Annotated in this window: 216 protein-coding genes (1 of these 216 only partly in view); 121 read left to right on the top strand and 95 right to left on the bottom strand. The window is 69.7% G+C overall.

The window, feature by feature from the left end; genetic code table 11:
- Nucleotides 1-73 precede the first annotated feature (73 nt).
- The gene (locus tag NQK81_RS07260) at nt 74-1594 is read right to left on the bottom strand and encodes a sialidase family protein (protein ID WP_257487599.1); all 1521 of its coding nucleotides are present in this window, start codon (nt 1592-1594) and stop codon (nt 74-76) included.
- 352 nt (nt 1595-1946) lie between these two features.
- On the opposite strand from NQK81_RS07260, the gene NQK81_RS07255 reads away from it, so the two are divergent.
- Nucleotides 1947-2507, top strand: a complete 561-nt coding sequence (locus NQK81_RS07255; RefSeq protein ID WP_257487598.1) for a hypothetical protein — start codon at nt 1947-1949, stop codon at nt 2505-2507.
- On the opposite strand, the gene NQK81_RS07250 is transcribed toward NQK81_RS07255, so the two are convergent.
- Complete coding sequence (locus tag NQK81_RS07250; RefSeq protein WP_126735856.1) at nt 2479-3177, bottom strand: Crp/Fnr family transcriptional regulator; 699 nt, start codon at nt 3175-3177, stop codon at nt 2479-2481. The two genes, NQK81_RS07255 and NQK81_RS07250, sit on opposite strands and share 29 nt — an antisense overlap.
- Nucleotides 3178-3214: 37 nt before the next feature.
- Nucleotides 3215-4639, bottom strand: a complete 1425-nt coding sequence (locus NQK81_RS07245) for an aminotransferase-like domain-containing protein (RefSeq protein ID WP_126735857.1) — start codon at nt 4637-4639, stop codon at nt 3215-3217.
- Between NQK81_RS07245 and NQK81_RS07240 the strand changes: the two genes are divergently transcribed.
- Nucleotides 4638-5534, top strand: coding sequence for a DMT family transporter (locus NQK81_RS07240; RefSeq protein WP_126735858.1), 897 nt, complete (start codon nt 4638-4640; stop codon nt 5532-5534). The two genes, NQK81_RS07245 and NQK81_RS07240, sit on opposite strands and share 2 nt — an antisense overlap.
- Before the next feature lie 56 nt (nt 5535-5590).
- Nucleotides 5591-6766 (top strand): MFS transporter, encoded by a 1176-nt coding sequence (locus NQK81_RS07235; RefSeq protein WP_257487597.1) that lies wholly within the window; start codon nt 5591-5593, stop codon nt 6764-6766.
- On the opposite strand, the gene NQK81_RS07230 is transcribed toward NQK81_RS07235, so the two are convergent.
- Complete coding sequence (locus NQK81_RS07230) at nt 6744-7733, bottom strand: YeiH family protein (RefSeq protein ID WP_257487596.1); 990 nt, start codon at nt 7731-7733, stop codon at nt 6744-6746. The two genes, NQK81_RS07235 and NQK81_RS07230, sit on opposite strands and share 23 nt — an antisense overlap.
- A 71-nt stretch (nt 7734-7804) precedes the next feature.
- Between NQK81_RS07230 and NQK81_RS07225 the strand changes: the two genes are divergently transcribed.
- The 6 genes from NQK81_RS07225 to NQK81_RS07200 all read left to right on the top strand — a co-directional run bounded on the left by NQK81_RS07225 (nt 7805) and on the right by NQK81_RS07200 (nt 17300).
- Complete coding sequence (locus NQK81_RS07225; protein WP_126735861.1) at nt 7805-8710, top strand: LysR family transcriptional regulator; 906 nt, start codon at nt 7805-7807, stop codon at nt 8708-8710.
- 529 nt (nt 8711-9239) lie between these two features.
- On the top strand, nt 9240-10895 hold the full coding sequence (locus NQK81_RS07220) for an SDR family oxidoreductase (protein WP_257487595.1): 1656 nt from the start codon (nt 9240-9242) through the stop codon (nt 10893-10895).
- Nucleotides 10896-10898: 3 nt separating this feature from the next.
- The gene (locus tag NQK81_RS07215; RefSeq protein ID WP_257487594.1) at nt 10899-13730 is read left to right on the top strand and encodes an acyltransferase domain-containing protein; all 2832 of its coding nucleotides are present in this window, start codon (nt 10899-10901) and stop codon (nt 13728-13730) included.
- Nucleotides 13731-13755: 25 nt separating this feature from the next.
- Complete coding sequence (locus NQK81_RS07210) at nt 13756-14898, top strand: glycosyltransferase (RefSeq protein WP_257487593.1); 1143 nt, start codon at nt 13756-13758, stop codon at nt 14896-14898.
- A gap of 81 nt (nt 14899-14979) precedes the next feature.
- Complete coding sequence (ctaD, locus tag NQK81_RS07205; RefSeq protein WP_371878890.1) at nt 14980-16737, top strand: aa3-type cytochrome oxidase subunit I; 1758 nt, start codon at nt 14980-14982, stop codon at nt 16735-16737.
- A 23-nt stretch (nt 16738-16760) separates the two neighbouring features.
- Complete coding sequence (locus NQK81_RS07200; RefSeq protein ID WP_257487591.1) at nt 16761-17300, top strand: bifunctional nuclease family protein; 540 nt, start codon at nt 16761-16763, stop codon at nt 17298-17300.
- 83 nt (nt 17301-17383) lie between these two features.
- On the opposite strand, the gene NQK81_RS07195 is transcribed toward NQK81_RS07200, so the two are convergent.
- The 5 genes from NQK81_RS07195 to NQK81_RS07175 form a co-directional block, all read right to left on the bottom strand.
- Complete coding sequence (locus tag NQK81_RS07195; protein WP_257487590.1) at nt 17384-22873, bottom strand: ATP-binding protein; 5490 nt, start codon at nt 22871-22873, stop codon at nt 17384-17386.
- Nucleotides 22874-24244: 1371 nt separating this feature from the next.
- Nucleotides 24245-25477 carry an HNH endonuclease signature motif containing protein gene (locus NQK81_RS07190; RefSeq protein WP_371878857.1) on the bottom strand — a complete coding sequence of 411 codons (1233 nt, stop codon included), beginning with the start codon at nt 25475-25477 and terminating at the stop codon, nt 24245-24247.
- Nucleotides 25478-25542: 65 nt separating this feature from the next.
- Nucleotides 25543-26985 carry a glycosyltransferase family 39 protein gene (locus NQK81_RS07185; protein WP_257487589.1) on the bottom strand — a complete coding sequence of 481 codons (1443 nt, stop codon included), beginning with the start codon at nt 26983-26985 and terminating at the stop codon, nt 25543-25545.
- A gap of 25 nt (nt 26986-27010) precedes the next feature.
- Complete coding sequence (locus NQK81_RS07180; RefSeq protein ID WP_371878856.1) at nt 27011-28309, bottom strand: GGDEF domain-containing protein; 1299 nt, start codon at nt 28307-28309, stop codon at nt 27011-27013.
- A 340-nt stretch (nt 28310-28649) separates the two neighbouring features.
- The gene (locus NQK81_RS07175; RefSeq protein ID WP_257487588.1) at nt 28650-29894 is read right to left on the bottom strand and encodes an MFS transporter; all 1245 of its coding nucleotides are present in this window, start codon (nt 29892-29894) and stop codon (nt 28650-28652) included.
- A gap of 118 nt (nt 29895-30012) precedes the next feature.
- Here NQK81_RS07175 and NQK81_RS07170 point away from each other — a divergent pair, with 118 nt between their 5' ends.
- Complete coding sequence (locus NQK81_RS07170) at nt 30013-30303, top strand: hypothetical protein (protein WP_192745098.1); 291 nt, start codon at nt 30013-30015, stop codon at nt 30301-30303.
- On the opposite strand, the gene NQK81_RS07165 is transcribed toward NQK81_RS07170, so the two are convergent.
- Nucleotides 30300-31238: a GlxA family transcriptional regulator gene (locus NQK81_RS07165; protein WP_257487587.1), complete on the bottom strand. Its 939-nt coding sequence runs from the start codon at nt 31236-31238 to the stop codon at nt 30300-30302. The two genes, NQK81_RS07170 and NQK81_RS07165, sit on opposite strands and share 4 nt — an antisense overlap.
- A 92-nt stretch (nt 31239-31330) precedes the next feature.
- Between NQK81_RS07165 and NQK81_RS07160 the strand changes: the two genes are divergently transcribed.
- From NQK81_RS07160 to rnhA, 4 genes are read left to right on the top strand one after another with little or no spacing between them, the layout of a single operon-like run.
- Complete coding sequence (locus NQK81_RS07160; RefSeq protein ID WP_257487586.1) at nt 31331-31750, top strand: DUF6010 family protein; 420 nt, start codon at nt 31331-31333, stop codon at nt 31748-31750.
- 52 nt (nt 31751-31802) lie between these two features.
- Nucleotides 31803-31982 (top strand): hypothetical protein, encoded by a 180-nt coding sequence (locus NQK81_RS07155; RefSeq protein ID WP_257487585.1) that lies wholly within the window; start codon nt 31803-31805, stop codon nt 31980-31982.
- Between the two features lie 45 nt (nt 31983-32027).
- Entirely contained in the window at nt 32028-33218 is a 1191-nt protein-coding gene (gene dinB / locus NQK81_RS07150; protein WP_257487584.1) for a DNA polymerase IV, read from the top strand.
- A gap of 21 nt (nt 33219-33239) precedes the next feature.
- Nucleotides 33240-33722 (top strand): ribonuclease HI, encoded by a 483-nt coding sequence (gene rnhA, locus NQK81_RS07145; protein WP_126737784.1) that lies wholly within the window; start codon nt 33240-33242, stop codon nt 33720-33722.
- Here the strand turns inward: rnhA and NQK81_RS07140 are convergent.
- The 4 genes from NQK81_RS07140 to NQK81_RS07125 form a co-directional block, all read right to left on the bottom strand.
- Nucleotides 33719-34396 (bottom strand): VldE C-terminal domain-containing protein, encoded by a 678-nt coding sequence (locus NQK81_RS07140; protein ID WP_257487583.1) that lies wholly within the window; start codon nt 34394-34396, stop codon nt 33719-33721. The two genes, rnhA and NQK81_RS07140, sit on opposite strands and share 4 nt — an antisense overlap.
- Before the next feature lie 196 nt (nt 34397-34592).
- Nucleotides 34593-35090, bottom strand: a complete 498-nt coding sequence (locus tag NQK81_RS07135) for a hypothetical protein (protein WP_126730701.1) — start codon at nt 35088-35090, stop codon at nt 34593-34595.
- The gene (locus NQK81_RS07130) at nt 35087-36499 is read right to left on the bottom strand and encodes an ATP-binding protein (protein ID WP_257487582.1); all 1413 of its coding nucleotides are present in this window, start codon (nt 36497-36499) and stop codon (nt 35087-35089) included. Before NQK81_RS07130 ends, NQK81_RS07135 begins: the two co-directional genes overlap by 4 nt.
- Complete coding sequence (locus tag NQK81_RS07125; RefSeq protein WP_126730705.1) at nt 36496-37185, bottom strand: response regulator; 690 nt, start codon at nt 37183-37185, stop codon at nt 36496-36498. The genes NQK81_RS07130 and NQK81_RS07125 overlap by 4 nt, the downstream gene beginning before the upstream one ends.
- Before the next feature lie 110 nt (nt 37186-37295).
- Here NQK81_RS07125 and NQK81_RS07120 point away from each other — a divergent pair, with 110 nt between their 5' ends.
- Entirely contained in the window at nt 37296-38243 is a 948-nt protein-coding gene (locus NQK81_RS07120; protein ID WP_257487581.1) for a phosphatase PAP2 family protein, read from the top strand.
- Nucleotides 38244-38357: 114 nt separating this feature from the next.
- Here the strand turns inward: NQK81_RS07120 and NQK81_RS07115 are convergent, their stop codons facing one another.
- A complete protein-coding gene (locus NQK81_RS07115) occupies nt 38358-39860 on the bottom strand; it encodes a GGDEF domain-containing protein (protein WP_257487580.1) in 1503 nt (500 codons plus the stop codon).
- A 146-nt stretch (nt 39861-40006) separates the two neighbouring features.
- Between NQK81_RS07115 and NQK81_RS07110 the strand changes: the two genes are divergently transcribed.
- Entirely contained in the window at nt 40007-41215 is a 1209-nt protein-coding gene (locus NQK81_RS07110; protein WP_257487579.1) for a cytochrome P450 family protein, read from the top strand.
- 181 nt (nt 41216-41396) lie between these two features.
- Here NQK81_RS07110 and NQK81_RS07105 read toward each other — a convergent pair whose 3' ends face one another.
- A complete protein-coding gene (locus NQK81_RS07105; protein WP_257487578.1) occupies nt 41397-43667 on the bottom strand; it encodes a tetratricopeptide repeat protein in 2271 nt (756 codons plus the stop codon).
- Between the two features lie 390 nt (nt 43668-44057).
- Between NQK81_RS07105 and NQK81_RS07100 the strand changes: the two genes are divergently transcribed.
- Nucleotides 44058-44993, top strand: a complete 936-nt coding sequence (locus NQK81_RS07100) for a DMT family transporter (protein WP_257487577.1) — start codon at nt 44058-44060, stop codon at nt 44991-44993.
- Here NQK81_RS07100 and NQK81_RS07095 read toward each other — a convergent pair.
- Nucleotides 44918-45424, bottom strand: a complete 507-nt coding sequence (locus NQK81_RS07095; protein ID WP_371878889.1) for a GNAT family N-acetyltransferase — start codon at nt 45422-45424, stop codon at nt 44918-44920. The two genes, NQK81_RS07100 and NQK81_RS07095, sit on opposite strands and share 76 nt — an antisense overlap.
- Nucleotides 45425-45559: 135 nt before the next feature.
- Here NQK81_RS07095 and NQK81_RS07090 point away from each other — a divergent pair, with 135 nt between their 5' ends.
- Nucleotides 45560-45760, top strand: coding sequence for a hypothetical protein (locus tag NQK81_RS07090; protein ID WP_126730720.1), 201 nt, complete (start codon nt 45560-45562; stop codon nt 45758-45760).
- Nucleotides 45761-45824: 64 nt separating this feature from the next.
- Here NQK81_RS07090 and NQK81_RS07085 read toward each other — a convergent pair whose 3' ends face one another.
- The gene (locus NQK81_RS07085; RefSeq protein WP_257487575.1) at nt 45825-46184 is read right to left on the bottom strand and encodes a VOC family protein; all 360 of its coding nucleotides are present in this window, start codon (nt 46182-46184) and stop codon (nt 45825-45827) included.
- A 90-nt stretch (nt 46185-46274) separates the two neighbouring features.
- Here NQK81_RS07085 and NQK81_RS07080 point away from each other — a divergent pair, with 90 nt between their 5' ends.
- The 5 genes from NQK81_RS07080 (at nt 46275) to fgd (ending at nt 50349) form a co-directional block, all read left to right on the top strand.
- A complete protein-coding gene (locus NQK81_RS07080) occupies nt 46275-47468 on the top strand; it encodes a zinc-dependent alcohol dehydrogenase (RefSeq protein WP_257487574.1) in 1194 nt (397 codons plus the stop codon).
- Between the two features lie 60 nt (nt 47469-47528).
- Nucleotides 47529-47945 (top strand): CBS domain-containing protein, encoded by a 417-nt coding sequence (locus NQK81_RS07075; RefSeq protein WP_126730726.1) that lies wholly within the window; start codon nt 47529-47531, stop codon nt 47943-47945.
- Between the two features lie 17 nt (nt 47946-47962).
- On the top strand, nt 47963-48490 hold the full coding sequence (locus tag NQK81_RS07070; RefSeq protein WP_257487573.1) for a hypothetical protein: 528 nt from the start codon (nt 47963-47965) through the stop codon (nt 48488-48490).
- Nucleotides 48491-48533: 43 nt separating this feature from the next.
- The gene (locus NQK81_RS07065; protein ID WP_257487572.1) at nt 48534-49010 is read left to right on the top strand and encodes a DIP1984 family protein; all 477 of its coding nucleotides are present in this window, start codon (nt 48534-48536) and stop codon (nt 49008-49010) included.
- Nucleotides 49011-49344: 334 nt separating this feature from the next.
- On the top strand, nt 49345-50349 hold the full coding sequence (fgd, locus tag NQK81_RS07060) for a glucose-6-phosphate dehydrogenase (coenzyme-F420) (RefSeq protein ID WP_257487571.1): 1005 nt from the start codon (nt 49345-49347) through the stop codon (nt 50347-50349).
- Between the two features lie 47 nt (nt 50350-50396).
- On the opposite strand, the gene NQK81_RS07055 is transcribed toward fgd, so the two are convergent.
- Nucleotides 50397-50810: an SsgA family sporulation/cell division regulator gene (locus tag NQK81_RS07055; protein ID WP_034319553.1), complete on the bottom strand. Its 414-nt coding sequence runs from the start codon at nt 50808-50810 to the stop codon at nt 50397-50399.
- Nucleotides 50811-51304: 494 nt separating this feature from the next.
- Between NQK81_RS07055 and NQK81_RS07050 the strand changes: the two genes are divergently transcribed.
- The 5 genes from NQK81_RS07050 to kstD all read left to right on the top strand — a co-directional run bounded on the left by NQK81_RS07050 (nt 51305) and on the right by kstD (nt 56293).
- Nucleotides 51305-52228, top strand: coding sequence for an NsdA family TPR-like regulatory protein (locus tag NQK81_RS07050; RefSeq protein ID WP_257489710.1), 924 nt, complete (start codon nt 51305-51307; stop codon nt 52226-52228).
- 60 nt (nt 52229-52288) lie between these two features.
- On the top strand, nt 52289-52804 hold the full coding sequence (locus tag NQK81_RS07045; protein WP_126730733.1) for a winged helix-turn-helix transcriptional regulator: 516 nt from the start codon (nt 52289-52291) through the stop codon (nt 52802-52804).
- A 48-nt stretch (nt 52805-52852) separates the two neighbouring features.
- Nucleotides 52853-53371 carry an SRPBCC family protein gene (locus NQK81_RS07040; protein WP_257487570.1) on the top strand — a complete coding sequence of 173 codons (519 nt, stop codon included), beginning with the start codon at nt 52853-52855 and terminating at the stop codon, nt 53369-53371.
- Nucleotides 53371-54408, top strand: coding sequence for an LLM class flavin-dependent oxidoreductase (locus NQK81_RS07035; protein WP_257487569.1), 1038 nt, complete (start codon nt 53371-53373; stop codon nt 54406-54408). The genes NQK81_RS07040 and NQK81_RS07035 overlap by 1 nt, the downstream gene beginning before the upstream one ends.
- Nucleotides 54409-54538: 130 nt before the next feature.
- Nucleotides 54539-56293, top strand: coding sequence for a 3-oxosteroid 1-dehydrogenase (gene kstD, locus NQK81_RS07030; protein WP_257487568.1), 1755 nt, complete (start codon nt 54539-54541; stop codon nt 56291-56293).
- A 4-nt stretch (nt 56294-56297) separates the two neighbouring features.
- Here kstD and NQK81_RS07025 read toward each other — a convergent pair whose 3' ends face one another.
- Together NQK81_RS07025 and NQK81_RS07020 are read right to left on the bottom strand one after the other, a co-directional pair.
- Complete coding sequence (locus NQK81_RS07025; RefSeq protein ID WP_257487567.1) at nt 56298-57593, bottom strand: pentapeptide repeat-containing protein; 1296 nt, start codon at nt 57591-57593, stop codon at nt 56298-56300.
- Between the two features lie 65 nt (nt 57594-57658).
- Nucleotides 57659-58147, bottom strand: a complete 489-nt coding sequence (locus NQK81_RS07020; protein WP_257487566.1) for an anthrone oxygenase family protein — start codon at nt 58145-58147, stop codon at nt 57659-57661.
- A 37-nt stretch (nt 58148-58184) separates the two neighbouring features.
- Here NQK81_RS07020 and NQK81_RS07015 point away from each other — a divergent pair, with 37 nt between their 5' ends.
- Both NQK81_RS07015 and NQK81_RS07010 read left to right on the top strand, forming a co-directional pair.
- Nucleotides 58185-58784: a TetR/AcrR family transcriptional regulator gene (locus NQK81_RS07015; protein ID WP_257487565.1), complete on the top strand. Its 600-nt coding sequence runs from the start codon at nt 58185-58187 to the stop codon at nt 58782-58784.
- Between the two features lie 90 nt (nt 58785-58874).
- The gene (locus NQK81_RS07010) at nt 58875-59414 is read left to right on the top strand and encodes a TetR/AcrR family transcriptional regulator (protein WP_257487564.1); all 540 of its coding nucleotides are present in this window, start codon (nt 58875-58877) and stop codon (nt 59412-59414) included.
- Nucleotides 59415-59695: 281 nt separating this feature from the next.
- Here the strand turns inward: NQK81_RS07010 and NQK81_RS07005 are convergent, their stop codons facing one another.
- On the bottom strand, nt 59696-61258 hold the full coding sequence (locus tag NQK81_RS07005) for an amidase (protein WP_257489709.1): 1563 nt from the start codon (nt 61256-61258) through the stop codon (nt 59696-59698).
- 337 nt (nt 61259-61595) lie between these two features.
- On the bottom strand, nt 61596-62288 hold the full coding sequence (locus tag NQK81_RS07000) for an IclR family transcriptional regulator (protein ID WP_257487563.1): 693 nt from the start codon (nt 62286-62288) through the stop codon (nt 61596-61598).
- Between the two features lie 229 nt (nt 62289-62517).
- Between NQK81_RS07000 and NQK81_RS06995 the strand changes: the two genes are divergently transcribed.
- Entirely contained in the window at nt 62518-63915 is a 1398-nt protein-coding gene (locus NQK81_RS06995) for a serine/threonine-protein kinase (protein ID WP_257487562.1), read from the top strand.
- On the opposite strand, the gene NQK81_RS06990 is transcribed toward NQK81_RS06995, so the two are convergent.
- Together NQK81_RS06990 and NQK81_RS06985 are read right to left on the bottom strand one after the other, a co-directional pair.
- Entirely contained in the window at nt 63890-64747 is an 858-nt protein-coding gene (locus NQK81_RS06990; protein ID WP_257487561.1) for an LLM class F420-dependent oxidoreductase, read from the bottom strand. The two genes, NQK81_RS06995 and NQK81_RS06990, sit on opposite strands and share 26 nt — an antisense overlap.
- Nucleotides 64748-64773: 26 nt before the next feature.
- Complete coding sequence (locus tag NQK81_RS06985) at nt 64774-65964, bottom strand: cytochrome P450 family protein (RefSeq protein ID WP_257487560.1); 1191 nt, start codon at nt 65962-65964, stop codon at nt 64774-64776.
- Nucleotides 65965-66070: 106 nt separating this feature from the next.
- On the opposite strand from NQK81_RS06985, the gene NQK81_RS06980 reads away from it, so the two are divergent.
- The gene (locus NQK81_RS06980; RefSeq protein ID WP_257487559.1) at nt 66071-67147 is read left to right on the top strand and encodes a TetR/AcrR family transcriptional regulator; all 1077 of its coding nucleotides are present in this window, start codon (nt 66071-66073) and stop codon (nt 67145-67147) included.
- On the opposite strand, the gene NQK81_RS06975 is transcribed toward NQK81_RS06980, so the two are convergent.
- A complete protein-coding gene (locus NQK81_RS06975; protein ID WP_192745067.1) occupies nt 67144-67668 on the bottom strand; it encodes a GNAT family N-acetyltransferase in 525 nt (174 codons plus the stop codon). The two genes, NQK81_RS06980 and NQK81_RS06975, sit on opposite strands and share 4 nt — an antisense overlap.
- A 79-nt stretch (nt 67669-67747) precedes the next feature.
- Here NQK81_RS06975 and NQK81_RS06970 point away from each other — a divergent pair, with 79 nt between their 5' ends.
- From NQK81_RS06970 to NQK81_RS06960, 3 genes are all read left to right on the top strand, one after another.
- Nucleotides 67748-68116: a winged helix-turn-helix transcriptional regulator gene (locus tag NQK81_RS06970; protein WP_125674622.1), complete on the top strand. Its 369-nt coding sequence runs from the start codon at nt 67748-67750 to the stop codon at nt 68114-68116.
- Nucleotides 68117-68476: 360 nt separating this feature from the next.
- On the top strand, nt 68477-69076 hold the full coding sequence (locus NQK81_RS06965; RefSeq protein WP_257487558.1) for a TetR/AcrR family transcriptional regulator: 600 nt from the start codon (nt 68477-68479) through the stop codon (nt 69074-69076).
- Between the two features lie 32 nt (nt 69077-69108).
- On the top strand, nt 69109-69870 hold the full coding sequence (locus NQK81_RS06960; RefSeq protein ID WP_257487557.1) for an SDR family NAD(P)-dependent oxidoreductase: 762 nt from the start codon (nt 69109-69111) through the stop codon (nt 69868-69870).
- 3 nt (nt 69871-69873) lie between these two features.
- Here the strand turns inward: NQK81_RS06960 and NQK81_RS06955 are convergent, their stop codons facing one another.
- The 6 genes from NQK81_RS06955 to NQK81_RS06930 are packed head-to-tail and all read right to left on the bottom strand — an operon-like array spanning nt 69874 to nt 74487.
- On the bottom strand, nt 69874-71664 hold the full coding sequence (locus NQK81_RS06955) for a thiamine pyrophosphate-requiring protein (RefSeq protein ID WP_257487556.1): 1791 nt from the start codon (nt 71662-71664) through the stop codon (nt 69874-69876).
- 29 nt (nt 71665-71693) lie between these two features.
- Nucleotides 71694-72197, bottom strand: a complete 504-nt coding sequence (locus NQK81_RS06950) for a hypothetical protein (protein ID WP_257487555.1) — start codon at nt 72195-72197, stop codon at nt 71694-71696.
- 13 nt (nt 72198-72210) lie between these two features.
- On the bottom strand, nt 72211-73506 hold the full coding sequence (locus NQK81_RS06945; protein ID WP_257487554.1) for an NAD(P)/FAD-dependent oxidoreductase: 1296 nt from the start codon (nt 73504-73506) through the stop codon (nt 72211-72213).
- Between the two features lie 2 nt (nt 73507-73508).
- Entirely contained in the window at nt 73509-73775 is a 267-nt protein-coding gene (locus tag NQK81_RS06940; protein ID WP_126730762.1) for a DUF4235 domain-containing protein, read from the bottom strand.
- Nucleotides 73772-74077, bottom strand: a complete 306-nt coding sequence (locus NQK81_RS06935; protein WP_126730764.1) for a DUF3618 domain-containing protein — start codon at nt 74075-74077, stop codon at nt 73772-73774. The genes NQK81_RS06940 and NQK81_RS06935 overlap by 4 nt, the downstream gene beginning before the upstream one ends.
- Nucleotides 74074-74487, bottom strand: coding sequence for a phage holin family protein (locus NQK81_RS06930; RefSeq protein ID WP_257487553.1), 414 nt, complete (start codon nt 74485-74487; stop codon nt 74074-74076). The genes NQK81_RS06935 and NQK81_RS06930 overlap by 4 nt, the downstream gene beginning before the upstream one ends.
- Nucleotides 74488-74623: 136 nt before the next feature.
- Here NQK81_RS06930 and NQK81_RS06925 point away from each other — a divergent pair, with 136 nt between their 5' ends.
- The 3 genes from NQK81_RS06925 to NQK81_RS06915 all read left to right on the top strand — a co-directional run bounded on the left by NQK81_RS06925 (nt 74624) and on the right by NQK81_RS06915 (nt 76003).
- Nucleotides 74624-75085, top strand: coding sequence for an SRPBCC family protein (locus tag NQK81_RS06925; protein ID WP_257487552.1), 462 nt, complete (start codon nt 74624-74626; stop codon nt 75083-75085).
- Between the two features lie 97 nt (nt 75086-75182).
- On the top strand, nt 75183-75644 hold the full coding sequence (locus NQK81_RS06920) for a hypothetical protein (protein ID WP_126730769.1): 462 nt from the start codon (nt 75183-75185) through the stop codon (nt 75642-75644).
- 29 nt (nt 75645-75673) lie between these two features.
- Nucleotides 75674-76003, top strand: coding sequence for a DUF3140 domain-containing protein (locus NQK81_RS06915; RefSeq protein WP_257487551.1), 330 nt, complete (start codon nt 75674-75676; stop codon nt 76001-76003).
- 197 nt (nt 76004-76200) lie between these two features.
- Here NQK81_RS06915 and NQK81_RS06910 read toward each other — a convergent pair whose 3' ends face one another.
- The 3 genes from NQK81_RS06910 to NQK81_RS06900 form a co-directional block, all read right to left on the bottom strand.
- Nucleotides 76201-76989, bottom strand: coding sequence for a SigB/SigF/SigG family RNA polymerase sigma factor (locus NQK81_RS06910; protein ID WP_257487550.1), 789 nt, complete (start codon nt 76987-76989; stop codon nt 76201-76203).
- On the bottom strand, nt 76986-77303 hold the full coding sequence (locus NQK81_RS06905) for an ATP-binding protein (RefSeq protein WP_225949858.1): 318 nt from the start codon (nt 77301-77303) through the stop codon (nt 76986-76988). Before NQK81_RS06905 ends, NQK81_RS06910 begins: the two co-directional genes overlap by 4 nt.
- A 199-nt stretch (nt 77304-77502) precedes the next feature.
- Nucleotides 77503-77835 carry a plasmid stabilization protein gene (locus NQK81_RS06900; RefSeq protein WP_126730776.1) on the bottom strand — a complete coding sequence of 111 codons (333 nt, stop codon included), beginning with the start codon at nt 77833-77835 and terminating at the stop codon, nt 77503-77505.
- Between the two features lie 110 nt (nt 77836-77945).
- On the opposite strand from NQK81_RS06900, the gene NQK81_RS06895 reads away from it, so the two are divergent.
- Nucleotides 77946-78908, top strand: a complete 963-nt coding sequence (locus NQK81_RS06895; RefSeq protein WP_257487549.1) for a TIGR03557 family F420-dependent LLM class oxidoreductase — start codon at nt 77946-77948, stop codon at nt 78906-78908.
- A gap of 86 nt (nt 78909-78994) precedes the next feature.
- Complete coding sequence (locus tag NQK81_RS06890) at nt 78995-79186, top strand: hypothetical protein (RefSeq protein ID WP_126730779.1); 192 nt, start codon at nt 78995-78997, stop codon at nt 79184-79186.
- Between the two features lies 1 nt (nt 79187).
- Here NQK81_RS06890 and NQK81_RS06885 read toward each other — a convergent pair whose 3' ends face one another.
- Nucleotides 79188-79808 (bottom strand): UdgX family uracil-DNA binding protein, encoded by a 621-nt coding sequence (locus NQK81_RS06885; protein ID WP_257487548.1) that lies wholly within the window; start codon nt 79806-79808, stop codon nt 79188-79190.
- 71 nt (nt 79809-79879) lie between these two features.
- Here NQK81_RS06885 and NQK81_RS06880 point away from each other — a divergent pair, with 71 nt between their 5' ends.
- Nucleotides 79880-81193: a cytochrome P450 gene (locus tag NQK81_RS06880; protein WP_257487547.1), complete on the top strand. Its 1314-nt coding sequence runs from the start codon at nt 79880-79882 to the stop codon at nt 81191-81193.
- Here the strand turns inward: NQK81_RS06880 and NQK81_RS06875 are convergent.
- The 3 genes from NQK81_RS06875 to NQK81_RS06865 form a co-directional block, all read right to left on the bottom strand.
- Nucleotides 81190-81396, bottom strand: a complete 207-nt coding sequence (locus tag NQK81_RS06875; RefSeq protein ID WP_034319648.1) for a helix-turn-helix domain-containing protein — start codon at nt 81394-81396, stop codon at nt 81190-81192. The two genes, NQK81_RS06880 and NQK81_RS06875, sit on opposite strands and share 4 nt — an antisense overlap.
- Nucleotides 81396-81875: a DUF2975 domain-containing protein gene (locus NQK81_RS06870; protein ID WP_192745050.1), complete on the bottom strand. Its 480-nt coding sequence runs from the start codon at nt 81873-81875 to the stop codon at nt 81396-81398. Before NQK81_RS06870 ends, NQK81_RS06875 begins: the two co-directional genes overlap by 1 nt.
- Nucleotides 81876-82255: 380 nt before the next feature.
- Nucleotides 82256-82846: a GNAT family N-acetyltransferase gene (locus NQK81_RS06865; protein WP_257487546.1), complete on the bottom strand. Its 591-nt coding sequence runs from the start codon at nt 82844-82846 to the stop codon at nt 82256-82258.
- A gap of 160 nt (nt 82847-83006) precedes the next feature.
- Here NQK81_RS06865 and NQK81_RS06860 point away from each other — a divergent pair, with 160 nt between their 5' ends.
- Both NQK81_RS06860 and NQK81_RS06855 read left to right on the top strand, forming a co-directional pair.
- Nucleotides 83007-83414, top strand: coding sequence for a VOC family protein (locus tag NQK81_RS06860; protein ID WP_192745048.1), 408 nt, complete (start codon nt 83007-83009; stop codon nt 83412-83414).
- Nucleotides 83415-83558: 144 nt separating this feature from the next.
- Entirely contained in the window at nt 83559-83903 is a 345-nt protein-coding gene (locus tag NQK81_RS06855) for a hypothetical protein (protein WP_257487545.1), read from the top strand.
- On the opposite strand, the gene NQK81_RS06850 is transcribed toward NQK81_RS06855, so the two are convergent.
- Nucleotides 83900-84448 (bottom strand): dihydrofolate reductase family protein, encoded by a 549-nt coding sequence (locus tag NQK81_RS06850; RefSeq protein ID WP_257487544.1) that lies wholly within the window; start codon nt 84446-84448, stop codon nt 83900-83902. The two genes, NQK81_RS06855 and NQK81_RS06850, sit on opposite strands and share 4 nt — an antisense overlap.
- 93 nt (nt 84449-84541) lie before the next feature.
- On the opposite strand from NQK81_RS06850, the gene NQK81_RS06845 reads away from it, so the two are divergent.
- The 13 genes from NQK81_RS06845 to NQK81_RS06785 all read left to right on the top strand — a co-directional run bounded on the left by NQK81_RS06845 (nt 84542) and on the right by NQK81_RS06785 (nt 98546).
- Nucleotides 84542-85027, top strand: a complete 486-nt coding sequence (locus NQK81_RS06845; RefSeq protein WP_192745046.1) for a winged helix-turn-helix transcriptional regulator — start codon at nt 84542-84544, stop codon at nt 85025-85027.
- A gap of 103 nt (nt 85028-85130) precedes the next feature.
- Nucleotides 85131-86387, top strand: coding sequence for an ATP-grasp domain-containing protein (locus tag NQK81_RS06840; RefSeq protein WP_257487543.1), 1257 nt, complete (start codon nt 85131-85133; stop codon nt 86385-86387).
- Nucleotides 86388-86447: 60 nt separating this feature from the next.
- Nucleotides 86448-87761: a lysine N(6)-hydroxylase/L-ornithine N(5)-oxygenase family protein gene (locus tag NQK81_RS06835; RefSeq protein WP_257487542.1), complete on the top strand. Its 1314-nt coding sequence runs from the start codon at nt 86448-86450 to the stop codon at nt 87759-87761.
- Nucleotides 87762-87784: 23 nt separating this feature from the next.
- Entirely contained in the window at nt 87785-88150 is a 366-nt protein-coding gene (locus NQK81_RS06830) for a cupin domain-containing protein (RefSeq protein ID WP_257487541.1), read from the top strand.
- Between the two features lie 2 nt (nt 88151-88152).
- Nucleotides 88153-89772, top strand: a complete 1620-nt coding sequence (locus NQK81_RS06825; RefSeq protein WP_257487540.1) for a class I tRNA ligase family protein — start codon at nt 88153-88155, stop codon at nt 89770-89772.
- 6 nt (nt 89773-89778) lie between these two features.
- Complete coding sequence (locus NQK81_RS06820) at nt 89779-91035, top strand: MFS transporter (protein ID WP_257487539.1); 1257 nt, start codon at nt 89779-89781, stop codon at nt 91033-91035.
- A gap of 143 nt (nt 91036-91178) precedes the next feature.
- Nucleotides 91179-92942, top strand: coding sequence for an ABC transporter substrate-binding protein (locus NQK81_RS06815; protein WP_257487538.1), 1764 nt, complete (start codon nt 91179-91181; stop codon nt 92940-92942).
- Nucleotides 92939-94219 carry an ATP-grasp domain-containing protein gene (locus NQK81_RS06810; RefSeq protein WP_257487537.1) on the top strand — a complete coding sequence of 427 codons (1281 nt, stop codon included), beginning with the start codon at nt 92939-92941 and terminating at the stop codon, nt 94217-94219. The genes NQK81_RS06815 and NQK81_RS06810 overlap by 4 nt, the downstream gene beginning before the upstream one ends.
- Complete coding sequence (locus NQK81_RS06805) at nt 94216-94680, top strand: cobalamin B12-binding domain-containing protein (RefSeq protein ID WP_257487536.1); 465 nt, start codon at nt 94216-94218, stop codon at nt 94678-94680. The genes NQK81_RS06810 and NQK81_RS06805 overlap by 4 nt, the downstream gene beginning before the upstream one ends.
- Nucleotides 94677-95987 (top strand): methylaspartate mutase, encoded by a 1311-nt coding sequence (locus NQK81_RS06800; RefSeq protein ID WP_257487535.1) that lies wholly within the window; start codon nt 94677-94679, stop codon nt 95985-95987. The genes NQK81_RS06805 and NQK81_RS06800 overlap by 4 nt, the downstream gene beginning before the upstream one ends.
- Complete coding sequence (locus NQK81_RS06795; protein WP_257487534.1) at nt 95984-96979, top strand: asparagine synthetase A; 996 nt, start codon at nt 95984-95986, stop codon at nt 96977-96979. Before NQK81_RS06800 ends, NQK81_RS06795 begins: the two co-directional genes overlap by 4 nt.
- Nucleotides 96976-98220 (top strand): glutamate synthase-related protein, encoded by a 1245-nt coding sequence (locus NQK81_RS06790; RefSeq protein ID WP_257487533.1) that lies wholly within the window; start codon nt 96976-96978, stop codon nt 98218-98220. Before NQK81_RS06795 ends, NQK81_RS06790 begins: the two co-directional genes overlap by 4 nt.
- Nucleotides 98217-98546 carry an avidin-fold protein gene (locus tag NQK81_RS06785; protein ID WP_126730808.1) on the top strand — a complete coding sequence of 110 codons (330 nt, stop codon included), beginning with the start codon at nt 98217-98219 and terminating at the stop codon, nt 98544-98546. Before NQK81_RS06790 ends, NQK81_RS06785 begins: the two co-directional genes overlap by 4 nt.
- A 419-nt stretch (nt 98547-98965) precedes the next feature.
- On the opposite strand, the gene NQK81_RS06780 is transcribed toward NQK81_RS06785, so the two are convergent.
- Together NQK81_RS06780 and NQK81_RS06775 are read right to left on the bottom strand one after the other, a co-directional pair.
- Nucleotides 98966-99316, bottom strand: coding sequence for an MmcQ/YjbR family DNA-binding protein (locus tag NQK81_RS06780; protein WP_257489708.1), 351 nt, complete (start codon nt 99314-99316; stop codon nt 98966-98968).
- Nucleotides 99300-99992, bottom strand: a complete 693-nt coding sequence (locus tag NQK81_RS06775; RefSeq protein WP_257487532.1) for a hypothetical protein — start codon at nt 99990-99992, stop codon at nt 99300-99302. Before NQK81_RS06775 ends, NQK81_RS06780 begins: the two co-directional genes overlap by 17 nt.
- Nucleotides 99993-100180: 188 nt before the next feature.
- Here NQK81_RS06775 and NQK81_RS06770 point away from each other — a divergent pair, with 188 nt between their 5' ends.
- The 8 genes from NQK81_RS06770 (at nt 100181) to NQK81_RS06735 (ending at nt 110331) form a co-directional block, all read left to right on the top strand.
- Nucleotides 100181-101632 (top strand): NB-ARC domain-containing protein, encoded by a 1452-nt coding sequence (locus NQK81_RS06770; protein ID WP_257487531.1) that lies wholly within the window; start codon nt 100181-100183, stop codon nt 101630-101632.
- A gap of 87 nt (nt 101633-101719) precedes the next feature.
- Nucleotides 101720-103288 carry a carbamoyltransferase C-terminal domain-containing protein gene (locus tag NQK81_RS06765; protein WP_126730814.1) on the top strand — a complete coding sequence of 523 codons (1569 nt, stop codon included), beginning with the start codon at nt 101720-101722 and terminating at the stop codon, nt 103286-103288.
- Between the two features lie 103 nt (nt 103289-103391).
- Complete coding sequence (locus NQK81_RS06760; protein ID WP_257487530.1) at nt 103392-104543, top strand: NAD(P)/FAD-dependent oxidoreductase; 1152 nt, start codon at nt 103392-103394, stop codon at nt 104541-104543.
- The gene (locus NQK81_RS06755; protein WP_257487529.1) at nt 104540-105793 is read left to right on the top strand and encodes an ATP-grasp domain-containing protein; all 1254 of its coding nucleotides are present in this window, start codon (nt 104540-104542) and stop codon (nt 105791-105793) included. The genes NQK81_RS06760 and NQK81_RS06755 overlap by 4 nt, the downstream gene beginning before the upstream one ends.
- Before the next feature lie 23 nt (nt 105794-105816).
- Nucleotides 105817-106629 carry a dimethylargininase gene (gene ddaH / locus NQK81_RS06750; protein WP_257487528.1) on the top strand — a complete coding sequence of 271 codons (813 nt, stop codon included), beginning with the start codon at nt 105817-105819 and terminating at the stop codon, nt 106627-106629.
- A gap of 12 nt (nt 106630-106641) precedes the next feature.
- The gene (locus NQK81_RS06745; RefSeq protein ID WP_257487527.1) at nt 106642-108051 is read left to right on the top strand and encodes a cation:proton antiporter domain-containing protein; all 1410 of its coding nucleotides are present in this window, start codon (nt 106642-106644) and stop codon (nt 108049-108051) included.
- Nucleotides 108048-109058 carry a TauD/TfdA family dioxygenase gene (locus NQK81_RS06740; protein ID WP_257487526.1) on the top strand — a complete coding sequence of 337 codons (1011 nt, stop codon included), beginning with the start codon at nt 108048-108050 and terminating at the stop codon, nt 109056-109058. The genes NQK81_RS06745 and NQK81_RS06740 overlap by 4 nt, the downstream gene beginning before the upstream one ends.
- 418 nt (nt 109059-109476) lie before the next feature.
- Nucleotides 109477-110331: an SDR family oxidoreductase gene (locus tag NQK81_RS06735; protein WP_126730825.1), complete on the top strand. Its 855-nt coding sequence runs from the start codon at nt 109477-109479 to the stop codon at nt 110329-110331.
- Here the strand turns inward: NQK81_RS06735 and NQK81_RS06730 are convergent.
- Genes NQK81_RS06730 through NQK81_RS06720 form a run of 3 tightly spaced genes read right to left on the bottom strand, consistent with a single transcriptional unit; the run spans nt 110294 to nt 114949 of the window.
- Nucleotides 110294-111319 (bottom strand): glycosyltransferase family 9 protein, encoded by a 1026-nt coding sequence (locus NQK81_RS06730; RefSeq protein ID WP_257487525.1) that lies wholly within the window; start codon nt 111317-111319, stop codon nt 110294-110296. The genes NQK81_RS06735 and NQK81_RS06730 overlap by 38 nt on opposite strands.
- Entirely contained in the window at nt 111316-112803 is a 1488-nt protein-coding gene (locus tag NQK81_RS06725) for an HAD-IIIA family hydrolase (protein ID WP_257487524.1), read from the bottom strand. Before NQK81_RS06725 ends, NQK81_RS06730 begins: the two co-directional genes overlap by 4 nt.
- A 40-nt stretch (nt 112804-112843) precedes the next feature.
- Nucleotides 112844-114949 carry a catalase gene (locus NQK81_RS06720; RefSeq protein WP_306856034.1) on the bottom strand — a complete coding sequence of 702 codons (2106 nt, stop codon included), beginning with the start codon at nt 114947-114949 and terminating at the stop codon, nt 112844-112846.
- A gap of 106 nt (nt 114950-115055) precedes the next feature.
- Here NQK81_RS06720 and NQK81_RS06715 point away from each other — a divergent pair, with 106 nt between their 5' ends.
- Genes NQK81_RS06715 through NQK81_RS06690 form a run of 6 tightly spaced genes read left to right on the top strand, consistent with a single transcriptional unit; the run spans nt 115056 to nt 120746 of the window.
- Nucleotides 115056-116420: an aldehyde dehydrogenase family protein gene (locus NQK81_RS06715; RefSeq protein ID WP_257487523.1), complete on the top strand. Its 1365-nt coding sequence runs from the start codon at nt 115056-115058 to the stop codon at nt 116418-116420.
- The gene (locus NQK81_RS06710) at nt 116420-117454 is read left to right on the top strand and encodes an FUSC family protein (protein ID WP_257487522.1); all 1035 of its coding nucleotides are present in this window, start codon (nt 116420-116422) and stop codon (nt 117452-117454) included. The genes NQK81_RS06715 and NQK81_RS06710 overlap by 1 nt, the downstream gene beginning before the upstream one ends.
- A gap of 28 nt (nt 117455-117482) precedes the next feature.
- Nucleotides 117483-118538, top strand: coding sequence for an NAD-dependent epimerase/dehydratase family protein (locus tag NQK81_RS06705; RefSeq protein WP_257487521.1), 1056 nt, complete (start codon nt 117483-117485; stop codon nt 118536-118538).
- On the top strand, nt 118535-119344 hold the full coding sequence (locus NQK81_RS06700) for a nucleotidyltransferase family protein (RefSeq protein ID WP_126730837.1): 810 nt from the start codon (nt 118535-118537) through the stop codon (nt 119342-119344). Before NQK81_RS06705 ends, NQK81_RS06700 begins: the two co-directional genes overlap by 4 nt.
- Nucleotides 119341-120078 carry a metallophosphoesterase family protein gene (locus tag NQK81_RS06695; protein ID WP_257487520.1) on the top strand — a complete coding sequence of 246 codons (738 nt, stop codon included), beginning with the start codon at nt 119341-119343 and terminating at the stop codon, nt 120076-120078. Before NQK81_RS06700 ends, NQK81_RS06695 begins: the two co-directional genes overlap by 4 nt.
- Nucleotides 120075-120746: a phosphate signaling complex PhoU family protein gene (locus tag NQK81_RS06690; RefSeq protein ID WP_257487519.1), complete on the top strand. Its 672-nt coding sequence runs from the start codon at nt 120075-120077 to the stop codon at nt 120744-120746. The genes NQK81_RS06695 and NQK81_RS06690 overlap by 4 nt, the downstream gene beginning before the upstream one ends.
- Before the next feature lie 448 nt (nt 120747-121194).
- Here the strand turns inward: NQK81_RS06690 and NQK81_RS06685 are convergent, their stop codons facing one another.
- The 11 genes from NQK81_RS06685 to NQK81_RS06635 form a co-directional block, all read right to left on the bottom strand.
- Nucleotides 121195-121758: a hemerythrin domain-containing protein gene (locus tag NQK81_RS06685; RefSeq protein WP_257487518.1), complete on the bottom strand. Its 564-nt coding sequence runs from the start codon at nt 121756-121758 to the stop codon at nt 121195-121197.
- A gap of 62 nt (nt 121759-121820) precedes the next feature.
- Nucleotides 121821-122495: a DUF6766 family protein gene (locus NQK81_RS06680; RefSeq protein ID WP_126730844.1), complete on the bottom strand. Its 675-nt coding sequence runs from the start codon at nt 122493-122495 to the stop codon at nt 121821-121823.
- Between the two features lie 98 nt (nt 122496-122593).
- Complete coding sequence (locus NQK81_RS06675) at nt 122594-123007, bottom strand: hypothetical protein (protein ID WP_257487517.1); 414 nt, start codon at nt 123005-123007, stop codon at nt 122594-122596.
- Nucleotides 123008-123015: 8 nt separating this feature from the next.
- Nucleotides 123016-123627 (bottom strand): flavodoxin family protein, encoded by a 612-nt coding sequence (locus NQK81_RS06670; RefSeq protein ID WP_126730846.1) that lies wholly within the window; start codon nt 123625-123627, stop codon nt 123016-123018.
- Nucleotides 123624-124922, bottom strand: coding sequence for a UDP-glucose dehydrogenase family protein (locus tag NQK81_RS06665; protein WP_371878888.1), 1299 nt, complete (start codon nt 124920-124922; stop codon nt 123624-123626). Before NQK81_RS06665 ends, NQK81_RS06670 begins: the two co-directional genes overlap by 4 nt.
- Nucleotides 124923-124926: 4 nt before the next feature.
- Entirely contained in the window at nt 124927-125865 is a 939-nt protein-coding gene (locus tag NQK81_RS06660) for a glycosyltransferase family 9 protein (RefSeq protein ID WP_321183082.1), read from the bottom strand.
- Nucleotides 125862-126548, bottom strand: a complete 687-nt coding sequence (locus NQK81_RS06655) for an SDR family oxidoreductase (RefSeq protein WP_257489706.1) — start codon at nt 126546-126548, stop codon at nt 125862-125864. Before NQK81_RS06655 ends, NQK81_RS06660 begins: the two co-directional genes overlap by 4 nt.
- Nucleotides 126548-127906, bottom strand: coding sequence for a PfkB family carbohydrate kinase (locus NQK81_RS06650; RefSeq protein WP_257487515.1), 1359 nt, complete (start codon nt 127904-127906; stop codon nt 126548-126550). Before NQK81_RS06650 ends, NQK81_RS06655 begins: the two co-directional genes overlap by 1 nt.
- Nucleotides 127903-128466, bottom strand: a complete 564-nt coding sequence (locus NQK81_RS06645) for a D-sedoheptulose-7-phosphate isomerase (protein ID WP_257487514.1) — start codon at nt 128464-128466, stop codon at nt 127903-127905. The genes NQK81_RS06650 and NQK81_RS06645 overlap by 4 nt, the downstream gene beginning before the upstream one ends.
- A 15-nt stretch (nt 128467-128481) precedes the next feature.
- Nucleotides 128482-130104, bottom strand: a complete 1623-nt coding sequence (locus tag NQK81_RS06640) for a carbamoyltransferase family protein (protein ID WP_257487513.1) — start codon at nt 130102-130104, stop codon at nt 128482-128484.
- A gap of 271 nt (nt 130105-130375) precedes the next feature.
- Nucleotides 130376-131335, bottom strand: a complete 960-nt coding sequence (locus tag NQK81_RS06635) for an NAD-dependent epimerase/dehydratase family protein (protein WP_257487512.1) — start codon at nt 131333-131335, stop codon at nt 130376-130378.
- A 70-nt stretch (nt 131336-131405) separates the two neighbouring features.
- On the opposite strand from NQK81_RS06635, the gene NQK81_RS06630 reads away from it, so the two are divergent.
- The 3 genes from NQK81_RS06630 to NQK81_RS06620 are packed head-to-tail and all read left to right on the top strand — an operon-like array spanning nt 131406 to nt 134057.
- Nucleotides 131406-132293 carry a polysaccharide pyruvyl transferase family protein gene (locus NQK81_RS06630; protein ID WP_257487511.1) on the top strand — a complete coding sequence of 296 codons (888 nt, stop codon included), beginning with the start codon at nt 131406-131408 and terminating at the stop codon, nt 132291-132293.
- Nucleotides 132290-133162 (top strand): glycosyltransferase family 2 protein, encoded by an 873-nt coding sequence (locus tag NQK81_RS06625; RefSeq protein ID WP_257487510.1) that lies wholly within the window; start codon nt 132290-132292, stop codon nt 133160-133162. Before NQK81_RS06630 ends, NQK81_RS06625 begins: the two co-directional genes overlap by 4 nt.
- Nucleotides 133152-134057, top strand: a complete 906-nt coding sequence (locus NQK81_RS06620) for a glycosyltransferase family 2 protein (RefSeq protein WP_257487509.1) — start codon at nt 133152-133154, stop codon at nt 134055-134057. The genes NQK81_RS06625 and NQK81_RS06620 overlap by 11 nt, the downstream gene beginning before the upstream one ends.
- 425 nt (nt 134058-134482) lie before the next feature.
- On the opposite strand, the gene NQK81_RS06615 is transcribed toward NQK81_RS06620, so the two are convergent.
- The 3 genes from NQK81_RS06615 to NQK81_RS06605 are packed head-to-tail and all read right to left on the bottom strand — an operon-like array spanning nt 134483 to nt 137155.
- Nucleotides 134483-135700: a glycosyltransferase gene (locus NQK81_RS06615; RefSeq protein WP_257487508.1), complete on the bottom strand. Its 1218-nt coding sequence runs from the start codon at nt 135698-135700 to the stop codon at nt 134483-134485.
- 29 nt (nt 135701-135729) lie between these two features.
- A complete protein-coding gene (locus tag NQK81_RS06610; protein ID WP_257487507.1) occupies nt 135730-136695 on the bottom strand; it encodes a glycosyltransferase in 966 nt (321 codons plus the stop codon).
- Between the two features lie 28 nt (nt 136696-136723).
- On the bottom strand, nt 136724-137155 hold the full coding sequence (locus tag NQK81_RS06605) for a DUF4383 domain-containing protein (protein ID WP_257487506.1): 432 nt from the start codon (nt 137153-137155) through the stop codon (nt 136724-136726).
- Nucleotides 137156-137477: 322 nt separating this feature from the next.
- On the opposite strand from NQK81_RS06605, the gene NQK81_RS06600 reads away from it, so the two are divergent.
- Both NQK81_RS06600 and NQK81_RS06595 read left to right on the top strand, forming a co-directional pair.
- Nucleotides 137478-138170 (top strand): methyltransferase, encoded by a 693-nt coding sequence (locus NQK81_RS06600; RefSeq protein ID WP_126730861.1) that lies wholly within the window; start codon nt 137478-137480, stop codon nt 138168-138170.
- The gene (locus tag NQK81_RS06595; protein ID WP_034322975.1) at nt 138154-138369 is read left to right on the top strand and encodes a CDGSH iron-sulfur domain-containing protein; all 216 of its coding nucleotides are present in this window, start codon (nt 138154-138156) and stop codon (nt 138367-138369) included. The genes NQK81_RS06600 and NQK81_RS06595 overlap by 17 nt, the downstream gene beginning before the upstream one ends.
- Here NQK81_RS06595 and NQK81_RS06590 read toward each other — a convergent pair.
- From NQK81_RS06590 to NQK81_RS06580, 3 genes are read right to left on the bottom strand one after another with little or no spacing between them, the layout of a single operon-like run.
- Nucleotides 138337-139347 (bottom strand): iron-containing redox enzyme family protein, encoded by a 1011-nt coding sequence (locus tag NQK81_RS06590; RefSeq protein ID WP_257487505.1) that lies wholly within the window; start codon nt 139345-139347, stop codon nt 138337-138339. The two genes, NQK81_RS06595 and NQK81_RS06590, sit on opposite strands and share 33 nt — an antisense overlap.
- An 18-nt stretch (nt 139348-139365) precedes the next feature.
- Complete coding sequence (locus NQK81_RS06585; protein WP_257487504.1) at nt 139366-140463, bottom strand: carboxylate-amine ligase; 1098 nt, start codon at nt 140461-140463, stop codon at nt 139366-139368.
- Entirely contained in the window at nt 140463-141977 is a 1515-nt protein-coding gene (locus NQK81_RS06580) for an FAD-dependent oxidoreductase (RefSeq protein WP_257487503.1), read from the bottom strand. The genes NQK81_RS06585 and NQK81_RS06580 overlap by 1 nt, the downstream gene beginning before the upstream one ends.
- 74 nt (nt 141978-142051) lie before the next feature.
- Between NQK81_RS06580 and NQK81_RS06575 the strand changes: the two genes are divergently transcribed.
- The 4 genes from NQK81_RS06575 to NQK81_RS06560 all read left to right on the top strand — a co-directional run bounded on the left by NQK81_RS06575 (nt 142052) and on the right by NQK81_RS06560 (nt 146886).
- Complete coding sequence (locus NQK81_RS06575; RefSeq protein ID WP_257487502.1) at nt 142052-143350, top strand: ATP-grasp domain-containing protein; 1299 nt, start codon at nt 142052-142054, stop codon at nt 143348-143350.
- Nucleotides 143351-143353: 3 nt separating this feature from the next.
- A complete protein-coding gene (locus tag NQK81_RS06570) occupies nt 143354-145378 on the top strand; it encodes a CocE/NonD family hydrolase (protein WP_257487501.1) in 2025 nt (674 codons plus the stop codon).
- Nucleotides 145365-146288 (top strand): alpha/beta hydrolase, encoded by a 924-nt coding sequence (locus tag NQK81_RS06565; RefSeq protein ID WP_257487500.1) that lies wholly within the window; start codon nt 145365-145367, stop codon nt 146286-146288. The genes NQK81_RS06570 and NQK81_RS06565 overlap by 14 nt, the downstream gene beginning before the upstream one ends.
- Before the next feature lie 151 nt (nt 146289-146439).
- The gene (locus NQK81_RS06560) at nt 146440-146886 is read left to right on the top strand and encodes a DUF6098 family protein (protein ID WP_257487499.1); all 447 of its coding nucleotides are present in this window, start codon (nt 146440-146442) and stop codon (nt 146884-146886) included.
- A gap of 100 nt (nt 146887-146986) precedes the next feature.
- Here the strand turns inward: NQK81_RS06560 and NQK81_RS06555 are convergent, their stop codons facing one another.
- Nucleotides 146987-148090, bottom strand: a complete 1104-nt coding sequence (locus tag NQK81_RS06555) for a carboxylate-amine ligase (RefSeq protein WP_257487498.1) — start codon at nt 148088-148090, stop codon at nt 146987-146989.
- A 70-nt stretch (nt 148091-148160) separates the two neighbouring features.
- Here NQK81_RS06555 and NQK81_RS06550 point away from each other — a divergent pair, with 70 nt between their 5' ends.
- Nucleotides 148161-148520 carry a hypothetical protein gene (locus NQK81_RS06550; protein WP_126730881.1) on the top strand — a complete coding sequence of 120 codons (360 nt, stop codon included), beginning with the start codon at nt 148161-148163 and terminating at the stop codon, nt 148518-148520.
- Nucleotides 148521-148530: 10 nt separating this feature from the next.
- Here the strand turns inward: NQK81_RS06550 and NQK81_RS06545 are convergent, their stop codons facing one another.
- The gene (locus NQK81_RS06545) at nt 148531-149469 is read right to left on the bottom strand and encodes a universal stress protein (protein ID WP_257487497.1); all 939 of its coding nucleotides are present in this window, start codon (nt 149467-149469) and stop codon (nt 148531-148533) included.
- Nucleotides 149470-149561: 92 nt separating this feature from the next.
- Here NQK81_RS06545 and NQK81_RS06540 point away from each other — a divergent pair, with 92 nt between their 5' ends.
- On the top strand, nt 149562-149960 hold the full coding sequence (locus tag NQK81_RS06540; protein ID WP_257487496.1) for an STAS domain-containing protein: 399 nt from the start codon (nt 149562-149564) through the stop codon (nt 149958-149960).
- Between the two features lie 4 nt (nt 149961-149964).
- Here the strand turns inward: NQK81_RS06540 and NQK81_RS06535 are convergent, their stop codons facing one another.
- Entirely contained in the window at nt 149965-151203 is a 1239-nt protein-coding gene (locus tag NQK81_RS06535; RefSeq protein ID WP_257487495.1) for a PucR family transcriptional regulator, read from the bottom strand.
- 22 nt (nt 151204-151225) lie between these two features.
- Nucleotides 151226-151573, bottom strand: a complete 348-nt coding sequence (locus NQK81_RS06530) for an STAS domain-containing protein (RefSeq protein ID WP_257487494.1) — start codon at nt 151571-151573, stop codon at nt 151226-151228.
- Nucleotides 151574-151821: 248 nt separating this feature from the next.
- Between NQK81_RS06530 and NQK81_RS06525 the strand changes: the two genes are divergently transcribed.
- Nucleotides 151822-152478 carry a DNA alkylation repair protein gene (locus NQK81_RS06525; RefSeq protein ID WP_257487493.1) on the top strand — a complete coding sequence of 219 codons (657 nt, stop codon included), beginning with the start codon at nt 151822-151824 and terminating at the stop codon, nt 152476-152478.
- A gap of 274 nt (nt 152479-152752) precedes the next feature.
- Here NQK81_RS06525 and NQK81_RS06520 read toward each other — a convergent pair whose 3' ends face one another.
- On the bottom strand, nt 152753-153136 hold the full coding sequence (locus NQK81_RS06520; protein ID WP_257487492.1) for a nuclear transport factor 2 family protein: 384 nt from the start codon (nt 153134-153136) through the stop codon (nt 152753-152755).
- A 124-nt stretch (nt 153137-153260) separates the two neighbouring features.
- On the opposite strand from NQK81_RS06520, the gene NQK81_RS06515 reads away from it, so the two are divergent.
- Together NQK81_RS06515 and NQK81_RS06510 are read left to right on the top strand one after the other, a co-directional pair.
- Nucleotides 153261-153818 carry a PadR family transcriptional regulator gene (locus tag NQK81_RS06515; RefSeq protein WP_257487491.1) on the top strand — a complete coding sequence of 186 codons (558 nt, stop codon included), beginning with the start codon at nt 153261-153263 and terminating at the stop codon, nt 153816-153818.
- Nucleotides 153819-153823: 5 nt separating this feature from the next.
- Nucleotides 153824-154246 carry a VOC family protein gene (locus NQK81_RS06510; protein ID WP_257487490.1) on the top strand — a complete coding sequence of 141 codons (423 nt, stop codon included), beginning with the start codon at nt 153824-153826 and terminating at the stop codon, nt 154244-154246.
- A 7-nt stretch (nt 154247-154253) separates the two neighbouring features.
- Here NQK81_RS06510 and NQK81_RS06505 read toward each other — a convergent pair whose 3' ends face one another.
- Nucleotides 154254-156095: a glycoside hydrolase family 5 protein gene (locus NQK81_RS06505; RefSeq protein ID WP_257487489.1), complete on the bottom strand. Its 1842-nt coding sequence runs from the start codon at nt 156093-156095 to the stop codon at nt 154254-154256.
- Between the two features lie 61 nt (nt 156096-156156).
- Here NQK81_RS06505 and NQK81_RS06500 point away from each other — a divergent pair, with 61 nt between their 5' ends.
- The 3 genes from NQK81_RS06500 to NQK81_RS06490 all read left to right on the top strand — a co-directional run bounded on the left by NQK81_RS06500 (nt 156157) and on the right by NQK81_RS06490 (nt 158194).
- A complete protein-coding gene (locus NQK81_RS06500) occupies nt 156157-156711 on the top strand; it encodes a cysteine hydrolase family protein (RefSeq protein WP_257487488.1) in 555 nt (184 codons plus the stop codon).
- 62 nt (nt 156712-156773) lie between these two features.
- Nucleotides 156774-157760, top strand: coding sequence for an aldo/keto reductase (locus tag NQK81_RS06495; RefSeq protein ID WP_257487487.1), 987 nt, complete (start codon nt 156774-156776; stop codon nt 157758-157760).
- Nucleotides 157760-158194, top strand: a complete 435-nt coding sequence (locus NQK81_RS06490) for a VOC family protein (RefSeq protein WP_257487486.1) — start codon at nt 157760-157762, stop codon at nt 158192-158194. Before NQK81_RS06495 ends, NQK81_RS06490 begins: the two co-directional genes overlap by 1 nt.
- Nucleotides 158195-158196: 2 nt before the next feature.
- Here NQK81_RS06490 and NQK81_RS06485 read toward each other — a convergent pair whose 3' ends face one another.
- The 3 genes from NQK81_RS06485 to NQK81_RS06475 all read right to left on the bottom strand — a co-directional run bounded on the left by NQK81_RS06485 (nt 158197) and on the right by NQK81_RS06475 (nt 161594).
- On the bottom strand, nt 158197-158775 hold the full coding sequence (locus NQK81_RS06485) for a hypothetical protein (RefSeq protein WP_257487485.1): 579 nt from the start codon (nt 158773-158775) through the stop codon (nt 158197-158199).
- Between the two features lie 163 nt (nt 158776-158938).
- Entirely contained in the window at nt 158939-161248 is a 2310-nt protein-coding gene (locus NQK81_RS06480) for a PQQ-dependent sugar dehydrogenase (protein WP_257487484.1), read from the bottom strand.
- A gap of 139 nt (nt 161249-161387) precedes the next feature.
- The gene (locus tag NQK81_RS06475; RefSeq protein ID WP_371878855.1) at nt 161388-161594 is read right to left on the bottom strand and encodes a hypothetical protein; all 207 of its coding nucleotides are present in this window, start codon (nt 161592-161594) and stop codon (nt 161388-161390) included.
- A gap of 23 nt (nt 161595-161617) precedes the next feature.
- Here NQK81_RS06475 and NQK81_RS06470 point away from each other — a divergent pair, with 23 nt between their 5' ends.
- Both NQK81_RS06470 and NQK81_RS06465 read left to right on the top strand, forming a co-directional pair.
- Nucleotides 161618-162736, top strand: coding sequence for a sensor histidine kinase (locus NQK81_RS06470; protein ID WP_257487483.1), 1119 nt, complete (start codon nt 161618-161620; stop codon nt 162734-162736).
- On the top strand, nt 162733-163395 hold the full coding sequence (locus tag NQK81_RS06465; RefSeq protein WP_257487482.1) for a response regulator: 663 nt from the start codon (nt 162733-162735) through the stop codon (nt 163393-163395). Before NQK81_RS06470 ends, NQK81_RS06465 begins: the two co-directional genes overlap by 4 nt.
- Before the next feature lie 6 nt (nt 163396-163401).
- On the opposite strand, the gene NQK81_RS06460 is transcribed toward NQK81_RS06465, so the two are convergent.
- Nucleotides 163402-164304, bottom strand: a complete 903-nt coding sequence (locus NQK81_RS06460) for an alpha/beta fold hydrolase (protein WP_257487481.1) — start codon at nt 164302-164304, stop codon at nt 163402-163404.
- Nucleotides 164305-164416: 112 nt separating this feature from the next.
- Nucleotides 164417-165046 carry a TetR/AcrR family transcriptional regulator gene (locus NQK81_RS06455; RefSeq protein ID WP_257487480.1) on the bottom strand — a complete coding sequence of 210 codons (630 nt, stop codon included), beginning with the start codon at nt 165044-165046 and terminating at the stop codon, nt 164417-164419.
- A 99-nt stretch (nt 165047-165145) separates the two neighbouring features.
- On the opposite strand from NQK81_RS06455, the gene NQK81_RS06450 reads away from it, so the two are divergent.
- Entirely contained in the window at nt 165146-166588 is a 1443-nt protein-coding gene (locus NQK81_RS06450; protein WP_257487479.1) for an MFS transporter, read from the top strand.
- A gap of 27 nt (nt 166589-166615) precedes the next feature.
- The gene (locus tag NQK81_RS06445) at nt 166616-167797 is read left to right on the top strand and encodes an FAD-dependent monooxygenase (protein ID WP_257487478.1); all 1182 of its coding nucleotides are present in this window, start codon (nt 166616-166618) and stop codon (nt 167795-167797) included.
- On the opposite strand, the gene NQK81_RS06440 is transcribed toward NQK81_RS06445, so the two are convergent.
- Nucleotides 167794-168216, bottom strand: coding sequence for a hypothetical protein (locus NQK81_RS06440; RefSeq protein WP_257487477.1), 423 nt, complete (start codon nt 168214-168216; stop codon nt 167794-167796). The two genes, NQK81_RS06445 and NQK81_RS06440, sit on opposite strands and share 4 nt — an antisense overlap.
- A gap of 405 nt (nt 168217-168621) precedes the next feature.
- A complete protein-coding gene (locus NQK81_RS06435) occupies nt 168622-169053 on the bottom strand; it encodes a PPOX class F420-dependent oxidoreductase (protein WP_257487476.1) in 432 nt (143 codons plus the stop codon).
- Between the two features lie 159 nt (nt 169054-169212).
- Between NQK81_RS06435 and NQK81_RS06430 the strand changes: the two genes are divergently transcribed.
- Nucleotides 169213-169989, top strand: a complete 777-nt coding sequence (locus tag NQK81_RS06430; protein ID WP_257487475.1) for an endonuclease I family protein — start codon at nt 169213-169215, stop codon at nt 169987-169989.
- Nucleotides 169990-170149: 160 nt separating this feature from the next.
- Here NQK81_RS06430 and NQK81_RS06425 read toward each other — a convergent pair whose 3' ends face one another.
- Together NQK81_RS06425 and NQK81_RS06420 are read right to left on the bottom strand one after the other, a co-directional pair.
- Complete coding sequence (locus NQK81_RS06425; RefSeq protein ID WP_257487474.1) at nt 170150-170644, bottom strand: GNAT family N-acetyltransferase; 495 nt, start codon at nt 170642-170644, stop codon at nt 170150-170152.
- Nucleotides 170645-170682: 38 nt separating this feature from the next.
- Nucleotides 170683-171495, bottom strand: coding sequence for a dienelactone hydrolase family protein (locus tag NQK81_RS06420; RefSeq protein ID WP_257487473.1), 813 nt, complete (start codon nt 171493-171495; stop codon nt 170683-170685).
- 72 nt (nt 171496-171567) lie between these two features.
- Here NQK81_RS06420 and NQK81_RS06415 point away from each other — a divergent pair, with 72 nt between their 5' ends.
- The 4 genes from NQK81_RS06415 to NQK81_RS06400 are packed head-to-tail and all read left to right on the top strand — an operon-like array spanning nt 171568 to nt 173566.
- Nucleotides 171568-172527, top strand: coding sequence for a GlxA family transcriptional regulator (locus NQK81_RS06415; protein ID WP_257487472.1), 960 nt, complete (start codon nt 171568-171570; stop codon nt 172525-172527).
- Between the two features lie 52 nt (nt 172528-172579).
- Nucleotides 172580-172906: a PadR family transcriptional regulator gene (locus NQK81_RS06410; protein ID WP_126730920.1), complete on the top strand. Its 327-nt coding sequence runs from the start codon at nt 172580-172582 to the stop codon at nt 172904-172906.
- The gene (locus NQK81_RS06405; protein ID WP_257487471.1) at nt 172903-173259 is read left to right on the top strand and encodes a DUF1048 domain-containing protein; all 357 of its coding nucleotides are present in this window, start codon (nt 172903-172905) and stop codon (nt 173257-173259) included. The genes NQK81_RS06410 and NQK81_RS06405 overlap by 4 nt, the downstream gene beginning before the upstream one ends.
- A gap of 1 nt (nt 173260) precedes the next feature.
- Entirely contained in the window at nt 173261-173566 is a 306-nt protein-coding gene (locus tag NQK81_RS06400) for a DUF1048 domain-containing protein (protein ID WP_126730924.1), read from the top strand.
- On the opposite strand, the gene NQK81_RS06395 is transcribed toward NQK81_RS06400, so the two are convergent.
- Nucleotides 173545-175362 (bottom strand): APC family permease, encoded by a 1818-nt coding sequence (locus NQK81_RS06395; protein WP_257487470.1) that lies wholly within the window; start codon nt 175360-175362, stop codon nt 173545-173547. The genes NQK81_RS06400 and NQK81_RS06395 overlap by 22 nt on opposite strands.
- Nucleotides 175363-175537: 175 nt before the next feature.
- Here NQK81_RS06395 and NQK81_RS06390 point away from each other — a divergent pair, with 175 nt between their 5' ends.
- Both NQK81_RS06390 and NQK81_RS06385 read left to right on the top strand, forming a co-directional pair.
- Entirely contained in the window at nt 175538-176311 is a 774-nt protein-coding gene (locus NQK81_RS06390; protein ID WP_371878854.1) for an ABC transporter ATP-binding protein, read from the top strand.
- Nucleotides 176308-177069: an ABC transporter permease gene (locus NQK81_RS06385; protein WP_257487468.1), complete on the top strand. Its 762-nt coding sequence runs from the start codon at nt 176308-176310 to the stop codon at nt 177067-177069. Before NQK81_RS06390 ends, NQK81_RS06385 begins: the two co-directional genes overlap by 4 nt.
- 9 nt (nt 177070-177078) lie before the next feature.
- On the opposite strand, the gene NQK81_RS06380 is transcribed toward NQK81_RS06385, so the two are convergent.
- Nucleotides 177079-177309, bottom strand: coding sequence for a hypothetical protein (locus tag NQK81_RS06380; protein WP_192744960.1), 231 nt, complete (start codon nt 177307-177309; stop codon nt 177079-177081).
- A 37-nt stretch (nt 177310-177346) separates the two neighbouring features.
- On the bottom strand, nt 177347-178216 hold the full coding sequence (locus NQK81_RS06375; RefSeq protein ID WP_257487467.1) for an alpha/beta fold hydrolase: 870 nt from the start codon (nt 178214-178216) through the stop codon (nt 177347-177349).
- A gap of 104 nt (nt 178217-178320) precedes the next feature.
- Here NQK81_RS06375 and NQK81_RS06370 point away from each other — a divergent pair, with 104 nt between their 5' ends.
- Nucleotides 178321-178851, top strand: a complete 531-nt coding sequence (locus NQK81_RS06370; RefSeq protein WP_257487466.1) for a CGNR zinc finger domain-containing protein — start codon at nt 178321-178323, stop codon at nt 178849-178851.
- A gap of 352 nt (nt 178852-179203) precedes the next feature.
- Here the strand turns inward: NQK81_RS06370 and NQK81_RS06365 are convergent, their stop codons facing one another.
- Nucleotides 179204-179974 carry a hypothetical protein gene (locus NQK81_RS06365; RefSeq protein WP_126730935.1) on the bottom strand — a complete coding sequence of 257 codons (771 nt, stop codon included), beginning with the start codon at nt 179972-179974 and terminating at the stop codon, nt 179204-179206.
- A 486-nt stretch (nt 179975-180460) separates the two neighbouring features.
- Between NQK81_RS06365 and NQK81_RS06360 the strand changes: the two genes are divergently transcribed.
- Nucleotides 180461-181246: a S1 family peptidase gene (locus NQK81_RS06360; RefSeq protein ID WP_257487465.1), complete on the top strand. Its 786-nt coding sequence runs from the start codon at nt 180461-180463 to the stop codon at nt 181244-181246.
- 68 nt (nt 181247-181314) lie between these two features.
- On the opposite strand, the gene NQK81_RS06355 is transcribed toward NQK81_RS06360, so the two are convergent.
- Complete coding sequence (locus tag NQK81_RS06355; RefSeq protein WP_257487464.1) at nt 181315-182460, bottom strand: ATP-grasp domain-containing protein; 1146 nt, start codon at nt 182458-182460, stop codon at nt 181315-181317.
- 388 nt (nt 182461-182848) lie between these two features.
- Between NQK81_RS06355 and NQK81_RS06350 the strand changes: the two genes are divergently transcribed.
- From NQK81_RS06350 to NQK81_RS06340, 3 genes are all read left to right on the top strand, one after another.
- Nucleotides 182849-183508: a Pvc16 family protein gene (locus NQK81_RS06350; RefSeq protein ID WP_257487463.1), complete on the top strand. Its 660-nt coding sequence runs from the start codon at nt 182849-182851 to the stop codon at nt 183506-183508.
- Nucleotides 183505-185478, top strand: coding sequence for an ATP-binding protein (locus tag NQK81_RS06345; protein ID WP_257487462.1), 1974 nt, complete (start codon nt 183505-183507; stop codon nt 185476-185478). The genes NQK81_RS06350 and NQK81_RS06345 overlap by 4 nt, the downstream gene beginning before the upstream one ends.
- A gap of 113 nt (nt 185479-185591) precedes the next feature.
- Nucleotides 185592-186320: an eCIS core domain-containing protein gene (locus NQK81_RS06340; RefSeq protein ID WP_257487461.1), complete on the top strand. Its 729-nt coding sequence runs from the start codon at nt 185592-185594 to the stop codon at nt 186318-186320.
- A gap of 424 nt (nt 186321-186744) precedes the next feature.
- Here NQK81_RS06340 and NQK81_RS06335 read toward each other — a convergent pair whose 3' ends face one another.
- Nucleotides 186745-190104 carry a phage tail protein gene (locus tag NQK81_RS06335; RefSeq protein WP_257487460.1) on the bottom strand — a complete coding sequence of 1120 codons (3360 nt, stop codon included), beginning with the start codon at nt 190102-190104 and terminating at the stop codon, nt 186745-186747.
- 197 nt (nt 190105-190301) lie between these two features.
- On the opposite strand from NQK81_RS06335, the gene NQK81_RS06330 reads away from it, so the two are divergent.
- The 15 genes from NQK81_RS06330 to NQK81_RS06260 all read left to right on the top strand — a co-directional run bounded on the left by NQK81_RS06330 (nt 190302) and on the right by NQK81_RS06260 (nt 208977).
- A complete protein-coding gene (locus NQK81_RS06330; protein ID WP_257487459.1) occupies nt 190302-191843 on the top strand; it encodes a phage tail sheath family protein in 1542 nt (513 codons plus the stop codon).
- 15 nt (nt 191844-191858) lie between these two features.
- Complete coding sequence (locus tag NQK81_RS06325; RefSeq protein WP_191250584.1) at nt 191859-192302, top strand: phage tail protein; 444 nt, start codon at nt 191859-191861, stop codon at nt 192300-192302.
- Nucleotides 192303-192306: 4 nt separating this feature from the next.
- The gene (locus tag NQK81_RS06320) at nt 192307-192747 is read left to right on the top strand and encodes a hypothetical protein (RefSeq protein WP_126730950.1); all 441 of its coding nucleotides are present in this window, start codon (nt 192307-192309) and stop codon (nt 192745-192747) included.
- Entirely contained in the window at nt 192744-192902 is a 159-nt protein-coding gene (locus NQK81_RS06315; RefSeq protein WP_016333592.1) for a DUF6760 family protein, read from the top strand. The genes NQK81_RS06320 and NQK81_RS06315 overlap by 4 nt, the downstream gene beginning before the upstream one ends.
- A 7-nt stretch (nt 192903-192909) precedes the next feature.
- Nucleotides 192910-195519: a hypothetical protein gene (locus tag NQK81_RS06310; RefSeq protein ID WP_371878887.1), complete on the top strand. Its 2610-nt coding sequence runs from the start codon at nt 192910-192912 to the stop codon at nt 195517-195519.
- 11 nt (nt 195520-195530) lie between these two features.
- Nucleotides 195531-195977 (top strand): phage tail protein, encoded by a 447-nt coding sequence (locus NQK81_RS06305; protein ID WP_126730957.1) that lies wholly within the window; start codon nt 195531-195533, stop codon nt 195975-195977.
- 2 nt (nt 195978-195979) lie between these two features.
- The gene (locus tag NQK81_RS06300) at nt 195980-196744 is read left to right on the top strand and encodes a CIS tube protein (protein ID WP_126730959.1); all 765 of its coding nucleotides are present in this window, start codon (nt 195980-195982) and stop codon (nt 196742-196744) included.
- Entirely contained in the window at nt 196737-198557 is a 1821-nt protein-coding gene (locus tag NQK81_RS06295; RefSeq protein ID WP_257487457.1) for a VgrG-related protein, read from the top strand. The genes NQK81_RS06300 and NQK81_RS06295 overlap by 8 nt, the downstream gene beginning before the upstream one ends.
- 231 nt (nt 198558-198788) lie before the next feature.
- Complete coding sequence (locus NQK81_RS06290; protein ID WP_126730963.1) at nt 198789-199070, top strand: PAAR domain-containing protein; 282 nt, start codon at nt 198789-198791, stop codon at nt 199068-199070.
- Nucleotide 199071: 1 nt separating this feature from the next.
- Nucleotides 199072-199482: a GPW/gp25 family protein gene (locus NQK81_RS06285; protein WP_257487456.1), complete on the top strand. Its 411-nt coding sequence runs from the start codon at nt 199072-199074 to the stop codon at nt 199480-199482.
- Complete coding sequence (locus NQK81_RS06280; RefSeq protein ID WP_257487455.1) at nt 199482-201443, top strand: putative baseplate assembly protein; 1962 nt, start codon at nt 199482-199484, stop codon at nt 201441-201443. Before NQK81_RS06285 ends, NQK81_RS06280 begins: the two co-directional genes overlap by 1 nt.
- On the top strand, nt 201440-201979 hold the full coding sequence (locus NQK81_RS06275; protein WP_257487454.1) for a phage tail protein: 540 nt from the start codon (nt 201440-201442) through the stop codon (nt 201977-201979). Before NQK81_RS06280 ends, NQK81_RS06275 begins: the two co-directional genes overlap by 4 nt.
- 2 nt (nt 201980-201981) lie before the next feature.
- Nucleotides 201982-202956 carry an NADase-type glycan-binding domain-containing protein gene (locus NQK81_RS06270; RefSeq protein WP_257487453.1) on the top strand — a complete coding sequence of 325 codons (975 nt, stop codon included), beginning with the start codon at nt 201982-201984 and terminating at the stop codon, nt 202954-202956.
- Between the two features lie 332 nt (nt 202957-203288).
- On the top strand, nt 203289-207293 hold the full coding sequence (locus NQK81_RS06265) for a VWA domain-containing protein (protein ID WP_257487452.1): 4005 nt from the start codon (nt 203289-203291) through the stop codon (nt 207291-207293).
- 364 nt (nt 207294-207657) lie between these two features.
- Nucleotides 207658-208977, top strand: a complete 1320-nt coding sequence (locus NQK81_RS06260) for a COG1470 family protein (protein ID WP_257487451.1) — start codon at nt 207658-207660, stop codon at nt 208975-208977.
- Nucleotides 208978-208983: 6 nt separating this feature from the next.
- Here the strand turns inward: NQK81_RS06260 and NQK81_RS06255 are convergent, their stop codons facing one another.
- The 3 genes from NQK81_RS06255 to NQK81_RS06245 all read right to left on the bottom strand — a co-directional run bounded on the left by NQK81_RS06255 (nt 208984) and on the right by NQK81_RS06245 (nt 211039).
- Nucleotides 208984-209607 (bottom strand): helix-turn-helix transcriptional regulator, encoded by a 624-nt coding sequence (locus NQK81_RS06255; RefSeq protein ID WP_126730972.1) that lies wholly within the window; start codon nt 209605-209607, stop codon nt 208984-208986.
- 100 nt (nt 209608-209707) lie between these two features.
- Nucleotides 209708-210358 (bottom strand): response regulator, encoded by a 651-nt coding sequence (locus NQK81_RS06250; RefSeq protein WP_126730974.1) that lies wholly within the window; start codon nt 210356-210358, stop codon nt 209708-209710.
- 3 nt (nt 210359-210361) lie between these two features.
- On the bottom strand, nt 210362-211039 hold the full coding sequence (locus tag NQK81_RS06245) for a sensor histidine kinase (protein WP_257487450.1): 678 nt from the start codon (nt 211037-211039) through the stop codon (nt 210362-210364).
- Between the two features lie 162 nt (nt 211040-211201).
- Here NQK81_RS06245 and NQK81_RS06240 point away from each other — a divergent pair, with 162 nt between their 5' ends.
- Together NQK81_RS06240 and NQK81_RS06235 are read left to right on the top strand one after the other, a co-directional pair.
- A complete protein-coding gene (locus NQK81_RS06240) occupies nt 211202-212323 on the top strand; it encodes an NAD(P)/FAD-dependent oxidoreductase (RefSeq protein ID WP_257487449.1) in 1122 nt (373 codons plus the stop codon).
- A gap of 80 nt (nt 212324-212403) precedes the next feature.
- On the top strand, nt 212404-212619 hold the full coding sequence (locus NQK81_RS06235; RefSeq protein ID WP_126730977.1) for a hypothetical protein: 216 nt from the start codon (nt 212404-212406) through the stop codon (nt 212617-212619).
- A 17-nt stretch (nt 212620-212636) separates the two neighbouring features.
- On the opposite strand, the gene NQK81_RS06230 is transcribed toward NQK81_RS06235, so the two are convergent.
- The 7 genes from NQK81_RS06230 to NQK81_RS06200 all read right to left on the bottom strand — a co-directional run bounded on the left by NQK81_RS06230 (nt 212637) and on the right by NQK81_RS06200 (nt 221468).
- Nucleotides 212637-213500 (bottom strand): hypothetical protein, encoded by an 864-nt coding sequence (locus NQK81_RS06230; protein ID WP_257487448.1) that lies wholly within the window; start codon nt 213498-213500, stop codon nt 212637-212639.
- Between the two features lie 213 nt (nt 213501-213713).
- Nucleotides 213714-215375 (bottom strand): ABC transporter ATP-binding protein, encoded by a 1662-nt coding sequence (locus tag NQK81_RS06225; protein ID WP_257487447.1) that lies wholly within the window; start codon nt 215373-215375, stop codon nt 213714-213716.
- Nucleotides 215372-217030 carry an ABC transporter ATP-binding protein/permease gene (locus NQK81_RS06220; RefSeq protein ID WP_257487446.1) on the bottom strand — a complete coding sequence of 553 codons (1659 nt, stop codon included), beginning with the start codon at nt 217028-217030 and terminating at the stop codon, nt 215372-215374. Before NQK81_RS06220 ends, NQK81_RS06225 begins: the two co-directional genes overlap by 4 nt.
- Nucleotides 217027-218025, bottom strand: coding sequence for an ABC transporter substrate-binding protein (locus tag NQK81_RS06215; RefSeq protein WP_257487445.1), 999 nt, complete (start codon nt 218023-218025; stop codon nt 217027-217029). The genes NQK81_RS06220 and NQK81_RS06215 overlap by 4 nt, the downstream gene beginning before the upstream one ends.
- A complete protein-coding gene (locus tag NQK81_RS06210) occupies nt 218018-218818 on the bottom strand; it encodes an ABC transporter ATP-binding protein (RefSeq protein ID WP_257487444.1) in 801 nt (266 codons plus the stop codon). The genes NQK81_RS06215 and NQK81_RS06210 overlap by 8 nt, the downstream gene beginning before the upstream one ends.
- Nucleotides 218815-219930: a FecCD family ABC transporter permease gene (locus NQK81_RS06205; protein WP_257487443.1), complete on the bottom strand. Its 1116-nt coding sequence runs from the start codon at nt 219928-219930 to the stop codon at nt 218815-218817. Before NQK81_RS06205 ends, NQK81_RS06210 begins: the two co-directional genes overlap by 4 nt.
- Nucleotides 219931-220532: 602 nt before the next feature.
- Nucleotides 220533-221468 (bottom strand): SDR family NAD(P)-dependent oxidoreductase, encoded by a 936-nt coding sequence (locus NQK81_RS06200; RefSeq protein WP_257487442.1) that lies wholly within the window; start codon nt 221466-221468, stop codon nt 220533-220535.
- A 41-nt stretch (nt 221469-221509) separates the two neighbouring features.
- On the opposite strand from NQK81_RS06200, the gene NQK81_RS06195 reads away from it, so the two are divergent.
- Nucleotides 221510-222085, top strand: a complete 576-nt coding sequence (locus NQK81_RS06195; protein ID WP_257487441.1) for a TetR/AcrR family transcriptional regulator — start codon at nt 221510-221512, stop codon at nt 222083-222085.
- Nucleotides 222086-222094: 9 nt separating this feature from the next.
- Here the strand turns inward: NQK81_RS06195 and NQK81_RS06190 are convergent, their stop codons facing one another.
- Both NQK81_RS06190 and NQK81_RS06185 read right to left on the bottom strand, forming a co-directional pair.
- Nucleotides 222095-223153, bottom strand: coding sequence for a M20 family metallopeptidase (locus tag NQK81_RS06190; protein WP_257487440.1), 1059 nt, complete (start codon nt 223151-223153; stop codon nt 222095-222097).
- Nucleotides 223150-223278, bottom strand: the 3' portion of a protein-coding gene (locus tag NQK81_RS06185; RefSeq protein WP_257487439.1) for a LacI family DNA-binding transcriptional regulator. 861 nt of this gene lie beyond the right edge of the window; 129 of the gene's 990 nt are visible here — the last part of the coding sequence; its start codon lies off the right edge, out of view; it ends in the stop codon at nt 223150-223152. Before NQK81_RS06185 ends, NQK81_RS06190 begins: the two co-directional genes overlap by 4 nt.

Raw genomic sequence — 223278 nt, 5'->3', positions numbered from 1 at the left:
AGGTCGCGAAAGCCACTTTCGGGACATCAGACGTCCCGAAAGTGGCTTTCGCGACACCGGCTCCAGCAGACGCTCAGCCGCAGTGTTCCGAGGGGCTGTTGTACGACGTCCCGCCCGCGGAACCGCCCCACTTCACGCATTTGCCGGCCGCGGCCGCTTTCACCGGGCCGGCGAACCACGAGAACGATCCGGAATCGGTGATCCGGGACGAGCCCGCCACCTCGAGGTAGGCCGACGTCGCGGTCGCGGTGCCCGCGGACGCGCTCTTCATCGTGCTGACACAGTTCTGCCCGTTGGAAGCGTTGTAGGACAGGTAAACCGTGCCCGCCGTCCCCAGCGGGGCCGAGTCGATCACGCCGTATCCGCCGCCGCACACCGGGGCGCCGAGGGCCGGCTCGGTGACGGTGGAGAAGCGGATGGTCTCGTTGGCGTTCCCCGCCGGGCCCGCTTCGTACAGCACGCCGACCGAACCCGAGGACAGCTGGACCATGTCGGAGTACGCGGCGTCACCGCTCCACACCAGCGTTCCCGCGGAGTTGCCCTGCCAGTTCGCGCCCTCGTCGAACGACGACCGCACGACGAGTTCCTTGCGGCGGTCGCAGACCGACGGCGCGGCGAACAGGATCCGGTTGTACTTGCCCGCCTTGTCGGTCGCGGTCATCCGCGCGGTCGAGGCCTGCACCACGGGGGTGATCAGATCCTCCTCGAACGAGAACTTGGTGGAGAAGCTCGCCCCGCCGTCGGAGCTGATGGCGTAGGCACGGTTCTTGGCGCCGCCGCTGAGACACTTGTCGTCGTTGTTGGCCTGGTTGCGCGCCGCGGCGTAGACCCGGCCGTCGAGCAGTTCGGTGACGCTGATCTCCTGCGGGTTCAGCTCGGCCGACGCGGCCGGGGTGTCGGTGGCGCCGCGCTTCCAGGTAACACCCTGGTCGTCGCTGTAGATGAGCGCGCCGCTGTTCTTGCCGTCCATGGTGTAACTCATCCCGGCGACGATGCGGCCCGCGTGCGCGCCGCGGGTCAGCACGATGCCGTGCGACGGCCCGGTCGCGAGCCAGCCGGGCGCGGCGCTGAACCCGAGTTGCGTGGTGAGCACCTTGGGCGCGGTCCAGGTCTTGCCGTGGTCGTCGCTGATCGAGACCCGCGGAATCCGGTTGCAGTCGGGGTTCTTGACGCATTCCATCACCGAAAGCAGCACGATCCGCCCGGTGGACGGGATCACGATCGGTGTCGGGTTTCCTTTGGTGTCACCGAAACCCTCGATGACGACCTTCGGGGCGCTCCAGGTCTTGCCGTTGTCGGCGGAGCGTTTGACGACGAGATCGATGTCGCCGCGGTCGTTGCAGAAGCTGGCTCCGCCGTTGCGGCCTTCGGCGAACGCGAGCAGTTCGCCGTTGTTCGCCTTGACGATGGCGGGGATTCTGAAACAGTCGTAACCTTCTGTTTTCTCTTTGTACACCAACGTGTTCCCGACCGCGGCGGCCGAGAACTGGTCGCCGGTGGCCGGCGCGGCGAGGGAGGTGGCCGGGGCTGCGCCGACCGCCGCGGTGGCGACGAGGGCCGCGAACAGGCCCTGTGCGACGCGGGAGATCTTCACGGGATGACTCCGTCCTGGATTTCGGTTCAGGTGACGGGGCATCAGAGTCCTTCCGGCTCGTACAGCCGTCGTACAAGCCGCGTACAACCCGGTTTCGCGCTTTGTGTCAGGTGACACAGAACGACGCGATGATCCCTGCCAGGCTCGTTCCCGCCGGACACGGCGCGAGATCGGAAGGGAGGGCCGATGACGGTGATCGATCCGGAGAGGGTGAGGGGCGGCCGATCACCGGTTCGCGTCGTGGCGCCGGTGGGTCCGGCCGGTGGCGGGACCCACCGGCGGTTGCCGGCCCGGGGGAACGGTAACGGCCGGCGCGTCGTCGGAGTACCGCACACCGACGAGGGGGAACGCGATGCGAGTGACCGATGCCGAAGGCGGGGAGTGGCTGATCGTGCGCCGGTTCGCGCCCTGGTTGCGCCGGATCCGCCCGCTCGCGATCGTCACCGAAAGCGAGCGCTACCGCGAAGTGTCGTTCACCCGGCACCGCGGCCGGTCCACGCGGGAAGAACGCCTGGACGTCGGGGACTGGCTGATGCTGGGGATCGCCGTCGGGCAGGCCGCCGGGGTGGCGCTGATCCTGTCGCCCGTCCTCGTGGCGGAACTGGTGGCGTGGGCGGTGACGGGCGCCGTTCTCCGCCTGCTGAGGCTGACCGGCCTGGTCCGTACCCGGGTCGACCTCATCGCGCCACCGCCCGCGGTGCGCAGCCTCGCGCCGGTGCGGGTGCTGCTGGTGCCGGGGAAGGCCGCGGCCGAGCTCGTCCGCGAACTCGCGAGGCTGATCGAGTCCACACCGGACTTCGATCCGGAGAACGAGCCGCGCGTGCGGAAACTGTTCCTGGCCACCGGAGCGCGCGTGGCACGGCACTTCGGCCTGCCATGGCGGCTCAGCGGTCGTCGGGTGCCAGCTGCCTGAGGTCGTTCACGCTCCGCACGACCAGCCGCTGGCGGCCGGTGCTGAGCAGCCCGTCGGCACGCAGGGTCCGCAGGGTCCGCGCGACGGCCTCCCGCGACGCGGACGCGAGCCCGGCCAGGTCGCGCTGGCTGATCCGCAGGGCGATCAGGGTGCCGTCGGCGACGGGCACGCCGTACCGCTCGGCCAGGTCGACCAGGATCGCCGCGATGCGTTCGGCGGCGGTGCTGTCGCCGAATTCGGTGCGGCGCGAGTTCGCGTAGCGCAGCCGGGAGGTGATGATCCGGAGCAGGACCACGGAGATGCCGGGATGCTCGCGGAGCACGGCGTTGAACGCGCGCGAGGACAGCCACAGGCCGGTGACCGGCTCGACGGCGATCGCCGTGGCCGAGCGCAGGCTGCCGTCCATCGACGCCATCTCGCCGATGATGTCGCCCGGATCGCGGACGGCCAGCACGGCGTCGTAGCCGCCGGTGGACACCGAGGTGATCTTGACCCGCCCGGTCATCAGGATCAGCACCCAGTCCGACCGGTCACCCTCGCGGATGATCACCGTGCCCGCCGGGTACCGGCGCAGTTCGGCCCCGGCACGCAGCGCCTTGCGCTGGCCGTCGTCGAGCAGCTCCCAGAGCCTGCCGGGTGGATCGTGCGGCGCCGCCGCCGGCTGTGTCATGCCTTTTCGTCGCCTCCGTGCGCGATCGTACGAGACGTCAGCCGGGGATCTCCTGGTACGCCTGGGAAAGGCGCTGGACGCCCTCGCGTAGCTGCGCGCCGGTCGCGGCGCTGACGTAGCTCAGGCGCAGATAAGGTCCCGGAGCCTCGGCCGCGAAGTACATCCTGCCGGGGGTGACCGCTACTCCGGCACGGAAAGCGGCGCTGGTCAGCGCTACTTCGTCGACGAAACCGGGGAGCGGCTGCCACAGGTGGTAACCCCCGGTCGGGACCGGCACGGCCGTCCAGGTCGGCAGGAACTCCCGCAGCGCCGAGACGGCGACGTCGCGGCGTTCCCGCAACGAGGAAGCGAGGGTTCGCAGGTGGCGGCCCCAAGCGGGAGAACTCACCAGTTCGAGCGCGGTCTCCTGCAGCGGGCGCGGCACGAAGAAGCTCTCGACGGCGTGGAGCCCGCGCAGTCGTTCCAGCGCCGGTCCGCGCGCGGCCAGCGCGCTGATCCGCAGGCTCGGTGACGCCGGTTTCGTGAGCGAGCGGATGTGCACCACGACGCCGTCGGGGTCGTCGGCCACGAGCGGCGGCGGGGGAGCCGGGCTGCCGGGATGCGCCATCAGCCGGGCGAAATCGTCCTCGATGACGAAAGCGCCCGCGTCACGCGCGATCCGCAGGACCTCGGCGCGGCGTTCGGCGCACAGCACCGCGCCGGTCGGGTTCTGGAACGCGGGCTGGCAGACGAACAGCCGGGCGCCCGTGTCGCGGAAGGCGTCGGCGAGCAGCTCGGGCCGGACGCCGTCGCGGTCGATCGGCACCGGGACCGGCCGCAGCCCCGACGCCCGCGCGATGGCGAGCATCCCCGGATAGGTCGGGGATTCCACCAGCACCGGTGCGCCGGGAGCGCCGAGCGCGCGCAACGCCGTGGTCAGCGCGCTCTGCCCGCCCGAGGTGACCAGCACGTTCTCGACGTTCACCGGGCTGCCGATGTCACGGGCGAACCAGGCCCGCAGTTCGGGCAGGCCGCAGATCGGCGGCCGTGTCCACGCGCCGGGGCGGCGTCCGGCGCGGGCGGACGCCGCGGCGAGTTCGCGTTCCGGCTGGAGGCTCGGATGCGTGTAGCCGCCGTTGAGGTCGATGACGCCCGAAGGTGGATCGCTCAGCGCGGTGAGCACGCCGCTCGCGTCGATCGCGCGGGTGCCGGACTGCGAGCTCAGCGCCACCTCCTGCCACGACACGTCGCCGGTCACCGCCACCTCGCGGGGCGGCGGGGCGCGGAAGACACCGGCACCGGGCCGGGTGATCACCAGTCCTTCGGCGGCCAGCGCGGCGATGGCGCGCGACACCGTCACCGGGCTCACCTTCAGCTCCCGGACCAGCTCCCGGCTCGACGGGAGCTTTCCGTCGATCGGATAGCGCTCCAAAGTGGATCGCAGCTGTATGACCAGGCTGGTGACGCTGCTACCATCGGACATGAGACTGGATGATAGCGCTATCGCGGACCGGGCAGTAGCGGTCCGCTCCGGGACCGCGCTGGCGGCGCTGGGTGTCCTCGCCTTCTCGTTCACGTTCCCCGCCACCGTGTGGGCGCTCAAGGGTTTCGACCCGTGGACCGCCACCGGGCTGCGCAGCGTCCTGGCCGCGCTGGTCGCCGGCACCTGTCTGCGTGTCTTCCGGGTCCCGTTGCCGAGGCGCGACCAGTGGCGGGGCCTGGCCGTGGTCTCCCTCGGCTGTGTCCTCGCGTTCCCGATCCTCACCACGCTCGCGCTGACGACGTCGTCGACCGCGCATTCCGCGGTGGTGATCGGGCTGCTGCCGCTGGCCACCGCCGTCATCTCCTCGAAGCTGACCGGGAACCGGCCGTCCCGCCGGTTCTGGCTGGCCGCGGCGGTCGGCGCGAGCGCCGTCGTCGTGTTCACCGTCGCGCAGAGCGGCGGCGGACTGTCCACAGCGGACCTGTTCCTGTTCGGCGCGCTCGTGCTGTGCGCGTTCGGGTACGCCGAGGGCGGCAGGCTGGCCAGGGAGATGGCCGGCTGGCACGTGATCGCGTGGGCGCTGGTGATGGCGCTGCCGGTGACCGGCGCGTTCGCCGTCTTCGGGCTCGCGACCGAACCGCTGCACATCACCGGCGAGGGGATCGTCGGCCTGCTGTACGTCGCGCTCATTTCGCAGTTCGGCGGTTTTTTCGCCTGGTACCGGGGAATGGCCGAGATCGGGGTCGCGCGGGCGAGCCAGCTGCAGCTCGCCCAGCCGCTGCTCACCCTGGTCTGGGCGGTCCTGCTGCTCGGCGAGCATCTTCCGGCCGCCGCGCCGGTGACCGCGCTGATCGTTGTCGCCTGCATCGTCGTGACCCAGCGGTCGCGTAGCTAGATCGACGTCGCGAATCCGCCAGACCGCGGTGCCCGCGTGGTGATGGGCTGAAGCACATGACCGCTTCGACTCTCGACACCTCCGCGCGGACCCCGCTGAAGGGATGGCTCGCCGTCCTCGCGGTGACGCTCGGGATCTTCTCCCTCGTCACCACGGAGATCCTGCCGATCGGCCTCCTGACCCCGATCGGCGCGGACTTCCGGATCACGCCGGGGACGGCGGGCCTGACCATGACCCTGCCGGGCTTCCTCGCCGCGCTCGCGGCCCCGGCCGTCACCGTCGCCGCCGGACGGCTGGATCGCCGGATCCTGCTGTGCGCGCTGATGGTGGTGCTGGCCTCGGCCGACGTACTCGCGGCGACCGCGCCGGCCTACTGGGCGATGTTGGTCTCGCGAGTCCTGGTCGGGCTGGTGATCGGCGCCTTCTGGGCGATCGGCTCCGGCCTCGCCGAGCGGCTCGTCGGCCCTCGGCAGGCGGGCAGGGCTACCGCGGTGATCTTCTCCGCGGTCCCGCTCGGCTCGGTTCTCGGGGTGCCGGCGGGAACGTTCCTCGGCGAGCTTTTCGGCTGGCGGGCGGCTTTCGCCGTGATGGCCGTCTTCACGGTCGGTGTCCTCGCCGCGCTGGCGCTCGCGTTACCTCCGCTGCCGTCGGCGGACGCGACCCGGCTCGGTGTCCTGCGCGGGATGACCCGCGAGCGGGCGACCCGGCTCGGCCTGCTCGTCACGGTGCTGGTCGTGCTCGCCCATTTCGGGACCTACACCTACGTCACGCCGCTCCTGCGCCAGGTGACGCAGGTGAGCCCGGAACTGATCACCGTCTTCCTGTTCGTCTACGGCACCGCCGGGATCGCCGGCAACTTCGTCGCGGGCGCGGCGATCGCCCGTGACCTCCGGCTGACGTTCCTCGCCGCGGCGGGTCTGATCGGCGCCGTGACGTGCGCGTTGCCGTTTTTCGGCGACACGAAAGCGGGCGCGCTCGCGCTGCTGGTGGTGTGGGGTTTCGCCTACGGCGCCGTCCCCGTCTGCTCGGGAACGTGGTTCGCCAGAGCGGCTCCGCAGGCGCCCGAAGCGGCGTCGGTGCTGTTCACGTCGTCGTTCCAAGCGACGCTTTCCGCGGGCGCGCTGCTCGGCGGGCTGGTCGTCGACGCGGTCTCCGTCCCGGCCGTGATGGTCACCGGAGGCGTGGTCGCGCTGCTCGCGGCCGTCGTCCTCAGCCGAGCACGGTCAGTGTGACCAGCGCGGTGGTCCCGACCAGCAGGGTCGAGAGCAGGCCGAGCAGCAGGGCACGGCCGCCGGTGCGGACGAGTTTGCCGATCCGGACCGCGCAGCCCAGCCCGAACAGTGCCCCGGCCAGCAGCAGGGTGCAGGCGATCTTCGCGACGTCGAGCGCGAAACCCGGCACGATCCCGGTGCTGCGCAGGGCGGCCATGGCCAGGAAACCGAGCACGAACAGCGGGACCAGCGGCGGCCGCTTGCCGTCGGCGGGCCGGTGCCGTTCGTGCACGCCGACCGCGGCGACCATCGGGGCCAGCAGGACCACGCGGCTGAGCTTGATCACGATGGCGACCGCGATGGCGGCGCTTCCGGCGGGGGTGGCCGCGGCGACGACCTGCGCGACCTCGTGCACGCTGAGGCCCGCCCATTCGCCGATCCGGGCCGCGTCGAGCCGCAGCCAGCCGCCGATCAGCGGTACCGCGGCGATGGCGAGCCCGCCGTAGAAGGTGACCAGGGCGACCGCGGTCGCGACGTCCGAGTCCTCGCGTTTCACGACGCCTTCCATGGCGGCGATGGCCGACGCGCCGCAGATCGAGAACCCGGTCGCGACCAGGATCCCGAGGCCGCGGGGGACGCCGAGGAGCCTGCCGAGACCGATCGTGCCGAGGAACGTGATCCCGACGGTGAGCACGACGGCGATCAGCGTCCCGGGGCCCAGCGCCAGGACGGCCGGGAGCGAGAGTTGCAGACCGAGCAGCACGACACCGGCGCGAAGCAGCTTCTTGGTGATTCCGGCGATGGCCTTCCGGGTCGCGTCGGACAGCGAAGGCAGCGAGCCGGCGACGATACCGAGCACGACGGCGATGGTGAGCGCGCTGATGACCGGGAAAGCGGTGCCGACCAGGTACGCGGCGGCCACTCCGGCGCCGGTGATCGCGAAGGCGGTCAGGTAGGGCTTCGTCGGTCTCGCGTGCGTGGTGCTCATGGTTCGAGCCTCGCCCGGACGGGGCGACCGCGGTAGCCGGGACTACGAGGGGTAGGTCATACACTTGGGCTATGACCGCACCCGATCTGGACTCCCTGCGCCTGCTGGTGCTCGTGGACGAGCTCGGCAGTATCGGGCAGGCCGCGGCCAGCCTCGGGATCGCGCAGCCGTCGGCGAGCAAACGACTGTCCACAGTCGAGCGAAGGCTGGGGCTGGTGCTGGTCGACCGTACGCGGCGCGGCTCCGCGCTCACCCCCGACGGCCGGGTCATCGCCGGCTGGGCGCACCGCGTCCTGTCCGAACTCGACGGTCTGCTCGACGGCGCCGAAGCCCTGCGCACCCAGCACGAGGCGCATCTGCGGGTCGCCGCGAGCATGACCTTGGCCGAGTATCTGGTGCCGGGCTGGATCGGCGAGCTCAAACGCGGCGACCCCGGGCTCTACCTCGGGCTGGAGGTCACCAACTCCGACCAGGCCGCCGAGCTGGCGCGGGAGGGCAAGGTCGACCTCGGGTTCGTCGAGTCGCCCGGTTCGCTGCCCGGCCTTTCGTCCCGGCGGGTGGCCACCGACCACCTGGTCCTCGTCGTGCCCGCGGGTCATCCGTGGACGCGCAAGCGCCGGCCCGTGACCGCGGCCGAACTGGCGATCACGCCGCTCGTGGTCCGCGAACCGGGTTCCGGGACCAGGGAGACCGTGGACGCCGCGTTGCGCAAGGCCGGTGTCGGCCCGGCGAAACCGTTGCTGGAACTGGGGTCCGCCTCCGCGGTCGGCAACGCCGTGATCGCGGGCGCCGGTCCGGCGGTGATCAGTGAACTCGCCATCGTCCGGGACGTCGCCGAAGGCAGGCTCGTCCCGGTCCCGGTGGACGGCGTCGATTTCGGGCGGGAACTGCGCGCGGTGTGGCCCGCCGGGCGGCGGCTCGCCGGTCCGGCCGCGGAACTGCTGAGCATCGCGGTCCGGAATGCGAAAGCCCGCTGAGTCCTTTCACGTTCTCTTCGCGTGATACCGAATCCGTCATCGGCGTGCTACCGACGATAGGACGAATCGCCGTCGATTTCCGGAAATAGGTACGGACCACCATTCCCGGTGGTCCGATGAAAGCGGAATGGTGGACTCCGGGTAACAGCTCCGGATGGCGTATCGGCCGTTCTTCGTTGCCACTGTGGGAAAACCGGGTCGCACGGAGGCCTCCGGTGTATCCGGAACGCTAAATTTCCGCGACGTTCTTCGCGTTTCGCAGGTCGGCGTTCCGCCATCCGGTTCCTGTGACCGGAAACCCTACTGTCGAGTATTGACGTAAGGCCTCGCCTGCGTTTAAGTACGCCCGGTGACCAAGTCACTCTTCCGTGTGCCGGAGGCTTCCCGTGGGTAAGTCGTTTCCCGGCGCCGATGCCTCGACGCTGACCGGTACGGCGGACTGGTCCTCACCCGGCTCGTCGTTGCCGTGCTCGGCGACCGTCCATACCGGACGGTCAGGCTCGAAGGCGGCGGCCGTACCGGCCCGTGCGTGGACGCGCTGTCCTCGCGACCGCCGAAGAAGGCGGGCTGGACCGGCGACGGTCACCTCGTCCGCACCCCGCACCCACCCCAGCGAATCCCCACGGAGGCGATCGTGACTTCCCGGCCCGGCACCGACGGCGGTGAGGCGCTCATCTCGGAGTTCCTCCGCACCGGCCGCGAGATGATCGCCGCGCAACGGGACGTCCTGCTCGGCTACCTCGGCGCCGGTCCCGGCGTCCGGCCACCCGCGCCCGTCGCCCCTCCCGAGCCGGATCTCGCCCTGGAAGCCGACTCGATCGAACGGGCCGAGGAGTCCGGCGCCGTCGTGGCGCCGCCGAAGCGCTACCTGATGCGGGAATTCGACCTCGCCGACGCCGTCCCCGTCGACGAGGAACTGGCCGGGCTCCGTTTCGCCGTCGTCGGCGAAGGTCAGGTCGCCGAGATGCTCACCGCCCGGCTCGCCGGGTACGGCGCCGAAACCGAGCTGGTCCAGGCCGTGCCGCGGCACGGCGCGGACGGCGTGTTCCACCTGTCCCCGTCGTTCCCCGACGACTTCGCGCTCTATCAGGCGGTTCTGGCGGGCGGGCCGCGCTGGCTCATCGCGAACGGGCCCGCCGACGGTGCCCGCGGCTTCTTCCGGACGGTGGCGAAGGAGTACCCGGACACGGTCGCCCGGGTGGTGGAGCAGCATCCGGAATCCACTGTGGACGAACAGGTGGAGACCCTGCTCGCGGAGTTGTCGGCAGGGGACTGGGAGCCGGTCGTCGTCCGCCGCGACGGCGCGCGGCGCGGCCTGCGGCTGACGGAGGAAGGCCTCGGCAGCACGGGCGCGGCGGGTGACGGGACGGCGGAAGCCGAGGCGCTGGGCCTGGACGCCGATTCGGTCGTCCTCCTCGTCGGCGGCGCCAACGGCATCACCGCCCGGCTGGCCACCACACTCGCCTCGGCGTCGCGCTGTCACCTCGAACTGTTCGGCCGCACCGCCGTGCCCATCGACGGTGAGGAGCCGGTGATCGCCACCGCCACGACGACGGAAGACCTGCGGGCGGCCCTGATCGGTAGCGGGCTGACCGAACCGGCCGAGATCGAGCGGACACTCCGGCTCATCGAGGCCGAACGCGAGGCCCGCGGGACGCTGCGGCGGATCGGCGATCTCGGCAGCCCGGTGCGCTACCACTCGGTGGACGTCCTCGACGCGGAAGCCGTGCACCGCGCGGTCAAGGAGATCCACGCCGGACACGGACGGCTCGACGGCATCGTCTACGCGGCGGGCGTCGTCGAGGACGAGCTGATCGCGGAGAAGGACCCGGCGTCGTTCGACCGCGTCTTCGCCGCCAAGGTCGAAGGGGCGAGCACCTTGCTCGCGGCGGTGGGTGAGCTGCCGGAGCCGCCGAAGTTCGCCGTCCTGTTCGGCAGTGTCGCCGCGGCATTGGGGACCCGGGGTCAGGCCGACTATGCGGCCGCGAACGACGCGCTGGAGGCGCTGGGGCACCGTTGGTCCACTGTGTACGGACGGCGCGGGCTCACCGTCCACTGGGGACCGTGGGCGGCCACCGGCCGGCGCGGGATCGACCCCGGGGAAGGCACGTTGAGCCTGCTGCGCGAACTGGCGTGGGGCGACAAGGGCCTCACGGCCGTCACCTACACCGCGTCGGGGTGGTGACCGGTGTCCGAGGTCTCCGAGCCCGAACGGGTCCTGCGGCTCTCGGCGCCGACCGTCGCCGAGATGGGCTGCCTGCTCGATCACGACGACGTCCTGGCCGAGAGCGACACCGGCCGCGGCCGGGTCCGGCTCGGTCTCGTCGACCCGACGCCCAAACGGCTGAACCTGGCCAGGAAGGTGGTCGCGAAGGGCAGACCCTGGCGCGGGCGCAACGATCTCTGGTTCGTTCCGGAACCGCTGCTCGGCGCAGGCGGCGGTAAGCTCGCGTTCGTCTTCCCCGGGCTGGAGAACGAGTTCGAGCCGCACGCCGAGGACGTCGCCCGGCATTTCGGCATCGACGCCGGCAGGCACGGTAGGGGCGTGTTCCAGCTGGGCAGGCTTCTCGACGAGGCGCTACGCGGCCTGCGCGTGACCCCGGACGCGCTCGCCGGGCACAGCCTGGGGGAGTGGACCGCCATGGCCGTCGCCGGGATCCACTCCGGCGCGGAGGCCGACTCGTTCCTGGCGGGCTTCGATCCCGGCGCGCTCAAGGTGCCAGGGCTGGCCTTCGCGGTGATCGGCGCTTCGTCGTCGGCGGTTCTCGAAGTCCTCGAAGGACAGTCCGAAGTGGTCCTTTCGCACGACGACGCGCCGAACCAGTCGCTGATCTGCGGGCCGGCGGAGGCCGTCGGGGAATTCGTGCGCGAATTCCGCGCCGACGGCGTGATCTCGCAGGTGCTGCCGTGCCGGCCCGGTTTCCACACCCCGATGATCGAGCCGTATCTCGGCCCGATCCGCGAGGCGGCCGAGCGCTGTACGTCGCACCCGGCGAAACCTCCCGTCTGGTCGGCCACGACAGGGCGGCACTACCCGTCCTCGGACGCCGAAGTGCGGGAACTGTTCGTGCGGCATCTGCTGGAGCCGGTACGGTTCCGTGTCCTCGTCGAGAACATGTACGCGGCGGGCTTCCGCGCGTTCGTGCAGACGGGCGCCGGACAGCTCGGATCGCTGATCGGGAACACCCTGCACGACCGCGAACATCTCGTCGTCGCCGCGCATTCCGCGCACCGGCCCGGGCTCCCGCAACTGCTGCGGGTGGTGACGGGGCTGTGGGCCGACGGTGCCGATCCGGCGTTCGAACTCCTGCCGGGCCAAGGCGGCGTGAAGCGCGGCAGGACGATCCGGTTGGATCTCGGCGGCGCGCTGGTGTCGCTCGACGAGCGTGTCCGGCGCGGCTTCCGGCCGCCGGGGGCCAATTCGTCCACTGTGGACCGGATCGGGCAACGGAACCCGCTGGCAGCCGGATTCTCCGGGTCGCCGGCCGACACCGCCGGCCTGGCGGCCGGACTGTTCGCCGCCAGGCCGGCGCCTCGGGCGCGGCCGTTGCGCACCGAACTCCGCGTCTCCGTCGAGACGATGCCGTATCTGCTCGACCACTGCTTCTTCAAGCAGCCGCCCGGCGCGGATCCCGCCGACTCGTGGCCGGTCGTGCCCGCCACGACGGTGATCGGGCACCTGGTGGACTTCGCCGAACAGGCCGCGCCGGGCAGGCGCGCGGTCGCGCTGGAGGAGGTCCGGCTGAACCAGTGGATCGCCGCGATCCCCGCGCTGGACGTCCCGGTGACCGTGGTGCCGCAAGGCGCTTCCCGGGTCGGTGTGTCCCTGGGCGACTACTCCAGGGCCGTCATCGACCTGGACGCCGGGTTCCCGGCCGATCCACCCGGGGCCTGGACCTTCCCGGCCGAGCGGGAACGGACCCCGGACCTGCGCGCCGAGCAGCTGTACACCGATCGCTGGATGTTCCACGGGCCGAGGTTCCAGGGCGTCGAGGAACTGGTCGCGGTGGGGGACCGGCACGTGCGCGGCGTGCTGCGGACCCCGGAGGCGCCGGGGGCGCTGCTGGACAACGCCGGGCAGCTGCTCGGGTACTGGATCATGTCGCGGCTGCCCGCCCGCACCACGGTGTTCCCGGTGGGGATGCGGCGGATCCGGTTCTACGGCGAGCATCCGTTACCCGGCGACCGGGTCGACTGCGTCGTCCACGTCGTGTCGGTGACCGACGCGGAACTCGAAGCCGACGTCCAGCTGATCCGTGGCGGAGGCCGGGTTTGGGCCGAGATCGAGGGCTGGCGCGATCGCCGCTTCGACAGCAATCCGGTGATCCGGGCGATGGACCGGCGGCCCGAACGCGCCACGCTGTCGGAAGAACGGCCCGGCGGCTGGGCGCTGGTCCGCGAGCAGTGGCCGGATCTGGCGACGCGCGAGCTGATCATGCGGAACGTGCTGGCCGGTGAGGAAAGACAGGCCTACGCCGACCAGCCGCCGCCCCGGAGACGGGGCTGGCTGCTCGGCCGCATCGCGGCGAAGGACGCCGTCCGCCGTCTCTTGTGGACGGACGGGGCGGGCGACATCTTCCCCGCCGAGCTCCGCGTCGGCAACGACTCCTCGGGAGCGCCGGAAGTTTCGGGCGCCTACGGAAGGACGCTGCCCGAGCTCACCGTCTCGATCGCCCACCAGGACGCGCTCGGCGTCGCCATCGCCCGCCGAGGGCCGTGCGGGATCGACGTCGAAGCCGTCGAAGACCGGCCCGAGAGCACGGTCGCCGCCGCCCTCGGTGCGGCGGAACGTGCCCTGCTCGGCGAACCGGAAGCCTTGTGGTTCACCAGATTCCGGGCCGCGAAGGAGGCCGTCGCGAAACGGCTCCGCACCGGCCCGCACGGTTTCACCGTCGTCGGCGTGGACGACGGGCGGCTCACCGTCGCGGTGAACGGTACCCGGTATCCGGTGTGGCACACCACGATCACCACCCCGGCGAAGGATTACGTCGTGGCTTGGACGGAGAACGATGACCACTGAACACCCGTGTGAAACGGCGGCCTGAGTGGGCAGATTCCTCTTCGTCACGCCGCCGCTGACCGGGCACGTGAACCCCGCGGCCGGGGTCACGGCCGCCCTCACCGCGCGCGGCCACCAGGTCGCCTGGGCGGGACGGCCGGAGATCATCCGGCGGCTCGCCGGCGACGGCGCCGACGTGTTCCCGTGCGCCGTCCCGCGCCGCCCATCCCAACGCGACGCGAGCCTCCAGGGACCGGCGGCGTACCGGCTCCGGTGGGAGGAGTTCCTGATCCCGCTGGCCGAGGCGATGGCGCCCGGCGTCCGCGCCGCGATCGGCCGGTTCCGCCCGCAGGTCGTGGTCGCCGACCGGCAGGCCGTCGCGGGCGGCCTCGTCGCCGACGGGCTCGGCCTGCCGTGGGTCACCTCCGCGACGACGTCCGCGGAACTCGTCGATCCCCTGGCCGGGATGCCGAAGGCGGCGGCCCGGCTCGACGAACTGCTCGACGCGCTGCGCACGCGGATCGACGGCGGCCCCGCCGACCCGAGGATGTCCCCGCACGGCGTGCTCGCCTTCACCACCCGCGAACTGCTCGGCCCGGCCACGCTGCCGCACCAGGTCCGGCTGGTCGGCCCGGCCATCGGTGGCCGAGCGCCCACCTGCGACTTCCCATGGGACCGGCTCGACCCGGCGGTGCCGACCGTGTTCGTCACCCTGGGGACCACCGACGCCGGCACCGCGGGTGACTTCCTCCGCGCGGCGGCACGCGGGCTCTCCCGGATCGGCGGGATCCGGACCGTCGTCGCCGACCCCGGCGGCGCCGTGGGGCCGGTGGGGGACAAGGTGCTCGTGGTGCCCCACGTGCCTCAGATGGCGCTTCTGGCGCACGTGGACGCCGTCGTCTGCCACGGCGGGCACGGCACCGTCTGCGAAAGCCTGTGGCACGGGGTGCCGCTCGTGGTCGCGCCGATCCGGGACGACCAGCCGATCGTGGCCGGGCAGGTCGTCGACGCGGGCGCCGGCGTCCGGCTGCGGTCCGGCCGCGCGAAACCGGACCGGATCGCGGCCGCGGTGACCAGGGTGCTGGACGATCCGGGGTACCGGTCGGCCGCGGAAAAGGTGGGTGCCTCGTTCCGTTCGGCGGGCGGGGCCGCCGCGGCGGCGGACCACCTGGAGACGCTACTCGGCTAGCCTCTTGAAAAGCCCGCGTGTAGGGACTCTCCTGGAGGGGTACCAGCCTTCAGAAGGTGCGTCCTCGTGCTGGGAGTCGCCATGACCGCGGTGAAGACCTCGCCCCGCCCGGAGGCCGTCCGTTTCGGCGGGCGGCGCCGGGCGCCGAAGGGCAGCGTGTTCCTCAACGTCGTCCGCACCACCGACCACAAGACGATCGGCGTGCTCTACCTGAGCACCTCGTTCGCGTTCTTCCTCATCGGCGGGTTCATGGCGCTGCTGATGCGCGGCGAACTGGGCAGGCCGGGGATGCAGTTCCTCTCGCAGGAGCAGTACAACCAGCTGTTCACCATGCACGGCCTCATCATGCTGCTGCTGTACGCGACACCGAACCTCTTCGCCTTCGCCAACTACATCCTGCCGCTGCAGATCGGGTCACCGGACGTCGCCTTCCCGAGGCTGAACGCGTTCTCCTACTGGCTGTATCTCTTCGGCGGGCTGATGACGCTCAGCGCGTTCCTCACGCCGAGCGGGGCGCCCGACTTCGGGTGGACGATGTACACGCCGCTGTCCAACGCCGCGCACACCCCGGGCGTCGGCGCCGACCTGGTGATCATGGGCCTGATCGTCTCCGGGCTCGGGACGATCCTCGGCGCGGTCAACATGGTCACCACGATCCTCTGCCTGCGCGCGCCAGGGATGACCATGTGGCGGTTGCCGCTGTTCACCTGGAACATCCTGTTCACCACGATCCTGATCCTGGCGGTCTTCCCGATCCTCACCGCGGCCCTGTTCGGGCTGATGGCCGACCGGCGCCTCGGCGCGCACGTGTTCGATCCGGCCAACGGCGGGGCGATCCTGTTCCAGCACCTGTTCTGGTTCTTCGGCCATCCCGAGGTGTACATCGTCGCGTTGCCGTATTTCGGCATCATCACCGAGATCGTCCCGGTGTTCAGCCGGAAACCGCTCTTCGGCTACAAGCTCATGGTGTTCGCGACGATCGCGATCACCGCGCTGTCCTTCGCCGTGTGGGCGCACCACATGTTCGCCACCGGCGCGGTGCTGTTGCCGTTCTTCTCCATCATGACCTTCCTCATCGCGGTGCCGACCGGGATCAAGTTCTTCAACTGGATCGGCACCATGTGGAAGGGACAGCTCACCTTCGAGTCGCCGATGCTGTGGTCGATCGGGTTCATGGTGACATTCCTGCTCGGCGGGCTGACCGGGATCATCCTGGCCGCGCCGCCGCTGGACTTCCACATCCACGACAGCTATTTCGTGGTGGCGCACTTCCACTACGTGCTGTTCGGCACCATCGTGTTCGCCACCTTCGCCGGGATCTACTTCTGGTTCCCCAAGATGACCGGGCGGATGCTCGACGAGCGGCTCGCGAAGCTCCATTTCTGGACCACGTTCATCGGCTTCCACACGACGTTCCTCGTGCAGCACTGGCTCGGCAACGAAGGAATGCCGCGCCGCTACGCCGACTACCTGAGCACCGACGGTTTCACCTTGCTGCACACGATCTCCACGATCGGCTCCTTCCTGCTCGGCGCTTCGGTGCTGCCGTTCCTGTGGAACGTCGTCCGCAGCTACCGGTTCGGGGAGGTCGTCGAAGTGGACGATCCGTGGGGACACGGGAATTCCCTGGAATGGGCGACGACCTGTCCGCCACCCCGGCACAACTTCCTCGATCTCCCGAGGATCCGATCCGAACGCCCGGCGTTCGAACTCCACTACCCCCACATGATCCCCAGGCTGCGCGCCGAGGGGCATACGACCCCGTTCCAGCGCCGAGACCAGGCCACCCCGTCGGAAGTGGTGGCGGACAAGGCATTGAAGGACGACGACACCGCCTGACCCGAGGGAATGAGGTACCGCGCATGATCCCCATGGATGTCGAAGGGATGGCAGTCCTGGCCCCGGAGGCGGCACCGGTGATGTTGCTGCGGGAGCGGGAGGGCGAACGCCGCTGGCTGGCGATCACCATCGGCGGCCCCGAAGCGAGCGCGGTGGCGCTCGCGCAGGAGCAGATCCGGCTGCCGCGGCCGGGCACGATCGAACTGATCGGCCAGGTGGTCGAGTCGTTCGGGCACCGGGTCACCGGGGTGCAGGTCACCGCGCTGAGGGACGGCATCTTCTTCGCCGACCTGGTGCTCGATTCCGGTATCCGCGTCTCGGCGCGGCCGAGCGACGCGGTCGCCATCGGCTTGCGCGCCGGCGTCGGGATCGAGGTGGCCGACGCGGTACTGGAGGTCGCTTCCGTGCGGGTCGAGATCGTCGGTTCCGGGCCGGACGCGGAACTGCCCGCGGTGCCATCGGATCCGGTCGCGCAGGAACGGGCGGTCGAGGAGTTCCGAGAGGCGCTGGACAAGATCGCGCCGGAGGACTTCGGGGACCTGCCGCCCGATCCACCGCGCTAGCCTGCCCCGGATGTCAGGAAAGGGCCGTTCAGAACACTTTTCGTCCTGAACGGCCCTTTCCTGACAATCCGGAGGGGCGGCCGCTACTGCTTCGCCAAGCCCTGCTCGATCGCCTCGATGATGCGCGGCCGCATCTCGGCGGCGCTGATGATCGCGTCCACCGAACCGACCTTCACCGCCCGCTCGATGCTGTGCACGCCGTCGAACTCGGCCGCGACCGCGCCCAGCTTCTCGGACCGCACCGACGACTGGAGTTCCGCCAGTTCCGCCGCCAGCGCGGCGCGTTCGGCACCGGTCGCCCCGCTGAGCTTCTCGTTGAGCGACCGCACCCGCGGATCCGCCGCCGTCCGCGCGTTGACCTCACCCGCGAACACGACCGCCGCGGCGGGCGCGCCGCCGAGCACCGAGGCGAACGAGCCTTCCAGCGCCAGCACCGTCATGTTCGGGTTCAGCGCCTTCGAGAAGACCACGAACGCGCCGCCGTGGTACCGCGAGATCACGGTGAACACGATCGGGCCCTCGAAGTTGACGATCGCCCGGCCGATCTCCGCGCCGTACTCCAGCTGGAGCTTCCGCATCGACTCCGGCGAGCCGTCGAAGCCGGACAGGTTCGCCAGCACCACCAGCGGCCGGTTGCCGCTGGCCGCGTTGATCGCCCGTGCCGCCTTCTTCGACGACCGCGGGAACAGCGTGCCCGCGGTGTAGGTGTCCGGGCCGTCGGTGGGCGGGAAGCCGCGGCGCGGCACCGAACGCGACTCGATCCCGAGCAGGCAGACCGGCCGCCCGCCGAGGTGCACGTCCTGCACGGCCGCGGTCTCCGCGTCCGCCATGCCCGGCCAGCGCTCCAGCACCGGGTGGTCCTGGTCCGACAGCGCGCGCATCACGGTGCGGATGTCGAACGGCTTCTTGCGGTCCGGGTTGGCCTCCCGCGAGAAGATCTGGCCCACCGTGGTGAAGTCGCTGTCGACGGCCGCGTGCGGGAACGACGAGATGTCCCGGTCGATCGGGTCGTTCGTGACCGCCTTGCGGGGGCCGGGCTCGCCCGGCGCCACATAGGTGTGGTCGTAGTGCGACATCAGCACGTCACGCGCGGCGGCGAGGTTCGGCGCCCAGTACTGCGCCTGGCCGTTCGGGCCCATCACGCGGTCGTAGCCGCCGATGCCGAAGTTGTCCTCCGCCGACACGCCACCGGAGAAGTCGAGCGACTGCTTGCCGGTCAGCACCATCGCGGAATCCGGCGTCATCACCAGGATTCCCTTGGTGTGCATGAGCATCGTCGCTTCGGCGTTCCAGTACGGCTGGGCGCCGACGTTGATCCCGGCGACGACGATGTTGATCTCGCCGCCGTTCTGGGTGAAGTGCACGATCCGCTTCAGGGCGGCCGCGACCCAGTCCATGTTCTCGGTACCGGACTCCATCGAGATCCGGGCACCCGCCGAGAGCGCGTACCACTCCAGCGGGACCCTCAGCCGCTCGGCGAGGTCCAGCGCCGCGATCACCCGGGAGCATTCCGGCTCCGAGAGCGCGCCGAGCGCCTTCGTCGGGTCGCCGAGCAGCACCACGCGCTTGACGCCCTCCGGGTGCCGTTCGGTCGGCGTGGTGACCACGCCGGCGACGATCGCCGCCTTGTTGCGGCCCTTCTTCCGGTCGACCGGGACGAGGGTGTTCGTGTCGTCCATGTCGTACTCGGTGAACGAGCCGAGCATCTCGGTCAGCTCGTACGGGTACACCGTGTCGCGGCGACGGGCGCGCAGGACGTTCTGGCGGTAGTCGTCGAGCGGCAGGATCGGCTCGGTGGTGGGCTCGGACAGCGACATCTGCACGCCGCCGCTGACGTCGTAGCCGATCCGCACGGCGACCTCTTTGACCTCACCGGTCGCGCGGTCACGCTGCCTGCCGAGGAACTGGACCTCTTCGAGGCCCGCGCCCGCCGTGGACGGCTGCACACGCTGGGCGACGGTGTCCAGCTCCTCGCCGGTGAGGTCGCTGGTCGGCCACACGTACAGCATGATCCGGTTGGTGTCGAAGCGTTTCCTCGGCGGAAGCTTCGCCTGCACCTCGCGGATCGCGTCGAGGCAGCCCGCCAGCGTACCTTCGACCGCGGGCAGGGCCAGCAGCTTGCCGTCGTTGTCCCGCAACGGGGTCAGGTCGCGGACCTGGGCGAGCGCGACCAGCCGCTGGTCCGACGGGTTCATCGGCGAGACGCACTTGAACAGGTAGACGTCCTCGTCGCCCGACGGCAGCCGGGTGAGGTCGAAGTTCGCCAGGCGCTGCAACTGCATCCGCTGGGCGATCAGCGGGTGGAGGCCGCGGATCAGCCGCTCTTCGCTGAACCCGGTCGAGGACGGGCGGAAGGTGAAGTGGTGGTGCATCACCGCGCCGCCGTGCCCGGCGACGGTGGTGGTGATCCGCCGGATACGGCTCGGCAGCGACTCGGCCGTGAGGACCTCGCGCAGCCCGGCCGCCATCGTGTCGTCGTCGGCGGACTCGTCGTCCCAGGTCAGGTAGAGGTCCGCCTCGACGTCGGTGTCGGCGGGCAGCTTCGCGGCGAGATCGGCGACCGCCTTGATCGCCCCGGGGAGCCCGGCGCGGTCGACGGCGGTGGTGGCCATGTGGAACCGCTCGTCGTCGTCGGTGTAGTCACCGGTGACGAAGGTGCAGCCGCCGACGGTGACCTGCTGGACACCGGTGAGCGCGCGGTTGCCGTAGTAGCGGCGGCTCAGCACTTCCAGCAGCGGGGTGTGATCGGTGCCGGGGCGGCCGATCCGCTGCCCGAGCAGGCGGACCAGCGGCTGCGCGCTGGCCAGCATGCTCGCGATCCGCTCGGCGCGGTCCGGCGAATCCGGGTGCAGGTCGAGGTGCCGCAGATGCTTGCGGACCTCGCTGTACACCTCGGCGCGGGTGCGGCGGAGCAGCGGCTGGGCGAACCAGCGGAACACGACGCTGCGCGCCAGGTCGCCGACCACCGGGAACCGGAGCTGCGTGGCGGCGATGAGCGCCTCCAGCGCCTTGCCCGCCGGCTCGCGCATCGACTCGAACGGCTGCGGCTCGGTGAGCCACTGCCGCAGCAGCGCGGTGACGACCGCGACGTCGGACGAGGTCCGCTGCTGGGCGAGGAAGATGCGGAAGACCGCCTCTTCCAGTTCCGGCGTGCGCTCCAGGTCTGCGATGCCGTAGTGCGACAGCACCTTCTTGAGCTTGTTCTGGAACGACTCCGACAGCCCGGCGCGCTCGACGTCGAGGCTCTGCAGATAGGTGTGGAAGAACTCGCGGGAGCTGTGCACCCGGGTGTCGGTCTTGGTGTCTTCGCGTGCCGGCTTGTTGCGCATCAGCTCGGAGAGGTCCGCGAACACGGTCAGCAGCTCGACCTCGCCCTCCAGCGGGCGGTCGCCGTTGCCCTCCAGCTCGGCGCGGGCGGCGAGGTACGTGCTGAGCGTGCGGCGCTCGTCGTGCGGGTCCACGTCGAAGCCGAGCAGGAGACTGCGCAGATCCTGCTGGCCGCGGGTGACCCGCTGCGCGGCCGAGGTGTCGTCCGGTTCCGCGGGCAGTTCGATCTCGACACTGCCGGTGTCTTCGGCGACCTCGGCGCCTTCCTCCGCCAGCGGCTCGAGCCGCAGCAGGGGAGCGCCGGTCTCGACCTGGCTGCCGACCGAGACGACGCACTCGCGCAGCTTCGCGCGGAACGGCGCGCGGAGCACCGTCTCCATCTTCATGCTTTCCAGCACCAGCACGGGCGCGCCTGCTTCGACCTCCGCGCCTACCTCCAGCGGGGTCGCGACGACGAGCGCGGGCGCCGGGGAGCGGACGACGCCGCCCTCGTCCCGGCTGATCCGGTGGGTGACGCCGTCGACCTCGACCAGGTGGATCGGCCCGTGCGTGCCGGTGACCAGGCGGAACCGGGTGCCGTTGACGGTGATCTGGCCGGTGTGCTCGTCGAACCGGTCGACCTCGACGTCGGCGGGGTGGATTTCGCCGCCGCCCGCCGAGACACCGACGCGGAACCGGCGGTGGCCGATCCTGGCGACGCTCACGCGGTACGCGGCGCCGCGCAGTTTGAGGTCCAGCGGACGGCCGCTCTCGTGCTGGACCTGCGGGCGGCCGCCGTGCGCGGTGGAGAGAAGCCGTTGGCGTTCGACGGCTTCCTCGTCCTCGTACGCCTCGATCGCGGCAGCGGCGAGCGCGATCGCCGAGTGGCGGTGCGTGACCAGCTTGCCTTCGCCGCGGACGCGGTCGATCCAGCCGGTGTCGGCGCTGCCGTCGATCACCTCGGGCTGGTCGAGCAGGTCGAGGACGAAGCTCTTGTTGGTCGCGCCGCCCTCGATGATGACCGTGGTCTGGGCCATCGCGCGGCGCAGACGGCCGAGCGCCTCGTCACGGTCGCGGCCGTAGGCGATGATCTTCGCGATCATCGAGTCGAAGTCGGCCGGGATCGTGTCGCCTTCGCTGACTCCCGTGTCGACCCGGATACCGGGGCCGGCGGGCAGGTCCAAGCGCGCGATACGGCCGGGCGACGGCGCGAAGTCGCGGTCCGGGTCCTCGGCGTTGAGCCGCGCCTCGACGGCGTGGCCGAATTCGGCGGGCTGGACGCCGTCGAGCTTTCCGCCGGAAGCGACGTGCAGCTGGGCCTTGACCAGGTCCATGCCGGTGGTCAGCTCGGTGATCGGGTGCTCGACCTGAAGGCGGGTGTTGACCTCGAGGAACGCGAACAGCTTGTCGCCGGGGTGGTAGAGGAACTCGACCGTGCCGGCGCCGCGGTAGCCGACCGCGAGCGCGAGCCGCTCGGCGGACCGCTTCAGCTCGTCGGCCTGCTCGGGTGCCAGCACCGGGGAGGCGGACTCCTCGATGATCTTCTGGTTGCGGCGCTGCACCGAACAGTCGCGGACGCCGAGCGCCCACGCGGTGCCCTGGCCGTCGGCGATGACCTGGACCTCGACGTGCCGGGCGCCGGTGACCAGGCGCTCCAGGAAGACGACGCCGCTGCCGAAGGCGCGCTCGGCCTCCAGGCTGGTGCGCTCGTAGGCGTCCTCGAGTTCGTCGGCGGAGGTGATGACGCGGATACCGCGGCCACCGCCGCCCGCGGTCGCCTTGAGCATCAGCGGGTAGCCGATCTCGTCGGCGGCCTTGATGGCGGCGTCGAGGTCCGCGACGGCGCCGCGGCTCCACGGGGCGACCGGGACGCCGACCTCCTCGGCGATCAGCTTCGCGCCGATCTTGTCGCCGAGCTTGCGCATGGCGTCCGCGCTCGGGCCGATGAAGGTGACGCCCAGCCGCTCACACAGCTCGGCGAAGGCCGGATCCTCGGCCACGAACCCCCAGCCGACCCAGGCCGCGTCGGCCCCGGTCTCGGTCAACGCCCGCTCCAGCACGGCGAAATCCAGATACGGACGCGCCGACGCGGGGCCTAGGTTGTAGCTGATGTCGGCTTCCCGCACGAACGTCGCCGACCGGTCCGCGTCCGTGAAGAGCGCGACGGTCTCGATCCGCCGTCCGGTCTCCGCCGAAAGCTCGCGGACGGCGTGGATGAGCCGCATCGCGGCTTCTCCGCGGTTGACGATGGCGACACGACTGAACACCGACTGAGCCTCCCAAGTGCGCGACACCGCCCCGCCGGATCACGCGCGGGGCAGTCTTCTGTTCCTGCCAACAGCCTGCCTCTTACCGGCCGGTACGAGAATGTCGTCGGTGGCGCATGCCGAGGGCCGGGTGTTGTAGGAACCCGCCAAAAAGTGTCCTGGAACACCTAGTAGAGGGGGCTGATGACGTGATGAAGTGGACAACTGGGGGTCGGGCTTGGTAGCCGGGTCGGCGAGGTGTCATCCGGTGTTCACGCCGGTTTCATCGGGGATGTTCCGGTGGGTCGTGGCTGGGCTTTGGGGGTCGGTTTCGGTGAGCGGGGTGCCGGGGTTGGGTCTTGGGGGCGCTTGGTCGGGTTGTGGCGGCGTTGGCGGGTGTGCTGACAGGTGTGTTGCGGTCTCGATCGAGCTGTGGCCGTCTTTCGGCAACGGTGGTTGCTTCTGGGGTGCGGTGCTCGGGGGCGTGGTCGCCTTTCGGTGACGGGCTGAGGCCGGCTGTGTGGGGTGAGACGTCATCGAGTGGTGCTTCGTATCCGGCCGGATTCTGGTAATGGTTTCAGACGGTGGCCGTTTTTCGGCGACGGAAGTTAGGCGTTCGCGGATACCGCCCACGAGACGCCACCGCATGGTGTATCGACTCTGGCCCTGTCGCCGGATTCCGGCGATGGCCCCAAGGCTGGGCGACGTGGTCGGTTTTCGGCGACGGCCTGAGGGGCGCGGACGGTATAGCGGGCGTAGCCATGGGGCGCCATTACGTGGTGTGCGCGATGTCTGGTTCCGTGACCGGATTCCGGCAATGATCCCAGGGCGGGGCACGCGGCTAGGGGGCAGCGGACGCCGGCTGTCTGACGGGCACAGCCACAAGCGGCGAGAAGCCATCACAGGGTGCGCCGTGCTTGGCTCCGTGGCCGAATTCCGGCAACGATCCCAACCCGGGCAACATGGTCGTTTTCAGGCGACGGTCTCAGGACGCGGACGATAGCCATATTGCGGGCGTAGCCATGAGACGCCATCACGTGGTGCGCCGCCTCTGGTTCCGTGGCCGAATTCCGGCAATGATCCCAAGCCCGGGCACGCGGGCTAGGGGGCGGCGGACGCTAACGGGCGCGGCCACAAGCCGCGAGAAGCCATCACAGGGTGCACCGTCCTTGGCTCTGTCGCCGAATTCCGGCAACGAAACCAAACCTCGGCACCGTGGCCGTTTTCGGCGACGGCCCGAGACCGGCGCCGATTGCGCAACCCGGGGCGGCGAACGTCAGCCGAATCGCAGCCCACGAGGCGCCACCGCGCGGCACACCGTCCCTGGCTTCGTGGCCGAATTCCGGCAACGACACCAGCCCCGGGCAACCGTGGCCGTTTTCCGGTGATGGTTCAGAACGGTGGTTCCTCGGCGCGGGGTTCGTGCAGTGGTGGTGGTGTGCTGTCGTAGCTCTGCCCGGTCGGTGTGGTGATGGTGAGAGTGCCATCAGAGTCGAGTCGGTAGACCCAGCCGAGTTCATCCTTCAACCGGTGGTCCCGACGGCACAGATCGATCAGCTCAGTGTGAGCGGTGTGGCCGCCGTGCTGCCACGGCACCGCATGGTCGAGATCGCAGGCTTGGGCGACGCGGTGGCAGCCGGGTCTTCGGCATTCCCGGTCCCGCACCCGCACGAACTCCCCCAGCCCCGCGGCGGGCCGATACCGGTCACGACCCAGATCCAGCACCTGCCCGGAAAGCGGATCGGTGACGATCCGCCGCAGGACTGTATCGGGCCCGGTGGCGATGTGCCGGGCAAGGGCGGCGGGAATATGGCCGTGGCCGGCGAGTTCGGCGGGGTCATCCTTCAGCCCGAGGTAGGTGTTCAAATCCATGTAGAGGAACACCTCGGACCGTTCACTCCCACCCTGCCCACCCAGCAACAGATCAAGGGCCACATCCGCACGCAGCTGATCCAGAGTGCGAGTCTCTCCACCGGTCTTGAGGGCGCGTGCTTCACGGTCGATCCGGGTGTAGGCGGCGGCGACCTTCTCCACCGGCCCGTCCTCGACCTCGATCGACGCCACCCCAGCCTCGCCATGGCGGATCGACAACCGGCGCCCGGCACGATGCCGCTCCGCACGCCGGGCCGCACCCTCGCGGTCAGCCATCATCGCCGCATGATTCGCCGCCTTCCGAACCTGCTCCGAGTTCCGCCCCGGCAACCGATCCTCCAGCACCTTGTCCACCGCACGCGCATCGTCATCAGACAACCACGCAGTCGCGGCAGCGACCTTCATCGCCCCGTAACCGCCCACCTTGCCCCGATCCAGCAACCCCAGCGTGCACGGGAGGCGGGTGGTCAACGCCTCGGCGGTGGAGACCAGCCCAGCCGCGTGACCGTCCACAACAGACAACCCCAGCGCGACCTCCTGCACCACACCGCCAGCACCACCACGGTGACGACTCAGCTGCGCCAACGCCCGGAACCGCACCGCCTCCAACCGCGCGATCCCCTCAGACGCAGCCACCGCAGCAGCAACAGCATCGCCGTCCTCCAACGAATCCAACGCCGCATTGACCTCCTTCAAAACATCAGCCGACGTGATTTCCTTGAGTACCGCCACAATGGCGTTGCGTGTATCCACACACCGAAGCTACAACCGACCACCGACAAAAAGACCAATTCCCTTACACGGCAACAGGTATCCGATCAGTAGTAGTGCCGCAATTCGTCCCACAACGCAAGCCAAGGCCGCGAAGTCCCCGCACACAAGGAAATCCGCACTCCTTGCTCCTCGTTCTCCACTCCGAGCCCGTTGTCGTGCACGGCCGCCTCGCGACATCCGGTGAACCATGCCGGAAGATACGGCCCCACGACGACCACCGGGCCGACAGCGTCAGCCGGAGGAGGGCCCCAGTCCGCATAGGACATATGCCCCGAGTACACCGCAGGAAGCCCGTAGTGCTCCAAAGCCCCCGCCTGCCCGTAATTCCGCGTGAAGATCACCGCGGTCGAGCGCTGCTCCGCCGGGATCCGCTCCCAAACCCAGGTGACTGAAGAAGCCAGCTCCGGCCACCCCACCTGCTCGCCTTGCTCCTTGTTCACCGCCAGGACCGGCGCCAGCGCGGGCTCCGGCAGCAATGGCAGTCCGACGACGAGCGACACGGCCGCGCCCACGAGAGCCAGGAAGACAGCCAGGGCGCGGCGCCAGGTCCGGTCGAGCCAGCGCAGGCAGGGGTCGGCGCCGGCGGCCGCGAGCAGCAACAGGAACGGTGCCGAGTAGTACGGTTTTCCACCCAGCGCCAGCAAAATCACACACAGCACCGGATAGGCCAGCGCCAGTGAGCGGGCCCAGCGCAGGGCAGGATCACGCCACAACCTGAGTCCGCCGGCGATCCAGACCGGCACCGCCACGGGCGAGAGATAGAGCAACTGCATCGGCACGAACTGGATCCGGTTCTCCGCGCCGTCGTCCTCGCTGATCCCGGAAGCCACGGTCAGCAAAGGGAAATCGTGCGCCGCCTGCCAGATCAGGCCCGGTGCCGCCAGGAGAAGCGCGAGCAGGATCCCGGCGGGGAGCCAGCCGGTGCGGAACACCGTCCGCGGGCCGACGGCGAGTACCGCCAGGCCGATCGAGGCGACCATCAGCAGGACCAGCCACTTGCCCTCCAGTCCGACGCCGACAACGGCGCCGACCGGGAGCCACCATCGTCCGTCGCCGATGCGGAACAGGCGCAGGGTCACCAGGCCAAGTGCGCTCCAGACCAGCATGTCGACGGTCGCGGTCGAGAGCATGTGCCCGTCGACCACGACGAACGCCGCCAGCGCGGTCATCGCGGCGGTGAGGACCTGCGCGCCGCGCCCACCGCCGAACTCGCGCGCGACCAGCGCCAGCAGGATCACCGTCGCGGCGGCGCACAACGTCGCGACCACGCGCAGACCCGCGGGCGTGGCACCGAAGACGTCGGTGGATATCCGCGCGAGCAAGGGCGTCAGCGAAGGCTGATCGACATAACCCCAGTCGAGCCGTTTCCCCGCGGCGAGGAAGTACAGCTCGTCGCGATGGAAGCCGTACCGGCCGGACAACAGGGTCAGCACCAGGATCTGGATCGCGACCACCAGACCGACCGGACCCCGAGCGAATCGCTCCATCGCGCCTCCCCAGACGACGCGAAGCCTACTGCGCGGGCGGCGCCAGTTCGACCCTGTTGCGGCCGCCTTGTTTCGCGCGGTAGAGCGCCATGTCGGTGGCGACGAGCAGGTCGTCGACGCTGGTGATATTGGCCGCCGGATACAGCGCCCCGCCGATCGACACCGTCAGATCGGTCAGCACGGTGTCGCGATCGGGCAGCGCGACCGACACCATCGCCACCTGGTGCCGGATCCGTTCGGCCACCTGGAGCAGCGTCTCCTCGCCGTGGATGTCCGGGATGACGATGGCGAACTCCTCGCCGCCCCACCGCCCGCAGACGTCCTGCTCCCGGATCTCGGCGCGCAGCGCGTCGCCCACCGCGCGCAGGACGAGGTCGCCGTTGGGATGGCCGTAGGTGTCGTTGATCGTCTTGAAATTGTCGAGATCGAGGAACAGCACGCCGAGTTTGCGGCCGGCGCGCGTCCGGCCGAGCTGTTCTTCGGCCAGCTGACGCCAGCGCCGTTTCGTGACGAGACCGGTGGTGGCGTCGGTGTGCGCGTCGCGCCGGTACTGCGTCAGCAGCAGCCCGCGGTGCAGCGCGACCAGCGCGATGACGACCCCGACCAGCACCAGCGGGTTGGCCTGCACGAGGACGACGGCCGTCACGAGACCGAGGCCCAGCGCGCCCGCCTCGAGGATCTGGTCGCCGAATCCGGAGAACAGTTCGCTGACCGACTTCGGCGGCGACGAGAGCGCGATCGCGATCATCACCAGTGCGGTGTTGATCGCCCACCGCAGGGCCGCGGCGACGATGATGACGGCGAGGTCGCCCAGCCCGGCGAGCAGCCCGGAGTCGGGCGGGCCGGGGTAGTGGCGCATGCCGAGGCTGAGCACGAGGACGGCGGCCTGCGTGCCGCAGAGCACCGTCGCGGCGGAGAAGATCCACCGATGGGGGAGAACCGGCCGTTGGTGTGGCCAGATCCGCAGCCATGCGATGGTGTAGGTCACCACGACCATCGCGGCGGCGAGCACCGGCGGCAGCGCGATGACGGCGGCGACGCTCCACACCGCCTTGGTGTCGACGTAGGCGACCGACGGGGCCCTGTCGTACTCCCGTTGGCGTTCGATCTGCCGGGTGCCCTCGATCGCGATGGCCGCGCACAGCGCCAACACGCCGAACCGCACCAGGTCGGTACCGGTCACCGGGACCAGCCGGGCCGTGGCGGCGGTCGAGAGGACTGCGATGAGATTCACGACCAGGACGTAGGAACGCACAGGTCGCGGCAGGCTCCACAGGTGCCAGGCCCTGAGCCGCCGCCGCGCGCCACCGAGTCGTCCGTCCACACACCCTCTTCCGTCGGTGATCTACACCGTAATCGAACCGGGACGGCGACGACCGCGTTGTCTCCGACGATAAGACGGGCGGCCCCGAATTCCCCCGGACAGCCCAACCGAAACGAGGGAGGTGCACCGATGCAGGACAACAACTGGTGAGTGTTTTGCCGGATAGATGGCTATTTCGAGGGAGGTGAACGACATGCGTGACAACAACTGGACCACTCGGCGTGACAACAACTGGACGTGAGTGATCTCGCCCACGAGCGTGCGGCTTCGCGAAGGGAGGTGAACGTAGTGCGTGACAACAACTGGACGACCCGTCGTGACAACAACTGGACGTGATGTGTCAGGAACCGTGCTCGCCAACGGGTGTCGTCCCGCCGAGCGGCCCCACCCCGGGGCCGCGGCGGGACGACACCGCCCGTGACCAGCCTGCCCCGGCGACAGCGGCGACCACGACTCCCGCGCCCGCCGCGACGGTGACCACGGTGGTCGGCGCGACGAACTGGGCCAGCAGCCCGGCGGCCGCGATCCCCACCGCCTGGGCCGCCCGCAACGCGGCGATCGCCACCCCGATCACCTGACCGCGTTGGGCGGGCGGCGCGGCGAGGCTGTACTGCGTCTGCGTGATCATGTCGTGCGCGGAGAACACTCCCGAGATCGTCCACAGCACGACGATCGTGACCAGGCCCGGAGCCCAGCCGGTCGGGATCAGCACCAGGCTGCTCGCCACCGCGAGCGCGCCCAGCACCCGGATCTGCCGTTCGCGCGGGACGCGGCTCAGCAGAAGCCCGCCGAGCACCGAACCGACCGGATTCGCGGCCAGCAACCACGGCAACGCGCCCGCGCCGCCCAGTTCGGCGGCGACCGGGACGGCGAGGCCTTCGGGGACGACGTAGAAACCGCAGCAGCAGGCGATGAGCAGCAGCCAGCGCAGCTTGCGGTCGCGCGCCACCAGCCGGCAGCCCGCGATCAGGGACGGACGTTCGTGGTGAGCGGGTGCCGATGGCGGGAATCGTTCGAGGCCGAAGTGGAGCATGAGCGCCGACAGCGCGAACGTTCCCGCGTCGATCAGCAGCGCGCCCGGCACACCGAGGCCGGTGACGACGGCGGCGCCCGCGCCGAAGCCCACCACGAGCCCGGCCTGGTACGTCGACGAGATGACGGCCTGGCCGACGACCAGCCGGTCCGGGTCGAGCAGATCCGGCAGCATCGCCTGCCGGGCCGCGTGGAACGGCCCGGCCATGAGCTGCACGAGGAACAACAGCGCGGCCGCGACGGGCAGCGGGAGGCCGGGTACCGCCATCAGCGCGATCAGGACGGCGCGGCCGACGTCGGTCACCACCATCACGGTGCGCCGCGAGAAGCGGTCGGCGATGCCGCCCAGCGCGCCGCCGAGGAGGTCGGGCACGAAGGTCAGCGCGTACGCCGCCGAGGCCCAGCCCGCCGACGACGTCCGGTCGAACACCAGGACCGTGAGCGCGACCCTGGCCAGCTGGTCGCCGGCGACCGAGAGCAGATGCGCGAGCCAGATCCGGCGGAATCCGGCGACCGCGAAGACACTGCGGAACGACGCCGCTCGGGCTGGCATGCGCTTCAGGCTGTCGTGACTCGGCCACTCGGCGCAACCCTCGAGAAAAATCCGTTCGCCGTGTCGAACCGGCGCCGGCCCGTTCGACGTGTGAGTAAGAGAAGGAACGGAGAATCCGATGTCGCATTCACTGGGCCCGCTGGCGAACAACCTCGCCGCCTACGCCATCTACTCGACCGCGCAGACCGAGATGCGTCACGCCTACAAGCTGATCGACGCGGGCGACTACCTTGGCGCCGCCGCGGAGATCGACTCCGCCGCACGCGCCGCCGAAGTGCTCGCCCGTGCCACCTTCGATCTCGACGCCGAGCGCTCGGAACGGTGGCTCAGAGTCGTCGCCGCCCGGAAGCGGTTCGCGGACCAGGCCCGGGCGCGGGCCTCGGACACCGCTTTGGCCGTCGCCGCTTAACGGAAAGCGCGTCGATAGGTGCCGGGACTGACGCCGGTCGTGCGTTTGAACCGGTCGCGGAACGCGGTAGGCGAACCGAAACCGACCTCGGCGCCGATCCGTTCGACGGCGTGCTGAGTGGTCTCCAGCAGATGCTGTGCCTGCCGGACCCTCGCGCGGTGCAGCCATTGCAGCGGCGTCGTCCCGGTCTGCTCGCGGAAGTGCCGGATCAGCGTGCGCGTGCTCATCCCGGCGCGCGCGGCGATGTCGGCCAAGGTGAGCTCGCGCGCGAGATTCTCCTGCATCCACAGGAGAGTCGGTTCCAGCGCCGCGCCGCGAGGAGCGGGCGGATGCCGCAGCGCGATGAACTGGGCCTGACCGCCTTCGCGTTCCAGCGCCATGACCGAAAGGCGGGCGGCGTCGGCCGCGATCGCGGAGCCGTGGTCCCGCCGGATCAGATGCAGGCACAGATCCAGGCCGGCGGCGGCGCCCGCGGACGTCAGGATCTGCCCGTTGTCGACATAGAGCACGTCCGGGTCGACATCGATCTCCGGATACATCGCCGCCAACGTCTCGGCGGCGATCCAGTGTGTGGTGGCGCGAAGGCCGTCGAGCAGGCCCGCGGCGGCGAGAGCGAAGGTGCCGGAACAGATCGAGGCGATCCGCGTGCCCCTCGCGGCGGCCGAAGTGAGCGCGTCGTGGACGGATTCCGGCAACGGCGCGGCCGGGTCCGAGGTGCCGGGGACGATGATCGTGTCGGCCTCGCGCAGCGCCTCCAGTCCCCAAGGCGCGCGCAGGGTGAAGTGCCCGGCGTCGATGTCCGGGTGTTCGGCGCAGACGAGCAGCCGGTAGCCGGCGCTTCCGTCGGCGAGCCGGGTGCGGGTGAAGACCTCGATCGGCGTCGAGAGGTCGAACGGGATCACCTTGTCCAGCGCGAGGACCGCGACGGTGTGCATGACCGCACCGTACCCGTCCGATGGCGAGATCCCGTTGGAAGGCGTCGTTCACGCCACTGGGAGCGGGCCGTGGCCGGTTCTAGCGTCGAGCCATGATGATCATCGCGCCGATTCTCGTCGGCCTCGTCTACGTCGTACTGATGTCGCTGATCCACGAACCGCACCGGCGCCGCTTCAACGCGGTCATGGTCGCGGGGGCGGGCGCCGCCTATCTGAGCGGAGGCGGCCTGGGGATCTGGGAGTTCGCATTCGCCGCGGTCGTGACCTACGTGGCTTACCGCGGCCTCGAATCCTGGACGTTCATCGGAATCGCCTGGCTGCTGCACACCGGCTGGGACGTCGTCCACCACCTCAAGGGCGCACCGATCATCCCGTTCCTGCACGATTCGTCGTTCGGCTGCGCGATCTGCGACCCGGTGATCGCGATCTGGTGTTTCGCCGGTGGACGCTCGGTGACGGATTTCGTCCGCGCCCGTGTCGGTTCTAGCCGTCCCCGTTCGTCGGTAGGGTGAACCGAGCGGACGATGTCGAGATGACCGTGATCGTGGCGGGCAAGGTGTCGACGTGGTGATCTCGGCGGACACGCTGGAACCGGGCCAGGTGAACATCTTCGAATACTGGGAGGCGGAGGAGGTGCTGGACGCCTGGCGCGCGATCTCGCCGAGGCCGACGTACTCCGCCGAGATCCGGGACGGGGAGGTCTTCAAGCACCGGGTTTCCCATTCCGGGCCGCCGTTCGACTGAGCCGGGCGCTTGGCCGTTGGGCCGTTTGATGCGAACATATGTTCTATGACGACCGAGGGTCCCATCCTGCACGCCGACCTGGATTCGTTCTACGCGTCGGTCGAGCAGCGTGACGACCCGAAGCTGCGCGGGCGGCCGGTCATCGTCGGCGGCGGTGTGGTGCTCGCGGCCAGTTACGAGGCCAAGGCGTTCGGCGTCCGCACGGCGATGGGCGGCGGCCAGGCCAGGCGGCTGTGCCCGGACGCGATCGTGGTCCCGCCCCGGATGCACGCGTATTCGGCGGCGAGCAAGGCGGTCTTCGAGGTCTTCGGCAACACGACGCCGCTCGTGGAAGGCATTTCGATCGACGAGGCCTTCCTCGACGTCGGCGGGCTGCTGAAGATCGCGGGCACACCGAGCCGGATCGCGGCGAAGCTGCGCAAGGACGTGCTGGAGCAGGTCGGCCTGCCGATCACGGTGGGCGTGGCCAGGACGAAGTTCCTCGCGAAGGTGGCCAGCGGCGTCGCGAAACCCGACGGTCTCCTCGTCGTGCCGCACGACAAGGAGCTGGAGTTCCTTCACCCGCTGCCGGTCGAGCGGCTGTGGGGCGTCGGCAAGGTGACGGCGCGGAAGCTCCGCGAGCGCGGCGTCACGACGGTCGGGCAGATGGAGGGGTTCGGGGAGAAGGAACTCGTCCGGATGCTCGGCCGCGGCGTCGGCGCCCATCTCCACGCCCTGTCCCACAACGACGACCCTCGCCGCGTGCAGACGGGCCGTCGCCGCCGGTCCATCGGGGCGCAGCACGCGCTCGGCAGCAGGCCGCGGTCTCCCGCCGAGCTCGACGCGATGCTGCTGACCCTGGCCGATCGCCTCGCCCGTCGCCTGCGGGCGGCGCACCGGGTGTGCCGCACCGTCGTGCTGCGGATGCGGTTCGCCGACTTCACCAAGGCGACCCGGTCGCACACCCTCATGGAGGCGACCGAACAGACCGGCGCGATCGTCGCGGCGGCGCGTGACCTGCTCGCCGCGGCGAGACCGCTGATCGACGAACGCGGCCTCACGCTGATCGGGCTCGCGCTCACGAACCTGTCGAAGGACGACGCGATCCAGCTGGCCTTGCCGTTCGGGGCGAAGCCGAGGGACGCGCTCGATTCGACGCTCGACACGGTCCGGGACCGGTTCGGGTCGAAGTCCATCACGCGCGCGGTGCATCTGGGGCAGGCCGAGCGGCCGTGGGTACCGCTGCTGCCGGACTGAACCCGTCGCTAGGGTGTCCCGGTGGCGGAAGTCGAGATCTACACCGATGGCGCGTGCAGCGGGAATCCCGGTCCCGGCGGCTGGGGCGCGGTGCTGCGGTACGGCACCGTCGAGAAGGAGATCTACGGCGGGGATCCCGGGCCCACCACGAACAACCGGATGGAACTGACCGCGCCCATCGAGGCGCTGGAAAGCCTGAAACGCCGGGTGTCGGTCGACATCTACACCGACAGCACCTACGTCCGGAACGGCATCACCAGCTGGGTGCGGAACTGGAAGAACAACGGCTGGATGACCTCGGCCAAGACACCGGTCAAGAACGCCGATCTGTGGCGCCGCCTCGACGAGGCCGCCTCACGGCACGACGTCGAATGGCACTGGGTCAAGGGCCACGCCGGGCATCCGGAGAACGAGCGGGCGGACCGCCTCGCCGTCAAAGGCGTGGAAGAGGTCGTCGGCCGACCGGTGATCCAGCCCGGCGAGCGGCCCGCCCGGAATCGTTAGCAGCTGACGTTCACCTTCGCGCTCTTGGCGAAGGACACATGGACGTGGTCCATGTGGTTGGCGGTCGCGCCGCCGCGGTCCTCCATGGTGTCCCAGCCGCTGCCGTCGTTGTAGCGCTGGCGCCAGATGACGTAGGTGACGCCGAAGTCCTTCTGATTCGCCATGAGGTACTCGGCGATGGCGTTGCCGGTGGCGGTGTCCACCATGAAGTCCAGCGCGAGGCCGGAGGGGTGGTCGCTGGCGTTCGCCCGGCCGGCGACACCGCCGACGGTCTTGACGCCGAACTTCGCCTTGACGTGGTTGCCGACCTGGGCGACGTGCGGTTTGGTGCCGGCGAGGTCGGTGGAGCACGCCGTCGCGGCGGGCACGGTCTTCTTGACCGGCGCGGGCGCTTTGCTCGGCTTCGGGGGAGCCGAGGAGGTCGCGGGGGAGGGGGACGGGGAGGGGGTGGGGCTTGTCGTGCTGGAGGGCGGGGTGCTGCTGGTCGACGGCGGGGGCGTCGTGCTGGAGACCGGGGGAGACTTCAGCGCGAGCGCGGCGCTGGCCGCTTCGACGTCAGGGGTACCTGCGGACGTCAGCCACATCGACGCCGGGAGCGCCGTGGCGACCGCTGCCGCGATACCCGCGGGGAGCTTCCACTGCGGAGCCTTGTGCTTGCGATGTCTGCCGGCCATTTCTCTGATCACTCACCACTTCGGGGACGGGAACTCGCGTCGGGGGCCGCGAGCTCCGGGCAACATTACGAAAAGGACACGGCAATGTCACGCCCGAGTGTGTTCGCCCACAGTTACCTTGATCGTTGAACCAAAAGAGGCTCACGCCCGTACAGACACAAGAAGTGCTTTTATATGAGCACTGTGAGTGATGAATTCAATCCGCTTTGCAGGATTGGAAGTACATCTTGTCGTCCGGTGAGGACACGTTCACGCCCGGCGTGACCGGAGCCCGCCCGGTGTCCGCCGAGGCCGCGATCGTCGTGCAGACCAGCTGGTTGATGGCCTGGTTGGACAGTTTGCGGACGGGGAACGGCAGCACGATGGACGTCGGGTTGCCCGAATACACCTCGACCCGGCCGATCTCCGGCGGGACGAACGTGGTGAGCCCCTGCGCGGCTTCCCGTTCCGTCGGCCCCTTCAACAGCAGCGTGAGGGCGCCTTCGGGGGAGATGAAGCCCTCGCTGGGCCGGGTCACCGGGATGACGCGGCCGTCGGAGACGAAGTACAGCGTCAGGCCGGCGCGAACGTAGGTCCCGGTCGTCGCGCGGATCGACGGGCCGGGCCCGGCCGGGACGACGCCGGTCGGCTGGACACCGCAGGCCGCCAGCAGCGTCGCGGCCGCGAGGGCGGGCAGCGCCCGGGTCCTTCTCATCGTGTCCCTCCTTCGGTCCGATGGGGCAGGCGCAGGACGAACCGGGCGCCGTGCCCGGTGTCGGCGGCGGTGATGTCGCCGCCGTGCAATCGCGCGTTCTCCAGCGCGATCGCCAGGCCCAGCCCGCTGCCCTCGGAGCGGGCACGGGCGGTGTCGGCCTTGGTGAACCGGTCGAAAACGTGCGGCAGGACCTCGGGATCGATACCGGGCCCGTGATCCTCGACCTCCAGGGTGACGCCGTCGCCGCCGGCGCGCAGGCGGACTTCGACCGGTGGCGCGCCGTGCCGGAACGCGTTGCCCACGAGATTCGCCACGATCAGGTCGAGCCGCCGCCGGTCGACGCGGGCGAGGACGCCTTCCGGCAGGTCGGTGACCAGGTCCTCACCCTCGCGCCAGCCGCGGGCGTCGAGGCTGTCCCGGATCGCGGTGGCGAGATCCCATTCGTCGAGCACGAGTTCGGCGCGGCCCGCGTCGAACCGGGAGATCTCGACCAGGTCCTGGACCAGCCGGGTCAGCCTGCGGGTCTCGCCCGAGACCAGCCGTGCCGCGACGGCGGTGTCCGGCGGCAGTGCCTCCGCGTCCTCGTCCAGGACGTCGGTGACCGCGTTCATCGCCGCGAGCGGCGTGCGGAGCTCGTGCGAGACGTCGGCGACGAACCGGCGGGCGTCGGCCTCCATCGCTCGCAGCTCGCCGACCGTGCGTTCCAGTTCGGCGGCGGTGTTGTTGAAGGTCGTGACCAGTTCGGCCAGCTCGTCGGACCCCTTGGCGGGCAGCCGGACGTCGAGCCTGCCTTCGCCGAGCTGGGCGGCAGCGGTGTTCAGCGCCCGGACCGGTCTCAGCACCTGCCTCGCCGCGAGCAGGGCGAGCGCCGCGGCCAGCGGAAGGACGAGCGCGGCCATCTGCCAGGCGGATTTCGCGAGTTCGTCGATGGCCTGTTGCTGCTGGACGAGCGAGGTGAGCGAGTACACCTCGACCCCGCTGGCCTTCGTCGACCCGTCGGGCTGCCGCGTCAGCACCGGCAGGCCGACCTGGAGTTCGGGGCCGGTGTCGCGGTCCAGCCGCTGGAACTGGATCCGGATGTCGCCCGCGACCGTCCGCCGCAGTTCGGTCGAGAACCTGGTCAGGTCCGGGCCGTTGACCGACCGCAGGTTCCCGCTGACCGCGACGGCGTTCAACCGCAGGCTGCCGGCGAAGTCGTTGAGCTGGTCCTGGGTCGGAGGCGTCGACAGCGGGCGGTCGTAGGCGCCGACCCGGTCCTTCAGCTGGTCCATCGCCGCGTCCTGGACGGCCTTGAGGATCGCGTTCCTCGCCGAGACGTAACTGGCCCCCGCCGCGGCCGCCGCGCCGATGATCGCCATCGCCGCGAAGGCCAGGATGAGCCGGGGCCGCAGCCCGGAGAGCAGCCTCATGAACGGCCGAACCGGTACCCGAAGCCGCGGACGGTCTGGACGTGTTCGGGTTTCGCGGGAACGTCTTCGATCTTCGCGCGCAGCCGCTGGACACAGGCGTCGACCAGCCGGGAGTCGCCGAGGTAGTCGTGATCCCAGACGGCGGAGAGGATCTGCTGGCGGCTGTAGACCTGGCCGGGCGTGCGCGACAGCTCCAGCAGCAGTTTCAGCTCGGTCGGGGTGAGCGAGACCGGCTCGCCGTTCTTCGTGACCACCAGCCCCGCCCGGTCGATGACCAGTCCGCCGTGCCGCTCCCCGGCGGCGTCGTCGCTCGCGGGTTTCTCGCTCACCGCGCGCCGCAGCACCGCCCGGATCCGGGCGTCGAGCACACGGGGTTCGATCGGCTTGGTCACGTAGTCGTCGGCGCCCGCCTCCAGCCCGGCGACGATGTCGAAGTCGTCGCTGCGGGCGGTGAGCATGATGATCGGCACCTCGCCCGCCGAGCGGATACGGCGGCAGGTCTCGAAGCCGTCGATGCCGGGGAGCATCAGATCGAGCACGACGATGTCGGGCTGGAACACCCGCAGTTTCTCCAGCCCGAGCTCACCGCTCTCGGCGGTGTGGACGGTGTGCGCCTGACGGCGCAGCGCGAGTTCCAGTCCCTCCCGCACGGACGCGTCGTCTTCGATCAACAGGACACTGGCCACGCCGCCATTATTCGGATGCCGCCGCGCGTGTGCGACTCGGCTCGATCTTGTAGCAGAACCATGACATTGTCCGGACCTCTTGGCTAAACGCCGTGGGGACAGTGAGACGCATGGCCCTACTCCTCCACGAAGCGAAACCGACCCCCGCCCGCCGTCCGCTGCCGGGACGGCACGCCGAGACCAGGCGGACCCTGTCCAGGGCCGTGTTCCAGCTCGCCACCGGACTGGGACTGGCCGTCGCGTTCCTCGTGACCTACGTGCTGTTCGTGCACACGTCGGCCGGGCAGCTCGCGGAGAACGGCGTCGTCCGCAGCGCGCAGTCCGGCCAGTGGTCCACAATGGACTGGGCGGGGCCGCTGCGCGACCAGGACATGGTGCTCGTGATCGGCGCCGCCGGGATCGGGCTCGTCGTCCTGGCGCTGCTCCGTCGCAAACCGGGCCTCCTGGTGCCCGCGCTGAGCGTTCTCGTGCTCCCGCTCGTGGCCGCGCAGTTGCTCAAGCTCTACGTCCTCGTCCGCCCCGAGCTGCCCGACGGCGGCCGCGGGCCGGGGCACAACAGTTTTCCCAGCGGGCACGTCAGCGCCGCCATGGCCATTCTGATGGCACTCGCTTTCGTTCTGCCCCAACGATTCCGTCCGGCGATCATCGGGATCGGCGGCGTCGCCGTCGCCTGGGTCGCGTCCTCGACCATCGCGCTGGGCTGGCATCGGCTCAGCGACACGGCGGGCGCCTGCCTGCTCGCGGCGTCGTTCGCCTGCCTGCTCGCCGCCTGGCTGACCACCCGGCGCCGGGATCTGCGCCGCACCCCCGCTTCCCTGGTCGCGCTGGCCGCGGTGCTGCCCACCGCGATCGTCCTGATCGGCTTCGCGGTGCTGAGCACGGCGACCGCCGGTGCCGCCCAGTTCGTCGCCGCGCTGGTGCTGGCCGCGTGCGCGGCGGTGGGGATCGTGCTGGTCGCGGTGTGGCCGTTGCGCGGATCCGCGTTCGAACGGCGGACCGGCGTGGAGACCAGGGTGGTCGGCGATCTGCTCGAGACCCGCCTCGTGACCCGACGCTGACGCGGCTTGGGCCGTGACTCGCGTGATCGAAGCCGTAACTCGCGTGATTGGAGGCGTAACTCGCGAGTCGCGCCTCCAATCACGCGAGTTACGGCTGGAAGCACGCGTCTTACGTCAATCCCGGCGCGAGTCTCCGGCCCGGCTCAACGGCGACATCGGCGTCCGGGGCGAGGGCGGGACCGCGGAGGGTGCCACGACCACGCGGTTCCGTCCGCTCCGTTTCGCTTGGTACATGGCCGCGTCCGCCACGCGGAACAGCTCGCCGTAATCCGTCGAATGTTCGGGTGAGAGCCCGACGCCGATCGACACGGTGCAGCCGTGGATCGGTCCCACCGCGCGGGGTTCGTTGGTGGCGTGCCCGCTGGCGAGTTCGGTCAGGCCGGTGATGGCGGTCTTCTCGACGGCCGCCCGGATCCGCTCGGCGATCCGCGTCGCCTCCTCGCGCGTGGTGTCCGGCAGCAGCACCGAGAACTCCTCGCCGCCCCACCGGCCGACGATGTCGGTGGAGCGGGTGTTCTGCCGCAGCACGGCGCTGACGCAACCGAGCACGATGTCACCGCCGGAATGCCCGTACTTGTCGTTCCACTGCTTGAAGTGGTCGAGGTCCAGCATCAGGAACGCCGTCGGCCGCCGCCCGGTCTGGTCTTCGAGCAGCCGCAGGGCCGCGGGCGCGTGGAAGGAGTCCTCGGTCAGCAGGCCGGTCTTCCGGTCACGCTGGCTGCGCGCGATCGTGTCCGCCAGCGCCTGCGAGAGCCGGGTCGACCGCAGTGCGACCCCGATCATCACGAGTGGCACCAGCGCGATGTTGACCGCGCCGAGGATCGTGGTGCACGCCGCGAGTTGCAGCGCGTAGACGAAGTCCGCGTTGTCGGCCCAGCTGCCGATCAGCTTCTGCCGCCGCCAGCCGCCCCACGCCAGGCCGCGCGCGATGCTGATCAGGAGCGTCTGCGACGCGAAGTACCAGAGCGCGGCGCCCACCAGCGCGACGGCGGCGAGCGCGATGTCGCCCGGTCGCTGGGGGAGCGTGCCCGATTCGAGCCAGGTGTGCAGTTCCGTCAGGTGGGTGAGCGTGTGCACGCCGAGGATGGAGGCGGCGTGCGCGGCGGTGGTGAAGAGGAACGTCGTCATCGCCTTGTGCGCGATGGAGTAGCGCTGCACGCGCACCATCAGCAGCAGCGCGAGCGACAACGCGGGCGGTAGCAGGACGGCCGCGCCACCCAGCCAGACGGCGGTCTGGTCGATGTGCTCGCCGCGGCGGTCGTCGGCCCGGCGCTGCTCCTCCGGATGCTGCGTCTGGACGACGTACCAGATCGCGCAGCACGCGATCACGCCGAAGCGGACGAGATCGGTGGTCGTGACGGAAGCCTGGAAACCGCTGTACAGCGCCCAGGCGGCGACGGCGATCTCGGTGCCGAGCATCCAGAAGACCGCCGCGGGCGGCAGCCGCCACAGTTCCCACCCCGCCGGATGGCGCAGGGTGTTCCAGGCACGACCTCGCAACCGCCAGACGCGGGCGGCGGCGAGGCCGACGGTGTCGGCGAAACCCCGGAGCGAACCGCGCGGCCGCTCCGAGACCGCGTCAGGGTCGTGCTTGCCGAACTCGCTGACGAGGGTCACCTCCCACCGTTACGCACCGCACCCGCTTCGATCTTGCTGGTCACCACGAGGGGGTGACAGGGGGACCGCGTTGACGATCTCGTGAGACAGGCCAATGCCTGCGTTCGCCGGACGACCTTCCGTCACAAGCTGGCATCGTGGCTGGTATGCCTGACGCCGTCGAGGTACCCGCGCTGTTCGGCCCGGAGTTCGACAGGGATCCCTCGCCCGCCTACGAATGGCTTCGGGCGAACGCCCCCGCGTTCCGGCTCCCGCTTCCCGGTGACACCTGGACCTGGCTGCTGACCAGGCACGCGGACGTGGTTTCCGCGATGGCCGACCCGCGTTTGTCCAAATGCCCGTCCGTCGCGGCGGACCACTGGCGCAAGGCCAATCTCGGGCTGCCCGCCGACCACCGGCCCACGCTCATCGGGCATATGAACAACTTCGAGGGCGAGGACCACGCACGGTTGCGCAAGGCCTGCGCCGGTGCCTTCGGGCCGCGGCGGCTGCAGCATATGCGCGACCGCACGCACCGGCTCGCGAACGAACTGCTCGACCCGATCCTGGAGCGGGGCGAGGGCGACCTCGTCGAGGATTTCGCGTACCCGCTGGGAATCCGGTCGATCTGCGAGCTGATCGGCATCCCGGACAGCCTGCTGGACGAGGTCCGTCCGCCCGCGCTGGTGGTCGCCGCCGGCGACGTCACGGACATGGCGTCGATGCTGCGGGCGACCGACGAGCTGGACGCGCTGCTCGCCGACGTCGTCGCCCGCAAACGCGCCGAACCGGGGGCGGACCTGATCAGCGACCTCCTCGCCCAGGAGGCCGCCGGGAAGCTGACCGGCGACGAGGTCGCCGCGACGGCGTTCCTCTCCCTGATCGCCGGGCACGAGACGACGATCAGCCTCATCGCGTCCACCGCGCTGACCCTCATCACGCATCCGGAGGAGGCGGCCCGCGCCCGCGCCGACGGCGCACACCTGACGCTCGTCATCGAGGAGGTCCTGCGCCGCGACACCCCGCTGCAGAACACCAGCTGGCGCTTCGTCACCGAACCGATGGAACTCGCCGGGCAGCGGATGGAGGCGGGCGATCCGATCCTGTTGTCGTTGCTGGCGGCCAATCGCGATCCGGAGGTGCACCCCGACCCGCTCGCCTTCCGGCCGGGCGAGCGGCCGGTGCGGCATGTGGCCTTCGGTGTCGGCCCGCATATCTGCATCGGCGCCGCGCTCGCGCGGATGCAGGCGTCCGCGGCGCTGGAGACGTTGTTCGGCCGCGCGCCGTCGATGACGCTGACCGTGCCCGAGGACCGGCTCGTGTGGTGGCCGAGCGCGATCACCCGCGGCCTGCACAACCTGCCGGTGCGGCTCTAGACCGTGCCCGGTCCGCCGGCTCGCGTGATCGAACGGACGACACGTGTGATCAGGCGGACGACACGCGTGTCCAGAGAGACGACAACGCGGCAGGATCCGGCTACCCGTGAGCCGTCCGTCCAATCACGCGTGTCGTCCATGTGATCACGCGTGTCGTCCGAGGCGGGCATGCGCCCTCAGGTCACACCGCGCCTTCGAGACGGCCCCGCAGCACGCTCGCCTTCCGGTCGTCGAGATCCATGACGAGCTGGAGCGCGTCGCGCCAGACGGCCATGGCCTCGTCGGTCCGTCCCCGCGCGGCCAGCGCGCAGCCGCGTTCGTCGAGCGCGTCGGCCTGCCCCCAGACGTCGCCGCAGTTCCGGTAGGCGGTCAGCGCCTGCTCGCAGTACCCGAGCGCCTGCTCGAGATCGCCGAACCGGCGGCAGGTCCTGGCCAGCGGCACCAGGGCGAAGCCCATGCCGTGCTGGTCGGCGTCCTTCGCGTAGGCGTCGAAGGCGCGCAGGCCGTGTTCGAGGGCGAGGTCCCGCTCGCCGAGGTCGCGGTACGCGCGGCCGAGGTGGACCCGCGCGGTCGCTTCGCCGAGCCGGTAGCCGATCCGGGCGTTCACCTCCACGCTCTTCCCGGCGAGCCGCACGGCTTCGGCGTAGTCCTCCCGTTCGTGCGCGATGTTGCCGAGCCCCACCAGCGCCCAGCCGAGGCTCGGGTTCTCGCCGATCTCTTCCGAGAGTTCGACGGCCTGGCCGAACAGGTCGCGCGCGCGGTCGAGGTCGCCGCGGCGCCGGTGCGCCTCGGCGAGGTTGATCGCCGACCACGCCAGCCCGGCGAGGTCGCCACCCGCCTTCGCGGACTCGATCGCCACCTCGTGGCTGGAGATCCACGTCTGCCACGGCCTGCCGAGCAGGTGGTAGTCGAACAGTTCCACCGGCAGCCGCCAGCCGATCTCGTACAGCCCGTGGTCCAGCGCCAGCCGGGCGACGCCGGTGATGCTCGGCATCTCCGACGCGCACCAGATGTAGGCCTCGTCGAACGTGGCGAACCGGAGCGGCTCGACGCCTTCGGGCGCGGGCCCCAGGTCGACGTGGTGGTCGCGGGCCGGGGTCAGCGTCCAGCTCGCCGCGTTGGCGGCGTGGAGGTACCAGTGGGTCAGCCGGGAGACCGCCGCCTGCCGCTCGTCCCGCCATCGCGCGGCGGCGGCCTCTTCGGCGGCGTAGACGCGAAGCAGGTCGTGGAACCGGTAGTACCGCGCGCCGACCTGCTGGACGAGATGCGCGTGCACGAGCTTGTCCAGCAGCCGTCGCGCGTCGTGTTCCGGCAGACCGGCCAACGCGGCCGCCGCGCCCGGGGTGAACCGCGGCCCGGGATGGAGGCCGAGCAGCCGGAACATCCGGGCGGTGTCGGCCTCGAGTGCGCGGTACGACCAGCTGAACGCGGCCCGGACCCCGACGGCGTCGTCGTCGACCGCGAGCAGTTCCAGCCTTCGCCCCTCGGCGACGAGTTCACGGGCGAGTTCGCCGACGCTCTGATGGGGATGCGTGGCGACCCGTTCCGCGGCGATGCTCACCGCGAGCGGGAGCGCTGCGCACAGCCGGACCAGCCTGCCGACGCCTTCGGGGTCGCCTGCCGCGCGTTCGTCGCCGATGAGGTCGGCCATGAGCCGGGCCGCTTCGAGATCTTCCAGTGGCTCCAAGGAAACCTGGACCGCCCCGGTGCCGACGACCAGCCCGGACAGCCGCCGCCTGCTGGTGATCAGGACGGTCGTGTCCGGGGTGCCGGGCAGCACCGGCCGCACCTGGTGCGAATCGAGGGCGTTGTCCAGCACGACGAGTGTGCGCTGGCCGCGCAACAGTCCCCGCAGGAGCGCCAGCCGCATGTGTTCCTCGGCGGGGACACGGTCGGGGCGGACACCGACGCAGCGCAGAAGGTCGTCGAGGATGTCGGCGGGTTGCGCGGGGGAGCCCGCCGCATAACCGCGGAGATCCGACCAGAGGACGCAGTCGAACTCCTCTTGCCGCCGGTTCGCCCAATTCAGCACGAGCGCGGTCTTCCCGACCCCGGGCGGCCCGGCAACGAAGACCACTTTGGCCGTTTCGGTGAACACTTTTTCGTCCAGCAGCGCCAAGTGTTCCGCGCGGCCGACGAAATGCTCCGGCGGTGGGGGAAGATGCACATAGGGTTCCGCGCGGGCGGCTTCGGCGAGCACGATCAAGGCCCCGCCCGCGTCCAGCGCGCGATCACACGCTTCGGCGAATTCCGCGCTCGGCGGGGTGAGCCCCCGTTCGACCCGGCTGATGAGGCTTTTGTCGACATAGGCGAGTTTCTGAAGGTCCCGCAAGGCCAGCCCGCGTGCCTGCCGCCGTTGCCGCAATGCGCGCCCGAAGGTGAGCGCCGCCGTCGAAACCGGGCGGGCTCCACCGGTCTCCCCGGATCTGGCCGAGCCGGAATTCTCGGTCACCAGAAGCACCTTTCTCCCCGCTGCGCGGCAGATGGTGCCACAACCTTCCCATTACGTGGGTCACAACCTGGCCACCGGGTATGCGCGGGTGCGAAGGCAGCCCCCAAACTGTGCGAGAACGCGCCCGTTCCCCACCGGTGCGCCGGCCGAAAGGGAGGTGGATCATGCGCGACCGCGAAATGTGAGCAGGCCCTGTCCCGCCTCGCGAACGACCGGGCGAGTACTGATCTCCTCGGAACCCGGTCGTGGCCGCCTTTCCCGGCGGCCACGGCCGGGCCCCTTTCGAAAGGTGTAGGACCGCTTAACGTCGGTGTAGATCTTTTCACTTGTCCTGACGTGTCGCCCGAGGCAGCTTGAAGAGGTATCGAGCGGCCCGGCGAAAGGAACCAAGTGAGCATCGGCGCGCCGGGAACCCTGATCCGGATGGGCGTTCTCGCCCTGTTGTGGGGATCGGGATTCCTGTGGATCAAGCTCGCCCTGACCGGGTTGCCGCCCGTTCAGGTGACCGTCATCCGCTGCGCGCTCGGCGCGGCCGTCCTTCTCGTGCTGAGCCGCTGGACCGGGCAACGCCTCCCGCGCGGCCGCCGGATCTGGGGCAGGCTCCTCGTCGCCGCCTTCTTCTGCAACGCCTTGCCGTTCGCGTTGTTCAGCATCGGCGAACTGACCGTCGACTCCGGTGTCGCCGGGGTGATGAACGCGACGACCCCGCTGTGGTCGCTGCTGATCGGCATCGGGATCGGCACCGAACGCCGGATCACCGCGATCCGCGTCGGCGGCCTGGTCCTCGGTTTCGCCGGCATCCTGCTGATCTTCGCGCCCTGGCAGAAGAGCGGCCTGGTGGGCTGGGGGACGGTGGCCCTGCTCGGCGCCGGCATCAGTTACGCGATCGCTTTCGCTTACATGGGACGGAAACTCGTCGGCGAGGGCGGCCCGATCGCGATCTCCGCCGCCCAGCTGCTGACCGCCACCGGGCTGAGCGCGCTGGCGCTGCCGTTCGATGCCGCCCCGTCCGGGCCGCTGAACGTGACCGCGGTGGTCGCCGTCGTCGTCCTCGGGATCTTCGGCACCGGCGTCACCTTCTACCTCAACTACCGGCTCATCGCCGACGAGGGCGCGACCTCCGCGGCGACCGTCGGCTACCTGCTGCCGGTGGTCTCGGTCGCGCTGGGCGCGATCGTGCTCGGCGAGGAACTCGGCCCGCGGGTGCTCGCCGGGATGGCCGTGGTGCTGCTCGGAGTCGCCCTGACCCGCTACGTGAGGTCTTCGGAGAGCAGGTCCATCAGCAGTCCGTCGTGCCAGCCTTCGCCGTCGGTGTCGCGTTCGTAGCGGCGCATCACCCCGACCTCGCGGAAGCCGACGGCCTTGTAGCAGCGGATGGCGGCGTCGTTGTCCACGGCGGGATCGATCACCAGCCGATGGTGCCCGCGATCGTGCAGGAGATGCCGCGCCATCGTGCGGACGGTGTCCGTGCCCAGCCCGCGGCCGTGGGCCGCCGGGTCGAGGAAGAGGTCGACCGACGCGTGCCGGTACATCGGGTCCTCCTCTTCGCCGTACTGGACGAAGCCGCGGACGACGCCGCCTTCCAGGACCGTGAAGCAGGTCGTGGTGGGGTCGTCGAACGGCCAGGTGGGGGAGTCTTCGACCGAACCCCAGCGCGCCGCGACCTCGGCCGCGCCGCGGATCCGCCGCAGGTCCGGGACATGGGCCTCGGTGACCGGGGTCAGGGTCACGAACTCCCCGCGCAACTCGGTGGTCAGTTCCCCGCTCCGTCCGCTCGTCCGAATGGCGCCAGTCTAGGGAGAAACCGGCTGGGGCGCCGCCGGAACCGCAAGAACGCGGGGGCGTCGGCCGCCGGAATCCGGTATCAACGAAAGGGACGACGGAGGTGGGTCATGGGGAACCCGTTCGACGAAATGCGTCCGGTGGAGGAACTGGTCGACGGTGGGGCGACCACGGTGCGGGCGGCGGTGCTCCGCAAGGCGACCGAAGCGGTGGTCGCGAACGCCCGCGACGCGACCGATTGCCGGATGCTGCTGGAGATGCTGGGGCTGCATTCCGAACGGCCGGTCCGGACCGACGACGAAGCCGCCTGAGAGACGACCTCGTGAGTGGTAAGGACGGTTCTAACCGTCCTTACCACTCACGAGCCCAGGTGGGTCAGCGCCGCGGCAGTACGCAGAATTCGTTCTCTTCCGGGTCGGCCATGACCACCCAGGGGTCCGACTTGGCGTCTTCGAGGATCTTCGCGCCGAGTGACACGAGCCGGGCGACCTCCTCGCGCTGCTCGAGTTCGGTGGGCGCGATGTCGAGGTGCAGCCGGTTCTTGACCGACTTCTCCTCGGGGACCGGCTGGAAGAGCAGGCTCGGCACGTCGGGGCTCTTCAGCTCGACATAGGTCACCCCGTGACCGTCGGTCCACCGTTCGGTCTCGGGGTAGCCGAGCGCTTCCTTCCAGAACGCGGCCAGCGCTTCGGCCTCACGGCAGTCGACGGTGACGGCGAGCATCCGGGTTCGCATGGTTCCACGGTGGCACGGAACGGCGAGGTTTGCCGGATGCGCGGGCGGGCATCCGGCGGGGGAGCAGAGCCACTCGCCGAAGGGAGCACCATGAAGGCCGTCACCTGGCACGGGAAACGCGATGTCCGGGTGGACACCGTCCCGGATCCGAAACTGGCCGAACCGACCGACGCGATCGTGCGTATCACCTCGACCGGGATCTGCGGTTCCGATCTGCACCTCTACGAGGTCCTCGGCGCCTTCATCGACGAGGGCGACATCCTCGGGCACGAGCCCATGGGCGTCGTCGAAGAGGTCGGCTCCGGGGTGACGAACCTGAAACCCGGCGACCGGGTCGTTATCCCCTTCAACATCTCCTGCGGCCACTGCTTCATGTGCGATCGCGGCCTTCAGTCGCAGTGCGAGACCACGCAGGTCACCGATCGCGGCAAGGGCGCCGCGTTGCTCGGCTACACCAAGCTCTACGGCCAGGTCCCGGGCGGCCAGGCCGAATACCTGCGTGTCCCGCAGGCCCACTACGGCCCGATCAAGGTGCCGGACGGCCCGCCGGACGAGCGGTTCGTGTACCTCTCCGACGTCGTGCCCACGGCCTGGCAGGCCGTCGACTACGCCGCCATCCCCGAGGGCGGCACGGTCGTGGTGTTCGGGCTGGGCCCGATCGGCCAGTTCTGCTGCCGGATCGCGAAGCACCGGGGCGCCGGCAAGGTGATCGGTATCGATCTGGTGCCGGAACGGCTCGCGAAGGCCGCCGCGGCAGGCGTCGTCACCTACGACACGCGGGAGCACAAGTACCTCGGCGACGTCATCCGCGAGGCCACCGGCGGCCGCGGCGCGGATTCGGTGATCGACGCCGTCGGGATGGAGGCGCACGGCGCCCCGGTCGGGCGGCTGGCGCAGAATCTCGTCGCCCTCCTGCCCGATCCGATCGGCGCGAAGATCACCGAGAAGGCCGCGGTCGACCGGCTCAGCGTGCTGTACGCGGCCATCGACTGCGTGCGGCGCGGCGGGACGATCTCCCTGAGCGGCGTCTACGGCGGCATGGTCGACCCGCTGCCGATGATGGAACTGTTCGACAAGCAGATCACCCTGCGGATGGGGCAGGCCAACGTCCGGCGCTGGATCGACGACATCATGCCGCTGATCACCGACTCCGCCGACCCGCTCGGCGTCGAGGGTTTCGCGACGCACAAGCTCCCGCTGGCGGAGGCGCCGCACGCCTACGAGATCTTCCAGAAGAAACAGGACGGCGCGGTCAAGATCCTGCTGGAGCCGTCGGCGGCTTGAGGTGTCGGCACGCGGATGCCGGGTATCCGGTATGCGGATCCTGACGAAAGGAGCGATGGGATGACCACGGCACGAGAGATCATGACCGCGAACGCGACCTGCGTGTCCGCTTCCGAAACCGTGCTCGACGCGGCGAAGAAGATGGCCGCCGAGTCCGTGGGCGCGCTGCCGATCTGCGGTGAGGACGGCAAGCTCCAAGGCATGCTGACCGACCGCGACATCGTGGTGAAGGTGCTCGCCGAGGGCAAGGACCCGAGGGCGCTGCACGCCTCCGAACTGGCCCAGGGCGAGGCGGTGACGATCGGCGCGGACGACGACGCCGAGGAGATCATGCGCACCATGGCGAACCACAAGGTCCGGCGGCTGCCGGTGATCGACGGGCACAAGCTGGTCGGCATCGTGGCGCAGGCCGACGTGGCCAAGGCGCTGCCCAACCCGGACAGCGGCGAGCTGGTGGAAGCACTGTCCTACGACTGACCCGCCATACTCCTTCGGTGGCGTTCTTCGACATCGAAGGTTACGAACCCGTGTGGCTCTCCGGACTCCAGGCGATCCGGAGGGCGCACGGGGATCGTTTGCGTGCGCTCGTGGGCGAGCGGCTGCGGCACGCCCACCTCACCTGGTTCGTCGAATACGACGAGTGGCTCTCGGACGCGCCCGTCGTGGTCGACTTCGGCGCCGAGCGGCTGGAGATCACGCACTGGAAGTTCGACGAGCTTTCGCTGACCTGGAACACGATCGACCCGTACGGGAAGTCCTCATGGGATTGGGGTGATCCGGCCGAGCCGAGCCCGTTGCGATGGCGGCGGGACGTCTTCCCGGAACTGTCCGCTTTGGAGGGTCAGGTGCTCCAGGACGTCGAGCTGCTCGACTGCGCGACGCGAGACATGGCGAACGGCATGGTCGCGGTGGGCTTCGTCTTCCCGCGCGGCCGGTTCACCGTCTTCAACGCCTTGGACGAGAACGGGATCGAGTTCACCGAGCCGGATTCCTCTTACCGCAGGCATTCCCTGGCTGGCTGAAAACCGGGTGCGGCGGCCGTCGATCCTGGCGATACTTCCCGGCATGTCCCGGATCAAACTGGCCGAAGCGCTCGCGCTGCGCGCCGACGCGACCAAGAAGGTGGAGGCGCTGCGCTCCCGGATCGTCGACAACGCGCGGCACCAGGAGGGCGAGGAACCGTCGGAAGACGCGTCCGCCCTGCTCGTCGAAGCCGAAACCGCGCTGGACGAACTGGAGTCGCTGATCCGGCGGATCAACCGGACCAACGCCGCGACTCCGCTCGGGGAGGGCACGATCACCGACGCGATCGCGCGCCGCGACGTCCTCCGGCTCCGGCACGGCGTCCTCACCGCGGCCGCCGACGCCGCGGCGGGCCGCAACCAGGGCGGCTACGGCCGTCAGCTCCGGTCGGAGCTGCGGTACCTCTCCGCGCTCCCGGTCGCGGAGCTGCGGTCGCGCGCGGACCGGGTCGCGGGGGAGATCCGGACGGTCGACGTCGGGATCCAGCGCACCAACTGGGAGACCGACCTCCTGGACTGAACGTGGGAAGCAGGTAGCCCTCCGGGAAGCGGGCACAAGCCGAGGGCCGGCGGTACTCCGGCTCGCCTGGTACGTGGTGGGCAGCGTGGGGTTCGACTCCCCGATCACGACTCCGCCCAGCACCACGCACAGGTGACGGCGCAAGCGGCACAGTTCATCACCACGTGCCGGTCCCGGAAGGCGAGGGCGGGTACGGGGTCTTTCCACGCGCATTCCCGGTGACACAGTGGTGTTCCCGACACTGTTCACCTCGTCGGGGCATGGGCGGAGCTGATCGACTCTGTGCCAAGGTGAACAGCGGAACAACCCCCAAGAGCCCAGGTGGTGACCCCGGATGGCACTGAAGATCGGTTACAAGGCGTCGGCCGAGCAATTCGGCCCGCGCGACCTCGTCGAGTACTCCGTGCTCGCCGAGCAGGTCGGGCTGGACAGCGTGATGGTCAGCGACCATTTCCAGCCCTGGCGGCACCAGGGCGGGCACGCGCCGTTCTCCTTCGCGTGGATGGCGGCGGTCGGCGAGCGCACCGAGCGGGTCGTGCTCGGCACCAGCGTGCTGACGGCGACCTTCCGCTACAACCCGGCCGTGGTGGCACAGGCGTTCGGCACCCTCGGCAGCCTGTACCCGGGCCGGGTGCTGCTCGGCGTCGGCAGCGGTGAGGCCCTCAACGAGGTCGCGGTCGCCCGCATCGAGTGGCCGGCGTTCAAGGAGCGGTTCGCGCGGCTGCGCGAGGCGATCGAGCTGATGCGCAAGCTGTGGTCCGAGGAGCGCGTCACGTTCGAGGGCGAGTACTTCCAGACCACCGACGCCACCGTCTACGACCGCCCCGAGGGCGGCGTGCCGATCTACATCGCGGCCGGTGGCCCGGTGATGGCGAAGTACGTCGGCAAGCAGGGTGACGGCTTCATCTGCACCAGCGGAAAGGGGATGGAGCTCTACACCGAGAAGCTGCTGCCCGCGGTCGCGGAAGGCGCGGAGCAGGTGGGCCGGAGCACCGGCGACATCGACAAGATGATCGAGATCAAGCTGTCCTACGACCCGGATCCGGCGCAGGCGCTGGAGAACACCAGGTTCTGGGCGCCGTTGTCGCTGACGCCGGAGCAGAAGGCCGGTATCGAGGACCCGGCGGAGATGGAGAAGGCCGCGGACGCGCTGCCGATCGAACAGGTCGCCCGCCGCTGGATCGTCACTTCCGACCCGGCGGACGCCGTCGAGCAGATCAAGCCGTACGTCGAGGCGGGCTTCAACCACCTCGTCTTCCACGGTCCCGGCCACGACCAGGAGCAGTTCCTGCGCTCCTTCTCCGAGCAGGTCGTCCCGGGGCTCCGCGAACTCGGCTGACCCGGCGCGGATGGCGGCATCGCGCGGACGGTGCCGCCATGGGTCGGTCAGGACTCGGTGACGAGCTTGCCGATCTCCTGGTCGAAGTCGAACCATTCCGGCTCGGATCCGGCGGGCACGACGTCGTAGGTGCGGTCGAGGAATTCGGCCAGCTCCTGCGCCGGGGCTTCGAGGACCGCGCAGCCGTCGGGCGCGCTGAGCGCGAAGATCACGATCGAGGTGTCGTCGGCCGGGCTGATGATCACGTCGCCCTCACCCGATGGGGTGAGGAGGCCGTCCGCGAGGAGATCACGGCCGAACATCCAGCGCACCGTCCCGCCGCCCGAGTGGTAGGCCACCACGACGGCGTAGGGGTCTTCGGGGTCGTATTCGAGGTCGGCCCGCACGGGGAGCGGGTCCGCACCGAAAGTGCGCAGGCCGAAGACGATCGTCCCCCGGATGAGGTCGCTTTCCCTGTCCAATGCTTCAGCCCCTTACGTTCGGTTGCTGTTGATCTTCAGCTATGGATAACGCAATGTGAAGCCTTTTCGTGACCCGAGTTGACAAGGTTCACACGTTCGGCTGAGAGCTGGGTCTCACGTGCTCACGCACCGTCTTCGACGGGCACGTGCGGTGAGCAAGCGGAAAAGGCGATCAGCCGTGCAAAAGAAAGTGACTTCGCACGTGCATATTCCGATGAAGGAAATATGGGCAGCCATTTGGCGGAGTGAATCCGTATTGTTGGCGGTTTAACATCAGCACGCGTCGTTCAAATGTTTCCAGGAGACCGGCGTGGCTCCGTCCTGGACCTCGGCGAGCTTGGTCGTTGCGGATAGGGAGGAGCGGTAATGGGTGTACGAATCACCGTCGTCATTCCCCGGGTCGGCCTCACTCGGCGTGACGCGGGCTGTTGGCTCCGGGGCCGCGCCTGCCCTACCCCGCGTCCAGGGGCGTCGCCGTGATCGACCGGCTCCCGATGCGCGTCGGGCAGGCCGACATCGACCGGCTGGAGGGCGTCATCGCCGCGCTCCGGGCGCGCGACTACCGGGAGGGCGGCGGATCCTGTCGGGAGCTGCTGCGCGTGCTGGAGCCCTACGGTGCCGCGCTGCGGCGCGGGATGATGTCCGACCCGGTGGCCCGGCGGCTGGCCGGGGTGGTCGCGGATCTGCACAACCTGAAGGGCTGGACGGAATTCGACTCGGGCCGTCCCGTACGGGCGGAGCGGCACTTCCGCCGCGCGCTCGACCTCGCGGCGGAGGCGGGCGACGACGACCTCCTCGCCAACATCCGCTACCGGCTCGGCCGGATGTACCTGCATCACCGGTCGCCTTCGGAGGCGCTCGAACAATTCGGCCATGGACAGGTCGCGGCACGCCGCGCCGGACGGCCGCTGTCGCAGGCGATCCTGTCGGCGAACGAGGCATGGGCCTACGCGCTGCTCGGTGACGTCCGCCAGGCGCTCGACAAGATTTCCCTTGCCCCGGAACAATTCGCGGACTCGGTCGGCGACACCGTCCCGTCGTGGTCCGCCTTCTTCACGGCCACCGACCTGGCCGCGATGATCGGCACGGTGCGCACCGAACTCGCCAGGCTCGTCGACGTCCGCCACAGCCGGGAAGCCATTCCGGCGCTCTCCGAAGCCATCGACGGCTACGGGCCGGACATGATGCGCAGCCGGTCGCTGACGATGATCTGGCTCGCTGTCGACCACGCGCTGGAGGGTGATCTCGACCGGGCGGCGGAGGTCGGTCTCGCCGCGATGGACCTCGCGGACGGAATCCGTTCCGCGCGGACACGAGATCGTTTACGGCCACTGTCGGAAAGCGTGCGGAAGCGGATGGGCGATATTAACGCGCGAGATATCCTTGACCGGATCGCAACATTCCGCGCCAGTGCCTGAGCGCCGGAGAATGGGTGGAGGAATGACCGGATCAATTACGCCGGGCGTAGGCTCGCGGGTATGAAACGGACTTCGTTCGCGCAGTGGCCGTGTTCGATCGCGCGCACCATGGACCTGCTCGGCGACTGGTGGACGCCGCTGGTCCTGCGGGAGGCGTTCTACGGGATCCGCCGGTTCGACGAGTTCCAGCAGCAGCTCGGCATCGCGCGGAACACCCTCGCCGACCGGCTGCGCCGCCTGGTCGCGGAGGGGTTGCTGGAAAAGCGCGCCTACCAGGCCGACCCCGTCCGTTACGACTACGTGCTGACCGAGAAGGGCTCGGATTTCTACGGGGTGCTCGCCGCCATGTCGCGCTGGGGCGACCGCTGGCTCTCCGGGGACGACGGGCCGCCGATCACCCTCCACCACGAGACCTGCGGGCACGACACCCACGCGGAGGTCGTCTGCGCGCACTGCGCCCGGCCGCTCACCGCGGAGAACACCCGGGCGCGGATCGGCGCGGGCTATCCGCCGAAGCTCGCGAGCCGGCCCGACGTCGTACGGCGATTCGCCGCGCAGGAGGGTTTGACAACCTGAGTCCATCTACGCAACTATCGAGGTCACAGGCATGGGAGGGTGACCACGATGGAGTGGACGGGCGCCAAGTACGCCGACGGGCCGACGGTCGAGGTGCAGGCGTGGGTGGACGCCGTGCCCGAGCGGGTCTGGTCGATCGTGTCCGATGTGCGCCTGATGCCGGAAATGAGCGAGGAAGTCCAAGCGGTCGAGTGGTGCGACGGCGCGGAGGACGCGCCCGCGGTCGGCAGGCGGTTCGTCGGCCACAGCAAGCACGACGCGCTGGGCGAATGGGAGACGACGTCGTACGTCGTCGAATGCGAGGCGCCGCGTGTCTTCGCCTGGGCGGTGCAGGATCCCGAAACGCCGACCGCGCTGTGGCGGTTCACGCTGGAGCCCGAGAACGGCGGGACGAAGCTCCGGCAGTGGATGAGGATGGGGCCGGGACGGTCGGGTCTCTCGCTGGCCATCGACCGGATGCCGGACAAGGAGGAGAAGATCGTCTTCGTCCGGCTGCGCGAGTTCGAGACCGCGATGACCGGGACCCTCGCCGCGATCAAGGAGCGCGCCGAGGCGGACGGCACCTGATGCGGACGGCGACCACGGTCGAGGCGTCCCGCGGCTGGCGGGAGACGCTGGATTTCGTGCTGGAGGCCGAAAAGCTCGGTCTCGGCGAATGCTGGGTCGCCGAGGCGTGGGGTTCGGACGCGCCGTCCGTGCTCGGCTATCTCGCGGCGCGGACCGAGCGGATCCGGCTCGGCTCGGGCATCATCCAGCTCGGCACCCGGACCCCGGTGGCGATCGCGCAGACCGCGCTGACCCTCTCGGAGCTCTCCGGCGGCCGGTTCGTCCTCGGGCTCGGCGCGTCGGGGCCACAGGTGATCGAGGGGCTCCACGGGGTTCCGTTCGCCCGGCCGCTGACGCGGATGCGGGAAACGGTCGCGATCATCCGTCAGGCGTTCGCAGGGGAGAAGATCTCGTTCTCCGGCAAGGAATTCGAGATCCCGCTGCCGGGCGAGAGCAGGCCGATGCGGCTGTCGACCGCGCCGAATCCGGACATCCCGATTCATCTGGCCACGCTCTCGCCGAAGCTGCTGGAGCTGACCGGCGAGATTGCGGACGGCTGGCTGGGCACCAGTTTCGTCCCCGAGGGGGCGCAGGCCTATTTCTCGCATCTCGACGCCGGCCTGGCGAAAGCGGGCCGATCGCGGGCGGACCTCGAAGTCTGCCAAGGTGCCGAGGTCGCCTTCGCCGCGGACGAGGACGAGCTGCGCGGGATGGTCGCGGGCCGCAAGGCCGAACTCGCGTTCAGCCTCGGCGGGATGGGTTCGGCGAAGACGAACTTCTACAACAACGCCTACAGCAGGCAAGGCTGGGCCGAGGCGGCCGCGGCGGTGCGGGAACGCTGGCAGGCGGGCGACCGGGAGGGCGCCGCCGCACTGGTGACCGACGAGATGGTGCTCGGCACGACGCTGATCGGCACCGAACCGATGGTCGCCGAACGGCTGCGCGTCTGGCGGGACGCCGGGGTCGACACGGTCCGGCTGTACCCGGCGGGCGAGACGGTCGCCGACCGGCTCGCCACCCTCGGACGCGCGCTGGACCTGGTCCGCGCGCTGGGCTGAATGCCCGTGCCGGCTGAGGTGACCGGCCGAGCGCGGCGGGTCCCGCCTGCTCCAAGCGGGTAGAACTTGTTTCACTTTCGCCTTCGGCTGGAGAACATGACCTCGCTCGATCCCCACGCGAGGAGGATTCATGGGTCCCGATTCCGGTCTGTCCCGGCGCCAGGTCCTGCTCGGCACCGGGCTCGCGCTCGCTTCGGGACTGCCGCTGGGCGGGACGGCTTCGGCCGCCGCGGCAGCCTCAGTGGTGCTCGGCGAGTACGACGTCGTCGTGGTCGGGGCGGGCGCGGCCGGGATGACCGCCGCGCTGACGGCGGCGAAACGCGGGCTCAGCTGCGTGGTGCTGGAGAAGGCGGCGAAGTTCGGTGGTTCGGCCGCCCGGTCCGGGGCGGGGATCTGGATTCCGTGCAACTCGGTGCTGGCCGAGGCCGGCGTCCGCGACACACCGGAAGAGGCCGCACGGTACTTGGCCGCCGTGGTCGGCCCGTCGATCCCCGCCTCGCGACAGCGGGCCTTCCTCGCCAACGGACCGGCGATGCTGTCGTTCGTGATGGCCAACAGCCCGCTGCGGTTCCGCTGGATGGAGGGCTACAGCGACTACTACCCGGAACTGCCCGGCGGGATGCCCGGCGGCCGCTCGATCGAACCCGACCAGCTCGACGGGAACATCCTCGGTGCCGAACTGGCCAATCTGAACCCGCCCTACCTCGCCACGCCCGCGGGGATGGTCGTCTTCAGCGCCGACTACAAATGGCTCGCGCTGGCCGCGGTCAACCCGAAGGGCGCCGCGGTGGCGGCCGCCTGCCTGGCGCGCGGCACGGCCGCCGCCCTCGCCGGACAGAAACCGCTCACCATGGGCCAGTCGCTGGCCGCGGGACTGCGGGCCGGATTGCAGCGCGCCGGTGTCCCGGTCTGGCTGAACACGCCGCTGACCGATCTGGTCATCGAGAACGGGAAGGTCACCGGCGTGGCCGTCTCGGCGGGCGTGGTGAAAGCCCGGCGCGGCGTCATCGTCGGTTCCGGCGGGTTCGAACACAACGCCGCCATGCGGGCGGAATACCAACGCCAGCCCATCGGTACACAATGGACTGTCGGGGCCCGGTCGAACACCGGGGACGGGATCCTGGCGGGAAAGCGGGCCGGAGCGGCACTGGACCTGATGGACGACGCCTGGTGGGGGCCGGCGATCCCGCTCCCCGGCGAGCCGTACTTCTGCCTCGCCGAGCGGACCCTGCCCGGCGGGCTGATGGTGGACGCGGCGGGCAAGCGGTTCGTCAACGAAGCGGCGCCCTACAGCGACGTCGTGCACACGATGTACGACCGGAACCCGACGTCGCCCACCATTCCCGCGTGGCTGGTCGTCGATCAGCACTATCGCAACCGGTATCTCTTTCGCGACGTCGCGCCGCTGTTGCCGTTTCCCGGCGAGTGGTATTCGTCGGGAGCGGTCAAGAAGGCGTGGACCGTGGAGTCGCTGGGCAGCGCGATCGGCGTCCCGCCGCAGGCGTTGCGTGCCACGGTCACGCGGTTCAACGGGCAGGCACTGTCCGGTGTGGACAGTGATTTCCGACGGGGCGCCAGCGCTTACGACCACTACTACACCGATCCGTATGTCCTGCCGAACTCGTGCCTCGCGCCGCTCTGGGAGCCGCCCTTCTACGCCTTCAAGATCGTCCCGGGCGACCTCGGCACCAAGGGCGGGATGCGCACCGACGCGCGGGCGCGGGTCCTGCGGGCGGACGGCTCGGTGATCCCGGGCCTGTACGCCGCCGGGAACGCCAGCGCGGCGGTGATGGGCAACAGTTACGCGGGGGCGGGGTCGACGATCGGCCCGGCGATGACCTTCGGGTACGTGGCGGCGAACGATCTCGCGGATCAGCCGGGCTGATTCTTCATTCGTCTTCGAGTGGCTTATGGGGTCGAAGTTGTGACGGGACGAAGGGAACGCCGTCCAAGGTCGAGTCGGTGAACCTGATGTCGCCGCTGAACGTCGCTCCGTCGAACGTGGTGTAGCTGCTGAAGGTCACCTGATTGAACCAGGCGTCCCCCGCGAATGCGGCTTCGGTGAAGTAGGATCGATGCGCGAACGTCACGCCGGGAAGGTACGCGTCTTCGAAGAATGTGGCGTCATCGAAGGTCGCGCTGTCGGAGAAGGTGGCTTTGCTGAACACCACGCTCCCGGTGAACGTCGTGTTCGTGAACCGGGCCTCGCGCAGGAACGTCGCGGAGCGAAACGTGGCGGTCCCTTTGAAGGTGGCCGCGTCGAATCTGGCCATGGCTTCGAAGTTCGCTTGATCGAAGCGGACGTTGCCGGTGAACCGCGCTTCCGAGAACCAGGAGTCGCCGGTGAACGTGACGCCGTCGAATCTGGTCTCTCCATCGAAGTGGATGCCCATGAGCAAGGTGTCACCGCAGAACCGGGCGTTCGAGAAGCGAGCGTTGTTGAGACGGCAGTCGCGGAGCATGACATCGATCAGCAGCGCGCCGCTGAGATCCAGGTCGATGTCCGGCCAGAACCGTTTCCCGTCCTGGTAATTCGGGTCGAGGTGGTCGGCAAGGATGCGCTGGGCGGTCGTTCGCACTTCGCGTTCTTGGATCTCGCTGCGGTATTCGTCGTGGATCTCCTTCTCGGCACTGGGATCGGGTGGCTTGCCGGGTAGTTCGTAAGGCATGCGCAGATAGGCGCTGATCACGTTGACGATCGTCTGGCGTTGTGACGGGTTGTCCTGTGCCAGGCGATCGAGGGCGTACAGCCCAGCGAGCCGAACGGGTGCTTTGTCCGCTCCTAGTTGCTCGACCGCTTTGAGGTAGAGGTCGCTGATCCGCCGCTCGGCGGCATCGTGGCGAGCGTCGTCATTGGCCTGCTCTCGTAGCTGGAGGTCATGACGTTTGGTAATGAGGTCCTGCTCCGCGGTCTGCTGGCGTCGAGCGGCCAAGAGCAACGCGATGGCGCCGCCCGCTCCGAGCACGATCGTGCCGACGGTGCGCACGCCCTCCAACCGGGCCTTGTCGGCATCTGTTCCTTTTCCGTAGAGAAAGAACAGCACCCAGCAAGCGGCGACGGCGAAGAGCAGGAGAAGGCCGGCGCAGAGGGCGATGGTGCGATTCGACAGGGTTCGATGTGTCCCCTCGGAGGTGGCGATAGGTCGGGTTCGCGACGTCTCCGGAGAGTGGGAATCATCGACCATCGGACCATGATCGCAGCGCCGGGCCGGTTTCGAATCTGGCGAATACGTGACAAGCCTTGACGTGCTCAGCCTGGCTGAGCCGCGAGGGCACGGCCGGCGAGCTTGAGCCGTGAAACGGCGATGACGAGCATGAAAGCGGCGAGCGCGGCGACGGTCCGGACGACGTTGAAGGTCTCCCACTGATCGAGGATCGCCGCGTGGTCGGCCGGTGCGGAAGTGACCGCCCAGACCTTGATCCGGCCGTTGATGGGCACGTTCCCGAAGCGGGTGACCAGAAACGAGATCACGACCAGCGCCGCGGCCACGCCGGCCAGCTGTCGTGCCCGGCCTCGGCTCAGGAAGGCGAGCGCGAGGGAACTGATCGCCGCGAGGCCCATCGCGGTCTGCATGACGACGCCGTTCCGCTGCATCAGCGCGGAGTGGAAGGTCAGCCGCACGTCGAGCGGGACGACGTCGAACGTGGCGGCGACGTTGACCATGCCGTAGCCGAACGCCCCCGCGAGCAGTCCCGTCGACAGAAGGGCGACGCCGGTTACGAACCCTATCTTTGACATGCTGTCAAACATAGTGACCTGGGTTAAGGTTGACAACATGTCTGAGGTAGCCGAGGGGCGGCAGCGGCGACGGCGGACCGATGCCGACCGCAGTGTCGCTTCGATCCTCGCCGCGGCCAGGGAACTTCTCGGTACGCAAGCCCACGCGAGCGTCGAGGACATCGCGAGAGCGGCCGGGGTGAGCAGGCAGACCGTCTACGCGCACTTCAAGACCCGCGAGGCGCTTCTGAGCGCGGTGATCGACGCGGTGTCCGAGGAGGCCGCGAGCGAGATGGCCGCCGCGCGGCTCGACGAGGGGCCCGCGGCCGACGCCATGCTGCGCCTGCTCGACGTCGGCTGGCGGATGTTCCGGCGCTACCCGCGGCTGCCCGCCGGCGCCGCCGAAGAGAACGACCCCGAAGCCGACCGGGAACGTCATTCGGCGGTGTCCGATCATCTGGACCGGCTGCTCACCCGGGGCAAGGAGTCGGGCGAGTTCGACCGGCGGCTCGCGAATCCTTGGCTCGTCAGCGCGATCGTGGCGCTCGGCCACGCCGCCGGACAGGCGGTGGACGCGAAGCAGCTGACCCTCGACGACGGCGTCGACACGCTCGCCGAGAGTGTGCTGCGGCTCTGTGGTGCCGCTCGGCGGGACTGACGGACACGGAACGCCCCGAAGCGCTCACGGCCGGTTCCGCACCCGTTAAGGTGGGGCGTTCGCGTGGCATCAAGGGCTGGGGGGTCCGCCATGATCATCAAACGTGCCTATCACCACGGGGATCTTCGTCGTGCGCTCGTCCTCGCCGCACGGGAGCTCCTCGTCGAACGAGGTCCGGAGGGAGTGAGTCTGCGCGCAGCGGTCGCGAAGGTGGGTGCGTCCACCGCGGCGCCGTACCGGCATTTCCGCGACAAGGACGCGCTGCTGGTGGCGGTCGCGCTGGAGGGACACGCCGAAGTGCAAGACCGCCTGCGTGACTGCGGCGCCGGGACGGTGACCGCGCTCGGCCGGTCCTACCTCGGCTTCGCACTGGAACATCCCGCGCTGTACCGCCTGATGGCGGGCGCCGGCATCGGGGACCGGGCCGCGTATCCGGAACTTGCCGAGGCCCACCGGGCGACCTGTGCGCTGCTGGCCGACCGGGTGGGGGAGCGGAACGATCCGGGCGGTTTCGCCGTCACGCTCTGGTGCCTGCTCCACGGGCTGGCGACGCTCGTGATCGACGGTCACGTCGAGCGGGAAGCCGCGGTCGCGGAAGTGGAGCGCAGCCTCGGGCTGCTGGTCGGGTAAGGACCGGTGGATGCGTCCGTGTGTGGATTTTGGTGCGTTGGATGACCAGAAACCCACACAGTGCCCCTTGTGACGTGAGGTGTGTGGGAATAGGGACGTTGAACGTCTCTATTCCCACACACCCCTCACTCGCAGTAACACTTGTCTGCCCGCGGGTCACGTCTAGTAGTCATAAGGGTGAGGGGTGGGCTCTCCGCGATCGATCGCGTGTGCCACGAAGCTTCGAACCAACCCCGTTCAGCAGGGGACGGCGGCCACCTTTGCCGCGCCCCACCCTCGATTCAGCCGATGGACGGAATGAAGGTCGGCAGCCGCCGGACCTTCGTGTCCTGCTCGAAGGCGTAAGCGATCGCCAGCAGCGACGGTTCACTGAACCGCCCGCCCATGATCGACAACCCCAGCGGCAACGGCCCGGCGTACGCCATCGGCACGGTCATGTTGGCGTAGCCCGACACGGCCGCCGGTCCGGACGAATCGATCAGCAGCGCGCCGTCGCCGACACCGAGCTGCGTCTTCCACGCGGCGTTGTTCGTCGGCGCCACGATCGCGTCCAGCTTCTCCCCGCGCAGCGTCTCGTCGAGGCCCCGCCGGGCGGCGCTCGTCGCGGCTTCCCGCATCGCGCGGTACGCCGGATCGTTGAGATCGCCGGTGGTCGCCTGCGACCGGTCCCACAGGTTGTGCGTCCAGTACGGCATTTCGATCGCCGCGTTGTCCAGGTTGTACTGGATCAGCCCGGCCAGGTCGGCGGGGTGCTTGCCGCCGGTGGATGCGAGGTAGGCGTTGATGTCGTGCTTGAACTCGGTCCGGATCGCGGGGAACTCGTTGGCCGCGATGACGTCCAGATAGGGGATGGTGATCTCGACCGTGGTCGCGCCGAGCTTCCGGAGCCTGGTCAGCGCCTGGTCGAACGCCGCCTTCGTCGTCTCGTCCGGCGTGTAGACCTCGCGCCAGACGCCGATCCGCTTTCCGCGCAAAGCGTTGGGGCGCAGGAATCTCGTGTAGTCGTCGAGTGACTGGCGGGCGGCGTCGACGGTGATCGGGTCACGCCGGTCCGCCCCGTTCAGTGCCGCGAGCAGGATCGCGGCGTCGACCACGTTGCGCGCCATCGGGCCCGCCGTGTCCTGCTGTTTCGACACCGGCACGATCCCGCTGCGGCTGACGAGCCCGAGGCTCGGCTTGACCCCGACGATGCCGTTGGCGCCGGACGGGCAGCTGATCGAACCGTCCGTTTCGGTCCCCACGGCGACGGTCGCCAGATGCGCGGCGACGGCCACCCCCGAACCGGACGACGAACCGCACGGGTTGCGGTCGAGGACGTAGGGGTTGGCGGTCTGCCCGGCGAGCGGGCTCCAGCCGTTCGACGAGCTGGTGGAGCGGTAACTCGACCACTCCGAAAGGTTGGCCTTGCCGAGGATGACCGCGCCGGCCTCACGCAGGTTTTCGACCACCCCGGCGTCGCGGTAGGGGCGGGATTCCAGCAGCGCCGTCGAGCCCGCCGTGGTCGGCTGCCGGTCCGCGGTGTCGATGTTGTCCTTGAGCAGCACCGGGATCCCGTCCATGGGACCCTTCGTCCGGTGCCGGTGACGCCGCAGGTCACTCTCCGCGGCGAGCCGCAGCGCATCCGGGTTCGTGGTGAGCACCGCGTGCAGCGTCGGGTTCAGCTTGCGGATCCGCTGCAGGTAGAAGGCGGTCAGCTGGACCGAGGACAGCCGCCCGGAGCGCATCGCCCGCTGCAGGTCGGGGATCGTCGCCCGCTCCAGGTCGATCCCGGCCACCACGGGGCGGCCGGCGGCTCCCGTGGCCGACGCCGGGACGGCCGTGGTGGCCGACGCGGCCGACACCATGACGAGAAACGCGGCGACGGCCACACCCCGCCTTTTCCAGGAATGTCTTCTCAAGGAATTCCCTCCTTGTCCGAAAGAATTCCTGAACAGTACGTGCGCGGCCGAGGTTCGGAACCGCCGTGGAAAACGGGGAAACGGTGATTTGATCGACGCGGCGACGCCGGTCCGGTAGGCGATCGGTCACGCAAACGGCCTGTAGATCCCGGATTCGGCACTGTACGGCGCCGGTCGCGGACGCACGGTGAGGCGATATTCGTGATTCCGTCGGAAATATTCCGCCTGATTTCGGCTCGGCCTCCGGTTTCGCGTTGATCGGGTTTTGTTCGCGGTTCGCCGATCATCCGGCCCGGTTCCGCCGTGCGCATTCGGCGAGCGCGGTGCCGAAGGAGCGCGCGGTGCTCGTCAGCCCGGCCACCGCCGAAACCGGGTCGCGGCGGGCGGGCAGGACGGCGGCGAGTGCCGCGCCGACCCGGCCGTCCGGGGTCCTGATGCCCACGGCCGCGCAGCAGAGCCCCGCCGTGATCGTCTCCGATTCGGTCGCGTAGCCGGCCTCGCGGATCTCCAGCGCGTCCGTGTCCGGTTCGGCGAGCGCCGGGTGATGGGCGGCCAGGAGCCGTCCGGCGGCGGTTCCCGGCGGAAGCGCGCGGCCCGGCCAGGCGGGGACGTCGTCGGCGGGCAGGACGGCGCCCGCGGCGACCAGCGCGCGACCCTCCCTCGGGACCACGAGCACCAGGCTCGCGCGCATCCGCGCCGACAACGACGGCAGCCGTTCCTTGGCCAGGTCCCGGAGTTCGGGCTGCCAGAACCGCCCGAGGCGGAACACGCGCGACCCGATCCGGTAACCGCGGCCCGCCCGTTCGACCGCGCCCAGGTCGGCCAGCTGGTCCAGGAGCCGGTGCACGGTGGTCTTCGGCAGACCGGTGGCCCGCACGAGCTGGGTCAGCCCGGCCTGCCCGCCGTGTTCGTCGAGTGCTTCGAGCAACGCGAACGCGCCTTCGAGCACGCCGCGTCCGCCGATGGTTTCCCGCATCGCCGCCCTTTCCCGGAAACAGGTCACACCGGAGAAGTAAAGTGCGCCTGCGGCGGGGCGGGATACGAACTTCCGGGCAGCCGATGGGGCGGGGTTCCGCTGAACGGTCCAGCGGCAGACGTGACCGACACCGCCCCGGAAACCCCCGTGCCGGGTCCTGCCTCCCGGCGCGTTCCTGGCATGCTGGCAAGGTTCGCGCGAACGACACAGCTCCAGGGGGACGTCGACAATGGAGGAGATCCGCCGCCTCGCCGACCGGTTCGATCTCATCGAGCCCGTCGGCGGTGGCTCCATGGGCACCGTGTGGCGGGCGCGCGACGAGAACCTGGAGCGCACGGTCGCGATCAAGGAACTCCTTCTGCCGCACGGAGCCGGTGAGCAGAAGGCCGACGAGGCGAAGAACCGCGCACTGCGCGAGGCACGGATCGCCGCGCGGCTGGTGCATCCGCACGCCATCACCGTCTTCGGCGTGATCGACGAGCAGGACCGCCCGTGGATCATCATGGAGTACCTGCCCTCGACCAGTCTCGCGGACAAACTGCGCGAAGGGCCGATGGAGGTCGACGACGTCATCCGTCTCGGCATCCAGCTGTGCTCGGCGCTGGCGGCCGCGCACCGGGCGGGCATCGTCCACCGCGACATCAAGCCCGGCAACGTCCTGCTCGGCGAGGACGACACCGTCAAGATCACCGACTTCGGGATCTCGCGGGCGATGGGCGACGTCCAGCTCACCGCGACCGGCGAGATCTCCGGGACGCCGGCGTTCCTGGCGCCGGAGGTGGCCCGAGGCGAGGACGCCACGTCCGCCTCCGACGTGTTCTCGCTCGGCGCGACGCTGTACACCGCTCTCGAAGGCGGCACGCCCTACGGCACGGCCGAGAACCCGATCGCGTTGCTGTACCGCGCGTCGAGCGGCGAGATCACCCCGCCGGTCAAGTCGGGGATCCTGACGCCGCTGCTGAACCGGCTCCTCGACGTCCGGCCGGACAGCAGGCCGACGATGGCCGAGACCGAGCGTGAGTTGCGGGCGCTCGCGGCGGGGGAGCCGACGACACTCGTCGCCGAGGAGCCGCCGCCGAAGGCGCGCAAGGGGATGCTGGTCGGCGTGATCGCCGTGTTCCTCGTGCTCGCGGCGGCCGCCGCCGCGGCCGTGGTCGTGGTGCTCAACCGCGACGAGGACACCCCGTCCGGCCAGGCGCCGCCGCCGGCCTCCCAGTCGCAGCCCGCCGTCCCGACCTCGTCGGAGCCGGTCGCGCCGCCGCCTTCGCCGTCTTCCGCGCCGCCCTCGACACCGTCTTCGTCGTCCTCGGCCGCCCCGCCTCCGGCACAGACGCCGGGACAGGCGCTCGCGGCGTATTACACGCTCATCCCGGGGAACCTCGAGGCCGGGTTCGCGACGCTGAGCGACAACTTCAAGCAGACCAGGAACCAGAGCTTCGAGAGGTATTCGAACTACTGGAAGCAGTTCAGCGCGGTGACCGTGTCGAACGTGACCGAATCCGGCAACACGGTGACGGCGACACTCACCTACGTGCGTGCCTCCGGCGGGACCACGACCGGCAGGGAGACCTTCGTCCTGGTCCAGAAGGACGGCCGGTACCTCATCGACTCCCAGCGGGCAGGCTGAGTTTCCCGGCGAGGCGCTGAAGCCAGGCCTCGACCTCGTCGGGGGAGCGGTCCGGGAGACCGAAGATCGTTTCGGTGACCCCGGCGGCCTCCAGCCTGGCCAGGTTCGCCGGATCGGGGCGGACGCCGAGCGCCGAGATCTCCGGCTCACCGGAGCGGCCCGCCTCGCGCCAGATCTCGCGGAGCCGCCGGGCTTTGTCCTCGATGTCGGTGTCGCCCGGCGTGGTGAGCCAGCCGTCGGCCGATTTCGCGATCCAGCGGAACGTCTTCTCCGTCGCGCCCGCGCCGACGATCACCGGGATATGGGCTTGGGCCGGTTTCGGCCACGCCCAGCTGGCGCCGAACGAGACGAACTCGCCCGCGTACGAGGCTTCGTCCTGCGTCCAGAGCGCGCGCATCGCCTCCAGATATTCGCGCAGGACCGTTCGCCGTTTGCCGCCGGGAACGCCGTGATCGGCCAGTTCGTCGACGTTCCAGCCGAAGCCGACGCCGAGGGTGACCCGCCCGGCCGAAAGGTGATCGAGGCTGGCGATCGTCTTCGCCAGCGTGATCGGATCGCTCTCGACCGGAAGGGCCACCGCCGTCGCGAGCCGGATCCGGGAGGTCACCGAGGCCGCGGTCGCCAGCGCGACCCACGGGTCCAGCGTCCGCAGGTAGCGGTCGTCGGGCAGCGAGGAGTCGCCGGTCCGCGGATGCGGAGCCTCCCGTTTGACCGGGATATGCGTGTGTTCCGGCACGTGGAAGGTGTCGAAGCCCGCCGCTTCGGCCGCCCGGGCGGCCGCCGCCGGACTGATCCCCCGGTCACTGGTGAACAGCACTATCCCGTGTCTCACAGCCGCTCACGTTATTAGAACGTGTTTCAGTTCGCAACCGTGGCATGCAGCGTGACGGGCAAGGCGTTCAGTCGCCAGGTGCCGGGGTCCGGGATCCGCAGCAGGCCGTCGGCGAGAGCGAGATCGGGGAATCTGCGCAGCAGCGCGGTGAGTGCGACCTCGACCTGAACCCTGGCCAAGGAAGCGCCGAGACAGAAGTGCGGCCCGTGTGCGAAGGCGAGATGCCACGCCGGTCCCGCCGCGCGCCGGATGTCGAAGACGTCCGGGTCCCCGAAGGCCCGCGGGTCCCGGTTCGCCGCCGCGATCGCGACGGTAACAGGTTCTCCTTCGGGGATGAGGACGTCGCCGATCCGGACGTCCGTGGTCGCGAACCGGGGGATCGTCAGCAGCTGAGGGCTCTGCCAGCGCATCACCTCCTCGACCGCGCCGGGCATGAGCGCCGGGTTCTCGCGAAGCTGGGCCAGCTGCTCGGGGTGGGTGAGCAGGATTTCGACGGCGTTGGCGATGAGGTTGCCGGGCACCTGGCCGCCCAGTACGAGTTGCCAGACCAGGGCGACCAATTCGGTTTCGCTGAGCCTGTCACCGTCTTCGGCCTGGATCCGGAGCAGTTGCGAGACGACGTCCTCGCCCGCGTCCTGTTTCCGGTCCGCGATGGCGGCGAGCGCGCCCTCGACGATCCCGGGGACCGCTTTCGCGAGCCCCGCGCCGTCGCCCGCCGAGACCAGTGCGCCGTATTCGCGCCATCGCGGGCGGTCGGCCGCGGGAATGCCGACCAGTGCGCAGATCACGTCGACCGGGAGTGGCCGCGCGAAGGCGGTGACGAGGTCGATCCGGTCTTCCCCGGCGAGCTCGTCGAGGAGGTCGTCCACGAGCCGCTCGATCCCCGGGCGGAGCGCGGCGGCCTTGCGCGGGGTGAACGCGGGGGCGACGAGCCGCCGGAGCCGGAGGTGTTCGGGCCCCTCGACCTCCTGCATCGTCCGCATGTACGGGCGGCAGTGGTCGGGGATGTCCATGTGCTGATAGCTGTTCGCGCTCAAGGCGAATCGCGGGTCGCTCAGCATCTTCCGCGCCTCTTCGTGGCGCAGCACCGCCCACATGGAGAACCCGGGGGCGCTGAGCTTGGCGATCGGGGAGCGCTCGCGGGCCGGTCCGTAGGCGGTGAACGGGTCGCGCAGGACCTCGGGGTCGGTCAGGAGGATCTCGGGAACTTCGGACAAAGCGGCTCTCCCAGTTCGGATGGTCAAATCAGATGTTCTCATCATCTGAATGGTCAAGGTATCTTGATCCGGGTCCGAGGGCAACGTGCCGGCAGACGGGAGGCCGATGGTCCGGCTGAGCAGGGCGGAGACGCAGGAGCGCAATCGCGCGAAGGTGCTGTCCGCCGCGCGCGACGAGTTCGCGGAGCAGGGCTTCCGGGACGCCAAGATCGACGTCATCGCCGAGCGGGCCGAACTCACCCGCGGCGCGGTCTACTCGAACTTCCCGGGAAAACGCGCGCTGTACTTCGCCGTCCTGGCCGAATTGGCCGAGCGGTCCGCGGGCGCGCCGCACGCGGCGCCCGGTGAGACGCTCGAGGACGCGCTGGGCGCTCTGGCCAGGGTGAGAGTGGCCGCGTTTCCCCTGAACGACGATCAGGCGGGCCTCGCGCGAGACCTGATGCCGGAGGTGCTCGCGGACGAGCGCGTCCGGCGGCCGTTCGCTCAGCTGGTGAAGCTCAACGGCCTGCTGCTGGGGATCGCGCTGGAACGGCTCGACCCGCCGGTGCGGCCGCCGGGGTCGCCGATCCCGCGCCGGGTCCGGCTCGCGGAGACCGTGCTGACCACGCTGCACGGCGCCGGCCAGCTGGCGGCCGCCGCGCCGGGCCTCGTCGAACCGTTCGACGTCGTGAGCGCCTGCGAACGGCTGGCGGGGCTGGCCTTCAACGACTGGTGGGCGCCGCCGGTGATCGTGCCCGCGGCGCAGGCGGCCGACCGGCCGTGGTCACCGCCAGGAGCCGTGGACCTCGTGCGCGGGGAATCCTTCGTACCCGCCGAGGGCGTGGTCGTCGTCCTGGGCACGCATCGGCTGGGCGCCGCGGAAGAGGCCGTCCGGGCGCACGACGGTGATGTCACCGTCGTCGTCGTGACCAGTGAGCCCGCCGAGCTGGTGCCGTTGACCCGGCTGACCGTCGCGGAGGTGTGCGGCGGTCTGCGGCAGGCCTTCCCGGAGCCGTCTTGGCCGCGCCTGCGCGTGGTGTGCGACGTGACCGGGACACTGGCGGCGGCCGCGGGGGTGCTCGCGGTCAGCGACGAGACCGAGGCCGCGATCCGGGTCGACCGGGGCCGCGTCGTCGCCACGGCGGACGGGCGCGGCGCGGGACACGCCGTCTCGGGCGAAGTGTCCCGTGTGGACAGCGCCTAGACCGTGTCCGTGTGTCGGATCCGGTACACCTGCAGGCGAAGCCCGTAGTACTTGTCGGTTTCCCCGACCCAGACCATCCCGAGCCGTTTCGCGGTCGCGATGGCGCGGGTGTTGTTCGGCCGCGCGACGGCGAAGAGTTCGTCCGTGTCCTGGGTGAACGCCCAGCCGATCAGCGCGCGGGCGGCCTCGGAGGCGTATCCCTCGCCCCAGGCATCCGGATGCAGCTGCCAGCTGATCTCCAGGTCCTCTTCGTACGGTGGCAGCAGGTGGATGCCCAGCCCGCCGACGACCACGCCGTCCTCCTTGCGCTGCACCGCCCATCTGCCGCGCGGCGGCACGAGATTCGGCTGCGCCTGTTGCCAGGCCTGCAGAACCGAACGCATGGCCGCGGCGTCGGTCACGCGGTCCATCGCCGGGGTGAGCCAGCGGGTCACGTCGGTGGTGCCGTAGATCGCCAGCGCGGCTTCGGCGTCGTCCTCGGACCACTCACGGACGACGAGCCTTTCGGTGGTCAAGTCCATAACAGAACGTTACGCGCCCCGGCGCGGCCGTGGGGTGTCCGGATCATGACAACTCGGCAACCCGGCGTACCTTGGCGTCATGCGCGCCGACGCCTCGACGACCCCCGAACAGGCCTGCCCGATCGCCCCGGTGGTCGACCTCGTCTTCAGCCGCTGGACCACGCCGATCCTGTGGGCGCTCAACGAATTCGGCAGGCAGCGGTTCGTCGAACTCGAGCGGCGGATCGGTTCGATCACGCCGAAGGTGCTGACGCAACGGTTGCGGCAGCTGGAACGCGACGGCCTGCTCACCCGGACCTATCACGCCGAGGTGCCGCCGCGGGTCGAGTACGAGATCAGCGACCTCGGCCGGAGCCTGGCGCCGCTTTTCGCGACCCTCGCGGACTGGTCGACCGAGAACCTGCCGAAGGTGGAAGAGGCCCGGTCGGCCTACGACTCCGCTTCCTGAGCCGCCGCCGGTGTTCCCAATGCCTCAGTTGAGACGCTGAGCGCCTCAACTGAGGCATTGGGAACACTGGCTCCCTTGCCACCTCAGTGAATCCTTCACCTCGCCCGGCATGAAGGTTGCGAAAGCCACTTTCGCAACCTTCAACGTTGCGAAAGTGGCTTTCGCAACGTCGGCCGTGGCCGGGCCCGGCACCGCCTGGCGAGCATGTCGCGAAAGCCACTTTCGAGACGTCTGGTGTCCCGAAAGTGGCTTTCGCGACACCACCTCCGCCGCCCCGAGCCTTCATCGACCGGGTAGGGGACCCAAGACCAGACCGCCACTTATTTGACCGATCGGTCCAGATGTGGCTAAGCTCCTCTCGTGTCCCGGGTGAAGGAATTCGACGTCGACGCGGCCTGCGATGCCGCGCTGGAACTGTTCTGGCGGCAGGGGTACGAGGCCACCTCGGTCAGTGACCTGGTCGCCGAGCTCGGCATCGGCAAGGCGAGTCTGTACGCCACGTTCGGCACCAAGCACGAGCTGTACCTGACGGCCTTGAACCGCTACATCGCCCGGGGCAACGAGCGGTTCGTCGAGGACTTCGCCGGCCCGGGGCCGGCGCTCGCGGGTGTGCGGCGGCTCATCGACCGGTATCTCGCCGAAATACTGGGGGAATCGGGGCGTAAAGGCTGTTTCGTGGTCAATGCCGCCATGGAGATGATGCCGAGGGATCCCGAGGTCGCGCGGGTGGTCGAGCGCAGCTGGGACGCGCTCGAGCTGGCCGTTCGGATGGCGCTGAGCCGCGCGAAGGCGCAGGGCGAACTCGACGCCGCCGCGGACCCGGAAGAGCTGGCAGGCTTCCTGCTCACCGTCCTGCAGGGAATGCGGGTGCTGAGCAAGGGGCCGGATCCCGCGGCGCGCGCCAAGGCGACGGCGAAGCAGGCGATCGCGGTGCTCGAAGCCGCTCGCACGCGCTCATAATAGAACGATCGGACCAGAAAGTGGAGAACACTGTGGGGAAGCGATTCAGCGGCAAGGTCGTCCTGGTCACCGGAGGAGGTTCCGGGATCGGCCGCGCCACGGCGGCGGCCTTCGCGCGCGAAGGCGCTCAGGTCGTCGTGTCCGGTCGGGACGGCGAGAAGCTCCGCCAGACAGTGAAGGAGATCGAGGCCGACGGCGGAACCGCCGACGCGGTGACCGCCGACGTGAGTACCGGCGCGGAAGTCGAGCGTCTCGTGGCCGAGACCGTGCGGCGGCACGGCAAACTCGACATCGCGTTCAACAACGCCGGTGTGCTCGGCAGTCCCGCGCCGGCGGCGGATCTGGACGAAGACGACTTCGACGCCGTCGTGCGGACGAACCTCACGGGCACCTGGCTGTCGATGAAACACGAGATCGCCCAGATGCGGACGGGTGGTGGGGGAGTCATCGTCAACATGTCGTCCAACATCGGCTCGCACCACCGCCTGCCGGGCATGGCCGCCTACGCCGCTTCGAAGGCCGCCGTGGACGTGCTGACCCGCACCGCGGCGCGCGACCACATCGCCGAGGGCATCCGGATCAACGCGGTCAGCCCCGGCGCCACCGACACCGGCATGTCGTTCCGGCCCGGTGAATCCGAGGCCGACCGCGCCGAACGGCTCGGTTCGGTCATCCCGCTCGGCCGAATCGGCGCGGTCGAGGAGATCGCCGCCGCCGTGCTCTGGCTGGCTTCGGACGAGTCCGCGTACGTCGTGGGGCACGACATCGTCCTCGACGGCGGCGCCAGCGCCTGAACCTCAGCGGCGCGAGGGCAGCAGCTCCTGCATCTTCGTCTTGATCCCCTGCGTCACCAGGTGCCAGGCGTCGGGCTCGCCCTTCAGGACGGCTTCGGTCATGGCCTTCACCTGCTCGAAGGTGGCGTGCGGGGGAATCGGCGGCACCTCGGGATCGCACCGGACGTCGAGCACGGTCGGCACGTCGGCCGACAGCGCGACGTCCCAGGCCTCGCCGAGCTGGGCGGGATCGTCGACGGCGATCCCGCCGAGCCCGACCTCCAGCGCGAAGTCCGAATAGGACACTTCCGGCAGGCTCTGCGACGGCTCGAACTTCGGCGAGCCGCCCATGGCGCGCAGTTCCCAGGTGACCTGGTTCAGGTCACCGTTGTGGAAGACGCAGACGACGCAGCGCTGATCGGACCACAGTTCGCGGTAGCGGGCGATGGTCAGCAGTTCCGCCATCCCGTTCATCTGCATCGCGCCGTCGCCGACCAGGGCGATCACCGGCCGGTCGGGATGGGCGAACTTCGCGCCGATCGCGTACGGCACGCCGGAGCCCATCGTCGCGAGGGTGCCGGAGAGCGTGCCCCGCATACGGCCGCGCATCCGGAGGTTCCTGGCGTACCAGTTGGTGGCCGAACCGGAGTCGGCGGTGACGATGGCGTCCTCGGGGATCCGCTCGGACAGTTCGTGCACGATCCGCATCGGGTTGACCGGGTTGGCCTCCAGCATCGCCTGGCGGGTCAGGGTCTCCTGCCATTGGCCGACGTTCTTCTCGATCTTCTCGCGCCAACCGCGGTCGGTTTTGCGCTCCAGCAACGGAATCAGCTGCTGCAGCGTGCCCTTCGCGTCGCCGAGCAGGTTCACCTCGGTCGGATAGCGCAGGCCGAGGAACCGGGGATCGATGTCGATCTGGACCGCGCGGGCCTGGCCGAATTCCGGCAGGAACTGCGCGTACGGCATGTTCGAGCCGACGATCAGGAACGTGTCGCAGTCCCGCATCATCTCGTACGTCGGCCGGGTGCCGAGCAGGCCGATCGAGCCGGTGACGTACGGCAGGTCGTCGGGCAGGACATCCTTGCCCAGCAACGCCTTCGCCACGCCGGCGCCGGTCAGTTCGGCGACCTCGCGCAACTCGGTGACGGCGTTGCGCGCGCCCTGCCCGAGCAGGATCGCCACCTTCTCACCCGCGTTCAGCACCTCCGCGGCGCGGGCGACCTCTTCCGAGGGCGGGATGACGCTGGCCCGCGGATGGTCGGGCAGGGACGACGGCACGTGCTTGAACTCGTGCTGCGGCGGCTGGTAGGTCTCCTCCTGCAGATCCGCCGGGATGATCACCGCCGTGGGCGCGCGCTGCGCGATGGCCGTGCGGAGGGCGCGGTCGAGCGCGTTCGGCAGCTGTTCCGGGACGTTCACCTCGACGAGGTATTCGCTCGCGACGTCCTTGAACAACGCCTGCAGATCCACCTCCTGCTGGTAACTGCCGCCCATCGCGCTGCGCGCCGTCTGCCCGACGATCGCCACCACCGGCACGTGGTCGAGTTTGGCGTCGTAGAGGCCGTTGAGCAGGTGGATCGCCCCCGGGCCGGACGTCGCCATGCAGACACCGGGCCGTCCGCTCAGCTTCGCGTAGCCGACGGCGGCGAACGCCGCCATCTCCTCGTGCCGCGTCTGCACGAAACGGGGTTTGTTCCCCGCCGCGCCGAACGCGCTCACCAGCCCGTTGATCCCGTCCCCGGGATAGGCGAAGACCTGCTCCACGTCCCATTCGCGCAGCCTGGTCAGAACATGGTCCGCAACGGTTTCGCTCATGGTCGCCGGATACCGCCGCCCTCCGGCGGCTAAACGTCCTCGAGGATCTTGGTGATCCCGGCGACGACGTCCGGATGTCCGAGCGGCAGCGGCGGCGGCACCCGGTTGTACGGCTCACCGGTGCTGTGGGGGAGCACGTCCACCGCGGTCCCGGCCGAACGCACCCGTTCGGCGAGGTCGGACGATTCGTCCGGCACCGGGTCGACCAGCAGGACATGGGACGCCGAGCCGGGATGGCGTTCGGCCAGCCGCAGCGCGTCCGCGGCCGCGTCGCCGGCGGCCACGACGTCGATCGGCGGGCCACCGGGTTCCGCGTCACCGAGCACGTCTTCGGCCTGGCTGAGCGCGCCGTCGACCGGCAGCCTGCACCAGATGATCTGACGCTGGGCCGCGAGCGGGCGCCACGTCGCCGGGAGTTCGCCGTGTTTGCCCTCGCCCGCCGGGTCGAGGACCAGTAGCTTCGCCCCCTCGGAGCCGCCGTCGGTGACGACCGAGGGGCCTTCGGCGCGGACGGGATCGGATTCGGTGGTCATGGGCGTCTCTCCTCTAGCAGTTCGTGCGGGGGAGTTCGGGGGAATCCGTGTCCAGCGGCACCGAACCCGATCGTACGAGTCCTAATTGGACTGTCTGCCGCTTCGTCACCGCTTCGAGCGCCCAGTCGGTGGCGGTGCGCAGCCGGTTTCCCGGCATGGCCAGCAGGTGGTAGCCGCGGGTCACCGCCTTGGCCGCGAACCCGGAAAGCGGGATGTGCAAGGGGTTCGCCGCGGCCCGGCGGGCGCCGAGGTCGACGACGAAGCCGAGGTCGTGGTGCCGGTAGGTGCCGTGCGAGCCGTGCCCGAGGGACGCGGCCACGTTCCGCCCGGCGAGTTTGCCCTGCCGTTCGGCGTGCTGGGCCGTCATCGGCGTGTATTCGCCGGGCCGGGTCAGATCCGGGACGGCGGCCGCGTCTCCGCACGCGTAGACGTCGCGCCGTCCAGGGACGTTCAGTTGCGCCGTCACGACGAGCCGTCCCTTGGCCGTCTTCAGCCCCAGGTCCTCGATCAGCGGATCCGGCCGGACACCGACGCACCACACCAGGGTGTGCGTGGGCACGGATTCACCGGTGGTCAGCGTGACGCCCTTTTCGCCGGCGTCGTCGATCGACGTCTTCATCAGCACCTCGACGCCGCGTTCGCGCAGCACCTCGTCCGCCGTGGCGCCGAGCCGCCGGTCGAGTTCCGGCAGGACCCGCTCGGCGACGTCGAGCAGCAGCCACCGGATCTTCTGGTCCTTCAGCTCGGGATGCCGGGCGGCGAGCGCGGCGGTGAACGCGGGTCCTTGCGCGGCGACCTCCGTACCGGTGTAGCCGGCGCCGACAACGACGAACGTGCAGCGCGCGTCGCGTTCGGCCGGATCCTGCGCCGAGGCGGCGAGTTCTATCTGCCGGGTGACGTGGTCCCGCAGGTAGAGGGCTTCGGGCAGCCCGCGGAAGCCGTGGGCGTACTCGGGCACGCCGGGGATCGGCAGCAGCTTGTTGACGCTGCCCGCGGCGAGGACGAGACGGTCGTAGCCGAGGGAGTGTTCGCGGCCCTCGGGGTCGGTGTAGCTCACGCTGCGGTCGTCGAAATCGACGGACTTGGCGGTGCCGAGCACGAGTCGCACACCGCGCAACGTGCCGGGGATGGACACCGAGATCCGCCGCGGTTCGAGGATCCCGGCGGCGACTTCGGGGAGCAGGGGGAGGTAGAGGAAGTAGTCGGTCGGGTTCAGCACGACGACTTCCGTGTCGTCGCCGACCGACTTGAGGAGGGTCTTGGCCGCGTTGTAGCCGGCGAACCCGCCTCCGACGATCACCACGCGCATGGTCAGTCCTCCGTGGGCCAGTCGCCGGTCGCCTTGCGATAGCCGACCGCGCCCGCCCGTTCGGTGGCGGCCTTCACCGCGCCGAAGATCGCGCCCTGCGCGGCGGCCGCGACGATCACCTGGGTCCAGGTGAAGTCCCGGTCGGTGGCCTCCGGTGCTTCTTCGTCGCCGCTCACGCGTTTCCAGATCTGCTTGAACGCGATCCCGGCGAGCACACCGCCCGCGGCGCTCACGACCATGCTGAGCGGTTTGTAGAGAACCTTGTTCACGATGAAGACCTCTTTCGCATGATCAGCCGGATGGTGACGAGCAACGCCAGGAGCCCGGCGAAGATCGGCACGGGGTTCGCGCGGACGACTTCGGTGCCCTGACGGAACTTCTGCGCCGCGGGCTCGGAGACCTTCTCGGAGATCTTGGCGCTCGCCTCGTCGACCTTGGCGTCGAGGTTGTCGTTGACCCTCGCCTTGACGTCCATCTTCTTGCCCAGCGCGTCAAGGGTCTCGGTGAGTTCCTCCCGCGTCACGTCGCGATCGGCGCGGGCCTCTTCGGCGTTCTTGGGGAAATCGGTCATGACCGCACTCCTTGCTTGACGGTGTCGACGTCCTCACGGACACCTTCGATGGCCTCTTCCGGCACCGGCGGGGTCGCGCTGGAGACCTCCTTCTTGCCGACGACGGCCGAAAGGCCGGCGATCAGGAGCAGGGCCGCGCCCGTCACCACGGCCGCCAGCCAGGCGGGCATCACCAGCGCGAGGGCCAGCACCACCGCGGCGATCAGGGTCGCCAGCCCGAAAAGCGCGAAAACACCGGCGGCGCCGAACAATCCGGCACCGAAGCCCATCTTCTTCCCTTTGCGCTGCAACTCGAACACTGCCAGCCGCATCTCGTCGCGGACGAGGTGTTTGACCTCGTCGCTGAGATCGGAAACCAGTTCGCCGACCGACTTCTCTGCGGCCGGCTTCCGGTGGGTCTCTTCGATCATGGGGCACCTCCTCGGAGCGTTCTGCCCGCCGGGTACCCGGCGACCCGGCCGGTCAATCACAGCGTGTTTCGCCCCGCTGAGCGCCGGGTAGCCGGGGAGTACCGGTTCGAAAAGCACCCAACCGACAGGAGGATGCATGAGCACGATCACCGAAATGGTGGACGTCGAAGTCCCGGTGAAGACCGCGTACAACCAGTGGACTCAGTTCGAGAGCTTCCCGCAGTTCATGGAAGGGGTCGAGGAGATCCGTCAGATCGACGCGACCCACACCCACTGGGTGACCAAATTCGGTGGGGTGAGCCGGGAATTCGACGCGACGATCACCGAACAACATCCCGACGAGCGCGTCGCGTGGACGTCGGACTCCGGTCCCGACCACGCGGGCGTCATCACGTTCCATCGCCTGAGCGACAACAAGACCCGGGTCACGGCGCAGATGGAGATCGATCCGGAAGGCTTCGCCGAGAACGTCGCCGACAAGCTCGGCGTGCTCGACCGCCGGATCAAGGGCGACATGAAGCGGTTCAAGGAGTTCATCGAGAGCCGCGGCTACGAGTCCGGCGCCTGGCGCGGTGACGTGGACCGTCCCGGCAGCTGACCGGTGACCCGGGACCTCCCCTGGAAGACGGCGTTTTCCCGGGGGAGGTCCCGGGTATCTCTTGGGGTGAGGTCCATAACGAAGGGAGCGTTCCGGCATGACTACCAACGCATACGTGGCCTTCCTCGTCATCGGGGTGGCGCTGGTCATGCTCGACGGTCTGATCATCTACCAGAGCGGTAAGCGCTACCTGCGAGGTTCCCACGGCGATCCGGCCGCGGGCGCTTCCATGACGTGGCTCGTGACGGTGTTGTTCCATCTCGCGACGCTGGGCGTCCTGGCGTTGCTGTCGACCGTCGACATCGGGGGCAGCGACCTTCCTGGCGTGGTGGGCAGGCTGGGTGTCCTGCTGCTGGTGCTGGCCGTCGCCCACGCGATCACGCTCAGCGTGCTTTCGCGGATCCGTGGTGAGCAGGAGGCCGAAGCGGTCATCAACCGGCCGAGGCGCGTCGAGCCCGAGCAACAGGGCACGACGGTGACGCCGGTGCCCGGGCAGGACGGCCGTTACCCGGCCGCGAGCCCGTCCATCGAACAGCGGGCGCCGTACACGACGCCGTAAGAAATCGAGTGCTGGCAGGAGGTTTCGCCGTGCACGAGATCGATGACGAACTATGGGACGAGTTCCATCGCGTGGTCAACATGACCTCGCGGGAACTGGCCGACTGGCTGCGCACGAGGTCGGCCGACGACGAGGACGAAGCCTTGCCGGACCAGGCGGGCACGCCGACCGGGCGGCATGTCCTGGGCATCCTCGGCAAGCGCAGGACCGACCTCACCGCCGAGGACGAACGGGTGATGCGCTCGGTCGTCCGGCGGGTCGGGGACCAGCGGCGTGACGACCTCGAACCGGTCGCGGGCGAGGCGCACTGGCGGCACAAGCTGATGTCGATGGGGCACGATCCGCTGAAATCCGTGTGACCGAAGTACGTGAAGGCCCCCTTCACCGCGCTGGACGCGGTGAAGGGGGCCTTCACGTACTTCTGGTTCTGTGCCTGAACACGTAACTCGCGTGATCGCAGGCGTAACTCGCGTGATTGAGGCCGTATGTGAGAGTTACGCCTTCAATCACGCGAGTTACGTGTTCGATCACGCGAGTTACGTCTGGAAGGCGCCCGCTACTCCGAGAGCTTCCCGCGCAGCTGGTCCAGCGTCTGCGACAGGAGACGCGAAACGTGCATCTGCGAGATGCCGATCCGTTCCGCGATCTGCGTCTGGGTGTAACCCCCGAAGAACCGCATCACGAGGATCGCGCGTTCCCGCTTCGGGAGCTCCCGCAGGAGCGGTTGCAGCGCCTCGTGGTTCTCCACCAGCGCCATCTCGTGGTCTTCCTCGCCGATCGTGTCGGCGAGCGAGAGGGCCTCGGTGGCGTTGTCGTGGACCGGTTTGTCGACCGACAACGTCTGGTACGCCTGGCCGGCGAGTAGTCCTTCCCGCACCTCGTTGACTTCGAGCCCGAGGTGTTCGGCGAGCTCGGTCGGAGTCGGCGCGCGGCCGAGCCGCTGGGACAGCGCGGCGGTGCCCTGGCTGAGCGAGACGTGGAGTTCCTTGAGCCGCCTCGGTACCCGGACCGACCAGCCGGTGTCCCGGAAATGCCGCCGGACCTCGCCCATGATGGTGGGCACGGCGAACGAGAGGAAGTCGTGCCCGCGGCCGGGATCGAATCGGTCGACCGCGTTGATCAGGCCAATCCGCGCCACCTGGACCAGGTCTTCGCGAGGCTCACCCCGGCCGGAGAACCTGGTGGCGATGTGCTCGGCGAGTGGCAGGAGTTCGGTGACGAGGCGGGCGCGCACCTCCCGGCGGCGCGGGGAATCCTCCGGCAGCGACGACAGCTCCTCGAAGAGCGGTTCGCACTGGGCGTAGTCATCCGCCTGCCGGGTGAGAGTCTTGCGCTCCCCACTCACCCGTCGCTCGTTCCCGGGGCCAACACGAGATCGATCGTCGTCGTGCCCCCTGTTTCGCCGGGAATCGGCTCGCACCGCGCCCGCACCGAGTGGGTCAAGGTCGTCAGGACGTGCCAGCCGAACGTCGTCTCGCTCGGCAGGAAAGGCCGGTTCGTCCGCGTCGAGATCGAGACGGCGATTCCTTCCGGTATCTCGTGAAAGACACAACAAAGAACGGCTCCCAGTTCAGCGGGCTGGACAAGTTGGGAACAGGCTTCGTCGACGGCCATCTTCGCGTCTGAAATGGCGTCCAAGCCGAAGTCCGCACGCGCCACCACACCATGGGTGAGCGTGCGGACGAGAGGGATCTGCTCCGCTTCGGCGGGAAGGCGGAGTTCGACCCGGTCGGACAGACCGTCCGACTGAGACCGGGTCTGGGGGGTGAGACCGCCCCGTCCGTGTGCATCCATTACGAAACCCATCCGTCCGTGGCCGTGGGGTGACCGCGGCGGTGCTCCGCCGCGTGACGCGTGATCAACGGCCCAGGGCTCGCTGAAGCTCCTTTTTGGACATCTTCGACCTGCCCTCGACGTTGCGTTGTTTCGCTTCGTTGTAGAGCTGGTCCTTGGTCGGGCCGTTCGGGCCCAGCCGGTTCCCCGACCGCTTGCCACCCCGCCGCTGAGGGGACATGTCCTCGAGGGACGTGCGGCTCGCTTCCCGGGATTCGCCCGCCTGGGCGCGGTTCTTGTTGACCGTGCGGGCGGCGATCTCCTCGGCCCGGTCGGTGCTCGCGCCCCGCTCCTTCGCCGAGTCCTTGATGTGTTCGTACTGACGTTCTCGTTTGTCGCTCCAAGCCTGCTGCGGCATCGCGGCTCCTTCCTTTCCCCGGTCAGGTACCCCGTTCGGTTCGCCGGATAAACGTCCGGTTGAGCCCGGGGCCGGGCGGGTACGCGGGGGTCGACGCGAAGGAGGATCACATGCGCATCGGCTACACCCTCATGACCGAACAGGCCGGGCCGAAAGACCTGGTGGAGTACGCCGCCGGGGCCGAGAAGGCGGGTTTCGACTTCGAGGTGATGAGCGACCACTTTTCGCCCTGGCTGGACGAGCAGGGGCATTCGCCGTACGCGTGGAGCGTGCTGGGAGCGGTGACCCAGAGCACCGAACGGGTGGAACTGATGACCTTCGTGACGTGTCCGATCATGCGCTACCACCCGGCGGTGGTGGCGCAGAAGGCGGCGACCGTCCAGGCGTTGTCGGACGGCCGGTTCACCCTGGGGCTCGGCGCGGGGGAGAACCTCAACGAGCACGTCGTCGGCCGCGGCTGGCCGCCGGCGAACGTCCGGCACGAGATGCTCGCCGAAGCGGTCCAGATCATCGGCGGACTGTTCGACGGCGGCTACTTCAACTACAAGGGTGACCACTTCCGGGTGGACTCCGCGAAACTCTGGGACCTGCCCGAGCAGCGGGTGCCGATCGCGGTCGCGGTGTCCGGATCGCAGTCGGTGACCCGGTTCGCGCCGATCGCCGACGCGATGATCGCGGTGGAACCGGACGAGGCGCTGAGCCGGGAGTGGGACGCCACCAAACTCGGCCCGCCCAGCAGGAAGATCGCCCAGCTGCCGGTGTCGTGGGGTGAGGATCGCGACGCCGCGATCCGGCGCGCGCACGAGCAGTTCCGCTGGTTCGCCGGCGGCTGGAAGGTCAACGCCGAACTGCCGGGACCCGCGGGGTTCGCCGGGGCCACCCAGTTCGTCAAACCCGAGGACGTCGCCGAGGCGATCCCGTGCGGGCCGGACGTCGACCGGATCGTGAAACAGGTGGGCGAATTCGAGGCGGCCGGGTTCACCGATCTGGCGTTGATCCAGATCGGCGGCGATCAGCAGGAAGGCTTCCTCCGCTTCGCCCAGGACACGCTCCTGCCGGCGCTGCGGAGCTGATTTCACCCCCGATCGGGGTCACCCGTGTTCAAACCCGCGAGCCGCGGGTACCAATGCGACACATCCTTCACAGCCAAGGGGGACAGATGAACAACGAACTCGGCCTCCATCCCGTCCCGGACCTGCTGCCGGAAGGCCAGGACACACCGGAGCAGGAGGCGATCCGGCGCAAGGCGGCCATCGCCGTCGCTTCCCGGGCGAGGAGCCCCGAAGACTGCGCGACCCTGCTGGACATGCTGGGCTTGCACGACAGCGGCCGTAGCTCCGAAGTGGCGTGATTCAGCGGTCGCCGCGCGCCGCCACGAGATCCGCGACGAAGGCCCGGTAGGCCTCGTCGCGGTCCGGCGCGCGCAGCACCGCCGACGGGTGCACGGTGGCGACGGCGGTGGTGTCGAACTCGGCGAGGTCGATCCGCTCACCACGGCTGCGGGTGATGCGGAAGTCGTCGCCCAGCAGCGCCTTCGCCGCCGTCGCGCCGAGGAAGATCAGCAGCTCCGGGTGGACCGCGGCGAGTTCGGCGTGCAGCCACGGACGGCAGGCGACGATCTCGGTCTTGGACGGCGTCTTGTGGATGCGCCGTTTGCCGCGTTCGTCCCGTTTGAACTTGAAGTGCTTGACCGCGTTGGTGACGTAGATCGACCGGCGGTCGAAGCCCGCCTCGTCGAGGGCCCGGTCGAGCAGCCGCCCGGCGGGCCCCACGAACGGGGCACCCTGCCGGTCCTCCTGATCGCCGGGTTGTTCGCCGACCACCATGATCTCCGCCTTGCGGGAGCCTTCGCCGAAGACGGTCTGGGTGGCGTCGCGGTAGAGGTCGCAGCCGCGGCAGCCGGACGCCGCCGAACGAAGCCTGTCCAGATCCACGGTTTCCGGCGGATCCGCCCCGGGTGCCTTGGTCGCCATGGCGGCCGGATTCCCCGCCCGGTCGTGGGACAAACGGGTTACGCGCGCGCCGCGCCGGGTAGCCAACGGGTATGGCGATTTCGACCGAACCGGCCACCGCTTCCGTCCAGGACACCGTGCGTGTCGCGCTGCGGGTCGTCCTGCCCACCCTCGCGGGCGGGGTGATCAAACGGCGGCCGCTGGGAATGGCCGCGGCACAGAAACTCCAGTTCGACCGCACCGCCGTGCGGCTGCTGGGGCGGCTTCGCTTCCAGTACGGTCCCGGCCCGCTGCGTTTGCGGGTGCCCGGCCGCACGATCGACCTGGCGTTGTCCGGGGAAGACGTCGGCGCGGTGCTCGCCGCGGCGCCGGTGCCGTTCAGCCCGTCGACCAAGGAGAAGCGGGCGGCGCTGGGGCACTTCCAGCCGCACGGCGTGCTGATCTCCGACGCGGTGGAGCGTGCGCCGCGCCGCACGTTCAACGAAGAAGTTCTCGAACCGGGGAAGCCGCTGCACGACCTGGCCGCGCCCTTCGCCGCGGCGATCGCCGAGGAGGCGGCGTCGCTCTGGGACGGCGGCACGCTGGACTGGGACACCTTCAACGTGGCCTGGTGGCGGATGGTCCGGCGGGTCACGCTCGGCAAGTCCGCGGCGGGCGACGACGGCCTCACCGACGCGCTCGCCCGGCTGCGGAAGGACGCGAACTGGGCGTACGCGCACCCTCGGCGAGACCGGCTCCACGATCAGTTCCGTACCCGGCTCATCGGCCATCTGGAACGGGCGGAGGCGGGGAGCCTCGCCGAAGCCATCGCGTCGGCGGGTCCGTCGGGCGAGCGGACGATGGAGGTCGTCGCGGACCAGGTCGCCCACTGGCTCTTCGCGTTCGACGCCGCCGGGATCGTCACCTTCCGCGCGCTCGCGCTGCTGGCCACGCACCCCGACGTGCGGGAACGTGCCGACGAGGAGGTCGCGGCCGCCGACCTGACCGTGCCCGGTCAGTTCCCCTACCTGCGCGCTTGTGCCCTCGAATCGGTCCGGCTGTGGCCGACCACACCCGCGCTGCTGCGCGAGAGCACGGCCGAAACCGCCTGGGGGCCCGCGGGGACCACGGTGCTGATCTTCACGCCGTTCTTCCACCGCGACCCCGAATCCCTGCCCTACGCCGACCGGTTCGAACCCGGGATCTGGCTGGACGGCAGCGCGGCGGCCAACCCGGCGCTCGTCCCGTTCAGCGCCGGACCGGCCATCTGCCCCGGCCGTGATCTCGTGCTGTTCTGCGCGAGCACGATGCTGGCACACCTGATCAAGGACCGGCGCTTCGAGCTGGCCTCCGGTGCCGTCCTCGGGCCGGAGCGGCCGCTGCCCGCGACACTCGACAACTTCCACCTGAAGTTCTCGGTGGCCTAGTCTTCGACCCATTCGAGCAGGTCACCGGGCTGGCATTCGAGCACCCGGCACATCGCTTCGAGGGTGCTGAACCGGACGGCCTTGGCGCGGCCGTTCTTGAGCACCGCCACGTTCGCCGGGGTGAGCCCGACGAGTTCGGCGAATTCGCCGACACTCATCTTGCGTTTGGCCAGTTCGACGTCGATGCGGACGACGATCGGCATCAGATCACCTGTTCCATGTCCGACCGCAGGGTGGTGGCCTGCCGCAGCAACGTGCGCATCACGACCATGAGCAGGCCCAGCACGGCCACGCCGATCAATCCCAGGAACAGCAGCAGCGGCAGACCCGGGTCTTCGGCGTTGAAGCCGACGTAGAGGAACACGCCCGCCAGCACCACCCAGCCGGCGAGGATCGCCCAGACGATGGCGTCGACCCATCTCAGGGACGCCTCGGTGAAGATCCGGTCCTTCTTGACCAGCGTCAGTAGTTGCCAGGTGGCGACGACCACGACCTGGACGCACAGCACCCAGAAGATGGAGACCGCCGTCGCGGGCCAGCGCAGATACGCCATCTCGGGGTCCTGCCGGGCCATATGCGCGAACTGCCCCGGCAGGGACATGGTCTGGAAGAGGACGAGGACCCCGAACAGCAGCACGAGGAACACTCGGAGAGGCGCGACCGCCCGTTGCCCTGTGATCATGCATCGAGTTTCGCGCGTTATCTATCGAAAGTCAATCGGTAGCTATCGAGTTTCAGTGTGGGGGTGGTGGGCTGAAAGCGTCCTTCGCCGCGTCTGGCGTGGGGGTGGGGCCCTTTGGGGTGTCGAAGCCACTTTCGCAACCCCTCAGCCCACCCCGCGCGGAGTCGCGTGTGGCCGGGCGCGGTGGGTGGTGTGTGGGGGTTGCGAAAGCCACTTTCGCAACCTTCAACGTTGCGAAAGTGGCTTTCGCAACCCCGGCTCACCCCGCGCGGAAGTCGGGTGCGTGCCGGTGCGGCCGGGTGCCCCGGAGGATGTCGCGAAAGCCACTTTCGGGACGTCAGACGTCCCGAAAGTGGCTTTCGCGACATGGCCGAGGGGGCTCACGAGCCAGAGCGCAGATCGAGCCGCATCAGCCAGCGCGCCTTCCGGTCCGAGCGCGCCTTGGTCTCTTCCACGAGTTCGAACCCCGCGGCGGCGAACAGCCCGATGGTCCCGACGTGCGCCGCGGAGGAGTTGATCCGTCCCGCACCCGGATCGACGGGGTAGCCCTCGACGACGGGCGCGCCGTGCGACCTGGCGTAGGAGACCGCGCCGTCCAGCAGCGCGTGCGCCACACCCTGGCGGCGATGCCCGGCGCGGACGACGAAACAGATGACCGTCCACACCGGAATGTCGTCGATCGGCGGCATCGTGCGGGAACGCGTCAGGCGATGCAGCTGGGCGCGCGGACCGACGCCGCACCAGCCGACCGGCGTGGCGCCGTCGTAGGCGAGGACACCGGGCGCGGGGTCCGCCGCGCAGAGGCCGCGGACGTGTTCGGCGCGTTCGTCGCCGCGCAGCCGGCTGTAGTCCGCGGGTTTCGCGCGGTAGGCGAGACACCAGCACGCGCGGTCGTTCCCGTTCGGATTGAGGATGGTCGCGACGTCACCGAACCGGTCGGCCGTCGCGGGGTGGATCCGGAACGGGGGCATACGGGGACCCTAAGGGGTATTCGGGAAATCGCTCACCGCATTCGGCAGACGGCGTTGAATTTTCGTCGTGCGAAGGAATTCACCCGGCCGTAGTCGAGCCGTTGTCGCACCGGGAGGCGTCTGCCAGGATGCTCGTGACCCGACCAGAAGGAGCGTTCCAGTGGCTTCCCGTCTCAATCCCTACCTCAGCTTCGCCGGCGACGCCCGGCAGGCCATGGAGTTCTACAAGTCGGTGTTCGGCGGAGAATTGACGCTGAATACGTTCGGCGAGTCCGGTATGGCCGGAACGCCGGCGGAGGACCAGATCATGCACAGCCAGCTCGAATCCCCGAGCGGCTACACGATCATGGCCTCGGACACGCCGCCGGGAATGGAGCACAATCCGGGCACCAACGTGTCGATCAGTCTCAGTGGTGAAGACGGCGAGGAATTGCGCGGCTACTGGGAGAAGCTCTCCGCCGACGGCACCGTTTCGATTCCCTTCGAAAAGCAGATGTGGGGCGACGAATTCGGCGCCTGTATCGACCGGTTCGGCATCTCGTGGATGGTGAACGTCGTTCTGTCCTAGGGTCTTCCGGCCCTGCCCGGTCCGTGCCGAAGCTCCCGACTTCCGGGGACTTGCGGCTCCGATCGCGCGAAACTCGTTATGCCGCCCGTGAAACCGCCGTTCTCCTCCCGTGAGGGTTCGGCGGTTTCACCGGAAGGCGGGCAGATGAACAGGATGGTCACGGCACTGCTGATGACGGCGAGTGCCGTCGCGGTACTGGGCGCTTGCGGGACGACGACGGCCGGGACACCGGTCACGGTGGTGCGGGAGATCGTGCCGCCGTCGACGACCACCGCCGTCGTCGCGCCGCCCGCCACCTCGGTGGTCGTGGTCGAGCCGCCGGTGACGGTCACGCGGGCGCCCTCCCGCACGTCGTGCCAGCGCCTCTTGGCCGAGGGATTCTCGTACACGTACGCGTTCGAGGCCTGGGTGAACGCCGGGCGCCCGTTGAGCTGGGACGCCGATCGCGACGGGTATCCGTGCGAGCAGTCGTACGGGAACCGGAACTAGAGAGGCCGGAAGCGGACGTCGAGCACGCCTCGCGGATCTTCCCGGCCGAGTCCGCGCAGGTGGATCGGCGCGCCCCCGGGGTTGTCGTACAGCCGGACGCCGTCGCCGAGCAGGACCGGCGCGATGTGCAGGTCGATCTCGTCGATCAACCCCAGCGCGAGCAGCTGGCGGCCGATGTCCGGCGAGAACACCTCGAGGTTCTTCCCGTTCGCCGCTTCCAGCCCGATCCGGACGGCTTCGTCCGCGCCGCAGTTCAGGAACGTCACCCCGTCCGTGGGTGTGGCGTCTTCGGGGTGGTGGGTCAGGACGAACAGCGGGCCTTTCCAGGCGCCGCCGTAGATCCCGCTCGGGTCGGGGTAGGCGTCCCAGCCGTCGCGGCCGCCGAGGACGGCGCCGGTGGTCGTGGCGTATTCGTCGATCAGGTCCGGCCTGGCGGTGATCCCGGTCATCCAGTCCATGCCATGCCCCGGGCCCGCGACGAAGCCGTCGAGGGACATCGTGAAATGCCACAGCACTTTCCCGTCGGCGGTCTGTGGTTCGGGCATCCCGGCCTCCTAGTGCTTGCGATATGCAATCGGTCAGCCCACGATAAAGTGAGCGATGGTAGATTGCAACCACTTCTGGTTGGAGGTGAAGGGATGGCGGAACCCGCCCGTTCCGGCTGCCCGATCAACGCCGCGGTCGAGGCGTTCGGCGACAGCTGGAGCCTGCTCGTGCTGAGGGACATCATGTTCGGCACCCGGCGCTATTTCCGGGAACTGCTCGCCGGATCCGAAGAGGGGATCGCGTCCAACATCCTCGCCGACCGGTTGAAGCGGCTGGTCAAGGCCGGTCTGCTGACCCGCGAGGACGCCGGGCCCGGTAAACGGGCCGCGTACAGCCTGACCGAGGCGTCGATCCAGCTGGTGCCCGTCTTCGCGCACCTCGGGGCCTGGGGTCTCGAGCATCGTCCGACGACCGAGCGCCTGCGGGTCCGGGCCGAGCTGCTCGCCGCGGGCGGGCCGGAACTGTGGTCGGAGTTCATGGCCGAACTCCGGGTCGTCCACCTCGGCGCGCCGGCACCGGAGAAGGACGGCCCCGGCGTGCTGCAGCGCCTCGCCGCCGCCTACGAAGCGGCCCTCTGACACCACGCCCCGTTGATTGTTCTTCCCGAATCAAGGGTTCCGGTCAACCCGCCCCCGGGATGTAGTAGCCCGCGACGGAGCGACGGGCTGGTGGGGAGAGGGAATGAGCTCAGCGGAGGGTGTTGTCCTGGTGATCGGCTGCGGGATGCGGCCGTACCGGGAGTACCTGTTGGCGTCGGCCGGGCGCCGGCATCCCTTGTGGTTGTTCAACGGGACCGAACCGACCTGGCAGGAGCGCTACATCACCGGCGCGACGGTGCTGGACACACAGGACCAGGACGCCGTGCTGGCCGCGGCCCGCGCGCTCCACGCCACGACGCCGGTGCTCGGTGTGGTGTCCTGGGACGAGGCGCTGATCGTGGCGGCGGCGCATGTCGCGGACGAACTCGGGGTGCCGGGTGCCGGGATCTCCGCGATCGAAGGCTGCCGTGACAAGTGGTTCAGCCGCCGGACGCTGACCGCGGCCGGCGTCGCGCAGCCCGATTTCGGGTTCGTGCACGACGACGAGCAGGCCGTCCGCGTGGCCGAACGGATCGGGTACCCGGTCGTGGTCAAGCCGCGCGGGGGCGGGGCCAGTATCGGCGTCAGCCTCGCGGAAGACGCCGATGCGGTGCGGAAGGCGTTCCGGACCGCGGAGGACGCCAGTTTCGGCGGCTCTCCCGCCTACAAGGGCGGGGCGCTGGTCGAGGAATACCTGAGCGGCCCCGAGATCAGCGTGGACGGTGCCGTCGTGGACGGCGAGTACACACCGATGTTCGTGGCGCACAAGACGGTCGGCATGCATCCGTACTTCGAGGAACTCGGCCACCTGGTCAGCTCCGCGGACGAACTGCTCGCCGACCCGGTCCTGCGTTCGACGCTGGCCCGGGCGCACAGCGCGATCGACTTCCGGTACGGCATCACGCATACCGAGCTCAAGCTCACCGGACGCGGGCCGGTGATCGTGGAGATCAACGGCAGGCTCGGCGGCGACCTGATCCCGTTGCTCGCCAAATTCGCGACCGGGGTCGACCCGGGCGCGGCCGCGGTCGACGTCGCGCTCGGCATGCGTCCGCACATCCCGCACGAGGCCGAACCCCGGTGGGTCGGCGTGCGGTTCGGCTACCCGAAACAGGACTGTGTCGTCGAGTCCGTGTCCGTTCCGGATACCTTGCGGAACAACGGGATCCTCGCCGCGGACGTGCTCGTCGAGCCGGGCGGGCGCCTGCGGCTGCCGCCGGCGGAGTTCATCTCGCGGCACGCGTACGTGATCTGCGCGGGCGCCGATCCCGATGACTGCGAAGCGGTGCTGGACAAGGCCATGGCCCAGGTCCGGCTGACCGCGCACCCCCTGTTGCCCTCGGTCGCCGCCGGCGCCTGACGGCGCACCGGCACCGCACCACACCTTCCCAGCACTCTCAAACGATGGCGGAGCAAACAAATGGCGAACCGTGATGTCGAGCTGCTCGCAGTCGGAGCAGGACCGTCCAACCTGGCGCTCGCAGTGGCACTGGAAGAGCTCGCGCCCGGCCTGGCCCGCGAATCGGTCCTGCTCGAACGGGACGAAGAGGTCTCCTGGCAGCGGGGCATGCTCCTGCCGGAGGCGCTGTCGCAGGTCTCGTTCCTCAAGGACCTGGTGACCCTGCGCAACCCGCGCAGCCGCTTCTCGTTCCTGAACTACCTGCACGCCACGAACCGGCTCAACGAATTCGTGAACATGGGCAGTTTCGTCCCGTACCGGGTGGAGCTCGCCGACTATCTCAAGTGGACCGCCGACTCGCTGTCACTGGTGGATCTGCAGCGTGGCCGGGAATGCCGCGAGATCACTCCCGTGTGGACGGACGGGACGCTGACCGGCTGGGACACCCGGGTCGCCGACGGTGAGGTCATCCGCAGCCGGTACCTGGTGGTCGGCGCCGGACGGGACGCGCGGATCCCGGATCAGCTCCGGACGGTGAACCAGGAGCGCGTCATCCACAGCACGCAGTACCTGCCGAGGATCGCGAAGCTGCGCAAGGACCTTCCGTACCGCGTCGCGGTGATCGGCGCCGGGCAGAGCGCGGCGGAACTGTTCAGCTCGGTGCAGCACGATCTGCCCGAATGCAAGCCGACGATGGTGATGCGTTCGATCGGACTGAACTACTACGAGAGCAGCAAGTTCAACAACGAGCTGTTCTTCCCGTCCCATGTGGACACCTTCTTCGGCTCGCGGCCGGAAGCACGCGAGCAGATGCTCAAGGAGATGCACCACACGAACTACTCCGGGCTGGCGCCGGGGACGATGGACGCGCTCTACCGCTCGATCTACCTGGACCGTCTGTCCGGCCGTTCCCGGCTCAAGATGATCACGATGAACGACATCACCGACGCCCGCGACGAGGGCGAGGAGATCGTGCTGGAGCTGACCGACCGGCGCACCGGCGAGACGCAGGAACTGCGCACCGACCTCGTGTTGCTCGGCACCGGTTTCTCCCCGGAGATGCCGAGGATGGTCCAGGAGATCGCGAAGTCGATCGGCCTGTCGGAGATCAAGGTGACCCGCGACTACCGGCTGGAGATCGACCAGCCCGCCACCGCGGCCGTCTACCTCCAGGGTGTCAACGAGGCCACGCACGGGATCGCGGACTCGCTGCTGAGCGTCCTCGCCCCGCGGGCCAACGACATCCTGCAGGACCTCCTCGCCCACCGCGGCGAGAACCCTTCGGTGCCACCGCAGCCGACTTCGGGAACCGCCCCGATCGCCGTCACCCGCTGACCCACGAGAAGGAAGAGGAAGTCATGGAGATCCGTCCGCTCGAGCGGGAAAAGATGGTCTTCGAGAACGGTGCCTACGGCCAGCGGCTGCTGCCGTGGGCGGCGCTGAACGCGCCGTTCGAAGGCGCCTGGGTCACGGTGCCGGCGCACGGCGCGACGGGTGCGCATTCCCACCACGAGTACGAGATCTTCATCGCCGTCAGCGGCGAGGCGGTCGTCGAGTCCGGGGGAGAGCGCCGCGCCTTCCGTCCCGGCGACATCGAGTTCCACAAGCCCGGCACCGAGCACCGCATCCTCAACGACGGCGCGGAGGACTTCGAGATGTACGCGATCTGGTGGGACTCGGACATGTCGGTGAAGTTCGCCGCCCGGCACGAGGCGGAGGCGTGAGCATGACCGACCAGCGACCGGTGGTGATCATCGGCGGCCCGCCGACGTCCAACGGGGATCTGCACATCGGGCATATCGCCGGCCCGTACCTCGGTGCCGACGTGCACCGGCGGTACCTGCGCGCGGCGGGCCGCGAGGCCGTGTTCGCCTCCTGCACCGACGACAGCCAGACCTACCTCGTCACCAGCGCGGCCAGGGTCGGGCTGACACCGCCCGAACTGGTGGAGCAGTCGACGGAGAACATCCAGCTCACGTTCAAGGCGATGGGCGTCGAGGTCGACGGCTTCTCGCCGACCGACGAAGGCTACAAGGCGCTGGTCTACGACTACGTCAAACGCCTGTACGACAAGGGGAAACTCCGGCTGCGCAAGGTGCGGCTGCCCTACAGCGAGAGCAAGGGCGAGTTCCTGGTCGAGGGTTTCGTCGGCGGTGGCTGCCCGACGTGCCTCGCCGACAGCCGCGGCGGATTCTGCGAGGGCTGCGGGCATCCGATCGACTTCGACGCGCTCATCGAGCCGTACTCGGTGCTCGACCCGGCCGACGAGGTGACCTACCGCGAAACCGAGATCATGGTCTTCCCGGTTTCGGAGTACCGCGAGCAGCTCCTCGCCTACTACGAGGAACGCGGTCCCGCGTGGCGGCCGCACGTGCTCGGGCTGATGCGGGAACTGCTCGCCGGGCCGTTGCCCGATTTCGCGATCACGTATCCGGTGAAGTGGGGGCTGCCGGCGCCGTTCCTCCAGACACCTGGGCAACGCCTCAACGCCTGGGTCGAGGGCATGCCCGCCTCGATGTACTGCACCGAGTACGCGTTGCGGCGCAACGGGAAGCCGAAGGTCGCCGACGACGACGCCTGGCTCGCGGAGAACGACGCGCGGGTCGTGGTGTTCATGGGTTTCGACCCCCTGTTCACCTGGGGAGTCGTCCACGTCGCGGAGCTGATGGCCCTCGAAGGCCGCTACGTCCTCCCGGACACCTTGCTGGTCAACGAGTTCTACGAGCTGGAGAACGAGAAGTTCTCCACCAGCAAGGGACACGTGGTCTGGGCCCGCGATCTGGCGGCCGAGGTGCCCCGCGACATCGCGCGGTTCCACCTCAACCTCACCGCTCCGGAGTTCGCGCGGACCAACTTCTCCCGTGCCGCGCTGGAGAAGGTCGCGGGGGAGCGGCTGGTCGCGCCCTGGAACGAACTCGCCGAAACCCTCGCGAAACTCACCGCCGAGGTCGGTGGCGAGAACGGCTCGCTTCCGGTGTCGACCGAAGCCACGGAACGCGCCGCGGCGATGGTCTCCCGGTTCGCCTTGAACTACGAGCTCGAAGACTTCAGCCTCAGCCGTGCCGCCGATCTGATCGTGCAGCACGTCGAACGCCTGCGCGCGGCGACGGAACGCACGCTGAAGGGCAACCTCGATCAGGAGATGCTCCGCGCGCGGCTCGGTGACCTCTTCCTCGAACTGCGGGCGCTGATCGGCTGTGCCTCGCCGATCCTGATCGACCTCGCCGAACGCGCCGCCGAAGCGGGCGGCTTCGAGCTCCGGATCACCGCGGCCGCCTTCGACGTCACGCACACCACGGCTTTCCCCGTGCCATCACTGGAATTCCCCCCGACGAGCGAGGTCTGAGACCCCATGTCACTCGACAGCACCCTCTCCGCCGACGCGGCCCGGAGTTCCCGGCTCGCCGAACGCCTGCTGGTCCCGGCGGGCTTCATCACCACGGCGGGCAACGCGTTCCAGATCACCGCCGCCGCGATCCTGGTCTTCCACGCCGAGCAGACCACCCTGGCGGTCGGCTGGCTGTTCATCGCGGTGTCCATCCCGCAGGTCGCGCTCGCGGTCATGTTCGGGAAGCTGGTCGACAAGGTCGACCGCCGGATGCTGTGCGTGGCGGCCGACCTCGTGAGCGCGATGACCGCGTTCGCGCTGCCGGTGTGGCTGTGGATCGGCGGCCCGGCGAACCTCGGCTCCTACATAGCGAACTTCATGCTCGCGTGCACCGCGGCGCTGTTCATGCCCGCCAGCAACGGCCTGATCAAGGAACGGATCCGCGACGAACGGCTCGGGAAGTTCAACTCCCACTTCGAGATGGCGAGCAACTCCGGGATGCTGCTGGCGTCTTCGCTGGCGGGCTTCCTGGTGATCTGGTTCGGCGCCACGCCGCTGTTCGTGTTCAACTCGCTGAGCTTCGTCCTCTCGGCCGTGCTGGTCTACGCGATCGGCCGCAAACCCGCCAAGGCCCCGGTGGTCGAGGAGACCACGGCCACCGACCCGTCGGTGCCGGTCGAGGTCCCCGTGCGGCAGCCGATCAAGCGGCTCGCGCTGCTGTACGCCAACGGCAACATCGGCCTGATGGTCGCCAACGTCATCCTGACGACGTTGATCCTGCAGACCTTCAACCAGGGCGCGTGGATGATCGGCGTGGTCGACGCGCTGGCAGGCGTCGGGTTCATCGTCGGCGCCGCCGCGTACGGCAAGGTCAGCAAACAGTTCAAGGGCATCCATCTGGCCGTGCTCGGCACGCTCGGCAACCTGATCTGCCTCGCGATCCAGCCCCTGCACTACATCGCCTTGATGGCGGCGATCCCGTTCGCCGGGTTCTGCTTCGCGCAGGGCCGGATCGCGGCCCGCACGCTGCTGATGCGGGCCAGCCCGGAGGAACGCGTCGGCCGGATCTTCGGTGGCACCCAGGCCCTCGGTCTCGGGCTGGGCGTCGGCGCGACGGTCGCGTTGTCCTCACTGGCGGACGCGACGACGGTGCCCTACGCCTTCTGGGGGCTGGCGATCCTGCAGGGCGCGATCGTGATCGGCACCTACTTCAGCTTGGCGAAACCGCTGTCGGCGCAGGAGAAGCGGCCGGCCGAGGTTCTCGAGGCGACCGCCGCGTAAGTGGTCACCATCGGGCCGAGTACCACCCGGTACGAGGACCTCACGACCGCACGCCCAGCGGAAACCTGGGTCCGCCGAATACCCCCGAAGGACATCCGATGGCAACCACTAAGCGCGGCCGACATGCGGAGGAAACGAAAGTCATGACGGACAAGCCGATCAAGGGTGGCGTCGCCACCTGGGCCTGCCTTCCCGGGTTCCCGCCCGCGGTGATCTTCCCCTTCACCCCGGGCGAGCGCTTCGGCGTGCGGAGCCTCTACGAGTTCCAGATGCTGATGTACCGGCCGCTCTACTGGCTGGGCCGGGACGGCGCGCCGGAGATCGACTGGGACCTCAGCGTCGGCGAGGAGCCGGTGTGGGACGAGACCGGCCGCACCTGCACGGTCCGGATCAAACCGTGGAAGTGGTCCAACGGCGAGACGCTCTGCGCGGACAACGTCATCTTCTGGATGAACATGCTGAAGGTGAAGGGGCCGAGGTTCGGCGCCTACTCCGAGGGCTACTTCCCGGACAACCTGGTGTCGTTCGGGAAGGTCGCCGACGACACGGTGAGCTTCACCTTCGACAAGGCGTACTCGAAGAACTGGGTGCTGCTGAACCAGCTCACGATGATCACGCCGATGCCGAAGGCGTGGGACCGCACCGCGGACGGCCCGGCCGACGCGACGCACGACATCGGGCAGGCGGAAGCGGTCTACGAGTTCTTGATGGCGGAGAACGGCGACGTCGTCGAAGAGGACAACTCGCACCGCACGCGCTGGGCCGACAGTCCTGTGTGGAGTGTGGTGAACGGGCCGTGGCGGCTCAAGAGCTACACCGAGGAAGGCGTCGTCACCTTCGTCCCGAACGAGCACTACAGCGGCCCCAATCCGGCGCATCTCGACGAGCTGCGCCAGGTCTCGACGACGTCGGACGAACAGCAATACGAACTGCTGCAGTCCGGTGACGTCCAGGTCGGCTTCCTGCCGCCGGGGATGGGTGTCCAGCCCGACGGCGACCCGACCAAGGGCGGGCCGAACCCGCTGGGCGACGGTTTCCAGCTGGAACCGCAGATCCTGTTCAACATCAACTTCATGGCGGTCAACTTCAGCAACCCGACCGTCGCCGGGAACATGATCCGGCAGCCGTACATCCGGCAGGCCCTTCAGAGCTGCTTCGACCAGGAGTACGGGGCGCGCGAGGTCTACCAGGGGTACGGCTGGAGCCAGACCGGGTCGATCCCGGTGCTGCCCAAGAGCGACCTGGTATCGCCGAAGATCGCCGAGCGCGGCGGGTTCTGGCCGTTCGACCTGGAGAAGGCCCGGCAGCTGCTCTCGGACAACGGCTGGGACGTCAGCGCTTCGCCCGCGGTGTGCGTGCGTCCCGGCACCGGTCCCGGTGAAGCGGGCGAAGGCATCCCGGCGGGCACGGAGCTGAGCTTCTCCCTGCGCTACTGGGAAGGACGGCCGTCGCTGGCGCGGCTCATGGCGCAGTTCCGGGACGACGCGGCCAAGGCCGGCATCGAGATCCGCCTCGAAGAGGTGATGGGGTCGGTCCTGGTGGCGGAGGACGGTCCCGGCGAGAAGCGGATGTGGCAGTTGTCCTGCTGGGGCGGCGGCTGGGTCTACAACTATCCGACCGGGGAGAACCTCTTCCAGAGCGGTGCCGCCTGCAACTTCAGCAACTGGCGCGACGCCAAGGCGGACGAGCTGATCGCGAAGACGGTCACCACCGACTCGCTCGAAGCGCTGTACGAGTACCAGGAGTACATCGCCGAGCAGGCGCCGGTGATCTTCATGCCGACGTTCCCGCGGCGGTTGTTCGAGGTCGCGGGGAACCTGCGGGGCTTCTCGCCGATCAACCCGTACGGGCTCATCAACCCGGAGAACTGGTACTACATCGAAAACACAGTGGAGGCTGGGTCATGACGCGCCCGGTGGTGCTGGTCGGGTTCGTGGCCGCGGCGCTGGGTTCGTCCATCAAGGACTTCCAGCCGGACGGCTCGGTCATCTTCGTCGAAGAGCCCGACGTCGTCCGCAAACGCGACGCGCGGAAGACGGTGGCCGGTTCGGCGCTGGTGCGCGAGCTCATCGAGTGGGAGTTCCACCTGCCCGGCAAGGCGGACGAGTTCTACCACGTCCACCACGATCTCGACCCGGCGGCCGTCGTGCCGCTGACCGAGTACGCGACCCCGTTCGCGGCCCGGCTCGCGGAACGCTACGGCCTGCCGGGCGCGGGATTCGGTGCGGCGCAGATCCTGCGGGACAAGGCGGTGCTGCGCCTGGTCAGCCGGGCGGCGGGGATCGCGAATCCGGCGTCGGCGCGGGTCGAAAGCCCGGCGCAGGTCCGCGAGTTCATGGCGCGGCATCCGGGGAAGACCGTGCTGAAACCCGCGAACCGGCAGGCGTCGGTGGGGACGCAGGTGCTCACCGACCCGGCGGAGGCCGAGCAGGCGTGGACGAACTGTGTGGTGCAGGACGAGGGGATCTTCGTCCCGGACCGCGCGATGGAACTGAAGATGCTGGCCGAGAGCTTCGTCGAGGGCGACGAGTTCAGCGTCGAGATGCTGCTGCGGGACGGCGAACCGCTGTTCGCCAACGTCACCGGCAAGCGGCTGTTCCCCGGCCCGCGCCCGATCGAGCTCGCGCATATCGTCCCCGCCGACATCCCGGACGAGCTGACCGCGACGCTGACCGAGGAGACCCGGCGGCTCACCTCGGCGGCCGGGTTCCGCACCGGGATCGTCCACTGTGAGTGGATCGTCTCGGACGGCGTCCCGTACCTGGTCGAATGCGCCGGCCGGTTCGCGGGCGACGGCATCATCGAGCTGATCCAGCGTGCCTATCCGGTGGAGCTGAACCGCGCCTACTTCTCGGTGATGAAGAACGAACCGGTCGTGGACCTGTTGCCGCGCAAGGCCGAAGGCGGCGCCGCGGTCCGGTTCCTCTCGATCGAGCCCGGCCTGATCGAGGACGTGCGCGGCGTGGAGAAGGCGTCGCAGGCCGAGGGCGTGTTCCTGTGCGACGTCAGCGTCTCGGCGGGCGACCGGTTCGACGGGCTGCGCAGTTCGTGGGACCGCGTCGGCGACCTGATGGTGACCGCGGACAGCCCGGCGGAGGCGTCGCGCCTGGCCGAAGAGGCGGTCGCGCTGATCGAGATCGACGTGCGGCCGGGCCGAGGAGAGAGGGAGAACGCCGCACCATGACCATCGAAGCCGTCCAGCCCACGCTCCCGGACGCCGGTCTCGACGTGCTCGTCACCGGGCTCTCGTCCGACGCGCACACCTGGAACCTGGTGTACCTGGAGCTGTTGCTGGAGGAACTGGGCTGCCGGGTCACCAACCTCGGCGCCTGCGTCCCGGACGCGACGATCGTGCGTGAATGCGTCACCCGGCGGCCGGATCTGCTGGTGATCAGCAGTCTCAACGGGCACGGCCGCCAGGACGGGGTCCGGTTGATGGAATCCTTCCGCGCGCGGGCGGAGCTGGTCACGATGCCGGTCGTCATCGGCGGGAAGCTCGACGTCACGGGCGGCAGCAACGCCGCGCGGCTGCTGGAGGCCGGCTTCGACGCGGTGTTCGAGGACTCCGGCGGGCTGACCCCGTTCCGGACGTTCCTCCACACCCTGTCCGTGCGTGCCCCCGGCGTCCCGCTGGGCGCCGGATGAGCGTGCTCACCCCACGTCGGGGACATTCGTTCGGCGAGGTGGTCGCGCGCCACCACGCCAGGGGGGATCTGGTCGTCCAGCCCCGGATGGGGTTCGCCGATCCGGGCCGGATGACCCGCGGGCTGCTGGCGACCAGGGCGGCGCGGGCCGCGACGGTCGGCACGATCACGATCGACAGCTACACCAGGGTCGGCGACCACGAGGCGGCTCGCGCGGCGCTGGCGGCCGGCGCCGATCTCAACGGGTACCCGCTCGTCGACCACGATCCCGCGACGACGACGGCGTTGCTCGCCGGCGTGCTGACCGGGGAGTTCCCGGTGCAGGTCCGGCACGGTTCGGCGGATCCCCGCCGGATCGTCCGGGCGCTGCTGGACTTCGGGCTGCACGCGACCGAGGGCGGACCGGTGTCGTACTGCCTGCCGTACAGCCGGATGCCGCTCTCGGCGGCCGTCGACAACTGGCGGCGCTCGTGCGAAACGCTGGCCGAGGCCCGCGGCCCCGACCTGGAACCGCACCTGGAGACCTTCGGCGGCTGCATGATGGGCCAGCTGTGCCCGCCGGCGCTGCTGGTCGCGTTGAGCGTGCTGGAGGGGATGTTCTTCTGGCGGCACGGGATCCGCTGCCTGTCTTTCAGCTACGCGCAGCAGACCCACGCCGGGCAGGACGAGGAGGCCGTGGCCGCGCTGCACGCGCTGATCAGGGAATACGTGCCGCACGCGCGGACGCATGTGGTGATCTACGGCTACATGGGCGTCCACCCGAGGACACCGGGCGGCGCGCTGGAGCTGATCGCGGAGTCCGCGCGGCTGGCCGCCCGCACCGGCGCGAGCAGGCTGATCGTCAAGACCACCGCCGAGGCGCACCGGCTGCCGACCGTGGCGGAGAACGTGACCGCGCTGGAACACGCCGCCGAGTCCGCGCGGGGAGTGTCCCGCATCGGCAGGCTCGGCGACACCGGGATCCACGCGCAGGCGAAAGCGCTGGTGGACAACGTTCTTTCGCTCGACACCGATCTTGGCAGGGCGCTGGTCACCGCGTTCGCGCGGGGGCAGCTGGACGTCCCGTTCTGCTTGCACCCGGACAACGCGGGCCGCGCGCGTGGACGGCTGGACGCCGGCGGGCGGCTGGAGTGGCAGCGGATCGGCGCGATGCCGCTGGGCGACCTCGTCGACCTGCCCGCGGAACGGCGGATGACCTCGGGCGATCTGCTGGACGCGCTCCGGTACGTCGAGCGGTCGTTCGACGAGAAGTACGGGCTGCCGGGAATCGAGACCGTGAACCGACCGACACAGGGGAGTAGGACATGACCGGACCATCGGAGGCGGCGCTGCCGCCGGGCACCCGCGAGCATCTGACGTCACCGGTGACGCAGGCGGCGTTGCGCATCCAGAACAGCATCACCGCGGGCACCCGCGAATACCTCGGCATGAACGGGTTCGTCGAACTGCAGCCGCCGTTGATCGGGCCGGTCACCGACCCGGGCTGCCGCGGTGCCAAACAGGTCGACGTCGACTACTACGGGCACAAGTACAAGATGATGACCAGCGTCATCCTGTACAAACAGGCCTCGCTGCTCGCGTTCGACAAGATCTTCTACGTCGCCCCGAACGTGCGGCTGGAGCCGCTGGAGACATCGACCACCGGACGGCACCTGGTCGAGTTCACCCAGATCGACGTCGAGGTCGCCCGTGCGAGCCGCGAGGAGGTCCTCGACATCGCGCAGGGCCTGCTGCGGCACATCGTCGCCCACACGCTGCGCGAGTCCAAAGTGGACTTGGCCACGCTGGGCCGGGACCAGGAGGCGTTCACGGCGTTGCTGGAGGAGGACTTCGAGCGGATGACGCACCGCGAGGCGGTCTCGCGGCTGCAAGGTCTGCGGCACGGGCAGAGCGCCGACGCGGAGATCGACTGGCAGGGCGAGCGGATCATCTCCGAGCAGACGAACCGGCCGTTCTTCATCGTCGACTACCCCAAGGGGTCGCGCGGATTCACCGATGGCGAGTCCAGCACGGAACCGGGGGTGCTGCGGAACTTCGACCTCATCGCCTCGGACGGGTTCGGGGAACTGTGCAGTGGCGGTGAGCGCACGCACGAGTACCGGCGGCTGATCGAGCGGATGCGGGAGACGGGGGAGAACCCGGCGAAGTACGCCTGGTACCTCGACCTCGCGCGCGAGGGCCTGCCGCCGAGCGCCGGTTTCGGGATGGGGCTGGAGCGGGTGACGCGGTACATCGCCGGGCTGGACGCGATCTGGCAGGCGAACGCGTACCCGAAGCTGCCAGGGATCGCGACGCCGTGATCACCGCGCGGCAGCTCCCGGAGGACGCGATCCGGGCCAGGGCACGGGAAGGCAGCGCGGCGATCTTCCCCGACGTCGCGGGATACGGCCGGTCGCTGTTCGGCGCGGACGCCGGCACTCCGCCGGACGAACTCGACCGCGCGCGGATCGTGCCGCCGGTGTTCGTCCCACGGCGCCTGGAGAAGATGTTCGACCTCGCGCGTGAACCGGTGTACGGCGACGTCGGGCTGTCGACCGTGCTCGGCGGGTTCACCGCGCCGTCGCCGGTGTTCCTGTGCGCGTTCGGGTCCACGCAGGTCGCGGGCAGCGGGCTCGGAATCGCCGCGAGCGAGCAGGCGGGCAGGCTCGGGATGCCGATGGTGATCGGTGAGAATGTCGTGCCGATGCACGGGTACGGCCGGATGGGCGAAAGCGCCGAAGACGGCCTGCTCGGCCGGATTCGCGCGTACGCCGGCGCCGTGCCCGACGGTCTGGGCGGCGTCGTCGTGCAGCAGAGCACCGAAGACGCCGACGCGGAGGTGTGGAACCTCGTTTACAGCGACCCGTCCGCGACGAAACTGCTGGAGACCGGGCGGCTGGCGTTCGAGCTCAAGGTGGGGCAAGGCGCGAAGCCGGGGCTCGGCGGGATGACCGTGCTCTCGCGCACGGCCGCTGGCGAGATCGCCGAACAGTACACAGTGGACGAAGCCTTCGGCAGGGATCAGGCCATGGTGCTGCGGTCGAGCAGCCCCGGCACCTTCACCGGCGAGATCCTGCGCCAGCAGATCCACCTGATGCGCAACAACTACCCGCGGGCCCGCGCCTGGGTGAAACTGCACCCCGGCCGCGACGTCGGCGAGGCGGCGCGGGTCGCGTGGGCGGCGGGAGCGGACGCCGTCACCGTGGACGGTGCCGAGGGCGGCACCGGCTGGGCGCCGTCGGTGTTCCTCGACCAGGTGGGGTTGCCGCTGGTGGAATGCCTGCGCCGGGTCGGCAAACACGACGCGTCGCTGCTGGTGTCGGGACGGATCTGGGAAGGGGCCCGTGCGCTGAAGTGCCTGGCGATGGGCGCTTCCGCGGTCGGCCTCGGCCGGGCGGCGCTGCTCGCCGTCGACGAGGACGCGGACGAAGGGCTCGTGCGGCTGGTGCGCTGTCTCGAACTCGAACTGAGGCTGCTCGCCAGCGCGCTCGGGAAGTACGACCTCGCGGACCTGACCACGGACGACCTTTGGTTCCCGACTCGGACGGAGCTGGACGGATGATCAACTACGACGGGAAACGGTTCCGCAAGGTCAGCACGGATCCGAACGCGCCGGTGACCCTGTACCGGCAGAAGGACGATCTGGTGTGGGCCGAGCTGAGCGGCGGCGGGGTGCGGCTCGGCTCGCTGACCGGGAAGTGCGGCGAGGACGGCACGATCGACATGGCCTACACGATGGTGCTGGCCAGCGGGCAGGTGATCGCGGGGCACAGTACGAACACGCCGGAGTTCCTGCCGGACGGGCGGATCCGGCTGAACGAGGTGTGGGAGCGGTACGGGAACCCCGGCTCCCGCGGAACCTCCGCCATCGAAGAGGTGACCGAGTAGGTCGTTTCGCGCGTGAAGGCCCCCTTCCCTCGGCTCAGCCGAGGGAAGGGGGCCTTCACGCGCGTTCGGGGTGCGGCAGGAGCTGGGTCAAGCGGGTCGTGCAGTGGCGTTCGTTGTCGCAACGTCGCTCGTGGCCCGCCCCGCCCCTGCCCCGGCGATCATGTCGCGAAAGCCACTTTCGGGACATCAGACGTCGCGAAAGTGGCTTTCGCGACGCGTGCGGGGGCTGGCGCCGCGCGAGGGCCCCCGGCAGGTGGTGAAGGCCTCCTTGCCTACCTTCAGGGTAGGGAAGGAGGCCTTCACGGACATCGACTCGGGCGGAAGGGGATTTCTACCGGCGTTCCTCGCCCGAAAGGCGAATTCACGCGACCGAAAAGGGCAAGCGACGGGGCTGAACGGCGCACGCCGAAAGGAGCAGTTCAGGTCGGGTTCTTTTCCAGGTATTCCGTCCAGACCTTCTTCGGAACGCACATTCGCCACGAGTCGACGATCAGCTCTCGTAACTCTTCGTAATCGATCGCGGACAGCCGGACGCGGACCCACTGATAGCGCATATCAGACGGAATCGGCATCATGAACTTCTCCGGCTCGCCCGCCACGAGCGCTTCCCGCTCCTCTTTGGGATAGCCGAATCCCATCACGGTTTCGTCCGGTGAGAGCGAAAGAAAGACGATTCGCCCCACGCGGAACTTCGCCCGGTCACGGACCAGTGCCTCATAGGCACGAGGAAGGTCCGAAACGATCCGTCTGACGTCATCCCCGGTTACCATTTTTCCACCATTCTCCGCTGTCTGTTCCCCAGTCACCCATGGCGCCCATGGTGAAGGCGACGTAAAGGTATTCGTCGAGGATCTTCGCCAGTGACACGGGCCTGCCCACCAGTGCGGGGATTTCCGCCCCGCCGACCCCCGCCTCGGCGATCACCGCGGTGGCCCACGCGCGGCCGAGGCGCAGGTGCGCGCCGAACGCGGCGACGTCACGGGCGCCGTGGAGGGCGGCCGCGATGGCGGCGTCCCACGGCATGATCATGTTGGGCCGCAACGCATACAGCGCCTTGGCCGCGGCGGTCGGGCCCAGCGTACGCCTGGTCCGTCCCGCTGAGACGACGACACCCGAGAGGTCCGCGTAGGCCTTCGCGGCGGCGTCGATCTCCGCGTCGGTCAAGCCGGCCAGATCGGCCGACGGGAGCGTGGTCCCCCAGGTCTCCCACCAGGCGCGGACGCCGTCGTCGAAGGGTGCGGGTTCGCCGTCCCGCGGGTACCGGATACGGCATCCCCACGAGTTCAGCCAGCGAAGAAGAATTGTGCGGTGCGCGGGCTGTGACAGGTCGATCGCGGAGTGCGTTTCCTCGAGCAACCGAAGCCAAGAGGCGTCCACATTCGCGAAGCCGTTGAACACTTCGGCGGCCCGCCTGAGTTCGGCGAGCGGGGGCAGGGGGTCAGACATGGGCGAACCCTATCCGGTGCCACCAAGGGGGTGAATTTCCGCGTCCAACTATTGGACTTTGTACATTGAGTCACCTATTTGTATCTGCTGCATCCTTCATTGGTCCTTTAGGGTTGTGGCCAGGAAGGTCACAAGGATGGCGGTCACGCAGCGCGATTGCGTTACCCCATCCAGGGGAGGGAGAGGGCATGGGCAGACCCGAGCGACCGTTGGACGGCTCCACTGGTCCGATCGCCGCATTCGCTCACGATCTGCGCGTTTTGAGGAACCGGGCGGGAAACCCGAGTTACCGGGAACTCGCCAGGACCGCACTGTTCGCACCTTCCGTGCTGTCCAGCGCGGCGAGCGGCCATCGCTTGCCGACGCTCGCCGTGACGTTGGCGTTCGTCTCCGCGTGCGGTGGGGACCGTGCGGTGTGGGAACGGCGCTGGCGCAGCGTCGCCGGACAGCCGGGAACCGGCGCCGAGACCCGGGAAGACCGTGCGGCCGACACGCCACCGGACGGCGCGCACGCGACGGCATCCGGCGTCATCCGCCTCGCCCGTCCGGCCCAGCTGCCGATGGCGTCGAGGACTTTCGTCGGCAGGGAACGGGATCTGGCCGACGCCGCCGAGATGATCGGCGCGAGCGGGCCGGTCAAGGTGCCGTTGCTCGTCAGCGGCCCGATCGGGGTGGGGAAGACGGCTTTCGCCCTGCGGCTGGCGGAAGAGGTGGCGGCGGACTTCCCGGACGGGCAGCTGTACGCCGACTTGGGCGACAGCGGCTCCGGCGGCCGGTCGGCCAATGGGATCGTGCGCGGATTCCTGCGCGCCCTCGGTGTGCCGGCGCATCTCGTGCCCGACGATCCGATGCAGCGGATCGGGCTTTACCGGTCCCTGCTGGCGGAACGCAGGTTGTTCGTGCTCCTGACGGGCGTCCGGGACGAGGGACAGGTGCGGCCGCTGCTCGGCCAGGCCCCGCACAGCCAGGTCGTGGTCACCAGCCGCGCCCGGCTGCTCGGTTTGGAGGACACGAACCGGATCGAGCTCGATACGTTCTCCCGCAAGGAATCGCTGGCCTTGATCGGCCGGATCGCCGGACCGGGCCGGGTGCGGGCGGAACACGACGCCACCGACACGATCGCCGAACTGTGCGGTGATCTTCCGCTGGCGGTCAACATCGTCGGCCGTAAGATCGCCGCGCGCCCGGAATGGGCGATCGCCTACACCGCGGGCCAGCTCGCGGATCGCGAACGGCTCATGGACAGTCTCTGTGTCGGCGACGTCAACGTGCGGGACCGGTTCTCCGCCGCGTACGAGCATCTGTCGCCCACCGAACGGGAGGCCGTCCAGCACTTCGGGCAGAGCGGGGCGGGCTGGACGACGTCGATCGGCGTCGCCGCCGCGATGGGCATCATGATCGAGACCGCCGACGAACTTCTCGAATCCGTGGTGGACGCCGGACTTCTCCAGCGTGCCAACGTCGCCGGGCGCTACGCGGTCTCCCGGTTGGTCAGCGCGTTCGCCGCCGAACGGCGACGGGAACCGGGGCCACTGGCCGCCGCCGTCCCGATGGCCGGCCGAAGGACACGCAAGAACGCGTTCGAATCGCTGCGTCACGAGGCGGTGCGCACCCTGCCGGGCGGCTCGTCCGAAGGTTGATTGTTCTCCCCGCGCGGCGCTTCCGGTCAACGGGTCGCGCGGCTTGAATGAGTCGACGAATGAAGGCGAGCGAAATTCGGTGACACAATGCTGATTCTGTCGATGAAAGAGGGTCACGATGGCGGGATCGTGGCGATCGAGGACGGCAAGCTGCTGTTCGCGCTGGAGTCGGAAAAGGACAACTACCCGCGCTACGACCGGATCACCGGCGAGCTGATGGCGCGCGCGGCGGGCATGCTCGACAAGCAGCCCGACGTGGTCGCGCTCGGCGGCTGGGTCAAGGGGGAGTTCTCGGTGGAACCGCCGTCCCGCACCGGATACTTCGGTGTCGGCGAGGGCGCGATCTCCGACGAGGCGGGCAAGTTCTTCGGCAAGGACGTGCGGTACTTCTCCTCGACCCACGAGCGCTCGCATATCTACACCTCCCTCGGGATGGCCCCCGCGGCACCCGGCCAGGCGTACTACTCCCTGGTGTGGGAAGGGAACATCGGTGACTTCTATCGGATCGACGAGCGCGGCGAGGCCACGCACCTGCAGCACGTCCTGACCGACCCGGGCGCGAAGTACGCGTATCTCTTCGCGCTGGCCGACCCGGGTTTCCCGCTGGGCAAGGGGAAATTCCGGTTCAACGACGCCGGCAAGCAGATGGCGCTGACCGGGTTCGCCGAGCCGGGCCCGCTCACGCCGGACGAGCAGAAGACCATCGACTTCATCCTCGACCGCGACGGCATCATCCTCGGTCTGTCCAAAGAGGAGATGTCCTGGTCCCATCTGTACAACGCCGGTGTCTGGTCGCAGGAATACCGCAACGCGGCGGCGAAGCACTCGCAGGCCATCTTCAACCGGTTCTACGACTACGCCGAGAAGAACCTGACCGAAGGCCTGCCGCTGCTGATCTCCGGTGGCTGCGGCCTGAACTGCGACTGGAACCGCTTGTGGCGGGAGAGCGGCCTGTTCTCCTCCGTGTTCGTGCCGCCGTGCCCGAACGACAGCGGCTCCGCACTGGGCACCGCCATCGACGCGCAATGGTTCTACACCGGGCAGGCGACCATCGAGTGGGACGTCTACGCGGGGGAGAACTTCGTCGAGGACGTCGTCCCGGATCCCGCCAAGTACGAGACGCGGCCGCTCGTGGCGAGCGAGGTCGCGAAGTACCTCAAGGACGGCAACATCATCGGCTGGGCGCGCGGCCGGTACGAGATGGGCCCGCGGGCGCTGGGCAACCGGTCGATCCTGGCCGCGCCGTTCACCGTGGACACCACCGTGCGGCTCAACAAGATCAAGCGCCGCGAGGACTACCGCCCGATCGCGCCGATCGCACTGGAATCCGACGCTCCCAAGTGGTTCGTCGGCTCGGTGGAAGACCCGTACATGCTGTACTTCAACCACGTCACCTCCGACGAGCTGAAGGCCATCACGCATGTCGACGGCACCGCGCGTACCCAGACGGTGACGCGGGAGCGCAACGCCGGCATCACCGATCTGCTCGAGGCGTTCCGTGAGCAGACGGGGTTCAGCGTGCTGTGCAACACGTCGCTGAACAACAACGGGCGCGGTTTCCTCAACCGCACCAGCGATCTCATCGAGTACGGGGAGACGTACGGCCTCGACGGCTACGTCATCAACGACACGTTCGTGACCCCGCGCGCTTCCTGAGAAACCTTGCCCGACGGGGGTAAGGCCCGGATGCCACCACCCAGCAGTGGCATCCGGGTACCTCGTGCTGCCCGAACGAAGTCTCGCCCGGAGGGGGAAGACCATGCGAGTCGTGTTCGCGGGCGGTGGCGTCATCGCGCTGCTGACCGCGCTGGAATGCGTGTCCGCCGGACACGAAGTGGTGGTCGCCGACCAGGCGGACATCCCGTTCTCCGGCGCGACCTCGTTCGACCGGCACCGCGTGCTGCGCGCGTTGCACACCGGCGACCCGGCCACCACGGCGGCCGCGGTCGCCGCGCATCACGCGTGGATCGAACTCGAGAACCGGCTGTCCACGTCGTTCTACGAACAGGTCGGAGCGCTCACCGCGCTTCCGGAGCCCGAGGCAGCGCGGGATCTCTTGACGGCGGCCGGATCGAAGGCCGAAGTGCTCGGCGCGGACGAGCTCGCCGCGGAATTCCCGCACGCCGGGTTCGTCCCGGGGACGAGCGCGGTCTTCGAGTCGCACGCGGGAGTCCTGCTCGCCGATCGCGTCCTGACCGCGTGCGCCACCCGGTTGCGGTGGCACGCGAACGCGGAACTCCACCCGCACCGCAAGGTCGCCGGGATCGACGCCGATCGGGCCGAGGTCCGGCTGGCCGACGGGGAGACCCTCCGCGGTGACGCCGTCCTGGTGGCGGCGGGCCCGTGGTCGCGGGATCTGCTGGCCCCCGCGCTGTCCAGGGAACTCGTGCTGCACCGGCAGACGATGCTCTACTGCGACGTGCCGCCCGCCGACGCCGCCGCGTGGGCCGCGACCCCGGCGATCACGTCGCTCGGCTCCGACGGGGGCGCGTGGCTCGTGCCGCCCGTCGCCGGAACGCCGTTGAAGCTCAGCGCCGCGAGCGCGTGCCGCGTCGTCGACGAGATCGGTGGCGCCACAGTGCCTTCGTGGTGGCGTGAGCACCTGATCGACACGTTCGCCACGCTGATCCCGGCTTTCCGCCGGGACTGGCTGGTCGACACCCGGGACTGTCACTACCTGGCCCGGCGCTCCACCCTCGGCCCGCTGCTCGCCGTCCTCGGCGACCGGGTGCTGACCTACGCGGCGTGCGGCGGCTCGTCGTTCAAGTTCGCCCCGCTGATCGCCCGGTCCCTCGCCGCGCGCCTGACCGGCGCCGGCCCGGTCCCGACCGGACTCGAACCGCTCGACCGGCCGCTCGTGCGAGCGGGCGGTGCCCACCCGATCCGTCCTGCCCTGCGAGGTGTGTCGTGAAACTGCTCGCGCTGGAAGCCAGCCAGAACTCCTACTACTACCTGCCCCGGTATCAGCAGATCGAGGATTTCGGCGGGGTGCTGTACGTGCTCAACGGGATCGGGACCGAGGATCTCTGGCCGTCCGAGCGCTACCGGATCGCCGGCAGCAACCACATCGACGACCTGATCCGGCACGCGAAGGCCTGGCACGCGGAAGAGTCCTTCGACGGTGTGCTCACCTTCTCCGAGTCCGGCGTGGTCCTGGTCGCCGCGGTGGCCGAAGCGCTCGGCCTGCCCGGAATCGGCGTCGACGCGGCGCGGACCAGCCGGAACAAGCTGATCATGCGGCAGGCGCACGAGAAGGGCGGTGCCGCGCATCCGGACTTCCGGTTCGTCGAAGACCTCGATTCGGCCCTTCAAGCGGCCGAGGACTTCGGCTATCCGGTGATCCTCAAGCCGACCCTCGGCGCGGCCAGCAACTTCGTCTTCCGGGTCGACGACGAAGAGAAGATGCGGGAGCGTTACGCACAGGCGCGCGAAGGCATCGACGGGATGTCCTGGTACAACATGGAGGCCGAAGGGCTGGATCTCGGCCCGCACGGCCTGCTCGTGGAGTCCTTTCTGGACGGTCACGAGCACCTCATCGAGGCGGTGGCCTGGGACGACGAGGTCTACCTCGGGTCCATTGTGGACAGGGTTACGTCGGAGGGGGAGACCTTCGACGACGACGTGCACCACGCGCCCACGTCGCTGACCGCCGAGCAGGTGGCCGAAGTGCACGCGGTGGTGGCCGCCGGCGTGCGTGCGCAGGGGCTCACCCGCGGCGCGCTGCACGCCGAAGTCCGGTTCCACCAGGGCAAACCGTTCCTGTTGGAGATCGCCGTCCGCCCCGGCGGCGGGGGACTCGACCACATGGCGCGGCTTTCGGCCGGCTACGACCCGATCAAGGGACTCATGGACGTCTCCCGCGGGGTGCGGCCGGACGTCCGGCACTTCAGCCCGACCGGGCTGCACACCGCCGCGATGTGCCTGATCTGCCCCGGCGGCGTGATCGCCTCGATCGACGTCCCGCCCGCGGTGAACGAATCGGACTCCCTGTACTACCTCAAGATCTTCGCCAAACCGGGTGATCTGATCAAGCGCCCGCCGCTCGGCAACAACATCTTCGGCGGCATCGGCGCGCTGGGCGCGTCCTTCGACGAAGCCATGCGCAACGCGAACGACCTGGCAGGGAAGATCGAGGTCAAACTCTCCGAAACCCAGAAGTAGCACCGAAATCGCGTGGAGGAAGCGTGTCACGGACTGCCACCCAACGGCACTACCTGATGGTCAGACCGACGTACTTCGACGTCGAGTACTCGATCAATCCCTGGATGGACCCGAAGAAACCGACGGACACCGAGCTGGCCATCGCGCAGTGGGAATGGCTGCGCGACCTGTACGTCGACCTCGGCCATCGTGTCGAGCTGCTCGATCCGCTGCCCGGCCTGCCCGACATGGTGTTCGCGGCCAACGGCGCCACCGTGGTCGACGGGCAGGTGCTCGTCGCGCGCTTCCACCACGTGCAACGCGCCGGCGAATCCGCCGCGTACCTGAAGTGGTTCCGGGCCAACGGATATCGCTACGTGCGGCAGGCGCAGTGGGTCAACGAGGGGGAAGGCGACTACCTCGTCGCGGGGAAGACGATCCTCGCCGGGACTGGGTTCCGCACGAACCCGGAGGCGCACAACGAATCGCGCGAGTTCTTCGGCCGCCCGGTGACCAGGCTGACGCTCATCGACCCCCGGTACTACCACCTCGACATGGCGCTCGCCGTCCTCGACGAGGACACGGTCATGTACTACCCGGGCGCGTTCTCCGAGGAAAGCCTTCTGCTGCTGAAGGAGCTGTATCCCGACGCGATCCTGGCCTCCGAGAGCGACGCCGCCGTGTTCGGGCTCAACGCCGTCTCCGACGGCAAGCACGTCGTGCTCCCGCAGGCGGCCACCGAGCTGACCGCGCGGCTGCGGGAACACGGCTTCGAACCGATCGGTGCCGACCTGTCCGAATTGCTGAAGGCGGGCGGCAGCGTCAAATGCTGCACGCTGGAACTGCGTGCCGGTTAGGGAGAGAACTCGATGGATTCGGCTGTGCGGGACCGGGGCGGGCGCACCACGCTGCGCCGGATCGTCGTCGGGACGGCGTTGATCGCGGTCCCGGCGGTGGTCGTCGTCGTGGTGCTCGGCCTGGGGTCGGCCTACGCGCCCGTCGCGAGCACGGGCGCCAAGGCAGCGGGCGGCGGGCCCGACACCTACGCGCGCCTGCTGGTCGCGCTTCCGGTGATCCTGGGCGCCTGCTACCTGGCGGGCGTCCTGGCCCGGCGGCTCGGCCAGCCCGCGGTGATCGGCGAGATCGTCGCCGGCATCCTGCTGGGTCCGTCGCTGTTCGGGCTCGTCTGGCCCGGCGCGTTCGGCTGGCTGTTCCCGGGCGGGGTGGTCTCGGCGATCAACATCCTTTCGCAGCTGGGCCTGATCTTCTTCATGTACCTGGTCGGTTCGGAGATCGATCTCGGCGCGGTGCGGAGGCGCGGGTTCACCGCGGTGACGGTCAGCCAGGTCAGCATCGCGTTGCCGATGGTCTGCGGCATCGTGCTCGCGCTCGGCATGTACCCGACCTTCGGCGGTGACGTCGGCTTCCTCGCTTTCGGGCTGTTCATCGCGGTCTCCATGAGCGTGACGGCGTTCCCGGTGCTGGCGCGGATCCTGACCGACCGCGGCCTGTCGAAGACGCCGCTGGGGGCGCTGGCGCTCACGTGTGCCGCCGTCGACGATGTCGCCGCGTGGTGCCTGCTGGCCGTCGTGGTCGCCGTGAGCCAGGGCGGGTCACCGTCGGAGGTGTTCCTGACCGTCGGGCTGACCCTGGTGTTCGTCGTGGTCATGCTCTACGTCGTCCGGCCGCTGCTGGCGAAGGCGCTCGCCCGCGTGCCGGAGTCCGCGGTGCTCGCGATCCTGCTCGGCGGGATCATGCTGTCGGCGCTGGCCACCAACGAGATCGGCATCCACGCGATCTTCGGCGCCTTCCTCTTCGGGGTGATCGCGCCGAGGAACGATCCGGTCGTCACCCGCGCGGCCGGGAAGCTCGGCAGCGTGACCCTGACGTTGCTGCTGCCGCTGTTCTTCGCCTACACCGGGCTGCACACCGAGTTCAGCCTGCTCGGCTCCGGATCGCTGTGGCTGTGGACCGTGATGATCACGGCGGTGGCGGTGTTCGGGAAATGGGTGGGCAGCACCACGGCGGCCCGGCTGACCGGGGTCGGCTGGCGCGAATCGCTTTCGCTCGGGGCGCTCATGAACTGCCGGGGGCTGACTGAGCTGGTGGTGCTCAACGTCGGCCTCCAGCTGAAGGTGATCAGCCCGGCGGTGTTCGCGATGCTCGTGATCATGACGCTCGTGTCGACGATCGCGACCGCCCCCGCACTCAGTCTCATCGCCAAGTTCAAGACGAGACCGCCGGTCCAGCGGCGGCGGAAAGTGGATAGGACACCATGACCAGCAAGGAAACCCTAGTCAGCACCTTCGCCGAGGTCGTCCTCGACGACGAAGTCCGGGACACCATCGGGAGCGACCTGCGGTCCTTCCCGAATCCCGTCGACGACATCGACCGCTCGCTGGCGATGCTCCGCGTCGCGTTCTCGAAGCTGCCGATCGACCAGGCGCAGACGATCCTGGACTTCGGCAGGCATGTCGACACCCCCGGCGTCGCGCTCGTGCGCAACCTGCCGGTGGACCCGGAGCTGCCGGAGACGCCGATCGACGGCGAACCCAGCAAGGACAAGAAGACGTTCGTCGCCGAGACCGTCCTTTTGGGACTGAGCCAGCTGCTCGGCGAGCCCGTCGGGTTCACCACCGAGAAGAGCGGGCGGCTCGTGCACGACGTCGTCCCGGTGTCGGCGGGGGCGCGGAGCCAGACGAACCAGAGCTCGCACGTGTTCCTGAACTTCCACAACGACATCGTGCACGACGAGGTCGGCCGGTACGACGTGTCCAATCCGGACTTCCTGGTGCTGAACTGCGTCCGCCAGGACGGGAACAAGGAGGCCGTCACCTACTACGCCGACGGCAGGGACATCTCGGCCGCGCTGGATCCCGAGGTGCTCGACGTCCTGCGCCGCCCGCTCTTCCGGCTCAACGCGCCCGGCAGCTACGTGCGTGACGTGGCCAAGGGGGCCGACGTGCTCTCCGACCTCGTGGCGGTCATCTCCGGGCCGGCGGACTCGCCGGAGGTGGCGATCTCGGCCAACGGTGTGGTGGGGGAGACCGTCGAGGCGGAACAGGCGCTGGAGGAGTTGCAGCGGGTCTGCCGCGAGGTGGCGCACCAGGTCAAACTGGAGCCGGGGACGGCGCTGCTGATCAACAACCGGAAGGGCCTGCACGCGCGGTCGCAGTTCTTCGCGCGGCACAACGGGCGGGACCGGTGGCTGCAGCGCACGTACATCCGGCGCAGCCTGTGGACGATCCGGTACCGGGGGACGGCTGGGGACCGGCGGGTGCACTGAGCCTTCCTGCCCGCGGTCGCGGCGTGCCTGGACGGACGACACGCGTGATCGGACGGACGACACGCGTGATTGAACGGACGGCACGCGTGATTGAACGGACGACTCACGTTCGGCCCGGGTCCGGCCCGTGTCGTCCGTCTGGACACGCGTGACGTCCGTCCAATCACGAGAGGCGGCCATCCAGTCACGCGAAGCCGCACCGGGCCGAGGTTGCGAAAGCCACTTTCGCAACCTTCAACGTTGCGAAAGCCACTTTCGCAACGTTCGGACCGGTGATCGTCCGGCGAGCGCGTCGCGAAAGCCACTTTCGGGACACCAGACGTCCCGAAAGTGGCTTTCGCGACACCCGGCCGGGCATGTTCGAGAAAGCGGCCATCCGGGTAACCCTCCGCCAAAGCACCCGACGGGAGGGAAACCGATGGCAGACAAGTTACGGCCGCCGCAGCAGCAGGAACCGCCGGGCGTGACGTCGAAAATGGACCCGCCGCCTCGCGACTCCATGGAGGATTACGAAGGCCGCGAGCTGCTGGCGGGCAAACGCGCGTTGATCACCGGCGGTGACTCCGGGATCGGCCGCGCGGTCGCCATCGCCTTCGCGAAGGAAGGCGCCGACGTGGCGATCGCCTACCTCAACGAGCACGAAGACGCGAAGTACACCGAGGAACGCGTACGCGCTGAAGGGCGCGAATGCCTCCTCCTTCCGGGTGATCTCGCCGAGGCGGCGCAATGCCGCGAGATCGTGGACCGGACCGTGAAGGAGCTCGGCGGCCTGGACATCCTGGTCAACAACGTCGCCACGCAGTGGCCGGTCGACAGCCCCGAAGAGCTGACCGACGAGCAGTGGACGCACACGTTCGACGTGAACATCCACAGCTTCTTCCGGGTGACCAACGCCGCGTTGCCCCATCTGGGTGAGGGGTCGGTCATCATCAACACCGGCTCCGTGAACGGCCTGCGCGGTAACAAATCGCTGATCGACTACTCCGCGACCAAGGGCGCCGTGCACGCGTGGACGTACGCCATGGCGCAGGCACTGGCCGATCGGGGCATCCGGATCAACTGCGTCGCGCCCGGTCCGGTGTGGACACCGCTGATCCCGTCGACCTTCCCGCCCGAGAAGGTGGAGAAGTTCGGCCTCCAGGTCCCGTTCGAGCGGGCGGCGCATCCCGACGACCTCGCGCCCTCGTACGTCTTCTTGGCGTCCAACCGGCTTTCGTCGTACTACAGCGGCGAGGTCATCGCCGCGCTGGGCGGTGAGACCACACCCGGCTGAGGCGCGCCACGGCTTCGACGACCGCTTCGGGCGCGAGGCGGTCCAGGCAGGGATGGCCGGGCACGGGGCAAACCCGGGCCCGGCTGTCCTTGCAGGCCGCGTGCTGGTCGCCGAGCACTTCGGACGGCACACCGTAGGGCGCCCAGCGCGATGCCGGCACGACGGGCGCGAACAGCGAGACCACCGGGCTCCCGACGGCGGCCGCGAGATGGGCGGGGCCGGTGTTCGGCGCCACCACGACGTCCGCGCCGGCGAGCACGGCCGCCAGTTCCGCCAGGCCCGTGCGGCCGCCGAGGTCGAGTGCCTTCCCGGCGACTTCCTTGGTCAGGACGCTTTCCGACGGCGAGCCCGTCACGACGACGCGGCGGCCGGCGGCTTGCAGCGCCCGCACGATGGCGGCCGAGCGTTCGGCGGACGGCTGCCTGGCCGGGACCGACGCGGCCGGATGGACGACCACGTAGTCCTCGTCGCCGACCAGTTCCTCCACCGGCGGCAGAGGCCAGCGGACGGCGAGGCCGCCGTCGTCACCGGGCGGCAACGAGAAGCCGGCCTCCTCGGCCAGGGACAGCATCCGGACCGGCTCCGGCGGATCACCCTCCACCCGGTGCCGCAGGTCCAGCAGCGAGCCGGGGTAGTCCTCGCTGATCGCGCCGATCCACGGCACGCCAGCCAGGCGCAGCAGCAGCGCCAGCGGGAGCGGGGACTGGTGGAACGACGTCAAGATCAAGGCCGCGTCGAAGGAGAACTCGCGCAAACGCCGGACGAGCGCGTCGGTGTCCTCCCGGGTGACCGGCGGCGGCTCGGGGTCGATCCACGGCGCGCACCAGGTGATGACCTCGTCGGCGCCGGGCAGCAGCTCGCCCGCGGCGCGGCCGCGCGGCCCGGTCAGCAGGGTCACCCGGTCCGCCCCGGCCGCGACGGCGCGGACGCAGGGTCCGGCGAGCAGGACGTCGCCGAGGTTGTCCATCCTCGCGACCAGGACGTTCATCGAGTACCCGCGACGGCCAAGTGGACGGCTTCGGCGAGGTCTCGCGCGACTGTCGCCCGGCGACGGGCGCGGTCGATCTCCTCGGGCCGGGTCCGCGCGGTCGGGATGAGGATGCCGCGGGCTCCGGCCGCCAGGGCGGCGTCGACGTCGGCACCGGTGTCGCCGATGACCACACAGCGGCGGACGTCCACCCCGAGTGCCTCCGCGGCCTGGCGCACCAGCCCAGGCGCGGGTTTGCGGCAGGCGCAGCCGTCACCGTCGTCGTGCACGCAGACCTGCCAGGTGCCGAACGGGCCGAGGATCTGCTCGACCCGGCCGTTCACGGCGGCCAGCCGGTCCGGGGTGATCAGCCCTTTCGCCACCCCGGACTGGTTGCTGACCACGCCGATCCTGATCCCCGCCGCCCGCAGGCCGTGCAGCAGTTCCTTGGCGCCGGGCACGGGACGGACGCCGTCGGGATCGTCGAGGTAGGGCACGTCGACGATGAGGGTGTCGTCCCGGTCGAACAGCAGGGCCTGCGGCCGCCGGGCCATCCGGTGCCGCAGTTCCCCGCGCAGCCGGTGATAGCAGGCCGCGGGCGGGATGAGGACGCTGGTCAGGAGCATCCGCGACACCTCGCCCGGGGTGAGCGGGCCCGCCGCGATGCGGCGCGCGGCGAACTCGGCGGTCAGTCCCGCCCACAGTCCTGCCGCGGCTGCGGCGGCCTTCCGGCGGCCCAACGCGAACAGTGCCGCGGCGCCGGCCGCGCTGACGGTGGCCAGCGCGTGCCGTTCGAGCCGCCCGTGTCCGGCTCCGGTCTGCTGCCGCCACAGGACACCGTGCTTGTGCCGCATGAGCGCGTCGTCGGCGTTGCCCCGTTGCGCGCGGAGGCTGGCCAGCGGACCCGACCGTTTGGGCGGATGGACGGTGACGCGTTCACCCCGCGCGATGAGGTAGCCCGCCTTGGTCACCTGCAAGGCCAGATCCGAGTCCTCCCGGTAGGCGCGGGGGAAACGTTCGTCGAAGCCGCCGACCTCGGCGAGCACGGACCGGCGGTAGGCCATGTCGGCGGTGATCCACCTGGCCGTCTCCAGCCCGGCCGTTCCGCGCTCGTCGTCGGTCGGACGGCGGTCCGGCGGCAGCGGTACGACGAGCCGCGCCTGCGACGCCGCCGTCTCCGGCCCGAGGGGGACGAGGTCTTCGGCGAGTTTCCGCGGCCAGTCCGAGCCGATCACCACGTCGTCGTCGAGAAAGGCGATCCACTCGCTCTCCGCGCGCCGCCAGCCGGCGTTGCGGGCGGCGGCGGGACCGCGTCCGCCGGAGCGGACCACTTCGATTTCCGTACTGGACGGGGGAAGCCGCAGATCCTCGCCGCCGGGCCGGTCGTCGGCGACGACGATCCGCGCGGGCCGGGGCTCTCCGGCGGCTTCGATCCCGGCCAGGAGCGTGTGGAGATTCTCCCGGCCGGTCGTCGGGATCACGATCGTGTAGTCGAGGTCGCTCACCCTCTTCCGGTACCCGGGTGCCAGAGCCGCAAACTCCGGGTCACGCGGGGATCGCGTCGGTCTTCCGCAGCCAGGAGCGATGTTCGCCCAGTTGCGCGAGGAACGAGGCGAAGAAGCCGTCGGGCAGGGTCGCCTCGGCCGCCGTGGTCGTCACGACGCCCTGGTCGATCAGGGTTTCGGTGTCGTCGGCCAGCTTCGACGTCACCCCCGCCCGGCGCAGCAGGTCCAACCCCGAGCCGAAGGCGGCCACCGGCTTGCCGTGCTTGTACGCCTCGGCGACGAAATGCACCGCGTACCCGTCGCGTTCGAGGATGTTGATCGCGCCCGGGCCGCAGGGGACGGCGACGGCGTCGTAGAGCACCGAAGCCATGGTGTTGAGCTGCCGGTCCGGCCGCAACGGGTCTCCTTCACCGCCGGGCCGGAGTTCGGCCTCGGCCGGGGCGAGGACCTCGGCGATCGCGCCCTGCTCGGTGAGCGCTTCGACCAGGCGGCGGACGCCGATCGTGTCCACCCCGTCGGCGGCGAGTACCGCGACCTTCCGGCTGGTCGGGGCGACGGAAGGCTGGTTGAGCTGGGAAAGCGCGGGGGACGTGCGGTCGTGATGGGGTGTGGCCGGAGCGGCGGGCACGCTCACGCCGATTCCCTCGGCCACCCGGGCCGCCAGGTCGTGGTCGACGTTGTTGAGCTCCGTGACGGTTCGCGCCCGGACCTCCCGGTCCTCGACCTTGCCGAGTTCGAACCGGAAAGCGGCGACGATATGCTCGCGTTCGACCTGGGACATGCTGTTCCAGAACAGGGTCGCCTGGCTGTAGAAGTCCTTGAAGCTCTCGCTGCGCTCCCGGATCTTGTGGCCCGCCACGGCTGCGGTGTAGTGCCGGAAGACGCCGGAATCGGCGATCGCCGGGCAGCCGCCGCCGAGCGAGTTCGGGAAGTAGCTCGTCCGTCCTTTGTGGATGTTCTGCTGGCCGTACCCGTCGCGCTGGTTCGTGTGCACCGGCGCGATCGGCCGGTTCACCGGGAGCTGGGAGAAGTTGGGGCCACCGAGCCGGATCAGCTGCGTGTCGAGGTAGGAGAAGTTGCGTGCCTGCAACAGCGGATCGTTGGTGAAGTCGATACCCGGGACGATGTTCGCGGTGTGGAAGGCGATCTGCTCGGTCTCGGCGAAGAAGTCGTCGGGGTTGCGGTCCAGCACCATCCGCCCGACGGGCCGCACCGGCACCTGCTCCTCGGGGATGATCTTCGTGGCGTCCAGCAGATCGAAGTCGAAGTCGTGCTCGGAGTCCTCGTCCACCAGCTGGACGCCGAGCTCCCATTCCGGGTACTGCCCGGACTCGATGGCGTCCCACAGGTCGCGCCGGTTGAAATCGGGATCCTTGCCGGCGATCTTCTGGCATTCGTCCCACACCAGGGAATGCGTGCCGAGCACGGGCTTCCAGTGGAACTTCACGAAGGTGCCCTTGCCCTCGGCGTTGACGAGCCGGAACGTGTGGACGCCGAAGCCCTGCATCATCCGGTAGCTGCGCGGCAGCGCGCGGTCGGACATCAGCCAGAGCACCATGTGCAGGCTCTCCGGTTGCAGCGACACGAAGTCCCAGAAGGTGTCGTGCGCCGACTGCGCCTGCGGGATCTCGTTGTGCGGCTCGGGTTTGACCGCGTGCACGAAATCGGGGAACTTGATGCCGTCCTGGATGAAGAACACCGGCATGTTGTTGCCGACGAGGTCGTAGTTGCCCTGACGGGTGTAGAACTTCGTCGCGAAGCCGCGGACGTCGCGGACGGTGTCGGCCGAACCACGTGAACCCGCGACGGTGGAGAACCGCACGAAAACGGGGATCTTCTCGCCGCTGGTGAGGAATTCCGCGACCGTGTAGTCGGCCAGCGCGTCGTCGTAGGCCTCGAAGAAGCCGTAGGCGCCCGCGCCGCGCGCGTGCACCACCCGTTCGGGGATGCGCTCGTGGTCGAAATGCGTGATCTTCTCGCGGGCGTGGAAGTCCTCCAGCAGCGTGGGTCCCCGGGATCCCGCGGTCAGGGAGTCGTTCGTGTGATCGACGCGGACACCCTGCTGCGTCGTCAGCACGGTCTGCTCCGGATCCACCCGGCTTCCGCCCAGCTGTTCGTCCTTCGCGTCTTCTCGATGCTGTGCCACTGGTGTCGCCCCTTCGCGGTGGTGGTTTCCCTCGCGGCTACCCCGGCACTGTTTCGGCGAAACGACACCGGGTAACCGGCGCGCAGGAAACTTCGAGGAGGTGCGAATGACGACGGTGGACCGGCCGGCCGTACTGGAGATCCGCGACCCCGCCGACGACAGGCTCGTCGGCAGCGTCAAGGCGGCGACCCCCGATGGTGTCGAAACGGCCATCGCCACGGCGAAGAGGCGGGCGCCGGGCTGGGCCGCCACGCCGGCGGCCGAACGCGGGATCGCGCTGAAGGACGCGGCCAGGTCGCTGCGAGAGCGGGCGGGCGAACTCGCCGTCCTCATCGAGAGCGAGACCGGCAAACCGCGCGACGAGGCCGGAGAAGGTGTCCTCGCCGGAGCCGGGACCTTGGAGCAGTACGCCGAACTGGGGCCGGTGCACCGTGGACGGTCCTTGCTGGGCGATCCGTCGGCCACCGACCTGATGGTGCCGGAACCCCGGGGAGTCGTCGTCGCGCTGACGCCGTGGAACGACCCCGTGGCGGTGGCCTGCGGGTTGCTGGGAGCCGCGGTGGTCACGGGGAACACGGTGGTGCACAAGCCGAGTGAACGCTGCCCGCACACCGGCGCCTGGCTGGGGAACGTGCTGTCGGAGGCGCTTCCCGAGGGAGTGCTGCAGACCGTGCAGGGTGACGGGAGCGTCGGTGCCGAACTCGCGGCCCACGCGGACGTCGATGTCGTCGCGCATGTCGGCAGCACCGTCGCGGGTCGTTCGATCGCGGCGAGCGCGGCGAAGACCGGAGCCAAGGCGCTGCTGGAGAACGGCGGCAACGATCCGCTTGTCGTCGACGCAGGCGTGGATCCCGTCTGGGCGGCCGGTCAGGCGGCGACCGGGGCCTTCGCCAACTCGGGACAGATCTGTGTCTCGGTCGAACGAATCTTGGTGCACCAGGACGTCGCGGAGGCCTTCCTCACCGCGCTGGTCGCCGAGGCGGGTCATCGTGAGCTGGCCCCGCTCGTCGACCGGCGTCACCGCGAAGGGGTACACGCCCAGGTCGCGGAAGCGATCGCGCAGGGTGCCGACCCGCTCGTCGGCGGCGTCGTGCCGGACGGTCCCGGTGCCTTCTATCCGGCGACCGTCCTCACCGGCTGTACCTCCGGGATGCGGATCCTCCGCGAGGAGACGTTCGGCCCGGTGGCGCCGGTGACGGTGGTCGCGGACTTCGAGCAGGCCCTCGGGCAGGCGGCCGACGGCGAGTACGGTCTCGCCGCCACGGTGCTGACCCCCTCGATGGCGCACGCGCAACGGGCCTGGCGCGAACTCCCGGTCGGGACCGTGAAGATCAACAACGTCTTCGGCGGCGCGCCCGGCGGAGCCGCCCATCCGCGGGGTGCCAGCGGCAGCGGTTACGGCTACGGGCCCGAACTGCTCGACGAGATGACGCAGACGAAGGTCGTCCACCTGGCACCCCCGGGGCCGTGATGCGCTGGACGGCACCGTTCGCCTGGACCGCCCGGGCGTTCCGGGTTCCGGGGGAGGAGCGCCGGAGTCTCATCCAGACCACGAAGGCCGCGGCCGCGGCGGTGATCGCGTGGATCGTCGCGACGGCGGTGCTGCGGCTGCCGCAACCCTTCCTCGCGCCGTACGCGGCGGTGTTCCTGGTGCAGGCCACCGTCTACCGCTCCCTGCGCGGCTGGGCGCAGCAGGTCGGCGCGGTCAGCGTGGGGGTGCTGCTCGCGGCGGGGGCCGGTCAGCTCATCCCGTCGGTGACGGTGGCGCTCGGGCTGGTCATCTTCGTCGGACTGCTGATCGGCTCATGGCGGGGTTTCGGCGATTCGGGGGTGTGGGTCGGGATCACCGGCATGCTGCTGATCTCCTACGGCAACGCGACCGAACCCGTCCTGCTCGCCGACCGGCTGCTGGAAACGGCGCTGGGCGCGGCGATCGGCGCGGTCCTCAACGCGGTGATCCTGCCTCCGCTGCACGGGCAGCGTCTGCGGGAGGCGACCTCCCGGCTGGCCGGGGCGATCGCCGACGTCCTCGACGAGACCGCGGAACTGGTCCGCGGCGGCGAATCGGCCGACGGGCTCGACGGCCGCCTGCAGGACGTCCGCAGTCTGGCCGCGGAGGCGGAGGACGCGATCGGCTGGACCCGCGAGGGCCGGTACCTGAACCTGCGCGGACGGCGCGAGACCCCGGAGGAACCGCTGGCGAACCTCATTTCCCTGTGGCAGCCGCTCGCCCAGCTGATCGACGCCGTGAGCGAGGCCGCCCGGAGCGATCAGCCGTTCCGGCATCCCGGCGAGCACGCGCGCGGGGTGGTCGGCGACCTGCTCGAAGCACTCGCCGAGGTGGCCCGTTCGGGTGACGCGGACAAACTCGACCGGTGCCGCAGGCTGCTCGACGAGATCGACCACCTGCTCGTGACGCCCACCGACGAGGTCACCACGTCGATCGGACTGGGGGCGATGGCGCTGCCCGCCCGCCGTCTCGTCCAGCGGCTCCGCGCCGATTAAGCCGGGGCGGCGGCGGGTAACCGTACCCATGAGCAGCAGCGGCAAGCGGATCGTGGTCACCGGCGCCACCGGGAACGTCGGGACGGCGGTGGTGCGCGCGCTGGGTTCGGACCCCGAGGTCGGTTCGATCGTCGGGCTGGCGCGGCGCCCCAGCCGCTGGGAGAGCCCGAAGACCGAGTTCGTCACCGCCGATGTCGCGCGCGACGACCTCCGGGCCGTGTTCGACGGTGCCGACGTGGTGATCCACCTGGCCTGGCTCTTCCAGCCCACGCACCGGCCCGAGGTCACCTGGCGGGCCAACGTGCTGGGTTCGATCCGGGTGTTCGAGGCCGCGCAGGCGATGCGGGTGCCGTCACTGGTGTACGCGTCGTCGATCGGGGCGTACTCGCCGCGGGACGACGACCACCCGGTGACCGAGGACTGGCCGACGCACGGCTCGCCCAAGGCGGCGTACACCCGGGAAAAAGCTTATGTGGAACGGGTTCTCGAGGCGTTCGACCGCAGTCATCCACGGATGCGGGTGGTCCGGGTACGCCCGGGATTCCTGTTCCAGAAGGCCGCGGCGCCCGAACAGCGCCGTCTTTTCGGTGGGCCGTTCGTGCCCGGCAAGCTCGTCCGGCCGTCACTCGTCCCGATCCTTCCGGACATCCCGCAGCTGAGGATCCAGACCGCGCACACCGAAGACGTGGCCGACGCCTACCGTCGTTGTGCGCTCCAGGACGTCAAGGGCGCCTTCAACATCGCCGCCGACCCGGTGCTGGACACCCGCGCGCTCGCCCGGATCTTCGGTGCCAAGCCGGTGAAGGTCCCGGCCTCCTTGGTCCGCCACGCCCTCGCCGCGGCTTGGTCGCTGCACCTGATCCCGGCCACTCCGGGGCTGTTCGACGCCGTGCTGCATCTCCCGGTGATGGACTGCACGCGCGCCAGGGAAGAGCTGGGCTGGACGCCGCGGTACTCGTCGGAGGACGCGATCGAAGCGTTCCTCAAAGGATTGCGGGAAGGCGACGGACTTCCCACCGAACCGCTGAAACCGGACGTCGGCCGGTGGCACGAACTGGCCACCGGGGTGGGGGAGCGACCGTGAACGAGAAGGAACTGCTGCACACGCTGACCAAGGTGGTGTCCACTTTGGACGGCACTTCGGTGCGGTTCGCCGTCGCGGGCGGCCTCGCCGTGTACGCGCGGGGCGGCCCGCCGTCCGACCACGACGTCGACCTCTTCCTGAAACACGAGGACATCGAGGAAGCGGCGGAAGCGCTGGAAGCCGCGGGGCTGAGACGAGTGCATCCGCCGGAGGACTGGCTTACCAAGGTCTACGACGGCGACTGCCTCGTCGACCTCATCTTCCGGCCCAACCACCGGCCGGTCACCGACGAGATGCTCGACCGCGCTTCGCTGATGCGGGTCGGGGCGACCGCCGCACCCGTGCTCAACGGGACCGACCTGCTCGTCGACAAGACGCTCGTGCTCAGCCCGCACCGCTGCGATTTCGGGCCGTTGCTGCGGATCGCCCGTGACCTCCGCGAGCAGGTCGACTGGCACCGTGTGGCCGAGGAGACCGCCGAATCGCCGTACGCCTGGTCGTTCCTGACCCTGCTCGCGGCACTGTCCATCATCGACGGAAAGGAGCTTCCGATGCCTCAGGAAGCGCCCCAGTATCTGGTCGCCAGGCTGACCAAGGCGCTGGCGGAGGATCCGAGGACCGCCGAACTCGGCGTGCACGTCACCGTGCGCGGCGACCAGGTCCGGCTCAGCGGCGAGGTCCCGTGCGCCAACCGCAAGGCCGACATCGAGGCGGTCGTGTGCGAACACATCGCGGCCGAGCTGGTGCACGACGACATCCGGACGGCGGACGTCCGCGAGCCGTCGCACGCCGAGGAGATCCGGTGATCCGGGTCGCCGCGGTCGGGGACGTCCACCTCGGGGAGGACAACCGAGGCCTGCTGCGGCCGGCACTGGACAACATCGCCGAACACGCCGAGGTGCTGCTGCTCGCGGGCGACCTCACCCGGCACGGCAGCGTCGAAGAGGCGAGGGTGGTGGCCGACGAGTTCGCCGGACTCGACGTCCCCGTGGTGGCGGTGCTCGGCAACCACGACTACCACTCGGACCAGGCGGAAGCGGTCAGCGGACTGCTGGAGGAAGCCGGGATCACCGTTCTGGAGGGTTCGGCCACCACCGTGGACCTGGACGGCGGGAGGCTCGGCGTCGCCGGGGTGAAAGGCTTCGGCGGCGGGTTCGCGGGCAAATGCGCGAGCCGGTTCGGCGAACGCGAGATGAAGGATTTCGTCGAACACACCATGGCCGCCGCCAAACGGCTGCGCACCGCGCTGGAGGGGCTCGAACACGAGCAGCCCGACGTGACCGTCGCGTTGACGCACTACTCGCCGATCCCCGGCACCCTGCACGGCGAACCGCCGGAAATCCACCCGTTCCTGGGTTCGTACCTGCTGTGCGAGCCGATCGACGACGCGCAGGTGGCGCTCGCCGTGCACGGGCACGCGCACTACGGCAGCGAGCAAGGCGTCAGCCCGGGCGGGGTCCCCGTGCGCAACGTCGCCCAGCCGGTGATCCGGGCGGCGTACGCGACGTACGTCCTCGAACCCGCGAAGGTGCTGACATGAGGGATCGATTCCATGGTCAGCTGAGCGTTCTCGGCGAGCTGCTGTCGAGCATGTGCGGGATGGCATGCGAAGAGCTGAGACTCGCGAACCGGGTCTTCCTCGACCGGGACGTCGAAGCCGCCGCCGAACTCGCGGAGGTCGAGGCGAAACTGAACGCGGCACGGACCACGTGCGAGGACACCGCGCAGAAACTCCTCGCCCTGCAGGCGCCGGTCGCGCGTGACCTGCGGACCGTGCTCGCGGCGGTGTACTGCGCCGACCGGCTGGAGCGGATGGGCGACCTCGCCCAGCACATCGCCGACCAGGCCGCGCGGGCGCCGGAATTCGCCGTCCCGGGCGCCGTCGCCGGCCGGTTCGGTGAGATGGCCGGGCTCGTCTGCTCGATGGCGGACGACCTCGGCGCGGCGATCGACGGGCCGACCGCGGAGGTCTTCCACTCGCTCGCCCGGTCCGACCAGCGTGTCGACGCGCTGTACGAGGACTTGATGACGCTGGTCACCGAGCCGGGCTGGACCCACGGTGTCGCGCCGGCGATCTCGGTGGCGCTGCTGGCGCGGTTCTACGAGCGGTTCGCGGACCAGGTGGTCTCCGTTGCGCGGCGGGTGGACTTCGCGCTCACGGGGGAGCTGCCCGAGTCGTCGGTGCGGGATGTGCACGCTTCGCTTTGACGCTGCCGCTGCGCGTGGTGGGCTTCTGGTGGGGTAGCCACCGGATGTTGCGAAAGCCACTTTCGCAACCTCGGTGGGTCCTCGGGTTCTCCTTTGCAGGGGTGTCGTGCTGAGGGCTCCGGGGCCGTCGCGAAAGCCACTTTCGGGACGTTACGTGTCCCGAAAGTGGCTTTCGCGACGTCCGCCACCAGCGCAACGGAGCCGCTCCGGGCCACCGTTTCGTGAAGGCTTTCTGGCTGGGACCGCCGCCGGATGTTGCGAAAGCCACTTTCGCAACATCCGGCGTTGCGAAAGTGGCTTTCGCAACCCGGTAGGCGTTGGGGCTCTCCCGCGCAGGGGCGTTGCGCTGAGGACTATTGGGGTGTCGCGAAAGCCACTTTCGGGACGCCACATGTCCCGAAAGTGGCTTTCGCGTCACGCTTTCCCGCGCGAAACCGAAACGCCAGGCTCAGGTCGCGCGGTCCGCCAGCGCGTCCCGGATCTTGTCGATGAACGCCGTCCCCGGCGCCAGGATCCGGTTCGCCGGCGGCCGGTCCGGGGCGGCGGGATGCGGTCGCGTCGGGGCGATCTCCTTGGCCCGCAACACCTTCTCGCCCAGCTCCCGCAGTTCTTCCGGCGAGCAGGCGGCCTGTAGTTTCGGCAGGAGGTCGCTCTCTTCCTCCTCGATGTGGTGCCGGACGTCCTCGATCAGCTTGCCGACCAGCTCGTCGAACCGCTTGTCCGACGGCTCCAGTCCGATGAGGTCGTTCATCACGCGCTCGGCTTCGGCGTGCTCCTCGATCTCGTGGTCGGCGACCTCGTCGCCGTCCGGGAGGAGTTTCCGCGCGGCGGGGTACATGTGCTGCTCTTCGGCGATCGAATGCCGCACGAGTTCGGCGATCACGTGGTCCGCGAGGTCCTTCCGGTGCCGATCGCCGCCCTTCCCGGATTCGAGTTCCTTGAAGATCCGTTCGAAGGCGCGGTGGTCCTCGGTGATCACCGAGACGAGATCGTGTTTCGTGGTGGTGGTCATGGACACTCCTGTCCGTGGTCGTCAGTCCGACGCCGCACGGATACCCGTTCACCGCGGTTCAATCACCCGGATTCGTCGGTGACGTGGTGCGGCGCGCCCACGGGTTTCGATTCCGGGGAGCCGCGCTGGCGCAGGTACACGCTGAACACCGCCATCGAGCCGATGGCGAGAAATTCCGACTGCCAGTTCTGCAGTGTGCGGTTCCAGAAGTCCGACGACGCCAGATAGCCGAACCACGTCTCCGGATCACCGAATTCGGTGAGCTGTTCGGCGTTGTAGGCGCTCATCCCGGCCACGGACTGGGCCAGCCAGGACAGCAGGAACAGCCCCAGCATCACCAGGCCGAGCGACATCGAGAAAATCCCGGTGCGCCAGCCGCCCGCTCTCGCCCATTTCGGTGAATCGGCCGTCGAATGCCTGCCGATCTGCTGCTCTTCGTCCGATTCCAGCCCGGCCCGCCCCGCCGGTTTCGATTCCGGTGAGCCGCGCTGCAGCAGCCACACGGTCGCGAAGACGTACAGGAAGAATTGCAGGTACTCCGATTGCCAGTTTTCGGCGACGTCGACGGCGAAATCCGCGGACGTCAGATAGTCGAGCAGGCCGATCGGTTCGGCGGCGTGGCTGAGCCGCCTGTCGTTGTAGGCGGCGAGGCCCGCGAACGCCTGCCCGCCGAGGCTGAGCAGGAACAGCAGCCCGAACGCCAGCGAGAGGGCGTTGTCCCGGAGAAAGCGCCGCATCGTCCGCCTCCTTCACCGGTGGAGCAGGCCCAGTAGGACGCAGTAGCCGAGCACGGCCACGACGAAGACGAGGTAGACGGTGAACACCGGGCGCGCTTTCACGGTCCACCCACCGCGCAGTCGTAGACCTGTTCGTTCCGGTGACGGCAGCCCGCGCCCGTGATCACCCATCCGGTGGATGATTCGTGCAGGAAGAGGGTGTCGTGGGCGGTCTTCACCTGGGCTTCTTCGCTCCAGACGGAGACCGTCTCGGGCGTGCCGCCCGGAACGTCCGCGCCCGCGAGGCCGCGTTCGCAGGTTCCCGGCGCCCAGGATTCCTGGGCGCGGGGCGCCAGCAAAGCGCACGCCGAGCGGTGATCACCCGACGCGAGCGCGCCGAGGAACCGCGAGGCGGCCTCTTTCACCGGCTCTTGCCCGCTCGCTCCGGTGCAGCCGGCGAGCAGCAGGCAGACACCGAACGCCAGCGTCTTGACGATCACGGAGGGGGAGTACCCGGCCGTGCCGTCGTTCACACCTAAAGTCAGGAAGCGGGGTACTGCTTCTCCCGCAGCAGGTTCGCCAGGTGGACGGCGTTGCGCGCGAGGGTCGCGTTGGTCGAGGCGACCGCTTCGGGCGTTTCGTCGAGGTCGTTGTAGTCGCCGCCCTTCATCGCCTCGCCGTTCCAATAGGTCCCGCCCTGGGCGGGCACGGTGAACCCGACGTCGTTGAGAGCCTGGAACAGGTCGGCGGTGATCTTGTGGGCGCCGTCCTCGTTGCCGACGACGGCGGTGACCCCGACCTTGCCGAACATCGCGGGCCTGCCCTCTTCGTCCGTTTCGGACAGTTCGGCGTCGAGCCGTTCCAGCACTCGCTGGGCCACACTGGACATGTGGCCGACCCAGGTCGGCGTGGAGATCAGCAGGATGTCGGCCGCGGCGACCTTCCGGCGGATCTCCGGCCAGGCGTCGCCGTCGCCCATGTCGCCTTCCACGCCGGGTTTGACGTCGTGGTCGACCACGCGCACGAGTTCACCGGTGGCGCCGTGCCCGGCCAGTTCGTCGAGCAACTGCTGGGCGAGCAGCGCGCTGCTCGACGGCGCGGGCGACGGTTTGAGCGAGCACACCAGTGCGAGGGCCTTCAACGGCTGGGTCATCCTGTCCTCCTGTTCGGGTCGGTACCGAGCCCCGTATGGGTGAAGCCGGCCTCGCCGACGGTCGCCGGATCCAGGAGATTCCTGGCGTCGACGACGACGGCGCGCTCGGTGGCGGCGGCGAGCCGTTCCCAGTCGAGCTCGCGGAACTCGGGCCACTCGGTGAGCACCACCAGCGCCGCCGCGTCCTTCGCGACCAGGTACGGGTCGTCGACGACCTGGACGATGTCCGGTTCGACGGCCTCGACGCCGGGGTCGTACGCGGTCAGCACCGCGCCGCTCCTGGCGAGCTCCCGCGCGACCGCGAGCGCGGGGGACTCGCGCAGATCCCCGGTCCCCGCCTTGAACGCCAGTCCGAGCAGCCCGATACGGATGCCCGAGAGCGAGCCGTCCGAAACCCCGGTGATCGCGAGGCGGATCTTCCGCACGACGGCCGCCCGCTGGCGCGCGTTGGCCTTCATGGCGTCACGCAGGATGCCGAAGTCGACGCCCGCGTGCTCGGCGGTCCGCAGCAGCGCGGCGGTGTCCTTGGGCAGGCACGAGCCGCCCCAGCCGGGCCCTGGCACGAGGAAGGCTGGGCCGATCCGGGAATCGAGCCCCATGAGCCGCCCGACGTCGCGGATGTCGGCGCCGTAGTGCTCGCACAGTTCGGCGAGGACGTTCACATAGGACACTTTCAGCGCCAGGAACGCGTTGCTGGCGTACTTCGCGAGTTCGGCGCTGGCGGGATCGGTGAACCACACCGGCGCGTTCGTCTCGCCGTACAACGCGGCCACCCGTTCGGCGGGCTTCCGGCTCTCCGGCAGCGAGCCGAGGACGATCCGGTCGGGCTGCAGGAAGTCCTCGACGGCGTGCCCCTCGCGGAGGAATTCGGGATTGCTCACCACGGGCAGATCCGGCCGTCCGAGCAGCTCCGCCAGCCGGGTCCCGGTGCCGACCGGGACGGTGGACTTGGTGACGACGGCACAGCCGGGCCGCAGCAGGCCGGGAAGCGTGGCAACGACCTCTTCCAGCACCCGGACGTCGGCGGCACCGTCCTTACCTTCCGGAGTGGGCAGGCAGAGGAACACGAAGTCCACTTCGGACAGGTCGGCAGGCTCGGTGGTGAACCGGAGCCGTCCGCAGCCCAGGCCGTCCCGGACGAGTTCCGTGAGCCCCGGCTCGACGATGGTGACCTCGCCGCGCCGCAGCCCGTCCACTTTGGACCGATCGTTGTCGACGCAGACCACCTGATGCCCCAGCCGGGTGAAGCACGCGGCGCTCGTGAGCCCGACGTAGCCGGCGCCGATCACCCCCACCCGCTCACCCACGGGAAGCCCCCGCGGCCAGCAGGCCTTCGGCGGCGGCGAGGACGCGCTCCTCGCGTAACAGCAGCAGCCCCGGGTCCGGGGCTTCGCCGTGCGGATCGCCGACGTCGCCCACCCAGAGGACGGTGTGCTGCCGGGCCTCGGGAGGCGGGCCCCAGAGCCGCGGCGGGGTCGGCCCGAACAGCAGGACCGACGGTGTCCCATATGCGGTGGCGAGGTGCCCGACACCGGTGTCGCCGCAGATGACCAGCCGCGCTTCGGCCACGGTCGCGGCCAGTTCGGCGAGCCCGTCGCCGGCGAGCACCGACTCGGCCGGCAGCCCGGCCGCTTCGGCGATCTCGCGGGCGAGCGGTGCTTCCGCCGCGTTTCCCGTGACGACCACGCGGTGACCGCCGGAGAGTGCCCGCGCCACCCGCGCGTACCGGTCCGGCGGCCAGCGCCGGGCGGCGTACGCGGCGCCGGGATGGATCACCACCGCGCCCGCCGCCGGGCTGGGGCCGGGAGGCGGGGGCAGCGCGAGATCGGTGCGGTCGGCCGGGATGCGGGCGGCCTCGAGCAGACGGCACCAGCGGTCGACTTCGTGCGCTTCGGCGGGCCAGTCCGGCCCGTCGACGCCGGGGAAGTCCGGATGCCGGTACGTGATCAGTTCGAGCGGGTCCTGGGCGAGCAGGTCGTGGATGCTCTCCGGGCCGCGGCCGTGCAGGTTGACCGCCAGCCGCGGCGGCTCGCCGGGCCAGGACAGTTCGCCTAGCCCGGCCGTGGGGAGCAGCTCGTCCACCGCGTCGATCAGTTCGACGATGTCGCGCAGCTTCTCGGGCGCGGCGAGCACCAGGCGCTCGCCGTCGAAGGCGCGGCGCAGTGCCCGCAGGGCGGGAATCGCGGTGAGCAGATCTCCCAGGCCGAGGGCGCGCAGCACGAGGATGCCCCCGGTCACGGCCAGGACCCCTCTTCCGAAGCGCACACCACGAGTTCGCGGACCTCGCAGCCGGGCGGCTGGGAGAGCGCGAACACCACCGAAGCCGCGACGTGCTCGGGCTGGTTGAGTTTCGCGTCCGGCGGCGGCTTGTACTGCTCCGCCCGGTCGTCGAAGAACGCCGTGTGCATCCCGCCGGGGACGAGCAGCGTCACCCCGACCCGGCCGGCCAGCTCCATGGCGAGTGCCCTGGTGAAGCCGACGACACCGAATTTAGAGGCGCAGTAGGCGCTCGCGTCCCCGGCCACCCGCAGCCCCAGCGTCGACGCGCAGGTCACCACCGTGCCGTGGCTCAGCCGCAGGTGGGGCAGCGCGGCGCGGACGACCGCGGCCGTGCCGAGCAGATTGACCCGCACCACACGCTCCCAGTCCTCTGTGGACACTTCGTCGAGCGCGCCGCACGCGTCGGTCCCCGCCGCGGTGAAGACGCCGTCGATGCCGCCCGCCCGTTCGGCGAGTTCGTCCACGGCGCTCGCGGCCGCGGCGGAATCGGCCAGGTCGGCCTGGACGAAGGCGACGTCGGCCGCCGGTTCGGCGCGGTCGATGACGAGGGGTGTACCGCCCGCTTCGCGGACGGCTTCGACGGTCGCGGCACCGAGTCCGGAGGCGCCGCCGGTGATCAGGACGTTGCCGAGAGGGCGCATCATGCTCCTTCCGCCGCGGCCACCAGCCGGGTGGTGGAATAGCCGCGGATGGTCGGGATCAGGACGATCTCGCCGCCGTGCCTGCGCACGACGGCGCTTTCGGGGAGTTCCGTGTCCGCGTAGTCGCCGCCCTTGACCCAGACGTCCGGGCGAAGGCGGTCCAGTACCGCGGCGGGATCGGGTTCGTCGAACACCACGACGGCGTCGACCGAAGAGAGCTCGGTGAGCAGCCGGGCGCGGTCCCTGGCGGTCACGATCGGCCGTCCCGGACCCTTCAGGCCGCGCACGGAGGCGTCGGAATTGAGGCAGACGACGAGGGCGTCGCCCAAGGCACGCGCCTGCCGCAGCAGACTCGCGTGCCCGGGGTGCAGCAGGTCGAAACAGCCACCGGTCGCGACGAGCCTGCCGCCTCGCGCGCGGACCCGTGCGGCCACGTCGAACGCCGAAGCGCCGTGGTGCGCCGTCTCCGGTCGCGGTTCGTTGTCCACAGTGGACAGTGTGGCGGCGCCGCCGGTGGCGACGAACCGCGCCGCCGTCTCGACCCCGGTGGCCACCGCGTCGGCGGTCGACGCTCCGTCGAGCAGCGCGGCGGTGACCGCGGACGCGAAGCGGTCGCCCGCGCCGCAGGTGTCCTTGGCGACGACGCCCGACGGCGGCCGGAACGTCGTGCACGAGCCGCCCTCGGTCAGCACAGCGCCACGGGAACCCGTGGTGACGCAGACCGCGTCGGCCTTCCAGAGCGAGTGCACCTGCTTCGCCAGGTCCTCGGCGTCGGCGCGGGACTCGGTGAGCTGCTCGGCTTCGGCGAGATTCGGGGTGGCGAGCCGGATGCCCGCCACCGGCTCCGATCCACGGGGATGGGGATCCCAGACGACCGGGATCGTGCCCGCCAGTTCGGCGAGCAGCTCGCGGATCTCCGGATGGCCGGTGACGCCGCGGCCGTAGTCGGCGACGAGGATCGCGCCCGCCGAGCGCAGCGCTTCACGGACGTCTGCGGTGAGCGGCGAGTACTCCGCCCTGCCGTCACCGCTGTCGAGCCGGACCAGCGACTGCCCGGCGGCGCGCACGCGGGTTTTGGTGACGGTGGTGCCGCACAACGGCATCGGTACCACCCGGACCTCGCGCTCCAGCAGCCCGGCCAGGGTCCGGCCCGCGTGGTCGCCACCCAACGGGGTGACGAGGACGACCTCGGCGGTGGACCGGGCCGCGAGCAACGCGGCCAGCCCGGCGCCGCCCGGCCGCCGCCATTCGCGGGCGAGGTCGACCACGGGGACCGGCGCGTCCGGGCAGAGCCGGTCCGACGTGCCGTCGACGTCGACGTCGAGCAGGGCGTCGCCCAGCACGACCAGCGGCCTCACGTGGGCACCCCGAGCGCGTCGTCGAACGCGGTGCACAGGGCGTGCACCAGCGCGAGATGGACCTCCTGCACGGTCGCCGTCGACGGCGCCTCCACCGGGATCGCGTCGTCGCACAGAGCGGCCAGAGGGTTGGGGGAGGGGCCGGTGATCGCCCAGGTGGTCACACCGAGTTCGTGGGCGGCCTTCGCGGCCGCGACGACGTTCTGGCTTCCCCCGCTGGTCGAAAGGCAGACGAGGATGTCGCCGGAGCGGCCGTGGGCGCGCACCTGGCGGGCGAACACCTCGTGCTCGCCGTAATCGTTGACGATGGCCGTCACCGCGGAGGTGTCCGCGTGCAGGGCGATCGCCGAGAACGGCTGCCGGTCGTTGCGGAACCGGCCCACCAGCTCACCGGTGAGGTGCTGGGCTTCGGCGGCGCTCCCGCCGTTGCCGCACGCGAGCAGCCGCCCGCCCGAGGACAGCACGGTGGCCAGATGCCCACCCCAGTCACGGATCTTCGGCGACCACGAAGCGGACTTCCCGGCGGCCTCGCTCAACGCTGCGAAGTGTTCTTCGATCACGACACACCTCCAAGATCAGGGACGGCGGACCACGAAAGGTCCGAGGGCGAGCAGGTCGATGGGGGCCGAACCGAAGCACTCCAGCGCGTCCCGCGGGGAATCGACCATCGGCCTGCCCGCGGTGTTGAGGCTGGTGTTGACCACGGCGGGGACCCCGGTACGCCGTTCGAACGCGCCGAGCATGCGCGCCACGAGCGGTTCTTCGCCCGCGTCGACGGTCTGCACCCGGGCGGTGCCGTCGACATGGGTGACGGCGGGGATGCGATCCCGCCACTCCGGCGCGACGTCGTGCACGAAAAGCATGTAGGGACTGGGAAGCGGGCCGCGGGAGAAGATCTCGCCCGCGCGTTCGGCGAGCACCATCGGGGCGACCGGGCGGAACTGCTCGCGGCCCTTGACGTCGTTCAGCCGTTCCAGATTGGCCTCGTGCCCGGGATGCGCGAGCAGCGAACGATGGCCGAGCGCGCGGGGGCCGAATTCGGAGCGGCCCTGGAACCAGGCCACGATCCGGTCCTCGGCCAGCGCTTCGGCGACGGCCTCGGCGACGTCGTCCGGACGTTCGTAGCGCACGTTCGCGGTCTTGAGCGCGTTCTCCAGCTGGTCGTCCGTGAAGCCGCGGCCCAGGTCGGCTCCGGTCATCGGGCGGCCGCGTTCGCCGAAGTCGGCCGCGAGCTGCAGCGCCGCGCCGAGCGCGGTGCCGGCGTCACCGGCGGCGGGCTGGACCCAGATCCGGTCGAACGGGCCCTCGGCGTGGAGCCGGGTGTTGGCGACGCAGTTGAGCGCGATCCCGCCCGCCATCGCGAGGTCGGTGTGCCCGGTGTGCTCGTGGATCTTGGCCGCGAGTTCGAGCAGCACGTCCTCCAGGCAGCGCTGGACACTCGCGGTCAGGTCGGCGTGGACCTGGCCGGGTTCCTGCCCCGGCTCGACGGCGGGCGCGAACGAGGTCCAGTCGATCTCGTCGGTGCGGAAGCCGAGTCCGTTGGTGTGCACGCTTTCCGCGATCCGGTCGAGGAACCGGGGCTTCCCGTAGGAGGCCAGCGCCATCACCTTGTACTCGTCGCTGGAGCGGGCGAATCCGAGGTGCTCGGTCAGGTCCTCGTACATCAGCCCGAGTGAATGGGGGAGTCGTTGCTCGGCCAGCTCCTCGAACTTGCCGTCGCGGTACTCACCCGCTAGATAGGACGTGCTCTCGCCGCGGCCGTCGGCCACCAGCACCGCGCAGTCGTCGAACGGCGCGGCGAGCGCGGCCGAGGCGGCGTGCGCGACGTGGTGCCGGACGAACCGGACGGTCGCGGGATCCAGTCCCGGCAAGGCCGCCTTGAGGAACGCGGGAGCCCGGCGGGCGAAATCGGTGCGGAGGCATTCGTTCTTCCCGTCGTGCCCCGCCAGACCCGGCTCGACGAGCGCCGGATCGTACGAATAGCCGACGGCGTCGAGATCCTGCGCGGAGATCCCCGCCTCCGCCAGGCACCACGCGGCGGCTTCGGACGGCTGTTCCCAAGCGGAGAACGGCACCGGCCGCTTGCCGTGCTTGCGACGGCTGAACCGTTCTTCCTCCGCCGCGGCCACGATTTCGCCGTCGACCACGAGGGCCGCGGCCGGGTCGTGGAAAACGGCGTTGACACCGAGTATGCGCACCGGGCCACCTCTCCGGTCGGGGATGCGGGCCGTGACCCGCGCTTACTCCCGTAGCGCTACCCGGTGCAGTCGGCGATAAACGACGCGGCGCGAAAGCCCAGGACGTCGCTACTCAGCGAAGCGTCTCTCCGGGGATCTGAGCGCCGGGTCCCGGTCCGTCATTCGCGTGATCGGAGCCGTAACTCACGTGCTTGAAGCCGTAACTCACGTGATCAGAGCCGATCCGGCTTCAAGCACGCGTGTTACGGCTCCGATCACGTGAGTTACGAGTTCAGGCTCCGGCGGCCGGGTACGGGCCGGACCGCGGCCGCGCGAACCAGGCGACGGTGCGCGGAAGCCCTTCCGTCAGCGGGACTTCCGGCTCCCAGCCGAGTTCGCGGCGGGCACGGGAGATGTCCGGGCATCGGCGGGCCGGATCGTCGACCGCCGCTTCGACGTACTCGATCCGCGACGCGCTGCCGGTGACCGCGAGGATCTCCTCCGCGATCCGCCGGACGGTGAGTTCGTGTGGATTGCCCAGATTCACCGGGCCTGGCACGTCGGAATCCGCCAGCGCGATCAGCCCGCGTACCGTGTCGTCGACGTAGCACAGGGAACGGGTCTGGTCGCCGGTGCCGGTGACGGTGAGCGATTCGCCCGCCAGCGCCTGGCCGATGAACGTCGGGATCATGCGGCCGTCGTCGGGGCGCATCCGCGGGCCGTAGGTGTTGAAGATCCGCGCTATGCCGGTGTTCACGCCCCGCTCCCGGCGCATGGCCGAAGTGAGCGCTTCGGCGTACCGCTTGGCCTCGTCGTAGACGCTGCGCGGTCCGATCGGGTTCACGTGGCCCCAGTATTCCTCGCGCTGCGGGTGCTCCTGCGGATCGCCGTAGACCTCGCTCGTCGACGCGAGGACGAATCGGGCGCCGTCGCGTTCGGCGATGTCCAGCGCCCGCTCGGTGCCGTGCGAGCCCGCGCGCAACGTCTCGAGCGGAAGACGGAAGTAGTCACGGGGCGAGGCGGCGGACGCCAGATGGAAGACGGCGTCGAACGGGCCCGGCGCGCTCATCGGCCCGGTGACGTCACGGGAGAGGAGCCGGAACCCCGGACGGTCGAGGAGATGGGCCACGTTGGCCATGACGGCCGTGGCGAAATTGTCGGCCACGACGACCTCCGTGCCCGCGTCGAGCAGACGTTCGCACAGATGCGAGCCGACGAAACCCGCGCCCCCGGTCACCAGCACTCTGTCCATGGCGACTGGCTACCCGCGGTGAGGGCCGGAAAAACCGTGTGAATCCGGCGATGCCGGGTACGCCTCCGATATGCGTGCATTGGTGATCGGCTGGGCGAGCTTCCGGCACGGCGAAGCGACGGCAGGAGACGTTCTCAGTATGCGCAGGGTCGGTAAAGCGCTGTCGACCATGGGGCTTCCGCACGACCTGGCGTGGAGCCCGGTGTACCGGCCGGGCGACGTGAACTACGAAGAGGTGGATCCGGCGCGGTACAGCCACGTGGTGTTCGTCTGCGGGCCCGCGCACGGCAGGCAGGTGCGCGAGGTGCATCGCAGGTTCGCCCACTGCCATCGGATCGCCGTCGGGGTCTCGGTGATCGATCCCGAGGACGACACGGTCACGGGTTTCGACCAGGTCTTCGCGCGGGACCGGGGCGGGGTCGGCACACCGGACCTCTCCCTCGGCGTGCCGACCGACACGGCCCTGGTGACGGGAGTGATCCTGGCGCCGGAGCAGCGGGAGTACGGCGACTCCGGCCGCCACGCGGCGGTGCACGCCTCGGTGAAGGAGTGGATCGCCGGGGTGGACTGTGCCCGGGTGCCGCTCGACACGCGCCTGGCCGCGTCGGATTGGGAACGCTGTGAGACGCCGGACCAGTTCACCTCGATCCTGTCGCATCTGGACGTCGTGGTCACGACCCGGCTGCACGGACTGGTACTGAGTCTTCAGGCGGGCGTGCCCGCACTGGCCATCGACCCGGTCGAGGGCGGCGGCAAGGTCACCGCGCAGGCGGACGCGCTCGGCTGGCCCGCGCTCGTCCCGGCCGAGGAGGCGGGCAACCGGGACGTGCTCGACTCCTGGTGGCGCTGGTGTTCTTCGGTGCAGGGCCGGGCGGTGGCCGCGCTGCGCGCACTGCCCGGAGACGACGGGCTCGTGCGGGACATGGTGAAGGCGCTCAAGACCAGGCCGGTGCGATGAGCGCGCCCGCGACGACGGTGGTGATCGCCACGCGCGATCGGGCACCGGAACTGGAACGGACGTTGCGACGGCTGACGGCGCTGCGGCCCCCACCGCCGATCGTGGTGGTGGACAACGGTTCGTCCGACGGCACGGCGGACCTGGCCGCCGCCTTCCCAGGCGTGCGCGTCGTCCGGTTGCCGCGCAACATCGGCGTGTCCGCGCGGAATCTCGGCGTCGCGGTGGCGCGGACGCCGTATGTCGCCTTCAGCGACGACGATTCGTGGTGGGCCGACGACGCCCTCGCCGAGGCCGAGCGCATCCTCGACGCCCACGAAGACGTCGCCCTCGTCGCCGCGAAAACCCTGGTGGGGAAGGAGGAACGGGAGGATCCGGTAGTCTCGTTGATGGCCGCCAGCCCGCTCGGCAGGCCCGACGGGCTTCCCGGACCGGCCGTGCTCGGGTTCCTCGCCTGCTCCGCGGTCGTCCGGCGGACCGCTTATCTGCAGGCCGCGGGGTTCCACCCGTTGCTGCATTTCGGTGCCGAGGAGCGGCTGCTGTCCTACGATCTGGCGGCGCGCGGCTGGTGGCTCTGTTACGCGGAGGACGTGCGGGCACACCACCATCCGTCGCCGGTGCGGCCTTCGTCGTCGTGGCGTGAGCGCGCCGAACTCCGCAACCGGATGCTGATCACGGTGATGCGGCGGCCCGTGCGCCGCTGCCTCGCCGAAGGATTGCGTGTGCTGGCAAGGGTTCCGCGGGAACCACACGTGCTCGGCGCGCTCGCCGGCGTGCTCCGGCGGCTGCCCCGCGCGCTCGCCGACCGGCAACGGCTGCCCGCTTCGGTGGAGCGCCGCATCCGCGTTCTGGAACACGCCCATGGAGGATGAAGTGACGGACCGCATCACGGTCGTGGTGATCACGCACAACCGGCGCGAGCAACTGCTGGAAACCCTCGACTCGATGACCGCGCTACCCGACGCAGCGCCGATCGTGGTGGTGGACAACGCTTCCGGTGACGGCACGGCGGACGCGGTCGAGGAACGGTTCCCGTCGATCCGGGTGATCCGCTCGCCGCGGAACCTCGGCGCCGTCGCGCGCAATCTCGCCGTCCGTGAGGTGGAGACGCCGTATGTGGCGTTCTGCGACGACGACACCCGGTGGCAGCCGGGATCGCTGCGGCGCGCCGCCGAGCAGCTCGACACCCACCCCGGCTTGGGTGTGGTGACCGGACGGTGCCTGGTGGAGCCGGCGCTGACCGAGGACCCGATCACCCCGGAACTGCGGCACTCCCCGGTCCCCGGCCCGGACTGGCTTCCCGGCCCGGCGCTGCTGGGCGTCATGGCGGGCCTGTCGGCCGTCCGCGTGCGCGCTTTCCACGACGTCGGCGGCTTCTCCGACCGGATGTGGCTCGGGGGAGAGGAAGAACTGTTCGCCCTCGACCTCGCGGCCAAGGGCTGGTGGATGTGCTGGGACGAGGAAATGGTGATCCATCACGCCCCGTCGGCCGTCCGCGATCCGCGGCGGCGACGGCAGCTCGGCATCCGCAACACGCTGTGGACGTTGTGGCTGCGCCGTCCGCTCGGCAGCATCGCGCGCCGGATGGTCGCGGTCCTGCGCTCGGCACCCTTCGACCGGGCGACGTTCGCGGCGGTGGCGGAAGCGGTGCGGGGGATCCCGTGGGTGCTGCGGGAGCGCGCGGTGGTGCCGGCCGGGGTGGAGCGGGGGCTGGTGCTGCTGGAGGAGTCACAGCGGAACTCGGTCGCGCGACGGTATGTGGGGTGAGCGGGTTCTTGAGGTGTTGCGAAAGTGGCTTTCGCAACCTTGAACGTTGCGAAAGTGGCTTTCGCAACGTCGGCCGGGGTGGGTAGGTCGGGCGATGTCGCGAAAGCCACTTTCGGGACATCAGGCGTCCCGAAAGTGGCTTTCGCGACATGCGCACCGGGGCGGGCTTAGTGACCGAGCGTGGTGGGTGTGTGGAAATAGGGACGTTCAGTGTCTCTATTTCCACACACCTCGCCGCGGGGGTTGCGAAAGCCACTTTCGCAACCTTGAACGTTGCGAAAGCCACTTTCGCAACGTCGGCCGGGGTGGGTAGCTCGGGTGATGTCGCGAAAGCCACTTTCGGGACATCAGACGTCCCGAAAGTGGCTTTCGCGACACGCGCGCCGAGGGGCGCGACCGAGCGCGTACCAGGCGGAGGAAGCCGCTCAGGAAGGCGAAGCGGCAGTCGCCACTTCCGTCTCCCCACTCGAAACGCGCCCGTAAGCGCGCAAAGTATCCGCCGCCACCCGATCCCACGAGTACCGTGCCCGCACCCGGTCGGTCCCCGCGATCCCGAACGACTCGCGCGCCGAAGCGTCGCCGAGGAGCCGCCGCAGCGCCGCCGCCAGGTCCTTCGGGCTGCGAGGCGGGACCAGCAGGCCCGTGACACCGTCGACGACGGTGTCGGTCAGCCCGCCCACGGCGGTCGCCACGACCGGGACACCGCACGCCATCGCCTCCAGCGGCACGATGCCGAACGGTTCGTACCAAGGCGTGCACACCACCGCGTCGGCGGAGCGCAGCAGGGCGGGCATGTTCTTACGGGACACCAGGCCCGGCAGGCGTACGCGGTCGGCGACGCCGGCCCGGTCGGCGATCGCCTGGAGCCGCCGCACTTCCGGAGCCCCGGCGAGCGGACCCGAGTCCGGGCCTCCGGCGATGACCAGTTCCGTGTCCGGGAGGGAGGGCAGCGCGGCGATGGCGAGGTCGAAACCCTTCCGTGGCACCAGCCTGCCGACGCTGACGATCCGGTGCCGGGCCGTGCGGGGAGCGGTCTCACCGTCCGGGGTGAACTCGGCCAGATCGACTCCGCACGGGACGACCGAGGCGCGTGACCGCGGCAGGCCCATCCGCACGAGTTCGAAGACCTCGTCCGAACAGGTCGCGATCACCCGGTCGGCCTGTTTGGCGATCATCCGTTCGAGCCGGATCCGTTCGGGTGGGCTCGTGTCCTTTTTGCCTTGATAGCGCCGTTTCACCACGCCCAGTGCGTGAAAGGTCTGGGTCACCGGGATGCCGAGATCCTTCGCCGCGAGAATCGAAGCCAGGCCGGACATCCAGAAATGCGCGTGGACGACGTCCGGCCGGTCCTTGGCCCAGCGGGAGCGCAGCACCCGCCCGAACTCTCCCATATGCGGCAGCAGTTCGTCCTTCGGCAGCTTCCTCGCCGGGCCCGCCGGGACATGGACGACGCGGTAACCGTCCGGCGTCTCGACCGTCGCGGCGACGCGCCGGTTCTCGCGGCGTGTGTAGACGGTGACGTCGTGGCCCTGCCTGCTCAGCGCGGCGGAGAGCTCGGCGACATGGACGTTCTGGCCACCGGCGTCCACGCCGCCGAGGGCGGCGAGCGGGCTGGCGTGTTCGGAAACCATCGCGATCCTCATCGGGCTCCTTCCCGCCGCGGTCGGCGTGGTCAAGCGGTCACCTTGGTCAGCAGGGCGTCCCAGCGGGCGAGGAACGCGTCGAGCCCGTAATGGCTCAAGGCGAACTCGCGGGCGGATTTCCCTGCCAAGACGGCGAAATCGGGTTCATGGATCAGTTCGCGGTAGGCCCGCGCGAGTACGTCGATGTCCGTCGAGACGGCACCGGCGTCGGGCGGGACCGCGAGAATGGCTTCGGTGGTCGCCAGCGCGACGACCGGCATGCCGAGGTGCATCGCTTCGAGCAACGACAGCCCCAGCGACGTCCACCGGGCGGTGTGCAGGTAGACGCGGCGCCGGGAGACCTCGGCGTGCAGGTCCCGGGTGCGCAAGTCGCCGCCTGGCCGCACCGCGGGGTGACGGCCTTCCAGCTCTTCGCTGCCGATCCCGAACACGTCGACCGGCGCGATCTCCGCGAACGCGGGCAGCAGATCAGTTCCGGTGATCCGCCCCCGCCTCACCGGTTCGTTGATCAGGGCGGCGCCGTGGGGGAGTTCCCCCGTGTAGCGCTCACCCGGATCGGGGATGCCGTGCGGGACGACCACCGTGGGAGCTAGACCGGAGTCCCACATCAGTTCGTTGAAGTGGGTCACGTGGGCCAGCGGGATGTCGTCCCGGTCGGCCAGCGGATGCCGGGTGGTGGCCGCGTGCTCCCGGGGCGTGTTGTGCTCGACGTAGACGGCGGGGATTTCCTTGCCGGGACGGCGGTGCAGCCAGCGCGCCGCCAGGTGGATCTCCTCGGGCCGCTGGAGAACGACGACGTCGAAGTCGAGGTCTTTCAGTTCGTCGACCGGGGTCTCCTCGGCGGAGGGCCAGTCACGGCCGCTGAGACCGCGTCCCCAAGGCCCGCCTTCGGCGAGCAGCGGCAAGTGATAGCAATGGCCGCCCTGCACGAAGGATTCGGTCCAGGATCCGTGGACGTGCCACAGGAAAATCCGGAGCGGGGCCGTTTTCGTCATACCCGCCAGGTTGCCCGTTGTGGACGGACTAAACGTTTTCCGTTGTCTTACTTTGCTTCCGCCGGGAAACCCGGGTGGCCGCGATACCGATCACGAGGGCCGCGAGCGAGGTCAGCGCGTGGAGGACGTTGTCGGCCCAGCTGAAGTTGACCGCGTCACCGGACATGTCGGTCCCCGCCGAGAGCACACCGAACGCGGTCAGCCCGGCGAACGCCACGAAAGCCAGCCAGCAGTAGGCCGGGATCGCGGACGGTTTGAAGAACGCGATCACGCCGAGCGCCCCGAGCACGGTGCGGATGACGTCGAGCATCCCGGTCGCGCTGAAGATCCACAGCGTGTTCGCGCCCGCCTGGTTCGCCTCGGGGAGGAAGAAGAAGCCGAGCACCCCCAGGACGAGATGGACCAGTGCGATGACCAGCACCACCGGTCGCAGGAGGAAGCCTGTCGTACGCAGATTCATCGGAAACGCCTCCTGTTTCGCCAGAAGTCCGTCGGATACCCCGTGGAGACGCCGCGCACCGGCTCAGCCGGATTGCGGGTCGGTGTCGTCGTGGGGATCACCGGACGAGGTGCCCTGCTCCCCACGGACCTCTTCGCGTTCTTCCTCGTCTCGTTTCTCGCCGGGGTCGGCCTTCTTCTCCATTTGGGCCTCCTTCGGTCGCTTGTCCCTGCGGCTACCCCCTTCCGGGCGCCTCCAACCCTCGGATCGCCGGCCATTGTGGACGTTTGGCACCGCACGACCGGGGTAGCCGGGAACAACATTCGGCGAATCCGGAGGGGACATGACCGCGATCTCCAATGCAGCAGCGATTCCACTCACCCCGGCACGCCCCCGGCTGCTGCGGCCGCCGGGGGTGTACCGACCGCAACACGACACCTGGATGCTGGCGAGCGAGTTGAGCAAGTCAGGGATGCCCGCGGGGGCAAGAGTTCTGGACCTCTGCACGGGGACGGGCGCCCTCGCGCTGGCGGCCGCGGCGCACGGCGCGGGATCGGTCACGGCGGCCGACATCTCGCGGCGGGCGCTGGCCGCGGTGTGGGTCAATTCGCGGGTGCGCCGGCTCCCGGTGCGGCCGCTTCGTGGCGGCCTGCCCGAAGCGGCGCGCGGCGGGCCGTTCGACGTCGTGCTGGCGAACCCGCCGTATGTGCCGTCACCGGTGCCGGCGGCCGGGGCCGCCCGGGCGTGGGACGCCGGGCCGGACGGCCGGATCGTGCTCGACCAGGTGTGCGCCGGGGCGTCGTCCCTGGTGGCGCCGGGCGGCTACCTGATGATGGTGCACTCCGCGGTCGCGGGCCCCGGCAAGTCGCTGGAGCAGCTGCGAGCCGCGGGATTGACGCCTTCGGTGGTCGCCACCCGGTCGATCCCCTTCGGGCCCGTCATGCGGGCACGGGCGGCCTTCCTCGAAGCGGCGGGCCTGATCGTCGCCGGGCAGCGGCACGAGGAACTGGTGGTGATCCGTGCCGACCGGCCGTGAGACCAGGGTCCGGATCGAACCCGGCGGGCCCCTCCTGGTGGAGGGGCCGGTCGAGATCGTCACCGAAGACGGCGAGACGGTGACCTCGGATCGCTTCGTGGTCGCCCTTTGCGCCTGTCGCCGCAGCAAGCGCTACCCGTTCTGCGACACCAGTCACCGCCGCCGTTCACGCCAAGGGGTGCAACGGCCGCAGGAGTGAGCTCTCGCCGGCCGACCAGGCACCCAGCAGGTGCTCGGTCAGCCGGCCCTCCAGCAGGTCGGTGGCCTGGATGCCCAGCGCGATGTCCGCCGCCAGGCCAGGTTCCCGCTCCAGCAGATCGCCGACGACGTCGTGGCGCAGGACCTGTTCGTGCACCGCGTCGGCCTCGATGTGCTCGGTGTAGAAGTACCGGCATTCGGCGGCCCCGCCGAGGCGTTCCAGCGCCTGGTCCATGCGCCTGGCGGCGGGCGCGGTGGTGATCTCGGCGGCGGCGAAGTGCCCGACGAGCGCGCCGCGCAGGCTCCGGTGCAGCCCGAACAGCGACATCATGTTCACCGTCGCGAGCATGTGCGCGGGGACGTGATCGAGGTAGGCGAGGTAACCGGACGACAGGCCCGCCGCGGTGAGCAGATCCGCGAACAGGCGGGAATGCGCCTGGTCGGCCCGCCCGCCGCCGAACTCGTCGAATTCCACCGCGACCAGCGCCGCCTTGGCCCTGCCCCGCAGCCGCGGGATCACCCACGCGTGGGGATCTGCCTCCTTGAGGTGGTAGATCGACCGGTGCGCGAAGTACTCCTCGACGTGCCACCATTCGCCCTCGTCACGCAGGAAGTGGGAGACCCCGCCACCGTCGAGCGGTTCGACGAGCAACTCGTCCAGCAGCCCGGCGACGTCGTCCCCACCGGGTACGGCGGCGCGGATCCCGTCGAGGAACGCGTGCTCCAGGACGGACCGGAAACCGAGCAGGCGGGAGTCCCATTCCCACTCGGGGTCGACGCCGTCGAAGCCCTGGTAGTGCAGCTCGTAACAGACGTACAGCGCCAGTTGCAGGTCTTCCCCGAACGGGTCGGCGTCGGTCGCCGCCTCGAGGTCGAAGTCGTCGCGGCGGCCGCCCGCCAGGGTGTCCACCACGGCGGCCGAGAGCGGGCCGCGGATCTCGGGCAGCCTCGCGGCCACCTCACGGTCGATCGTCGTCATGTCACGGGAGTACCCGATCTAGGCGTGCGGAACCGTCTCTTCGGTCAGCATCCGCAACACGGCGACCTCGCCGTCGGCGGCGGCCCGACGCTGCCGTTCGGCGCCGGTGCCCTCCCGTTCGAGCTGCCCGAGAAGGGTGCGGACGAGTTCCGCGTCGCCGGTCTCCTCCAGCGCCTGCTTGGTGTGCGCCAGCATCGTGGCGACCCGGTCGCCGACGGGGACCGGCTTTCCCGCCGCCGGGTCGACGGCCGGTCCCGAAAGGCCGTGACGCGCGGCCGACCACACCGCGGCGGCGGCGATCTGCGGATCCAGCGGCGTGGCCTCCACCCCGCGGTCCAAGTCGGTGAGGGCGGTGCGCACCAGGGCGCGGGTCAGCAGGCCCTGGAGGACGGCTTCGTCGACAGTGGACGCGGTGTCGGCGGCGCGGACCTCGACCGTGGGCCACCGCGCGGACGGCCTCGCGAGCCAGAAGGTCTGGTGCTCGTCCACGAGGACACCGCAGTCGACCAGGCGGCCGACCTGCTCCTCGTAGGCGGCGGCGTCGGCGAAGTACGGTGCGATGCCCGAACCGGGGAACCGGCTCTGCTCGACCATCCGCCAGCTCTCGTAACCGGTGTCGCGACCGCCCTCGAAGGGCGAGTTGCCCGACAGCGCCAGCAACGTGGGCAGCCATTCACCCAGGTGGTTGACGACGGCGACCGCGGTCTCCCGGTCCGGAACGCCGACGTGCACGTGGCATCCGCAGGCTTCGTACGCCTTGACCACGCCCGCGTAGAGCGCGTCGACCTTGCCGAACCGGTCGTCGGCGCCGTAGTCACGGTCGGGTGAGGGACGCGGGGGAGTGCCGGAGGCGAGGATGGCGCAATCCTCGCCCGCGGCGGCTTCGGCGAGCGTCCGGCGCCCGGCGGTCAGGTGTTCGTACAGCTCGTCGGCGGTTTCGCAGACCCCGGTGGCGGCCTCGATCTGGGTCGGCCGCAGTTCGCGGTGGACCGCGGCGCCGTCCGGCAGCGGGCAGCAGATCCGGTGCCGTTCGAGCACCGCCTCGGCCCGGGGACAGCTCACCCCGGTCCTGGGATCGACCAGCAGGAACTCCTCTTCGATACCGATCCCGGTCATCACCGCTCCCGCTTCTTCGGCAGCGCGCGGACGGCGGGCCCCTGGATCACCGACCCGTCCAGGCCGAACCGCGAACCGTGGCAAGGGCAGTCCCAGGTCTTCTCCGCGTTGTTGAACGCCACGAGGCAACCCAGATGGGTGCAATGGGCACCGACGGCGTGCAGTTCGCCGCCCGGATCGCGGTAGGCGGCGACGAGTTCGCCACCGTCACGGGTCACCTTCGCCTCGCCGGGCAGGATCTCGTCCACGGATGCGGGTTTGCGCAGCGCGCTGAGATGGTCGCCGACCAGGAACTTCGCCACCGTGGCGTTGTTCTCGACGGACGAGATCGCGGACCGGAGGTCGAAACGGTTCGGGTCGTACAGCCCCGCGGACGGGTTGTCGCGTCCGGTGAGGAGATCCGCGAGCAGGAGCCCGGCCGCGGTGCCGCCGGTCATGCCCCACTGGCCGAAGCCGGTGGCGACCCAGAGATGGCGGCTCGCCGGGTGATAACGCCCGACGTACGGAACCGAGTCCAAAGTGGACAGGTCATGCGCGGACCACCGGTGGGTGACCCGGTGCACGGCCGCGTGCTCGCCCGCCCAGCTCGCCAGTCGTTCGTAGCGGCTCTCGACGTCGACGGAGTCGCCGACACGGTAATGCTCGCCGCCCACGACCGCGTAGGGGACGCCGTCCTTGAGGTAGCTCCGCACGGAGTGGTGGGTGTCGGCGTCGAGGTACATCCCCTCCGGCGGGCGGTTGCCTTGGACCGGGCCGGCGACGACCAGGTCGCGCACCGGGTCGAGCCGGGCGAAGAACAGGCCGCGGTCGAAAACGGGGTAGTGGGTCGCCACCACGACCTCACCCGCCCGTACCTCGCCGGAGCTGGTGCGCACCTTGACGCCGCCGAGTTCGTCGACGCCTTCCGCCCGCACACCTTCGACGATCGTCCCGCCCGCGCGTTCGATCTCGTCCGCCAGCGCGAGCAGCCAGCGGCGCGGGTGGAAGTGCGCCTGTGAGGCGAACTTCACCGCGCCGAGAGCGGGCACGTCGAGGTCGATCTCGGTGACGTAGGAGGCCGGGAGCCCGGCCTCGGCGGCCGCTTCCGCCTCACGTTCGAGGCTTTCGATCGTCCCGGGGTGGGTGGTGTAGACGAAACTGTCGGCGCGGGTGAAACCGCAGTCGATGCCGAGTTCGGCCGTGGCCGCGGCGATCCAGTCCAGCGCGGCCGCCTGCGTGTACGCGTACGTCGCGGCGGCTTCGGAACCCTTGGTCTTGGCCAGCGTGGCGTACTTGAGCCCGTGCTGGGTGCTGATCTTCGCCGTGGTGTGGCCGGAGACCCCCGCCGCGAGGCGGCCCGCCTCCAGCACCAGGACCGAACGGCCCGCCCTCGCCAGCCGGTACGCCGTCGTGAGCCCGGCGATACCGCCGCCGAGCACGGCGACGTCCACCTCGGCCGGCAGCGGTGACCCGGTGCGGTCGGGAGCGGGGGCGGTGTCGAGCCACAGTGAACGCGTTCCGGGCAACTCCGTCATGACGGCCGGATTCCCGGGCGGCGACAGGGGCAAACCAGGGTTTTCCGGAACTTCGGAGCGGGTAGCACTTGCCTATGACCACATCCTCCACGTCCCCAGAGGAAAAGAACATCTTCGTCATCGGTCTCGACGACAGCAACGACGAGGTGCTGAGACGAATCCCCGGCGCCGACCGGTATCGCTTCCACGCCTTGCTGTCGCCCGAGGAACTTCAGCACGGCGAGATCCCGATCGTGGAACTCGTGGAGAAGGCCGAGGCGCAGCTGGACGCCTTCGACGGCTCGATCGACGCCATCGTCAGCTACTGGGACTTCCCGTCTTCGACGATGGTGGCCATGTTGTGCGAGAAGTACGGCCTTCCCGGTGTTTCGCTGGAAGCCGTGCTGAAATGCGAGCACAAGTACTGGAGCAGGCTCGAACAGTCGAAGGTGATCGACGAGGTGCCGGCGTTCGGCATCGTCGACCTGGACGAGGACGACCCCCGTCCGCCTGAGGGCGTCGACTACCCCATGTGGCTCAAGCCGGTGAAGTCGTTCTCGTCGGAGCTGGCCTTCCACGTCGCCGACGAGGACGAGTTCGACAAGGCCGTCGCCGAGATCCGCGCGGGCGTCGACCGGGTCGGCAAGCCCTTCGAGCGCGTCCTCGCCACGGTCGACCTCCCGGCCGAGGTGGCCGCCGCCGGGGGAGCCGCGTGCCTCGCGGAAGGCGAGCTGAACGGCGTGCAGGCCGCGACCGAAGGCTACGTCTACAAAGGACAGGTCACGGTCTACGGTGTGCTCGATTCGATCAACTACCCCGACACCGCGTCGTTCCAGCGGCACCAGTACCCGTCGCAGCTGCCCGAAGACGCCGTCGAGCGGATGAAGGAGATCTCCGTCCGCGTCATGGAGCAGATCGGCTTCGACAACGCCACGTTCAGCATCGAGTTCTTCTGTCACCCCGAATCCGGGCAGGCCTGCCTGCTGGAGATCAATCCGCGGCATTCGCAGTCCCACGCGGAGCTGTTCGAATACGTCGACGGGGTGGCGAACCACCAGATCATGGTCCAGCTGGGCCTCGGCCAGGATCCCCGGACGCGGCGGAACCGCGGCGACTACCGGATCGCGGGCAAGTGGTACTACCGCCGCTTCCGCGACGGGCTGGTCACCCGGGTGCCCACCCGCGGCGAGATCGCGGACCTGGAGGCGGAGATCCCCGGGGTGAAGATCGAGCCGGTGGCCGAAAAGGGGATCCGGCTCTCCGACCTGCCCGAACAGGACAGCTACAGCTACGAGCTCGCGCACATCTTCGTCGCGGCGCAGACCGAACGGGAGATGGAGAGCAAATACCGCCGGTGCGTCGAGGCGCTGCGGTTCGACTTCGAGGAGGGATAGCCCATGCGGACGGTGGCCTCGCTGCCGTACGAGATCACCGAGGAGGACCATGTCTGGATCCCGGTGTCCGACGGTGTCCGGCTGTCGGCGCGGATCTGGCGGCCGGTCGCTTCGGACGGTGAGCCGGTCCCCGCGATCCTGGAGTACATCCCGTACCGCCACCGCGACCTGACCTCGGTGCGGGACTCCGTGCACCACCCGTACCTCGCCGGGCACGGCTACGCCTGTGTCCGCGTCGACATCCGTGGTTCGGGGGAGTCGGAGGGCGTCCTCGCCGACGAGTACCTCGAACGGGAGCAGCTCGACGCCGAGGACGTCCTGGAGTGGATCGCCGCGCAGCCGTGGTGTTCCGGCCGGACCGGCATGATGGGGATCTCGTGGGGCGGGTTCGCCGCGTTGCAGGTGGCGGCGAGGAAACCGCCGAGCCTGACCGCGATCGCGATCTCGTCGTTCACCGACGACCGCTACGCCGACGACATGCACTACATGGGTGGCTGCCTCCTCTCGGACAACGTCGCCGAAGCCTCCACGATGTTCGCCTACGCCACGTTGCCGCCCGACCCCGCGCTGGCGGGTGAGCGGTGGCGCGAGCTGTGGCACGAACGGCTGGAGAACTGCGGTCTCTGGGCCGGCGAATGGCTGAGCCACCAGCGCCGGGACGACTACTGGCGGCACGCGTCGGTCTGCGAGAACTACAGCGACGTCCAGGTGCCGGTCCTCGCCTCCAGCGGCTGGGCGGACGGCTACTCGAACGCGGTCTCGCGGCTGCTGGCGAATCTCGACGTGCCGCGGCGCGGGCTGATCGGCCCGTGGTCCCACAAGTACCCGCATCTCGGGCGGCCCGGTCCCGCCATCGGCTATCTGCAGGAGCTCGTCCGCTGGTGGGACCACTGGCTGAAGGACGTCGAGAACGGCGTCATGGACGGGCCGATGCTCCAGACCTGGATGCAGGACAGCGTGCCACCGTCGACCTCGTACGAGGACCGTCCAGGCCGCTGGGTGGGCGAACCGTCCTGGCCTTCGCCGCACGTGCGCCCGTCCGAGCACCGGCTCGCGCGGCACCGGATCGCCCGGCCGGGTGAAGACGTCCCGGAGGAGGACCTATCGGTGGAGTCGCCGCTCTCGGTCGGCCAGTTCGCCGGGAAGTGGGCTTCCTACAGCGCTCCGCCGGATCTGCCCTACGACCAGCGGGAAGAGGACGGCGGCTCGCTCGTCTTCGACACCGACGAACTCACCGAGCCGTGCGAGATCCTCGGTTCGCCGGTGGTGGATCTGGAGGTCTCCGCGAACAAGCCGGTGGCGCAGGTCGCCGTCCGGCTTTCCGACGTCGCGCCCGACGGCAGAGCCACCCGGGTGACCTACGGGCTGCTGAACCTGACCCACCGGGACGGGCACGACGAACCGGAGCCGCTCGAACCGGGCAAGCGGTACCGGGTGCGCGTCGAACTCAACGCCGTCGCGCAGGCGTTCCCCGCCGGGCACCGCATCCGGCTGTCGCTCTCGTCGTCGTACTGGCCGCTGGCGTGGCCGCCGCCGGAACCGGCGATGGTGACCGTCCACACGGGACGGAGTTCGGTCACGCTTCCGGTGCGGCCGATGGCGGAAGCCGACGAGGTCCCGGCGCGGCCGTTCGAGGAACCCGAAGGGACGGAACCGTTGCCCGCGACCCAGATCGAGCCCGGTGAGCAGCGCTGGACCGTCTCGCGTGACCTGATCGACTACCGGTCCGCGCTCGACATCGTCAAGAACGAGGGCAAGGTCCGGTTCGACGACATCGATCTGGACGTCACCAGGAACGTCTTCGAGCGCTACTCGTGGGTGGCCGACGACTTCTGTTCCCCGGTGGCGGAGACGTCCTGGTCGATGACGTTCGCCCGCGGTGACTGGGAAGCGAGGTCCGAGACCCGCACCCGCGTTTCCTGCACTCCCACCGAGTTCGTGATCGACGCACAGCTCGACGCATACGAAGGGGAGCGAAGGACGTTCTCCCGCAACTGGCATCGGACGGTACCCCGTGATCTGGTCTAAGACGAGCCTTCCGGCGACGGCGCTGCTCGCGTGGCTGCGCCTTACCAACCGGAAGCGCACCTACGCCGACCTCGACCGGTTCCGCCGGAGCATCGAAAGCAGTCAGGCGAAGGGAGATCGGGGGCCGATCCGCTCGATCAAGCGCCGGTTCGACGCCAGCCGGTCCGAAGTGGACGGACGGCCGTGCTACACGATCCGCCCGCGCGGCGGTGGGGACGGCAAGAAGGTGCTGTATTTCCACGGCGGTGCGTACGTGCACCAGATCCAGCACGACCACTGGCGGTTCTTCGGTCGGCTGATCGACCGCACCGGCTGCTCGGTCACCGTGCCGATCTATCCGCTCGCGCCGGACCACCAGTGCCCGGAGACCACCGCGTTCGTCCGCCGTGCCTACGACGATTTCTCCGCGGGTACCGATCCGGAGGAACAGATCGTGATGGGGGATTCCGCCGGCGCCGGGATCGCGCTGGCGCTCACCAAGGCGTTGCGGGACGAAGGAAGGCCGGTGCCCAAGGAGACCGTCCTGTTGTCGCCGTGGCTGGACCTGACGATGAGCCATCCGGCGCAACCCGCGCTGGACGAGCGCGACCCGTACCTCGCGCTCACCGGTCTGAACGAGGCGGCGAGGCTCTACAGCGGAGAGCTGCCGCGTACCGACCCGCGGCTCACGCCGTTGTCAGGCGACCTTTCCGGACTCGGGGCGCTGACGGTCTACATCGGAACCAAGGACGTCCTCCTCTCCGACGCCCGGCGGCTCCACACACTGTGCACCGAGCAGGGAGTGCCCCTGAGCTACCACGAGTACGAGGGCATGATCCACGCGTGGATGCTGGCGTCGATCCCGGAAGCCAAGCTGGCGCTGGAGGAGATCGCGCATCTCGTGGACCGGGCGCTCGTGAAAATGGTGTAGCCGCGTGAAGAGCGGGTAACCGGAGGTCAACGGCCGGCGCAGCGAGGTTGTACGTCCGCCGGCCGTGAGGTGGACCGGCGTGGGCAACCCCGGCGGGGCAGGGACGCCGGCGCGCCGGTCACCGTGTCCATCCGTCGCACAGGAGCGCTCGATGCAACAGCTGGAATCACTGGGGGAGCTCGCCGCGCTGGTCCGGCGCCGGAAGGGCCTGTACGTGCGGTGGGCGCCGACTCCCGAGCACCGTCCCGGTACGAGCCTGGACGAACTCACCGGCGCGGAACTGCCCGGCCTTTCGGTGAATCCGCTCGATCCCGAACCCTGGTGGCGGGATCAGCCGCTCGAACTCTGGCTGGCCAGGCGGCTGTACGACTACTGCCACCTCCGGCACGAACGCCGTCGCGAGACCAAGCCCTGGGTACTGGCGGGCCGAATCGTGGGCTCGGGTCCGGACAACGAGCCACTCCTGACCGACCCCGAACCCGTCGGAAGGATCTCCACGGAGGTCCTCGGCGAAGCCCGCGATCTGTTGCGTGACAGGGCCCGCTCCGACGCGGACTGGGGTCCCTTACGCCGCCCGCCCGAACTGGGCCGGACCTGACGCCGTAACTCGCGTGCTCAAAGGCGTAACTCGCGTGCTTGAAGGCGTAACTCGCGAGTTACGCCTTCAATCACGTGAGTTACGGCTCCAATCACGCGAGTTACGCCTTCGAGCACGGCGCCGGCCGGACCGCCAGGAGGTCCACGACGTCTTCCGCGCGTCGCCGTTTCTCGAACCGGGCCCGTTGCCGGTCCGCCCCGCTGCCTTCGGCGGTGAGCCGGTCGCAGCCGTCGCGGACGAGATCGAGGTCGCCCGTCTCTTCGAGGGCACCGGCCGCGAAGGTGACGACATCGTCGAGCACGTCGCTCGCCGGGGCGAGGTCGCCGGTCCGGAAATGCGGGCAGCGACCGGAAATCCCTTCCCGTGACGCACGCCAGATCTGCGCCCGCAGGACCTCGTTGGACAGCGGGGAGGGAGCCTCCTCCGTCGCGAGGATCGTGCCGACCAGCCCCCGGATCAGCACCCCGAGCAGAACCGCTTCGCCGGCGGTGGCCGCGACGTCGCCGAGCCGGAACTCCACCGTCGGCTGCTTCTCGGAAAGCCGCACGTCCCAGTAGACCATCGCGCGATCGAGGATGGCGCCCGCCCGGAGCCAGGCGTCGACGATGCTTTCGTAGTGGTCCAGCGAGGTGAACAGCGGCGGTGAACCGGCCGACGGCCAGCGGTTCCACTGCTGGTAGCGCCAGCTGGCGTACCCGGTGTCGTATCCGTCGCAGATCGCGGAATTGGCGGTCACCGTCAGCAGCGCGGGCAGGAAGGGCCGGACGTGGTTGATCACCCGGATCCCGGTTTCCCGGTCGGGGACGGCGATGTGGACGTGACAGCCGCAGGTGTGCGACGTCCGTGCGGTCGCCCCGAAATGTTCGGACATCCGCTCGTAGCGCGGATTCGGGGTGATGGCGGGCAAGGCCGTCTCGGCGAGCGGTGCGCTCCCGCTGGGCAGCAGACGGCAGCCCCGCCGGGCGGCGGCCTGGGCCAGTTCCGCCCGCATCGTCGTCAGCTGCCGCTCGGCCTCGTCATGGGTCGTGCAGATACCGGTGGCCGATTCGGCCTGGGAGAGGGTGAGCTCCTGCTGGAGTTCGCCCTGCTCCTCGTCGTCGTCCGCGGCGTCCACGACGGCGTCGCCCGCCGGGGCGAGGTGACCGGCCCGGTCCACCACGAAGAACTCTTCCTCGACCCCGAAGGTGAGTACGTCCTTGTTCACAACCGCTGATACCCCCGGCCCTCTCGGCACAAACTTGTTTTCGCAGGTCGTGGACGGGGTATTTCACGGCATGACACCGAAGCCGGAGGAGCCGCCGTACCTGCTGGCCGCACAGGCCGGGTCGGTCGTTCGCCACCTGTACACCAGGCTGCGGGACGACGAGCCCGCCTCGCCCGCCGACCTCTGCCGCACCATCGGGGCGTTGCAGCGGCTCACCGACGACCTCGCCAATGTCCTGCCGGGCCTGCAGAAGCAACTCGAAGCGAGCCTGCTGGCCGGCGAGGTGGGCGCGGGGGAGACGCCGGCCGAGGCATGGGCCAAGGTCTCCGAGGTCGGTTACGCGCTCGCGCAGGCTCGTACCGGCGGCCTTTTGATGGCCGCCGAACTGCGCGTTTCCCAGCGGACACTCGGAGAGCTCGCCTCTTCGTGAGGCTCCGTGCTCAGCTGACCGGTTGAGCGCGGACCACCGCCACCGGGCAGTGCGCGTGGTGTAGCGCGTCGTCACTGACCGAACCCAGCAGCAGGCGTCGCAGATCACCGTGATCGCTCCGGCCCAGCACCAGCAGCGCGGCTTCACTGGACTGCACGGTCAACGCCTGCGCGGCCGGGCCCACCCCGTGCACCATCTCCACGGCGACGTCCGGATAGCGCTCCCGCCAGGGTTCGAGCTGCCGGGCGACGAGTTCGTCGGCGACCTCCTGGGGGAGGCCGGGTGCCGGATCCAGTACCGGACCGCCGAGCAGTGGCTCGCTCGCCGGCCCCCAGATCGGCATCCGCGCGACATGCACCGCGTGCACGGTGAGCCCGTGCCGGGCCGCGAAATCGAACGCGAACCCCGCCGCCTGGGCGCTCTGCTCGGAGCCGTCGGTACCGAGGATCACTGGTCCGCCCGGCGGAGGCTCTTCGCCGCGCACGACCACGACGGGCCGTCCGGCGGTCTTGGTCACGCCCGATTCGGTCGAACCGAGGACCGCCCTGGTGAACAACCCGGTGTGGGATTCACCCAGCACGATCATCGCCGCGTCCACCTCGTCCGCGACCGAGGTCAGGACCTCCTCCGGCGTGCCGCCGCGGACGACCGTGCGCACGTCGAGGCCCGGGTCGGAGCGCTTGAGGGCTTCGGCCATCGAGGCGAGTTGCCGGCGGGCGGGTTCCACCTCCGCCGCGTCGTCGGCGGCCTGGGGGACCGCTTCGTTCAACGGTGCCGCGACCGGGTCCGAGCCGGGCGGCGGAAGCCGGTCACGGGTGCAGTACGCCAGGACCAGGCCGAGGTCGCGGGTCTTCGCCTCGGCGACCGCCCAGCGGACGGCGCGACGCGCTTCGGGCGACCCGTCGAAACCGGTCACGACCGGCCCGGTACCGCTTTGTGCAGCGGACATGGAACATCACCTCCGACGCGGTGGTGATACCCGCTCCAGGCTGTCTTCAAGCGATCCGTTTCGCCGGACCGCGTACCTGGGTACTTCCACGTATGACTTCCCTGTCGACGCCCCGCGCGCTTGACGAGAAGCGCGCCTTCTCAGTGGCCTCCGAGCTGCGAGCGCTCGAGGACCCACGGGGACGTCTCCGGCTGCACGTGAGCAGGCCGACCAAGGGGACCGCCGTCGTCAAGGCGAACGGCGAGGTCGATCTCGGGACCGCGCCGCGCCTGTGGGACATGCTCTCCCAGCGGCTTCACGGCAGCGGCACCACGCTCATCCTCAACCTCTCCGAACTCGAGTTCTTCGGCGCGACGGGTATCCGGGTCCTCGAACGTGCGCAGCTGCTGGCCGACGACACGCACACCTGCCTCTTCGTCTTCCCCGGTGAATGCCGGTCCGCACGCCGGATGCTCGGTCTCTACGAGGGCGGCAATCTCCACACCCTGTGACGAGTCACAACCGGGTCGCCCGAGCGGCGAGCGCCGCGCTCACCAGCGCGACGTGTTCGAGCCGGGTGGGATCCAGTCCGGTGAGGTCGGCGATCCGGCGCAGCCGGTAATCGACCGTGTTGGGGTGGACGTGCAAAGCCGCGGCGGTCTGACGGCGACCTCCCCGGCGGAGGAAGGTCTCCAGTGTCTGCAGGAGTTCCTCGTTGCCGTCCAGCGGCGCCAGCCTGGAAGCCAGCCGGTCGAGTGCCGGCCCGGGGCGGGAGAGCTGGTATTCGAGCAGGACGTCGTCGAGCCGGTAGAGCCCAGGCGGCCGTCCGGATCCGATCGCGACGGTGAGCACGTCCTGCGCGAGCTTCGCCGCCTCCGGCACACCGGCCGGTTCCGCCACGGCGGCCCCGGCGACGACCTCCGCGCCCGCGGTACGGGCGACGTCGGCGAGGACGCGTTCCAGCCGCTCCCAGTCCCGTGTGGATAGTTCGCCGGCCGTGGTTTCGTGCGGCAGTAAGGCGATTCCGCCTTCCGGGGTGAGTGAGGTCAGGACGGTGCCCCGGATCTGGCGCTCCAGTTCGACCCGCAGCCGCCGGAGCTTCCGGCGCCCGGCGACCAGCGGGTCGACCCCGTCGATCACCTCGTCCGGATGTGCCCCGACCGACGCCGCGAGGACGACGTAGCACGGCGGCAGGCGCAGTCCGGCCTGTCCCGCAGCGACCTCCGCGGGGTCGCCGTCGAGCAGCGCGGAAAGCACGGTATGCCGCGCCGACCGCTCGTCGTCGAACATCGTCTGCCGCTCGTCGAGGTACCCGGCGCCGACCGCGGGGGTGACCACTTCGAGGTAGCGCAAGGTCAGGGCGTTGACGGCCAGAACGTCGGCGACCTCGTCGGGGCGGGCGTCCGGCGTCAGTGACGCCCAGACCACCTGGACGCCGATGTGGTACGCGGTGAGCACGATGTCGATCGGGATGCCCTCCTCCGCGCGCCGGGCCGCCGACTCGCGGAGGAGGCCGAGCTCCTCCCGCGTCGGCGTGGACCCGGTGCGCAGAGTGTCGATGAACGAGCGCAGATTCTGCTCGATCACCCGGGTGATGTCGCCGCTGAGTTCCTCGGCGGGTAACAGCCCGTACTCCGGGATCCGGGAGACGATCTCGGCCAGCACCGTCCTGGTGAGCGACGGCAGGCCTTCGGTCAGCCGCTCCGCCAGCGGACGTCCGCCGATGCGGAGGCCCGAACCCTTGTCACCCGTCACAACCGCCCATCATGACACCTGGTCAGCGAGCGAGCGCGTCCCGTGCCGAATCGAGGGTCGGGTGCACCGTGAAGACGGCGTCGAGGCCGAGCAGCGACATCGGCCGCAGCAGGGCCCGCTCCTGGGTGACCATGATGAACGGGACGCCCGCTTCTTCGGCCTTCGCCCGGGTCTGGACGAGGACGGTGAAACCGGACGAATCACAGAAGCTGACCGCGGACAGATCCGCGATCAGCGCCGACGGCTGGAAGCTGAGCTCCTCGTCCAGCGCACGGCGCAGGTCGTCCGAGACGCCGAGATCGATTTCACCGCATACGGTGACCACCGTGTCTTCGGCGGAAGCGGTGATCGAGATGTCGAGCGAGGACACGAATTTTCGCGTCGAGCGTGCCGGGTAAGAAGTGGGAGCGCGGTAATCGGTCAAGTTGACTCCTTGCCGGTTTGGGGGGCCGGCTGCTGCCCGGTGGGCATGCCGGACCCGGAAGAGGGACCCGGCGGCTGGTGTCTGAACCGCGACGGGTCAACCGTAGCAGCCTCGTGGCCCGGCACGCCGGTTGAGCGGTGTCCGGCAGGTCGTCAGCCCCTCCGCCTCGTAGGCTGGCGCCACGGGAGGCCGAAATGACGACAGCCGAGGTGATGGCCGAACTGGCCGCGCTCGAAGACCCGCGCGCACGGCAGGTGAACGAGAAACACGGTGACGACCACGGGGTGAACCTCGGCAAGCTCCGTGCGCTCGCGAAGCGGCTGAAAACCCAGCAGGAGCTCGCGCGCGAGCTGTGGGAAACGGACGACACGGCGGCGAAGCTGCTCGCACTGCTGATCTGCCGCCCGAAGGCGTTCGACCGCGACGAGCTGGACCGCATGGTGCGCGAGGCGCGGACCCCGAAGGTGCACGACTGGCTCGTGAACTACGTGGTCAAGAAGAACCCGCACGCCGAGGAGCTGCGACTGGCCTGGTCCGCCGATCCGGATCCTGTGGTCGCGAGCGCCGGCTGGGCCCTGACCACCGAACGCGTGGCGAAGAAGCCCGAGGGGCTCGACCTCGCCCGGCTGCTCGACGTCATCGAAGCGGAGATGAAGACCGCGCCGGATCGCCTGCAGTGGGCGATGAACCACTGCCTGGCGCAGATCGGGATCGACCACCCGGAGCACCGCGCGCGGGCGATCGGCATCGGGGAGCGCCTCGAAGTGCTCAAGGACTATCCGACCCCGCCGAACTGCACTTCGCCGTTCGCGCCCGTCTGGATCGCCGAGATGGTGCGACGGCAGTCGTGATTCGCTGGGTGGGTGGTCCGCTCGTGGCTCCGTCGGCGTTCGTGTCGCGAAAGCCACTTTCGGGACATCGCACGTCTCGAAAGTGGCTTTCGAGACACGCGTCCAAGTCGCCTGCGCAGGCCCGTTGACGTTGTGAAAGCCACTTTCCCAACCTTCAACGTTGCGAAAGTGGCTTTCGCGACACGCCACCTCTCCCGTACCGGTCGATGACTCGGTTCGCCCACTTGCGCCAGCTGCCCAAATCGGGTGTCCCTTGTGGACGATCGGGGTCGCTTCAGCCGAGCGCGTCCGCCTTGATGGCCTCGAACTGGGCGCCCATCCGCGCCGCGAGCGCCTCGGCCGCCCGCAACGGCCGGACCATCACCTTGAAGTCGGTGATCTTGCCCTCGCCGTCGAAGGTCAGGATGTCGCAGCCGTTGATCTCCAGCCCGTCGACGGTCGCTTCGAACTCGTACACGTGGTGCGCGCCGTCCTGGATCTCGCGGACGTAGCGGAAGTCCTCGAACACGCGCAGCACGCCGCGCAGGATCGCCGCGGTGATCGCCTTCCCCTGGTAGGGCTTGAACGCGACCGGGCTGGTGAACACCACGTCGTCGGCGAGCAGCGCCTCGATCGCGGCGGCGTCCTTCGCTTCGACCGCTTCACGGAACGTGGGCATGGGCGATCTCCTCATAGTCAACTTGTTGAGTAGATGTCGCCGAGGGTAGGTGATCACCACGCCACTGTCCACCAAAGTGCCTAATCAACTTTGCGACTAATCCGCTCGGCACTATCATCGCGCCATGGCGCTGCGGAACGCGATCCTCGCGACGCTCCTGGACGGCGAGTCCTCGGGCTACGACCTGGCGAAGAGTTTCAACGCGTCGGTCGCCAACTTCTGGACCGCGACACCGCAGCAGCTCTACCGCGAGCTGGACAAGATGGAGTCCCAAGGGCTCGTGGCGGCGCGAGTCGTCGAACAGCGGCGGCGCCCCAACAAGCGGCTCTTCTCCTTGACCGACGCGGGTGCGGCCGAGCTCGCCGAATTCACCACGCGGGCGCCGAAGCCGACCGCGATCCGCGACGAGCTGCTGGTCCAGGTCCAGGCACTGGAGGCAGGCGACGACAAGGCGGTCCGGCGCGCGGTCGCGGAGAGGATGGCCGTCGCCGAGACGAAGCTCAAGCGGTTCGAGCGCCTTCGTGAGCGTCTGCTCGGCGAGTCCGCCGAGGCGGATTTCCTCGCCACGGCGCCCCGCGTCGGGCCGTATCTGACCCTCGCGCGCGGGATCGCGTTCGAACAGGAGAATATTCGCTGGTGTGAACGGGTACTCGCGGTGCTCGACCGGCGTGATGGAGGGTGATCGGCTTGGGTGACCGGAAAACGGGTCCGAAGTTCCGTCAGGTGGTCTTGGACGGCACGGACGTCCGTGGGCTGGCGGAGTTCTACCGGCGGCTGCTGGTGTGGGACTACCGCCCGGGCGACGAAGCGCCTCCGCCCGGCACCGAGGACAAGGACTGGCTGGTCCTGCGCAACCCGGACGGCGGGGCGCAACTCGCCTTCCAGCAGGTCGACCGGCTGGACGAAGCCAGCTGGCCGGACCCCGGACCGGTGCCCCAGCAACTGCATCTGGACCTGACCGTGGACTCGGTCGAGGACCTCGACGCGCAGCACGCCCGCGTCCTCGAACTCGGCGGGCGGCTCCGGTACGACCGCAGCGAAGACCCGGTGGAACCCTTGCGCGTCTACGCGGACCCGGCGGGGCATCCGTTCTGCATCTTCGTGGCCTGAAACGCGCTCAGGCGCGGCACAGCAGCGCGTCAGGAGTGCGATTCGAGCCGACGCGCCCGGTGTACGCGACACCGGCGACGTATTCGCCCGGCGCGCATTGGCCCTTGTAGCGGCCCGACGCGAAATCACCGCCGGGACTTCCGGATGGCCGGTTGTCGCCGCGGTCGAACCAGACCGTCCGGCCGGTCTTGCCGAGCGGAGTGGCCGACTTGCCGCACAGAAGCGCGGAGAACGCCGCGCCGGTGACGCTGTAGCCGACCGCGGCGTGCTCGGGCGGGCATTGCACCTTGGTGTAGCCGGATGCCCAGTCGGTGTCCACATGGGTCTCATCGCGGACCACGGCGTAGCCCGCCGGGACGGCGAGCCTGCCGGTGCACAATCCCCGGTTCCCGGTATGCGAAAGACCGGCGAGCCGCTGGCCGTCGGGGCAGACACCCTTGCGCGCGCCCGGATTCCAGTCCGTCATCGCGCGAACCTTGCGCGAGGCCTGGAAATCCGCGTAGTCGAGGTTCAGCATGGACCAGCGTTCGGCCTCGGGGATTCGTCCGGAGCGGGAAGGAGCGCTCACCAGCCGTCGCCACGCTGGGCCACGCCAGTCCGTGCCGTCGAGCACGTCGGCGCGTCGGCCCTCGGTGTCCCACGACAGCAAGGACCAGCCGTTGCCCGTGTCGCCCTCGTGGAACCCGACAGCGGGCCAGTAGGCGAAGTCGGTGTCGGTCTCCGCGAGATAGCCGACGAAATTTTCGAACCAGGCTCGGCTGGCCGCGTCGGTGGTGTGACGCCCTTCGCCGAACTCGCTGATCCAGAGCGGCGCGGTGTAATGCTTGCCGGTCTCCGCCGAGACGAAGAACGCCTGCCGGTAAAGGACATCACGCAGTTCTTGCGGCGAAAGGTCGCGGTAGCGCGGATCGTGGGTCTCGCCGGTGCCGGTCGCCCCGGAATGGTTCGGCCCCGTGTACCCGTAGAAATGTGCGGCGTAGACCAGTTTCCCGGAGTCCACGAGCGTATGCGACAACGTGCGGGCGGGCTCCAGTGTGGGCCTGCCGTGGGGAAGGCCGTCCACGGGCAGGCCGGTCCAGTTGATGCCCTCGACGATGAGCAGCAGATCGGGATTGGCCTCGGTCAGGATACGGTCGGCGACCCGCTGGCTCGCGCGTTGCCAGTCCGTGCCGTTTCCCCAGCCCCAGTTGGGATCGTCGAAGACGTCGCGGCGCACCTCGTTGTAGAGATCGGCACCGGCCACTCGTTTGTTCGCGGCGTAACGGCGCGCCATGAACAGCCAGTCGTCCTGCCACTGCTGCTCGGTCTGCGCGGTGTTCCAGCGCTCGTTGCCGTCGAGACCACAGCACCAGCGGGAGGTCGTGGTGTGGTTGTTGAGGATCACCGCGAACCCGCGTGCGGTCAGCCGCGCGACGACGCGGTCGTAGACCTGCAACGGGGTGAGGCCGCGCAGCTCCGGGTTCGCCGGGAGATCGGGGACCGGCCTGGTGTCGTGGATCATCGCGTTGGAGAAGGGAAGCCGGACGCTGTTCAGGCCCAGCTCCGCCAGCCCGTCGATGATCGTGTCGATCGAAGCCCGGTCCAGCCCGAGCGGGGTCTGGTAGGCGATCTCGCCGGCGTGGTGCGTGGCCGGATCGTTCACGTCGCCCGAGCCGGTCCATGTGCCGCTCGCGCCGTGCCAGTTGGCGGCCTTCAGCTTGAACCGGTCGCCCGCCGCGTCGACGATGTAGCGGCCGCGCGTGCTCAGCGGCGCCGCCCAGGCCGCCGGGTCCGCCGTGGCGACGGCGGGCGGGGGAACCACGATGCCGGCGGTCACCAGGGCGGCGAGCAGCACACTCTTGATCCTCACCCGGCGGAGGCTAGCCAGTCACGCGGCCGGTTGTATACGGACGATCGGGTAACTTCCGCTCATGACCACCGCGCTGATCATCGGTGACCTCCAGCGAGGCATCACCGGCAATTACCCGTTCACCGGAACAGTCCTGCCGCCGATCAGGAGTCTGCTGCCGCGTGCGCGGGCGGCCGGCGCGCTCGTCGTGTTCGTCCACTTCGCCTTGCGGCGCAACGGAACCGATCTCCCGCCCGGGAACGCGCTGTTCGAGTCGTTCCACGAGGCGGGGGACACCTTTCACGAGGGTTCGGCCGGGACGGAGATCGATCTGCCTGTCGCCGACGAGGACGTGGTCGTGCTGAAACGCCGTGCCGGCGCGTTCGCCGGCACGGATCTCGATCTGGTGCTCCGCGCGAGGGGCGTCGACACGGTCGCGATCGCCGGAGTCGCGACCAGCGCCATGGTGGCCGCGACGGCCTACGACGCGGCGGACCGCGGCTATCACGTGACCGTGCTGCGCGACGGTTGCGCCGACGGCGATCCGGCGATGCACGGCTTCTTCGTCGACAAGGTGTTCCCGAGCCGGGGCTTCGAGGTCGTCTCGTGCGCGGAGTGGCTCGTCGACGGCGGATAAATCGCGGGACCGGACGGCCCCGATGTGGCACCGTGGTCGCCGACATGATCAAGTGGGCGGCTATGGAGACGAAGCGACTCGGACGCACCGATGTCGAGGTGACGCGGCTGGGTTTCGGCGGCGGGCCGCTCGGCGGGTTGTTCGCGCCACTGGACGACGAGACCGCGGCGGGAGCGCTGGCCGCGGCGTGGGACGGCGGGATCCGGTACTACGACACGTCACCGCATTACGGGATCGGGCATTCCGAACGCCGTATCGGCGAGTTCCTGCGCTCGCGGCCGCGTGATTCGTTCGTCCTGTCGACGAAGGTCGGCCGTCTGCTGGTACCCCAGGATCCGGCAGGGAGGATGGATCCGGCGGGCTTCCACGTCCCCGCCGCGCACCGCCGCGTACGGGACTTCACGCGCGACGGGATCCGGCGCAGCGTCGAGGATTCCTTGGTGCGCATGGGCCTCGACCGGATCGACGTGCTGTACCTGCACGACGCCGAAGAGCACTTCGACGACGCGCTGCGCGACGGCTATCCGGCCCTCGCGGAGCTGCGGTCGGAGGGGATCGTCGGCGCGATCGGCGCCGGCATGTACGACACGGCCATGCTGACCACTTTGGTCAAGGAGACCGATGTCGACGTGATCATGCAGTCCGGCCGCCACACGCTGCTCGATCACAGTGCGCTCGACACCTTTCTGCCCGCGTGCGAGGAACACGGTGTCTCGGTGATCGCGGCGTCGGTCTTCAACTCCGGGCTGCTCGCCGTGCCCCGGCCGGCCGAGGGAGCGCACTGCGACTACGAGACCGCCGCACCGGAAGTCGTGGAGCGGGCGAACCGGATCGCCGACGTGTGCGAGGCGCACGGTGTGACACTTCCCCAAGCGGCCATGGCCTTTCCGCTCCAGCATCCGGCCGTCGCCGGCGTCGCGGTCGGGATGCGGTCGGCCGAAGAGGCACGACGCAACGTGGAGTCCTTCGCCGCGGAGGTCCCCGCACAGGTCTGGGCCGATCTGCGGGCCGCGGGTTTGCTCCGTTCGACAGCGATTAGGGTGGTCTGATGGTGTCGGTGAAACAGGTCCAGGTCACGTTCGACTGCGCGAAACCCGAGCGTCTCGCCCGTTTCTGGTGCGAGGTGCTCGGCTACGTCGTGCCGTCGCCGCCGGAGGGGTTCGCCACCTGGGACGACTACAACCGCACGCTGCCGCCCGAGCAGCAGGACGCCAGCTTCGCCTGCAGTGACCCGACGGGCGTCGGCCCTCGGCTGTACTTCCAGCGTGTCCCCGAGGGCAAGGTCGTCAAGAACCGCGTGCATCTCTGCGTACGGGCGGGCACCGGGCTCGTGGGGGAGGAGCGGCTCGCCGCCCTCCAGTCCGAACGCACCCGGCTGGAGGCGCTCGGCGCGGTCTGCGAGCGGGTCATGCTCGCCGACGGGGAGAACGAGTCCTGCATCGTGATGCAGGACATCGAGGGCAACGAGTTCTGTCTCGACTGACCTCAGGCGGCGCGAATACTGAACGTCGTGACGCAGAAATCGCCGTCCGCCGTGCGATCCGCGATCACGGTTCCCCTGGCGGACCGTCCTTTGGCGACTCCGGCGACATCGGCAAGGACGAACTTGGCCGTCCCGCTGGTGGTCGTCACTTGAACGCGTGAACCCAGCGGGAGCAGGGAATCGATCTTGTCGTCCATGAACCTCTTCTGTGCCTCACAGGCCAGCGCGATCGCCGACGGCTTGTCCCCGGCGGCGATCTCGGCGAGGAAGTCCGCGATCACCTGAACGCCCTTTTCAGGCGGCCGGGCCGGGCGCCTGGTGATGGTGATCCTCGGACGGCTGACCCTGGTGCTGCTCGGGCTTTCCGTCGTGCTCGTGGGTGAAGAGGTGGTCGTCGTGCTGCTGGGCGGGACGGGCAGCGAGATCCCTGGTCCCTTGCGGAGCAGGAAGCCGGGCGCGGCGAACGCGGTGACACAGAAGGCGACCAGCGCGATCACCGCGACCAGGATCCCGATGGCGACACCGGGTTTGATGGTCGGCGACTGGGTGTTCTGCTGCTCGGGCAGTCCTGGATAGGTCATCGGATTCACCTTTCGTGCGGATCTGGATGGGCGATCCGACGAGGTGTTTCCGGGGTGGGTTCCGATCCTTTCAGTGGTCTTACGGCTGCCGCGGAAGGTGTTCCGCGACAGAGAAAAGCGTGCTGTGGCGGGTTCGCGTGACACGCGAACCCGCCGTCGGACGTCAGCAGGGTTGCAGCAGCCAGCAGAGCCGGTACTTCGCCTGATAGGTCGTGGAAGTACCCGGCGCGATGATGTTCTGCGTCCGCGCGCCGCCGTGCGCCCAGCCGGTGTAGGCGTACTTCAGGTTGAGCGGCGGCAGGTTCTGCGGGCTGTCCGCGCTGATCGAATTGGTGGATCCGGCGATCACCGTGCGGGAGAACGGTGTGCGCTGCTGCGTGCCGCCGACGGTGAGCATCGCCTGGCTGGGATTGGAAGTGAAGTTCAGCGACACCGTTTTCGGCTGGAGGTCGACCGTCTTGCTGCCGGTCCGGCCGGTCGAGTCGGTCGCGGTGAGCGTCAGCTGCAGGTACGACGGGTAGTCGTGGTCCGGTGCGACGAACGAGCCCGACGCGACGCTGGGGAAGTCCTGGACGTTGTGCGTGTGGCAGGTGCCGTTGGTCGCGCAATGCCGGATCGCGAGCCGCCACGAAAGCGCCGATGCCGGGAGTTGCCCGTCCTGGGCGTCGACGGCGCGGCCGGAGAAGGACACGTTCTGGCCGACGGACCAGGTCAGCGTGCCCGCCGGGCTGTCGATGACCGGCACCGGGTCGAGGCCCTCCGGGTTGCCGACGGTCACCCGCACCATCGTGGTCGCGCTCGCGCCGTGGGAGTCCGTCACTCGCAACCTGGCGTCGACGGCGGCGGCGGCGGTGTAGGTCCAGGTGGGGTCGGAGGCCGACGAGTCGTCGTACGCGCCGTCCGCGTCGAGATCCCAGGCGTAGGACAGGGTGTCCCCGGCGTCCGGATCGGTGGACGAGGAGCCGTCGAATCGCACGGTCAGCGGTGCGGGCCCGCTCGTCGGATTCGCCGTCGCCACCGCGGAAGGCGGCCGGTTGGTGCCGCCGGGGTGGCTCACGCGACGGAGTTCGCCGCTGCCCAGCGCGACGTAGAACAGGTCACCGCCCGGTCCGGTGAGCACCTGCACCGGGACGTTGGCGCCGGTCACGAACGGTACGAGACGGCTCGGGCTCGGCTGGCCGCCGACGGTCTGCATGGCCCAGATGCAGCCACGGGACGAGTCGGAGAAGAACAGCGCGCCGGCGTACTCGGCGGGGTAGTTGCTGCCGGATTCGAACGCGATCCCGCTGATCGACGAGCCTCCGGTGGGGCAGGGATCGCTCGCCACCACCTTGGCGCGGTGGTTGTAGGCGTAGTACGGGGCGGAGTGCCCGCCTGAGGAGTACAGGGACTCGCAGCGGTCGAGGTTCGCGCCGTCGTACCCGGCCTGCCTCGCGGTGCCTTCGAAGCAGGGCCAGCCGAAGTTCTCCGCCACGCCGTCACCGACGTCGGCGACGCGGTTGATCTCCTCCCAGGTGTCCCAGCCGACGTCGCCCGCCCAGAGCTCGCCGGTGCCCGGCCGGAAGCCGAACCGGAACTGGTTCCGCGAGCCGTAGGCGATCACGCGCCGGGCGTTGGCGTCGGCGCTGTTCGCGAAGGGGTTGCCGGGGACGCCTTCGCCGGTGTCCGGGTCGATGCGCAGCACCGTGCCGTTGAGCAGGACCGGCTGCCCGGCCGGTCGACGCGGCGACTGCGAACGCAGCGCGCCGCCCTCCGCCGTCGGTGGCGCGAGGTTCGTCCCGGCGGGTGAAGGCGGATCGGCGCACGGGTTCCCTGCCTGGCCGTAGTCGGCGAAGGTGAAGCTGGCACCATCACCGCCACCGGCGTACAGGGCCCCGTCCGGCCCGAAGGCGAGCGCGCCGACCGAATGGCTGGGGTATTGCTGGCACCATCCCGTGACCAGAGGTTTTTCGCTGACGGCCGTGCCCGCCGGACCCATCGTCAGCTGCGAGACCCGGCCGGTCACGACGCAACCCTTGTCCGTCGCACCCGGCGGGGCCGGGCAGGTGTCACCCCATCGCGGCGCGGTCCCGCCGGGTTCGGCGTCGAGGGTGTACGAGACGTAGACGTACGGCCTGGCGGGAAAAGCCGGGTCGACGGCGAGCCCCAGCAGGCCGCGATCCCAGAAGTCCTGGGTCTGCGTACGGAGGTCGGCGAACACCGTCGCCGTCGGGTCGGAGAGCGAGTCGAAGACCTTGACCAGACCGCTCTTTTCGGCGACGAACACCCGGCCGTCCGGCGCGAACGCGGTGGCCGTCGGCGAGCTGAGCCCGCCGATCGCCACCGTGTCGGTGAATCCGGCCGGCACCGCGGCCGCGGCGGGCGCGACGGTGACGAGACCGACCGCGAGCGCGCCGGCCAGCGGGCCGACCACGCCCACCGCCAGCGCGCGCCGTGATCTTCGGGGGAACGGGAAACGACGGGAAGTCAGCACACGAACTCCTCCTGCGCGGGGACCGGCCGGAACAAGACGGCTCTCCGGTATGCCGTGTGGAGGCCGGAAGTTGTTACGCGTCTGCCAGAAAACGCACGCGAGGGCAGCCGGGCACGTCGCGAAAGCCACTTTCGGGACATCAGATGTCCCGAAAGTGGCTTTCGCGACATCCCCGTTCCGGAGCCGGCGGGATCCACGCGCTCCTGCCGGGGAACCCGGTCAGCCGGGCGAGCGCGCCGAATCCGTCATCGGTGCCGGGCCAGTGCGCGCGGACGGCGCCACGCGGCACGACGGTGACGACGATGGCGTTGTCGGCATAACCCGTGCTGGCATACGGACCATTCACCCGTTCGGAATAAGATCCGCTTCGTGGTCTCCCTTAGGCGGGTCTCGGAGCAGTGGCGTCGGCTGTTCGGCCCGGTCTGGTATCTGCCGGTCGCCTTGACCCTCTTCGCCGGATCGCTGCTCCCGGCGCTGCAGAGCCACGGCACGCAGTTCGGCGGGATGCCGAACCGCCCGTACGACCTCTTGGCAGTGGCCGGGATCGCCCTTCAGTGCGTCCCGCTCGTGGTGTGCGCCCGGTGGCCGGTGGCCTGTTTCGCGGTGGTGTCACTCGGTTTCGCCATCGACCAGTTCGGGGGTTACCACTCGGTCGCGGGCACGGCGCTGCCGATCGCCTTGCTCACCGTGGGGCTCCGGCTGGAGCGGCACCGTCGCGTGGCGGTGATCGCGTTCTCGGCGGTCTACCTCGCGACGGCGATCGCGTTCGCCGCGCTCGGCGGGACGGAGCCCGTCTCGGGCTACGTGACGTTCTATCTCGCGCTGGTGCTGGCGTGGGGGATCGGGACATGGCTGCGGTCCAGCCGGGCCGCGGAGGAGGAACGACGGCTCCGCGTCGCCGAAGAGACGCGAGCGGCCGAACGTGCCCGGATCGCCGCCGAGCTCCACGACGTCGTGACCCATCACGTCACGGCGATGGTCGTGCAGGCCGAGGCGGCCCGGTACCTGACCGACGCGCCACTCGATCAGAGCCTGACCGCCGTCGCCGACACCGGGCGGCGGGCCATCACCGACCTGCGTCACCTGCTCGACGTGCTCGACCCCGGCCACGGCGCCGACGCGATCCCGACCCTGGTGGAGCGCACCCGGCGGGCGGGGCAGCCGGTGGAGTTCTCCGAACAGGGCGAGCCCGCGGCGGGGGACGCCGGCCCGGTGGCCTACCGCGTCGTGCAGGAGGCGCTGACCAACGCGCTGAAACACGCGCGCGGCAGCCGTACCTCGGTGCTGGTGCGCCACGGAGACGGGGAGATCACCGTCGCGGTCGACACGGAGGAGTCCTTGTCCACCCCGGAATCCACGGGCGGCGGCCGGGGCCTCGCCGGGCTCCGCGACCGGATCGACGTCCTGAACGGCGAATTCAGCGCGGGCCGCCGAGGCGACGGCGGGTTCTCCGTCCGCGCCCGCATCCCCGCCGGGAACCCGTCGTGACCGCGCCGATCCGGGTGCTGGTCTGCGACGACCAGCTGCTCGTCCGCACCGGGCTGGTGACCATCATCGGCGCCCAGCCCGATCTCGAGGTGGCGGGCGAATGCGGCGACGGCCGGACCGCGGTCGACCTCGCCGCCCGGCTGCGCCCCGACGTCGTGGTGATGGACGTCCGCATGCCGGTGCTCGACGGTATCGAGGCCACCCGCCTGCTGGCGGGAGCCGGTGTGGCCGAGCCCGGCAAGGTGCTGGTGGTGACCACGTTCAATCTCGACGAGTACGTCTACCGGGCGTTGCGCGCCGGTGCGAGCGGGTTCCTGCTCAAGGACACCCCGCCCGACCGGCTGCTGCACGGGATCCGCACCGTGGCCGCCGGCGCGGCCCTCCTGGATCCCGAGGTGACCCGGCAGCTGGTGGGCAGATACGCCGCCCGGATCCGGCCCCCGGAGGACCAGGACCCGGACGGCGGTCCGCTGACTCCCCGGGAACTGGAGGTGCTCCGCCTCATCGCCGACGGCCTCTCCAACAGCGAGATCGCCGCGACCCTCATGATCAGCCAGGAGACCGTCAAGACGTTCGTGTCGCGCATGCTCGCCAAACTCGGGCTCCGCGACCGGGTCCAGGCGGTCATCTACGCCTTCCGCCACGGCCTCGTCACCTGAACCGTCCTATTTGGACTTCGCGGCTTCGTCGGTGACGCGCTGGATCGCGCGGACGGCGAGATCCGGCTGGTCGACGTAGATGTAGTGCTCACTGTTCGCGGCCGTGCTCAGATTGCTGCGCCCGGACAGGGCGAGCCACTTCCGCTGGCCCTCCGACCACGCCCGCTCCAGGCCCGCGCCGTACTCGGGGACGGCCGTGAGGTACGGCTTGCCGTGCTGGATCACCTCGACCGGGATGTTGCCCGCGGAGCGGACCTCGCCGTCGGTGACCACCAGTTTCTCCGGACCCTGACCCGCGAACACCGCCAAGGTCTGCTGGCGCAGTTCGGCCGCCATCCCGGTGGCCGAATCCGGTATCTGCTGCCGAAGATCGGCCTCCTGGGTCGGCGAGGTGGCGTCCATCAGCACCAGTCCCTTGACCCGGTCCTGGTGGTCGGGGGAGTACCTGCCGGCGATCAGCCCGCCGAGTGAATGCCCGGCCAGCACGACCGGCTCGCCGCCGGCGACCCGGTCGAGTACCCCGGTCAGGATCTTCCCGGTGGTTTCGAAACTCTGCGGCCCGTCGGGCTGGTCGCTGGCGCCCGCGCCGAGCCGGTCGTAGGAACAGACCCGGCCCTGCGCGGCCAGCGTGTTCTGGAGCCCGGCCAGTTTCGTGACGTCGTCGCCCCCGCCGTGCAACAGGACGACGAGCGGCCGTCCCTCGACCGGCTCACCGGCGCACGACACGTTCACCGAACGTTCGCCGACCTTGATCTTCTGCGTTCCGGTGAACGCGGCCCGATCCTGAGTGGCGGCGCTGCTGTTCGCGGGCGCCTCCGGTTCCGCTTCCGTGGCTTCGTCGCAGGCCGACAGTGCCACGCCTGCCACGGCGCAGCACAGTGCGATCAGAGCGGATGCCTTACGGGACATGGTGAACTCCTGGTACAGGGGAACGATTCACCCGGCACGCTACGGATCCGGCCGCCGGGAATCGTCACCATGCGGAGGACACTTGCGCGTAGCTCGCACGGGGGACAGGACGTCAGCCGTAGGCGCGCAAGAAAACGTCGACCCCGTCGGTGAGGATCTCGAGGATCTCCGCCTTGCCCACCGTTTCGTCCTCGTCGGTCACGTCGAGGACCAGGCGCATGGTCAGGGCGACGAAGTGCTGCATGGCACGCCGCGGGTCGGTCAGCCGGAGCTTGCCGTCGGCCGCGAACTTCGCGAACCGTTCCTCCATCATCCGTTCGGGTTCGTCCCGTGCCGCTTCCGGCAGCCGTGGCGCCACGGGGGCCTGTGAACTCAACCGCCGGAACGTCGCGTAGTCCGAAGTCGGGAACATCCCCGTCGTCACCCGCCGCGCGAAACCGAGCAGGGCGTCGCGGATGTCGCGGTCGTCGGCGAGCTCTTCGTCGATCGCCTTGCGGACGGTCGCGACCACGGCGTCGTTGGCGCGGCCGAGCACGCCGCGGAAGAGGGTCTGCTTGTCGCCGAAGTGGTCGTAGACGGTGCGTTTGGACACTCCGGCCCGCGCCGATATCGCGTCGACGCTGGTGAGTTCGTAGCCGTCCGACACGAACAACGCCTCGGCGGCGTCAAGGATCGCCGCTCGTTTGGCCTCGGCTCGCAGCCGACGGCCCGGTGTCAGCGCGGTCGCTCTCGGGGTCGCCATGTTCTCATCGTATTCTCAGCCGTAGAAAACTGCACCGTGTAGTGTAGTTTTTGAGGCGGGTGAGCCGCCTTTCCCTGAATCCCGCACAAGGAGTCCTTCATGCAGGAGAGCAGGATCGGCGCAGGACCGCACGCGAGCTGGAACGGACCGCTCATCGGCCTCGTGGCGGTGCTGGTGCTCGTCAACTTCATGGTCGACACGGCCATCACCGCACCGCTGCTGGTCCTTCCGGAGATGCTCGACCACTTCGGCACCGACCAGACCGCCTGGCTCAACGCCAGCGCGATGCTGGCGGGCGTGATGTGGGCGCCGTTGCTCGGCAAGAGCGCCGACGTGTACGGCAAACGCAAGGTGCTCGTGCTGACCTTGCTGCTCAGTTGCGCGGGCGCGCTCGTCTGCGCGGTCGCACCCAGCCTCTGGGTCTTCGTGCCAGGGCGCCTGTTGCAAGGGGCGGCCGTGGCCGCCTTGTTCCTGTCCGTCGCGATCGTCCGCGAGATCTGCGCGCCCCGGATCGCGATGATCGTGGTGGGCATCGTGACGTCGGGATCCGCGGTGCTCAACATCGGTTCCCGGTTCCTCACCGAGAAACTGGCCGCGGAGTTCGGCTTCCAGATCTTGTTCCTGATATCGGCCGTCGTGGCGATCGCGATGGCGATCTGCGTCCGCGGCGTCCTTCCCGAATCCGTGGTCAAGACGCCGGGCCGGATCGACGTCGGCGGGGCGCTGCTCCTCGGCGGCGGTCTTGCCGGAGTGCTCGGCTACATCAGTCTCGGCTCGGAGTTCGGCTGGCTCGCCCTCGGCCCGGTGGTCCTGCTCGCCGGTGGTGCCGCGGCCTTGGCCAGGTGGTTCCTCGTCTCGAGCCGGAAACCCGATTCGCTGATCGACGTCCGGCACCTCGGCGCGCCCTTGGCGCTCACGTTGCTCGTGCTCGTCCTCGGCACCGGTTCGTACCAGAGCATGCTCCAGCTCATTCCGCTGGTCAGCGATGTCTCGGCGGACCAAGGGCTCGGGTACGGCCTGGCGGGCCAGGGAACGCTGGCGCTGCTGCTCGCGGCACCCGGTATCGGCGTCATGATCGGCGGCCCGGTGGCCGGACTGCTCGCCACCCGCGTCGGGCCGGCGATGACCCTGGCCGGCGGAATCGCGCTCGGAACCGTGGCCACCCTCGGGATGTTCCTCGGTGTCTCGCAGTTCCCCGTCGCGGTGTTCTTCGCCTTCCTGCTGGGTTTCACGGTCGGCGCGCTGGGAACGTCCGGCTTCAACCTGGCGGGCGGCCTCGCGCCCGCCGAACGGCAGGGCATCGTCTCCAGCCTGGTCATGGTCGTCATCGCGATCGGCTCGGTGGTGCTGGACTTCGTGGGTGCCGCGGTGCTCAAGTCGACCGCCGTGTCCGCCGGCGGCGAGACGGTGAATTCGGGAACGGGTGTCTTCACCTACATCACCATCGCGTCCGTCGCCTTCGCGATCGCCGCGGTCCTCGTCGTCCTGCTGGTGCGAAAGTCGCGCTCCGGCACCAAAACGCCGTCACTGGCGACTCTCTGACGGAATCCGAGAAGGGAAACGAACATCGTGAAAGGCACTGTTCTGGTCTCCGGCGCGAGTATCGCCGGTCCCGCCGTCGCCTTCTGGCTGCGCCGTCACGGATTCTCCGTGACGGTGGTGGAGAAGGCGGGCGCGCTGCGCGGTGGCGGCTATCCGATCGACATCCGCGGCACCGCCCTGGAAGTGGCCCGCCGCATGGGAATCCTTCCGCGGCTTCGAGAAGCGCATATCGAGACACGCTCGCTCACCTTCGTCGACGCCGACGGCGGCGAGGTGACGTCGGTGAACCCGCAGGCGGTGACCGGCGGAGTCGACGGGCACGACGTCGAGGTGCGGCGTGGCGACCTGGCGGAAATCCTGTACGGAGCCACGCGCGACGACGTGGAGTACGTCTTCGACGACTCGATCGAGGCGCTCACCGAACACGAAAACGGTGTCGATGTCACCTTTCGGAGCGGGGCGCGGCGCGGTTTCGACCTGGTGGTGGGCGCCGACGGACTGCACTCCCGCACCAGGGAACTCGTTTTCGGTCCCGAGCGTCAGTACCACCGTTATCTGGGCTATTGCTTCGCCGGCTTCACCATGCCCAACGAACTCGGCCTGTCGCGGGAAGGCATCATCTGGAACGCGCCCGGCCGCGGCGCGGCGCTGTACGCGGTCAAGGGAAGCGAGAAGGTCCACGGCTTCCTGGTCGCCGCGCGCCCCGAACCGCCGTACGAAGTCCTTCGCGATCCGCAAGCGCAACGTGACCTGATCGCCACGACTTTCGCCCGTGACGGCTGGGAAATCCCGGCCATGATCGGCGCCATGCGCGAAGCGGACGACCTGTTCTTCGACACCGTCAGCCAGATCCACCTGCCGCGCTGGTCCAGCGGCCGGATCGGGCTGGTCGGCGATGCCGCCTACGCGCCGTCGTTCCTGACAGGGCAAGGTTCCAGCCTCGCCCTCGTCGGCGCCTACATGCTGGCGAGGTCGCTCGCCACCACCGCGGCCTTCGACGCCTACGAAAAGGAGACGCGGGAATTCGTGGAACTGAACCAAGCGCAGGTCGGCGTGGGTGAAGCGGCGCTCTTCCCGGTCACTGCCGAAGCCCTTGCGCGACGGGACAGCAGGCTCCGCGGCCTGACCACCTTGCCGACGGAGACCGGGCGGCCCGCGCACACCGCGCTCGTCCTGCCCGATGCGATCGTGGCACCGCAGCGGGGCTAGCGCGACAACTTCGGTGCCGCAGGGATCGAGTCGCGTTCGACGGAGAAGACGGCGAGGAAGTAGTTCGCCGTAGCGCAGTTGACGTTCTCGCCGCCGGTGAGTTTTGGGGTCAGCGTGCCGCCTTCGACGGTCAGTTCGGCGCCGTCCTCGGCGCAACCGGGCACGACGAAGGCGAAACCGCGCCGATCGGCCGGCGGTGCGTACGCCAGCGCGGCACGGGCTTCGGCCGGATTCGCGATCTTGGCCTGCTCCAGGGTTCGCAGGAACCCTGGAGCGCCGGCCGTTCCCAGCTCCACGGGTTCCAAGCCCGCCAGGCCGCCGGCCGAGCCGAGCTTTGTGAACGCCTCCAGTTCCGCCTGCGCCGTACCGGTGCCACAGCTCGCCACGACCAGGAGGAGGCATATCGCGATCCATCTCATGCGAGGTGGACGTAGCGGGTCCGGCTCGCGGTTGCGTCGTCCGGGTCTCGAAGCGATATCGTTCCGGTCTTCGCGGCGACCCGAGACGGACCGCCCGCGCGCGAATGTCCACAAAGGATAATCGGCGCCGATCGAACGCCTGATTGATGGCGCGATGTCCGATTTGGCGAGGGGTAAGGCAGAGGTGGCGTCGGTTGGGGGTGTGGAGATCGGGACGTTGAGTGTCCCTATCTCCACACGCCCTCCTGTGTCAGGGACGGTCTCGCCGGACTGTGTGGATTTCGGTTCATCCAACGCACCGAAATCCACACGGTGAGGGACGCGGTCCGGCGTCAAGAGAACGATCATCGCCACTCGCAACCCCCTTGCGGAACAGCGCTCAGACGTCCAAAAAGGACGGAGCTCCTACGGCTGCCGTCCACGCCGGAAGGGTTCGACCCCGACGACATGACGGGAACGGGTCGGCTCAACGAGGACCTTGACCCGCCGTTCGCCCGGGATCCGCCATTCGAACCGGTCGGTCCCGACGTACTTCTTTGCCAGCCGGTCCATGCACCGATCGGCCTCGTCACCTTCGACGAACTCGACGACCCGGCCGTGGATGACCACCCGGTCGTAGGGATTCTCCGTGTCCAGGCACGACAACGACACCCGGGGTTCGCGGCGCAGATTCTCTTCCTTCACCCGGCCGACGGCGGTGTTGAACACGATGTGGTCGCCTTCGACGTCGATCCACATGGGGGAGACCTGGGGAGAACCGTCCGGGTTCACCGTGGCCAGATGCCAGAACCTCGGTGCCGCGACCCACTCGCGGATCTGTTCGCTCAACTCGGCCACGCGCTCCTCCAGGGGTCGGGACGACGATTGTCGCACCTGGGGCTGGCCCTTGACACACGTGAAAGTATTTTTCCAACCATACGACTTGTGCGTTGCCGGGGTTGTGGCAGACGAGACGACGACGATCCGGGCCGGCGCCTCTGGGGAGAGGAACAGTCCATGCGGCCAGCCCGCCGGATCTCTGTCGTACTCGCGCTCGGCCTCACGGCGGGGATCGCCTTCGCGTCGCCGACCCTCGCAGGTCCGTCCGGTGACGACTACTACCAGGACGCGCTGGGCAAGACCGGACCCGAGCTCAAGGCGGCGTTGCACAAGATCATCAGCACCGGTACCAAACTGACGTACGAGCAGGTGTGGGACGGGATCAGGGCCACCGACGAGGATCCGGCCAACAAAGCGAACGTCGTGCTGCTCTACAGCGGCCGCTCGCAGGCGAAGACGGCCAACGGCGGGGGAGTCGACGACTGGAACCGGGAACACGTCTGGGCCAAGTCGCACGGCGACTTCGGCACGGCGGTCGGACCCGGTACCGACCTGCACCACCTGCGCGCGGAGGACGCGTCCGTCAACAGCACGCGCGGCAACAAGGACTTCGACGCCGGCGGTTCCCCGGTCGAAGAAGCGCCCGGCAGCTCGACCGATGACGACTCGTTCGAGCCGCGCGACGCGGTCAAGGGCGACGTCGCCCGCATGATCCTGTACATGGGCGTCCGCTACGACGGCACCGACGGTTTCCCCGACCTCGAACCCAACGACGCCGTCGACAACGGGTCCAAACCCAACATCGGCCGGATCTCGGTCCTGCTGAGCTGGCACACCCAGGACCCGCCCGACGCCACCGAGCAGCGGCGCAACCAGGTCATCCACGACCAGTTCCAGCACAACCGCAACCCGTTCATCGACCACCCGGAATGGGCCGCCTCCATCTACGGCTAGGCCGTGTCCGGTAAGTCTGTTCGATGGGCTTCGTGATCCAGGTGGTTCCTGACGGTGCGGGCGGGCCGGCCTCGTACCGGGTCGTACTCGGCCGAGCCCGCCCGTGCCGTCAGGGAGCGCCTGGGCGCGGAGACCGCGAACATGACTTGCAGGACACGGCCTAGGCGATCTTCCGGAGGAAGCACACCCTGTCCTGGCCGGGGCCGTCGTAGTCGCTGTGCACGGGGAGACCGTCGACCTCCCGATCCCCGGGTTCGAGGGTGAAGCCCATGGCGCGATGGAAGGCGATGGATCCGGCGTTCCCCGGCGAGGTGATCGCACGGACTTCCGTACGGCCAGCCTCCGCGGCGCGCTGGACGAAGGTCTCGTAGAGGCGGCGGGCCGTCCCCTGTCCGCGGAGTTCCGGATCCACGCCCACGAAATGGATGTACGCCCCGGCGTCGTCGGGGGAGTGGAAGCCGACGAGGAACGCCCTGATTCCGGTTTCGTCCTCCATGACCAGGCTCGTGCCGGAGAAGAACTGCAGGAACAGCTTGGGCAGCAACAGGGAAAGCTCCCTGGCCTCGGCGGGGGTGCGCGAGTCGCCCCACCATCGCTGGACCCGGTCGACGATCGCGCTGTGGTCGGAGACGTGGGCTCGGCGCGGTTCGGGCATGGGGTCCCCTCTCGGACGATCTTGACGCCATCCCGTTTCTACCGTGCCGTCAGCCGGTCGGCGAGGAAGGCGAGGATCTCGTCCCTCGCACGCCGCGTGGGATGCCCCTCGGAGTCGACGAAGTGCGCGGTGACGACGCTGTGCGGGGTGCCGACCAGGTCACGGAAGAACGGTGGCGGGTCGGTGTTCGCGGCGCTGTCCGGCAGCACCCGTCCGTCGAAAGCGTCGCCGAGGAGGGCCTGATAGGCGGCGAATCGCTGCCCGGTGCACCAGCGGTCGCCCTCGAAGCGGTAGGCGAGCACCTTCAGGCCGTCGCGCGCGATCCGGTCCCGGACCTCGGTCGCGTCCTCGTCGGAGAGTTCGAGCGCGCCCTGGTCGTCCAGCGGCAGCGACGGGTGGTTGACCACGGGTGCGACGACGGCGGGTTCGAGCGCCATGGTGAGGGCGAAGTTGCCGGTGAAGCAGAGGCCGATCGCGCCGACCCCGGGGCCGCCGCATTCGGTGTGCGCGATCCGCGCGAGCCCCCGCAGCCACCGCGTGACGGGGCTGGTCCCGCCTCCGGCGAACGCCCGGAATTCCGCGCTGACACACGCGCGGCGCACCACTTGCTCGCCGTCCTCCGCGGTCGGATAGGCGCCGTCGCGCCCGAAGAGCGAGGGGACGTAGACGGTGAAGCCGGCGTCTCGTATCCATCGCGCGAACCGGAGGACGTTGGGACTGATGCCGGGCATTTCCGGCATCAGCACCACGCCGGGGCCGGATCCCGCGACGTGCACCGTTTTCGTCACGCCGTCCACCTCCACGAGCCGGTGGGAGAAGTCGGTGAGGGCATCGTCGGAGTGTCCACGCATGGCGAAAGCCTCGACCTGCGCGGCCTTCGCGGGGATAGGCCAGATCGCCGGATTCCGGGGTAATCTCGCCACATGCTGCGAGTGGGGGTCCTGGCCTACCCAGGCTGCTTCGCGTCAGAGGTGTTCGGTGTCCCCGATCTCCTCACGATGGCCGCGCACGTCGCGGGGACGGACCACGCCGGATACGAGGTTTCCGTCGTTTCCCCTCGCCGCCGGGTCACGGTGTCGGGCGGTGCCGGGGTGGTCGTCGCGCCGCTGCGTGAAGTCGACGTCCTCGTCGTGCCGGGATTCGAGCTCGTACCGGGGCAGGACATCGACGCGAAGATCGCGAACCTCGCACCGGAGATCCAAGCGATCCGGTCGCACGCCGCCGCGGGCCACGTCGTCGTCTCGCTGTGTGTCGGCGCGTTCCTGCTGGCCGCGGCCGGGCTGCTCGACCATCGCCGCGCCACCACCTCGTGGCTTTTCGCGGACGAACTGGCGCAACGGTGCCCTGAAACCGAAGTCCGGCCCGAGCGGCTCGTCGTCACCGACCGCGGAGTCACGACGACGGCGGCGTTCAGCGCCATGTACGACTTCGCGCTCGGGCTGATCCGCGAGCACAGCGGCGCCGAAGTGGCGCGGACGACGGCGCGGGTGGCGCTGGTCGACGACGCGCGGTCGTCGCAGACGCCGTACGTCGACACGCGGCTCCTGCCTCAGCCGGGCAACGCCTTCTCCCGCCGGGTCATGCGATGGCTGGACCAGAACCTGGCCGTCCGCTACGACCTCGCGGCCTTGGCCGGACGGTTCAACGTCAGCACCCGGACGTTGCTGCGGCGGTTCGCGGAGGAGGCCGGGCAGACACCGCTCGAATACCTGCATTCCTCACGCGTCCGGCGCGCCCGCCACCTCCTCGAAACGACGGATCGGACGGTCGCCGCGATCTGTGCCGCCGTCGGCTACCGGGATCCAGGGACGTTCGCGGCCCTTTTCGCGAAGCACACGGGACGGCGGCCCGGCGACTACCGGGCCGCCTTCCGGCGCGTGTGATACTTTCCTCCAGTAGTCAGTGTCACTGAGTACTGGATCGAAGAGGGTCACGATGGACGGTCTGACCGAGATGCTGAAGGGCACGCTCGAGGGTTGCGTGCTGGAGATCGTCGGCGGCGAGGAGACCTACGGGTACGCCATCACTCGCCGGTTGAACGAGCTCGGCTTCGCGGAAGTGGTCGAGGGGACGGTGTACGCCATCCTGCTGCGGCTGGAGAAGAACGGACTGGTCCAGGTGACGAAGCGGCCGTCCGAGCAGGGGCCGCCGCGCAAGTTCTACGCGCTGAACGACGCCGGGCGCGAGGAGCTCGCGAAGTTCTGGGCGAAATGGGAATTCGTCACGTCGCGGATCGACGAACTCAAGGAGGGCGGGAAATGAAGTTCTGGGACACCGTCACGGGCAACGATCTCACCAGGGAATGGAAGGCCTTCGAGGGCAGGGCCGGGGCCTTGCCCGCCGACCACCGGGCGGCGTGGGAGGAGATCACCGCGCATCTTTCGTCCTATTCGGACTTCACCGGCAGGAACCTGTTGCCGATTCTCGACGGCGCCCTCGGGCTGTTGGAGGAAACGGCCGCGGACGGCCAGAGCGCGCGCGAGGTGCTGGGCGACGACATCGAGGGCTTCTGTGCGGCGCTGGCCGGAGGGGAGCGCCGCCGTGGCTACCGCGACCGCTGGCGTGAACAGCTGAACAGGAACGTCGCCAGGAAACTGAAGCAGCTGGGAGGCTGACGTGGGCATCCAGGACATCATCGAGGGCAAGAAGCAGTGGCGTGCGCACGTGGCCCGGGTCAAGGCGCTCCCGCCGGACTACCAGATCGTCTACAAGGAGATGCAGAAGTACCTCTTCAAGGTGGGACCGGTCGACCTGGCCGACGGGCCGCTGCTGCCCGGGATCGTGGATTTCTTCGAGGAGGGTGTGGCGTCCGGAAAGGGTGTGATGGCACTCATCGGCGAAGACGTCGCCGCGTTCTGTGACGAGCTGATCAAGGACACGCCCACCCACGCGGATCTCTATCAGGAGTCCCTCGGCAAGTGACGCCAGCTCATCCGGAAGCGCATCCGGCAGACGACGGCGTCCGAGCGACGGCGCAGGGCGCGGGCGAGCACGGCTCCGCGCTGGTTCTGCAGGATCCGCTGCCACCAGTGCTCCGGTTCGACCTCGGCGATCAGCACGAAGACGTGCCGTCCGCCGACGGTGCGGAGGTGTTCCACGAGCGGTTCGCCGAGGCGGCGGCGTTCGTCGTGGAGCTGAACCAGGGCCACTTCGGGGTGCCACGCTTCCCAGGCTGCCACGAAATCCCGTGACGCCTGCTCGTCGTCGGGATGGGTGACGTGCACCGCCTGGACGTGGTCGCCGAGTGACAACGCGGCGGCGAGGGCGTCCCGGGTCAGGCGGGAAACGGTGTGGACGGGGACGATCACGACCGAACGGTTCGGCCGCGGGGGAGCCGGGGTGACACCGAGTTCGAGCCGGTCGCCGATCCGGCGGTAGCTGCGTTCGACCCATTCCATGGCCGCCACCAGCAGCGGCAGCGTGAGGACGATCAGCCAGCCGCCCTCGCCGAATTTGGTCGTCGTCACCACGATCGCCGCGGCTCCGGTGAGCAGCGCGCCGAAGCCGTTCAGCGTGGCCTTGGCGCGCCAGCGGGCCGGGCGGGTGCGTCGCCAGTGCCGGACCATTCCGAGCTGGGAGAGCGTGAACCCGACGAACACGCCGATCGCGAACAGCGGGACCAGGGTGTTCATGTCACCGTCGGTGACGACGAGCAGGAGCGCGGCGGTGACGGCGAGGAAACCGACGCCATGGCGGTACACCTGGCGTTCGGCGCGCAGGGCGAACACATGCGGCAGCTTGTTGTGTTTCGCCAGCAACTGCGCCAGCACCGGCAGCCCGCCGAAGGAGGTGTTCGCGGCCAGGGCGAGCAGCACCACGGTCGAGAACTGCACCAGGTAGAAGCCGAAGCCGTCGCCCAAGGACGCCGTGGTCACCTGCGAGAGCACGGTGACGCCGTCCACCGGGTGGATGCCGAACTTCCCGATCAGCACGGCGATCCCGATGAGCATGACGCCGAGCAGGCCGCCCAGTGCGATCTCCGCGTGCTGAGCGCGGCGAACCCGCGGTTTGCGGAACGACGGCACGGCGTTGGCGATCGCCTCGACACCGGTCAGCGCCGCGCAACCGTTCGCGAAAGCCTTGAGCAGCAAGAGGATTCCGACCGTCTGCAGGTTCTGCGGGTGTTCCGGCGCGGCGATCACCGCGGCGGGCTCGTCGCGGACGAGGCCGGCGACGACCACGGTCAGGATCGCGCCGACGTAGATCACCGTGGGCGCGACGAACACCCTGGCGCTTTCGGCGATGCCGCGCAGGTTCACGCCGGTGACCAGTGCCAGAACGCCGAGGCACAACCACGGCTTGTACGGCAGCAGGCCGGGGAACGCCGACGTCAGCGCGGCGACCCCGGCCGCCACGGAGACCGCGACGTTGAGCACGTAGTCCACGATCAGGGAAGCCGCGGCCACCAGGGACGCCCGCCGTCCGAGATAGGTCCGGCTGACCCCGTAGGCGCCGCCGCCGTCGGGGAACGCGGAGATCACCTGGCGGTAGGACAGCGTCAGCACGCCCAGCAGTACCGCGATCGCGAGCGTGACCGGCAGGGTGAAGCCCAGACCCGCGCCGCCCGCGACGGCAAGCACGATCACGATGGCTTCGGGTCCGTAGGCGACCGACGCCATGGCGTCCAAGGACAGCGCGGCGAGCCCGCCGACGACGGAGAGCCGGTGCCGTTCGGCGCGGTCGGTACCGCGCTCGGGGCGGGTGAGTGTCGTGGTCACGCCCGTCAGCCTGGGGTTCTGCCGCACTTCGGTTCGAGGGCGTTGACGGGTTCTTGACACCGATCCGGGTGAACCCGACAGCAAACTGACGCCCTTGCGTGACCACTAGTCAGTGCTACTATCTACCAGTAGTCAGTGCTACTGAGTAGTGCTCAAGAAGGGGTGGATGATGGTCGTGCGGCAAACCGAGGCGATCCGGGTGCGAGGCCTGGAGAAGTCGTACAAGGCTCTGCATGTCTTACGAGGCGTCGATTTCGAGGTGGCGCGGGGCAGTATCTTCGCCCTTCTCGGCTCCAACGGGGCGGGCAAGACCACGGTCGTGAGGATCCTGTCCACGGTGCTCAAGGCGGACGCGGGGACGGCGAGCGTCGCCGGCTGGGACGTCGCCACGCGGCCGGCCGACGTGCGGGAAAGCATCAGCCTCACCGGGCAGTTCGCCGCCGTCGACGAGATCCTCAGCGGACGCGAGAATCTCGTGCTGGTCGCCCGGCTGCGGCAGGTGAAACAGCCGGGCAAGATCGCCGACGACCTCCTGGCACGGTTTTCGCTGACCGACGCCGGCGCGCGGAAGGTGTCGACGTATTCGGGTGGTATGCGACGGCGGCTGGACATCGCCATGAGCCTCATCGGGAATCCGCCGGTGATCTTCCTGGACGAGCCCACCACCGGGCTCGACCCCGAGGCCCGTGCCGAGGTGTGGGCCGCGGTGAGGGAGCTCGCCGCCCGCGGCACGACGGTCCTGCTGACGACGCAGTACCTGGAGGAGGCCGAACAGCTCGCCGACCGGATCGCGATCCTCCACAAAGGACGGATCATCGTGAACGGCACGCTCGCCGAACTGAAACGGCTGCTGCCGCCCGCCGAGGTCGAATACGTCGAGAAACAGCCGTCACTCGAAGACGTCTTCCTGGCCATCGTCGGCGCGGACAAGGAAGGGAGCGGACGATGAGCAAGCACTTCCTCGGCGACACGACCGTCCTGCTCGGCCGCTCGATGAAACACGTCACGCGCAGCATGGACACCATCGTCACGACCGCGATGATGCCGGTCGCCATGATGCTGATGTTCGTCTACGTCTTCGGCGGCGCGATCGAAACGGGGACGGACTCGTACGTGAACTACATGCTGCCCGGCATCCTGCTGATCACCGTCGCGTCGGGGGTCGCCTACACCGCGCTCCGGCTCTTCACGGACATGAAGAGCGGGATCTTCGAGCGATTCCAATCCCTGCCCATCGCTCGCTCGGGCGTGTTGTGGGCGCACGTGCTGACCTCGCTGGTCGCCAACCTCATCTCGCTCGTCATCGTCGTGGGCGTGGCCCTGCTCATGGGCTTCCGGTCCACCGCGGGCGTGCTGACCTGGCTCGCGGTCGCCGGCATCCTGCTCCTGTTCACCCTGGCGCTGACCTGGCTGGCCGTCATCCCCGGCCTGTCCGCGAAATCCGTCGACGGTGCGAGCGCGTTCTCCTACCCGCTCATCTTCCTGCCGTTCCTCAGCTCGGCCTTCGTGCCCACCGCCACCATGCCCGGCCCCGTGCGGGCCTTCGCGGAGCATCAGCCGGTGACGTCGATCGTCAACGCCATCCGGGATCTCTTCGGCGGGCAACCGGTCGGCGACGACATCTGGATCGCCCTTGCCTGGTGCGCCGGTCTGCTGATCGTCGCGTACGCGTTCGCGACGATCAGCTACCGGCGCAAGATCTCCTGACGTCGCCGGTCAGTCGTCCGGGCCGCGCAGGGTGAGGACCACGCGGAGCACGTGTTCGACCGCGGCCGGGAACGCGGCTCCGCGTAGTTCGCCACGGCTGACGAGGGTGCGCCCGGCGAAGTCCAGCATCCGGTCCTCGCCGAGACGCCGGACGGTCAGCGTCGCCACTTCCTCGAGGTCGAGGTCGGGATGGTCCATGCGGGTCAGCGCGAATTCGATGAGCAGCTGTTCGTCCGTCACTTCCCACCTCCGCCTCACCTCGAGGATACGGCCGCGGTCAGCGCGGGACGCGGCCGAGGAAGTCCCTGACGAGGGCGGCGATCTCCGCGCCGTGGGTCTCCAGCGCGAAATGCCCGGCGTCGAGCAGGTGCAGTTCGGCGTCGGGCAGGTCGCGAAGGAACGCGCGGGCTCCGTCGGCGCCGAAGATCTCGTCGTGCTCGCCCCAGGTGATGAGGGTCGGCGGCCGGTGCTCGCGGAAGTACCGCTGGAAGTCCGGGTAGGCGTCGAGGTTGAACTGGTAGTCCCAGAACAGCTGCAGCTGCACCTCCTGGTTGCCGGGGCGGTCGAGCAGGGTCTGGTCGAGGGTCCAGGTGTCCGGGGCGAGCCGGTCCAGCCGGTCGGCGGGGACGCCGTGGGTGTACTGCCAGCGGGTCGCGGCGGGTTTCAGGAGCTCGCGCACGGCTTCCTCGTGGGTTTCGCGGTCCTTGGCGTGCGCGAACAGGACGTCCCAGAACGGCGTGAAGCCGTCGACGTAGGCGTTGCCGGACTGGACCAGCAGCGCGCTCACCCGGTCCGGGTGACGGCTCGCGATGCGGAGCCCGATGGGTGCCCCGTAGTCCTGGATGTACAGGGCGAAACGGTCCAGGCCGAGCGTGTCGATCAGGCCCATGGTGATCGCGGTCAGGTTCTCGAACGAATAGTCGAACCGGTCGACGGGCGGAGCGTCCGAATATCCGAAGCCGATGTGGTCGGGGGCGATGACGTGGTACCGGTCGGCCAGCGCCGGGATCAGCGTGCGGAACATATGCGACGACGTGGGGAAACCGTGTAGCAGCACCACGGTGGGCGCGGCCGGATCGCCGGCTTCCCGGTAGAACACGCTGCGGCCGTCGATGGTCGCCGTGCGGTGCAAGGTGGCTTCGGACATGGGTGGGTGCTCCTCGCGATTGCGTCTAACCGTCTAAATGTTTGAGAACGGTTAGAGGTAAGCAGGAGGAGACCTAACCTGTCAAGCGGTCGACGGAGGGTAGGATGACGGCTGTGTCCCAACGCCCCTTGATCGGCGAGCCGATCGCCCTGGACCTGCTGAACACCACGTGGCCCGAACGTGGTGAGCAGCGGGACGTCTTCGACGAACCCGGCGGGGTCGCCGCCTGGCTGGCCGAGTGGGGCCTACCGGATACCCCGGGGGCGGAGGAACCGTTGCGGCACACGCGTTCCGTCCTGCGCGAGGTGCTCGAAAGCCCGGGCGCCTCCGCCGAACGCGCCCTGAACGAAGTGCTGGCGCGCGGGCGTTTGCGGCCGGAGCTGGGGCAAGGCGGCCCCGAAGAAGTGATCGAGGTCGAGGAAGCGGCTTGGCGGCCCGCGTGGCTCGCGGCGTACGGCTACTTGAGCCTGCTTCGCGCGCGCCCGGAACGGATCAAGCGGTGCTCGGCGTATCCGGTGTGCACGCTGTACTTCGACGACACGACCCGGAACGGCACCAGGCGATGGTGCTCCATGGAAACCTGCGGCAACCGGGCGAAGGCCGCTCGTCACTATCGCCGCGAACGGACGGCCTAGCTACCGCCTCGCAAATCGGTTCGCGGTCGTCGCGCCCACGTGTCGCGAAAGCCACTTTCGGGACATCAGGCGTCGCGAACGTGGCTTTCGCGACGTGCTCCGGCCCCACGATCACTCGCGGGATGCCGTCGGCGGCACCAGTGTCCACAAAGGGCCTTTTTTCGAGGCGATGGTGCCTGATCAGGCCGGTTTGAGTGGCTTCACAAGGGGTCGTGAGTGACAAAGAGGGTTAGAACCCTCCTTGCCGCCCGCGGCCCCACATGAAGCCGGACAGATAAGCATCAAGCGTCCTTTGTGGACACTCGGGCAGACTTGCAGGACACCGCCTGGGCCGTCCTTTGAAAGCTACCGCCTAGAACCAGCGGCGTCGCTTCACGGCGCTTTCCTGCAGTCCCAAGCTTCCGGTCAGGAAGAAGGTCCCCGTCACGATGTTGCCGGGCGCGGGTGGCCGCTCCAGATCGGTGGCCGCGATGGCGACGTCGAGTTCGATCGCGGCGATGGTGCGGACCCGGATCCGATGGAACGCCTTGCCGGTGGCTGTGTTCACAGGGGTTTCGGCCTTGACGACCTCGCCGGCGAACAGCGCGTGGGCGGAAGGCGTCCAGCCGGGCGAGGGTTCCTCGAGAGCGAAGGTGCCGGACGGGATGAAGTAGTCGGCGGCGAACTTCGGTCCGTCGTCGTCCTGCGAGGCGTAGTAGGCATCGGCGTCGGCGTGCACGGTGATGTCTTCGGCCAAGGCCGCCAGCACCAGGGAGCCGGACTCGAGCCGCCCGCCGGAGTGGGCGAGGACCGCCCGGTCTTCCAGTTCGACCGCGACGGGGCAGACCATCTCCCCGCCGACGCCGTCGAGGAGGTCGAGCATCGCGGTCTCGTCGTCGACGAGGTGAACGTCGCTCACCGGCACCGCGGGCGCCGTGCCTGCCAGGCACGGCAGAAGGAAGTCGATCTCGCCCTTGCGAACCTGCGCGACCAGCCGGGCCCCGGACGGGTCCGTCCAGACGTGTTCGCTGGTCTTCTTGCCGACCTGTCGGGCCGTGCCCGCACTGATCAAGGAGACCACTCGCTCGCCGAACTCGTCCTGGTCGGTGACGCCGATCCCGATCGCGTCGAAATGGCTGGACATGATCATTCCCCCTCGCACTGTCCGCTGGAGACTACTGGTGGACCCGATCGAGGTCATCCGGGTTTCGGAATGCGGATCGTGACGAACCAGGCCGCCCGCCGGGTCGGGAGTGCCGAACGGGGTGCCGGTCGAACGTGTCGCGAAAGCCACTTTCGGGACATCAGGCGTCGCGAAAGTGGCTTTCGCGACACTGGCGCCGGCGGCGAGGTGGCCGGCGCGGGTGAGTGGCCGGGGGCGAAGGCCTCACCGCATTGGACGCGGCGAAAGGAGCCGTCACCCCGACCACCGACCTCGCCCGCAACACGCCATCTCGAGCGCGACCTCGCCCGCTCGCCACCAGACCGGGTCCGACCTGCCGGTCCCGCTGTCACGCTGGGTCGGCCATTCGGCCGAGGTACCCCCGGCCGATGAGCCGATCCAGCTGTGATCATCACCCCATAGCGTGACGACTGTCAGCAATTCGTCGTCTACGGGGAGTTCACGATAATGCTTCGCAAAACAGGCGTACTGATGGTCGGGCTGGCCGCGGCGGGAGCGGTGCTGGTACCGGGGATCGCGGCGGCGGCCGACGGGCCGACGCCCTACGTCATCGGTGGGCGCGACGCCACCGAGAACTATTCGTTCATGGTGTCGCTGCAGGAGGGCGGGCGGCACTTCTGCGGCGGTTCGCTGATCAGTGAGGACTGGGTGGTGACCGCGGCGCACTGCGTGCGGGGAGCGCAGCCGGGGCAGATCCGGACGAGGATCGGGGCGCGGCAGCACGACAGCGGGGGCACCGAGACCGGGGTCAGCCGGATCATCGTGCACCCGGACTTCACCGGGGAGGAGCCGCTTGGCCAGGACATCGCGTTGGTGCGGCTGGACAAACCGGTGACCGAGCAGCCGATCAAGATCGCCGAAGCCGTCGGCGGCACGGGGACGGGGACCCGGATCCTCGGCTGGGGCGAGCACTGCGCCGAGCAGAACTGCGGCGCGCCGGAGATCCTCCAGGAGCTGGACACCAAGGTCAGGCCGGCCGAAGACTGCCGCAGCCTCGTCGCGGGCAAGGAGATCTGCACCGGTTCCGACACGCCGGACGCGATGGGCTGCTACGGCGACTCGGGCGGGCCGCAGATCAAGGGCAGGCCCGGTGAGTGGGAGCTGGTCGGTGCCACCAGCCGCGATGGTGACGCGGATCCGAAATGCGCCAGCGGTCTGGGCATCTGGACCGACGTGACGGTGTACCGGGACTGGATCGCCGAGCAGACTGGCCGGACGCCGGCCGTGGCGTGATCTCGGGGGCGTGTCGCGAAAGCCACCTTCAGGCGGAAGTGGCTTTCGCGGCACGTCCCTGACGAGCGTTACCGGCGGGTCTTTTCTTCCAGCGCCCGGCGCCGAGCGGTCACCTCGTCGGGGTCGTCCCCGAGGACCAGCAGTTGCAAGGTGCTCCGCCTGATCGGAGCGTCCGTGCGGCCGGTGTCATGACCGGCCACGATGAGCAGGCCACCGTCCGCGAGCGCCGGGCGAACCTCGGCGAGCAGGTCGGTGAGTGCGCCGGCGACGGTCAGCTTCACGGACTCGGCGGGGCGGTCGAGGGCGTCGGGGCGGACGGACTGCATCGCCAGCAACGGGATCGAGCCACTGGTGATCCGGAAGTTCAGGTCGAGCACGACCTGCTGGCCGTCCCTGGTCAGAGCGCAGTCGAGGCTGCACAGGCCGCGGTAGCCGACATCGGCCGCGCGCTGGGTGATCGCCAGGCATTCGGCGAGCAGTTCGGCGGGAGGAGTGGTGACCGCGCCGAAGATGCCGCCGGTGTAGATCCCGGTCGCGTCGACGCGTTGTTCGGTCACGGCGAGCAGGCGGGCCCGCGCGTCCGCTCCCACGTAGAACTGCAGTCCCCAGTTGTGCACGATCTGCAGGTACTCCTCGACGACGAACTCGCCGAGCACGTCGGTGAACGCCGGCAGGACGATCCGCTCGCCTGCCTCGTGCAGATAGACGTCGAGGCTGCCGCCGTGCGCGTCGTTGGTCGCGGCCTTGAGCACCCACGACTTCTCCGCCGGCGCCGCCTCCGCGAGTTGCGCGCGGGTCACGACGCTGCGGTGCGCTTGGAACCGGGGATCGACCAACGTGGTGATGCTGGCCTTGTTGTTCAAGTAGCCGACCAGTTGCGCGCTTTTGAGCGCGCGTGCGTCCGGGCACAGCGTGGTCGGCTGGGGGTACTCCATCGACATCAGCAGGCCGTCGGACATCGCTTCGGTCACGCGGGCGGCGAATTCCCGTTCGCTTCGGAACTCGCGCAGATCCGTGCCGACAGGCAGGCCGCCGGCCCGCAGGAGCGCCAGCAGATCCGGGTCGGTGCCACCGGCGCTGCAGATCACCGGCATGTCGGCCGCGACGGCGATCGGTCGTGCGGAGACGACGTCACGGCTGTGACGGTGCCTGTTCACTGGTTCGGCGGCGGCCAGCTCGGGCCGCGCGCAGAGGGCGATGCCCGGGCCGTACACATCGGTGAGGGAACGAGGAGCGCTGACGGCGTACGGCAGAACTACGGGGACACTGATGGAGGATCTCCTGTGGGAGTGAGTGGGACCGGCCAGAACCGGCGGTGGCGTGCGGGTGGAACGGGGGAACCGGTGCCGCCGGCCGGGTCAGGCCTGCTGCCTGACTCCGGTCGACGAACGAGGGCAGGTCGGTCGTCGGCGTCCTGGCAGGAGGCTCCGACACCCAGGCTACTCCCGATGTCCGGCGGGTGACCCCGATGGTGACCAGCTCGTCTGCCGCGTCTTTGCCCGTAGGGGCAGCCGGGCGTACCCGAAGGTCTGCCGTCGCGCGGGTGTCCTGCCGTCGCCGCCCCGACCATCGTGGGAGGACCGCCGTCCGAGGAGGTCCGCAGTGATCCATGAGGTCGATGAGGCGCTGCGCCTGCTGGTCCGGGGTGAGGCCCGGCGCGGCAGCGAGATCGAAGTCGCGTTCGACGCGCCGACCAAGGAGTGGGCGTCGCGGCGCAACGCTCCGACGGTGAACGTCTACCTCTACGACGTCCGTGAGGACCTGCGCCGCCGCTCGCGGGGCCTGCTCAACGAGTACGACCCGCTCGGCAAGGTCGCGGCTCGGCACCTTCCGCCCCGGCACATCAAGCTGTCCTATCTGGTCACCGCTTGGACGCAGCGCCCGGAAGACGAGCATCGCGTGCTGTCCGACCTGTTGCTCGGCCTGCTCGCCCACGATGCCGTCCCGGAGTCGGTGCTCACCGGGTCACTGGCGCGGATGGGCCTGCCGGTGCCGATGACGGTCGCGTTGCCGCCGCCCGAAGACCGGGCGTTCGCCGACGTCTGGACCGCCTTGGGCGGCGAGCTGAAACCGTCGCTGGACGTCGTCATCTCCGCTCCTGTCCACAGTGGACGGGTGTACCCGGCCGAACGGCCGCCGAAGGAAGGCCTGAAGCTCGATACCGGGGACGGCGACGTGGTCGGGCACCGGGTGGCGGAGAGCGGGGCGGTCGAAGGACAACGCCGGGTCGCGATGGCGCGCACCCACCGGAAGTCGCGATGAGCCTGGAGTATCTGTTCGAGCGGCTGGCCCGGCTCGAACAGCGGATCCGGGACGCGGTCGAGAGCCGCCGGGCCGCCGACCCGAACCCCGACGACCCCTTCCGCGGGCTGTACCTGTCGGACGAAACGATCGACGCGCTGCTGGAAGGCCACCGTGAGCCGTTCCCGCCGTTCACGGACTCCGTGCCGGACGGCCGCCTGAACCCGTTGGCGAAGCGCGCGGGACTCACCGGTGTCGACGTCGAACTGCTGCTGGTCGCGCTCGCGCCCGACCTCGACAGCCGGTTCGAGCAGTTCTACGGCTACCTGAACGACGACGTGACCCGCCGCCGGGCGACAGCGGGCTTGGCCCTGCGCCTGTGCGGCATCCCCGAAGCGTCCGCCGCCGGCCGGGCGCGGCTCGACGCCGACGCTCCGCTGATCACGTGTGGCCTCCTCACCCTCGAAGAGCAGGACCGTCCCTTCCTGTCACGCACGCTTCGGGTACCCGACCGGGTGGTGAACCACCTGCTGGGCGACGATCGGCTCGCCCCGGAACTCGCCGGATGCGCCCGCCTCGGCACGGAGCTCACCGACGTGTCCGGTGCGGATCGGCTCGCCCGGGCGATCAGGGGCCAGGTCGGATTGGTCTACCTGAGAGAGCATCCCGGCGGGGGCGCGGAAGAACTCGGCGCCGCCGCGCTGACCGGGGCCGGATTTCCCGCGCTGGTGGTCGACGCGGCGCGGTGGCAGGGCGAGCTGACCGGTTCGCTCGTGCGGGAGGCGTTGCTGCGCGGTGCGGGTTTGGTGCTGGGGCCGGTCGACGATTCCCCGCATCTGGAGAAGCTCGTTCATCCGGCGGTCCCGGTGATCGTGCACGGCACCGGGGCCTGGGACCCACGGTGGAGCGCCATCCCGCCGTTGCAGCTCGACGCGTTCCCCCTGTCCGCGGCGAGCCGGGTGGGTCTTTGGCGCGGCCATCTCGACGGTGTGCTCGCGCCGGATGTCGACCCGGGAGCGGCGACCGCGCATTTCGTGCTGGGGCCGGGGCAGATCGCCCGTGCGGCGAAGGCGGCGTCGGTGACGGCGCTGGCCGATGGCGGGCCGGTGCGGACGTCCCACCTGCGCGCGGGCGCGCGGAGCCAGAACGCGGCCGGTCTGCAACGGCTCGCCCGGCGGATCGAACCCGTCGTCGGCTGGAGCGACCTCGTGCTGCCCGCGGGCGTACTGTCCCTTTTGGACGAACTGGCCGCGCGGGCACGCTACCGGGACCAGGTGCTCGACGAGTGGCGGATGCGGCCGGGTGGCGGCCGCGGCCGGGGTGTCACGGGGCTCTTCGCCGGGGATTCGGGGACGGGCAAGACGATGTCCGCCGAGGTCATCGCCGCCTCGCTGGGGATGGATCTGTACACCGTGAACCTGGCGACCGTGGTCGACAAGTACGTCGGCGAGACGGAGAAGAACCTGGAACGGATCTTCACCGAGGCCGCCGGTGTCAACGGGGTGCTGCTGTTCGACGAGGCGGACGCGATCTTCGGTAAGCGGTCGGAGGTCCGCGACGCGCACGACCGGTACGCGAACATCGAAAGCGCGTACCTGTTGCAGCGGATGGAAACCTTCGACGGCATCGCGGTGCTGGCCACCAACCTGCGGGCGAACCTGGACGAGGCGTTCACCCGCAGGCTGGACGTGATCGTGGACTTCCCGTTGCCGGACGTCGAGTTGCGGCGTCAGTTGTGGGACCGCTGCCTCGGCGCTCGGCTGCCCCGGGCCGACGACCTGGACCTGGGTTTCCTGGCCGAAGCGTTCGAGCTCGCCGGAGGACATATCCGCTCGGCAGCGGTGACCGGCGCGTATCTGGCCGCGGAGGCCGGCCGCCCGGTGGCGATGCCGGATCTGGTCGGCGCGGTCGCGCGGGAGTATCGCAAGCTGGGCCGGCTGTGCCTGGACCGCGAGTTCGGCCCGTACCTGGCGATGGTGACCGAGGGCTGACCTGCCCGTTCGGGCAGCCGATGCCGCCCCTTCGGCCGTGCGAGGCAGCCTGGCGCGCGGCGCCGCGACGGCGCAAGCTGGACAGGCGGCGTAGCGACCCGAGGGAGCGGACCATGCGCGGGCACAGTCACGACAACGACTTCGAAGCGAGCCTGCGGCCGAAAGGCGACCGGCCGGAACGGGACGATGGCGGCCTGCTCGGCCGCGCCGCCGCGGCCGGGCGCCCCGACGTCCTCGGCCCCGCGGGCATGCTGGATCTGCAGCGCGCGGTCGGAAACGCCGGTGCGAGCACCCTGGTCGAAGAAGAACGTTCGCCGGTGCACGACGTCGTCGGCTCCGGTGGCGGTTCGCCGCTGGACACCGAGACCCGGGCGGATATGGAAGGCCGTTTCGGGCACGACTTCGGCGACGTCCGGGTGCACACCGACGGCGCGGCGCACGACTCGGCGAAGGCCGTCAACGCGCAGGCCTACACGGTCGGTTCGAACATCGTGTTCCAGCGGGACAAGTACGACCCGGGGTCGGACGCGGGCAAGCACATGCTGGCGCACGAGCTGACGCATGTCGTTCAGCAGCGGAGCGGACCGGTCGACGGGACCGACGCCGGCGGCGGGGTGAAGGTCTCGGATCCCTCGGATCGGTTCGAGCGCGAGGCCGTCGCGAACGCGGACCGGCTGATGTCGGCTCCTGCGCCTGCACCTTCTCCTGCCGTCCAGCGTTGCGAGGACGACGGCGATGCGCACGTTCAGCGCGAAGAAGCTCCTGAGGCCGAGGAAGGCGAAGAGGAGAAGATGGCGCAGACGTACGTGCAGCGCGAGGAAGAAGCCGAAGAAGAGGCATAGTTCCCGGGTCGTGAGTGGTGATGACGGTTAGAGCCAAGGGTTTCTTGAATACCTGCGGTCGGGCGGTTTCGCGTGACCGAGGAAACGACACACGTGACTGGACGGGCGGCCCAGTCTGTATCGGCGTTTCTTGCTCGCCGGAGCCTTGCTGAGTGCCGCCCTTGGCCCGGGTTGCGAAAGCCACTTTCGCAACGTTGAGGGTGGCGAAAGTGGCTTTCGCAACGTCGACCGTGGCCGGGCCCGGCACCACCCTGTGAACATGTCGCGAAAGCCACTTTCGGGACGTCTGGTGTCCCGAAAGTGGCTTTCGCGACACCACTCCCCATGACGGACAAGGGCCTGGCACCGACAGTCGCCGAAAGCTCGTGAGTGATGATGACGGTTAGAACGATCATTGCCACTCACGACTCCCGGTGTAAGACCATCAGGTGCCGTCCGGTCCCTTGAAGCCAGGCTGGATGGTCCAGATTCCCGTTCCGCTTTCCGCGGCGCCATTGGATTTGTTGCAGGTTCCGCACATGCCGTGAAGATTGTCGAGTTTGTTGAAGAACTTCGTGCGGGCATCCTGATCGGATTTGCGTCCGGTGTCGTTCCAGTGCTTGATCACGGAAGGATCCTTGTGATCGAGGTTTATCGCGGAGTTTCCTATTCCTGGGACAAGGTGTGGCGACTTGTAGTCCTTGCCGGGGCAGATGTACGAGGTGTTCATCTTGAACACCGGGTCGTGCTGCCAGCGAGCCGCTTCCCGCAGTTTCTGGCTCATCAGGCGACTGAGTTCCGACTGGCGCTTGAGTTTGGCGGGGCCGTTGAAGCTTCCGTAGAACGTGGGGCGGAACTTGCCGTCGGTGCGGAACTCGGAGCGAACCTCGCCGCCCAGTACGTAGGTGGACTCTTTGAGCATGTCCAGGTCGATCTCGTGACCGATCGCCTGCAGAGTGGAGGCGATGAGGCGCCGCTCCTGCCAGATCGCGGCCTCGGCGTTCTGGATTTCCTCCCGGGCGTTCGTGGCGAGGGCGTCCTTCAGTTTCGTCTCGTGCCCGACAACGACGCCGCGCATTTGTGACAGCTGGGTCGCCACGGCAGGCCTGTTCTTGATCATTTTGTGCTCGAGTGCCCGGTCGATCTTGTCCACCAGGGGGTCGGCGTCGCTCGCCATCATCAGGACCGGACGGCCGCCGCGGACTTCCATGTAGAGGGAGTGACTGTTGCCCTTCATGGTGACCGCGGTCTTCTTCTTGAGTTTGGCGAACAGCGCGTCTTTGAGGGACTTCGCGCCTTCGACGACCTTGGCTCCCTTGCCCTTCAGCTTCGTCCAGATCTTCTTGCCCGCCTTGACGATCGTCCCGACCACCGTGTCGATCACCTTGCCGACCGGGGCCTGGACCTTCTCCAGGATCGACTTGATCTTCTCCGAGATCCCGCCCAGCCCGAGCAGGCTCGCCAGGAACCCGAGCACCATCGGCAGCGCCTTGGCCAAGGTCCGCTCGATCAGGCCCGCCACCGCGCCCGCCCCGCCCCGGGCGATCGACTCGACCGAGTCCAGCACCGACGAGACGAACTCCTTGATCTGGGCTGCCTTGTCGACGAAGAACATCACGATGTCGTAGATCGCCTTGCAGGCCTTGATGAACGCGGCCGCCGGGTTGAGCATCGAGATGATCCAGGTGATCCCCGCCTTGACGATCTTCTCGATCACGAATTCCTTGATCTGGCCGAGCACCAGTTCCTTGAGGTCGCCCAGTTTCTCGACCACCCAGCGCCAGAGTCCCGGCACGCCCTCGGTGATCAGGATCTTGACCACCTCGAAGGTCTGCTCCAGTTTGGCGAGCACGGGTTCCGGGATGAAGCGGAGGATCCGCGCGCGGACGCTCGCCCAGGTGAGCCCGAGGAGCGACATGATCATCTTCAGGATGCCCTTGGCGTCCAGTGTCTCCGGGATCTCGATACCCGCGCTCGCCAGGTTCCCGAGCAGCCAGGCCTTCAGCCCGTCCTTGAGGTGCTGCACGATGTTCGCGCCGAAGTTCATGACACCGGTCTTGACCGCGCTGACCAGGTTGCCGAGGAACTCGATCGGTTTGGCGATGATCAGGCCGACCGCGTTCGCCGCCCGCGACAGCACGCCCAGCAGCATGTCCTTCAGCTTGAGGATCGTGTCGATCGCGCCGCCGACCGCCTCCTTCGCCTTGTCCCACAGGCCTTTGTTCTCCGCCTGCAGCGCCTTGATCTCCTCGTCGACGGCGTTGCGGGCTTCGCTGTACTTCTGGGCCAGATCGTCGACCAGCGACTGCTGTTTCTCGTCGACGGAACTCTCGAGTTCGTCGAACTGGCTCCCGAACTCCTTGGCGGCCTCGCCCGCGATCTTGCGCAGGGCGGGGGACTGCGAGTCGACCTTCTGCCGGACGCGCTCGCGGCCTTCGGCGATCAGCCGCTTCGCCTCGGTCAGCTGCTGGCCGACGAAATCGGCGATCTCGCCGATGACGCCCTGCATCTTCGACTCGTAGACCTTCTTGGCTTCGAGGAAGAGGTTGTTCGCCTCGGCGGGCAGGCCGGCGAACAGGTCGTAGGTCCAGCGGGCCGCGCCGGTGACGCCGTCGTAGCGTTCGTCCTTGTACTTCTTCATCCGGGCCTGGTGATCGGCGGTGAACGCGGCCTTCGCCGCCGCTTCGCCGGTCTCGAACCGTTTGGCCACCTGGTCGTCGAGGGCGCCGAGGACACCCTCGACCTTCGTCTTGGTCTCGTCGAAGATCGCCTTGATCTCCGCGGTGATCCGGGCCCGGTCCTGTTCGTCCTTGGCCTTCGTGGCGGTCTTCGCCGCCTGCCCGCGTTGCCCGGCGGACGACCGCGCGCCGGTCATACCCGCCATCGCGGCCTGTCCGGACGCTTGCGCCGCACCGGTGACGGCGGCCCGCCGGCCCGCCTCGGACTCGCGGACCGCCGCGGGCGCCGCCGCCGTGTGTTGTTCGCCCTCCCGTTTCGCGGCGAGCGCGCCGGTGAACTCGGGCTCGTTGGACTGCGCGAGCTGCTCGTCGGTGACCCCGGCTTCGGCCATTTTGCCGTGGGTTTCGCATTGATCGGCGCGCAGATCGGTTTGGCCGGGCGGGGCCTTGTCCGGTGTGGCCTTGCGGGGGTCCGGCGGGGACAACGCGGGCGGCGGCGGGGCCTCCGGCAGCGGTTTCACCGGCTTTTCCGTGGCCCTGCCGGTGTCCGGGGTCTCCTTGGTGCGGTCGGTGACGTCCTTGGCGGAAGCGTCCTTGCCGCTGGTGACCTTGCCCATCACTTCGGACTTGATCTGGTCCGTCTTGCCGGAGGAGGCGAACTTGTCGGCTTCGTCGAGATTCTTGGGCGCCTGCTTGGACACGGCGGCGTTGACCGCGGCGACGAAGGCGGCCTTGTCGAACCCGGCCGGTTTGGCGGCGGCCATCTTGTCCGCCTGTGCGGCCTTGGCCTGGGCTTCTTTGTCGTCGGCGGGCGCGACCGCGGCGTCCTGCGCCTTCTTGACCTCCGCGGCGGCGGGCGGATGCGCCTTGGCCGCTTTCGCCTGTCCGCTGACGTCCTTCTTGAGCGACCCGAACTTCGGGTCCGACGCGGGCGTCACCCCGGTGGGCGCGACCGGGGGAGCGGGGCAGCTGCTGCGCTGCAGACCGACGAGCCGGGTCACCGCCGCGTTGCCCGCGGCGGCCTGCAGCCGAAGCAGTGCCGGCGGGGTGGCACGGCGCGCGGGCTTGTCCGGCCGCGCGGGTCGCGCGGCCGGGGCCTGTACCACCTTGTCCCGGCCCGCCGGCATGCCTTCACTTTCGGCTTCGCCGTCCCGATTGCCAACAGCCGGAAGGGCGGGCCCCGCTGCCCGAACGGGCAGCTGCCTTTTCGGGCAGAGATTGGTTCCCGCTGACCTATCCGCTCGGTCGTTCCGCCGTGCGCGCCCGCACCGGAGCATCGCCGATGACAGAGAGTGCGCCGACAGTGTCGAAATGGGAGGCTCGCATGCCCACCTATCTCACCCCGGGTGTGTACGTCGAGGAGATCGAGGCGGGCGCCCGGCCGATCGAGGGTGTGGGCACCGCCGTCGCCGCCTTCGTCGGTTTCGCGGCGGACGGCCCCTTCAACACGCCGACCCTGGTGTCCAACTGGACCCAGTTCACCCAGACCTTCGGCGACTTCGTCGAAGGCTGCTATCTGGCCCAGTCGGTCTACGGCTATTTCCTCAACGGCGGGGCCAACTGCTACATCGTCCGCATCGGCGGCCCTCGGGGCCAGGAGAACGGTGCGGCACCGAAGGCCGCGACGCGCCAGGCCGTGCTCGGCGGCTACCGATTCGTCGCGAAGGAGCTCTCGGGCGGTGGCCAGCCCGGTGAACTCACCGTCGAGGTCACGGAACCGGCCGGGGAGAACCCCGGCGACGACCGGTTCACCGTGCTCGTCAAGAAGGACGGCAAGGTCGTCGAGACCCACAACGTGACCACCAAGCGCACCAAGGAGAACGTCGTCACGTCGGTGCGCGAGAAGTCGAGCTTCATCACCATCGAAGAGCTCGCGACCGGTGGCGCGGTGGCGAAGCCGGACCGGGGCACCGCCGTGCTCACCGAACCGCCGCAGCCACCGCCCGTCCCGCGTCGCATCGCGGCGGACGACTACGTCGGCGACGTCGCCGACCGCACCGGTTTCGGTGGCCTGGAGGCGATCGACGAGATCACCATGGTCGCGGTGCCGGACCTGATGGCCGCCCACCAGCGCGATCTGATCGATCTCGACGGCGTCAAGGCCGTCCAGCTGGCGATGATCGCGCACTGCGAGCTGATGGGCGACCGGATGGCGATCGTCGACCCGCCGCCCGGGCTCAACCCGCAGGAGATCCGCTCCTGGCGGATGGACCAGGCCGGGTACGACTCGAAGTACGCGGCCTTGTACTACCCGTGGGTCCAGGTGCTCGACGCCGCCAGCGGGACCAACACGTTCGTGCCGCCGAGCGGATACATGGCGGGGGTCTGGGCGCGCACCGACGCGACCCGCGGTGTCCACAAGGCACCGGCCAACGAGGTCGTTCGCGGCGTGCTGGCGCTCGAGACCCATCTGACCAAGGCGGAGCAGGAGCTGCTCAACCCGATCGGCGTGAACTGCGTGCGCTCCTTCGCGGGCAAGGGGATCCGGATCTGGGGAGCGCGCACGTTGTCGAGCGACCCGGCGTGGCGCTACCTCAACGTGCGGCGGCTGTTCAACTACCTCGAAGAGTCGATCCTCAACGGCACCCAGTGGGTCGTGTTCGAGCCGAACGACGACGCGCTGTGGGCCAGGATCCGGCGCACGATCAGCGCTTTCCTGGTGATGGAGTGGCGCAAGGGGGCGTTGTTCGGCCTCACTCCCGACGAAGCCTTCTTCGTGAAGTGCGACCGGGAGACCAACCCGGCCGAGGGGATCGATCTCGGCCAGGTGATCTGCGAAGTGGGCATCGCGCCGGTCAAACCGGCGGAGTTCGTGATCTTCCGGCTGGCCCAGATGTCCGGCGGCACCAGCCTGGTCAACGAATAGTGAAAGGGCTCCGAAATGGCACTTCCCGATCTTGACAAGGCCGTCGGCTGCTCCTTCGGGCTCGAGATCGACGGCGTTCAGATCAAGCAGATCTCCGAGGTCTCCGGACTGAAGATGGAGCAGGACGTCATCGAGCTCAAGCAGAACACCGTGGACGGCAAGTACGTCATCAAGAAGCTCCCCGGCCGGCCGAAGGCGGGCGAGGTGACGCTGACCCGCGGCCTGACCGAAGACAGCAGCTTCGAGAAATGGGTCAAGGACGCGCACTTCGGCAAGATGGGTTCCGCTCGTAAGGGCGGCGCGATCATCGTCTACGACTACGAAGGCACCCCGCTCAAACGCTACAAGCTCACCAACGCGTGGCCGAAGAGCCTGGAGATCGGTGCGCTGAAGGCGGGCGACACCAGTGTGCTCACCGAGAAGCTCGTGGTCACCTACGAGCAGATGGAAGTCGAGTGAGCCCATGCGCAGGGTGATGGCGTCGGCGCCGGCCGAAGAAGCCCCCGTCGTGCCGGAGGAGCAGGCTCGGCCGAAACTGCGGACCGAGTTCGCCTTCGAACTCCCGCGCGGGTACGTCGACGACGCGGGGAAGGTGCACCACTCCGGGGTGATGCGGCTGGCGACCGCGCGGGACGAACTCGTCCCGCTGCGGGACGACCGGGTCCGCGAGAACTCGGCCTTCCTCACGGTGGTGCTGCTGGCGAGGGTGATCACCCGGATCGGCGACGTCACCGACGTGCACGCCGGGGTCATCGAGAACCTGTTCGCTTCGGATCTGGCGTTCCTGCAGGACATGTACCGCCGGATCAACAGCGAAGGCCATACGCGGGCGGGTGTCGCCTGCCCGGAGTGCGGCCACGAGTTCGTCGTCGACGTCGCCGGTGGCCGCCTGGGGGAATCGTGACGTACGCGGCCGGACGGCTGCACGAGGAAGTCGCGTACGTCGCCTATCACCTGCACTGGTCGCTCGACGACATCCTCGACCTCGAACACCACGACCGGTTGACCTACGTCGCCGAGATCGCCCGGATCAACACGCGGATGAGCGAGGGACGGTGACGTGGCGATGTGGAGGTGGCGCAGGAAGGAGCCGGACTCGCCCTCGCGGCCCGCGACGGCTCCGGCCGTTCTGCCGGTCACCCGTGCCGAATGGCGAAGCCTGCCGCCGATCCAGCGCGTCGTCGCCGAGCATCCGCTGATCAACCCGGTGCAGCGGTTCAGTTCCTCGTTGACGTCCTGGCGGAGCCCGGCCTACCTGGAACCGCTGGGCCATCGCGTCGGTCCGGCGGAGCCCGCGGGGGTCATCGGTGGTCACGCGCGGGCACCGATGCCGGCGCCGGACATGCCCGTGGTGCAGCGGTCGGCCCGCAAACGTGGCGTGCTGTCACGCCTGTGGGGGATGTCGGTGCAACGCGATGCCGAGCCGGGCTCTCCTGTGGCCGAAAGTCCTGCCCCGGAACTGGAATCCACGACCCTGCATCCAGACGAGCCCGGGCCGGTTTTGGCGCCGACGCCCGCTTTCGTGCTACCGGTCGTCGCGGCCGCGTCGCGTGAAGCCGACCGGCCGACGATGCCGTCGCCGACCGCCGATCCGCCGGTGAGGACCGTCCAGGCCGTCCGGCAGGAAGCCCCGATGCCTCCGGCTCACCCGCGGATTTCGGCGGTCGAGCAGTCTCCTGTGGACAGTCCGGCGCCGTCCGAGCTGCCACTGGTGGACACTGCGACACCGGACCACGGCACGGTGGATTCGGAGCCCGAGCCGGCGGATACCCGGTCGTTCGAGACGGTGCCTGTCCAGCCGGTGCCCGATTCCGCGCAGCTCTCCGTCATCGAGCCAGCTGCCTCGGCGAAGGCTCCGGGTGAGCCGATGCGGCCGGCGCTACCGGTCGTCCAACGGACCGAGCAAGCCGCGCCATCGCCGCGTCGGCTCGGGCTCGGCGCACCGATCGTGCCGGACGCGGGTGAGCCGCGAACGCCGGTTTCGCCGCCCGCCGGGCCGGCCACTGTCGAGCCGGCCCACGTCGAATCGACCGCCGCCGAACCCGAGCCGATGGCCACCGAACCCGAGCCGCCCGTACCGGCAGCCGAAGACAGTGCCGCGGAGCCGGACGCGCCACTGACGGGTGCCGTCGAAACCCCGGTGCTTCCCGCGTTGCCCGCCGAAGAGACCGCGCCGGTCCCGGACGACGTTCCGCGGCCGGTCGCACGGATCGCGGAGGGAGCGGAACGGATCCCACCGGCGGGGCCGGTCGAGACGCCGACGCTGGGCACCTCGGCAACGGTGTCGCGAACATCGGCGGGGGAGGCTGTCCAGCGTTCGGTTGTCGAATCGGCGCTGGAGGTGTCGTCGCCGAAGCGGCAGGCCATGCGGACATCGGCGGGGGAGGGCGTTCAGCGTTCGGTTGTCGAATCGGCGCTGGAGATGCCGTCATCGAAGCGGCAAGCCATGCGGACATCGGCTGCGGATGCTGTCCAGCGTTCGGTCGTCGAATCGGCGCTGGAGATGCCGTCACCGAAGCGGCAGGCCATGCGGACGTCGGCGGGGGAGGGCGTTCAACGTTCGGTTGTCGAGTCGGCGCTGGAGGTGTCGTCGCCGAAGTGGCAGGGCATGCGGACGTCGGCGGGGGAGGGCGTTCAACGTTCGGTTGTCGAATCGGCGCTGGAGGTGTCGTCGCCGAAGCGACAGGACCTGCCGACGGTCTTCAAGCCGGTGCAACGTCTCCGCGACGAATCACCGCTACCGGGGCCTGCCGGTGCCGGACCGCCGGGGACGCTCGAAGAAGGCGCGCCGATCGCGATCTCGTCGCGATCTTCGCCGATCACTACCTTCGAATCCCCCGAAGCCGCGGAGCCGCCCGGGACACCGGGCGGCTCAGTGAGTGCTTCATCCCCGCCGGAGCGGACGGCGCCGCTGCCGGTGGCACGGGCCATCGAAGGCGCGACCGTCACATCACCCGTACCAGCGAGCCGGCCGACGCTCACCGGCCAGGCCGGTGGGAGCGCGCAGCTGCCCACACTCACCGTGTCCCGGACGGTCGAGGCTCGCCGGAACACGAACCCACCGCCGTCGGTCCGGGTCCTGGACAGCCCGGCACCGCCGAAGATCGAACCGAGCCCGGAGCCGCGAACGACCAGCACGGTTCTTCTGACAGTGGCCTCTCCCCGGGAGGACGGGGCAGTGGCTCAGCCGTCGATGACGACCCTTCCGGTCTCGAGAATCGCCGACCGTCCCGACCCGGCTCCGCGGCCACTGTTGCCGCGCAACGGCAACCCGGTGACCGCCGAGGGAACCGGACCGTTGCCGGTGGCGAGGATCGCCGAAGCCGCGCCACCCGTACAGACCGGTCGACCATCCACAATGGACATCCTGCGGACGGTGCAACGCACCGCGCAGGGTGAGACCGTCGACCACGGCACGGGCCTCGTGCTCAACGTGCCGCCCGTCGTCGTGTCGCGGCAGTCCGAGGCCCCGGTCCTCCAGCGCGAGCCGGAAGCACCCCCACCGGAGCCCGTCGCACCGCCGGTCACGACGCCGGCCGCGGCGGCGGTACCGGCCGCGCAGCCGGAGACCGAGGAACTCGTGAAGAAGCTTTTCGACCCGCTGCTCCGGCGGCTGAAGACCGAACTCCGCCTCGACCGTGAGCGCCGCGGCGCGCTCACCGATCGCCCGCACTGAAGGAGGAACCGATGCCGGACGCGGAAGAAGCCGTCGCCGTCTGCTACGTGGTCAAGCTCGACGACAAGAACCTCGGCAACCTAGGCGCCTTCAGCAGTTGCGACGGGCTGGGCTGCGAGTTCGTCATGGAGCAACGGGAAGAGGGCGGCAACAACGGGATGGTCTGGCAGCTCCCGACGCGGATCAAGTACTCCAACGTCAAGCTCTCCCGTCCGGTCACCGAGGCGAGCTCGCAGATCACGAAATGGTTCGCCGACATGGCGGGCGGCATCCAGCGCAAGACCGCGACCATCGAAGCGCGCACCCTCGAAGGCACCGTGATCGCCAGCTGGTCGCTGGAGGGTGTCGTCCCCGTGCGCTGGAGCGGGCCGCAACTCTCACCCGACTCGCCGAAGGTCGCCACCGAGACCCTCGAACTGGCCCACCACGGCTTTCTCAGCCCGGCGAAGAAGGGCTAGCCATGTCCTCGCCCGTCACGTTCACCTCCGCCGGATCCCAGCCGCCCGCGGCGTACGGCTCCGGCGAACCGGCGCCGAACAACCTTCAGCGCGCGCTGCTCGAAGTCCGCAAACCCCCGCAGTCCGGCGGCACCGGGCAGCCCGGCGCCAAGCTGTTCGAGATCAAGTTCCAGTTCAACCCCAAGGAACTCTCGCTCACCAAGAACGCCAAATGGGGCCGTGACCCGCAGCGCAACGCGAAGAAGAGCGGGCCACCCGAGTTCAAGGGCTCGGACCCGTGCAAGCTCGCGCTGGAGATGTTCCTCGACGCCACCGACAAAATGGACGACGCCGTCGTCAAGAAGGTCGAGCAGCTCTTCACCTGCTGCGTCGCCACCGAGGAAAGCCGGCAGCACGGCAAGGGTTCGCCGCCGTGGGTGATCTTCAAATGGGGCGGTATGACCGGATTTCCCGCTTACGTCGCCAACGTCACCGCGAAGTACACGCTGTTCACGCCGTCGGGCACGCCGGTGCGCGCGGTGTGCACGGTGAACCTGGAGGAGATCGCCGGTGAGCTGAGCGGGCAGAACCCGACCTCGGGCGCCCTGGCGGCACGGGACACGCATGTCTTCGTCGCCGGAGATTCCCTGCAGGCGGTGGCGTTCCGGGCCTATGGCGACGCGGGGAAGTGGCGTGAGATCGCCGACGCCAACGACATCGACGACCCGATGCGCATGCGGCCCGGCACCCGGTTGCTCGTGCCGGCGCTGGAGGAACTCGATGGCTAACGAGAGTTTCGCGAACAACCTCATCGTCGAGGTCGCCGGGGGACCGCTGCCCGACGACGTGAAGACGCTGCTCTCCTACGCCTATGTCGACGACAGCCGGAACCTGCCGGACATGTTCGTCCTGCGCTTCCGCGACTCCGGGCACGTGGTGCTGGACAAGGGGAAGTTCACCGTCGGGGTGCCCGTCAAGCTGAAGGTGCAGACCTCCGATCCCGAAGGGCCGCAGGAGCTGCTTTCCGGCGAGGTCACCGCGGTCGCGATCGACCTCGACCGGATCGGCACCTTCACCGAGGTACGCGGCTACGACCACGCGCACCGGCTGTTCCGCGGCCGCCGGGTCGCGGTCTACCCGGGGATGAGCCTCGCCGACGTCGTCAGGAAGGTGACCCAGCGGGCCGGGCTGAAGGTCGGCAAGATCGACGCGGTCCGCGGCGTCGGCGGCCGCCCGCATACGCAGTTCAGCCAGGACAACGTCAGTGACTGGGAGTTCCTGTCCCGGCTGGCCGAATCGGTCGGCGCCCAGATCGCGGTACGCGGCGGCGCGCTGGACTTCAGCCTCGCCGAGAAGCCTTCGGCCGCGCCCGCCGTCACTGCGAAGGCCAACACCGACCCGCTGGTGCTCGAGGCACATCGGACGCTGGTCAGCCTGCGCGCCAGCGTCACCGCGGCCGAGCAGGTGCCCGAGGTCGAGGCCCGCGGCTGGGACATCGAGCGGAAGAAGCCCTTGGTGGCCGTCGAAAAGCCGACGAACGCGGGAACCGAGGTCGAGGGCGTCGACCCGGTCGCGCTCGCGAACAAGTTCGCCAGCCCCAAATACGTTTCGGCGGACACGCCGCGGCGGACGCAGGCCGAGGCCAAGGCCGCGGCGGTCGCGCTGTCCGAACGGCTCGGCGGCGCCTGCACCGAACTCGACGGGGTGGCCAAGGGCAATCCGAAACTCCGGGCGGGCGCGGCGGTGACGCTGACCGGCGTCGGCAAGCCGTTCGCCGGCAAGTACACGCTCACCAGCACCCGGCACCTGTTCAACGCGGAAGTCGGCTACACCACCGAGTTCACCGTCTCCGGCAGGCAGGAACGCTCCCTCTACGGGCTGGTCGCCGGTGGCCAGGGGCCCTCGGCGTGGCCCGGAGTGGTGCCGGCGGTGGTCAGCGACGCGAGGGATCCCGCCGGGCTCGGCCGGGTCAAGCTGACCTTTCCTTGGCTGGATCAGAACTTCACCAGCAACTGGGCGCGCACGGTGCAGCCCGGCGCCGGGAACGGGCGGGGCGCGATGGTCCTTTCCGAGGTGGGCGACGAAGTGCTCGTCGGCTTCGAGCAAGGCGACTTCGAGGCGCCGTACGTCCTGGGCGGGTTGTATAACGGCGTAGACGCGGTCCCGAAGTTCACCGCGTCGCCGATCGACGGCAACAGCGGCGAGATCGCCGTACGGGGCTTCGTTTCGCGCAAGGGGCACAAGCTCGAATTCGCCGAACAGGACGGCATCGTCGTCGCCTCCGGGGACGGGAAGCTGGTGGTCAAACTCGACCAGAAGAACCAGATGATCGAGGTGACCAGCGGCAAGGGCGTCACGGTGAAGGCGCGGAACGGGGTGAGCATCGACGCGGGCAGCGGTCCGCTGGAGCTCAAGGGCCAGAAGGTTTCCGTGAAGTCGATGACCGAGGCGACCGTCGAGGCGAGCAGCAGCCTGAAGCTGTCGGGCACGGCGGGCGTGCAGGTCGAAGGCGCGACGGTCGCGGTCAAGGGACAGGGCCAGGCGGAGCTGACCGCGAGCGGCATGGTGACCGTGCGCGGCAGCGTGGTCAAGATCAACTAGGGGAGGGTGGAGCTGAGATGTACGCGAAAACCGGCCTCGCCTGGGCCGGAGGCCCCACCCACGGGCACGACGCGGTCGACCTTCCGCTCAACGGTCGTGGCATGTCGCGAAAGCCACTTTCGCGACACCTGACGTCCCGAAAGTGGCTTTCGCGACATGCCGGTGACCTCGCGCACCACGCAGACCGGCAACCGAGACCCGCCGGGTCTTGAGCAACTGAGAGGAGTGGGCATGCCACCAGCAGCGAGGGTCGGCGACCCGACCGGGCATCCGGGCGTCATCGCCGGGCCCGGCGTGCCGACCGTGCTCATCGGCGGGATGCCCGCCGCCACCGTCGGCACGGTGCACACCTGCTCGTTCCCGCCGCCCGCGGTGCATCCGCCGACACCGATCGCGCCTCCGGGCTGCCCGACGGTGCTGATCGGCGGCCTGCCCGCGGCGCGGATGGGCGATCTGGCCGCCTGCGGCGCGCCGATCGTACTGGGCTGCCCGACCGTCCTGATCGGAGGCTGACGTGGATTTCCTCGGCAGGGGACTGGCGTTCCCGGTGCGCACCGACGCGACGGGTTCGATCGCCTTGGTCGGCGGTGAACGCGAGGTCGTCGAGAGTATCCGGCTGATACTGGCCACCGCCCCCGGTGAACGGCCGATGCGGCCGGAATTCGGCTGCGCGGTGCACGATCTCGTGTTCGCGCCCGCCGATTCGGCCACCGCCGGGCAGATCGCCTACGAGGTGCGCACCGCGCTGGAACGGTGGGAGCCGCGGATCACGCTCACCGAAGTCGTGGTCGGGTTCTCCGAGGCCGATCGCGGCACGCTGCTGATCGACATCAAGTACCGGTTGCGCGGGACCAATGACCCGCGCAACCTGGTCTTCCCGTTCTACGTCATCCCGCCGCACGAGTCCGTTCAGGACGGTGTGTGATGTCGCTGCCCCTGCCCAACCTCGACGACCGGCGGTTCCAGGACCTGGTCGACGAAGCCAAGTACCTCGTCCAGCGTAACTGTCCGGAATGGACGGACCACAACGTCTCCGATCCCGGCGTGACACTGATCGAGACGTTCGCGCAGATGGTCGACCAGCTGCTCTACCGGCTCAACCGCGTGCCGGACCTGCACTACCTGCGGTTCCTCGACCTCATCGGCGTGCGGTTGTTCCCACCGGCCGCCGCGCGCGCCGACGTGACGTTCTGGCTCTCGGCGGCGCGCGACGTCCCGGTGGTCGTCCCCGCGGGGAACCAGGTCGCGAGTGTGCGCGACGAGGTCGAGGACCCGGTCGTGTTCACCGTGGAGCGGACGCTGACGATCGTGCCGTGTTCGCTCGCGGGCCTGGCGACCGGCGGTTCGGACACCGGTGCGCCACCGGTCGACCGCACCGACGAGCTGCTGGTCGGCGGCGAACCCGCGTGCTTCGCCGAAAATCCCGCGCCTGGCGATTCCGTCTACTTCGGACTGTCGGACGCCGTGCCCGGCTGCGCGGTGCTGCTGCGGATGGACTGCGAGGTCGAGGGACAGGGCGTCGACCCGCAAGACCCGCCGTGGGTGTGGGAGGCATGGGACGGGCACGGCTGGGTGGCCGGTGAGATCGACCGGGACAGCACCGGCGCGTTCAACCGGCCTGGTGACGTCGTCTTGCACGTGCCGCAGGGGCACGCGGTGTCGGTGCTCGCCGGCAGGCACGCGGGGTGGGTCCGGTGCCGGTTGACGGAACCGAAGCGGTATCAGCCGTTCTTCCAGCGGCCACCGCGGCTGCGTTCGGTCGAGGCGTCGACCATCGGCGGCACGGTCGGCGCGGTGCACGCCGAGGTCGTGCGCGGCGAGGTCGTCGGCACCTCGGACGGCCTGCCCGGCCAGCGGTTCCCGCTCGGCAGGCGTCCGGTGGTCGCCGGCGGGGACGAGCTGATCGTGGAGGTGTCCGGTCCCGACGGCTGGCAGGAGTGGACCGAGGTGTCCTCGTTCGCCGAGTCGGGTCCGGACGACCGGCACGTCCAGCTCGACCGGGTGAACGGTGAGATCGCGTTCGGCCCGGCCGTGCGCCAGCCCGAGGGCGGCCTGAGGTACTACGGTGCCGTTCCGGCCAAGTCCGCCGCGATCCGGGTGCCCGCGTACCGGGCCGGTGGCGGCCGGCGCGGGAACGTCGCCCGCGAAGTACTCGAGGTGCAACGGGATCCGATCCCGTTCGTCAGCACCGTGGTGAACCGCCGCCCGGCGACCGGCGGGGTGGACGGCGAGTCGGTACGGGACGCGGCGGTCCGCGGCCCGCTGCTGCTGCGCACCCGCGACCGCGCCGTCACCGCCGAGGACTACGAACAGCTCGCGCGCGAAGCGGCGCCCGAGGCGGCGAGAGTTCGTTGTGTACCCGCGCACGGCCCCGACGGCCGCGAGACCGGTGCGGTCCGCGTCCTCGTCGTGCCCGCCGTTCCCGACACCGGCGAGCTGAACTTCGCGACGCTGATGCTCGAATCCGGGATGCGGACGCGGATCGAGCGGTATCTGGACGAACGCCGCTGCGTCGGCGCGCTCGTTTCCGTGGAAGCGCCGTTCTACCACGGGGTCACGGTCGTCGCCCGGCTGAAGGCGCGCCGCCGGACCAGCCCCGGCGCCCTCGGCCCGCGGGCGACGCAGGCGCTCTACGACTACTTCAACCCGCTCACCGGCGGGCCGGACGGCGAGGGCTGGCCGTTCGGGCGGCCGGTGCGGTCCGGTGAGGTGTTCGCGGTGCTGCAACGGCTTCCCGGGGTCGAGATGGTCGAGGACGTCCGCCTGTTCGCGGCCAATCCGATCACGCGGGAACGCGGCGAGCAGGTCGACCGGCTCGACCTGCCGCCGCACGCGCTCGCGTTCTCGTTCGGGCATCAGGTCCGGGTCCGGGAGAGTGACGGATGAGAGCGGCCGTGCCCGGGCTGCCGAGCCCGCATCCGATCGGCGAGCAACTGCCCTCGGTCTACGCCGAGGACCGGTTCGTCCAGGGCTTCACCGGTGCGCTCGACGAAGTGCTCGCACCGGTCTTCGCCACGCTGGACAACTTCCCGGGGTACCTCGACCCGGAACTGGCGCCGGAGGACTTCGTCGGCTGGCTGGCGCATTGGGTGGCGTTGCGCGTCGACGAGGGCTGGAGCCCGGCCCGGTTGCGCGAACTCGTGCTCCGGTCGGTCGAGCTGCATCGGTGGCGCGGAACGCAGCGCGGGCTCGCCGAGCACGTGCGGCTGCTGACCGGCGGCGCGGTCGAGGTGACCGACAGCGGCGGTGTCGTGGCGTCGCCGGAGCCCGGGGCGCCGCTCCCGGATCCGGGACCGCCGTGGGTCCACGTGCGGGTGCGGGTGCCCGAGCGGGGGCGGATCGACGAACGACGGCTGACGGCGACGGTCGTGGACTCGGTGCCCGCACACGTGCGCGTCACGGTGGAAGTGGTGGAGGGGTAGCGATGGTGATTTACCGGGAGTGCGGGCATCAGGGCCCCGCCGACGTCGAGTTCTGCGGCGAATGCGGGCGGTACCTGAAATGGGACGACGAGGAACCCGTCGCGGCGCGGCAACCGGCCGCCCAGCAGCACGTCGTGCAGCCCGGCGAGCAGCTCGCCCCGGTCCGGCAGCCGCAGCAGCGGACGGCCGAAGAGCAGGTGCTCAACCCGGGCGACCTGATCTGCGGCAGATGCGGCAAGGGCAACGTGCCCACGCGCAACTTCTGCGGCCGGTGCGGCGCTTCCCTCGCCGAGTCGGAGGTCGTGAAGACGTCGTGGTGGCGACGGCTGTTCGGCCGCCGCGCCAAGGAACACAAGGCTGGGGAGCGGCCCGGTAAGGACGGTGTCCGCCGTCGCGCCGGCCGTGCCGGTGCCGCGCGACGCCGCGTCGGCAAGGCCGTCCGCCGCGTGATCGCGGTGATGTTGCTGCTCTCGGCGCTGATCTACGCGCTGTATCAACCGTTCCGGGGCGCGATCAACACCGCCGCCGTCGGCCTGTGGAATCAGACGACGGGGATCTTCGAAACGAAGCTGAACCCGGTACGCCCGAGCAAGGTGACCGCGACCGCGCAGTCGCCAGGGCATCCGGGAAACCTGGCGGGCGACAACGCCACGAACACCTTCTGGGCGGCGCCCGCCCAGAGCGAACCCGTACTGGTGTTCACCTTCGACCGTCCGGTCGATCTGCGGAAGGCGATCGTGCATTCCGGCAACGGCGCGAACTTCCAGGCCGCGCACCGGCCGAAGACCCTGCATCTCGTGTTCTCCACCGGCAAGACCTACGACATGGTGCTGGCCGACACGCCGGACGCCCAGGAGGTCCCGATCGAGAACAGCGCGGGTGCGACCGGCGTCGAGCTGCACGTGGTCGGGCTGCATCGCTCGCTGGACGGCATGGACGTCGCGATCTCCGAGATCGAGCTGTTCGAGGCGGGTTGACCGTCCACACCAGACCGCGCTTTGCGTGGGGGTCGTGGGTGGGAATGGCCGTTGTAGTGAGGGGTAAGGGAAATGTTGCTGGTGAGGTGGGCAGTCGGCTCGTGGCTCCGTCGGCGCGCGTGTCGCGAAAGCCACTTTCGGGACACCACACGTCCCGAAAGTGGCTTTCGCGACACGCGTTCAAGTCATGTGGGCAGGCCGCTGAGGCCGTCGACGTTGCGAAAGCCACTTTCCCAACCTTCAACGTTGCGAAAGTGGCTTTCGCAACACGCCACCTCGCCCTTTCACGGGCTGATCGAGGCCCTCGAAACCTGAGGAAGGACTGGATGACCATGCGCCCGAACCGAGCGGTGGCGGCGATCGCGTTGGTCGCGGTGCTGGGCGGGGCGGCGATCACCGGGGTGTTCGCGCCGACCGCGGCGCAACAACCCGCGCCGCCCGCCGCGCCCTACCGTGTCGGCTACGTCAGCGCCGCGACCACGGGCCTGGTCCAGGCGACCGGCGAGGGCGTGGTGGAGGCGCTGCCCGCGGGTGCCGCGAGCGTCGATTCCGACGCGTCCGCGGGCAACGGCGGACTGGTGTGGGTGAGCAAACGTGCCCTCCGTGACGGTGCCGAGCGCGACGGCGAGATCTGGTACCTGCGGGACGGCACCCGGGTTCCGGCCCGCCTGACCGACGACGCGACCGCCGACACGCGTCCGGCGTTGTCGCCCGACGGTTCGTCGGTCGCGTTCGTCTCGGAACGCACGGGCAGCAAGGACATCTTCGTCATCGGCGTCGACGGCCGCGGCCTGCGCCAGGTGACCTCCGGGCCGGCGGTGGAGGATGCGCCGAGCTGGTCGCCCGACGGCGGCCGTCTCGTGTTCAGCGGTACCGGCGAGGATCCGGCCGGTGACCTCTACATCGTGCCGGCGGGCGGAGGCCCGCCGACGCGCCTGACCAACGACCCCGGCGCGGACACCCAGCCCGCCTGGGCTCCCACCGGTTCACGGATCGCGTTCACCACCACCAGATTCGACCCGGCCGGGGACGTCGTGGTCATGGCCGACACCGGCGGCGCGGTCACCAGGGCGGTCCCGGAGCCGGGCGATTCGTCCGAGCCCGCGTGGTCGCCGGACGGTGCGCGGCTGGCCTTCACCACTCGTCAACCGGATCCGCTCGGTGACGTCAAACAGGTCGTGGGCGGTCAGGTCTCGGTGATCTCCGCGCAGCCCGGGACCGGCGAGACCGAACCGACGTTCCGCACCGGTGGCCAGCCGGTGTTCACCCAGCTCCGCGGCGGGGACACCACCGACATCTGGAGCGCGGACGCGCGCGGTGGCGATCGCCGCGACCTCACGAACCGGCCGGACGCCGACGAAGCCGACCCCGCTTTCTCCCCGGACGGGGCTTCGCTGGCCTACACGGAATTCGGGACCGGGGAGTTCCGCAGCAGCCGGATCGTCGTGGCGAACGCCGACGGCGGCGTGCCGAGGCCGCTGACCGGGGCCGAGGACGGTAAGCGCGAGCGCCACCCGGCATGGTCGCCGGACGCCACGAAGATCGCGTTCACCCGGACCGTGTTCATCGGGGATGGTTCCGACAGTTTCGTGCGGATCGTGCGCGTCGCGGACGGCCGTCTTCTCGCCGACATCCCGATCCCGGCGCATCTGCGCGGTGACGATTCGCAGCCGGCATGGTCGGCGGACGGCACCAAGATCACCTTCACCCGGGCCGCCACCCGGATCGGGCCACCGGGACCGTCCAGAGTGGACCCCGCGATGGTCGACGTCCCGGTCGGTCGCGGCGGTTCCACGCGGATCGGCAAGACGGTGCAGACCGACCGGATCCGGTCGCTGCCGGACGTCGTCCTGCTGATGGACCAGACCGGTTCCATGGGCGGGGTGATCGAGGAGGTCAAGACGAACCTCGGCAAGGTCGTCGACAGCGTGCGGGACCGGGAGAAGGACGCATGGTTCGCGGTCGCGGCGTTCGGGGACGTGGGAGACCCCGCCCCGCGGCCGTTCGTCGTGCAGCAGCCGCTGACCCCGGCGGGCACCGACGCCGAGCGGAAGCTCCTGTCCGACGCGTTCGCCCGGATCGAGGCGACGGGCGGCGGAGACACCGCCGAGGACTGGCTGCTCGCCCTGCAGAAGGTCGCGACCGGAGCCATCACCTTCCGTCCGGGCAGCAGCCGGGTCGTCGTGCTGGTCGGGGACGCGGCGAGCCACGAGACCCCACCGAGGGCGGAGGTGATCGCCGCACTGAACGCGGCGAAGATCAGCGTGGTCGCCGTGCCCGCGGTCACCGGCGGGTCGAGCGAGGATCCCGACCGCGGCCTCGACGCGCGGGGACAGGCGACCGCGATCACCAAGGCGACCGAGGGTGTCCTCACCCCCGGCACCGACCCCGGCCAGATCTCGGAGGCGATCATCGCGGGTATCGGTGACCTCCCGGTCAGCGTCCAGCCGGTGAGCTTCTGCGATCCCGGCCTCGCGATGACGTTCGATCCCGCGGGCCCGCAACGTGTTCCGGGCGGCACGGACGCGCGGTTCACCGAAACGGTGACGGTGTCCCCGGCGGCGGCGCCGGGTTCCTTCCTGCGCTGCCGCGTGGAGTTCCGGTTGAACGGGGAAACCACCGTGCGGCCGGGCTACACCGAGAACGTCACCGTGCGCGTCAAGGATCCCGCGCTGCCACTGATCACGCTGCACGACCGGACGGTGACCGGGGCCGGCCCCACGGTGATCGAGTATCCCGTGAGCGCGGTGGACGCGGACGGGAGCCGGCTCAGTCCGAGCTGTACTCCCTTGTCCGGCAGCCTTTTCCCGGTCGGTGCCACCACAGTGACGTGCCGGGCGACCGGGAGGAACGGCACGGCGGTCGAGACCGCGGTGATGGCCGTCGTCCCGCCGGGAGAGGAGCGGCGGAAGCTGGTCTGGCAGGTCGCCCTGACCCAGCCTTCGCCCGACGTCGTCGTGCCGGGAGACCAGCGGGATCTTTCGTCGCAGTTCGGGCCGGGTTGCGGCGCGGGCGCGGAAGGCGCGGCGGACGTCTCGCCGGACGGGGCCACACTGGCGTTCCAGAGCGGCAACACGCTGGTCTGTGTCGCTCCCGCGGACGGCGGACCGGGCCGGATCCTGGTGCAGCGCACGGGATTCGTCGACGATCCGGCGTGGTCACCGGACGGCGGGCTCATCGCCTACACGAACTCCCCGGGCGAGTCCCCGCCACGGGTCGCGGTCGTGCCGTTCACCGGCGGCGACGGCCGGATCCTCATCGACGGCCCCGGCGGGGCCGAACAGCCCGCGTTCCAGCGGATTCCCGACCTCGCCGTGAGCGCGAGCGCCGTACCCGCCGCGATCCCGTTCGAGGGGCTCACCACGTTCGAGTTCGTGGTCACCAATCGCGGGGCCACCGCGTCACCCGCGGTCGGTCTGTTCGTCCGGCTGACCGCCGGGCTGCGGCCGTCCGCGATCCTGCCCACCAAGGGCACCTGCACCCCCGAACCGGTGTGCGCCTTCGGCACGCTGGTGCCGGGTGAGGAAGTTCGGGTGCGGTTCGGCGCGACGGGCCTGACGGCGGGAACGCAGGCGGCGACCGGCACGATCACCACCACCGGCCAGGACGCGGACCCGCGGGACAACTCCGTGACGGCGGTCGTGACGGTCGGCGGGAAACCGGCACCGCCGGTGACTCTCGGCTCCTTGTCGGTCGGCATGTCGGTCTCGGCGGTCCCGCTGTTCACCGGCGGCGACGACGTGGTGCTGACGTACCTGGTGCACAACGGTTCCCAGGCCCCGATGCCGGCTGTCCGGCTCGTGACCCAGCTGCCACCGCAGCTGCCGGCGACCTCGGCCGGGCCCGGATGTGTGCCGGGCGGCGGAAGTTGCGCGCTCGGGACACTGGCGCCCGGTCAGACCGTGACGGTCCGGATCTCCTTGGCCGCCAAGGCCGCTTTCGAGGGCCAGGTGTCCGGAACGGTGAGCACGACGGGACCGGACAACAACGCCGCGGACAACACGGCGAACGCGCGAGTGGTGGTCCGGCAGCCGGTGGTCGAACTGGATCCGAAGGTCGGCACGCTCGGCTTCGTCCCACGCGTGCGGGGAACGGACTTCCCGCCGGGCGCGATGGTCCGGCTGGCCTGGTCGGCCGGAATCTCCGCGCCGGGGCTGGTCACGGTCGGCGCGGACGGACGATTCGAGGCGCGCTTCTTGATCTTCCACCACGACCTGATCGGCCCGCGCACCGTGAACGTGACCTCGGTGGCCGGCCCGAAATTCGGCCAGGCGCGATCGGAGCCGATCCTGGTCGTGCTCCGCACCCTGCAACCGCCGTTCATCACCCGGGGCTGAGTGTCCGTCGGTGGATTCGGGTCGGGGAAGTCACGGTTTCCCGCCGCCGGGCTGCAGGCTCCTTTCGTCGCATCGGACGCGGCGATGGGAGCCGTCAGCCCATCACCGGCCCTGCCCGCGAACACGGCACGGTTGATCTTCTCCCGACCCGTCCTGACATGTCGCGAAAGCCACTTTCGAGACGTCTGACGTCCCGAAAGTGGCTTTCGCGACATGTCAGCCACTCCGCACACCGGCCAGACCGGCAACGGAGATCCCGCCACCAGGCCGAGGAGGGCACTGCCCCTATGGGCAACGACCGGCGCACGGCCGCACACCCGTCCGCTGGTGCCGGTGGGAGCGCCGGACGCGCAGACTTCCGGGTATGGGAGCAACGGCGACGCTGTCGGAGGCCGGCCTGGTCGCGGAACCGGGCCAGGAGATCAGCTGCTCGGTGACCGTTCGCAACGCCGGACGGGTGGTCGATCAGTTCGCGATCGAGGTGGTCGGCGACCCGGCCGCCTGGGCCACCGCGGAACCGGCGACGGTGAACCTGATGCCGGGGGAGGCGGGCACGGTCGTCGTCCGGTTCGCGCCGCCGCGGTCTTCCGACGTCCCGGCCGGCGTGATTCCCTTCGGCGTCAGGGTTTTTTCGAGCGAGGACCCGGCAGGGTCGGTGGTCGAAGAGGGCACCCTCCGGCTCGGTGCCTTCACCGAGGTGACCGCCGAGGTCGTTCCGGCGAAGGTGGAGGCCGGTTCCAAGGCCGACTTCGAAGTCGCCGTCGACAACCGCGGGAACCATCCGGTCGCCGTCGAACTGAGCGCGCTCGACCCCGAGGACGAACTCGACTTCGAGCTCGAACGGAACCGGGCCGACCTCGCACCGGGCACGGCCGCGTTCGTCCGTCTCCGGGCCAGGCCGCGGAAACGGTTCCTGCGCGGTCAGCCGGTACGGCATCGCTTCCAGGTGTTCGTCATCGCCGACGACGCCGAACCACTCAAGACCGAAGGCACCATGGTGCAGCGGCAGCTGCTGCCGAAATGGCTGCTGCCCGCGCTGGCCGCGTTGCTGCTGTTGTTGCTGGCGTTGGTGGCGCTGTGGTTCACCGTGCTGAGGCCCGCGGTGAAATCGGCCGCTCGTGAAGCCGCTCAGGAACAGAACCAGGAGGTGATCAAGGCGGCGCAGGAGGCCGGTGGCGCCGCGGGCGAGGCGAAGAAGGACGCCGGTCAGGCCAAGCAGAACTCCGAAGACGCGATGAAGGCCGTCGGGCTGACCCCGCCCGTGGACGGCGCGGCTCCCGGCCCCCGGCCGTCGAATGGCGTCCCCAATCCGGCGGGCAACGCCGCCGGGACACCGACCGACTTCCGGGTGGCGGCGGACGCGGCCGTCGACTCGAACGTCAACCGCTTCGCCGAATTCCCCTACACCTTGCCGGACGCCGCGAAAACGTTGGTCGTCACGGACCTGATCCTGCAGAACCCGCGTGGCGACAACGGAACCTTGCGGCTGCTGCGGGACGCCGGCGGCACCAAGACCGTCCTGCTGGAGGTCGGCCTCGCGAACTTCCGCGACCTCGACCACCACTGGTTGCAGGCCTGGCGGTTCGCCCCGGGGGAGAAGATCGTGCTCGCCGTCAGCTGCCAGGCACCGGGAGGCGGTGCCCGGTGCACCCCGTCGGTTTCCTTCTCCGGCCGGGTCGAATAGACCGGATCAGATCAGCCCCTCGCGCAAGGCGAACGCGACGGCGTGAGCGCGGTTGCGGAGCTGGAAACGGTTGGTGATGTCGTGCAGGATCGACTTCACCGTCCGCTCGGAATAGCTCAGCCGGTCGGCGATCTCCTTCGTCTCGAGCCCGTCGGCGATCATCCGCAGCACCTTGGTCTCGCGCTGCGACATCCCCGCCAGATCCCAGCCGTTCGGTTGCAGCACGTCCCGCTGCAACCGCGACACCCGGGAAAGCAGACGGCCCAGCAGATCCGGCGGCAGCGCGCCTTCCCCGGCGGCCGCCGCCTTCACCAGCCGCACCAGCGTGTCGGGGGTGGCGTCACCCCGGCGGATGATGGCGGAGACGCCGTTGCCCACGACGTCCAGCAACTCCGAGTCCTCCACCTCGCCGGCGACCAGCACGATTCCCGCGCGTCCGGCACAGTGGAGGCTGCGCAGCAACTGCCGTGCCTCCTCGTTCAGCCGCTCGACGATGACCAGGACGACGGCCGGCTCGTCGGAGTCTTCGGCGAAGCGGATCTCAGGGCGTGAGCGCAGCGCGGCGGTGACACCCGCGTGCGTGATGGTGTCGGTGGCGTGAAGCAGCACCGGGATCTGGTCGACGAGCATGGATGAGCCCCTCCCCGCGAACGGCGTTTCGTCCTCTTCAAGGATCGTTCGGGGAGGGTTCCGCGAACAGGGACCCGGTGTCCCGATTTGTCCCGCTTCGCTACTCCGATCGGGCGACGCCCGCCTTCCGGATCTTGGCGATGGCCTGAGCCCGGTCGGTGACCTGGAGCTTGCGGAAGATGTGGGACACGTGGTTGCGCACCGTTTTCGGGCTGAGCACGAGGCGGTCGGCGATGGAGGCGTTCCCCATGCCCTGCGCGATGAGCCGCACGATCTCCCGTTCGCGCGCGGTCAGCTGCGGAAAGGACTCGTCGCGCGGGGATTCCGTGCCCAGCAGCGATAGCACGCGGGTCGCGATCGCCGGGCTGAAGATCGCCTCGCCGTCGCCGATGACCCGTACCGCGCGGACGACCTGTTCGTTGCGCGCCCCCTTGAGCAGATAACCCCGCGCCCCCGCGCGCATGGCGGCGAACACCGCGGCTTCGTTCTCGAACATGGTCAGCATGAGCACGCCGGTGTGCGGGGCGGCGGCCACGATCCGGCGGGTCGCCTCGACGCCGTCGAGGTCCGGGAGGTTCAGATCCATCAGGACGACGTCGGGTGCCACCCTGCCCGCCTCCGCGACCGCGGTGAGGCCGTCCGGCGCCTGGCCGACGACCTCGATGCCGTCGGTACCGTCGAGGATCGCGCAGATGGCCGCCCGGAAGGCGGGATGGTCGTCCACCACGAGGACACGGAGTTCCGGGACCATCGCTCACTCCTTGGTGGCGAACGGCAGCCAGGCGGCGATCCGGGTACCGCCCGAGGACACCGGCTCGACCACACAGCCGCCGCCGAGGTCGCCGGCGCGTTCCCGCATCGACCGCAGCCCGGTCCCGCCGACCGCGGGCAGCGCCTCGCCGCCGAGGCCGACACCGTCGTCGACGATCTCCACGCGCAGGTCGCCGTCCAGCGGCCAGAGGCGCACCGCGCACTGCCGGGCACCGGAGTGGCGGGCGATGTTCACGAGCGCCTCGCGGATGATCCGGTACGCGGTGACCTCCACCTCGGCCGACAGCGGAGGCAGCTCACCGCGGACCTCGACCGCCACCGCCAGCGGGCCGTGTTCGGCGGGTACCCGGTCGGCGAGCAGCCCGGCATACCGGCGCACGGCCGTGACGAGGCCCGTCTCGTCGAGCGCCGGCGGGCGCGCGTCGGTCACGATGCGGCGTAACTCGGTGATGGCGCCGTAGAGTTCCTCCTCGAGCCGGGCCAGGAGGCGCTCGGCCCCGGCCCGGTCGCGGACGAGCAGATCACGGGCCGCGCGCAGCCCGAGCACTGCGACGGCGAGGGTCGGGCCGAGGCCGTCGTGGAGATCGTTGAGCACCGTCCTGAGCCGGTCTTCGTACCCGGCAGGACGGACTACGTCGGTGACGACGAATGTCCGGCGCATTTTCTCCCCGTCCGGCAGCAGGACCTGGATGCCTCGGCGTCTCGATCGCGCGTAGCGTTCTGCTCACTCGCTGTACTAGTCGCGGAACGCCGCCCCGGCGTTTCCCCGCCCGCCGCCGGGCCGGGTAACGGTTTGGGCCCGATACTTACCTCGCCTTGGTCGATGCGGCGAGAAGGAGTGAAGAAGATGCGGGTGGTCGTCGTCGGTGGCGGGATCGTCGGTGCCGCGGCCGGATACGAACTGGCCAGGGCCGGGGTGGACGTGGTCATGGTGGACTCGCCCGCGCTGGGCCGCGCGACGTCGGCGGGTGCGGGCATCATCTGCCCCTGGTCGTCCCAAGTGGACGATCCGGACTGGTACCGGATCGCCGTGGCCGGCGCGGAGTACTACGAACAGCTGCGGCCGGCGCTGGCCGAGGACGGCGAAACCGAGCTCGGCTACCGGCGGGTCGGCTCGCTGAGCCTGGTCACCGAAGCCGAATCCGAGGAAGCACTGCGGCGGGTGACGCGACGCGCGGCGGAGTCGCCGCAGGCCGGTGAGGTCGAGCTGATCGAAGCTCGCCGGGCGCGGGAGTTCTTCCCGCCCCTCGCGCACGACGGACCGGCGATCCACATCCCGGGCGCGGCGCGGCTGGACGGCCGGTCGGTCCGCGACGCGATGCGCCGGGCGGCGGTGCGGCACGGCGCCCGGATCGTCGACGGCACGGCGTCCCTGGTCGCCGGCAGCGCGGTTCGGGGAGTGCGGGTGGACGGGGAGGTCGTCGGCGCGGACGCGGTGATCGCGGCGGCCGGTGCCTGGTCGCCGCGGCTGCTCGAACCGATCGGTGTCGAGGTGCGGGTCGAGCCGCAGCGCGGCCAGATCGTCCATCTCCGGCTGCCGGGCGTGGAAACCGCGCACTGGCCGGTGATCCTGCCACGGTCGCGGCACTACCTCCTGGCCTTCGACGATTCCCGGATCGTGGTCGGCGCGACCCGCGAGGACGGCACCGGCTTCGATCACCGGGTCACCGCCGCCGGGATGGCGGAAGTCCTGGCCGAAGCGCTGTCGGTGGCGCCGGGGCTGGCCGACGCGACGTACGTCGAGACCCGGGTGGGGTTCCGCCCCGCCGGACCAGACATCCGCCCGCTCCTCGGCACCGTCCCGCAGGTGCCCGGACTGGTCGTGGCCAACGGTCTGGGCGCGTCGGGGCTGACGATGGGCCCGTACGTCGGTTCGATCGCGGCCCGCTTGGCCCGTCAGACCGATCCGGGGATCGACCTGGCGCCTTACGACCCGTCGCGGTGAGGCGCGAGTCGCGAAACGGATGGCCAGGTCGTCGCAGTACTGTGTGGAGACGAATGGGGGGAGGAGGGTGCCTTGAGTTCATGACGATCGATAGCGGCAGAAACCGTTGCCGCCGCCGCGACTGTGACGGTGTGGAGTTCTGGCTGGGTTTGTGCGTCCAGGACTGGGTGCGATGGCAGGACGGCTTGGCGGCCCTCGACCTGCCCGACGACGAGAGACCGGCGCCGCCTCGCAGTGTGTTCGTCGCCCCGGTGCATTCCGGCAGTGTGTCGCAGCGGGCCCTGACGACGGGATGACGCTGGGTGCGAGCCGATCAGCGCCGGAAGGAGCTGCCGGAGCCTCGCGTCCGCCGCAGGATCCACGCGATCGCCGTCGCCAGAAGAGCGAAGCGCAGGATCCGGGAACCGCCACGCCGTTCCTCGGCGGGCGGGGCGGGCGGGGTCGGTGGTGCGGCCGCCACACGGGTTCCTTCGATGGCGCGGCTCAGCTCGGACAGGTGCGCCCGCAGTTCCACCACCTGTTCTCGTGAAGGCGCTCGGCGGCTGAGGAAGACCTGGAAGAGAACGAAGGTCACCGCCGCACCGACCAGCCCGGCACCGACGTTGGCGAGCGCGCTCGACAGGAAGGCCGCCCTGGACTGGCCGTCGGCACCGGCGACCAGGAAGGCGACGATCCCGACGATCAGCCCGGCCGCGAAAGTACCCGCGGCGAGCAGGGTGTTCGCCGTCTTCTCCTTCATGGCAGCCCAGGTCTGGCCTCGTCGCCAGCCGGCGAGACCGACCATCGCGATGGCGACCAGCGCGGCCCCTCCGGAAACCAGGAGTTCGAGCGACGCTGCCCGCGAGTCCGACTTTTCGGTGACGAAGTACGAGTGCACGTAACGGACTTCGTCGCCGTATTGGACCTCCAGCCATCGCCGCGACCCGTGCGACTCGCCACCGGTGACATCGGCCTTGACGATGATCAGCTGCTGGTCCCGGTGGTATGTCGCGGTCGGCTCGCAGTCGAGCGACGGGCATCGCCGGAGATTCGCCTCGTCACCGGAGACGTAGCCGACGTCCTTCCCCGCGACGCTGGTCGCCGGGCCTCCGAAGAACACCACCAACCCGATGAGCAGGATGGTCGCGATCGCGAAGACGCTCAGCCAGCCGGTGCCGCGCCGACCTGAATCTGCCACAGGAACCCTCCCCCGACCGAGCACGAACGAGATTATTGAGGGTAAGGAAAACGTGGCGCAGGGGGCCGCCGCGCTCTTTCACGGGCTTCCGCCGATCGAACGTGTCGCGAAAGCCACTTTCGGGACATCAGGCGTCGCGAAAGTGGCTTTCGCGACATGGGCGCCGGTGGTGAGGTGGTCGGCGCGGGTGGTCGTCAGTGGTCAGGGCCGCGATCACGACACGTTCGCCTCGCCTCCACCCTCTCGCAAGGCGACCACCCGGTGACAGCCGGCCAAGGTGGCGGGGCGGTGGGCGATGACGAGGACACCGATGTCGTCCCCGGCCGAGGCGAGTGCCGCGGTGATGGCTTCGTCGGCTTCGGGGTCGAGGTTGGCGGTGGCCTCGTCGAGGATAAGGATCCGGGGGTTCACCAGCAGCGCCCTGGCGACGGCGACTCGTGCTCGCTGGCCACCGGACAGTCCGGCGCCGGATTCACCGACGGTGGTGGCGAGTCCGGCGGGGAATCCGGCTCCCGGGTCGAGGATCCCCGCCCGCCGCGCGGCCCGTTCGACTTCGGCGTCGCCGGCTTCGGGCTTTCCGAGCCGGATGTTGGTGGCGATCGTCCCGGTGAGCAGGCCTGGTTCCTGGGGAACGGCGCTGATCGCGCGGCGGAGGTCGTCGTCGGACAGCTCGGTGAGGTCGACGCCGTCCAGGGTGAGGTGGCCGGCGTCGGGGTCCCACATCCGGGTCGCGAGCAGCGCGCACGTGGTCTTGCCCGCGCCGGACGGCCCGGTGAGGCCGACTCGTTCGCCGGGGCGGACGGTGAACGACACGTCGCTCAGGACCGGTGGAGCGTCGTCGCGGTAACCGAAGGACACGCGATCGAAGACGAGTCCGGTCGCGCGCTCGCGGGGCGGCAACGGCCGGGGTACGCGGGGTTCGCGGACCGCCGGTGCCCGGTCGAGGATTCCGGTGATCCTGGTACCGGCGGCGCGCAACGTGCCGACGTTGCGCAGCAGGTCCGAAATCTGCGCGATCGGGCCGAGCGCCGCGGTGGCCAGCACCATGGCGACCGGTGCGAGCGCGCGGTCGATCGTGTCGAGATTCGCCGCGCAGACCGCGAGCGCGCCGAGCGCGCCGAGCGCCAGAGCCGCGTCCGTGACGGCGCGTTCCCCGCCGATCCGGGAGCCGATCCTCGTTTGCACGGAGGTCAGCGCACGTGTCCGTTCCGCCAGCGCGGCGGTGCGGCGGTCCAGGGCGCCCGCACTGCTGAGTTCACCGAGTCCGCGGACGGTGTCGACGAGTTCGGCGTTGAGGGTCGCGGCGGCTTCGGTGAGTTCGGTGCCCTGCCGGGTTCCCGCCCGGCCGGACAGCCACGGCAGCGCCGCGGTCACGGCGACGAACGGTACCCATGCCAGCAGCAGCCACGGCGTGACCATGAGCGACAGGGTCGCGGTGGCGGCGAGCATCATGGCCGAGGTGAGTGCTTGGGCCGCGGTGTGGGCGTAGAGCCATTCGAGACGGTCGATGTCGGCGAAGGCGACGGATACGAGATCGCCGCTCCTGCGGGGCTTCCGGCGGTCGGGCAGGCTCACGCGCAGCCGGTCGAACACCCTGGCACGCAAGGTGCCGATCAGCCGGTAGGCCAGATCGTGGGAGACCCAGGACTCGCGCCAGGTCATCGCCGCGGTCACCACGGCCAGCCCGCACAGGACGGTCGCGACGACGGCCAATGGCGCGGTGCCGGTCGCCGCGGCCCGCCCGGCCAGCCAAGTGCCGAGCACGGTCGTCGTCAGCGCGCCGAGCTGGACGGCCGCGTTGCTCACGACCGTCCAGACGAAGGTGGCCCTCTGTTCGCCGATGACCGGCAGAAGCCGCCGGAGCGGCCCGCTCACGAGTGGACCGCCTGCCCGGTGACGCGGCCGGACTCGATCGTGACGATCGCGCCGGCGTCACGCAGGGCGGTCTCGCGGTGGGCGATCACGATCCGGGTGGTGCCGGCGCACTGCTCCGCGAGCCGGGTGAGGACGCGTCTCTCGGTGTCGATGTCCAGTGCCGAGGTCGCTTCGTCGAGCAGCAGCACCGGAGGCGCGGCGAGCACCGCCCTGGCGATGGCGAGGCGTTGCCGCTGGCCGCCGGACAGCTGGGTCCCGTTCTCGGTGAGGACCGTCGCGAAGCCTTGGGGGAGTGCCTCGACGAACTCGATCGCGTCCGCGACGTGGGCGGCGGCGCGGATCTCGTCGTGCGTGGCGCCGGGCCGGGCGAGCCGGAGGTTCTCTTCCACGGTGCCATGGAAAAGATAGGTGTGCTGGCCGACGACGCCGATGCTCGCGCGCAACGCGGCGAGGGTGTACCCGGTGATCGGGGTTCCGTCGAGTTCGATCGTCCCCGACTGCGGGTCGGCCTCGCGGACGAGCAGCCGGGCGATCGTGCTCTTCCCGGCACCCGACGGGCCCACGATCCCGGTCGTGCTCCCCGGCGCGCAGTCGAAGCCGATGCCGGAAACGCCCGCGCCGTTCGGGTACCGGTACCCGACGTCCCGCAGCCGCAGCCGGGCCCCGTGCCGAGCGGGTTCGGTGCGGGTGCCGGTGTCGGCGACCCGCGGCCGCGCCGTCATGATCTCGTCGATGCCCTCGACCGCGCCCAGCCCTTGGTAACCGACGTGCCAGTGGGCGGACAGGTCGAGTACCGGGCGGAAACATTCCCTGGCGCACAACAAGAACAGGAACACCGACGCGGCGGGCGCCTGACCGCCGACGACCCCGGCGCACGCGACGACGATCGTGGCCGCGAGGCCGAGGTGCAGTGCCAGGGCGCTGACTCCCGCTTCCACCAGCGACACGCGCAGCTGGGCCATCGTGACGCGGTGCAGGCGGTCACCGCGGTGGGCGAGTGCCTCGCCTGCCCGGCGTCCCGCGCCGAAGAGCCGGAGGACACCGATCGACTGGGTCGCCTCCAGATAGTCGGCGGCCAGTCTTTCGTAGGCGCTCCACCGGGTTCGGCCCGTCCGGAGCAGCCGGGTATCCCAGAAACGGGGGACGGCCACGGCGCACAGGACCGCCGTCGCGAGGATCGCGGCGGCGGGGACCGACACGGTGAACAACCACCCGGCGATGGCGGCAGGAACCAGACAGGTCACGAGCAGCTGCGGCAGATAGCGGCTGTAGTAGGCGTCGAGGGCTTCGACCCCGTCGACGACCGTGTGCGTGATCGCGCCCGCGCGCTCTCCTCGTGTCCAGGCAGGTCCCAGCGCGGCGATGCGGCGCAGTAGCTCCCCGCGCAGCCGGGTGCGGATGGCGATGCCGAACCTGGCCGCGGCGACCTCCCGCGCCCACAGCAGGATCGCGCGCACCCCGACGACGCCGGACAAGGCGGCGAACGCGGGTGCCACCGTCGCGAAGTCCCCGCCACGGGTGAGATCGGCGAGGACGGACGCCGTCAGGACGGCTCCGCCGACATAGCAGGCCGACACGAGTATCGAGAGCAGCGCGAGCAGCAGGACGGGCGCGAGGACGACACCCGCCAGGCGCAGGAGCCTGCGATGGATCACCGGGTGAACGCGTCCGCGTGGAGTCGTTGCGCGATCTCCCGCACCACCGAGATGTTCCCGAGGGTGCCGGGATAGGTGTCGGCGGCGTCGATCGCGATCAAGCGCTGTTCGCGGACGGCGGTCATGGCGGGGAAGGTGCGGGTGAGGTAGTCGATGCTCGCCTGCTTCTGCGCGGGCCCGTTGACCGCGAACACGATCGCGTCGGGATTCTTCGCGGCGAGCGCCTCGGGGGTGATCTGCGCGGCGAAGAACTTGGCGAACTGCGGGTCCTTCGGCGAGAACACGTTGTCGCCGCCCGCCCTGCGGATGATGTCGTACTCGATGCCGGCGCCGATCGCGGTGACGGTGGTGCCCTCCAGGAACACCTGGGCGACGGTGGGGCGCGGGCGGCCCGCGATGGCCTTGTCGACGGCGGCCAGATCCGTTCGGCCCTGATCGACCAGTGCCTTCGCCTTGTCCGGTACGGCGAAGATCCTGCCGAGGTTCTCCAGGTCGGTGAAGAGATCTTCGACCGTGCCGTTCATCCGGCGTTCGGCGCAGCCGCCCGCGGCGACGTAGGCGGCGACGTTGCCCTGCTGCAGCTGCTCCAGGCTGGCGAAGCCTTTCTCCGCGGTGAATTCGTAGGTGGTGGGGGAGAAGACGAAGTCCGGCTTCACGGAAAGGAGCTTCTCCCGGCTCGGCGGTCCCGACTCGCTCAGCACCGGGATGGCGGCGGCCTGGGCGGCCACGTCGCCCGGGAGCGGTGCGGTGGCGGTCTGTGCCTGTCCGACGAGCGAGCCCGCGAGACCCAGCCGCAGCAACAGTTCCGTCTGCGACGGGCTGAGCCCGACCGCGGCGCGGGGTGCGGCGCCGACGGTGACCTCCCGGCCGCAGTTGGAGACGGTGACCGCCGTGCTCGCGTTGTTCGACGGCGCGGCCGGAGTGACCGAAGAGCCGCAACCGGCGACCAGCGACATGCTGATACCGAACGCGGCAAGGGACAGGGTTTTACGCATGATTCTCTTTCCCGGGTGTGCTGAGTGGTGAACGACTGCCGAAGACCAGCACCGGCCTGCCGTCGCGTGGATGGGTGAGCTGGTCGACGTCGACACCGAACACGTCTTCCACGACGCGTGGGGTGAGCGCTTCGTCCGGCGTTCCGGTGGCGACGACGCGGCCGGCGTCGAGGACGGCGATGTCGTCGCAGTAGGTGGCGGCGAGGTTGAGGTCGTGCAGGGCGGCGACGATGGTGCGATCGAGCCCGGCCGCGATCCGCATGAGTTCCAGCTGGAAGGCGATGTCGAGATGGTTGGTCGGTTCGTCGAGGACGAGGACGGGGGAGTCGGCCGCCAGCGCGCGGGCCAGCATCACCCGCTGCCGCTGTCCACCCGAGAGCCGTCCGATGGGCCGTCCGGCGATGTCGGTGGCGCCGACCCGGTCGAGCGCGGCCCACGCGAGGTCGAGGTCGGCTTCGGTGTCACGGCCGAATCCGCGCTGGAACGGCACCCGGCCCAGGAGCACGACGTCGAGGACCGTGAGGTCGAACTCGGACGACGTCTCCTGAGTCATCACCGCCACCGCCCTGGCGACGGTCCGCCGGTCGGTGCGCCAGACGTCGTGCTCGCCCAGCAGCACCCGGCCCGACGACGGCGCGACGGCGCGGTAGAGCGTGCGCAACAAGGTCGACTTGCCGCTGCCGTTCGGGCCGACCAGACCGAGGAAACGGCCGGAGCGGACCTCGATGTCCACGTCCCGCAGCACCCGGTCGCCGCCCAGCGTGGCGCTGACCTCGTGGAAATGGACCTTCACCGGCCGAACCCCGCCCGCGTGGCCGTGTCCCGGCGCATCAGCCACAGGAAGAACGGCGCGCCCACGACCGCGGTGAGGATCCCGATCGGTATTTCGCCGGGCGCCGCGACCGTGCGCGAGAGCAGGTCGGCGACCATGAGGAACAGGGCGCCGCCGAGTACCGCGACCGGCAGCATCCGGCGATGGTCCGAGCCGACGAGGATCCGCGCCACGTGCGGGATCACGAGACCGACGAAACCGATGCCGCCGCTGACCGACACGATCGACCCCGTCAGGAGGGCGGCGGTCACGAGAAGCACGGCGCGGAGGCGGTTCACGTCGACTCCCAGCGCGGTCGCGGACTCGTCGCCGCTCAGCAGCGCGTTCATGGCCCTGGTCCGCAGTCCCACGACGACACAGGCGGCCGCGAACGCCACCGCCGGCACGGCCAAGGAAGCCATCGAGGCGGCGGAAACGCTGCCGAGCAAGAAGAACAGGACGCTGAACACGTTCTGTGCCTCGGTGGTCAGCGTCAGATAGCTCGTGATCGCGCTGAACAGGGAACCCAGCGCGACACCGGACAGGATCATCCTGGTCGGCGACAGGATGCCGCGATGCCTGGCGACCAGCGCGACGCACACACTGGCCACCAAAGCCCCGGCGAAGGCCGCCGCGCCAAGGGGAAGCCCGCCCACGGCGGCCGAACCGAGGGTGATCACGAGAACCGCGCCGACTCCCGCCCCGGACGACACGCCGAGCAGGTACGGCTCCGCGAGCGGGTTGCGCACGATCACCTGCATGATCGCTCCGGCGAGCGCCAGTCCAGCCCCGGCGAGCCCCGCCAGCAGCGCGCGAGGGAGCCGGAACTGCCATACCGCCTGGTCCTGCAAGACGGTCAGGCTGCCGTCCGACATCCACGGCACGTCCGGCACCAGATGGCCGATCACGATCCGGCCCGCGTCCGCGAGCCCGACCTCGACCGTCCCGACCGAACCGGAGACGACCAGCAGCACGAGGATCGCGACGGCGAGGACCGTGACCGTCCCGCGGTGCAGGAGGCGGGACCGGGCGAGTGCCGCTTGCCGATCGCGAACGCCGGAGGGCGACGCGGACGGCCGCGAACGAACAACCATGGGGGGACGCCGATCGGTCTGTGGTGGGAGGTCACCGGAGCCTAACTGCACCCGATAATCGTTATCAACAGATAATCGGTAATGATTATCATCACAGCTTGACGGTCGCTTTCCGTTCGGCCCTCGAGGGAGGCAGTGCGGCGGCAGCGGTCGAGCACTTCGAGACGGTCGCGGCTGATGACGTACCCCCGCCGCCCAGTGGGCTTTGCGCACGGCATCGACGGTCGTCGTCCGAACGCGCCGACCAAGGCGCAAGACGCTAGTGGCGAGGGTGTCGCGAAAGCCACTTTCGCGACGTCTGGTGTCCCGAAAGTGGCTTTCGGGACATGGGGTGGGCCGCTGGTGGCGAGGGGTGTCGCGAAAGCCACTTTCGCGACGTTGTCCCCGAGGATCGTCCTTTTTGGACTACAGGCACGGCGGCCCAGTCGGCGAAGCGGCCTGAAATCGTCGGCGCAGGCCAACATGCGCCGGGCTGTGTGTACACGCCTCGGACGCCTGGCAGGCCGTGGCCGAATTTCGGCGACGGGCGGCTGCCGCGCTTTCCGCGTTGTGCCGATGCTTGCGGGATCCGGGCGACGCCGGTACCGCGGCGACGGCCGAAATCACGGGTCGGGAGTGGCCCCGGTGGCGGCGCTCGTGATCTGCCACAGCTTGGCCGCGAGCTCCCCGTCTTCGGCGGCCGCCGAGCGGCGTGCCGGACCTGCCGGCCCGCGGATCTCCAACGGTCCCGTCGGGCCAAGGTAGGCGCCGCCCTCGACCGGTCCGGTGGCGGCGAGGAGCTGGGGCGCGATACCGGTGGCGACCGGTTGTGAGAGGTATCGGTCCGGTAGCACCAGAAGGCGGGACCTCCACGTGCTCCCGCGGGCCAGGGCGTTGGTCAGCAGCTGCGACGTCGTCAGTCCCGGGTGGGCGGCGATCGACAGCACCGGGTCGCCGGAGGCGCGAAGCCGTCGATCGAGCTCCGCGGCGAACAGGAGGTTCGCGAGCTTCGAGGCTCCGTAGGCGCGGGTCGGCGAGTAGCGCCGGCGTTCCCAATGCAGGTCGGTGAGGTCGAGTCCGCCGGTGCGGTGGCCGAGGCTGGACGTCGTCACGACCCTGGCGGGTCGCCCGTGGTCTCCGGCCGCCCGCAGCGCGGGCATCAGCAGCCAGGTCAGCGCGGCCGGACCGAGGTGGTTGGTCCCGATCTGCAGCTCGAACCCGTCCCGGGTCCGGCTGGGCGGCCCCAGCGATACCGCGGCGTTGTTGATCAGCACGTCGACCCGGTCCCCGGTGCGTTCCCGGAGCTCCGCGGCGGCGGCCCGTACCGAGGAGAGGTCGGCCAGGTCGAGCAGGACGAGTTCGGCCGAACCCGGGCCGTCGATCCCGGCTCGCACCTGGTCGAGGGCCGCCGCTCCGCGGGCGGTGTCGCGAACGGTCATCAGGACCCGGGCGCCTGCCGTCGCCAGTGCGCCGGAGAGGGCGAGGCCGAGTCCGGAGGTCGTCCCGGTGACGACGATGGTGCGGCCCGTCAGGTCGGGCGTCTCATGTGACAGTGTCATATGAAAGAGCCTGCCCAGTTCGGATGACACTGTCAACTAGAATGGCCGGCGTGACCCGCACCGAGACCGCCGAGGCCACGCGGCAAGCCCTCGTCCGCGCGGCTTCCGAACTGCTCGATCAGGGCGGCCCCGACGCCGTGACCCTGCGGGCGGTCGGAGCCCGGGCCGGAGTCTCACGAGGCGCGCCCTACGGGCACTTCGAGAACAAAGAGCATCTGCTGGCTCAGCTCGCCATCAACGCGTGGAATTCCCTGGCGGACGACGTCGAGCACCTTCGCGCGACCGTCGAGTCCACTTCGGACATCCGGCTGGAGCGAGCCATCCTGGCGTTGATCGGCGTCGCCCGCCGGTGGCCGCACCGGTACGCGCTGATGTTCAGCACTCCGGCCGACACCCCCGCCGCCCGGGAGGCCGCGGGCCGTCTCGAGGGTGTGTTCCTGGCACTGGTGGCGGACATGGTCGGCGAATCCGACGCGCCTCGGTACGGCGCGCTGCTGATGTCGAGTGCGCACGGCATCGCGGGACTGGAACTCAGCGGTCATCTGGCGAAGGACACGTGGCAGGTCAGCGTGGAGCAACTCGTGCGCATGCTGATCGACGGGATCCGGCACGGGTGACCGAACCGGTCAGCCCGCGGCGGACAACGCCAGCCGCAGATAGTCGCGCGAAGCCTGCCGCCAGGATTCCAGTTCCAGCTTTTCGTTGGCCGCGTGCATCTGCCGGGGATCTCCCGGCCCCCAGATCACGATCGGGGCTCCGGCCACCGATCCGGCCAAGGCCGACGCATCGGTGAAATAGGTGGCGGCGGGTGCGGTGGTCCGGCCGGCGAGCAGCTCGGGCAGGCGCGCGGTCCGGACGGCGGGCAGATCGAGATCCACCTCCGCGGTGATGGCCGGATCGAGCGACGAAGCCCAGGCGGCCGCCGGTGCCCCACCGTCCACAGTGCGCACATCGAGCGTCAGAACGGCCGACGCGGGCACGATGTTCGTCGCGGTCCCGCCCTCGAAGGTGCCGACGTTGACGGTTTCCCCGCCCAGATAGTCGTCGGCGGCCAGCGGGAGGGAATCGAGCGCGCCGAGAGCGCGGTCGGCGAGCAACCGGATCGCGTTGCGGCCGAGCTGGGGTGTGGAGCCGTGGGCCGCTTTCCCTTCCGCGGTGAGCCGCAGCCAGGTGGCGCCGCGGTGTCCGAGTGAGACGCGGTTCCGGGTCGCTTCCGGAACCACCACGATCCGCGGCGTCAAGTCCAGCGAGGCCGAAGCCTCGGTCGCGCCGAGGCACCCGATCTCTTCGTCACTGGTGATGAGGACCTGCGCGCCGGCACCGGCTTCCGTGGCGTTGCGCAACGCGGCCAGTGCGGCGACCAGCCCGCCCTTCATGTCGACGCTGCCGCGGCCGTGCAGGAACTCCTCGTCGACGTCCGCGGAGAAAGGCGCGCGTTCCCACAGCGCGGGGGAGCCGACGGGGACGGTGTCGATATGGCACACGAACAGCGCTCCGTCGCCGGAATGGCTGCCGAGCAGCACCCACGGTCGCCCGGTGGTGGAGCGTCGCAGCACGCGGACGCCCGCGGTGGCGGTGGCGTAGGAGACGGCCAGCTCCTGCGCGGCGGCCTGCGCGGCGCTGTCGCCGGAGGTGGTGTCGTGGCGCACCAGGTCGCGCAGGAACGCGAGGGCTTCGTCGGTCATGCGGGGTACTCCTGGGTCGATTCGCGGACGACGAGCTGCATGGAGAGCACGTGGTCGGCGGGGACGCGGCCGGCCGCGAGGCGGGTGATCTCGTCGACCGCCTTGCGGGCCATCTGCTCGGTCGG

This window comes from Amycolatopsis roodepoortensis (genome assembly GCF_024628825.1).
GTDB classification, from domain to species: domain Bacteria; phylum Actinomycetota; class Actinomycetes; order Mycobacteriales; family Pseudonocardiaceae; genus Amycolatopsis; species Amycolatopsis roodepoortensis.
Note: the sequence above shows the minus strand (reverse complement) of the source record. Positions and strands in the feature narration are given on the sequence as shown.

What these genes read in the sequence shown, in the direction of transcription:
- NQK81_RS06495 (WP_257487487.1), top strand. Translation starts at nt 156,774, where the DNA reads ATGGAGACGAAGCGACTCGGACGCACCGATGTCGAGGTGACGCGGCTG.
- NQK81_RS07000 (WP_257487563.1), bottom strand. Translation starts at nt 62,288, where the DNA reads ATGCGGGAAACCATCGGCGGACGCGGCGTGCTCGAAGGCGCGTTCGCG.
- NQK81_RS06450 (WP_257487479.1), top strand. Translation starts at nt 165,146, where the DNA reads ATGCAGGAGAGCAGGATCGGCGCAGGACCGCACGCGAGCTGGAACGGA.
- NQK81_RS06525 (WP_257487493.1), top strand. Translation starts at nt 151,822, where the DNA reads ATGACGACAGCCGAGGTGATGGCCGAACTGGCCGCGCTCGAAGACCCG.
- NQK81_RS06625 (WP_257487510.1), top strand. Translation starts at nt 132,290, where the DNA reads ATGAGCGCGCCCGCGACGACGGTGGTGATCGCCACGCGCGATCGGGCA.
- NQK81_RS06340 (WP_257487461.1), top strand. Translation starts at nt 185,592, where the DNA reads ATGCGCGGGCACAGTCACGACAACGACTTCGAAGCGAGCCTGCGGCCG.
- NQK81_RS06605 (WP_257487506.1), bottom strand. Translation starts at nt 137,155, where the DNA reads ATGAATCTGCGTACGACAGGCTTCCTCCTGCGACCGGTGGTGCTGGTC.
- NQK81_RS06360 (WP_257487465.1), top strand. Translation starts at nt 180,461, where the DNA reads ATGCTTCGCAAAACAGGCGTACTGATGGTCGGGCTGGCCGCGGCGGGA.
- NQK81_RS07010 (WP_257487564.1), top strand. Translation starts at nt 58,875, where the DNA reads ATGATCATCAAACGTGCCTATCACCACGGGGATCTTCGTCGTGCGCTC.
- NQK81_RS06255 (WP_126730972.1), bottom strand. Translation starts at nt 209,607, where the DNA reads ATGCTCGTCGACCAGATCCCGGTGCTGCTTCACGCCACCGACACCATC.
- NQK81_RS06610 (WP_257487507.1), bottom strand. Translation starts at nt 136,695, where the DNA reads ATGACGAAAACGGCCCCGCTCCGGATTTTCCTGTGGCACGTCCACGGA.
- NQK81_RS06715 (WP_257487523.1), top strand. Translation starts at nt 115,056, where the DNA reads ATGACGACGGTGGACCGGCCGGCCGTACTGGAGATCCGCGACCCCGCC.
- NQK81_RS07200 (WP_257487591.1), top strand. Translation starts at nt 16,761, where the DNA reads ATGATCCCCATGGATGTCGAAGGGATGGCAGTCCTGGCCCCGGAGGCG.
- NQK81_RS06975 (WP_192745067.1), bottom strand. Translation starts at nt 67,668, where the DNA reads ATGGACTTGACCACCGAAAGGCTCGTCGTCCGTGAGTGGTCCGAGGAC.
- NQK81_RS06290 (WP_126730963.1), top strand. Translation starts at nt 198,789, where the DNA reads ATGCCACCAGCAGCGAGGGTCGGCGACCCGACCGGGCATCCGGGCGTC.
- NQK81_RS07250 (WP_126735856.1), bottom strand. Translation starts at nt 3,177, where the DNA reads ATGACACAGCCGGCGGCGGCGCCGCACGATCCACCCGGCAGGCTCTGG.
- NQK81_RS06280 (WP_257487455.1), top strand. Translation starts at nt 199,482, where the DNA reads ATGTCGCTGCCCCTGCCCAACCTCGACGACCGGCGGTTCCAGGACCTG.
- NQK81_RS06900 (WP_126730776.1), bottom strand. Translation starts at nt 77,835, where the DNA reads ATGCCGCAGCAGGCTTGGAGCGACAAACGAGAACGTCAGTACGAACAC.
- NQK81_RS06980 (WP_257487559.1), top strand. Translation starts at nt 66,071, where the DNA reads ATGGTCCGGCTGAGCAGGGCGGAGACGCAGGAGCGCAATCGCGCGAAG.
- NQK81_RS06935 (WP_126730764.1), bottom strand. Translation starts at nt 74,077, where the DNA reads ATGACCGATTTCCCCAAGAACGCCGAAGAGGCCCGCGCCGATCGCGAC.
- NQK81_RS06410 (WP_126730920.1), top strand. Translation starts at nt 172,580, where the DNA reads ATGGACGGTCTGACCGAGATGCTGAAGGGCACGCTCGAGGGTTGCGTG.
- NQK81_RS06780 (WP_257489708.1), bottom strand. Translation starts at nt 99,316, where the DNA reads ATGGTAACCGGGGATGACGTCAGACGGATCGTTTCGGACCTTCCTCGT.
- NQK81_RS06405 (WP_257487471.1), top strand. Translation starts at nt 172,903, where the DNA reads ATGAAGTTCTGGGACACCGTCACGGGCAACGATCTCACCAGGGAATGG.
- NQK81_RS06925 (WP_257487552.1), top strand. Translation starts at nt 74,624, where the DNA reads ATGAGCACGATCACCGAAATGGTGGACGTCGAAGTCCCGGTGAAGACC.
- NQK81_RS06800 (WP_257487535.1), top strand. Translation starts at nt 94,677, where the DNA reads ATGAGCGTGCTCACCCCACGTCGGGGACATTCGTTCGGCGAGGTGGTC.
- NQK81_RS06840 (WP_257487543.1), top strand. Translation starts at nt 85,131, where the DNA reads ATGAGCTCAGCGGAGGGTGTTGTCCTGGTGATCGGCTGCGGGATGCGG.
- NQK81_RS06920 (WP_126730769.1), top strand. Translation starts at nt 75,183, where the DNA reads ATGACTACCAACGCATACGTGGCCTTCCTCGTCATCGGGGTGGCGCTG.
- kstD (WP_257487568.1), top strand. Translation starts at nt 54,539, where the DNA reads ATGGGTCCCGATTCCGGTCTGTCCCGGCGCCAGGTCCTGCTCGGCACC.
- NQK81_RS07090 (WP_126730720.1), top strand. Translation starts at nt 45,560, where the DNA reads ATGGGGAACCCGTTCGACGAAATGCGTCCGGTGGAGGAACTGGTCGAC.
- NQK81_RS07080 (WP_257487574.1), top strand. Translation starts at nt 46,275, where the DNA reads ATGAAGGCCGTCACCTGGCACGGGAAACGCGATGTCCGGGTGGACACC.
- NQK81_RS07160 (WP_257487586.1), top strand. Translation starts at nt 31,331, where the DNA reads ATGATGATCATCGCGCCGATTCTCGTCGGCCTCGTCTACGTCGTACTG.
- NQK81_RS06855 (WP_257487545.1), top strand. Translation starts at nt 83,559, where the DNA reads ATGAACAGGATGGTCACGGCACTGCTGATGACGGCGAGTGCCGTCGCG.
- NQK81_RS06260 (WP_257487451.1), top strand. Translation starts at nt 207,658, where the DNA reads ATGGGAGCAACGGCGACGCTGTCGGAGGCCGGCCTGGTCGCGGAACCG.
- NQK81_RS07175 (WP_257487588.1), bottom strand. Translation starts at nt 29,894, where the DNA reads ATGCCAGCCCGAGCGGCGTCGTTCCGCAGTGTCTTCGCGGTCGCCGGA.
- NQK81_RS06830 (WP_257487541.1), top strand. Translation starts at nt 87,785, where the DNA reads ATGGAGATCCGTCCGCTCGAGCGGGAAAAGATGGTCTTCGAGAACGGT.
- NQK81_RS07135 (WP_126730701.1), bottom strand. Translation starts at nt 35,090, where the DNA reads ATGAGAAGGACCCGGGCGCTGCCCGCCCTCGCGGCCGCGACGCTGCTG.
- NQK81_RS06235 (WP_126730977.1), top strand. Translation starts at nt 212,404, where the DNA reads ATGACGATCGATAGCGGCAGAAACCGTTGCCGCCGCCGCGACTGTGAC.
- NQK81_RS06775 (WP_257487532.1), bottom strand. Translation starts at nt 99,992, where the DNA reads ATGTCTGACCCCCTGCCCCCGCTCGCCGAACTCAGGCGGGCCGCCGAA.
- NQK81_RS07230 (WP_257487596.1), bottom strand. Translation starts at nt 7,733, where the DNA reads ATGAGCACCACGCACGCGAGACCGACGAAGCCCTACCTGACCGCCTTC.
- NQK81_RS06875 (WP_034319648.1), bottom strand. Translation starts at nt 81,396, where the DNA reads ATGCCGATCGTCGTCCGCATCGACGTCGAACTGGCCAAACGCAAGATG.
- NQK81_RS06825 (WP_257487540.1), top strand. Translation starts at nt 88,153, where the DNA reads ATGACCGACCAGCGACCGGTGGTGATCATCGGCGGCCCGCCGACGTCC.
- NQK81_RS06425 (WP_257487474.1), bottom strand. Translation starts at nt 170,644, where the DNA reads ATGCCCGAACCGCGCCGAGCCCACGTCTCCGACCACAGCGCGATCGTC.
- NQK81_RS06735 (WP_126730825.1), top strand. Translation starts at nt 109,477, where the DNA reads ATGGCAGACAAGTTACGGCCGCCGCAGCAGCAGGAACCGCCGGGCGTG.
- NQK81_RS06365 (WP_126730935.1), bottom strand. Translation starts at nt 179,974, where the DNA reads ATGTCCAGCCATTTCGACGCGATCGGGATCGGCGTCACCGACCAGGAC.
- NQK81_RS06945 (WP_257487554.1), bottom strand. Translation starts at nt 73,506, where the DNA reads ATGCGCGTGGTGATCGTCGGAGGCGGGTTCGCCGGCTACAACGCGGCC.
- NQK81_RS06520 (WP_257487492.1), bottom strand. Translation starts at nt 153,136, where the DNA reads ATGCCCACGTTCCGTGAAGCGGTCGAAGCGAAGGACGCCGCCGCGATC.
- NQK81_RS06455 (WP_257487480.1), bottom strand. Translation starts at nt 165,046, where the DNA reads ATGGCGACCCCGAGAGCGACCGCGCTGACACCGGGCCGTCGGCTGCGA.
- NQK81_RS07165 (WP_257487587.1), bottom strand. Translation starts at nt 31,238, where the DNA reads ATGCACACCGTCGCGGTCCTCGCGCTGGACAAGGTGATCCCGTTCGAC.
- NQK81_RS06845 (WP_192745046.1), top strand. Translation starts at nt 84,542, where the DNA reads ATGGCGGAACCCGCCCGTTCCGGCTGCCCGATCAACGCCGCGGTCGAG.
- NQK81_RS07005 (WP_257489709.1), bottom strand. Translation starts at nt 61,258, where the DNA reads ATGGTGTCGGCCGCGTCGGCCACCACGGCCGTCCCGGCGTCGGCCACG.
- NQK81_RS06820 (WP_257487539.1), top strand. Translation starts at nt 89,779, where the DNA reads ATGTCACTCGACAGCACCCTCTCCGCCGACGCGGCCCGGAGTTCCCGG.
- NQK81_RS06265 (WP_257487452.1), top strand. Translation starts at nt 203,289, where the DNA reads ATGCGCCCGAACCGAGCGGTGGCGGCGATCGCGTTGGTCGCGGTGCTG.
- NQK81_RS06880 (WP_257487547.1), top strand. Translation starts at nt 79,880, where the DNA reads ATGGCGATTTCGACCGAACCGGCCACCGCTTCCGTCCAGGACACCGTG.
- NQK81_RS06540 (WP_257487496.1), top strand. Translation starts at nt 149,562, where the DNA reads ATGACTTCCCTGTCGACGCCCCGCGCGCTTGACGAGAAGCGCGCCTTC.
- NQK81_RS06765 (WP_126730814.1), top strand. Translation starts at nt 101,720, where the DNA reads ATGCTGATTCTGTCGATGAAAGAGGGTCACGATGGCGGGATCGTGGCG.
- NQK81_RS06950 (WP_257487555.1), bottom strand. Translation starts at nt 72,197, where the DNA reads ATGACCACCGAATCCGATCCCGTCCGCGCCGAAGGCCCCTCGGTCGTC.
- NQK81_RS06895 (WP_257487549.1), top strand. Translation starts at nt 77,946, where the DNA reads ATGCGCATCGGCTACACCCTCATGACCGAACAGGCCGGGCCGAAAGAC.
- NQK81_RS06330 (WP_257487459.1), top strand. Translation starts at nt 190,302, where the DNA reads ATGCCCACCTATCTCACCCCGGGTGTGTACGTCGAGGAGATCGAGGCG.
- NQK81_RS06590 (WP_257487505.1), bottom strand. Translation starts at nt 139,347, where the DNA reads ATGACGACGATCGACCGTGAGGTGGCCGCGAGGCTGCCCGAGATCCGC.
- NQK81_RS06745 (WP_257487527.1), top strand. Translation starts at nt 106,642, where the DNA reads ATGGATTCGGCTGTGCGGGACCGGGGCGGGCGCACCACGCTGCGCCGG.
- NQK81_RS06195 (WP_257487441.1), top strand. Translation starts at nt 221,510, where the DNA reads ATGGCCGGCGTGACCCGCACCGAGACCGCCGAGGCCACGCGGCAAGCC.
- NQK81_RS06805 (WP_257487536.1), top strand. Translation starts at nt 94,216, where the DNA reads ATGACCATCGAAGCCGTCCAGCCCACGCTCCCGGACGCCGGTCTCGAC.
- NQK81_RS06690 (WP_257487519.1), top strand. Translation starts at nt 120,075, where the DNA reads ATGAGGGATCGATTCCATGGTCAGCTGAGCGTTCTCGGCGAGCTGCTG.
- NQK81_RS07015 (WP_257487565.1), top strand. Translation starts at nt 58,185, where the DNA reads ATGTCTGAGGTAGCCGAGGGGCGGCAGCGGCGACGGCGGACCGATGCC.
- NQK81_RS06345 (WP_257487462.1), top strand. Translation starts at nt 183,505, where the DNA reads ATGAGCCTGGAGTATCTGTTCGAGCGGCTGGCCCGGCTCGAACAGCGG.
- NQK81_RS06190 (WP_257487440.1), bottom strand. Translation starts at nt 223,153, where the DNA reads ATGACCGACGAAGCCCTCGCGTTCCTGCGCGACCTGGTGCGCCACGAC.
- NQK81_RS07140 (WP_257487583.1), bottom strand. Translation starts at nt 34,396, where the DNA reads ATGGCCGGCAGACATCGCAAGCACAAGGCTCCGCAGTGGAAGCTCCCC.
- NQK81_RS06335 (WP_257487460.1), bottom strand. Translation starts at nt 190,104, where the DNA reads ATGCCGGCGGGCCGGGACAAGGTGGTACAGGCCCCGGCCGCGCGACCC.
- NQK81_RS06545 (WP_257487497.1), bottom strand. Translation starts at nt 149,469, where the DNA reads ATGTCCGCTGCACAAAGCGGTACCGGGCCGGTCGTGACCGGTTTCGAC.
- NQK81_RS06500 (WP_257487488.1), top strand. Translation starts at nt 156,157, where the DNA reads ATGACCACCGCGCTGATCATCGGTGACCTCCAGCGAGGCATCACCGGC.
- NQK81_RS07235 (WP_257487597.1), top strand. Translation starts at nt 5,591, where the DNA reads ATGACCGCTTCGACTCTCGACACCTCCGCGCGGACCCCGCTGAAGGGA.
- NQK81_RS06550 (WP_126730881.1), top strand. Translation starts at nt 148,161, where the DNA reads ATGACACCGAAGCCGGAGGAGCCGCCGTACCTGCTGGCCGCACAGGCC.
- NQK81_RS06250 (WP_126730974.1), bottom strand. Translation starts at nt 210,358, where the DNA reads ATGGTCCCGGAACTCCGTGTCCTCGTGGTGGACGACCATCCCGCCTTC.
- NQK81_RS06570 (WP_257487501.1), top strand. Translation starts at nt 143,354, where the DNA reads ATGCGGACGGTGGCCTCGCTGCCGTACGAGATCACCGAGGAGGACCAT.
- NQK81_RS06300 (WP_126730959.1), top strand. Translation starts at nt 195,980, where the DNA reads ATGTCCTCGCCCGTCACGTTCACCTCCGCCGGATCCCAGCCGCCCGCG.
- NQK81_RS06580 (WP_257487503.1), bottom strand. Translation starts at nt 141,977, where the DNA reads ATGACGGAGTTGCCCGGAACGCGTTCACTGTGGCTCGACACCGCCCCC.
- NQK81_RS06870 (WP_192745050.1), bottom strand. Translation starts at nt 81,875, where the DNA reads ATGATCACAGGGCAACGGGCGGTCGCGCCTCTCCGAGTGTTCCTCGTG.
- NQK81_RS07075 (WP_126730726.1), top strand. Translation starts at nt 47,529, where the DNA reads ATGACCACGGCACGAGAGATCATGACCGCGAACGCGACCTGCGTGTCC.
- NQK81_RS06770 (WP_257487531.1), top strand. Translation starts at nt 100,181, where the DNA reads ATGGGCAGACCCGAGCGACCGTTGGACGGCTCCACTGGTCCGATCGCC.
- NQK81_RS06760 (WP_257487530.1), top strand. Translation starts at nt 103,392, where the DNA reads ATGCGAGTCGTGTTCGCGGGCGGTGGCGTCATCGCGCTGCTGACCGCG.
- NQK81_RS06370 (WP_257487466.1), top strand. Translation starts at nt 178,321, where the DNA reads ATGACGGCTGTGTCCCAACGCCCCTTGATCGGCGAGCCGATCGCCCTG.
- NQK81_RS06275 (WP_257487454.1), top strand. Translation starts at nt 201,440, where the DNA reads ATGAGAGCGGCCGTGCCCGGGCTGCCGAGCCCGCATCCGATCGGCGAG.
- NQK81_RS06515 (WP_257487491.1), top strand. Translation starts at nt 153,261, where the DNA reads ATGGCGCTGCGGAACGCGATCCTCGCGACGCTCCTGGACGGCGAGTCC.
- NQK81_RS06685 (WP_257487518.1), bottom strand. Translation starts at nt 121,758, where the DNA reads ATGACCACCACCACGAAACACGATCTCGTCTCGGTGATCACCGAGGAC.
- NQK81_RS07120 (WP_257487581.1), top strand. Translation starts at nt 37,296, where the DNA reads ATGGCCCTACTCCTCCACGAAGCGAAACCGACCCCCGCCCGCCGTCCG.
- NQK81_RS07185 (WP_257487589.1), bottom strand. Translation starts at nt 26,985, where the DNA reads ATGGAGCGATTCGCTCGGGGTCCGGTCGGTCTGGTGGTCGCGATCCAG.
- NQK81_RS06270 (WP_257487453.1), top strand. Translation starts at nt 201,982, where the DNA reads ATGGTGATTTACCGGGAGTGCGGGCATCAGGGCCCCGCCGACGTCGAG.
- NQK81_RS06815 (WP_257487538.1), top strand. Translation starts at nt 91,179, where the DNA reads ATGACGGACAAGCCGATCAAGGGTGGCGTCGCCACCTGGGCCTGCCTT.
- NQK81_RS07110 (WP_257487579.1), top strand. Translation starts at nt 40,007, where the DNA reads ATGCCTGACGCCGTCGAGGTACCCGCGCTGTTCGGCCCGGAGTTCGAC.
- fgd (WP_257487571.1), top strand. Translation starts at nt 49,345, where the DNA reads ATGGCACTGAAGATCGGTTACAAGGCGTCGGCCGAGCAATTCGGCCCG.
- NQK81_RS06200 (WP_257487442.1), bottom strand. Translation starts at nt 221,468, where the DNA reads ATGACACTGTCACATGAGACGCCCGACCTGACGGGCCGCACCATCGTC.
- NQK81_RS06420 (WP_257487473.1), bottom strand. Translation starts at nt 171,495, where the DNA reads ATGCGTGGACACTCCGACGATGCCCTCACCGACTTCTCCCACCGGCTC.
- NQK81_RS06240 (WP_257487449.1), top strand. Translation starts at nt 211,202, where the DNA reads ATGCGGCGAGAAGGAGTGAAGAAGATGCGGGTGGTCGTCGTCGGTGGC.
- NQK81_RS06305 (WP_126730957.1), top strand. Translation starts at nt 195,531, where the DNA reads ATGCCGGACGCGGAAGAAGCCGTCGCCGTCTGCTACGTGGTCAAGCTC.
- NQK81_RS06850 (WP_257487544.1), bottom strand. Translation starts at nt 84,448, where the DNA reads ATGCCCGAACCACAGACCGCCGACGGGAAAGTGCTGTGGCATTTCACG.
- NQK81_RS06430 (WP_257487475.1), top strand. Translation starts at nt 169,213, where the DNA reads ATGCGGCCAGCCCGCCGGATCTCTGTCGTACTCGCGCTCGGCCTCACG.
- NQK81_RS06205 (WP_257487443.1), bottom strand. Translation starts at nt 219,930, where the DNA reads ATGGTTGTTCGTTCGCGGCCGTCCGCGTCGCCCTCCGGCGTTCGCGAT.
- NQK81_RS06740 (WP_257487526.1), top strand. Translation starts at nt 108,048, where the DNA reads ATGACCAGCAAGGAAACCCTAGTCAGCACCTTCGCCGAGGTCGTCCTC.
- NQK81_RS06970 (WP_125674622.1), top strand. Translation starts at nt 67,748, where the DNA reads ATGCGCGCCGACGCCTCGACGACCCCCGAACAGGCCTGCCCGATCGCC.
- NQK81_RS06885 (WP_257487548.1), bottom strand. Translation starts at nt 79,808, where the DNA reads ATGGCGACCAAGGCACCCGGGGCGGATCCGCCGGAAACCGTGGATCTG.
- NQK81_RS07225 (WP_126735861.1), top strand. Translation starts at nt 7,805, where the DNA reads ATGACCGCACCCGATCTGGACTCCCTGCGCCTGCTGGTGCTCGTGGAC.
- NQK81_RS06635 (WP_257487512.1), bottom strand. Translation starts at nt 131,335, where the DNA reads ATGGACAGAGTGCTGGTGACCGGGGGCGCGGGTTTCGTCGGCTCGCAT.
- NQK81_RS06835 (WP_257487542.1), top strand. Translation starts at nt 86,448, where the DNA reads ATGGCGAACCGTGATGTCGAGCTGCTCGCAGTCGGAGCAGGACCGTCC.
- NQK81_RS06705 (WP_257487521.1), top strand. Translation starts at nt 117,483, where the DNA reads ATGAGCAGCAGCGGCAAGCGGATCGTGGTCACCGGCGCCACCGGGAAC.
- NQK81_RS06600 (WP_126730861.1), top strand. Translation starts at nt 137,478, where the DNA reads ATGACCGCGATCTCCAATGCAGCAGCGATTCCACTCACCCCGGCACGC.
- NQK81_RS06490 (WP_257487486.1), top strand. Translation starts at nt 157,760, where the DNA reads ATGGTGTCGGTGAAACAGGTCCAGGTCACGTTCGACTGCGCGAAACCC.
- NQK81_RS07020 (WP_257487566.1), bottom strand. Translation starts at nt 58,147, where the DNA reads ATGTCAAAGATAGGGTTCGTAACCGGCGTCGCCCTTCTGTCGACGGGA.
- NQK81_RS07245 (WP_126735857.1), bottom strand. Translation starts at nt 4,639, where the DNA reads ATGTCCGATGGTAGCAGCGTCACCAGCCTGGTCATACAGCTGCGATCC.
- NQK81_RS07255 (WP_257487598.1), top strand. Translation starts at nt 1,947, where the DNA reads ATGCGAGTGACCGATGCCGAAGGCGGGGAGTGGCTGATCGTGCGCCGG.
- NQK81_RS07035 (WP_257487569.1), top strand. Translation starts at nt 53,371, where the DNA reads ATGCGGACGGCGACCACGGTCGAGGCGTCCCGCGGCTGGCGGGAGACG.
- NQK81_RS06415 (WP_257487472.1), top strand. Translation starts at nt 171,568, where the DNA reads ATGCTGCGAGTGGGGGTCCTGGCCTACCCAGGCTGCTTCGCGTCAGAG.
- NQK81_RS06295 (WP_257487457.1), top strand. Translation starts at nt 196,737, where the DNA reads ATGGCTAACGAGAGTTTCGCGAACAACCTCATCGTCGAGGTCGCCGGG.
- NQK81_RS06865 (WP_257487546.1), bottom strand. Translation starts at nt 82,846, where the DNA reads ATGCCCCCGTTCCGGATCCACCCCGCGACGGCCGACCGGTTCGGTGAC.
- NQK81_RS06710 (WP_257487522.1), top strand. Translation starts at nt 116,420, where the DNA reads ATGCGCTGGACGGCACCGTTCGCCTGGACCGCCCGGGCGTTCCGGGTT.
- NQK81_RS06680 (WP_126730844.1), bottom strand. Translation starts at nt 122,495, where the DNA reads ATGCGGCGCTTTCTCCGGGACAACGCCCTCTCGCTGGCGTTCGGGCTG.
- NQK81_RS07085 (WP_257487575.1), bottom strand. Translation starts at nt 46,184, where the DNA reads ATGCGAACCCGGATGCTCGCCGTCACCGTCGACTGCCGTGAGGCCGAA.
- NQK81_RS07130 (WP_257487582.1), bottom strand. Translation starts at nt 36,499, where the DNA reads ATGAGGCTGCTCTCCGGGCTGCGGCCCCGGCTCATCCTGGCCTTCGCG.
- NQK81_RS06730 (WP_257487525.1), bottom strand. Translation starts at nt 111,319, where the DNA reads ATGAACGTCCTGGTCGCGAGGATGGACAACCTCGGCGACGTCCTGCTC.
- ctaD (WP_371878890.1), top strand. Translation starts at nt 14,980, where the DNA reads ATGACCGCGGTGAAGACCTCGCCCCGCCCGGAGGCCGTCCGTTTCGGC.
- NQK81_RS07045 (WP_126730733.1), top strand. Translation starts at nt 52,289, where the DNA reads ATGAAACGGACTTCGTTCGCGCAGTGGCCGTGTTCGATCGCGCGCACC.
- NQK81_RS06215 (WP_257487445.1), bottom strand. Translation starts at nt 218,025, where the DNA reads ATGCGTAAAACCCTGTCCCTTGCCGCGTTCGGTATCAGCATGTCGCTG.
- NQK81_RS06585 (WP_257487504.1), bottom strand. Translation starts at nt 140,463, where the DNA reads ATGACCGGGATCGGTATCGAAGAGGAGTTCCTGCTGGTCGATCCCAGG.
- NQK81_RS07025 (WP_257487567.1), bottom strand. Translation starts at nt 57,593, where the DNA reads ATGGTCGATGATTCCCACTCTCCGGAGACGTCGCGAACCCGACCTATC.
- NQK81_RS06320 (WP_126730950.1), top strand. Translation starts at nt 192,307, where the DNA reads ATGCGCAGGGTGATGGCGTCGGCGCCGGCCGAAGAAGCCCCCGTCGTG.
- NQK81_RS06460 (WP_257487481.1), bottom strand. Translation starts at nt 164,304, where the DNA reads ATGTCCCGTAAGGCATCCGCTCTGATCGCACTGTGCTGCGCCGTGGCA.
- NQK81_RS06310 (WP_371878887.1), top strand. Translation starts at nt 192,910, where the DNA reads ATGTGGAGGTGGCGCAGGAAGGAGCCGGACTCGCCCTCGCGGCCCGCG.
- NQK81_RS06670 (WP_126730846.1), bottom strand. Translation starts at nt 123,627, where the DNA reads ATGACCCAGCCGTTGAAGGCCCTCGCACTGGTGTGCTCGCTCAAACCG.
- NQK81_RS06955 (WP_257487556.1), bottom strand. Translation starts at nt 71,664, where the DNA reads ATGAGCGAAACCGTTGCGGACCATGTTCTGACCAGGCTGCGCGAATGG.
- NQK81_RS06630 (WP_257487511.1), top strand. Translation starts at nt 131,406, where the DNA reads ATGCGTGCATTGGTGATCGGCTGGGCGAGCTTCCGGCACGGCGAAGCG.
- NQK81_RS06785 (WP_126730808.1), top strand. Translation starts at nt 98,217, where the DNA reads ATGATCAACTACGACGGGAAACGGTTCCGCAAGGTCAGCACGGATCCG.
- NQK81_RS07050 (WP_257489710.1), top strand. Translation starts at nt 51,305, where the DNA reads ATGCGCGTCGGGCAGGCCGACATCGACCGGCTGGAGGGCGTCATCGCC.
- NQK81_RS06655 (WP_257489706.1), bottom strand. Translation starts at nt 126,548, where the DNA reads ATGCGCCCTCTCGGCAACGTCCTGATCACCGGCGGCGCCTCCGGACTC.
- NQK81_RS06385 (WP_257487468.1), top strand. Translation starts at nt 176,308, where the DNA reads ATGAGCAAGCACTTCCTCGGCGACACGACCGTCCTGCTCGGCCGCTCG.
- NQK81_RS06890 (WP_126730779.1), top strand. Translation starts at nt 78,995, where the DNA reads ATGAACAACGAACTCGGCCTCCATCCCGTCCCGGACCTGCTGCCGGAA.
- NQK81_RS06575 (WP_257487502.1), top strand. Translation starts at nt 142,052, where the DNA reads ATGACCACATCCTCCACGTCCCCAGAGGAAAAGAACATCTTCGTCATC.
- NQK81_RS06615 (WP_257487508.1), bottom strand. Translation starts at nt 135,700, where the DNA reads ATGAGGATCGCGATGGTTTCCGAACACGCCAGCCCGCTCGCCGCCCTC.
- NQK81_RS06620 (WP_257487509.1), top strand. Translation starts at nt 133,152, where the DNA reads ATGGAGGATGAAGTGACGGACCGCATCACGGTCGTGGTGATCACGCAC.
- NQK81_RS06810 (WP_257487537.1), top strand. Translation starts at nt 92,939, where the DNA reads ATGACGCGCCCGGTGGTGCTGGTCGGGTTCGTGGCCGCGGCGCTGGGT.
- NQK81_RS06375 (WP_257487467.1), bottom strand. Translation starts at nt 178,216, where the DNA reads ATGTCCGAAGCCACCTTGCACCGCACGGCGACCATCGACGGCCGCAGC.
- NQK81_RS06440 (WP_257487477.1), bottom strand. Translation starts at nt 168,216, where the DNA reads ATGAGATGGATCGCGATATGCCTCCTCCTGGTCGTGGCGAGCTGTGGC.
- NQK81_RS06560 (WP_257487499.1), top strand. Translation starts at nt 146,440, where the DNA reads ATGCAACAGCTGGAATCACTGGGGGAGCTCGCCGCGCTGGTCCGGCGC.
- NQK81_RS07065 (WP_257487572.1), top strand. Translation starts at nt 48,534, where the DNA reads ATGTCCCGGATCAAACTGGCCGAAGCGCTCGCGCTGCGCGCCGACGCG.
- NQK81_RS06930 (WP_257487553.1), bottom strand. Translation starts at nt 74,487, where the DNA reads ATGATCGAAGAGACCCACCGGAAGCCGGCCGCAGAGAAGTCGGTCGGC.
- NQK81_RS06245 (WP_257487450.1), bottom strand. Translation starts at nt 211,039, where the DNA reads ATGCGCCGGACATTCGTCGTCACCGACGTAGTCCGTCCTGCCGGGTAC.
- NQK81_RS07240 (WP_126735858.1), top strand. Translation starts at nt 4,638, where the DNA reads ATGAGACTGGATGATAGCGCTATCGCGGACCGGGCAGTAGCGGTCCGC.
- NQK81_RS07170 (WP_192745098.1), top strand. Translation starts at nt 30,013, where the DNA reads ATGTCGCATTCACTGGGCCCGCTGGCGAACAACCTCGCCGCCTACGCC.
- NQK81_RS06485 (WP_257487485.1), bottom strand. Translation starts at nt 158,775, where the DNA reads ATGACCTATCCAGGACTGCCCGAGCAGCAGAACACCCAGTCGCCGACC.
- NQK81_RS06325 (WP_191250584.1), top strand. Translation starts at nt 191,859, where the DNA reads ATGGCACTTCCCGATCTTGACAAGGCCGTCGGCTGCTCCTTCGGGCTC.
- dinB (WP_257487584.1), top strand. Translation starts at nt 32,028, where the DNA reads ATGACGACCGAGGGTCCCATCCTGCACGCCGACCTGGATTCGTTCTAC.
- NQK81_RS06795 (WP_257487534.1), top strand. Translation starts at nt 95,984, where the DNA reads ATGACCGGACCATCGGAGGCGGCGCTGCCGCCGGGCACCCGCGAGCAT.
- NQK81_RS06995 (WP_257487562.1), top strand. Translation starts at nt 62,518, where the DNA reads ATGGAGGAGATCCGCCGCCTCGCCGACCGGTTCGATCTCATCGAGCCC.
- NQK81_RS07040 (WP_257487570.1), top strand. Translation starts at nt 52,853, where the DNA reads ATGGAGTGGACGGGCGCCAAGTACGCCGACGGGCCGACGGTCGAGGTG.